We start from the raw sequence: 230,686 nt of genomic DNA on the forward strand, positions 1-230,686 counted from the left end.
GTCTTTCCACGTGGCATAAAGCTCCTTCAAAATAGAAAGGAGGTATTCAAAGGCATTCTCTGGTTTTTGGAAAATCAGGGTGAAAATGGGGTGCTCTAAGACAATCTCTTCCTGATACAGGGTGATCCTGTTACGGCTCCTGATTTCACGCACCAGTTTTTTGATGGGCTCCTCTTCCAGCACATAAAGGAGCGGGTGCTCCAGCAGCTCAATCAATGGTTTGTAGTAAAAAGACGTACCATTGATCAGGTTATCCTTTCGCATGTTTTGAAGCAACAGCACACTCTCCAGCAGGCTGTAAACCGGCGTATCTTTCAAAGGATAACCCATGGTAATGTTCACCTTATCAATCTCATCCGGGATGGCATGCAAGGTGGGGAAGAGCATGTGCTCCTTTGGGAGCACCACCACCGCGCGTTGCGGATCAAAAGATGGAGAAGCAGCCAGTTCTTTCAAAGTCTCCGCCAAAACTTTGGTTTGACCCACCTCGAGAGACACCCCTGTGGCATCCATATACTTTTCGGTTTCGAATCGCTTCGGCAAATCCTTCGGAAAGGTCTTTCCCAGCACACTGTCACTGCTATAATCCCGCAAGAAAAAACCGGCTTCCTGCCGAGGGTTGCTGAAGTAATAGTCATCCAGATCCCAAATCACCTGTGCATTCTCTTCCTGCACAAAGTGCTTGATGATCTTCTCTTCTGTATGGGTGAGGGCATTAAATCCTGCGAAATACACCTTTCGGCCTGTACGCAATTGGGTTTCAGACAGGTGCTCCGTGATCTCTCTGTAGATCATTCCTCCATAGGCCTCCCCTCGCTTGCGCAAAGTGGCTTTGAACTCCGTGTAGATGGGCAGCAGGATTTTCCAGGTCTCCAGAAAGGCTTCCTGACTCTTGGTGGTCTTGGGTAAAAAGCTGGACCAAAAACTTTGAATGATACGTTTGTCCTCCTCATCCAAAAAATAAAACTCCTCATCCAGCTCCTTCTGAGACTTGATGCTCGTAAAAAGTTGCTCCGGATTGACCAGATACTGATCGATCTCTTCAAAATCCCGAAGGATCATCTCGCCCCAAAAGAAGAACTGATCAAAGGTCTCCTCATTTTTCTGATGGGTTTTGTACACCTCAAACAGCACAAAAATAGCCTCCAGGGTCTCTATGGATCTGGCGGTGCTAAACCGCCCCACAAAATCCTGCATGCTAGCCACCTCCGGCATCCAAATAGGCTTGGTGATGAATGCAGACAGCGACTGACGAAAAAACAATCCTGCCCGCCTGTTTGGGAATACTACGGTCACCTGATCAAGTTTCCCATCATTCTCCTTGAGAATCCGGTCGGCCAGCTCTGAGATAAAAGTGGGTGACGCACGCTTCTTTTCCTGATCCATTTTCATACCGGTTCCACACTTAAATCACTCAAATAAACCAAATAACCCCGCACACCAGGGTACTCCATTTCCTTCAAAATACGAATGTACTCTGCCACCTGACTTTTGTCCTTGCTCCGCTTGGTCCCGGTTTTGAAATCTATCACAATGGTTTCTTTCTCTGATCTATTGATCCGGTCTATTCGCTTAAAATCCCCTCCGGGGAGCAATATGGGCACCTCATTGGCCACCATCCATTGAGGGTCAAACCAGTCTGCGAGCTCAGGGTGCGAAATAATGGTTTTCAGCTGCTCGTAATCCGAATGGTCAACATACTGGTCCAAATCACTGGTACAATGAATCTTGCTGAGCACCTCGTGCATTCTGATTCCCTGCAAAGTGGCATCCACAAAAACCGCCTCGCTAAGCTCGGCGGATCCTTTGATTTGTACGCTCACCTTGCTCCGCCACGGGGTGGAGAGGTATTCGGTCAGACCAAACTCCAGGGTGGACTGACGCACATTTTCCTTACCTGGGATTTCTCCTATGCGGTAGGCAGTTGCAGACTCATCCCAACCTTCAGTGTCACTCAGCAATGGGTGCATCAAATCATAGGTGCTTCCAAACTTCGCCTTGGGTTTCGGTAATTTAGCAAAGCCAATGAGCACCTCTATCGGTCTGGTAAAAGCTACGTAGAGAAGGTTCAAATTATCCAGATAGGCCTTTAACTTTTCTTGATAGTACGCCTCGGCCCAGTAGGTATTGGCGAGCTTGGAGCTATACTTCAGGGGTATCACCGGCAGCCTGTTAAAAGGGGCATCAGCCAGAGCACCCTCGCACCATAAAATGTTGTCTTTGGTGCCATCATGGTCAAACCCCCATCCCAAAAACGGCAAAATCACCACAGGAAACTCCAGGCCTTTGGCTTTATGAATCGTCAGGATCTTTATGGCGTTGTTGTCATTTGAGATTTGGATGGCCCGTTCTTTTCGCACCTCTTCCCACCATTCTAGAAATGAAGGGATATCCCCGCGTTCATTTTTGGAATAATCCAGAACCGCATCTTGAAAACCCTGCAAATAAGTGAACTCCTGCTTGAATGTATTCAATTCGAAAATCCGCACGATACCCTCCACCAGCTCATAGAGCGGGAGTGTTTTCATATATTCTTTGTGCTTGATAAACTCATTGGGTACAACCTCTTTCCATTCCCGATAAGAGGCAAATATCCCACTCTCAGTAATCTCTTCCTGTGAAATGTACCTTCGGTACTCATAGAGCCACTCATTCAAAACAATGGTGTTTTTCTCGTCGTTCAGCCACTTGATGAGTGAAACAATAAACCTGACCAGATGGCTGGATGTGAGGTACAGGGCCTCACTACTCACCACATCATATTTCAAGTCAGGATCTGCCTCTTCTGAATTCCTGAATGCCAAAAATGCGTCAGCCACCTTTCTGCCCTCGCTACTATATCTCGTCAGAATGGCCATATCCCTCAGTTCGTAGCCCTTTCTCTGCAGATCTTCTGCATAGCGAATAGTCCGGGTGATGGCTTCATCTGCCCATTTCTCATCATCCCCAGTATCATCGTCAGAGATAAACTCAAGGCTCACACTGCCCTGGGGCACAGCTTCTTCTTTTGAGCCCTTTTGAGCCACATCAGAGAAGGTATCAAATACCTCACTCACACGGTCAGCAACCCTTTGCTTCAATACCGGATCCAGTACGTTATCTGTCTGATTAAAAAAATGGTCTTTGGAAAAATCTCTGGCTGACTCAAAAAAGAAATTATTGAAGTCAATTATCCGCTGATCACTCCGCCAGTTGGTATCCAGATTATGCGCTTCTACATGATAGTCGCCAATATCGTCTTTTAGCCTGTTTTGAAGCAACTCCCATTCACCTCCTCTGAAGCGGTAAATGGATTGCTTTACATCCCCGACCACCATGCTGAAATTACCCTCATCGGTGGTATTCTTCACCAGTGGCATAAAGTTTTCCCATTGAAAAGCAGAGGTATCCTGAAACTCATCGATGAGGTAATGACTATAGTTGGAGCCCACCTTTTCATAGATATAGGGGGTATCACTATCGCTAATAATCTGATGGAGAAAATCCGGCAAATCTGCGATCAACATCACGTCATTCTCATCCCGATAGTTCTGAATGTACTTATTGACCTGCGCCAGAATACCAAAGGTGAAGAGGTAACGCTGCACTTCCAGGCTGGAGGCATAGCGAACAAAATGCTGATCTATATAATTGATCGTTTGGCTGTACTTCGGCAGAATGAAGGACTCCAAATAATGATTCAGGTGTCCCTTCTTCAAATTTGGCTTTGTCAGCCATGCCTCCAGGTTATCCATAGCCGCCCGCCTGGGTTCGCTTATCTCAAAATCAAGCGCTTCCAATTTTTGGAATAGTCCGGCAGGACCTCCTTTTCCACGGGAGAAATCACCCACAGTCAACCCCTCCTGCTCCAGGTATTCGGAGAATTCCCTGCTAAACCTTTTGACCTGGTTTTCGAAACCAAATCTGATCTCATTGAGCTCCTTTTTCAGCTTGTCAAAATACCCCGGAGTTTCACTGAGCTTCAAAACCGCCGCTGAATGTTTTTTGAATTCATCTTTCAGTATCTCTCCGGAAAGCGCCGTAATGTCTCTTCTAAAATCCCAGGATTTTCCATCTTCCACCTTGAACTCCGCAAACTCAGTCAACCAGCTCCGTAGCTGCTTCTTGTCCGCCTCGCCTATTTCCTGAAGCATCTTGTCGATCACTCTCTCCAGGACTGTTTTCTGATCCAGATCTATGGTGAACGTTCCCTGAAGACCCATCTCCCTGGCAAAGGATCGGATTACCTGATTGAAGAAACTGTCAATGGTGACAATACTAAACCGGCCATACTGGTGCAGGATATCGCTCAACGTTGCAGAAGCACGCTTTTGGAGTTCGCCTTTGCCAATTCCAAGATCGGCACAGAGATCTGCTTCCATGGGGTGAGCCTCTCCTGCTGCCAGGGTCTTGAGGATGGCCACGATCCGATTCTTCATCTCCTCGGTGGCTTTGTTGGTAAAGGTCACACCGAGAATATGTCGGAAAGCGGCTGGGCGCCCCAACGCAATGGTCAGATAAGATCTGGCCAGGGTGAAAGTTTTACCTGATCCGGCTCCTGACCGGTAAATATGGAATGGTTTTGACATGGACTTTTAAAGATAGCAAAGGGGTGGTCTTGATCGCTCCTGAAGAAGAAAATTAGTCGTCAAATAGCGAACATGACGCGCACTCCTCTTCCCCAAAAACTTAATGTTACGTAATTGTTAATTAATTAATATTTGATTAACATTACCATATCAATTAAGTAATACATCAATTTATAATCACATGAAAAAATACATATTTTCCCTTGCTCTATTAACAGTTGCAGTACTAGCTTTTGCCACCTCTGATTCTAATCTATCCCTACAGGCAAAGGCCATTAATCTGGACGAAGTGGCGGAAAGTATCAAGTACCCTACAATGAGCAACGAAAGTGGCATTGAAGGCACCGTGATTATGTATCTGGAGATTGACGCTGAAGGTAATATTTCAAATACTACAGCACTTGCATACCCATGTAGCAAACTAAAAGAAACGGTTGAGCTAGCGCTCAATGATCTGAAATTCGAACCCGCAAGGAACATTGAAGGCGAGGCAGTAGCCAGCACCTTGCGAATTCCATTCGACTTTCAGCTAAAGATAGACTAAGCAGTCAGACTGCTAAAACACCCACCTATGTGGATGAAAGGGAACTTACTTAGTTCCCTTTTTATTTTTTCGGCCACCTGATCATTCGCCAGATTACCCACGCTACCCAGGTGAGTATGTTTTATCTCCCGATCTGGCCGATAGGTACCCTCTTCTACCCGCTTACCTACTTCCTTGTAAGCGTCCCTAAAGGGCATTCCGTCCAGTACCAGCTGATTGACCAACTCTACCGTGAACAGGTAATCATACCTGCTGTCATTGATCACGTCTGGGTTTACCTTCACCTGACTGAGCGAAAAATCCACAATATCCAGGCACTGCTTCAGGGTCTGGATGCCAGGAAACAAGTGTTCTTTTAGTTGCTGAAGATCGCGGTGATAACCACTCGGAAGATTGCTGAGAATAAGATTCAGCTCATTGGGTAAACTTAGCAGCTGATTGCACCGTCCCCTTACCAATTCGAATACGTCCGGATTCTTCTTATGCGGCATAATACTTGAACCAGTAGTCAGCTCATCCGGAAAGGATAAAAAACCAAAATTTTGGCCGGCATATAAACAGACATCCATGGCTAATTTACTCAGGGTAGCAGCCACTGAGGCCATCGCAGTAGCCAATGCCACTTCGGATTTACCCCTGGTCATTTGTGCATACACCACATTGTAGTTAGGCTCCTCAAAGCCAAGTAACGCTGTGGTTTTCATTCTATCAATTGGAAACGATGAACCATACCCGGCGGCAGAACCGAGTGGGTTCTTATTGGCAACGTCAAAAGCCGCCCTCAAAGCTATGAGATCATCAGAAAGGCTCTCGGCATAAGCCCCCAACCATAATCCGATAGAAGAAGGCATGGCCACCTGCATGTGAGTATACCCCGGAATGAGAACATCTTTATACCGTTCACTTTGACTCAGGAGTGTATCCGAAAGCGATTTTACCAGCCCTACTATCTCCTCAATTTCACCTCTGAAATACATTTTAAGGTCCACCAGCACCTGATCATTTCTGGATCGGCCACTGTGGATTTTTTTACCCACCTCTCCCAGTTTCTTGGTAAGCAAAAACTCCACCTGAGAATGGATATCTTCCATGCCCGGATCAATGGTGAGCTCACCTGCTCTGGCCAGTTGGTAAAGTTGCTTCAACTCCGCACTCAGTACCTTCAATTCCTCCCCGGTAAGCAGCCCGATGCTCTCCAGCATCTCTATGTGCGCCAATGATCCCAAAATATCATAGGGTGCCAGGAGTAAATCGAGCTCCTGATCATTTCCAATAGTAAATGCCTCAACTCTCTTGTTGACGTCTGTAGACTTCTGCCAAAGTTTCATTGATATTAATTTGATTTAAAAAGCTTATTGAGCAGCATGAGGTATCCCATGATGCCCTCTTTGATCTCCTCGACGAAAATATACTCATCGGGCATATGTGAGCGGTTGGAGTCTCCCGGACCAATCTTAACCGTTGGAAAGGGCATCAATGCCTGATCTGACATGGTAGGCGAACCAAAAAACTTTGTGTCCAGTGCCTCAGCAGCCTTCACGATCTCATGGTCTTTGGTGATCCCGGATGGTTGTAGGCGTGTAGAGCGCTCCTGCACCTCACAATTCACCTGTGCCCGGATCAGTTCCAGGGTTTCTTCATTGCTATAGGCATCAGTGGTGCGCACGTCCACCACAAAATGACAGGTATCGGGCACCACATTGTGTTGAGTGCCTGAAGATATCATGGTCACCGACATCTTGATCGGTCCCAAAGTCTCAGATGTTTTTGGAAACTGGTAGTTACGAAACCATTCAATATCTTTCATTGCCAAATAAATGGCATTTTCGCCCTCATCGCGAGCGGCATGTCCGGCCACCCCCCTGGCGTAACAGTCGAGCACCATGAGCCCTTTTTCGTGAATGGCCATGTCCATTTCGGTAGGCTCCCCCACTATTCCAAAGCTGATTTCTCCCAATTCTCTCAGGATACTTTTGATTCCTCCCGGCCCAGAAATTTCCTCTTCGGCCGTAGCCGCCAGAATCAGATTGTACTTCAGGTCCTTTTGCGTATAAAAATACATGAAGGTCATGATCAGTGACACCAGTGCTCCTCCAGCATCATTGCTCCCAAGTCCAAAAAGCTTTCCATCCTCCTCAGAGGGATAAAAAGGGTCTCTTGTGTATCCGGCGTTGGGTTTGACGGTATCGTGGTGCGAGTTCAGTAATACCGTAGGTTTCGAATCATCAAAATCCTGATTTTTCACCCATACGTTATTGCCCTTTCTTTCTGTAGGGACTTCCTGCTCCTCGAAATATCCTTGAATCAGATCAGCCGTTTTGTCCTCCTCCCTGCTAATGCTCTGTGTAGAAATGAGCTGCTTAAGCAAGTCCACAGCCTCACTATGGAGCTGATCCGTGTTATATTTGAAGGAGGCTGCCATGGTTTGAGTTTATTTGATCGTATTTACAGATTCTCACACCCTTCACTCCGCTGTGCAGAGCTTTGAATGAATTCTCTAATTTAGGAATCATCCCGCTATGAATAGCGCCGGATTCTTTCATTTCGATAAAAAAAGATTCTTTAAATGGATTGATCAAAGACTCAGGATCGTTCACATCGGCCAGCACCCCATCCAGTTCAAAAGTGAGGGCCAGGTTGACTTCAAAAAACTCCGCCATGGCCAGTGCAATGGTGCCGGCAATGGTATCTGCATTGGTATTGAGAATGTGCCCGGCGCCATCGTGGGTTAGCGGTGCAATTACCGGCACACCTCCGACTTCAATCATCTTGGTAAGAAAGTCTGCATTAACTTCCACGGGATCACCCACCCAACCATAATCCACTCCATTGGTAACGGGCCGCTTGACCGACCTGATGATCGATCCGTCTGCTCCTGTCAGCCCAATGGCATTGACTCCCAAACTTTGGAGTTTGGCGGTCATTTGCTTATTTACAAGACCTCCATACACCATGGTCACCAAATCTACGGTGGCATCGTCCGTCACGCGACGGCCTTCCACCATTATGGCTTCCATGCCCAGTCGCTCACCTATTTCGGTCGCTATTCTTCCTCCCCCATGCACGAGTATCTTGGGACCTTTGAGTGCTACGAATCCGTCCAAAAAAGCCTTTTGCTTTTCAGGATCTTCGATCACCGCGCCGCCTATTTTGATGACATTGAGTGGTTGTTTCATATTCTATAGATTTTCCAACATTTCTTTGAGGACAGCCTGTGCGCTAAACACTCGATTGGCCGCCTGGTGGATCACGATGGCACTTTTAGAATCGAGCACCTCATCGGCAATCACCACATTTCTTCGCACAGGCAGGCAGTGCATTACCCGCGCATGATTCGTATTGGCCAACTTGGACTGATCAATCATCCATTTAGGATAATTGCCCACCTCGCCGTAGTTCTTATAAGATGACCAGTTTTTGACATACACAAAATCTGCACCCTCAAAAGCCTCTTCCTGATCATAATAGATTTTGGCTCCCTTTGTAAACTGATCTGACAATTCAAATCCCTTGGGTTGCACAATAGAAAAATCAACATCAGCGTGAGTCATCCACTGCGAAAAGGAGTTGGACACCGCCTGAGGCAAGGCATTGATGTGCGGAGCCCATGACAAAACCACCTTCGGTTTAGGTGACTTTTTGAACTCAGAAATAGTCACCAAATCAGCAAAAGACTGTAAAGGATGCAGTGTGGCCGACTCCAGGCTAATAATAGGCACGCCGGAATGCTGGATAAATGCCTTTATGATCTTCTCGCTATAGTCAGCCTTCCGGTCTCGCAATGCCGGAAAGGAACGCACTCCCAGAATATCACAATACTGTCCCAACACAGCGGCCGCTTCACGAATGTGCTCAGCCTTGCCACCGTCCATGACCACTCCATCTTCTATTTCTATCTGCCACGAATCCTGGGTCACATTCATCACCATGGTGTTCATCCCCAGATTGGCAGCCGCTTTCTGAGTACTCATTCTGGTCCTCAGGCTGGAGTTGAAAAACAAGAGCCCTAGTGTTTTGTTTTCTCCCAGATGCTTATGCGCAAAGGGGGATTTCTTCAGAGCAAGTGCTTTTTGCACAAACCCATCGAGATCTTTTACATCATTTACAGAAGTAAAATGTCGCATGCTATTTAATGTTTTTGATTTTTTCGTAAGACACCATTAAGCCTTTTATCAAAGCAGAGCTCAGCCCCTGGTGTTCCATTTCATTCAGTCCGGCGATGGTGCAGCCTTCCGGCGTGGTTACCTTATCAATCTCCACCTCGGGGTGCTGACCATTTTCCAATATCAGGGATGCAGCGCCTTTGGCGGTCTGCACAGCGATCATCTGTGCATCTTCAGAATGAAAACCCATCTGCACACCACCCTGAGTAGCAGCACGAAGGTAACGCATAAAAAAGGCAATGCCACTCGCACCAAGTACCGTAGCAGCCTGCATCAGCTTCTCCTCTATGATGAGGGTCTTTCCAAGCGCATTAAAAATCTTCTGCACAGCCAACGCATCGTCCTTGCTATCCTCAGAGCAAATACACGTCATAGACTCGCCTATGGCAATGGCTGTATTGGGCATAGCCCGAACCACCGGCACTTCCAATTTCAAATGACTCTTGATCTCCGCAATAGAAACCCCGGTGATGACCGAAACCAAAAGATGATCTTTGGTCAGTCCCGGATTGATCTGCTCCAGAAGTCTGGGCAACTGCTTGGGCTGAACACACAGCAAAACCATCTTGGCTTGCTTGACTGCTTCCAGGTTGTTACTGGACACCTGAAACCCCTTAGCCTTCAGATAGCCCACATGATCGAGGTTACGACGTGTTAAACATATCTGCCCAGCCTCCTTTAGTTGCTCCTCCACTATTCCCTGAGCGATGGCAATCCCCAGATTACCTGCCCCTAGTATGGCAATATTGCTATCCGTTAATTCCATTTTTTTTTAAAATCCGGTTGGTTTAAGATTGAGGCCTGCGGTTTCTTCCAGCCCAAAAATCAGATTCATATTTTGAACAGCCTGGCCAGAGGCACCTTTGAGCAGGTTATCGATCATCGAAATCGCCAAAAGCTTGTTGCCTTCCTTCTTCAGATAAACCACTGCCTTGTTGGTATTCACCACCATTTTCAGGTCAGGGTTTCTATTGGTCACATGGGTGAACGGCTGATCCTTATAAAATGCCTCATAAAGGGCGTAAGCTTCAGCCTCGGAGGCATCCGTTTCAAAATAAGACGTGGCAATTATTCCTCTTGTGAAATTACCTCGAAAAGGGATAAAGTTCACCACATGACTCTTCCCTGCCAATTGTGTCAGGCTCTCACCGATCTCATCCAAATGCTGATGGGTGAAGGCCTTGTAGACACTCATGTTTTGATTTCTCCAGGAGAAATGAGAGGTAGGTGACAAAGACTGCCCGGCACCTGTAGAGCCGGTGATCCCTGTGGTATGAATTTCAGATTGGATTATTCCAGCTTGAGCCGCAGGCAAAAGCCCCACTTGAATACAGGTAGCAAAGCAACCGGGATTAGCGATCATGGTTGCCTTTGGGATTGCCGGCCCATTAAGTTCCGGAAGGCCATAGACAAAACCGTCAGCATCATCCTTTAGTCTGAAATCATTACTCAAGTCAATAATTTTGACCGTATCAGGGGCTGGATTGCCCGCTAGAAACACCCTCGACTCTCCGTGGCCTTTGCACAAAAAGAGCACGTCAAGGTTTCGATAGTCCAAATGGGCACTGAAAACCAGATTGGTGTCCCCAATCAGATCTGTATGTATTTCGGTGACCTTTTTCGCGACCTGGCTCTCACTTTGAGCGCAGACCACCTCCGCATTTGGGTGATGAACTAATAATCTCATCAGCTCACCGGCCGTATAGCCGGCTGCTCCATAAATTCCTACTCTGATTTTACTCATCCGTCTGGTGGACTTTGTGATAGATCATGTTTTGGTTTCCGAAGATCTTAGAAAAACCCTTCACATCTTCTCCTGACCATGAATTATTCATTTCTCCATACTTACCAAAACTGGATTGCATCAGGTCATGCTCAGAGGTAATACCGACTACATAGAACCGATAAGGTGCCAGGTGCACCTTCACTGTTCCGGTCACGTACTTCTGGGTACTGTCGTAAAACGATTCGATATCACGCATGACAGGATCAAGATAGTGTCCTTCATGCAGCAGGTTGCCATAAGTCAATGACAACTGATCCTTCATCAAAAGCTGGTTTTTAGTCAATACGTGTTTCTCGAGCGTATGGTGTGCCTTAATAAGGATGACCGGGGCGGCAGCTTCAAAGCCTACTCTCCCCTTGATGCCGATGATGGTATCCCCTACGTGGACATCCCTCCCCAGCGCATAGGCGCTTGCGATGGTATTGAGCTGTTCAATACATTGCACCGGCGTAAGGGACTTGCCGTTCAGACCAACAGGTTCTCCTCCTTCAAAAGAAATCTCCACCACTTCTTCACCAGTCTTTTTCAACTGACTCGGGAAAGCTGCTTCCGCAAGAAACTGATCGGAGGTTAAAGTCTCCTTGCCGCCAACAGACGTACCCCAAAGACCCTGATTCACCGAATACAAGGACTTTTCCCAGTTGCCACTCACTCCGTGATCAATCAGATATTGTATTTCCTCTTCTCTCGAAAGTCGTTTATCACGGATCGGGGTAATGATCTCCTTTTCAGGACACAGGATATTGAAGATCATATCAAAACGTACCTGATCATTACCAGCTCCGGTGCTTCCATGAGCAATGGCATCCACTCCCAGCCTAATGGCCTCCTTGGCAATGGCGGTAGCCTGAAAAACCCGCTCAGCACTCACTGACAATGGGTATGTGTTATTCTTCAACACATTTCCTGCAATGAGGTATTTGATGGCCTTTTGATAAAACTCTTCGGTTACGTCCACATTGGAATGAGATTCACTCCCCAATGATCTGGAGCGTTCCTCCAGCTTATCCAACTCTTCTTTTGTAAATCCACCGGTATTGACGGTGACAGTGTATACTTGGTATCCCAGTTCTTTGAGGTAGAGTGAGCAATAAGTAGTGTCCAATCCACCACTAAAAGCCAACAATACCTTTTTCTGATCACTCATTTAATCTGTACTTTTTGTTTCCACATCATTAATTTCTCCTGCACCTTTTTACTGCGCTGCTTCCATTTACGCTTTTTCTCCTCAGGATCGTAGAGCATACCTGTGCACAGGCAGTGCTGATGATTTTTCCGGGTGAGAATATCATAGTTCACACAGCTGCTACAGCCTTTCCAGAACGCTTCATCGTCGGTCAGCTCAGAAAAAGCAACCGGTCGGTAACCGAGATCCGAATTGATTTTCATGACAGCCATGCTGGTAGTGAGGCCGAACAGCTTGGCATCCGGGTATTTTTCTCTGGAAAGTTTGAAGGCCCTTGCCTTGATGGCCTGAGCCAGCCCATTATTCCTATAATCAGGATTGACAATGAGCCCAGAATTGGCCACATATTTTCCATGGCCCCATGTTTCAATGTAGCAAAAACCAGCAAGCTTACCCGATTTGGTCAGGGCAATTACCGACTTACCATCAGCCAGCTTTCCCTGAACATACTCAGTAGATCTTCTGGCTATGCCAGTACCTCTTTTTTCGGCACTGTCAGCAATCATATCGCAGATTTGCTCAGCGTAATGTATATGTGATGCATCGGCGACCGATACAACAAATTTGTCCATTTTAATAAAGAATAGGTGAATAAAGAATTTTAGCGAGGGGCAGGTCACTGCGTAAGTGTCCTATATAAACATATCAGGCAGAGCGCCTGGGAGACATTAGCCTCGGGGTAGAGTAAGACGATATGTGTATATAAGTTTTCAACTCGTATCTAATTCTTAAGACAAAATTATCAACTATTAATAACCAATAGCAAGCTTAAAAGGAGTTATTTTTATTTTAATCACCAAATATTTTATGGCTTTCTTTTGATTGCACCAGATACTCCACCTGACACAATGTACTTCATAAGCTCAGTATTGCTGCCTTCAAGGGTCATTAGTCTCGACTTATCCACGATGAAAACATTGCCGGAAAAGTTATACGAATGTGGTAGGTAAACGGTTACCATTCCGGGCAGGCCAATTTCAGATAAATCTTTCTGGGTGATGAAGCCAGGCTTATAGAGCATGCCATGCTCGTCAAAAGGGACCAACACAGGCGTATCAAATTTCTTTTTGTCCCCCACGAAAGCCGTCACCAGATCATTAATAGCCGTGTAGAGAAAGCTCACAATCGGTATTTTCTTCAGGATATCATTGAACAGGTCAAAAAATGGCTTAGCAAAAAGTGTATTGGCGAGGTAGCCGATAAAGGCTGTTACAAATAGCACCGTGATCATGCCCAGTCCAGGAATACTGATGGGAAGCAAACTATCAGTCCACTTCACCATCTCTACGATGATGTAAACGGTCAAGCTAACTGGCGTAACCAGCAACAAGCCTCTCAGGAAATACCTTAGTAATGATTGAATGTACATAGCTGCTTTTTAGGGATGAAGTTAAAACAAAAAAGGCTTTGTCGCATTCGACAAAGCCCTTTGAATTTCTTAAATGAATCTCTTAAAGTGCGATACCAATGAACGACTTGAAGGCCAATCCCATCAAACCAGTGATGAGCATCGTGATTCCCAAACCTTTCAATCCATCGGGCACACTTGAATATTTCAACTTTTCGCGAATGGCTGCCAATGCAATAATGGCCAAAAACCAACCTAGCCCTGAACCAAAACCGTAGGCAGTGGCCTGAGCGATGGTGTAATCTCTCTGTACCATAAACAACGAAGCTCCAAGAATGGCGCAGTTTACAGCGATCAACGGAAGGAAAATACCCAGTGATCCGTAAAGCGATGGAGAAAACTTCTCGATTACCATTTCTACCAACTGTACCATAGAGGCGATTACAGCGATAAACATGATGAACTGAAGGAATGTCAAATCCACCGTAGCAAAATCAGAACCCAACCAGGCTAAAGCACCTTCCTTGAGGACATATTCTTGCAAAAGCCAGTTAACAGGAACTGTAATCGTCAAAACAAAAATCACAGCCAATCCAAGACCAAAGGCCGTAGAAACTTTCTTAGAAACTGCCAGAAATGAACACATGCCCAAAAAGTAGGCAAAGATCATGTTGTCAATGAAAGTGGCTTTGAGTGCTATATTAAAAATTTCCATGATGTCTTTTAGCTTAGTGTTCTACGTAACCTGTTTTTGATCTCTGGACCCAAATAAGAATTCCCAATACCATAAAGGCGCCTATGGAATCCACCATGAGACCATTTGTTGGGAAATTTGGAAGTCCAATCGCCTCAAACACTTTAAAATCGAAGATCGAACCTGATCCAAAGAGTTCCCTGAAGAAGGCTACTACCAGGATGATCCAGGCATAACCAAATCCACTTCCCAAACCATCCAGAATAGAATCATAAGGTTTGTTGGCCATGGCAAATGCTTCCAACCTACCCATCACGATACAGTTGGTGATAATCAGTCCAACAAAGGCTCCGAGTACCTTATACATATCAAAATAATAAGCTTTCAGTACCTCACTCACCAAAGTTACGAGCGTCGCAATGATCGCCAGCTGAACTATGATCCTGACCCGCCCGGGAATCAGGTTTCTCATAAGTGATATGATCAGGTTAGAAAAAACTATAACAGATACCACTGCGATAGACATCACCAATGTGGGTTCCATTTTGATGGTAATGGCCAGGGCTGAACAAATACCCAATACCTGAATGGTGATCGGATTATCTTCGTTCAAGGGATCCGACACAATTCGTCTTCTTCTTTTTGAAAAAAGCGCTTCGGCAGGCTGTTTTACTTCCTCTTTTACTTCTGGTGCTTCTAATGCTTCAGTACTCATAATTTGAGTTATTTGAAAATTAATTAACTGCTACGCTACTTCCGTTAGCCTTTACTTTTTTAATATATCCCTGATAACAAGTGAGGTAATTAACCATCATCTCATTTACACCCTTCCCGGTTAAAGTGGCTCCGGACATTCCATCCACCTCATGAGCAGTGAGGTTAGGATTACCCTCCCCCTTCACCATTTTGACAGAAACCAGTTCATCATTATCATTATAAAGTTCCTTCCCTTCGAAACGCTCTTGCACTACATCACTTGTGATTCTGGCGCCAAGTCCGGGAGTTTCCTGCTTATGATCAAAGGCCACACCACGGATGGTGTTCAAGTCGCTACCCACAGCCAGATAACCGGAAATCCAATCCCAGAGCCCTGAGCCAAACATCGGAAAGATGTACGCCTCTACTTTGGATGGATCCTGATCGTTCATGAACTTAAACACGGGATATAAACGATCCTCTGCCGCTAAGCGATAGTTCTTCTGAATGCTCACCTTTTCTGCCACCACAGGATTTCCTTTGGCATCCTGAGTCACCACATTCCCATTATAATCCACAACCAGGGATTGCACCTTTTGATCATAGAGGGCAAGCAGCTCGTTGGGTTCTTTGATGGATGAGATATCCATTACCGCTCCCAAAATCTTCTTCTTGGTATCCAGCTCTACCTGTTTATCCTGAGCAGGCTTAAGTCCTACGGAGGCAAGTGACAGCAGACCGCCCAAAACTACTGTTAGGACAATCGAAAATAAGATAATGTATGTATTAGACCGTTGCACGTTTTAATCTTCGTTTTTTGTTAGCATCTACTACGTAATAATCAATAAGTGGAGCGAAAACGTTCATAAACAGAATCGCCAGCATGATTCCCTCAGGATAAGCCGGATTCACCACTCTGATGAGCACTGTAAGCAATCCAATCAGGAAACCATAAATCCATTTGCCCACTTCAGTCTGTGCAGCAGATACAGGATCTGTTGCCATAAACACCGCTCCAAAGGCCAAACCGCCGATCACCAAATGGTACTCTGCGGGAAGTTCCATGTATGAGTTAGATCCTACAAGATTGAATACCACTCCCATGAAATAAGCTCCACCAAATACACTGGCAATGATTTTCCAGCTACCCACACCAGTTCCTATCAGAATCACCGCTCCGATCAGACACATTAAGGTAGAAGTTTCCCCGATGGATCCCGGGATCAGTCCCATAAATAGATTCCAGAAGGAATACATCCCGTCATACCAATGTGCCGACATATCCGCCATCATATTGGTGCCGTTAGAAACAGCTGTAGCTCCATAAGCCAAAACAGTAGCCCCACTGTAAGCATCCACAGGCTGCTTATCTCCAAAGTAAGTCCATACCTCGCCCGAAATATTAGATGGGTAAGCGAAATAAAGGAAAGCTCTTGCGGTAAGGGCCACATTCAGGATATTCATCCCGGTGCCACCGAAGGCCTCCTTGCCGATCACCACCGCAAAAATGGTGGCCAGGGCTACCTGCCATAAAGGAATGGTAGGAGGCATGATCAAGGCTATGAGCATACCAGTAACCAGATAACCCTCACTAATCGGGTGATTTCTGATCACACAAAAGGTAAATTCTGTAAGCAAACCCACTGAATAGGAAACGATAAGAATAGGAACTACCGCAATAGCTCCAATCAATAGCTTATCCAATAAAACAGCATCTTCACCCACAGAAATGAAATGTTGATGTCCAACATTCCACATACCGAATAGCAGGGCGGGAATCATAGCAATCACCACAGTGATCATGATACGCTTCAAATCCACAGCATCCTTAATCTGCGTGCCTTTATTGCCAGTGGTGAGGTCAGGTGCAAATGCGATGGTACGATGCCCTTCGTACAAAGTGTAGAATTTCTCCCACTTTCCGCCCTTCTCAAAATTTGGCTTTAGTTTATCAAACAGGTTTTGTAATGGCTTCATGTTTATGATTAGCTATTTTTTATCATTTCTATACCCTCCCTCAAAATCTTCTGTATCTCATTCTTAGAAGGATCTATGAACTCACACAGGGCCACATCCTCTTCTACCAGTTCAAAGATTCCAAGTGCCTCCATGTCATCATAATCCTCCGAGATAATCGCCTTGAAAAGATAAGTAGGTAAGATGTCCATCGGAAGGACTTTCTCAAACTCTCCGGAAACCACAAATGGACGATCTTCTCCGTGTGTATTGGTGTCAACCGTGTATTCTTTTCCTCTGCTCAGGAATGAGAGTAGACCGATCGCTTTATGAAAGCTCAGTTTTTTGGTAGATGGCTTGATCCATCCCAAAAACTCTTCATAGTCTCCTTCAGGAATAACTGTGACCTGGTTATGATAATACCCGAGATAACCTGCCTTACCGCAATTCTCACCTGTCAAAGGATTCCCTGCAATAAATCGCAAATGACCAGTAGGTACTTCGCTACCAAATAATTTTTCGAGCATCACACCAGAGTAAGTCTTTACATAACCTGGGTTTTTCACCTCAGAGCCTGTGACCGCCACGAGTTTAGATGCATCATATTTTCCTTCTAAGAACAGCTGGCCAATCTGAGCCACTCCGTACGGAGCCACTGTCCACACAATGTCTTTTTTGCTAATTGGATCCAGGTGATGAATCTGCACACCTACGTTTCCAGCAGGGTGAGGCCCTGAAAACTTATTCAGCTCTACACCATTGGCCTGAGCGAAAACCTGAGGAACCTCAGCTTGCCCATTGATATTGAGGTGCACCTTACCGGGTGTCAATTTCCTGAGAACATCCAGCCCTGCCTGAAAGAATTTTTCTTTGTCGCCCAACTGGAAGGCCACGTCTGGTGCCAGTGGATTGGTATCAAATGCCGAAATGAAGATCGCTTTGGGAGTATCCTCAGCATTGGCTACGATTCCGAATGGTCTCTGGATGATATTTGGCCATACCCCACCTGCCTGCATTTGCTCGAGGGCCTCCTCTTTAGACAAATTAGCCAGATCAGAAGTTGAGAAAGTCTTAAACTTCTCAAAAACCACTTCTTTGTCTGCCAGTATCTTTATCTCCAGTAGTTTTCTCTTTTCTCCGCGCTTAATTTCTACCACTTCACCACTTACAGGAGAGCAGTACTTCACACCTTCCGACATTTTATCGTATAGCATGGCTGTACCTGCCTTCACAGTATCTCCTTCTTTGACCAAAAGTTTTGGTCTGGACATGTTGATGAAATCGGTAGGTTTTAAAGCGTAAGTTTCTGAATGAGAAGACTCTGAGATTTTCTTTTCCGGTTTTCCGGCCAGGTTAATATCAAAACCTCTTTTTAGCTTTATCGTTTTCGACATTTTGTATAGTTGCGATCTACTTGAAAATCTGAGCAAAAATACAAAAAAAATGTTCAAATGAAATGTTTGGCAGCATCAATAGAAAACTGTTTTTCCACATCAGGAAAAGAGTCAGACTCCTGCCAACTGAGGCTCCTGCGCCTGTAAGAAATCCGCTACTTTTTCCATCAACCAGCGGGGCGTAGAAGTGGCTCCACAAATACCCACCCGATCCTCCTGACGAATCCAATCCAGGTCGATCTCAGTTTCATTTTCGATGAAGTAACTCCGGGTATTATTTTCCAGACATACATTATATAAAGCTCGGCCATTGGAACTCTTCTTTCCGGAAACAAAAAGCACGACATCATGCTTATGGGAAAACTCCACCATTTTGGGCTCCCTGTTCGAAACCTGACGGCAGATGCTGTCATTGGCGTTAAAGTCCTCTACTGTGAACTCACCCTTTTCCTTTTTAATTCGCTCCTCTATCAGCTCCTTGATGTGATAAAAGCCCTTGGTGCTTTTGGTGGTCTGACTGTACAGTGTGACTGGTCTGGCAAAATCAATCTGATCCAAATCCTCCTCTGAGGTGATAATAATCGCCTCATCATTGGTTTGTCCAGTCAGTCCGATCACTTCGGCATGTCCCGGCTTGCCATAGATGACCACCTGACCATTGCTGGTCACGGCTTTGTCGTAGGAGTGCTTAATTCTGTTTTGAAGTTTCAATACCACCGGACAGGAGGCATCAATCAGTTCAATGTTGTTTTTCAGAGCTGTTTCATAAGTCTCTGGTGGCTCACCATGTGCCCGGATCAGCACCTTACAGTCATGCAACTCCTCCAGTTCTTCTCTGGTAATGGTTCTCAAACCCTTGGCGTATAAGCGCTCTACTTCCATGGCATTGTGCACGATATCCCCGAGACAATAGAGCTCCTGCCCGCCTTCCATTTCGTCTTCGGCCATTTGTATGGCAAACTCAACTCCGAAACAATACCCTGAATGTGGATCTATCTCAACTTGCATGGATTTTCTCTTTGGCTAGGGATACAATTTTATGAACCTGATCGGCAAAAGTCAAATTTGAGGTATCTATTTCTACAGCATCCTCTGCCTTCCGCAGTGGGGATTCAGACCTTGTGGAATCAATTTCATCACGCTGTGATAAATTATTTTCGATCACATTAAGTTCCTCAATGATGCCCTTTTCTGCTAATTCACTCTGGCGCCGCTCAGCCCGAATCCTGGTATCGGCTGTCATAAATACCTTGAGTTCAGCACCCGGAAACACCACCGTACCAATATCCCTTCCGTCCATCACGATCCCTTTGCCCTTTCCTATTTTCTGTTGCTGGGCCACCATGGCATGTCTCACCACTGCGATAGTGCTTACCGCACTCACATGCTCATTGACCCGCATGGTGCGAATTTCATTTGATACGTCCAGACCATTCAGCAACACATGACCTTCCTCAAAGCGAATATCCAGTGTGTCCAAAGCATGCTCAACCTGGCTCGCGTCATCCAAAGAAACGTCTTGTTCCAGAAAATAGAGAGTGGTGGCCCTGTACATCGCTCCACTATCTATATAGGTATAGCCCAGCTCACCGGCTACTTTTTTAGCGGTAGAGCTTTTTCCTGTACCCGAAAAGCCATCTATGGCAATGGTAATCTTATGCATCAACAGTCTTTGATTGGGCAAGGTATCGGTTTCCCTTTCTTGATTTGTCTGCTTTTATCTATCGAGTTTGAGGGGCCTTTTCGGCACCCTCCCACGATCAAAAGCAAGGCAATAGAAATCATTAGTGATATGGAACGGAGGTGTCGCATCAGATGCTGGCAGTCTCTACTCCCGAATCTATCTTCCTGATCAATCCTTGTAGCACTTTTCCAGGACCACATTCCACAAATGACGTGGCTCCGTCTGCGATCATGGCATTCACACTCTGTGTCCACCTAACTGGTGCAGTAAGCTGAGAAACCAGATTGGACTTGATCTCCATAATGTCAATATGCCCCTTGGCATCCACATTTTGATAAACAGGACACTTGGGTGCGCCAAAAGTCGTGGCTTCAATGGCCGCCGCCAGTTCTTCACGTGCAGGTTCCATCAAAGGCGAATGGAAGGCACCCCCTACCGGCAATATCAACGCTCTTTTTGCGCCAGCGGCTTTCAGTTGCTCGCAAGCTATTTCCACACCCTTGATGGAGCCTGAGATAACCAGCTGACCCGGGCAATTGTAATTGGCTGCAACGACCACCTCATCGATGCCTGCACAAATCTCTTCTACTACCTCGTCAGCCAACCCCAAAACTGCGGCCATCGTGGACTCCTGCAGCTCACAGGCCTTTTGCATTGCCATTGCTCGCTTAGACACCAATGTGAGTCCGTCCTCAAAACTCAGCGCACCATTGGCCACAAGTGCTGAAAACTCCCCGAGGGAATGACCGGCCACCATATCTGGCTCGAAGGCATCGGAAATCAAAGCGGTAACCACACTGTGTAAAAAAATGGCCGGTTGTGTCACTTTGGTCTGCTTGAGCTCATCGGCCGTACCCTCAAACATGATCGTTGAAAGTTTGAAACCTAAAACATCATCAGCCTGATCAAAGAGTTGCTTAGCCTTAGGGCTGCTATCGTACAAATCCTTCCCCATACCAGGAAACTGTGCTCCCTGCCCAGGGAATACAAATGACTTCATATGTTACGTTTTGAGTTGATTGGTTATTTAAGCGGGCAAAGCTACGAAACATCAGTAAGAATCGAGAAATCTTTCCTTCAAATCGGGCGTAGGCACCCGGCATGTTTCCCGCTTTCCAAACCACCGGTAGCGGTTTTTGGCAATCCAGTCATAAATGAAATCTCTGATAAACTTCGGAATGATTTTAAAAACCAGGAGCAGACGCCATGGACCTCCCAAAAGCATCCCTATCTCCAGCGCTGCACCACTTTTGTGGTATAATCGACCCTTTTTCAGTAGAAGTATGCTCTGAAGCAAAGATGGATCCACCTGATATTGGTCCAATTTCCCTTTGGCAAAGTCAGACTGAAGCGAAGCAAAATGAAATTGTTTGTCCGTATCCCGGTCTATTACAAAATTCACTGCGGAATTACAGAGATTACACACCCCGTCAAAAAAGATAATGGGAGTATCTGCTACTTCAGAATTTGCAACCAACCGTTCAACGTCCATTTGGTGTCTTTAGGGTTTAGCACATCCACAGTGACTTCAGCTACATAATAGTAAACCCCTGCGGGGAGCTCCTGTCCCCATTTGTTCTTTCCATCCCAATTAATGTAAATCCCTTCCGGGTTTTCAAATGAATTGTAGACATACAGCTCCGATCCCGATCGGTCAAAAACCCTGAAATCTACCTGAAGGACAAACCTGGGACAATCCGCATCGTTGAAACTGGCAATGTTGAGTCCTTTTTTATAAAGTGGACTGAAAACATCATTGATGCCATCATTATTGGGAGTGAAAACATTCGGCAGTTTATAGACCGGACAGTTGTCATTGCAGATTTCCTCTGTCAGCTCACTCTCATTACCAGACCTGTCTACAGCTGAGATCCTGTAGCAACCCTTCAGAGAGGTAAGATCCGTATGATCAAACCGTGTATCCGACGGGGTAGCAATGATTGAATAGTCTTCTTCGCGACCACTCGGCGTGAAGTACACATTGTAGAAGGAGATATCATCATCACAATCCGGATTTTCGTCAGATGTCCAGCTCAGACTCTGAGTATAGTTATTAGAACCACAAGGTTGACTGGCCAACATACTCGCACAATCCATTTGATCGGCAATGGTCACCACCGGAGGTGAACAAGGTGGAATGGTATCGTTGGGCTGGCCACATCCTATTTGGGAGCGATTGATCAAGGGTTCTGGAAGCAAAGGATTGAAGTAAGAGCCCTGAGCAGTCACCGCATAGCAGTATTCTATGTCTTCATCCAGCACCTCTCCATTAAAATCACCATTGTCCAGGTAGTAAAAACCTTCAGATGTAACATCCACAGAATCTATCAGCACCATTTGATCCAGATCCGTACTCACTACCTGATCCCTATAGATATAATGGTATGGATAATCCTGAACAGTATTGGACCAGGGTACCGATGCTGCCCAATTGAGCTCAATTGACTTCAACAAAGGCCTCAGGGCCAACCGCACGCTACTGGCTGTGGCTGATGAGTCCACCAGCACACCCCCGGCATCATAAAAGCGTACAAAATAATGGTAAGCATTTGCGAATGTATTGAGGCCAATATCGGTAAACACCGTATCGGTAATACCTGATGCTATTAGCTGATAAGGTTTGGTAGCGGAGGGATTCAAACCCTCCGCACGGAAAATATCATATTTATAGTCAGGAGGGTACAGTATCTGGTCTATCTGATACGGCGGAGCCCAGCGGACCAAAATCCTTCCATCCGTTTCACTGGTAGTGAGCACGTCCACATTGGTGATGGCTGGTGCATCGATGACGATGCTATCGCATACTTCCTCAGACACATAGCTCTCACCACCACCCGGCAAAGGGAAAGTAGCGACTAACCTGTAGCAATATTTCGCGCCGGGAGCCAGACCTTTCCCATCGTTGTTATCCAGGTATTCTGTGATCGGATTTTGAGTGTCGGGATCCAGCATGGGGATTTCATCGATCAGTCTGTAGCCCGAATTAGCAGGCATCCCTACATTACACTCGTCAGCCTCTATTTCAAACTCCCCCACTCTCCTCCATATCTGCATAGATTCGGCATTCACACAATTATATTTATCCCACTTCAGCCTGATGGATTTTCCTGTTTGAAGACTCGACTCCAGGCCTTTCGGAGAAGGCCCCACCACAGTGATCAATAGGGTTTCAAAATTCACTAATCTAGGCCCTACATCTGGGTTATCGGTGACCTTGAACTGCACCTCATAGGGTCGCACGCGCACATGGCCACATTCTGTTTCCCACTCAAACGATAAAAAACCTGGGGGGCCCTGAAAGGTGGCAGGATCCGGCTTGTAAGTGGCTGAACTACCATTCACTTCAAAAGGACCTCCATAGGCCTCAAGCTTCACCTGCTGTCCATCAGGATCAGTACCCTGAATAATCTCGCTGACAGTCTCTCCAGCTTCTACGCACAAATCCTCCGGCACTTCCAGTTCCGGGCGTTCATTATCTGTTTTCTTCACTATGATTTGCATATCTCGGGTCACATACCCAAGCTTAAACCACTGCCCCGCCACTTGCCGCCACTCTTCAATGACAAAGGCCACATTGTATTCAGCCACATCTCCCTGATTCAGCACGTCGCCCGGAGCATCCCACTCCAGGTCTCCCCGCACCGGGTCCATTGTCAGTTTAGCGAAATCATTCAGCGCTTCATTGCCCTGATTGGGGATGGTGTAAAATTCGGGAGCATTCATAACACGATAGTTATTCACCTCGGCACCACGGGCCTGCTTAGGGATTACAAATTTGTACGAAAGGCTGTCTCCGTCCGGATCAAAGGCTCCGGGGTTATGAATAAATTTGGCACCCACTGCGGCAAAGTCTATAGGGGGCACTAAAAGCACAGGCGTGTTATTCAAACCGAAAAAAGGGTCGATCACAATCATGGACTCCACATAAAACGTGGTATTCACTGAATTATCCATGTTAATGATTCCCTCATTGCGAAACTTCTCTTCATAACTCACCACGTAGGAGTTGGCAGCCTGGTAGGTATGCACCACTTTGAACTGCACCATTTCTATTTCATTGTCGATAGGCGTCTCCACAATATTGAAACCCCGCTCCTGAATTTCGCTATCGCCAAACCGAAAAATACCATCACCAAAATGAATGACCGATCCGGAATCCCGATATCCGGTGAAAGTAAATTCATAAGTCAACGTGAGATTGTTGATTCGCTTGGCGGTGATTTCACCTGCACGAATGTGAGTGGCATAAGCACTACTGATGCTCAAACCCAACAGGATGAGCCAGCAAGCTATTTTGATAACGAAAGGATTAACCGTGCTATTCTTCATTCAAATCATTCAACAATTAGCAACTTTTTCACCCCAATCAAACGATCAAAACCATCGAAAAATTGGATAATATAAGTTCCAGGCTGCAAATTACCTTGATGGCTTAAAGATACTAAAGGATTTTGGACCATTTCTGCATAAATCTGTTTGCCCGATAGGGTAATGATTTTATAATAGGAAAGGTTGCCTGATCTATCGTTTATTTTAAAATCTCCATCCGACGGATTGGGATACACAGAAATATCTTCCGAATGGGGTGGAGCACCAGTCACCACACTTCTGATCGCTGTAAATGATTCACAATCCTGACTGTAAAAAACATTCCTACTCTGGACATAACCCTCGGAGTGGACCCTGATATGCCCATAATCGTAGCTTTTTGTGGATGGAATCAGATCAAAATAAAAAATGGTGTCTTTATGAATAGATAGGTCATTCAGGGAAGCAGAAGTACTCCCATCCAACAACTGATAAAAAGGCAGCTCCACTTGTAAAGAGCACTGGTCTACCTGCTGCACCTTCAGGTAAAACTCCTCCGCATCACACACTGAAAGCACGCCTTCTAAAGTTGGGTGATCCAGTGAAGAAGCGATGACTTCAGCATTAAAATCCAAAATCGTCTGACTCAGTGTAAACCAACTTCCCTCCTGCTCTCTCATCTCCTCCACCTGGATGGCAAAAGTATAAAGTGGCTCATGTCCAGAGGGATGATCCCCTACATCCCATGACATATTACCGGTAAAAGGGTCCATTGCAGCTCCTGCAAAATGATAGCCGGATACTGGCATATCCCTCCCTTTCTTCGGTGTAACCAAACTAAAGACCAGCAAATCCCCATCTGCATCATTCACTTGTAAGGCCTGAGCAAACCTACCCGCGTTGGCAGCTAGCAATAAATGCGATGCATCAAACACCGGAAAAGAGTTTTGAAAAAACGGATCGATCAAAAAAGTAGTCTCTATATAAAAACTTTCATTGCCAGAGTTATTGACATTCATGACTCCTTCAGTCCGGTGGTTCTCCACATAACTCACCTTGTACGCTCCGGGAGCAGCGTAGGTATGTGACACCTCAAAGGCAACCAAATCATGATGATCTGATATCGGCTTGCGGTTCACTACCACCTCCGCACTATTGACTGCTCCGTCACCGAAAGACAAAACTCCGCTCCCAAAGTGGACAGAGGAAGCTGCGTCACTAAAACCACAGACACTGAATGTGACAGTAGTACCTTCCACCTTTTTGATACTGATGTACCCACCAGCAATGTGCGTAGCACCTGCCGTATACGCTATCACAGACAGCATGAAAGCAATAAATATTTTTCTTGATTCTTCAAACATCTCAGATAAACACAGGGTTCGCCATTCAAAACAGTTAAATTAGAGAATAACCCCTAACTGAACTTAAACTAAGTTATTTAGACAGATTCAAAATAAGGCCGTAGATTGTTTGGGTGGAACTTGGGGACTACCTTTGAATCCGACATAAATTAGAAATTCAGATAATCATATGAGTTGGTTTTCCAATACCTTTTCGAGTACCATAGGCAGAAAGTTTGCTATGGCCCTTTCGGCAATATTCCTGGTCTTATTCCTGCTAATGCACCTGACGACCAACATGCTTTCGGTGATCAGTGCAGATGCCTTTAATGAGGCCTCCCATTTCATGGGTACCAATCCGGTGGTGCAATTTCTGCTTCAGCCGGTATTGATCTTTGCTGTTGTGTTTCACTTTGTGATGGGGTTTGTGCTGGAAGCAAAAAACAGAGCATCTCGCCCCATGAAGTATGCTAAAAAAGACACTGGAAATGCGACATGGATGTCTCAAAACATGATCTACAGTGGGCTGGTAATACTGGCTTTTCTGGCTCTCCATTTCATCGATTTCTGGATTCCGGAGATCAATTACAAATATGTGGCTCAGTTGCCTGAAGTAACCGACCGCTACTATGGCGAAATGGTACACAAGTTTCAGAATCCACTAAGAGTCGGTGCCTATGTGATTTCCTTTGTGCTGTTAGCCCTTCACTTGCTGCATGGTTTTCAGTCATCGCTTCAGTCCATGGGGATCAACAACAAGTTTACCCCGGCCATCAAAAAATTCACTCAGGCTTATGCCATCGTTATCCCAATAGGATTCGTTTTGATCGCTCTTTATCACTTTATCAATCACTAATCAAGTCATGCAAATAGGTTCTAATTTTCCCTCTCAACTACCAGAAGGCCCACTTGCAGATAAGTGGACAAATTATAAAAATCATATCAACCTGGTTAACCCCGCCAACAAACGCCTTATCGACGTTATCGTTGTTGGAAGCGGACTGGCAGGAGGTTCAGCCTCAGCCACCCTTGCAGAGCTTGGGTATAACGTAAAGACATTTTGCTTTCAGGATTCCCCCAGAAGGGCTCACTCCATTGCAGCTCAGGGTGGTATCAACGCAGCTAAGAATTACCAGGGTGATGGTGACTCTACCTACAGATTATTTTACGATACTGTAAAGGGTGGAGATTACCGCTCTCGTGAGGCCAACGTTTACAGACTGGCCGAAGTTTCTGCCAATATCATTGACCAATGTGTAGCTCAGGGAGTACCCTTTGCCCGTGATTATGGTGGGCTACTGGATAACCGATCATTTGGAGGAGTACTGGTGTCGAGAACATTCTATGCGAAAGGTCAGACGGGTCAGCAGCTCCTACTGGGTGCATACTCGGCCATGAACAGGCAGATAGCCCGTGGGAAAATAAAGATGTACAACCGCCATGAGATGCTGGAACTGGTCATGGTAGACGGAAAAGCACGGGGTATCATTGCCCGTGATCTGGTAACAGGTGAAATAGAAAGGCACTCTGCTCACGCTGTAGTGATTGCTTCCGGTGGATATGGTAACGTATTTTTCCTCTCCACCAACGCCATGGGCAGCAACGTGTCAGCCACCTGGAAAATTCACAAGAAAGGTGCCTGGTTTGCTAACCCATGTTATACCCAAATTCACCCTACCTGTATCCCGGTATCCGGTGATCACCAATCCAAACTGACCCTCATGTCTGAATCATTGAGGAATGACGGCAGAATATGGGTACCCAAAAAGAAAGAAGATGTAGAAGCCATTCGGGCCGGAAAGCTGAAAGCTAAAGACCTGCCTGAGGAAGACCGGGACTATTATCTGGAAAGAAGATATCCCGCCTTTGGTAACCTCGTGCCTCGTGATGTGGCCTCAAGAGCTGCCAAAGAAAGGTGTGATGCCGGATTTGGCGTGAATGCCACCGGAGAAGCCGTATACCTGGACTTTGCTGCAGCCATAGAGCGGTATGGCAAAGAGCAGGCTCACCTGAAAGGACTCGATGAAAATGACAAAAAAGTGGTGACCGACCTGGGCAAGGAAGTGATCAAGTCTAAGTACGGCAATCTTTTCCAGATGTATGAGAAGATCGTAGATGACAATCCATACGAGATGCCCATGATGATCTACCCAGCGGTGCACTACACCATGGGTGGTACCTGGGTGGATTACAACCTGATGTCCACCATCCCGGGCTGTTATGTGATAGGTGAGGCCAACTTCTCAGATCACGGAGCAAACAGACTGGGAGCTTCAGCTCTGATGCAGGGGCTTGCTGATGGATATTTCGTATTGCCCTATACCATAGGAGACTACTTGTCCAATGACATCAGAACAGGGAAAATCCCAACAGATACCCCTGAGTTTGACGAAGCAGAGAAAAGCGTACGGGATCAGTTGGAGAGGCTCATCAACAACAAGGGTACTAAATCAGTCGATTACTTCCACAAGAAGCTGGGCAAAGTAATGTGGGACAAAGTAGGTATGGCCAGAAATGCTCAGGGGTTGAAAGAGGCGATGGTTGAAATCAAAGAAATCCGGGAAGCCTTCTGGAAGGATGTGAAAATCCCGGGTACGCTCAACGAATACAATGAAGAGTTGGCCAAAGCCGGACGAGTAGCTGATTTCCTTGAATTGGGTGAATTGTTTGCCAAAGACGCCTTACACCGTGAGGAATCTTGTGGTGGGCACTTCAGAGAAGAACACCAAACTCCAGAGGGAGAGGCTAAAAGAAACCCTGAATTTCAATATGCTGCTGCCTGGGAATATAAAGGCGAACCCGGAGATGCTGTCCTTCACAAAGAAGAGTTGAAATACGAAAACATCGAAGTAAAAGAAAGAAGTTACAAGTAATAGCCGCAAGGCACTTTACGGAAAATAAATACCGAATTATGGACCTTAAACTAAAAATTTGGCGTCAGAAAAACGCCGGCGATAAAGGGAAGATTGTCAACTATGACATCAAGGATGTGTCCCCTGATATGTCATTCCTGGAAATGCTTGATGTTCTCAACGATGAGCTTATCGGCAAGGGAGACGATCCCGTAGCCTTCGATCATGATTGCAGGGAAGGCATCTGTGGTGCTTGCTCTCTTCAGATCAACGGAAAACCGCATGGTCCGGACTCAGCCATCACCACCTGCCAGCTCCACATGAGAAAATTCAAAGATGGAGACACCGTGTACATCGAACCATTCAGAGCCAAGGCTTTCCCGGTGATCAAGGATTTGATCGTGGACAGAAGCTCTTTTGACAGAATACAGCATGCTGGTGGGTATATTTCGGTGAACACCTCGGGAAACACTCAGGATGCCAATTCGATTCCGATCAATAAGGAAGATGCTGACAATGCATTTGATGCAGCTACTTGTATCGGCTGTGGTGCCTGTGTAGCAGCATGCAAAAACGCATCTGCGATGCTCTTTGTCTCTGCCAAAGTCTCCCAATTTGCCCTGCTGCCTCAGGGACAGGTGGAGCGTAAGATGAGGGCTGAGAAAATGGTGGCACAAATGGATGAAGAAGGCTTCGGCGCTTGTACCAATACTGGTGCATGTGCGGCAGAATGCCCCAAGGAAATTAGCCTGACCAACATAGCCAGGCTGAACCGGGAGTTTCTCTCCTCCAGTTTCACCTAAAACTAAAAATTCAAACCCCGATATCCTCGGGGTTTTTTATTGCGTTTAAATTCAAATGATTCCTTAGTATCTTCGTGCTAAAATCAGCGATCTGTTGAAGCGGTTTCTCCTTTTCTTATCAATTGTATTACTCCTGGGTGCCGGATATTTCACTTATGACAAATGGGTGAAAAACGCTGACCTCACCCTGTGGTCTTTTGTGCCGGGCACTTCCGTTCTGGTCTATGAGACCTCTACACCACTGGTTTCACTGGAGGAAATCAAGCAAACAAGCATCTGGAAAAACCTCAGCTACCTCCAGGAAGTCGAGAACATCGACAAAAACATAGACCTGCTGGACAGCCTGGCTGGCAAGGGAAATTTCCGAAATTTCTTTGCAGAGAATCCATTGCTGATTTCCCTCAATATTACCTCCAGTAAGTCATTTGACTTTCTCTTTGTGGTAGAGATTCAAAACCTCTCGCAGCAAACTTTCATTAGCAAAGCTCAGGCCCATTTCCAGGATGCCAACTACGTGAAGCGCACGAGAGAATACGAAGGGTTTACCATCACCGAACTGGTGGGTGATGGCCCCGACAATAGTTTTACTTACATTTTTTACAAGAACTACTTCATCGGAAGTTTCTCCGCATTTCTGGTGGAAGATGCTATCCGTACAGTCTCCTATGAGGAAACCACGGGATTTGATCAGAAAAATCCAGAGCTGAAACGCCTCACTAAACTCGAAAGAGATCATGGTAACATCTACCTAAACATAGAAAGGGTTCCAGCGCTCATCAATATCTTCACTCAAGATCCCACCAACCTGGATTTGGGTAAATCGGCTTTTCTGGATCTCAAAGTGGGAGATAAAACTGCCAACCTTACCGGCTTTTCTTTTGTAGATCAGCCAACCCAGTTTCTGAGTAATTTCCGCACTTCTTCCGGAGCAGAATTTGACATTGCCAATATCATTCCCATTGAAGCATCCTGGTTTTACCACTTCAGTACAAAGGATCCTGCTGCATTGGGCACATCTCTCCAGCAGTATTATCAAGCCACCGCACCTGATGTTCTAAAATACCAAGCCAAACTCCTGAAGGACGCAGACTTTGATGTGAACTACACCTTCAACCTGATGGATGAAGAAATAGGGTTGATCACGATGGAATCAGCCGCTACCGGCGAACATCACCAACTTCTGATTTTGGAAGTGAACGACATGGGTGAAGCCCTTAAGTTTTTCAACTCAGCAGGCGAGCGACATATGCTCACCACCGGCGACACACTGTATCATGAGCAATACGGTGATTATGAAATCCGTAAGCTTCCCGTTGCCAACTTTCCTTATGCACTATTGGGTAACCTGGCGCGAGGTTTTGAAGATTCCTATTACCTCCAGTATCGCAATAATCTGGTGTTTAGCAACAACCTTCAACAGCTCAAAAATTTCACCATCTCCATAGAAAATGAGGGCACATGGACCAAGTCCCTTCGGATCAGTCACTTTCTGGATCAAACCAATAAAGAGGCCAGCTTCAGCTTGTTTGTGAATACACCAAGAGCGTGGAATCAGCTATTAAACGGCCTGAAGCCATCGTGGAAAGACTATCTCGCTGAGCATCAGTTTTCCTTTAAAAATCTGGAGTTTCTGGCTTTTCAGTTCAGCACAGTGGATGATAAATTTTACACCAACCTCACCATTTATCAGCCAAACCTGCCAAACAGAAGTATACCCGAACGCATCAAAACATTGAGGTCTATCACCCTTCCTGATTTTATCAAAACCAAACCCTGGCTTGTTACCAACCACAATAACAAACTCAAAGAAGTATTTGTGCAGGATACTGCTAATAATGTGTACCTCATTGGTTCCGATTTTTCGGTCATCTGGGATAAGTCCATCTCAGCGCCCATCATCAGTGATGTAAGGCAAATTGATTATTATAAAAATGGAAAACTACAGTACATTTTCGCCACGAAAGAGGCCGTGCACATACTGGATCGCACAGGGGCTTACCTCCCCGAATTTCCTAAAAAACTTGCTCAAATAAAGGAAATAGAGCATTTCGGCATCATTGATTATGACAACACGAAAAATTACCGGTATGCCATCACTGATGACAAAGGCCTGATGTACCTCACCGACAAAGACCTGAAACCCCTGCCAGGCTGGAGTCCTAAAAACTTCGAAAAACCCCTCGTGCAAGCACCATTGCATCGGAGGATAGATGGGAAAGATGTGATCATTGCTATCCGTAAAGATGGTAAGCTCTTTGTCCTCAACCGAAAAGGTGACAACTATGCCAGCTTCCCCCTCGAGACCAACTCGGAAATATCCGACGACCTGTTTGTGAGCAGTGCCAACAGCCTCGATAAATCCACGATTACCCTGCTGACCACCAGTGGTGAGTTAATGGAAATCAGCCTGAAAGGCCGACTTACCCGGCGGGAGCAATTGTACAAACCCGGTGCAAAAACCGATTTTCAGATCATTGAAGACGTGACCGGCGATGCTTACGTTATTTTGCGCAGAACAGAAAATAGCTATGAGGTACTTGATGAAAATGGTCTGGTTTTATTTGAGAAAAACTACTTCTCCAATACTCCACTTTATCATCAGTACTATCATTTGGGAGCAGGTACAGAATTCATTGTTTTTGTGGATCCGGGTGGATCCTACCTCTATCTCTATGACCGAGAGGGTCAATTGCTCACCGGGAGACCCCTTACCGCTACTCAGCCTATTTCGGTCATGCAGTATGAAAATGAGTTCCAGATCTACCGTGCCGTAGACAGAAACCTGGAACTCATCTCTGTGTCATTCTAAACCATCATGGTTTTCCACTTGCCCCTGCGAAAGAGCAGGATGCTGATGACTGCCTGCAAAGAGTGGCAAAATGCAATGGTAAAAAAGACTCCATTTGCCTGCCAGTCCAGATACACTGATAGCCAATAGGCCAGCGGGATTTGTATCACCCAAAAGACAAAGAAATTGACAATCAAAGGGGTTCTGGTATCCCCAGCGCCGTTAAACGCCTGGCTTATCACCATACCGTAAGCAAAAAACACATACCCAAAGCAGATGATCTGCAAAGCGGATACGGCAATCTTTACTACTCCCGGCTGCACGGTGAAAATGCCTATTATGGGCTCTGCAGCCAAATAGAACACCACAGACACTAACCCCAGGAAGATCATATTATAAAAAGCCGTCTTCCACACAGACTCCTCAGCCCTATCGGGAGCTGAAGCTCCGAGGTTTTGCCCCACCAGAGTTGCTGCAGCATTGGACATACCCCATGAAGGTAGAATGGTAAATACAATCACCCTAAAGGCAATGGTGTATCCCGCCAGCGCCTCGGCACCAAATAAGGACATTACCTTCACCAGGAAAATCCAACTGGCAGACTCAATCAGAAACTGGCCCATTCCGCCTAGTGAAATCTTCAGGAGCTCCACTACGGTTTTGAACCTGATCACCACATTGGCCCAACCAATCTTGATAATACCTCGCCTATTCATCAGGTGATACACCTGATAAAGCACACCTATTGATCTCCCTAATGTAGTAGCAATGGCAGCTCCCTCCACTCCATAAGCCGGCACGGGTCCCCATCCGAAAATCAACAGCGGATCCAGGATCAAATTGAGCCCATTGGCCAGCCACAGTGCCCTCATAGCAATGGCAGCATCCCCAGCGCCACGAAATATGGCGTTATTCAAAAAAAGCAAGAAGATACTCAGGTTACCTGCCAGCATAATCTGGGTAAAACCCAATCCCTCAGCGATCAGATCTGGCTTCCCTCCCATTAGGACCAGGATGTCTTCAGCGAAGATATATCCTACACCCCCTAAAAGGGCACCAATGATGACCGCCAGAAAAATAGATTGAAATCCGGCATCACTCGCTTTTTTGAACTTCTTTTCGCCGACCCGGCGTGCCACAATGGCCGTGGTAGCCATGCTCAATCCGATGGCCACAGAATAGATGATCATCAGTACAGACTCGGTGAGTCCCACTGTTGCCACGGCATTGACACTCACCCGCGACACGAAAAAAACATCCGCTACTGCAAAGAGAGATTCCATGACCATCTCTGCAATCATGGGTATTGACAATAAAAAAATGGCTCTGTTAATACTGCCAGAGGTGAATTCACTTTCTGTTCCCTTTAAGGCAGCGATAAATAATTTGAATATTCTCAGAAATTTACTGATAGCTCCAGACATGATAAATGATAATACGATGTAAAAAATTGGAAAAACTCAACTAGGGGGAAACCCCTAAGCACTGCTAAGGAATTAGCAGAATCGGGTACGAGATATGACGGCTATCAGCTTCATAAGAATGCAAAGAAAAACATTTTTTTTCTTAAAAAACAACTCTCAGTTCATCACCCTCCTATTTTTCTGCAAAAAAACATCCAACTGCTTATACCATATACCCAAGGCGATACAAGACCAAAAGCTTCAATTTGCGCCAAAGACGGTCTTTCATGCTACTTTATTAAGTTAAAATTCATATTTTCACCCTTAATACTTATTTTGCTTGGAATCACGGCCTCCTATGAACAAAGATTATAGTGTTTTATTGGAAAATCTTCTCGGAAGAAGATATGACGAAGCACTCCGGGAATCAATAATCTCCGAAGCCTTTGAAGAAAGTGAATACGCCGACTGCCTGAAATATGCACTGGAAGGCATGCAGGAAATTGACCCTTCCTACGCCTACAAAACCTTCCACATCACCAAGAGAATTCAGGAAAAAATCGAAAAGGCTTTCTCCGCCATTAACTTGAGCGTTGATTTTCGTTATCAAGGGGCTATTCAGACAGAAACCCATGTAGTTCTCTATGGGGGAGTGGAACTTTTAGTTTTGGCCAAACCCACTGACAACAAACCATGGAACACCGTATCGAGAATGGCAAGAGAAATCCTGGAAGTACTCTCGGGCGACCTGTCATTCAAAGAAGTAGATTATAGCAATAAGCTTGACATCAGGTTAAGAACCATGAAGCCCACATGTGAAGTGAAAATACTCCCGGCAATTTGGCTGCAAAATCCGGAATACATGACCTCTAAAAGGGAAATAGACCGGGGTATCAGCGAATACAACCTGGCTAAAAAAACTCGTAGAAAGTATCTCCCCTTTCTGAACATTGCCCGAATCAACTCCAAAGACACACGGTGCAATGGCGGATTGAAAAAGATGATCCGGCTACTCTGCACCCTGCAACGGGATGCTCACGAACCCATTGGCCTCAATAACTATCAGATTGGCTCCATGCTCTATGCCATACCTGAGAAGCAACTCAAATTTAACCCTGAGTACTCACTCAGTCTGATTGGTGTGGTGTCTGCACAGCTCAACCGCATTATCACTGATAAAAATTATCGTGAGAAGCTCGTCTCACCAAGTGAAAAAGAGCTGGTTTTTGGTCCCTCTCCAATGATGAAAGAGGAAATACAAAAACTCAAAAACGAGCTGGACAGCCTTGTGGCAGATATTCAGGAGACCCTCAGAGCAGAGGGTAAAACCCTCTACAGCGAGATCAAATATTAACCCAATCCTGCGCGCTTCAGGAGCGCATCGGGTGCAGGAGCTTTCCCTCTAAATTTCTTATAAAGAGTCATCGGGTGTTCGGTACCACCCCTGCTAAGGATGTTTTCTTTGAATGATAGTGCCGTAGCCTTATCAAACACGCCCTTCTCCTGAAAAACGGAAAAGGCATCTGCATCCAAAACCTCTGCCCATTTGTAGCTATAGTATCCGGCCGCATATCCTCCTGCGAAAATGTGCCCAAACTGCACACTCATATTGGTGTTTGGCACTGGCGGAAACAAATCGGTTGAAGCAAACGCTTCGTTCTCCACTGCCCGTACATCAGCCAGCGTCCCTGCCTTTTCAAAGGGAATGTTATGCCAGTTCATATCCAATGCGGCAAAACTCAACTGCCTCACTGTGGCATACGCTTCATGGTATGTAGCACTCTTCTTCAGTCTTTTCACATATTCTGCTGGTATCAGCTCTCCATTTTCAAAATGCTTGGCAAACAGATCCAGACACTCTTTTTCATAACACCAGTTTTCCAAAATCTGTGAAGGCAACTCCACAAAATCCCAGTATACGTGAGTGCCTGATAAACTGGCATAGCGAGTATCTGCCAGCATACCATGCAGCGCATGTCCAAACTCATGAAAGAGGGTGGTGACCTCATCAAACTTGAGCAAGGAAGGCACATCCTCTGAGGAAGGCGTGAAATTGCACACGATAGATACATGCGGAATCACCTTCTCCCCTCCTACTTTCTTCTGATCCCGGTAAGAGGTCATCCATGCGCCTCCACGTTTACCATCCCTCGGGAAAAAATCTGCAAAGAAGATCGCAACGACGGTCCCCTTGCCATCTAACACTTCATAAGCCTGAACATCAGGGTGATACACCGGGATTTCTTCGTTTCTTCGGAAAGAAATATCAAAAAGCCTTTCTGCGGTTTGAAAAACTCCGGAGATCACATTTTCTAATTTAAAATAGGGCTTGGTGAGTTCATCGTCCAGATCATACTTCTTCTTTCTGAGCTTCTCTGAGTAGTAAGCCCAATCCCATCGCTGAAGTTCATGATCAGCACCCAACTCTTGCATGAAAGCACGCAGCTCCTCCACTTCCTCCTTTGCTTTGGGGAGCGCGCGCGTCATCAGGTCATTTAAGAAATCCTCAACTCTGGCAGGAGATTCAGCCATTCGTTCCTCCAGTACATACTCAGCATAGGTACCGTACCCGAGCAACTGTGCCTTCTCAGCCCTCAGCTTGGACAGCTGCAGTACGATCTCCTGATTATCCCGTTCATTTCCTTTCAGGGCTTTGCACATATAGGCCCTGTAAAGCTTCTCCCGGAGTGATCGGTTGTCGGCGTATTCCATCACCGGCATGTAGCTGGGCGCCTGAAGCGTAAAGGCCCATTTCCCTTCATGTCCTTTCTGTTTTGCCGTGCTGGCAGCTCTGCTGATGACATCCTTTGGTAAGCCGGCCAAATCGTCCTTACTCTCCACCAAATACAGGAAATCATTGGTCTCAGCCAGCAGGTTTTCACCAAACTGAAGTGAAAGCCTGGAAAGCTCGATAGAAATCTCCTTGTAACGTTCTTTTTTAGCCCCATCCAGGTCGGCGCCACTTCTCACAAAACCTTTATAGGTTTTGTCCAGCAGCATCGATTGTTCTCCGTCGAGCGACAGGTGCTCACGGTTTTCGAAAACCGTCTTAATCCGCTCCCATAAGCGGGTGTTTTGTTTCACTTCATTATCAAACTCTGACAACAAGGGTGAGGCTTCACGAGCTACCCCTTGCAGCTCGTCATTGGTTTCAGCGGAGTTCAAATTGAACAGAACGGAAGTAACCCGCTCCATAAGAGCTCCGGACTTTTCCAGCGCTTCTATGGTGTTTTCAAAAGTGGCTGGATCAGTAGATTCGGCAATGTTTTGAATTTCCTCACGGGCTTCAGTAATGGCCTGTTTCAGGGCAGGCATATAGTGTTCATTCCTGATCAAATGAAAAGGCGGGACTTCAAAAGGGGTGTTGTATGCAGATAAAAAAGGATTACTCATAAATTCAGTTTGCTTTTACAAAGGGCTCAAAGGTAAAAGGATTTTACGGTTACCTTTGCCCCAAAAAACGAGATTAATATGAGCAAACAACTGCTTTTTGTTGGACTTTGTTTCATCTCCTTTTGGGGGTTTTCTCAGGACTCGCTTTATGTGGATTTATCCTCTCCATATGCCGCAGTGAGAACTCACCTTTATTACTTACAGGAGGATCATTACAATGAAAACCTGGCGGCAGTTCCTTTTGGCCTTTCAGGTATCAAAAAAGAAGATGCTATTGAGAGTGCCATCAAGCTGAAGCAAATCTGGGACGGAGAAGGTACTTACATCAACATGGATGAGTTGCCGAGAAACCCTAACTACCGGGATAGTACAAGAAACAGGGCTCAATATGTGATTAGTAAAGATCGTCCAGAGATTTTCCTCGAGAAGCAGGGCAATCAATGGATGTATTCCAAATCCTCCATTGGCTCAATAGACGAACTTCACGATGAAGTGTTCCCGTTTGGCACGGATAAGCTACTGGAACTACTCCCCAAAATGGGTACCCGCAAGATCATGGGCCTGTACCTGTATCAGTATCTGGGTATGCTCATTCTTGCCTTGCTTTGTGTCGTCATTCACAAAATATTTACGTTTCTCTTTGAGCAACTCATTACCCGCATGCTACTAAATGCAGGGTACGAACGTCTGGCTGATCGCTTCTTACTTCCCGTGGCCAGACCAATCAGTATTTTTGTGGTCATTCTGCTACTCCGGGTCTTCTTGCCTGTATTGCAGTTTCCGCCAGATGTGGCTCACTGGTCCATGCTCATCCTTAGGGCGCTACTGCCCCTTTTTGGTACCATTGTGTTTTACAGGCTGGTGGATATACTGGCCATGTACCTGGAAAATCTGGCACGTCGGACCGAAAGCACTCTGGACGACCAGCTCGTTCCATTGCTCAGAAAGACCCTCAAAACCTTCGTAGTGGGGGTGGGTACGCTTTTCATCCTTCAAAACCTGGATATTCCGATCATCCCGCTACTTACCGGGCTCTCCATTGGTGGACTGGCCTTTGCCCTGGCTGCCCAGGATACCATCAAAAATTTCTTCGGGTCGCTGATGATCTTCATCGACCGGCCCTTCCAGATTGGTGACTGGATCACCTCGGGCGAAATAGATGGTAGCGTAGAAGAAGTGGGTTTCAGGTCTTCCAGAATCCGTACTTTTAGAAACTCGCTGATGTACGTGCCGAACGGCAAACTGGCCGACAGCACCATAGATAATCATGGCATGCGCCAATATCGCCGCTTTTACACCCAGATAGCGGTGACCTACGACACCCCTCCCGAACTGATAGAAACCTTTGTGAAAGGCCTGAGAAAGATTGTAGAAAATCATCCGGACACCCGAAAAGACTACTACAATATCTATTTCAACGACATGGCCACTTTCTCTCTCAATATCATGTTTTATATCTTCTTTGAGGTTCCGGACTGGCCAGCGGAGTTGAAGGCCCGACATGAAGTGCTCATCGAGATCATTAAACTGGGTAAAAAGCTTGGTGTCAATTTCGCTTTCCCCACACAAACCCTGCAGATGGAAAAATTTCCCGGACAGCAGTCACTGTCACCTTCCTATGCCGGCACGGCAGAACTGGAAGCCAGAATGAATGATCATTTCAATACACCTAAAAATTAACCGCTCATGAGAGTCTTTGCCCTTGTCAAAAACGGAGCTGCAGATGAAGCCTTTGAACTCCGCGAACAGGCCACGCCTACACCCAAGAGTGGTGAATTGCTTATTGAATCTGAGGGCTTCGGTCTCAACTTTGCTGATGTCATGGCCCGGCTGGGTATTTACCGGGACTGCCCACCGCTTCCGGCGGTCATAGGCTATGAAAATGTAGGACGCATCAAAGCCATCGGTGCCGGAGTAGAGGGGTTTGAAATAGGCGAGCGAGTGTTGGCATTCACGAGGTTTGGTGGGTACGCAGATCATGTGATCTCTCCTGCCATGGCTGTAGCCAAAATACCTGAACGCTTCAGTGTGGGAGAAGCCACCGCCCTGGCCACACAGTACATCACTGCTTACTTTGCGGCTGAAGAGACTGTGAGCCTTTACAGGGGTGATCATGTACTCATACATGCCGCCGCAGGGGGAGTGGGCACGGCCCTTGTCCAGCTATTGAAAAGAAAGGGTTGTGTGATCTTTGGCACCGCCGGTTCTGAAGAAAAGATGGAATACCTCCGTGAACTTGGAGTGGACTACCCCATCAACTACCGCGAAGTGAACTATCAGACCGAAGTAGAAAAACTTGGTTTCGGACGAAAATTAGACGCTACCTTCAATCCCATTGGCGGAGACTATGTGAAAAAAGACTTTAAACTGCTGGGGCCGGGAGGACGACTCGTACTCTATGGAGCCTCCAAAATGACAGAAGCCAGAGGTAATATCATCAAAATGCTCAAACTGCTTTTCGGATTTGGGTGGTGGAGTCCAATCGGATTTGTGACTAAATCTACTGCACTTATTGGCATCAATATGCTCCGCATTGCTGACCACAAACCTGAAGCCTTTCAGCGCTCTTTGCGGGCGGTCATTGACCTGGCAGAATCTGGTGCCATTAAACCCACAGTAGGCAAAGAGTACCCCTACACTCAGCTCTCAGATGCTCATGCCTACCTGGAAGGCAGAAAATCCATTGGTAAGGTGGCTGTGAAGTGGTAATCCAAGTAATAAAAAATCACTCATGATTAGAGAATCAGACCCAGTGGACCTGTCCGGCTTAGCTAAAGGCTCCTTGATGAGAAAAAGAGAGCGTTACATTAGGTGTGTCAAGATGGCCCGTCCTTTCTGATTCATATTGAAGTTATTCCTGGCTAAGAACAACCTTAGCAAAGGCCTCCGAGCTGACCCTGAGCGCCCTGATCGTCGAGTTCTGTGAAGTCATAACCATCGATTAGATAAATCATAGCCACCTTTTTTTATTTCACGGCCATGTTTTTGGAAAACATAACCATCTTTTGAGAAAAGATGGCCGTCTTTTCTGAAAAGATGGCGGTCTTTTTGGGAAACATGGCCGTCTTTTTTTGGTTGGACAGGTTAAAGATATCGGCGTCTCCAAGTTAAAAGGTCGTCTTTTTTTGGTGGACCATCAGGTACCCCGAAAATAAAACTGATAGCAGACGCAAAGCACCAACGGTTGTTGCCTCAGAGCACGTAGAAAAAATTTTTCTCTTAGAAAGAGAGTGCTGTGTTTGTTACTGCTCCACTAGGGTGACTGAAGACTTTCAGAAAAAAAACCGGCTCCCTGGGAGCCGGCTGCTGCGCTACGACGGTGAAAATTCGTCAATAGCTGCCCTAGATGACAAGCTACACCTACTGTTTAATAATCCTGTAAGACACAATATGGCCTTTATTGGAGCTCCTGTCTACAAAGTTGAGGAGATACACACCTGCAGGGAGCTGGTTCATTTGAAGCTCAACGCTGTGCTCAGACCCATTCTTCAGGGTTAATTCTTCGATCAGGTTACCATTCATATCCATGAGCCTGGCCGCCACATTCGGCGATACAAGGTTCCGATAGTTAATGGTCAGCATGTCCTCCACAGGATTGGGGTATACTTCCAGGTCTTTGAAGTATTTTCTGCGAAAACCGAGAACATTCGTTCTTTTCACTACGATCCCATTCTCAGTGATTGTAGCCTCCAATACAAAGGTGTTTCTCTCCATCCCATCTGCACCTATTTCAAACTCCACGAAGGAATTCGGATCCATCGGTATACCCGGGTACTCCACGTTGAATCGATACAAACCACTCTCCAGATCGGTAAAGGTAAACCTGCCCTCATCATCGGACTGCACATAAGCGATCAACACGAAGGTGCCATCCTGATCTATTCGGCCGCTCCTCACGAACCGGCGAAGGGAACAACCCGCCCGCTTAACCTTCCTTCGGGCCTCCACTCGTCCTCCTTCTTCTTCATCTCCCAGGGTGGTACCCACATCTCCTGTCACCACACCTCCCTCTGGCAATGGAGGCAGCTCCGGTGGAATTTGGCCCATTTTGAGTACCTCAGTGCTGTCATTTCTCAACTTGAATACCTGTGCCTCCACCCACAAATCCGTGCCGGGGTAATAAGTAGGAAGAAACTCTTCCAGATCTTCCGGCTCCACAGAGATCAGGTAGTCGCCCAGAAGCAGATCATCAAACACGAATCCCGCTTCTGCTCCACTCACGATTCCCAAGGTATCATAAGGAATTCCGGGAGCGTTGACCCGCAGCGCATAACCGGTTCCTTCCACAAAAGGATTCCCATTGAGGTCGAGTGCGTTGAAAGTGAGGTCAGCACTGGCCAGTATTTGATACACTCCGCTCGTCAAAGTGAGATTCGGCACCAAGCTACTGGTGACTTCCAGGTAATATTCACCCATGGTCTCATAGGTGATCCCACTTACTTGCAATGTGCCTGTGGCATCCTCTACCGGATGGGCTCCCAGGTGATTGGTTAGTGTCCATTCGTAACTATTGGCCGTCCCGCCTACAGCGATCATCACCTCGTAATCACTCCCCTGCGGAATGATCTCCTGCGCGGAGCTCCCTATGGGTCTTTGGGAATCATATACGATCCCCGATACGTCCATATTTTTCTCCAGGTCATCAAATTCCAGGTGGTTGCCCGTGACATCCAGGGAAGTAAGGTTTTTCAGGGCCGAGAAATCAGGCAAAGCAGTAATCCTATTGTCCTTCAAATCCACTGAAACCAGGCCCGCTACATCCAGAATATCCCTACCTAAGGCGCCTGTCAATCCCTTCTCGGGAAGTTCCAGTCCGGTGACCCGTTCATTTTCTATGATCACTCCAAACCAGTCGTGAATTGTCGATTCATTGGGCCAATTAGCGGCCTCTCCTGCCCAGCTCGCCCCATTCATGCTTGCGTACATATTAGCCAGAGCCGTAGAATCCCTTTCCAGAGAAGACACTTTGAAAATAATTGGCTCAGTCACAAGTGTTATATCTGTCACGATCGAACTGGTCACCTCTGCATAGTAAGCTCCTTCATCACCAAAGCCATTCACGTTGATTGTCAGTGTGGGACCAGTGTTTTCCAGCTCGGTAATTCCACCATCTGAAAGTGACTCCTTAAACCAGGTGTAGCTATTGGCAGATCCTGAAATCTCTCTGGTCAGGAGATACTCACTGCCCTGCTGTCCTAGTGTATCGACCCGTATGCCGATGCTGTCCTGTGGAGTATAAAGCAAGCTACTCAGGCCCTGGTTAAGTTCTAGCGAAGCAAATCCGAGCCGATTGTGAGAGGCGTCTAACTCACGAAGGGAAGCAAGACCGGAAAGATCGGGTAGAGAAATAACGCGGTTGCCGCTGATATCAAGGGTATCCAGTCCTACCAGACCGCTGGATATTTCAGGAAAATCACCCGATAAATTATTTTCAGAGAGATCTACCGCAATGACACGCGAGTCTTTCACGGTGACATCCACCCAATCCGCTATAGGTGCCCCTGATCGCCAATTGTTCAATCTCGTCCAATTGGCGCCATCCAGGGCATCATATATCTGCAGTAAGGCCAAAGAATCATCCTCCAGCGAAGACACCTCCAGCTGAACCTCCCTGCCATACAACGTGAGGTCCGGAAGCAATAAGTTAGTAACCTCATAGGCATACACACCCCGATCACCAATAGTCAGATTCAACAATTTGAGGGAATCCATGACCTGATCCACCAAAATATCGCCATCCTTTTTCCAGGTGTAACTGTCCGCCGTTCCACCTCCATCTGCTATCAAAATCAGATCCTCCCCAACACTCACTACAGTATCCAACCTCACTCCGACAGAATCCTGTGGCGCATATGACCACTCATAAAGCACCCCGCTGAGTGCCTCAAGCGCTCCAAAATCCAGTTGGTTATGACTGACGGCTAATGAATCCAATAACATGCTCTCCAGACCAGCTGGTAATTTCACCAAATCATTACCCGAGAGGTCAAGCGCCTTGAGGTTCGGTAAAGTAGTGATGCTATCATCCACATTGCTCAGCTGGTTATTGGCAAGGTTTACAGATTTCAGATTTACTAACTGACCAATTTCGGCAGGTATCACTCCATTCAGTTGATTACCAGTCAGATTAAGGCCTATCACCTTGTTATTTTGAACCTCTACTCCATACCACGTATCTACAGATCCCGAAAGCCAATTGTCATTATTCAGCCAGTCGGAACCCCCTGTAGCGTCATAGATAGCCACCAAAGTGATGGAGTCAGGTATCAAACTTGCTGCTCCAATGGATGCTATGTAGCCATGAGAAATCCCTGAAGAAGAGAGTGTATAGTCATCCAGCGTAAAGGCAGGGTCTGAAAATGATCCTCCCAGATAAAGGTTATCTTCCTCCACCACAGCCAAAACACCCAAAGAAGACGACCCGGTGGTTGTCGTAGCATTTTTGATCCAGTCCACCTCTCCATCCTGGGTATACTTCATGATGTATACGTCCTGATTCCCTATCAACGGATACTTCGCGTTCTCTATGTACAAATCGCCACGCTGATCGGAGATGACATAGATGTTTCCCTCTGCATCTGTTTCCATTTCATTATACCCAAAACCATACTGCTGCTCCATTATTCCCTTTGCCCAATTGACGGTGCCCTCAGGAGAAAGCTGTAGCAGAAATTTGTTGTAATTGAAAGGACTCTGAAGTGTATCGGTGCCAAAGCCATGCTTCTTCCCAAACCAGCCTTTGAGCACGGGGTTACCAAAGGGGTCTATCGTAAGTGACGTAGGCCAGCTGGAATAATCTGTAGTCGAACTTCCAGAGTAAGAATCCTGCCAGATACGTGTGCCGTTATGGTCATATTTCACCACCAATACATTCCCGTCACCATCCGCCATGGGAAACTGTGACCCGTCCTCCATGGTAACCCCCTGAGAAGTAGCCTCAGAGGCCAGGTAGATATTTCCTTCCTGATCCGCAGCAGTAATACAGAGGTATTCTATATCTGATCCTCCCACGGTACGCACAAACACCCTGTTTCCATCTGCATCATACTTGATCATAAAGCAATCTTCTGAACCTTGATTAATCATGGTCTCTCCGTTCACAACGAGGGAACCAGCCGGATATATTCCTGATAATAGCACCCCATCTGGCAGAATGGTCAGGTCATCCAGGGTAATTTGTGCGGGAAACTCCTCGATCCACAAAAAACTGCCCGAAGCGGAGAGCTTGGCAATAAAATAATTATATGATCCAACGGAAGAGGTAATCACCGAATCCTGAATAACCAGCTCATCCAATCCGCGCTGCCCTATGACATAATTTGCACCTGATAACTTATCATGCACAAACTTATCACCAATACCCGCTCCTGCACTCGCGCCTGCCAGGTGGGTAAGCCACAGGATGTTATAATTGGCATCCAACTTGGCTAAGAAAGCTCCGGTGCCTTCTATTGATTGACCAAAAAAATCAGTGGTTCCTTCAGAGCTTCCATAGACCAGCAGGTTTTCCGCTGCATCTACTTCCATTCCCGCGGTATTACTTCTGGCCCCCGTTTCCCCAAAGGCATAAGCATATGACCATTCGGGGCCTTCAGTCAATTCGTTTCCGGTACCTTCAATGGTCACGTAGAAGGGATCGGTAGTTAGGGTAAGATTCGGTACGCTCTCATTCCTGGCTTCCAGGATGTAAATTCCATTGTCTGAACCAGATACATTTGTCAAAACCAGGCTATCAGCCACCGCACCTTCTATGGGCTCACCATTTTTAATCCATTGATAGGTGTTACCTACCCCGGCAATGGGGTAGTAAATGATCAATTCTGAGTCAGCTGCCAATATGGTATCATAAGCCGGTACTTCCAACTGCTGGGGAGAATAGGAGGTCATGGTACCTATATTGGGTGCCAAATCCTCAAAGGTGAAGAAGTTATTGGCAACCGTAAAAACAGAAGGACTGAGAGCTGACAAATCAGGTAACCCTGTAAACAAATTGCTTTCAATGTGAATCTCATCAAGCAGCGTGAGGTTAGCCAATTCTGAGGGTACATCTCCTTCCAATTGGTTAATCCGGACACTGAAAACATTCAGGTTGGTGAGGGCTGATAATTCAGGCGGAATGGTACCAGTGAGCTCATCTGCTCTGAGTCCCAAAAAGGTCAGGTTGGTTAAGTTCCCCAATTCTGGAGGGATTGTTCCCCCTAAAGGATTATGAGATAATATTAGATCAGTTAGGGAAACCATCCAACCCAGTTCGGGGGGAATACCACCTGATAACTGATTGCTAAAGAGACTGAGGTAGTTGAGGCTGGTAAGTTCCGTTAGCGCCAAGGGGATTGGGCCAAAAAATTGATTCGAACCCAGATCTAAATGAAGGAGCCCGGTAAGACCTCCCAGCTCCTCTGGTATCAATCCGGTGAGCCCATTTCCCGCCAGACTCAATTCCTGCAAACTAGGAATTTGGGTAATCCCTATGGGAAAATCAGCGGCCATTTGCATATTTTGGATCCTCAATACCCGAAGGCTGGTATTATCAGCACCGCAAGGCAGTGACCCAGACAGGGACGAACCATCTAACCAGAAAAAGTCAAGGGCATCATTTTTCCCGAGTGTATCAGGAAGTGTAACTTCCAATTGGGCATTACCTACCAGCCTCACATCATAGAGATTGGGCAGGCTCCATAGTCCATCAGGTATGGTTGTCACCAGAGAGTTCGCCATGTTAAACCCCCATAAGCTGTTTAGTTCTCCTAAGGACTCTGGCAACGAGCTTATGGGATTGGTTAATCCAAGCACTTCAAGATTGATAAGATTACCAATGCTCTCTGGTACCGCCCCGGTAATGCCATTAATATTTAAGTTGAGACGTTGCAATTGGTCTAAATCACCAATCTCATCAGGAAGACTTCCACCCAGATTGTTTCCGGACAATTGTAACTCAGTAACTCTCCCGGAGGCTGTTTGTACCCCAAACCAGGTCTCCACCGGCCCTAATAACCAATTGCTATTATTGAACCAGTTAGTACCATCCGTGGCATTATAAAAAGCTACCAGAGCCAGGGAATCACTCACATTGGTTGTTGAAAACGTTCCGGCAGTAATTGTCCAGTCAAATCCATTGGAAGAATATTGATCCACCCATTCTATCCAGATAGTATCATTATCGTAAAGAATGAGCTCAGCTTCTGATTCGGGATACGTGGGGTAGTCTATGTCATCATGCTCTGCCAGGAGGTCTCCACCACAGGCCGAGTATATCCTCAGATATGTATCCTCTCCCGAACCGAGAGAAGAAATCAGCACTTTTTCGTAGGAGACAGAAGGTGAATAGAAAAACCATCGTGGGGCTGAAGCAGTAGTATTGGTACCCAATGTGGCCTCAATGGCACCTTCACAACTATCACCCAATGGGCCCACCCACAAGTTCAGCGGCTCACTATTGAGTGTAAGTCCCGGAAACTGACTATTGGTAACATATAACACGTATTCGCCACCATCGGATGCTTGCAGATTGGTCAAAGTAAGAGTAGACTCTGTCGCTCCAGAAATCACCACACCATCCCTTTCCCAGTAGTAAGAATCACTGGTTCCAACTCCTGGAAGTGGTGGGCTCAGTAAGGTATCTGCGCCTATATCAGTATAAAGGAACTGTTCATTACCAAAGGCCTTTTGTCCGGTATTTAAAGTAATGACTGACTCATTAGGCTCCAGGTCCTCGAACGTAAAGTGGTTGTTGGATACATTAAAAGTAGTCGCTGAGGATGCTGTAATGGTCGGGAGCTCACTAAAAGCGTTATTGCTAATGTCGAAAAAAATCAGGCTTGCCCCAATACCGGAGGGTATCGGCCCTTCAAAATCATTTCCAAACAGTCCAAATTCCTCTACATTGATCCAATTCGAAAAAGATGAAGGGATGGTTCCTGACAGCAGGTTGTTGCGCACATCAAATTTGATCATGTCTAGATTCCCAAGCGCTGATGGCAGTGCTCCGGAGAGGCTATTGTCGCCAATGTAAAGCAGATCCAATGCCGTCGCATCAGCCAATTCGGCCGGGACGGAACCAGTGAGCTGATTATCGAAGAGCGTCAATGCTGTTAAACTAGTCATATTCCCTAATTCAGGGGGGATACTCCCTGACAGGCTATTCGTACTCAGGTACATGTATTGAACGCTAGTAAGGTTACCCAGCGTGGTTGGAAGGGTGCCGGTCAGAGCGTTTCCGGCCATACTCAAAAAGGTAAGTTCTGATAAGTTTCCAACATCTTCAGGTATCGTACCCGTCAGATTATTACCATTATAAGAAAGAGTACCATCGTCTGAAAGATCAAGAGATACCACCCTTCCTCCACTGACAGTCACTCCGTGCCAGGTGTCCACAGAGCCAGCCAGCCAGTTATTACTATTGGTCCAGCTGGGGCCATTGGTACTGTTATAAAGTACCACCAGGGCCAGGGAATCACTGGTGTTGGTTTGCGATTTCGCCTCTCTAATACTCAGTAGAGCAATGGAGATTATGGTCATTTTCAGAATGTAGATAAGTAGTTTCATAAGGCGGTTGGTTTGGACACACAGTTGGTCGGAGTGAATCACATATTCATCCTCAACATGTTAATAAAATTACAACAGCCTCATAACCAGATCAATACCTATAAATCGGTAAATACATAAGGTCATCTAAGGCTCTTTCAAAGGTGACCCTATAGAACCTTTGAATCAATACGCTCAAGAGCGTATTTTAAGAAGAAGAATTTAGCCAAGGCTTACAAAAAGTGGCTTAATGAGAGATTTAGTAATGATTGATCTGAGAAATGGAAAAGCAATCACTCTCCAAAGAACATGTCGTAGATGAGGCAATCCTGTACGCGTTTGATTCCCAATTTTTTCCAGATGGAATTCCGATGCGTACGGATCGTATCTTTGGATATCACCAGTTTCTCCGCTATTTCCTGGTTGGTAGTGCCCCGGGCCACATGCTTCAGCACCTCCTTTTCACGATTCGTCAAACTCTGGTAACGAAGGTAATTGGTGATGGAAACCGGCACCTCTCCCAAAAAATCGCGCAGGATACGTCCGGTCCGGCCCAACTCTGTGAGCGTGTGGTACAGGCTGAAGTAATGGTCTTTATCCAGAAACTTTTTATAGGTCAAAAACCAGGCGTATTCCCGATCCCGGGATTTCCTCACATTTTGATAATAAGTAATCACCTGAGATTTTGACGACTCATACGGATGATTTTTTAAGAATTGTGAGATGTACGCAAGGCTTTCAGGATGTACCAGTTTAGTGGAGTACGCATTGTCTACCTCTAGTAAAAACTGCTTGTCCCTCTCGAAATACTCAGCAAAAGACTGATTCACCATTCGGAAACTCCAGCCATCTACATCATTACTGGATACCATGAGGGGAAAGAAATCAATCACTTCCAAAAAGCGGTTCCTATCAGCGACATACAGATTTTGCAACTGCTGTACCTGTAGCTGGTTATAATGAAAAGACTCAGTTTCAGTGGAATAGGCCATCCGATCTCAGTTTAGACACGGGTATACTGGAGTTTCGGGGTTTACATTGAATTTATTAAATTAACTCGGTTAGGGCAAAAATTTCTGTAGATGAATTTACATTTTGAACTTAAAAAGGGAACCAGAAAAGGAACAATGGTCTTCCTCCATGGCAACTCGAGCTCATCCAAGGTGTTTAATGAGACCTTCTCGTCAAGTATTGATCATACCTTAATTAGGATGGATTTGCCCGGACATGGAGGCTCTCCAAAAAATCCCCAGTCCTATGCTATCGATACACTCAGAACAATGGTGATCGATTTCATCATCGAAAAAGTCACTGAACCTTTTCTCCTCATTGGTAATTCTCTTGGTGGTCATTTGGCCATAGAAATACTACCAGAGCTTCCACAATGTAAAGGTCTGGTCATTTTCGGGACTCCACCCCTCAAAAAACCAATCAATGCAGAAGAGGCCTTCCTACCGTGCGAAGCACTCAACACCTACTTCAAAGCAGACTATACAGATGATGAGTTGGACGAGACCATGGCGGTAGCCACCTATGGACCGGCGGGTCGCGAGCTGCTCCGTGATGACTTCATACAGACGGATCCCTCGTTCCGTTCGACTTTTTACAACGGAGCCATGGTGGAAGGTAGCCTACATGACGAAGTAGCCATCATCGCCAGTGACTCCAGGCCAGTCTATGTCATACAGGGTGTGCAGGATCCTACGGTGAATGTCAACTACATCCGTGGACTGCAAGGAATCACCAAGATTTTCGAAATCAACAAATGCGGCCACTATGCCAGTCTGGAGGAGCCGTATCAATTCAATTCTATTCTCAAAAAAGTAAGTTCAGAGGTCTTTAAAGCTTAAAAAGAAGTTTTAACTAAAATATTAGTTGAAACATATTGCTTTCTTCAAACTAAAAATATAGTTTTGAACTATAATCTTAGTTTGAAGAATTATGAAGGAACCCATCAAAGAGCTTACCCGAGCCGAAGAGGAAATCATGCAGGTGCTGTGGCAACTGGAATCCGCCTTTGTCAAAGAGATCATTGAGCATCTTCCAGAACCAAAGCCTGCTTATAACACGGTTTCCACCATCGTGCGAATTTTGCAGCAGAAAGGCTTCGTTGGCCATGAGGCGCACGGTAAATCGCATAAATACTCACCTCTCATTACCAAAGAGACCTATACTAAGACTTTCATGAAGGGCTTTGTGAAGAAATATTTTAGTGGTTCTTATAAGCAAATGGTTTCGTTCTTCACTCAGGAGGAGAATCTGAGTGTGAATGAACTCGAACAACTCCTTGATCAACTCAAAAAGAAATCCTCATGATCAACTACCTCATCGAATTATTTATCATTCATAGCATCCTCACGGTGGGCTATCTCATCTTTCTGCGGGAGGAATCTGATTACAGCAAGCTCCGGGCCTATCTGCTCGGCTCCACCCTCCTCTCCATGATTGTCCCACTCCTGCACTTTCCGTCTATTCTTGCCCTTTTTGCTCCTCAGCAAGGTTCACCGTCTGCAGAAGTGGTCACCTATCTGCTTAACCCGGCAATGATCACTGTTCAATCCACTTCCAGCTACGACTTTTCCTTCGCCATATGGTTCTATGCACTGATTAGTATCTGGTTTTTGGTGCAAATCGCTAGAGGAATCATCTACCTCGTGCGCCTGGAGCGACACAGCGAGTATCAGGTGGTAGATGGAATTCCGGTCTATCGGGCATCCAACATTCAGGGGAGTTTTACCTTTTTCAATCGGATCTTTATGGATCATACCATTTCATCCGATCAGGAAGAATTTACCCCCATGCTCAACCACGAGTCTGCACACGCCAGACTGGGGCATAGCTATGACATTCTGTTCCTTCAGCTCTTCAGGGCTTGCTTCTGGTGGTTGCCCAGTGCCTGGTGGATTCAAAAAGAAATTAAGAAAATACATGAGTACCAGGCCGATGCCTATGCACTGAAATTATACAGCATGGACCAGTACTCATCTATACTGATCAGTTCTATTCTAAAATCCAATGGTTTGAGCCTGGCCAGCTCGTTCCATGATGGTTTAATCTTAAAACGACTCAAAGCAATGAAACGTAAAGTAACACAACTCAAGCCCTGGAAAGTGGGCGCACTCACGGCCTTATGCGCCATTCTCGCTATCGCCTTTGCCTGTAATGAACAATTGGATGGAGAAATCAAAAAAATGGGTGAGCAGAGCAATGCCATCTCCTTTGATCAACTCCCAGACAATATGAAGGCGGATCTTGAGCCAATGAAGGAGCAACTGGCCTTTATCAAACTGGAAGCAAAAGAAGGAGACAATCTGTCTGATATAGCCGGACTTCAGGATATTGATGAAGAGCTTATCCACTCTATGAATATTGATAAAACCAATAATACCATCTACATAGCCATGATGAAAGATGGTACCAACTTTGACTATGTAGCAGAGAAATCAAAGATGGACGGTGAGGTCTTTACCATGGTAGAAAGCCAACCTCGCTACCCTGGCGGTATGGATGCCTTTTATCAATACCTTGGGCAAGAGATGAAGTACCCGCTGGAAGCTCGGAAAGCCGGAATAGAAGGGCGGGTGTATGTGCAGTTCATTGTGGAACCGGATGGCACCATCTCGGAAGTCACTACACTGAAAGGAATTGGAGGCGGATGTGATGCCGAAGCTGAGCGAGTGATGACCAATACTTCCGGGTGGATCCCAGGAGAGCAACGTGGCAAAAAAGTACGGGTGCGTATGGTACTGCCGCTGATCTTCAAGCTCAATAATGAAGGGGTAGCCAACGGCGGAAAGTCGAAGGGTACTATTATCATCAATGAAGTGGAAAATGTTAATGATCGAATGAAAATCAATGCCAACCTTCAGGAAGGAGTCTGGACTGGGACGGTCTATGCTCCCAATGGCCAGCCCCTTGCAGGAGTAAATATTGTGGAGAAGAATACTACCTCCGGTACAGTCTCCGACAGAGATGGCTCTTTCCGACTGAAACTAATCAACCCTGCCAGCGAGGTGATACTCAGGTCTGTGGGTTATGAAAGTGTCAAACTTTCAGATAATTAAGAATAAGCTCAATATAACCCCCGGGTGGTCTGAACCACCCGGGGGGTTATTTCTATCAAGACTGTTTGGACCTGGCTACAGCCGATAAGATCAGATAAATAAGTAAAGTGATCCCATAACTCAGCAATCCCCACAAGGTGGTAATAGAAGATACCTTCAGCCCTCCAGCCAACAACTGTGGAGATACGCCTCCCTCCATTTGCTCCAGTGCTGCAAAGGCACTATACAGCCCGATCATCTGCCCCAGCACACCCATCACCAGTGCAAAGAGCCCAATGGACTTGATATAACCCAGCTGCCTGAAGAGCTGATCTGACGCTACCGACGCTCCTCCGAAGATGAACAATGCTGACCTCACCGACACCACCAGGGCTGCGATGAAAATAACCGTGATGATCCCCATAAAAAGTGGACCTCCCATCATAAATAATTCAAACATAATTTTTCGTGTTTAGATGAAACAAAATCATGGTTCAAAGCTAGGTTCATGCTCCACGTTCATCCAATGCAGAATCCATGTCGAAACCGGTATTTCATCGACAAAAAGTGCTTCCTTCATCAAAATTGACGAATTTGGAGCCAAATTGAAAGTATGCGAATCATCCAACACCTCATCTTTTGGAGCACCGTTTCCCTCTTTTTGGTGATCACTTTTGGACAGGCCAACGGTGACTTCATTGAAGCCTTTTACTTCGTCACCTTCCTGTTGCCTGTGGCACTGGCCACCTCTTATTTTTTCAATTACTTTCTGGTGCCCTCCTACCTCCTCACCAGAAGATACGTCCTCTTTGGGTTATACTTTGCCTATACCCTCATCTTTTCGATCTATCTGGAGATGATCGTACTGACCATCGCACTGATAGTGCTGGCCAATTATACTTATGCCAACCTCAATCCTTACTCTACCAATTTATTTCTGCTCACTTCCACACTGTACTTTATCGTTTTCCTCAATGCCTTCATACTCCTGATCAGGAGATATCAGCGCAATGAACACCTGCTGGCCAAGATGGAGCATACCAAAAAGAAAAATGAAAGGGAGCAAATCATCGTTCGGGTAGATCGCAAAAATCGGGCACTCGCACTGGATGAAATCCTTTACATCGAAAGCCTGGCCGATTATGTGAAAATTCATACAACCGGTGAAGTGGTCATTACCAAAGAGAAAATCAGTGAACTTCATGATCAGCTACCAGAGCGATTTATCCGCACGCACCGATCCTTCCTCGTCAATCAACTGCAGATTTCTGAATTTGGAAAAGAGGAACTCCTGATTGGAGAAGTGAAAATTCCGATTAGCCGTACCTATCGCAAGGCCGTATCCGATCGGCTCAGAGTCACGACTTAAGAAAAGCGCTCGGCTTTTTGCCGTACCTCCGCTCAAAAAGGGTAGAAAAGTAGGAAGCCTGCCTGAAGCCCACAGCGGACGCCAACTCATTGGTGCTGGAATACACTTTCTTTCGAGCCAGCTCTATGGCCTTGGTAAGCTTGATTTCCTGAATAAACTGAAGGGGTGTAAGTCCCGTGGCGCCTTTCAGGTAGCGATAAAGCTGACGCTCACTCATAGCTGCACCATCGGCCAGGCGAAGCACATTGAAGTTGGCATCTTCAATATTCGTTAGTACTTCCTTCTTCAAACGTTTCATGATGCGCTCATCATAGGAGTCCTCATCTGACTGTATATTGATGGAGATCCTACTGAGAAAATTGTCATAAAGATTTTTCACCCGGATGATCAACTCCTCCGGATCAAATGGCTTGGTAAGAAAGTCATCAATCCCGATTCGCAATGCTTCCTTGCGCAGGTTGTCATCTGCCAGGGCTGACAAGTGTATAAAAGGCAGGTGCCTCCAGAGTGGATCGGCCTTGACCGCACGAAGAAAAGAGAAACCGTCCATTCCCGACATCATCACATCGGATACTATGAAGCGAATGTTTTGAGTCCTCAGTACCTCCAGGCCTTCTTCCGCACTAGCCACCTCCACTACTTCAAAATGAGGCACCAGGAGGGAAGCCACATAACTGCTCATATCCTTGTTGTCCTCTACCAGTAGCAGACTCGGGCGATTATCGAGAGACAATAGGACCTCTGTCACCTCAGTCTGAACCTCTTCTTCATTCAAATTCACTTCCGCTTCTGCTTTCGTGACGATCATGTGAGCTGGAAGGGACAAGGTAAACACACTGCCCACACCCAACTCGCTACTCACTTTTAACTCCCCTCCGTGCATCTCGGCTATTTCCTTAGAAAGTGCCAGACCTATACCCGTCCCCCCTTGCATCTGATGCTCAGGATCCGTAGACTGAAAAAACCGATCAAAAACATAGGGCAAATCCCGTGGACTGATTCCCGACCCAGTGTCCTTCACTAAAATTTCCAATCCTTTATTCATTTGCACCAACACCTCCACAGCACCACCATTGGGGGTAAACTTGAGCGCATTGCTAATCAAATTGACCATCAGCTTATTGAGCTTCTCCTTGTCAGCTTTGATGTAGGCATCTTCGGGGCACCGATTATTGAGTGCCACTCCCAGCTGCTCAGCCCTTGAAGCAAAGGAATTTACAATCGTGGAAACCTGTTCACACAGGCTGAAAACGCTTTCATTCAGGCTCACCTCCCCTTCCTCCAGTCGGGAAAGGTCGAGAATTTCATTCACCAGATTGGCCAGGCTGTTGGCATTCTTTTCTACCATCATCAGGTCCTCCCGGACCTCATCCGGCAGGTCGTACTCTGCAATGACCCGGTTCACGGGGCCCTTAATCAATGTTAGCGGTGTCCTCAGCTCGTGGGCGACATTCACAAACCACCGGCTTTTCGTCTGGTTGAGGTTCTCCACCTGTGCCATGTGTGATTCTATTTCACTGTTTTTCAGACGAAGCAGATCATTGGCCCTTTTTCGAAGCATGTAACCTCTATAGATGAGAAATGAAATAATGACCAGCATGGCCACCACCACTACCAGGGCGGTCTGCATATTCTGCTGCCTGTCCATGTTGTAACCCGCCTCCTGCAACTGGAGATTCTTCTCGGCCAACTCCCGATCGTGCTTTTCGGCCTGGTATTTGGCTTTGATGGATTCTATCAACTGGGTATTCTGCAAATTGAAGATGGAATCATCTTCTGCCTTAATGAGCTTGAAAACATCATATGCCTCCTTATAACGCCCCGTCTTGCTATATACCTGCTCCAGCACATCCCAGGCATTCACACGAATCTGCGTGTTATTAATCTCCTCCGCGATGGCCAGTGCTTGCTTCATAAAATACTCCGCAGAATCGTACTTCCCAAAGGCATAGTAATAGTGCCCCATGGCCTGATAGCTAAATCCAAACCACTTGGGGTCTTCTAACTCACCGGCTATCACCAGCGACTTTTTCAGGTATCCCATGGCCTCACCAAACACCTCCAGGTCTTTATAGGTAAGAGCCATATTGTGATACAGTTTGTGAAGGAGCACCTTATCATTTGTTTCTTGAGCAATGCGAACCGCTTTCTCATACATCTCTATTCCCTTTTTCTCATCTCCCTCCGTACAATAGATGCTTGCAATGGTGTTATAACACGCACCTACCACGTCTTGCCTGCCCAATTTCTGAGCCAGCTCAATGCATTCTTCGTAATATTGAAGGGCTGTAGGATGGTCATTGATGTAGTCATAGTTTACGCCAACTTTGCGGAGGGTAAGCAAATAATTGACCGAATCTTCCAGGTTTTCGTAGATCTTCAGCGCAGCAAATAACAACTCCAGAGCAATTGCAGTATCATCCTCTTCCATCGCCATATCAGCGAGTAATAGGTGGTCAGCAGCCACAAGTTCATCATTTTCCTGGTTGTTCAATGCCGACAGGGACCTTTTGACATAAGTGCGAGCCTGCTGGAAGTCATGTGCCTCCTGATATTGTTTGGCTAAGTGGTAAAAGAAACTGGAAGCACTGTCTGCGGATAATGTGCCTGCCTTTAAAGCACCTTCTACCTTCACAATTACCTCCGCTATGCGTAAAGAGTCTCTGGTCATGTCCAGACCAGAAAGGGCATTTTGGGAAACGCCTGCCCATGAAAAGTACGTGGATAGAGCACAAAGGCTTACCACAATAATTACTTTACAGAGTAACTTCATCTTTCGTCCAGCGGTGAAAACGAAATATAAAACAGAAACCCTCAATAAAATCCATTAAACTGAGAAATCAACCAATAAATACCCTATTTATGGGAGTTTTGGATGCCAAAAAAATGGAATTTTTCAGTTGATGACCCTTCGAATGTTTCTTCCTGACTCCAAAAACTTCTGCAGCCCGGAGGCATCATTTTCCTCAAGCATTTTTTTGAAGTCTTCAGCCTTATGCAGGAAATTGCTCAACGCCTCCAACACCATTTCTTTGTTTTCCATAAAAATGGGAGCCCACATCTCTGGTGAGCTCTTGGCCAACCGAACGGTGGAAGCAAATCCGGAACCAGCGAGTTCCAGGATGATGTCGCCATCTTTTTCTTTGTCGAGTACGGCATTGCTCAGGGCAAATGAGGTAATGTGGCTGAGGTGTGAAATATAAGCCAGATGACGATCATGAGCCTTCGCTTCCATAAGTTCCAGGCGCATCTTCAACCCCTGACAAACTTTCTTGAAGGAAGCGAGGGATTTCTCTGCGGTTTTATCACCCTCACAGATGATCATGAGTTTTTCCTCGAAAAGGGTGGCAAACGCCGCATCAGGACCGCTATACTCTGTACCGGCTATGGGATGAGCTGCAATAAATTGTGCCCTATGGGGGTGGTCAGCCACTACCTCGCATATCTTGCCTTTGGTAGACCCAAAATCTATCACCACCTGTCCTGATCGAAGCTGATCCAAAATCCCGGGAAGCTGCTTGCTAATGACATCCACAGGAATGGAAAGAATGATCCAGTCTGCCCACTGAATCCCCAACTCAAGGGTGTCAAACTTTTGATCGATGATCCCCAGCGCAATGGATCGGTCAAGATTGGCAGGGTTGCGGCTATAGCCGCCAGCCTCAGATAAAAAGCCACCAGCCCTCATTGCCAGTGAAAAGGAGCCTCCAATTAATCCTGTACCTACAAATAATACTTTCATGACATGCGATTATAAACCTCCTCCAACAACTCTACCGAAGCACAAAGCGACAGGCGAATATATGATCTTCCGGCTTCTCCGAAGATAAACCCCGGCGCCATAAAGACATCATACCGATCCAGGATTTCCTCTACAAATGCTTCACCATCACCATTGGGTGCCTTGGCCCAAACGAACATACCCGCCTGATGATCCGAATATTGACAATTGAGTAAGTCCATGATCCTAAATCCAACAAGCTGCCGCTTCCGGTATTGATCATTCAGTCCATCAAACCAACTGCGATCAAGGTTTAAGGCCTCTATGGCCGCCAACTGCACGGGCTTGAACATCCCGGAATCCATATTGCTCTTAATCTGGAGAACCGGTTGTATCAGCTTCTCGCTCCCCATGGCCCAGCCTACTCTCCATCCGGCCATGTTAAAGGATTTAGACAAAGAATTGAGTTCGATGGCCACCTCCTCGGCCCCTTCTATGTTGAAAATACTCAGAGGACTGTCGTTCAATATGAAACTATAAGGATTGTCATGACAGAGGAGAATGTTTCGTGATCGGGCGAAATCAACGTACCGGGTCAATAAGGCCTTATCCGCTCTGGTACCAGAGGGCATGTGAGGATAGTTAATCCATAGTATTTTCACTTTGGAGCAATCCAACTGCTCCAAAAACTCCCAATCGGGTGCCCAGTCGGAAGTTTCCATCAGAGGGAAGTAGACAGGCTCCGCCCCAACAATTCTGGTGACGGAAGTATAAGTGGGGTAACCCAAAGCGGGAATCAACACCTGATCACCCGGATTGAGGTAAGCCAGGGATGTATGCATGATTCCTTCTTTGGAGCCCAAAAGGGGTAGTACTGCCTTGTCTTCAACATTCACCTGGTATGCACGCGCATAAAACTCCCTAATGGCATCTCCGAGTGCAGGTAAACCCTGATAAGGCTGATAACCATGTGAGTCGCCAGACTGGGCCGTTTCCTGAAGTGCCCCGATCACCCCGGCATGAGGCATCTGATCCGGACTACCGATTCCCAGGTTGACAATAGGTCTCCCCTGTGCGATGAGCTCACGAATGGCCCTCAGCTTTGCTGAAAAATAATACTCTGAAAATTGCGCAAGTCTGTCTGCTGGCTTGATGTTCATCCCTCCGGGTTAAAGAGCACTAAGAGAAATAATCGATTGGTTTTTTCCCAAACCTTTCCAAATAAAGTTTAGAAAAGTGCGAAGTAGAATCAAAACCCACCGCTCCGGCGATCTGTGAAAGCTTATCAAATCTATTGCTGATCAGCAGCTCCCTGGCATGCTGAAGTTTGATTTCCTGAATCAGCTTGGAAGGTGACATACCCACTGCCTCTGCTGTTTTCCTGTAAAGCTGACGCTCACTCAGCCCCAGGTGCATGGCCACCTGCAGTACATTCAGGGATTTTTCAGCAACATGCTCTTTCACATATTCTCTGATATTGAGCACCAGATCATGCTGGTCACCAAGCTGGACTTTTTCATCTTCCTCTTCGAATTCTTTGGCCCACTTGATGCGCTCGCGCAGGTTTTTTACCACATTGGAAATTCTTATCAGGAGTTCCTCGGCTTCAAACGGTTTGAGGATGTAATCATCTACTCCCATTCTGAGTCCCTTGATCCGCTCCTGATTTTCGGCCACAGCGGTGAGCACGATGATGGGGATTTTAGCCAGAGCGGGTTTCTCCTGCAAAGCCTCAATAAATTCCCATCCATTCATCACTGGCATCATCACATCTGTCAGGATCAGGTCGGGGCTCTCACGCTCCAACTGATCCAAAGCATCCTGCCCATGCTCAGCCATCATGATCTGAAAATGATCCCTCAAAATGGTGGCCAGATAGGTCCTGATGTCCGGATTGTCCTCTACAACCATCACGGAGGTATCCGAAGGTATTTCCAAAGTATCCAGCCGTGGGTCTCCAGAAGAGACTACCTCAGGCTGGTGACTATCACCCACAAGGGCATCCGGAGTTTCATCGGTTGGTTGCAAAATCATTCTAAACGTGCTGCCCTTTCCCAGCTCACTGGTCACAGAAAGCTGCCCCCCCATCATATCGATCAACTCCTTGGAGATGGCAAGCCCCATCCCGGATCCAAAAGAGGTAGACATCTGATCTTTGGCCTGATAAAAGCGATCGAAGACATACGGCAATTCTTCCGGCTTGATTCCAGTACCATCGTCTGCAACAGTCACCTCAATACCTTCCAGTACCCGGGTCATTATCACTTTTACAGAGCCTCCTGCTGGCGTAAACTTAAATGCATTGTAGATGAGGTTATTGATGACTTTTTCGAACTGTGCTTCATCCAACATTGCGGCTGTGACCTCATGCTGGTTGCTGGTATAAGCAAGTGAAATCTGTCGGCTTTCGGCAAGGGAGGAAAAAGCACCACAGATTCGCTTGAGCAAACCATCTACATCCACTGGTTTCACTGTGACCAGTTTTTGCCTCAGCTCAATTTTGGAAAGGTCCAGTAAATCATTCACCATGACTGCCAACTGGTGTACATTTCTCTTGATCTTTTTGAGAGGCTCTGAGGCCTGTGCAGGCAGCTTTTTCACATTCATGGCATCTTCAGCATGCCCCTGTATCAATGTGAGCGGGGTTCGAAGTTCATGGCTTACATTGGCAAAGAATTGCGACTTCAGGTCGTTGAGTTCTGACAACTTCTCTGCCTGCTCCTCTATCAGCTTTTTATCCGCACTTAGCTTTTGATTGGTCCTTTGCTTTAGCCTGAAAAAATAGAACAGGAGCACTAACCCGGCCACCAGCACTGTGGCCAAAATGATGAGTAAGATATTCACGAGCCTATGCTGCTCCGCCTCTGTCCTGAGGAGTAAATTCTCCGCCTCTTTTTTATCTGTTTCGTACTTGAAAGCCATTTCAGACAGTGTCCGTGAGTAGGAGGCTTCGTTGATTTCCTCCACCACATCGATATACTCTTCGAAGTGGTCATTGGTAAACTCCGTCTTGCCTAACCCCAACTCCGCCGTGATCAGATAGCTCAGGGCATTTCTCTTAATGGGTTTGAAATCGAGGCTATCTGATAACCTAAGGGCTTCAGTGGCATGATAGTACGAGTTTTTGTAATCACTCGCTCGCTCATAAGTAGCTGCCAGTGTATTATGCGAATTGGCTACGCCACGGAGGTTATTCAGCCGTTTTTTGATCGCCAGACTCTTCTTGCCGTAGATTAACGCCGAATCATAAAAAGCGGCGTTGATGTGCAATTGCTTCTCAAAGCAGTTGGCCATATTGTTATAATAGTAACTAAACTGATGCGGGAAGTCCTCCTCATTGAGGCCAGCCATGGCCTTCTTGAAGAAGGGTATCGCCTCGGCATGTCGGTTCATCTCCATGGTCATCAGGCCTATATTGAAGGTGGCCTTTGAAACACCCATCGCATCACCAAGCCCCTTGCTGATCGACAAACTCTCTTGTAGAGTCACAATGGCCCTATCGTAAAGCGACATGCCCTTGTACACAAACGCCAATGAATTGTAGGCATTGGCCAGCTTTTTCAAATCTCCGTTTTTCTTTCTTAGCTCAATGGACTTGAGTTGGTAGTCCAATGCGCTCTGAAACTCGGAGAGCGATTCATAAGTATGGCCCAGATGATGTAAGATGTTTGCTTTGTCTACGTCATTTTGGGCCAACTCCTCAGCCAGTTTGCCGTAGGTGAGTGCCTCGGCATAATTCCCCAACCCCTCAAGTGCCCTGGACAATACATAAGCCGATTCAAACGCTCTTTTGGAATCCTTTTCTTCCTCCACGAGTTTGGCGGCTTCACGTGCATATTGCAGGGACATCTCCCAATCCTGATACATATAAGCCTCGGAGAGCTGAAATAGCAAGTCCATCCTCACAGATCCCTCACTTCGATTGAGTTCATGCGTTAGGCTATCAATGTTCTGGCTTCTTAGGGGTAAAATGATCAATGCGACAAATAGCGCACAAAGGTATATTCTCATATGGCGTTAAAAGAGTGTGCACTGGAAGGGGTGATAAAGATAACCATCACAAACAAAAAAATCCGCCTGAGCGGATTTTAACTTCTGTAGTACATGGAAAAATCACTCGTCCCTTAGCATCTCAGCCGGATTGGTACGCGCAGCCCTGGCGGTTTGCCACCCAATGGTCAACATACTCACTGCGAAAATGACCGCTACTCCTGAAAGAAGTTCTAATGGACCGACGACAATCCGATTGGCCAGGTCATTCAATACCATGTGCTCAAAGAGCAGGTAGGTAGTGGGCACAGCAATGAGAGAAGCAACCACCAACATCACCACAAACCCACGGGATAAAATATAGATCAGGTGCTGTTCGGTAGCGCCGAGGACTTTTCTGATGCTAATCTCCTTCATGCGTGTCTCCGTAGTGAAAATAGCCATGCCGAGCAGTCCAAGTGCGGCGATAGAAATTGCCAGAAAAGCCAGAAATCCAATCACCTTGAAGTAGGTCTGATATTGGGTATAGGCCTTTTGTATCTTATCGTCGTAAAACTCGGCCCGAAAAGGATGGACCGCATCGACTGCCTTCCACACGGCTTCCAGCTTCGTCATAAACCCTACCATATCCCCGCTGGCCACTTTCAAATTGAGCACCTGATAGTCCTCATAGCCCTGCAAAAAAGCAAACGGTTCATGCCCTTCTGTAATTCTCTGATGTTGAAAGTCCTTCACTACGCCCACAATTTGGACTTTCTTGCTGCCATCTACCGTCAGCACTTCGCCGAGGGCTTCCTGAGGGCTCTCCATCCCAAAGCGCCGCATGAGTCGTTCATTGATAATGGTAAACTTGGGGTCTTCATCCTTTTTGAGATCGTGTGGGAAGGTGCCGCCAGCTAAGAATTCAAATTGATGCAAACCCAAATAGTCCTTACTCACATAGTTGACGTGGATATTCACTGAGTCCATAGGGTCCTTGTATTTGGCCTCATCACCCCACACTTCTCCAGTGGCAGGGAGCATACCTGACATGGAGATACCTTCCACCTCGGGTATTTTCAAAAACTCACTGATCAATATATTGGCGTCATTGCCCTGGAGCTCAATATTCAGGATGTTTTTAGTCTCAAAGCCCAAATCAAAATTCACTGCAAACTGATACTGTTTATAGGAAATGGTAGCCCCAATAATAAAACCAATGGATAAGGTAAATTGAAACACGATCAGCATTCTGCGCAGGCTCACTCCTCCGAAGAGCTTCATGCTACCAGGGTCTTTAAATACTTTCAGGGCTTTGAGGCCGGAAAGAAATACAGAGGGTAAAATACCAGCCGCCACACCAATGACGAGTGCAAAGGCCATAAAGTAGACAAGATGGATCCATTGAAAATCCAGTGTGATCTCCTGATTTTGGAAAAACAGATGAATAAATTCCTGCTTGATTAATAGAAACAGACCGTAGCCCATCATCAAGGCCACCACAGCCACCAAAATGGCTTCAAAAACAAACTGTGTAAGAATGTGTGCGCGTCCGGCTCCAACCACTTTTCTGATCCCTACTTCCTTTGCCCTTCTTAGTGATCTGGCAATTGACAAGTTGGTATAATTGAAACAGGCAGACAAAATAACAATCAAAGTAAGCCCTACCAGCAAATAGATCATATTCCATCTCACCGTTGGCCCTATCTGGTTAGACAGGTCTCTTCCCGGCACTATTTTCAGTAGGTTTTGAAGCTCATAGGAGATGAAAAAACGGTCATACTTTTCTCCTTCCTCAGCTGCAATCTGATCCAGGTGTTTCTTTATCACATCCACGCGCTGATTTTCGGGTAAAAGCACATAGACATAATTCATCCAGACGCTATTATAACTGGTCAGAAAAGATTCTCCCTCTTGTCCTGCTGCATAATGCTCCAGCGTACTTAGGGAACCCAACATCTCAAACTGCATGTGAGAACTTGCCGGCGGGTCCTTCACCACCCCGGTAATGGTCCCACTTTGAAACCCATAGCGCTCCTGTCCCACCAGCTCTATGATCTGCCCTATGGGTTCACCCTCTTCAAACAACTTTTTGGACAGTGACTCTGTGATGACTATTGATTTGGGATCGTGCAGTACCGTGGCGGGGTTGCCAGCTACCAACTCAAAATCAAATACATCAAAGAAATTCTCAGAAGCCCAGAGTCCCTCAGCACTAATGATCTTCTCGCTCGTTTTGAGATCCGCTGAGAAGTTCCTCCTCAAAATAGTCAGCTGCTCTATCCCTGTATAGTCCTCCTGCAGTCTCCGGCCGATAAAAATGGAAGTAGACGCCAGGTCCACGGATTCGTTATTCGTGATACCCTTGTAGGTAGTGAGGATCCTGTAGATCCGGTTACCATTCTGATGAAACTTATCAAAGCTAAGCAGCTCATTGATGTAGGTGATCATCAGAATGCCCACAGACATTGATATGGCGAGCCCCACAATGTTGATTGCCGAAAACACTTTGTTTCTGGCCAGGCTACGCACTGAGGTTTTGAAATAGTTTCCCAACATAAAAAATGGATTGAAAGAATGAAGTGTTTGGTTTTTCTTAATTGTGTAGGGCCTGAAAAACTTAAGGACATCTATCACGTAAATAAAATTGGCCCTGAACCTGCCTCTTGACAGGTTTCGATGGTAATATTCGTGCAGGTCTCCCTGCAAATCTTCCAGCAGGTCTGGTCGGCAGTACCAACCCAGCAACCTGTCGAGCCATTTGGGAGGGGTTTCTTGTCTGCTCATATCAATCCTTCAAAAACCACATCTGGAATAGTGTTCCATAACTGATCCCGCTGCTCCCTGGCCTTCAATAAAGACACTTTTCCTGAATGAGAAATCTTAAAAAATCGTTTACGTCGACCGCCTCGTTCCTTGGTAGGTTCTCCGAGCTCTGAACTAATATACCCTTTATCCTCCAGCCTCTTGAGCACAGCATGCACCACTCCCAACTTAGTGGCCCGGCCAGTCACTTTCTCAATTTCGTCTACTATATTCACGCTGTAGGCTTCATCCATCAGGGAGGCAATGGTCAGCAACACCACCTCCTCAAATTCACCCAAATTAGTTCCTTTCATTCCGCTTAAGTTTTATAACTTCCTTAAATGTATAAAAAACAAATACGAAGTTTGTCCTGATAGGTTTTATTTTTTCATGTTTTGTATAAAAAAGGATGGGTCAAAAAAAACACCCCCGGAAACCGGGGGTGCACTCAATATTGTAAACCAACATTTACCTAATTCATTATGACATTACAATATTTAAGTGTTTTACAAGATAGTGAGTTATTTATTTTGCAACTTAAGTGCTTTACGAAATAATCATTGCAAAAGTTGTCATTCAGGGTTCTGATTTCAAAAAAACTTCCCGTCCACTTCCCGACATTCCCTTCAGGAAGTCAGGTATTCTTCTAACTTTGCTGCCTAACAACTCGTACCCAAAAAAGACCCTAACAATAAGCGATGAAATTCGGAACCAAAGCAATACACGCCGGCCAGGAGCCCGACCCTACCACAGGTGCCATCATGACACCTATCTACCAGACCTCTACTTACGCACAGGCCTCTCCCGGGCAGCATAAGGGCTATGAATATGCCCGAACGCAGAACCCTACAAGAACGGCATTGGAAGCTAATCTGGCGGCCCTTGAAAATGCCCAATTTGGCAGATGTTTTAGCTCAGGAATGGGTGCCACAGATGCCATCTTGAAGACACTGGAACCCGGAGACGAAATCGTAAGTACCAACGACCTCTATGGTGGCACTTACAGGATTTTCACGAAAATATATGAGCGCTATGGCCTGAAGTTCACCTTTGTGAACATGCAGGATCTCGAGTCGGTGAAAAAAGCACTGAGCCCAAAAACCCGACTGGTATGGATAGAAACCCCCACCAATCCGATGATGAGCATCGTGGATATCCGTGCGGTGGTGAATCTCGCCAAATCTGTTGGCGCAAAAACAGTGGTAGATAACACCTTTGCCAGCCCATACCTGCAAAACCCCATGGACATGGGAGCAGATATGGTGATGCACTCGGTCACCAAATACATTGCAGGCCACTCTGATGTAGTCATGGGCTTTGTGGGATCCAACGATCCCAAAATTGATGAGCAAATTGGCTTTGTCCAAAACTCCTCCGGAGCCATACCGGGCCCACAGGACTGTTTTTTGGTATTGCGAGGCATCAAGACCCTGCATGTACGAATGGACAGACACTGTGACAATGGGGAACAAGTAGCCAGATACCTAAAGGACCACCCGAAGGTGAAGCACGTGTACTGGCCAGGATTTGAAGACCATGCCAACCATGAAGTGGCCAAAAAGCAAATGAAGAGATTTGGTGGCATGATCTCGTTCGTGCTGGCAGACGACAGTCAGGCTGCCGCTTTCAAAGTATTGGAAAACCTCAAAGTTTTCACCCTTGCAGAGTCTCTGGGTGGAGTGGAATCTCTGGCCGGGCACCCTGCCAGCATGACCCACGCGAGCATTCCTCGTGAACAAAGACTGGAGGCCGGACTTACTGACTCCCTCATCCGACTTTCGGTAGGGATAGAAGACATTGAAGACCTCATAGAAGATCTAAAAAACGCAATTGGCTAAACACATGAAAGAAATTCTCATTACCCTGTTTGAAAAAGACCTTAACATATTAATCAGAGAGGTGGACAGCTACTCTGAAGAATCAGATCTTTGGAAAACAGCTCCCGGTATCACTAACTCTGCGGGCAATCTGGCCTTGCATCTGGTTGGGAACCTTCAGCACTTCATTGGGGCGGTATTGGGAGACACCGGCTATGTGAGGAATAGGGAAGCAGAGTTCTCTGATCGGAATGTACCAAAAGCCAAAATCCTTCAGGACATTCAGGAAACGATTGCGGTGGTTTCTGCTACACTTACTAAGCTGAATGATGAGCAATTAAATGATATATACCCCATAGAAGTTTTCGGGAAACCAATGACTACCCTCCATTTTCTTGTGCATTTGGAGGGACACCTCAATTACCACCTTGGTCAGGTCAACTATCACCGAAGATTATTGGCCTCACAAATGGGTTAATCCGGCGTATAAATGCCATCAGCTTTTAATAACAAACCAAATATTTCATTTAAATACTGGCATTAAGAGTTATCTTGGGGTCTTAAACCCTTCAATATGAGTCAACCTTCGGTTAAGTTTAACGCTCAGGATCGTCCTGAATTCTTCAAAGAGCTACGAAAACGCGTTAACGCCCACTTCAAGGAGAACAATATCTCTCGTCACGCCAACCTTGAAATGAAATTCAAGACAGCTTTCATGATTGCTTTATATTTTACTCCTATGATCCTGATGATCACCGGCGTAGTAACCTCCCTTTGGGGCGTTATCGGCATGTGGACCCTGATGGGCATTGGAATGTCAGGTATAGGTCTATCCATCATGCATGATGCCAATCATGGTGCTTATTCACAAAACAAGCACGTCAACAATGTGTTGGGCTATCTATTAAATTTTCTTGGTGCCTATCATACCAACTGGAAGATTCAACATAATGTATTGCATCATTCATTTACCAATGTAGATGGCCATGATGAGGACATTGCAAAAGAAGGTGTCATGCGATTTTCGCCTACGCAGGAACGCAAAAGCATTTATAGATTTCAGGTCTTCTATGCCCCTTTTCTTTATGGGATTATGACCATTTATTGGTTTTTGAGCAAAGACTTTGAACAAGTCATCCGTTATCATAAAAGAGACCTGCTAGCCCCCCAAGGTTACACATTTGCTTCAGCGTTGGCTGAAGTAATTTTCAATAAGGTTTGGTATCTGGCCATCTTTTTGGCGCTACCAATCATCGTTATTGCGCTTCCCTGGTGGCAAGTGCTTTTGGGCTTTTTGCTGATGCATTTTATCAGTGGATTGTTCCTTGCCCTTATTTTTCAGCCTGCCCATGTGATTCACGAAACTAACTTCTACGTGCCCGATGAAAACGGAAGCATAGAAAATAATTGGGCGGTTCATCAGCTGAGAACTACGGCCAATTTCGCCAACAAAAGTGTGTTCTTCTCCTGGTTTGTAGGAGGTCTGAACTTTCAGATAGAGCATCACCTTTTCCCACACATCTGCCATGTGCACTACAGACACATCTCTGCCATCGTGAAGCAAACGGCAGAGGAGTATGATGTGCCTTATCACCAACACAGAACTTTTCTGGATGCCCTGAGGAGCCATTTCTCTTTGCTACACCAGCTAGGTACCGGATCCTATGACAAAAAGTTAGCCACCGCTTAATCACGGCGCGCTAATCGATTGAGCTATCGGGGATATCATCGACGGCCCATCAACTTGTAGGTCCAATTTGATATGTCCATGATATTTTTTGCCTATTTTTCAACAAAATAGCAGTCATACTACATGGAATTCTTCAACTACTGGCCTTTATTTGTCATTTTCATAATCGCTTGGATCGTTCCGCTCATACTTTCCTGGCTGGAAGTGAGCAAGGTACCTTCAGTGATTGTGGAAATCGTGATGGGGGTGATTGTAGGGCCCTATGTACTGGATCTGATCGAACCCACGCCTTTGATGGATTTCCTGGCAGGTACAGGTTTTCTATTCTTAATTTTCCTATCGGGCCTGGAGATTGACGTCCCAAAGATGATCTCCTCTTTACCCAAGGGACGGATCAGGATCATTGATATCCTGAGTAATTCCCTGCTCGTGGCTTTATTTATCTATTTCGGCTCATTGTTTTTGTCCATCCCAATGGCATGGCTCATCAGTCAGTTTATCGAAATCGATCTGATATTTTACATTCTGCTCTTCCCCACTGTTGCCTTGAGCATTACAGTACCCATCCTGAAATCTGAAGGCGAGCTTACACGAAAATTTGGGCAGATCATGCTCATGGAAGGGGCTATTGCCACCATCATGAGTATCATCCTTATTTCGGTGTATTCCGGGGTGCTGAAAAATGGCTTTCAGGTGGAGCTCTTGCTTTTTACCGTCATCTTCATCGTATTCATACTCACCTATGTCATCGGTCGCCGACTTATCAAAGTACGCACCTTCCAAAAGGTACTCTACACCCTGGAGCATGCCGCCAGCCAGATCAGAGTAAGGGGCACAGTGGCTTTGCTTTTGTTTTTTGTGCTCATTGCCTACCTCATAGATACGGAGCTGGCTATGGGCGCCTTTTTTGCCGGCGTACTACTCAGCTTGTTTATCAATAAAGAACGCTCCGCACTGGTATTTAAGCTGGACGGCATGAGTTATGGCTTCTTCATTCCCATATTTTTCATCATGGTAGGGGTGCAACTGGATGTGTCGGCACTGAGCCAATTTGGCGAATCCATTCCTTTTGTACTCACCCTGGTGCTGGGCTTTTTTGCTACCCAGGTGTTACCCGCCCTTATCCTCATTAAAGTTTTTGGATTAAAAAAAGCACTGGCCGGAGGAGTATTACTGACCGCCCGTATGGGATTGACCATAGCTGCCGCGCAAATAGGTCTGTCATTGCAGGTGATCACTGCCGCAGACAATGCCGCCATCGTGGCAGCGGCCATTTTCACCAGTTTACTCTCACCTCTGGCCTATAAGTTCTTCAGCCAGGAAGAAGACCTCTACTATAGCATCTATATTTTCGGTGGCAGCAAGGCCAGTTTACTACTTGCCGAGCGCATGAAAATGCACGATATCCCATGCCTGACGATCATTCAGAATCAAGCAATTATTCCTGATTTTGAACAAAAAAACCTCAATATATGGGCTGTGGATGAGTTGGATACTTCTGTTTTCGGTGAACTGGATATCCGCACCCCTGACCTGGTGATTATGCTTACGGAGTCCAAAAAACTCAACCAGCAACTGGCACTGTATGTCAAAAACAAATTGAATCACAGTAAGATCATACTGAGGAAACAGTCGGCTTCACATGAACTTGTGGATACCGAATCAGATCTAAAACTGATAGACATTGATGAATTGCTTGCCGGCTATGTAGAAGACATGATCGTGAGACCTGAAACACTTACCTCCTTGTCGGAAAGTTTTGGTATGTACCGGATAGAGGAAATACTCCTCACAAGAAAAGAACTACACCGAAAACAGGTGATGGAAGTGGCATTCCCCCCTTCAGGGTCCCTAGTGGTCCTGCGCAGGGATGATGAAGTCTTTATCCCACACGGAGACACACATCTACTTCTGGGCGACACCCTGACTGTCATAGGAAACAGTACTGCGCTTACAGAGTTTCGGGATATTTTGGAATAAGAGTATGTTCAGGAAAATAGCCGTTCTTGTTATGCTGATTATTCTATGGGAAACCGGTATCTACTTTTGGGTACTGAATAATACACCAGAAGCACTCTATCAGCTATCTGCCAGGTATTCGGCAAGAACGTCCTTTGTACTCATCACCATTATTCTCCTTTGGATCGGTGCCACTGGTCTGCGCAAAATCTATCGTTCAGCCTTCAAAAGACTACATCTGATCACTCTGATCCTCTTGCTGGCAGTCAACCATCTCATTCATTTTGGGTTTCTCTACGCCAACCTGCAACCAGAAAATTTCGGGCAATTCATCCTAAAAAATCACTTACCAGCTCTGCTGTATGTCGCACTCATGATCAGCCCGTGGTTGCTTTTCAGCAAAAAAACACTCTCCACACCTCTCTACTGGGGGATATTGGTCTTCCTGATAGGTCTCGAAATCATCTTTCTCCAGACCTATGTGGGTCGGCTCTTCAGCCCTAAACCGCTCGGTTCTCCCCCCTATTTTTACATCGGCTGCATTGTACTCATTGGGGTGACCCTCGTCCTGAATATCTATCGTGTGGTAACTGAACACTTGAAGGGAGCCAATTAAAAAGAGGGCGATAACAAAAAAAGCTCCCAACGGGAGCTTTCAAAATGCTTTTATGCTATCCTATGTGTCAAGCACTCTGGACATTGAGGCCCTTCACGAGTTCCACAGGACCGTAGTTTTTCGCCTGTACCACCGTTTTCTTACCCTTGATCAATTGCACCTCCGTATTTGGGAAACCCAACTGAGAGTGCCTCTTAACTACTTTGTGGAAGAAAATAGAAGCTTCATCCAGCTCGCCCTTTCCAAACTCATGCTTATGAGCATGTTTCTTCACCGGGGTGCCTGGCACCACATGATACATATTCACCACTACGCTGTATTTTGGCTGAAAAGTCTTAACAAAGTTGGCCCACGCTTTTTTCATTTTCTAAGATATTAAGGTACTCAAGTCCAAGTTTAATAAAACGAAGGCTCAATTGAAATATTTTAATCAAGCATTCCTGTGTTTTATACAAAATAAGGTCGCCCAATAAATTGGGCAACCCTCGTCATGTGCAGAAAACTGCCTTAATCTACATTGTCATGGAGATACTTATTGTTTCCAAGTATCTGATTATCATCCGTAAGATTGAACTTTGAAATATTGCGCTCAGAACTGTGTGGAACTTTCGCAAAAGTCACCTTTTTACGCTCGTAAGCGGGTACATCAAACTTCTCTTTAAAGTTCTGGGTCGAAAGATCTTCTTTACTGGTTCCCTCCAACATTTGCTCACGCTTTCTGCGCTGCTCCATCAACTCCAGCTTTTTAGAAGGGCTGTGATTGCGCTCCAGGCTTTCTATTGAGAAAAAATCGTCGTCTGCTTCCTTCTCATCTTCCTCCTCCTCGTCACTTTCATCAAACACTTCATAGCCGCCTCCCAGGTCAAACTCAAAGTCATTGTCATCCAGCTCATCTTCTTCCTCTACGGCCTTTTTGATTTCGTCTTTGAGAAAATCATATGTGAAGCTATCCCTTTTGGGCGTTTCTTTCTTCTCTTCAAAATCGTCTTCATCCTCCTCATCGTCCTTGGCACTGTCAAACAGCTTGATCTGACGCGATGACTCCAAATCGTAAACACGCTTGGAATCAGGTGCTGGTGTGGTGTTTTGCTTTCTGGCTATAGGCTGGATCTCCTGTACACCACCGAATCCGGTCGCAATGACCGTCACCCGTATGTTCATGCCCAGGTCGGCATCCACGCCGTGACCGAAGATCACCTCAGCATCCTCACCCGCAAACTCCTGCATGTAATCTGTGATATCTGCCAATTCATCCATCTGCAACTCAGCGTCCTCACCGGACATGATGGAGAGAAGGATTTTGTCAGCACCATTCACATTCTGATTGTTGAGCAGTGGCGAATTGAGGGCTTCCTCAGCGGCACGTCGGCCTCTGTTTTCACCATGTGTCTGTGCAGAGCCCATCACAGCGGCACCCGCATTTTTCATCACGGTTTTCACATCCTCAAAATCCACATTCACATAACCAGGCACCGTGATGATCTCAGCAATCCCTTTGGCCGCAGTGGTCAATACATTGTCCGCCTGACCGAAGGCTTCTCTGATCGGCAGGTTGCCAAAAATCTCCCTCAGTTTGTCATTGAGGATGACCAGAACGGTATCACAGTTGGCTTTTAGCTCAGCAATACCATCATTAGCGGCCTGAATTTTCTTACGCCCTTCAAACATAAAGGGCGCTGTGACAATACCCACGGTCAGGATGTCCATCTCCTTGGCGATCTGTGCGATCACCGGAGCGGCCCCTGTACCTGTACCACCGCCCATTCCGGCAGTGATGAACACCATTTTAGTATCTTCAGACAGCATCTCACGAATGTCTTCTGTAGACTCGAGCGCTGCATGTTTACCTTTTTCAGGATTTGCTCCTGCTCCCAGGCCAGCCGTGAGGTTTACCCCCAGCTGAAGCTTATTAGGTACCGGACTGCTCTCCAGCGCCTGAATATCAGTGTTACAAACCACAAACTCTACATCCTTGATTCCAAGGTTATACATGTGATTTACGGCGTTACTTCCTCCTCCACCTACTCCGATCACTTTAATGATGGATTTGTGGTGCGAGGGTAAATCAAATTGATACATATTTTCTGCCATGACGTTATCGTTTAATATTCGAAGGCTGAATGACGAACAGCACTTCTATCAATTTTCAAATACTCTATCTTATTAATAATCCCTTTCATCATCGATATCATCGATCAAAAGTCCCTTGGTTTTCTCCAGAATATTCTGAAAAAACTTAGCTCCCTGCTTATTGCGAGGTTTCAAGGCCTTGCCTTTAGCAATTTTCTCATTATATCGGTCCTCCCTGATGTCTATGGCCCTAAAGCCTGATAGCACCAAACCTACGGAGGTAGCATACATCGGACTCTTCACTGCGTCCACCTTGCTCTTGCCGAGGTGTTCATTGGGGTAACCAATGCGTGTATCCAGCCCAGTCATATACTCAAACAACTGCTGCAAATTGGTGAGCTGCGAGCCACCGCCAGTCACCACGATACCAGCTGCCAGTTTTTTATGAAACCCAGAAGTGATAATCTCAGTGTGCACCATCTCTATGATCTCTTCCATACGAGCTTCGATCACATGGGCCAGATTTTTCAATGAAATCTCCTTTGGTGCCCTGTTTCTCAATCCGGGAATAGATACAATCTCATTTGGATTGGCCTCTTCAGAAATGGCCCGCCCAAATTTGGTCTTCAACTGCTCAGCCTGGTGCTCCATCACCATACAGCCCTGCTTGATGTCTGAAGTGATGATGTTGCCACCAAATGGAATGACTGCAGTGTGACGTATGATATTATCATAAAATACTGCGATATCGGTAGTACCACCACCTATGTCCACCAGACAAACGCCGGCTTCTTTTTCTTCATCACTCAACACTGCCAAACTGGATGCTAAAGGTTCCAGGATAAGATTTTCGATATCAAGGCCTGCTCTGCGCACGCACTTATTGATATTATTGATGGCGTTGGTCTGCGCCGTGATGATGTGGAAGTCTGCTTCCATCTTCACCCCAGACATTCCCACAGGATCTTTGATACCATCCTCATAGTCGATGATGTAATCCTGCGGCATCACGTGAATGATCTCGCTCCCCGGAGGAATCACGATACGGTACATATCATTGGTAAGTCTGTTCACATCCTCCACGGTGATCTCATCGTCGCTATCGCGGGTGATAGATCCGTGATGCACAGCGCTCTTGATGTGCTGACCGGCAATGCCAACGTTGACCACCCGGATATCAATACCCGACTGCTCACTGGCCTCTGCAACAGCCTTTTCAATGGCATTCACTGTTTTGTCAATGTTGGTGACAATACCGCGGATCACTCCGTCAGATACTGCCTTGCCCATGCCCAACACCTCCAGCTTACCAAATTCATTTTTACGCCCTACGATGACGCATATCTTGGTGGTACCTATGTCCAGTCCGACGATGATTTTATCTTCCATTTCTTTAGCAATTTTCAGTTTCAGTCCGAAGACTCATATTTTTATTCACAGACGATTTGATCCTTAAACTTGAGGTTTACCAAACTGTAGGTATTCCACCCTTTGTTTGGCAAGATCTCTTTGTAAAAAATCTTAAGTTTTTTAAACTTCCCTTCCAGGTCATCTGGCATTCCGAATTTAATTTCCTGCTTGGTCACCTGTGGGAGCAACGTAAGCTCTCCATCTCTGGCGATCACTATCTGTGCAATCTGTGCTCTCCAAAACTCATCCTTCTCCACATACTTCAGCATCTTCAGTATATCCTTTCCATAATCCGTCTCAGTAATATTTTCAGCCCAGCTAAAGGAGCGCTCGAGCTCGAGAATAGGCACACGAGCGGTATGTCGTGCATTAGTGGGCAGCAGGGTGCCATCCGCATCAATGTATTGGTCCGGGCCATTCCGATTGAAAATTCTCGCGATCGGTTGAGCTTGCTCCACGTTCACGACGAGGTTCCCTTTTACATCTCTGTAGATCTGCGCTTCCTTCACAAAAGGATTCGCCTCCACGCGCAACTCTAAAGCCTTCAGATCCAACATACTAATAGACTGACCCAGTACATAATCGGTATTGCCCGCATTCAGCAAACTCATAATTTCCAGCTGGTCTGTAAAGAAATCTCCATTCTGATCCTGGATATTCACCAGCACATTATTCACCGGTTTGGCGCCATTTTTCACCCCGGTAAATCCAATGATCACCAGCATGATGAATGCCGAAACAGAAAGGAACAATATGGTTTTTAGCTCACGACTCAATCTGGTATTTTTTTAGATAGTAACTCTTTAATTTTGGCACTTCCTGATCAATATTTCCGGCACCAACGGTGCAAAGTAATTCCACGTTTCTGGTGGCAATCACCTCCATCAACTCGGATTTTTCACACAGGATTTTCTGCTCTTTGGTGATGTTATCGAATATGATCTGCGAAGTTATACCGGGGATCGGTTCTTCCCTAGCCGGATAGATATCCAATAGGATTATTTCATCTGCCAGAGACAAACTTTCCGCAAAACCAGTCTGAAAATCTCTCGTTCTGCTGAACAAATGAGGCTGAAAGATGACTGTCAGTTTCTTTCTGGGAAACAGCGCCTTTACAGACTTAAGAAATGCAGTGATCTCCGTAGGGTGATGTGCATAGTCATCTATGAAAGTGAGTTTCTCGTCCTTAATAATGTACTCAAAACGTCGCTTCACACCTCTATAGCTGGCAATACCTGCCTTGATGGTCTCAGGGTCCATGCCCAAATCCAGCGCCACCCGCACCGCTGCCACGGCATTCTCCACATTGTGAAAGCCTGGCACTGACAGGGTCAGGTCTTTGATGACCTCATTGCCATGATAATTGAACACAAACATTCCGTTGACGGCTCTGAGTGCCTTTGCCTGAATATCGCCCTTATCGATTCCGTAAGTATAGTAGAGGTTTTCAAGGTGCATGTTGATCTTCTCTGCCGCAGCATGATGAATCAATGTGCTACCATCCTCACCAGAGAGTTTCACAAACTCACCGAACGCATCTTTCATCTGTTCCTCATCTCCGTAAATATCCAGATGATCAGGATCTACCGAAGTAACCACGGTGTAGTTGGGAGACAACCATAGAAATGACCGGTCAAATTCATCGGCCTCCACGACCACCGGAGCATCCTCCCCACCCACTATCAGGTTAGAGTCATAGTTAGTCATAATCCCCCCTATGAAAGCAGAGCAGCCCTTCTCTGACTGATTAAGCAGATGCGCTACCATAGACGAGGTAGTAGTCTTCCCGTGTGTGCCCCCCACAGCTACGGTATAGTGCCTTTTGGAAATGATCCCCAGTGCCTCGGAGCGCTTCATTACGATAAACTTCTTCTTCTGGAAGTATCGCAGCTCCTCGTGTTTTTTCGGAATAGCGGGAGTATAAATGATCAGGGTTTTCTCCTTGTCCATGAACTCCGCAGGGATATTGCGGGGATTGTCCTCATAGTGCACCCACATGCCTTCCAAAGACAGGCGTGTGGTAAGGTTGGTATCTACCCGATCGTAGCCACCTACTTTCACACCTCGCTGATTGAACCAACGGGCGATGGCGCTCATGCCTATGCCGCCGATCCCAATAAAATATACGCTCTGTATGTCTTTCAGCTTCATGCGATCATTTTCAATATTTCGTTGGCAATGTCCTTAGCCGAATTCGGGTGAGACATTCCCTTAATATTTTCACTCAATACACGCTTTCGATCCTCATCCTCGATGAGTGCAAATGCCGTGTCAATCAGCTTTTCAGCTGCTTCATTATCTTTTACCAGCACGGCGGCATCCCGCTCCACCAGTGCCATGGCATTGATGGTTTGATGATCTTCTGCCACATTGGGGCTGGGTACGAGGATGCTCGGCTTGCCCGTGAGCATCAGCTCAGCAATGGACAAGGCACCGGCCCGTGAAATCACCACGTCAGCCACTGCATAGGCATACTGCATTTCCCGTACAAAATCCTTCAAGAGGATGTTGGCAGAGGGGTTGGTGACCCTCCGTTTCATCTCTTCAAAATAATATCCACCAGTCTGCCAGATCACCTGATAACCAGAGGCCGCCAGGCGATCATATCCGGCCAAAATAAATTCGTTGATGGATCGGGCACCGAGGCTGCCACCTACTATCAGTATGGTCTTTTTGGATGAATCAAATCCAAAAAACTCATAGGCAGAGGGCTTCAAGTCCGGCTTGAGCAAAATGGTTTTTCTGACGGGGTTTCCTGTCACTACCAGCTTATCCGCCGGGAAGTATTTTTCCATGCCATCGTGAGCCACACAAATCTTATTCACCCTGCCAGCCAGCCATTTGTTGGTCAGTCCGGCGTAGGAGTTTTGTTCCTGAATGAGTGTGGGCACCTTTTTGGCGGAAGCCGCATAGAGCAAAGGCCCACTGGCATACCCACCCACGCCGATCACCGCATGAGGTTTGAATGAACGGATCAAACCAAAAGCTTTGAACAAGCTGGAAATCACTTTGAAGGGGAACATCAGGTTCTGCGCAGACAAACTCCGCTGAATGCCACTGATCCAAAGTCCTACGATTTGAAATCCCGCTTCGGGCACCTTCTTCATCTCCATTTTGCCCTGCGCGCCTACAAACAGAATCTCCACATCCTGTACCATGTCCTGCAAGGCCTGCGCAATGGAGATCGCAGGATAAATGTGTCCGCCTGTGCCGCCTCCACTTATCATGATCCGCAATGGTAAATGACGATATGTCTCTTGCTTTTCGATTATGCTGCTTCTTTAATTCTTTCCTTTGCCTTAAAATTATTCGCCAGTGGCGAACCAATGTCATCAATTTCACCACGGCTCACACTCAAAATGATCCCAAGTGCCAGACCTGTAAAGAGCTGTGAAGTACCTCCCATACTGATCAGTGGCAAGGGCAATCCTGTAATAGGCCCTAAACCTACCGCCACACCCATATTGACCATGGCCTGCATGACCAGAGCAAATGACAACCCGGCCGACAACAATCCGCCATAAGCCCGATGACTTTCAGCCGCTGCCTTCATACCCCGATAGAGTAGTGCCAGATAAAGGAACAGCACCGAAATGCCTCCGATGAGCCCATACTCTTCCAGTACGATGGCAAACACGAAATCTGAATAGGGATGAGGTAGATAATTTCTTTGATCACTCTGCCCCGGGCCTTTGCCGGTGAGCCCTCCGGTAGCGATGGCTATGTACGCCTGCTTAGCCTGAAAGGGTGTTTCGTCCTCATCGAAGAAACTCTGCACCCTGCTCACTGCAGTACCCGTCCGCTGTCCGAAGGTAAGTGCCAGTCCTCCGGCGATCACCCCGATAATCATGAGTATGGCCAGGTACTTCATAGGCACCCGTCCGATGAAAAGCATCAGCATACAGGTGCCAAAAAGCAATATGGCCGTAGACACGTTGGTCATGGCAATCAGTGCACATATCAGACCTATCCAAACCAAAACAGGGATGATGGCTTTCTGAAAATCGTCAATGCTCTTCTGACGTTTGGAAAGCATACTGGCCAGGGTGATAACCAACGCCAGTTTGGCCAAATCAGAAGGCTGAAAAGCCTGATTGATCAATGGAATGGTGATCCACCTGGAGGCTTCGTTGATATTGGTACCAAACTGCCAGGTAAATAGCAGCAGTGGTAATGACAACCAAAGGGCCAATCGGGACAATTTCGCATAGTAGCGATAGTCAATTTTATGAGCCACCCACATGGCCAGCAAACTCAGCATGACCAGCGCGGAATGCTTGAACAGGTAATACTCTGTATCGCCCTCCATCATTTTGTAAGCCAGGCTACCTGTGGAGCTGTACACCACCAAAATACTCAGCATAGACAGCAGAAACACGATGAACCAAATCACCGGATCGCCTTTTAAGTTCTTGTATGCCCAATCTTTGATCACGTTCATACTTTTGCTCTTTTAGTCTCTTTCAAATTTTTCACCGCTACCCGAAACTGGTCACCTCTGTCCTCATAGTTTTTGAATAAATCAAAACTGGCACAGGCAGGCGACAGCAACACCACATCACCACTGGCGGCCATTTCATATCCTAAATTCACCGCCTCCTCTACACTACGCGTCTCCCGGGTCTCTACCGTACTGCCAAAGCGACCGGTAAGCTTGCTGTTGTCGACCCCCAGGCAAATCAATCCCTTTACTTTGTCTGCTACCAGCGCAGCGATCTGATCATATTCATTTCCTTTGTCTATCCCCCCGGCAATCCAAACGATCGGCTGACGAATACCTTCCAATGCATAATAGACCGCATCTACATTGGTAGCCTTGGAATCATTGATAAAGCGCACACCATCGATCTCTCCGCAGAACTCCAGCCGGTGCGGGGCGTTCACAAAGGTTTTGAGGCCTTTCAGGATCTGCTCAATGGACACCTCCATGGTAAGGGCGCTAAGTACCGCCGACATAGAGTTGATCATATTGTGTTTACCGATCAGGGAAATTTCTGATACGGGGATGGTATGTTTCTTATCTTTCTCTTTAAACCTGTAATTGAAAATGAGGTGCTCATCATCCATGTAGGCCTCCCATTTCGGGCTTTTTGTAGCAGAAATCGCAAAAAGGCAAGCCTCTATTTTGCGTTTAGCTACTTCCTCTGTCACCGGCTCGCTGTCTGCACAGTAGATGAATGACTCCTCATGACTGAGGTTCTCCGTAATCCTGAACTTGGAGGCTACATACTTTTGAAAGTCATAATCATATCTATCCAGGTGATCGGGAGTGATATTGAGCAACACCGCCACATTGGGTTTGAATTTCACAATGCCATCCAACTGGAAACTGCTCACCTCTACCACGTAATAGTCGTAATCGCCTTCTGCCACCAACTTGGCCAGGCTTACACCCACATTGCCACCCAGAGCCACTTTCAACCCTGCAGACTTCAGGATGTGGTAAGTGAGCAGTGTAGTGGTGGTCTTCCCATTGGTACCGGTAATGGCTATGACTTTGGCAGTCTGAGGAATGTATCTGTAAGCAAACTCGATCTCCGATATGACTGGAATTCCCTTTGCCACCAACGCCTGAATCATGGGTACCTTATCCGGAATGCCCGGGCTTTTGATCACCTCATCTGAAGCTAATATGATGTCCTCGCTGTGTCCTCCTTCTTCAAATGCTATCCCATAAGATTGCAGCACGAGCTTTCTATCCGCAGAAATGGCTCCTGCATCGGACAGAAAGACGCGGTATCCGTGCTTCAGCCCTAGTATGGCTGCACCGATTCCGCTTTCACCTGCTCCCAATATGGCGATAGATTTACTCATTCAATTTCGTCTTGTTTTTTAGTTTTTCTTTCCAATATCTGATCGCAACACAATGAATAAAGAGACACCAACTCATACCCCGCCTTGACCACATCCGTGATGGTGCCTATGTTTCTTTTGCGGTTCGCTTCATCCAACCTGTCCATCATGAAGATCAACTCATCCATCTCTTCTTCCATGGCCTCTATCTGGGTGTAGAAGCTCCCCTCAGATTTGGCATTCAACACCTTTTTTAGCACCACATCCAGCTTTTTGGTGGTCCTGATGATGGTGGTAGAGAAGGTCAGCAAATTGCTGCCCGGTAGCAGTTCTGCCAGACCAGAGGCTTTCTGCTGAAATTTTTCGTTGAGACGAGAGAGTTGTTCCAGAGTCATATCGGTTTATCTAAGTTTAAGCGTTGCCAAAGTGAGTATAGCCAGCAGGATGCCGACTGTCCAAAACCGGGTCACGATTCTGGCTTCATGCCATCCTTTTTTCTGATAATGGTGATGTAGCGGAGACATCAGAAAAACCCTTCGCCCCTCTCCGTATTTCTTCCGCGTGTATTTGAAATAAGACACCTGAATGATCACCGACAGGTTTTCGATCAGGAAAATGCCGCATAATATCGGGATGAGGAGCTCCTTTCTGATGACCAAAGCCAATACGGCTATGATAGCCCCCAGTGACAGGCTGCCTGTATCTCCCATAAATACCTGTGCGGGGTATGAATTGTACCATAGAAAACCAATACAGGCCCCTACAAAAGCCGCACTGAAAATCACCAACTCACCTGAGTTGGGAATAAAGGCGATGTTCAGGTACTCAGCAAAGACCGCATTACCTGACAGGTAGGCCAGAATGGCCAGCGTAAGACCGATGATGGCGGAAGTACCCGCCGCTAACCCATCGAGTCCGTCAGTGATATTGGCGCCATTAGACACTGCGGTGATGATAAAAATCACCGCCAGCACATAAATCAGCCAGGTATAATCCTCCAGAAAATAGGGCAGTAACCAGTCGTACTGGAATTCATTATCCTTGAAAAACGGAATGGTGGTGACGATGGAGCTGCTATCCTCGATGCCCATACCACCCAGTTCGGGGATGACCACATCGGGGTGCATCACCATTACCAGGCCTACCAGCAAGCCCAGCCCTACCTGACCTATTACTTTGAAATTGCCTTTTAGCCCGTCCTTATTCTTTTTCTTGATCTTGAGATAATCGTCTGTAAAACCAATGAGCCCCATCCAAAGTGCCGTGATCAGCAAGAGCTGCACATAGACATTGCCAATCTGTGCAAAAAGCAGTGTAGGAATGATGATCGCGGAGATGATCATGATCCCGCCCATAGTCGGTGTGCCCTGCTTTTCCATTTGCCCCTTCAGGCCCAGGTCACGGATGGACTCACCCATCTGAAAGTTTCTGAGCGCATTGATAAACCGCTTGCCAAAAACGATGGTGATGAGCAAAGAAATTACTGCAGCCATACCCGCCCGGAAGGAGATGTAGCGAAATACGCTAGCCCCCATCAGGTCAAATTGTTTATCTAAAAAGTCAAACAGGTAGTACAGCATTTATTTAGTCAATAGTTTTTTTTTAAAAATGGTCAATGGCTGAATAGTACATGGTCTATTGGCCATTTAACATTTCGTTTAATATTTCTTTATCATCAAAGTGATTTCTCACTCCTTTTATCTCCTGATAGGTTTCGTGACCTTTGCCAGCCACCAGTATAATGTCCATTTTCTCTGCCAGATTGCAAGCCGTACGTATGGCCTCTTTCCGGTCCTGAATAATCATCGTATTTTTCTGTGCCACCTTAGGCACTCCTTTCATCATTTCCTCCAGGATCACCGCCGGATCTTCGTCCCGTGGATTATCCGAAGTGAGGATAACCTTATTGCTAAACTCTGCCGCAATGCGTGCCATCTCCGGGCGCTTGGTCTTGTCGCGGTTTCCACCACAACCGATCACGGTGATCACCTTCTCTTGCCTGGTGCGTAGCTTGTCAATGGTCCGTAGCACATTATCCAATGCATCCGGGGTGTGCGCATAATCCACAATGGCGAGTATGTTGTTGCCATTATAAACCTGCTCAAATCGCCCACGGGCACCATCTATCTGCGACAAGGCAGTCAGCACCTCTTCCTTCTCCTCTTCCAGCAGTACTCCTGCCGCATAAACCGCCAGCAGGTTATAAGCATTGAAGTCCCCGATGAGTTTAAACCAGGCACTGATTCCATCCACATCCAACTCCAACCCCTGCAGGGTATTGTGCAGAATCTTCGCGCGGAAGTCTGCCATTGATTTCAGTGAATAAGTATTCTTTTCTGCTTTGGTATTTTGCAGCATTACCATCCCCCGCTTGTCATCGGCATTCACCAATGCAAAAGCCTCTTTTGGGAGCTTATCGAAGAGCATCTTCTTGGCTTTGATATAAGCCTCGAAGGTTTCGTGATAGTCCAGGTGATCATGGGAGATATTGGTGAAAATGCCTCCGGCAAACTGTAGCCCACTGGTGCGATGCTGAACCAGCGCATGAGAGCTCACCTCCATGAAACAATGCGTGCACCCCTGACTCACCATCTGAGCCAGTAGCTCATTGAGCTGCAGGCTATCAGGTGTGGTAAATTGCGCATCCAATACTTTGTGGTCAATCTTATTTTCCACGGTAGACAACAAGCCTACTTTGTAGCCCAGCTGCTGAAAGAGCTGAAATAGCAAAGTAGCAGTCGTGGTTTTGCCGTTGGTACCCGTCACCCCTACCAGGTTAAGTTTCCGGGAAGGGTTATCGTGAAAATTGGCTGCCACGATTCCCATCGCAGCAGCACTATTATCCACCTGTACGTACGTTATTGACTTCTTTCTCTTCTCAGGTAAGCTTTCGCAAAGAATGGCCACTGCACCCAGATCTATTGCTGTTTCTATGTAATCGTGTCCGTCTACATTCAGTCCTTTAATGGCGATAAACAGGCCACCCTTTTTTACCCGTCTGGAATCAAACGCCAAAGACGAGATCTCCCGCTCACGATCGCCGTGCAGCTCAGTGAGGGATACTCCGTATAATATGTCTTTCAGCGTCTTCATTAACTCAACTCCAGCTTTATGTTAGTTCCTTTCGAAAATTTCGTTCCCGGCACAATGGACTGCCTGGCCACCCGGCCTCTGCCCTGCACACTGACCTTCAGTCCTGCATTTTCCAGCAGGTAAATAGCATCTCTTAAAGTCATGCCCCGCACATCCGGGATGCGCTCAGCCTTGGGTGTATTGTCCTCCCAAAACACCGAATGATTGACCACATCGGTAGTCACCCAGCTGGCATCCGTTTGGGAATGATTGGATATGCCAAATTCGTTGGCGATCATTTTCAGCTCGTCCTGCTTACCAGACCTGATCACGGGGAAAATCCCTGCAAACTGCGTGCGCTGATCCGGCAGCTCCTGATGCAGCTCGGTCTCCAGAGCGTAGATATTGTCTGCGATCTCCTTAAAGACCGGAGCCGCCACATCGCTCCCATAGATCTGATAGCCCTTGGGGTCATCGATCACCACAATGCAACTGTACTTTGGATCATCCGCTGGAAAATACCCGGCAAACGAGGTATAATAGGCATTGGTATAGCGACCATTTACCACCTTTTTGGCAGTCCCTGTTTTACCAGCGATCTTATACTTTTCATTGTAAATATTGGAAGCAGTACCTCGTTCTACCACCCCTTCCAGCATCAGTCTCACATCCCGCAGGGTGCTTTTGGAACAAATCTTTGCGTTGAGCACCTTGGGCTCATACTTCTCTATGTTTCTGTTCGCCTTTTTCACCGCTTTCACGATAATGGGCTGAATCATCTTTCCATTGTTGGCCACGGCGTTGTACAAAGTCAACGTCTGGAGAGGGGTCATCTTGAGTTCATAGCCATGAGAGATCCACGGTAACGAAATCCCACTCCAGGTACTGTCCGAGGGATCCTTGATGTAAGGAATGCCTTCGCCGACCATCTGAAAGCCCAACGGCTGATCCAACCCGATATTTTTGATGTAATCGGTATATCTGGAGGGATTGTCTCCGAAATGCCTGGTGATCAGCTTGGCTGTACCGATGTTGGAGCTTTTCTCAAACACTTCCTTCACGGTGAGGATGCCGTAGCCTCCGGGCTTATGATCCCTCATGGTCTCATTGAAGAACTTCATCACCCCATTGCCTGTATCGATGGTGTCTGTCAACTTGATGTTGCTATCTTCCAACAAGGCAATCATACTGGCCAGCTTGAACGTAGACCCCGGTTCGCGGGCGCCCTGGCTACCCACGGCGTAGTTGTAGCGCTCGTAGTATTCTCCCTTGCTGTTTCTGCTCAGGTTGGAAATCGCCTTGATCTCGCCGGTTTTTACCTCCATGAGGATTACCGCACCGTAGTCTGCCTGATGGCGCTGTAGTGCCTTGTAGAGTGCCGACTCAGTGACATCCTGCAGGTTCACATTGAGGGTAGTCTGAATGTCGTAACCGTCTTTGGGACGAATCTCCGAGCCATCATACACCGGCTTCCAGCCCCCTCCGGCCATCTTTTGAAACAGTGCTTCTCCGTTTTGGCCACCCAACTCCTGGTTGAAGCTGTACTCCAACCCTACTACCCCACGGTTGTCCGAATTGACCGTGCCAATTGTTCGATATCCCAAATGCGAAAAAGGCAGAAATCTTTTTTCCACCTTCTCGAAGATAATTCCACCTGTCAACCGCCCTTCTCTGAAGATAGGCCAGCGTTCTATCATTTTTTTCTCCTGGTACCCGACCTCTTGCCGGTTGAGCACCATATATCGCTTCCGCTCCTTCCGTGCCGCATCTATTTTGCGGCGATACTGAGCCGGCGACTGATCTCCATAAAAATCCGAAAGCAGGTAACACAGAGAATCTATGTGCGCATTGTAAAGCTCTTTTCCCGGAAGGTAAGGATCGAACGCCACCTGATAGAAAGGCAGGGAGGTTGCCAGCAGGCTGCCGTCGTCTGCATAAATGTTGCCACGCGTAGCGTTCACTTTCATCACCTGCAAGCCCATGGTCTCGGCATACCCTCTCCACTTATCACCCTCTGCATACTGCACGGTGATAATGCGAAAAAGTATCCCTGCAGAAAACAAGAATACCAGCATAAATGCGATCCTGACTCGGAGCAATATGGCTTTTTTGATACTCATTCTTCGGCGACAATGATTTTGTAAGGTGAAACATCACTTTCTACCAAACCCAGCGACCGGGCTTGTTTGGCCACTTCTGACTGTTTACTGGCGTATTTGTAATCGGCCTTTAGTGTGGTGAAATCTGCACGCAGGTCCTCTACCTGGGTTTCCAGCCTGCTGATGGTTCTTATCTTTTTCTCCGCATAGTGTCTGCTGCCTATGTAGACGATGCAGAGTGCGCAGATGAAAAGAATTTGTGGGAGAAAACGTACGTGGATCACTTCCGCCAATGATTCGTCCATTGGTAAATACCGCTCCAGCAGGGTGAAGAAGCTCCCCTGTTTGCCCGAAGATTTGCCTGGTATTTTATACGTATTGGTTGCCATGTTTTTATTCTTTGGGCCTGCTCGCGCAGACCATCTGGTATTTTCTATTTTTTATCTTCACTGCGCACTGCTATGCGCAATTTTGCACTGCGTGCTCTTTTGTTTCTTTCGATCTCCTCCTCGTCCGGTATGATCGGCTTGCGCGTCACCGGAGTGAAGGGTCTGATCACATTGCCATAAAAATCCTGCTCCACGTGACCTTTGAGATTTCCCGTGTTCACAAAGTTTTTGACCGGGCGATCTTCCAAAGAGTGGTAGCTCATCACCACCAGCTTACCTCCCGGCCTGATCACCTCTGCGGTCTGCTCCAGAAACTCCCGAAGGGCCCCCATCTCATCGTTTACCTCTATGCGGATGGCCTGAAACAGCTGCGCCAGGTACTTCATTTCCTTTCCTCTGGGAGCTACCTTCAGGGCTACTTCCCTGAGCTCCTCATTTCTGGTGATGGGCTTACCACCCCTGGCCCGGATGATGGCTGCCGCGAGCGTTCGGGCATTTTTGATCTCACCATAGGCACTGAGGATATGAATGAGGTCATCCTGCTCATAGTCATTGACTATGTCGCGGGCGGTGACCGCCGCTCCCTGATCCATGCGCATGTCAAGTGCTCCATCAAAGCGGGTGGAAAATCCCCGCTGGCCTTCGTCCAACTGATGGGACGATACTCCCAAATCAGCCAGAATGCCATCTACCTGCTTCACTCCATAAAAGCGAAGCTGCCTTTTCAGGTGTCTGAAGTTGGATTCTACAAATGTGAAAGAACGATTTTGCCGAAATTCTTCGGCGTTGGCTTTTGCGTCAGCGTCCTGATCAAAAGCATATAGCATCCCCGTATCGAGTCTGCTGAGTATTTCTCTGGAATGTCCCCCGCCACCGAAGGTGACATCTACATAGATTCCATCGGGTTTGATATCGAGTGCATCTATGCACTGTGCCAATAAGACCGGTGTGTGATAGGTGCTCATTTACTCGTCCAGATATTTCTGGGCCAGCGCCGAGTACTCTTCCGAATCATCTATCTGATGCTCCTCAAAATGCTGAGGGTTCCACATTTCAATGTAATTGCCCATCCCTATCAGGATCAATTCCTTGTCTAGTCCGGCATGAGCGAGCATCTGCTTGGGGATCAATAATCGTCCTGCACTATCCAAATCCACCTGCTGGATACTCCTGAAGAAGTTGCGTTTTAGCTTTCTCTGCTCTGCGTTGAACTCACTGAGCGCAGCTATCTTGGCATGTATCTTTTTGTATTCTAACATTGGATACAGGATCAGATTTTGCTCAAATCCTTTTCGGATAATGAGTTCGTGCGTGGAAACCTCGGGTAGACTAGACTTAATCTTCGCAGGTAAGACTAGCCTACCCTTAGTATCCAATTTGCACTCATACTCGCTTGTAAAAAAAGCCATGTCTGAGTTTGCTCTGCTCTCACAGAGCTAGAAAAATATAAACCACCAATACAAATGTATCAAAAAGTATGACAAAGTCAACCACATCCCCCCACTTTACTCCACTTTTTATAAAAACTTTGAAATTAGGCCATAATCGTCGATTTTTCGACCAATGTGGCGAATAAGCAGGTTAACTCACTGGATGACAGGACGTAGAATTGGTCTACTTTAAGCTGGAATTGTACAAAATAGCAGTCAATAGTCTATACAGTGGGGCAAAGTGGAGTGATTAGAAAATTTGGTGGATGTGGTGGGAGAAAGTGGTAGAGAGGTGTCAGTCCGGCACCTCTGATGCTGATGGGTGCAGCAAAAAATCACACCATGACGATCGTTGTAGGCATGGGATATCAGGATGCGATGTGGTGATACTTTTTTAATAAAAATCATCCGTCGGACTGATCCTCATCACTCGCCGAACGGGGCAAAAGCGATTGCTTTACAAAACCAAAGATCAAAGAACCATGAAAACGATAATTGTTGCCACGGATTTTTCAGCAGCAGCCAATAACGCACTAGGGTATGCAGCAAAACTCGCCAGCGCCGTAGATGCTGACCTGGTGCTCTTCAATGCCTACCACATGAGTACCCATGCTATCAATGGCATGGTGGGGCCTGAGGTTCTGGACAGGCTGGTCAGAAACAATGAAAAACAGCTTCAGGACCTGAGCGACGAGACCGCTCAGAAATATAACATTCCTGTCAGCTGGGTCAGCAAAACGGATGACACCATAGAGGGGCTCAATCACTATGTAAAAGACCGTCACCCGGACCTGGTAGTCATCGGTATGGAAAGCAATGTGTTCTCCTATGAGCTTCTGGGAAACACTACCACAGCGGCCATCAAGCACCTCAAAACTCCCATACTGGTAGTGCCCCGAATGGCAACATTCAGTAGCATCGAAAAAATACTGTATGCCTATGAACCATCGTACCTGGGTCAACACAATCAGCTGGACCTGATGAAGGAGATTGCCCGTAAGTTTCGGGCTCAGCTAGAGGTATTTCATGTGGATACTCATCCTAAAAAAGATCACCCGGAAAATGAGGAAAACCTGATCCATGCGGCCAACACCATTCTGAAAGACATCCCGCACACCTACAGCACTGTGAGCAACGAGACCATCGCCGAAGGCATAGCGCAGGAAGTGGACCATTACAATGCTGATCTTTTGGTGATGGTACCGCACAAAACCGGCTTTCTAGCGTCTCTTTTCAAGGGTAGCAATACACGGCGTGTGAGCCTGAAAACCAAAGTCCCCCTGCTGGTCATCCCAAATGGGGAGTGAGAAATAAAACCATCCATTTACTCGGATATGTAATTCAGGCTTAGGGCAGAAACATGTACCCTCATGAATCACATGCACACCCAGGTCCTACATCACAGGATTTGTCTGTGGAAATGCATGAATCACCACAAGCTTTCCCCGTAGAGCAGGTCTTGCAGCAAGTTTCTTCTTCACCGCATGAGATCATCGAGAGAAAAGTACACATAAGAATCAGCAAGATCGTGCTTTTCATACTTCAAATTATTTAAGGAAAATAGCCTTGATTTTATTCATCTTCCCTTCAATAATGATCCCATTGGCCGTAGGGTATTCCTTCTTGGCCTTCTCAATCATCATTTCAAGTTTGCTCCCAAAATCCACGTTTTCGACAGTGGTGGATAAAGCCCCCAAAAGCCGTTCTCCAAACTTCTTGTTTTTATCTGTTGCTTCCTTCATTTGATCTCCAAAGTCATTAGCGACCTCACCTAAAAAATCGTAGCTGGACTGAGGCTGGCTCTCAATAAAGACGTAAAGCCCATTGATTTGACTAACATTGGCAGCATTTTGAGAAGGTGTTTGTTCACAGGAACATAACAAACTGAGGACTAGAATGTAAAGTAATGGTTTCATAAAAAGATTAAAGATTGGTGATCTCATGAAATTACAAATCCTCTCAGTTATTCCAAATACCTCATTTATGGTATTTTCTCACTGTCCTCGACTATCCATTCATTCACACGAACCGCCAAAAAAAATTACCCCTCGCAAATCTGCGCGGCTCAAAAAAGAATTTTTTTTAGCCTCCGAAAGCAGAGAAACTCTAAAAAAGATTTTTTCTACACAATGCAGATAGTGGTTTCGATTTGCTGACGGCATTGTCTTACTCTTCGACGGAGCTCAGAGTGACAATGCCTAAAGACACTTTGCTGTGAAAATGTCTGCCAAGATCAGAATAACAATGCCAGACTCTTGTGATAATGCCAGAGCCACGTCAATTGAAAATGTCATGCTGAGCTCCGTCGAAGCATCAGACATTTTCAGTGCGGCTTTCTATCAAATACTCAATCAATCTTGAAAAGACTTGGTTTCTCCCTTGAGAACCGTCATTCCCGCGCAGGCGGGAATCTCATTTAGTCAGGGCTCTCGATTCGCTGGCGGCATTGTCTTACTCTTCAACGGAGTTCAGAGTGACAATGCCTGGCTCGTTACACAGCCACCTCCGAGTGACAATGCCCAAAGACACTTTGCTGTGAAAATGTCTGCCAAGATCAGAATAACAATGCCAGACTCAGTGTGATAATGCCAGAGCTAAGTCAATTGAAAATATCATGCTGAGCTCCGTCGAAGCATCAGACATTTTCACTTCTGAGATAAGCCATCGAAAGTTCGGGAAGCAGGCACCCCGCCGGTGAGCTGTCAGCTCCACCAATAACCCTGGAAACCTATCATTAATCACTTTATTCATTGACATCCATCATTTCATCCCAACGCCACAGGCACCAGCTTTGTAATACATTTCAAACGAAGAGTTATGAAAAATCTACTGATACTGGGCGCTGGCTCAGCCGGCACTATGATGGCCAATCACCTCACTGGAAAATTGCCTCCGGAATGGAAAATCACCATGGTGGATCAACGCGAGAAACATTACTATCAACCGGGATTTCTGTTCCTTCCGTTTCGGATCTACGAACCAAAGGACTGTTTCAAATCCATCACGGAATACATCCCCAAGGGAATAGAATATATTCAACAGGGCATTGAGCAAATCAAAGGCAATGAAAACAAAGTCATCCTGGATGACGGCACATCCATTGCATACGACCTGCTGATCATTGCCACTGGTAGCCGCATAGCCCCTGAAGAAGTAGAAGGAATGAATGGCCCGGAATGGCATCAGTCTGTGTTTGATTTTTACACCTTCGAGGGAGCCAGTAATCTGCGCGAAAAACTTGACAACTGGGATGGCGGGCGACTGGTCGTTCACATTACCGAAATGCCCATCAAATGCCCTGTAGCCCCGCTTGAGTTCGCCTTTTTGGCAGACTGCTACTTTAAGGACAAAGGCATCCGCGATCGGGTGACCATAGATTATGTAACTCCGCTGGATGGTGCTTTTACCAAACCAAAAGCCGCATCCAAACTTGGCTACCTGCTCAAGGAAAAAGGGATCAACATCGTCCCGGATTTTGCCATTGCCCGGGTGGACAATGAAAATAAGAAAATTGTTTCCTGGGATGAGAAGGAGGTACCTTTTGATCTGCTGGTGACTGTGCCCACCAATATGGGTGACGACCTAATGCTCAGGTCAGGCTTGGGTGATGACCTAAACTTTGTACCCACCAACAAACACACCCTGCAGTCTGAAGCCTTTTTGAACATCTTTGTACTGGGCGATGCGACCAACCTCCCTACATCAAAAGCAGGGTCTGTCGCTCACTTTGAATCTGAAGTCCTCGTGAAGAATATCCTGCGATACATTGATGGAATGCCACCAGCAGAGGATTTCGACGGGCACGCCAATTGTTTTGTGGAAACAGGCAACGGCAAGGCCATGCTGATCGATTTCAACTATGACACAGAGCCCCTACCGGGAAAATTTCCGATCGACGGATTCGGTCCTCTAAAACTACTGGAAGAGAATAAACTCAACCATATGGGCAAACTAGGGTTTAGATGGATCTACTGGAATATGCTCATGAAAGGCCGCAGTATCCCATTCATCACTCCGCAGATGAGTATGAAGGGCAAAAAAACAGAAGACAAAAAAGTAGAAATTGTTTAACACTTAAAATCAAGAAGAAATGGAAACTATAATCGCCAATATGCCTGTGAATGTAAATGAGCAAGGCTATTTACTGGACATGAACCAATGGAATAAGGCAATCGCAAGACAAATAGCGAGCGAAGAAGAGATAGATCTGGCCGACAGACACTGGGAAGTACTGGAGTATCTCCGCGCCGAGCAGCTCAAAGGCACGGCCCTATCCATCCGAAAAATCGGAAAATCTGGGGTAGTGGATATCGCTGAGTTTTACAAACTCTTCCCTGAAGGCCCCCTCAAAAAGGCATCCAGAATTGCCGGTATTCCCAAGCCTGCCAGTTGTATTTAATCTCACCAAAAAAACAGAATCATGGAAACGCTAGAAACCCCCGTACTTGAAAAAAAGAAAGAGGCAAAGCAACTCAAAAAGATCATGATCATCCAGTCCAAAGCCACGATCGACTCAGTCTATGCGGCTTTGATCCTGGCCAATGGTGCCCGAATGGAGGGCATTGAGTCTGAGTTGTTCTGTACCTTTTTTGGATTAGAAATGCTCCAGCCCAAGAAAATGGATCATTTGCATGTGGCTACTGTCGGCAACCCCGGATTGCACATCCCCACCATGCTGGGTGGGCTGCCTGGTATAGAGTCGCTAGCCAGCAATATGATGAAAAAAGAGATGGACAAGCTGGACATTCCACCACTGAGTGAATTTCTCGAAATCTACAAAGCATCCGGAGGCAAGATCTTTGCTTGTAAACTCGCCATGGAGATGTTTCACCTCAAAAGGGAAGATCTGTGGGAAGGAGTAGATGAAGTACTCACGGTGGGTGACTTCTACGGCCGAGCACAGGAGAGTGGTGTTCAGATTATTTTCGTTTAAGTCAGTAACCTACACAACAAAAACACCAGCCAGGGGGCTGTAATCTTCTGGCTGGCCAAACCACTTCAGCGGTAAAAATGTCATGGACCCTATCGAACCATCAGACAGATGGATGATGCGTTGGCGGCATTGTCTTACTCTTCGACGGAGCTCAGAGTGACAATGCCCAAAGACACTTTGCTGTGAAAATGTCTGCCAAGACCAGAATAACAATGCCAGAGCTACGTCGATTGAAAATGTCATGCTGAGACCAGAATAACAATGCCAGACTCTGTGTGATAATGCCGGAGCCACGTCGATTGAAAATGTCATGCTGAGCTCCGTCGAAGCATCAGACATTTTCAATGCTATTATCAAATACTCAATCAATCTTGAAAAGACTTGGTTTCTCTCTTGAGAACCGTCATTCCCGCGCAGGTGGGAATCTTATCTAGTCAGGGGCTCTCGATCCGATGATGGCATTGCCTTCCCTTCTGTCATGGAGCCTCTCGAACCACAGATAGAGGGATGATGCGTTAGCGGCATTGTCTTACTCTTCGACGGAGCTCAGAGTGACAATGCCCAAAGACATTTTGCTATGAAAATATCATGCCGAGATTAGAATAACAATGCCAGTCTCAGCGTGATCATGCCAGAGACACGTCGATTGAAAATGTCATGCTGAGCTCCGTCGAAGCATCAGACATTTTCAGTGCTATTATCAAATACTCAGTCAATCTTGAAAAGACTTGGTTTCTCCCTTGAGAGCCGTCATTCCTGCGCAGGCAGGAATCTCATTTAGTCAGGACTCTCGATTCGCTGGCGACATTGTCTTCCCCTCCGTCATGGAGCCTATCGAGCCACAGGCAGGTGGATGATGCGTTGGCGGCATTGTCTTACTCTTCGACGGAGCTCAGAGTGACAATGCCAAAAGACACTTTGCTGTGAAAATGTCTGCCAAGATCAGAATAACAATGCCAGACTCAGTGTGATAATGCTGGAGCCGCGTCAATTGAAAATGTCATGCTGAGCTCCGTCGAAGCATCAGACATTTTCATTTCCTGAGATAAGCCATCGAAAGTTCGGGAGCATGCCAATTCAGGTAATAATGCCTACATAAGTGGTTCCCAATTTTTCGCTCTACACACAGAGATTTATCAAAATATTGAAAATCTGTTCAAAGAATTCACGAAATATTATTCCAGTTTTATCAAATTCGCATAAACATTTATCAATCAACCTTACTCTTAATTGTGAAGAAGATTTATTCCTTGATGTTCCTTCTTTTTGGCTATCAGTCTTTTGCAGGAGATGAAGCAGCCATCGATACTGGAGCCACCGCCTGGATGCTGACGTCCACCACCCTTGTATTGCTGATGATCCCCGGACTTGCCATGTTTTATGGCGGCCTGGTCCGAACCAAAAACGTACTCGGCACCATGATGCACAGCTTCACGGCCATGGGCATCATGACCCTCCTTTGGGTCATTTGTGGATACAGCATGGCTTTTGGCCCAAACATACTGGGGGGCTGGTTTGGCTGGAGCTCAGATTATTTCCTGCTTCGAGGCATTGATGACGTCATCACCGATGGTATTCCTGAATATGTATTTGCCATGTTCCAGGGAAAATTTGCCATCATTACTCCTGCCATCATTGCAGGGGCTTTTGCTGAACGCATCTCTTTTAAAGGCTACTGCATTTTCATTGCCGTGTGGGGCATACTCATCTACAATCCCCTTTGTCACTGGGTGTGGGCTTCAGACGGGTACCTGTTCAACCTGGGAGCAGACGGAGCCATCGATTTTGCAGGAGGCACCGTGGTACACATCAGCGCAGGGATTAGCGGGCTGGTGGCTGCGATCTATTTGGGCGCCAGAAAGCAACATCCACACCTGCCCATGCAGCCAAACAATCTGGTGATGACCATGATAGGTGTAGGCTTACTTTGGGTCGGCTGGTTTGGCTTCAATGCCGGCAGTAGTATAGAAAGTGGATTGAGTACTGCTCAGGCCCTCACCGTCACCCAAATCGCAGCGGCGGCAGGCGCCCTCGCATGGATATTAATTGAAGGATTTCATCAGGGCAAGGCTACGGCGCTTGGATTTGCATCGGGTATCCTGGCAGGGTTGGTGGCCATTACACCGGCCGCAGGTGTGGTGCAGCCTATGGGAGCTATTGCTTTGGGTATTTTCTCCAGTGGTATCTGCTACCTGGCCATTATGGTCAAAAATAAACTCGGCTATGACGACACCCTGGATGCCTTTGGTATCCATGGAGTGGGAGGTATCGTAGGTGCATTGCTGCTTGTTTTCTTCATTCGCGAAAGCTGGATGGAAGATGCTGCCGGACTGGCCGGGGGTACCTGGAGTGTCATAGACCAGTTGGGTGTGCAAGCCTTGGCCATTCTTATTGCCCTGGTATATGCCGGAGTGGGCACTTTACTGATCCTCTTCGTATTGAATAAGATAGTTCCCCTAAGGGCAACAGAAGAAGCCGAAATGAAAGGGCTGGACAGCTCCTACCATGGCGAAAAAGGATATGGAATGATTAACCCTAGCTAAACGAACCTATGAAACTAATAATTGCTATCATCAGAGAAAATCAGCTCGATCAGGTCCGGGAGTCACTTATTGAGGCCGGAATTGCCAGAATCACGGTAAGCAACGTATCAGGTCATGGCAGGAGAATCACCGAAGAGATTTACCGTGGGCAGAAGGTCATCCCTACCATGGTTTCAAATATCCGGTTGGAGATTGCTGTAAATGACGAATTCAAAGAAAGAACCATTGATGCCATCACCAGAGCCACCGAATCCAATGACGGGGAAATGGTGGGCAGTGGTAAAATATTTGTGGTTCCGTTGGAGGAATGCATTCGTATTCGCACCGGCGAAAAAGGAAATGCAGCGATCTGACCAAGGTTAACCTCCTAAAGATTAGAAGGTCGTTTTGGACTGACTCGCTGAGTGGTCCGGAGCGACCTTTTTTTTACACTTGCCTATTTGAAGTCTTAATCAAATAGCTTTAAGGATTTCATAGCAAGCCTTACTCTTCGCGCAGTTCAAACCTATTGAGCACCGTCATTCTCGGCAGGCAGGAATCTCATCCAGTCAGAATTTCTCAGGACCGATATCAGGCATTGTCTTACTCTTCGACGGAGCTCAGAGTGACAATACCCAAAGACACTTTGCTGTGAAAATGTCATACCGAGACCAGGATGACAAGCCAGACTCAGTGTGATAATGCGAGAGCCACGTCGAATTGAAAATGTCATTTTCAGTTACGCATTTTGATCGGATATTCTGGTCAATATCGAAAAGAACCTATTATTGTCATTGAGCACCGTCATTCCCGCGCAGGCGGGAATCTCATTCAGTCAGAATTTCTCAGGTCCGNGGATATTCTGGTCAATATCGAAAAGAACCTATTATTGTCATTGAGCACCGTCATTCCCGCGCAGGCGGGAATCTCATTCAGTCAGAATTTCTCAGGTCCGATATCAGGCATTGCCTTACTCTTCGACAGAGCTCAGAGTGACAATGCCCGAAGACACTTTGCTGTGAAAATGTCATGCCGAGATCAGGACAACAAGCCAGACTCTGTGTGATAATGCCAGAGCTACGTCGATTGAAAAGGTCATTTTTAGTTACGCATTTTGATCGGATATTCTGGTCAATATCGAAAAGAACCTATTATTGTCATTGAGCACCGTCATTCCCGCGCAGGCGGGAATCTCATTCAGTCAGAATTTCTCAGGTCCGATATCAGGCATTGCCTTACTCTTCGACGGAGCTCAGAGTGACAATGCCCAAAGACACTTTGTTGTGAAAATGTCATGCTAAGCTCCGTCGAAGCATCAGACATTTTCATTTCCCACTACCCTGATATCAGGTCAGGAACTCTCCATGGCAAGAGAAGTACACTTATAGGTCTACAATCATCCAAAACTCCCATGTGGGAAGCGAGTGACTCCTTTGTAAGGGCTGATCTCTTGTACATTTAGTCATCCATGCCGTTGTTCAATTGTCGCCGGCAGAATCAATCACTCAACTGTACATTTTAAAAGCATCAAATAATGAAGCGATCAATACTTATCATCGCCCTAATTTTCGCAGTAGCGCAATACACCAATGCACAAGCCCCGGACTCCTTTGCCCATCCGGGAGTACTCAGCAGTCAGGTCGAGCTGGACGCCTTGAAAGAGGCAGTGCAAACAAGCAATGGACACCCGCAGGTGGCAGGCTATGCCCGAATGGCGGACGAAACATTGGGAAACCTTGACTATACCCCTACTCCATACGCCAATGTGCATGTAATCGCCTCTGGAGTGGGAGATGAGGAGCGCGCCTTTCGCCAGGATGCTCATGCCCTGTACATCCACGCCATCAAGTGGGTGGTGACCGGAGATGACGCTCACCGCGACAAGGCCATAGAAATTGCAGATGCCTGGGGGGATACCTTTGAGTCGCTGATCCCGGAAGAGAATAAACCCAACCAACCTACACTGGAAGCCTCCTGGGCCCTCCCGATATGGATAGCTGGAGCAGAAATACTGAAATACTATGACAATGGAGTTTCCGGTTGGTCCTCTGCGAGTTTTGAAACTTTCGTGCAAAAGGTACTGGTCTACGTCAATGGCCCTATCTACCAGACGGCCAACTGGCTGATCTCCAAAGATCTTTCACTGATGTCGGCAGGAGTCTTCCTGAATGACGCTGCGCTATATAATGAAGGCTACAATCATGTAACCGGCCAGATTGACGACATTAGTACCACAGGCCAAATCCCGGAGCTGACCCGCGACTTTGTGCACTCACAGTATGTACTGATCGGGCTGGCACAATGTGCCGAGGTAGCCTATCAGCAGGGTGATGAGGGCCTATTTACACATTCGGATGCCCGGTTACGCACTGGTGCGGAGACTTACACCCTTTCGGTACTGGGTCAGACCTCTCCTAGCTATCACAGCAGTTCGGAATGGGCCCGCCACAGTGCTCCTTATGAGATTTTACTCAAGCGCTACACCGAGCTGGAGCTACCAGTGCCTGTAGTCCAGTATTATGTGATCGCCCAAAATCGCCCCGAAGATGGCAGTGAAGACCACTTTGTGGGATGGCTAAGTGCTACGCACGCCATAGAAGCTGAGGCCGGTGAAGCGCCGGTAAGTGAAGGCCAGGAAGAAGTACCCGGCAATCTGGCATTCAATCAGACAGCCAGCGCCTCTGAAGTGCCACAGCCAGAAAATCCGCCCGCTGCAGCCATTGATAACAACACGCTCACCCGCTGGTCTGCACAGGTCTATCCTCAGTGGCTGGAAGTGGATCTGGGAGAGGTAAAAGCAGTAGGGAAAACCGAAGTGATTTTCTACGAAGACCGGGCCTACAAGTACTTCATAGAGGTGAAAAAATCTGAGGCCGATGCCTATACCCAGGTGGTAGATCGCACGGCCAATACCACACCAGGCAGTGTAGAAGCTCCGATAACCGACGAGTTTTCTCCAACCCAGGCACGTTATGTGCGCATCACCGTCACAGGGGCTTCGGGATACACTGGAGCCTGGGTCAGCCTCACTGAATTTCGAATATTCGAAGGAGATGAAGTCATTTTAGGTATTGGGGATAAGGGCCGATTCAATGTTTTCCCTAACCCCGTTTCGGATACTTTCACGGTAGAAGAAGCCCATGAGCAAGTGGTGGTACTTTACAGTCTCTCAGGTGTAGAGCTGATGAAAAAGTCAGCAGGAGTTACTAAACACTTCGATGTATCCGGTCTGCCGGCAGGACTCTATTTCGTGAAAATCCTATCTACTGATCAGAAGGTAATAGAAACACGAAAGCTGATCAAAAAGCACTAGGGGCCACGAGTCGATAGTGGCATTGTCTTCCCTTCTGTCATGGAGCCTGTCGGACCACAGACATATGGATGATAAGTTAGCGGCATTGCCTTACTCTTCGACGGAGCTCAGAGTGACAATGCCTAAAGACACTTTGCTGTGTAAATATCATGCCGAGATTAGAATACCCATGCCAGACTCTGTGTGATAATGTCAGAGCCACGTCGATTGAAAATGTCATGCTGAGCTCCGTCGAAGCATCAGACATTTTCACTTTCTGATATAAGCTATCGAAAGTTCGGGAAGCAGGTCCCACCGGCGAGCTATCAATGCTTCTTTCTTCGCTCTCCTCCATCCCTTTACTTGCTTCTCAAAAGCAATGGCCTGATTGACATCTGGGAAATGCTCCTGAAAAACCAACTTCAACGGGCGCCTCCTGAATGTATAAGCCCTAGAATCATGACCCGATTGATGCTCCCAAACACGACGATCAAGATCATTGGTTACCCCGGTATAGTAGGTACCATCAGCACATCGTAGAATGTAAACCGTGTAGATCATCCCATATAAATCTACATAAAAGGTGGGTTTATCTGTATAAAAGGAGATTGGGTGGCGGCATTGTCTTACTCTTCGACGGAGCTCAGAGTGACAATGCCCAAAGACATTTTGCTGTGAAAATGTCATGCCGAGATCAGGACAACAAGCCAGACTCAGTGTGATAATGCCGGAGCCACGTCGAATTGAAAATGTCATTTTCAGTTACGCCTTTATTTATCAGATACCCAGGTCAACATCGAGAAGAACCTGTTATAGTTGTTGAAAACCGTCATTCCCGCGCAGGCGGGAATCTCATCCGGTCAAGAGTTTTCAGGTTCGCTATCTGGTATTGTCTTACTCTTCGACGGAGCTCAGAGTGACAATGCCCAGCTCAGAGCGACAATATCGGAGCTAGGGATAACAATGCAGAAATCAGCGTGACAATGCCCGGGCTGATCATGGTTAAGCATACTCAATCGTTCCTGATGATTTCAAATTGACCTGGCGAAACCTTTATGGGAGGTGGGAATCCTTTTCCCAGCACTTTCCGGTTATCCTCGTTAAGTCCTTCCGTGTTTTCAAATCCGCTGTTCACTACGGATTCAAATGATTCATAGGAGTCCCACACCACTATGTTGACGTAGTTGAACTTGTTATTGGCATTGATAGCCCGGTAAAAGGTAGAGCTTACAAATCCGGGTTTTGATTTAAAATACTCAATGTAGGCATCCCTGATTTTTAAGGCTTCATTCTCGTACCCCTCAGGTACCTCTATCGAATTGATGACACTTATTTGCTTCATTTATGATTGATCACGTTTTTGACTCTTTGGTAAAGTTCTCCCATTTTTTCTTTGCCGCCCGCATCATGGCCGGGTACACTACCCACAGCCGGAAGGGTTTGATCAGGGCCATATAAAACCTTCCAAAACCACCTTTTGGCTTCACATACACAGCCATGTGAACCACCCAGGCGCCATCCTGCGGCACCCTACTTATGTGAAGGGCAGCCTCTACTGTTTTATTGGCAATTTCGGAGAGAAATTCGTTCTCCAACTGATAGACCGGGATAAAATCACCCGTGCCCGGATCGGGTAGCTCCTCAAAGGTCAGTTGCTCACGCCCGGCATACCGATGACGAAGTGTGCCCGGAATCAGGTGATCTACCGGCTGCTGCTCATCCCAGTGAAACAGCTTTCCTAAAAACAGCCTGAACCGAAACAGCAGGCCAGCAAGGCCCTTGCCAGAGAGCTGGTCTCCGGCAGATCTGAATAACGTTAGAAACTGATCGAGGGAGTGCTCAGACTGGAGAATGACGGGGAAACGCCACACATCCTCCAGCTCATAATCTGACAGCAGATCATGAACATACAAGGAATGTCTGAGGTGCTCCTCAGGGCTGATTTTTATCTTTTGAGACATAAGGCTAGGTTTCAAAAGCAAATTAGTTCAGAAAAACTTATCACCGCTATTAGCCTTTCATCACCTGCTTGCAACCATTTTTGACCGAACAGCGTCTCTAGCGGGATAAAAAATCGCATAATGAAAAGATACGCTCACTTCAACATGATCATGATGGTCTCCTTACTCCTGACCTTTGGATGCAAGGAAGATGGTTTGTTCAACAAGGAAATTGACAACACCCCGGCCAATATCAAGATCCTATACCCTCAAGCCAATACAGTGAATTACATCACTTCCATTGGGTATGCCGATTACATGGTTTTCCTGCTGTCAGACCCGGAGAAAAATGGGAAAAGGTTAACCGTAACAGGGATTGGCACTGTGACCCTGGAACTCAACGACAACCCGATCTATTATGATGATGTACCAGACACCCTTTTTGGGCTGTCTCCCATTATTTACGCCAACAGCGACAACCTGATCCAATTATATGTGGAGGTAGAAGACAAGGGAGACCGCAACACTCTGAGCGATCACACTTTCAGTTTTACCATGGTTCCGGATAATGCTTTTATCACCAACCCAAAATTAACACGCACAGAAGACCTCAGCGTGGAATTCGACGTGCATACTTTCTCAAAAGACCTGGGTTCAATCGTATCGTTCAATTTTACCACGGTGGATGTGAATGCCGGGGCAATTTATAACTTCGGACAACACGAGTACTACAGTGCTATGAATGAGATCAACTGTAATAACTGCCATACCAGCCAGCCCTCACTTACTTCGCACTTCAGTACCCATCTTATCGGGAAGGACATTAAAAGTGGGAATAACCTTTATGTGCACATCTATGTGATCGACCATAAGAACTCGAATGGTTCGCATACCAACTACCGCTATCCGCTTGGGGTTATTCCTTAAGCGGAGCTGGGGGCGTCAATTTGGAGTATTGGAAATCAAAGTGAGCAGAAGGTTTTTCCTAACGGGAAGTTGCGTAACCTACGCTCCATTTTTTCGGTTAGGCGGGGCAACTACAATAAGGGCGGAGTATAATTTTGTTCGTCGTTGCTGTTGATTAAGTGCCCTCAAGCCGGGCAGGCTGTTACTTTTCCTTGATGAAAAGTAACCAAAAATCATGACAGAATGATCACTTCCGACCCTATCCGATCATGATCGGGGCCATCGCACGCCCGGAATTCTGTCGGGCCGTCCCGCCTGGAGTTAAGGTTCCGATTGAAAATTGACCGATGATTTTTAGGTTTTGGAAGGGTTGTACAACAGCTACGCTTGTTACCATACGTTAATGGACGTCAATTCCGTTAAAGTAAATTTCGGTTATTGCCGTGTCATCCCACTTTGCACCGGGGTAAACTTCTGAGATTTCAAATTTCATTGTAAAGCTCGATTTTTTCTTAAGTTGCTCGAAGTTATGTCGATCGTTGTAACCAATAGGATCAACTTTAAAATGCTGCTCTGCTTTGGTGTCCGCAAGTTCTAGTACTGCATATGGTTTGTTGTCAATGTACATTTTCAAGGTTTTGACTCTGGAATTATTCTTCCATGCATTATCACTCTTGACATAACCGTTCACAATTATTATGTCGGTTATTCTAGGATTCTCAGGTTTAACGTGATATTCGAGATATTCGCCTATTCCATAACCAGGAACTCCTTCAACCCAAGCTGTTTCATAGCTCAAATCATGAGCATTATTGGCGATGTATGTGTTGGTGCCCTGTGCAGAAAGTTCGGATGAAGCAGTTTGGGTATCTAGTCCACCTCCGCAATACCAACTACATCCACCTCCAACAATATCCCACATGTTTTCATAGACTTCACCATACTTTTCAAAGGTCGCTTGTTCTTCGGATGTTAGTTCTTCCCACGATCTGTTGCCCTCATTCAAATCTTCCAGTGCTTTGTCTCTTAGGGCCCATTCTTTTTGAATAGTTGGACCGAAATCAAGCATCTTTCCGATTGTTGGCTTGAGAGTTGGTACGTCTTGGGCGTTCAGAAAGTTGAAGAATGAAATGAACAATATAGTTAGTAGAGTCTTCATGTGTACTGAATATGTGTGGTAACAAATGGCCAACACCCCCTGACTGCCAGCCGTCCTCTACCAAATCTAGTAAATTTTAACTCCTGAGTAAACCATGATTGTCTATATGGCTGTACACCCCATTGCAAATTGCCAAACCATCAATCCTTGTCTCGCTTGTTGGAGAACCACACCAAAAAGGTTGGGCCCCGTTGATGTATGTGTTCTATTCCTGGTAGGCTCCCGAAGAATACGTTAACTCATAACTGTGGGTATATATTTCAAACACGATTCCAAATGGATCCTCCACATAGACCATTTTATAAGGCTTTTCATTGGGGTAGTATTCTCTGATCGGCATTCTTTGCTTTCCGCCAGACTCAACTATCCTTTTGGTTAGATTTTCGATATCAGGATCTTGTACACAAAAGTGAAAAAGCCCTGTATTGAAAGGGTTAAACTCAGGGGCTTCCTTTATCCCGTGGGGAAAAGAAAATAGCTCAATCCCGATTCCGTCAGAGGTAGACAAATGCGCGATTTCAAACTCCTCCCAATTTTCTCCAAAAACGTCAATGCACATCTGTCCAATGGCTGTTTCCCTTTCCTTCTTTACGGTGGATGGTGGCATTATCACATACCATCCCATCACGTTATGATAAAAATCTACCGCTTTCCTGATGTCAGGCACAGTAATCCCAATGTGCGAAAAGGATTTCGGATACTTTATGTCATTCATGATATTAACTTTTGTTGATGGTATTAATGCCTGATGGCCATCTGGTAGCAAAGCCAGAAGATTTTGAACCCTCAGAACCCCATGGGGTAACGGGAGCGATAAAGAATGGTTTATTTATTTACGGCGAGATTTTAAATTCCTTCAGGAAGTTCCGTAACCTCTCCATTTTTCGTTTGTTCGGGGTGGCTGCAACACGAGATGGTAATTTTGTTCGTCGTTGCTGTTGATTAGATGCCCTCAAGCCGGGCTGGCTGTTACTTTTCCTTGATGAAAAGTAACCAAAAATCATGACAGAATGATCACTTCCGCCCCTATCCGATCATGATCGGGCCCCTCACACGCCCGGAATTCTGTCACGCCGTCCCTCCTGAAAGTTGAGGTTTGGGTTGAAAGGTGATTGGGCTTAGCCCTATTATGATCTTTTATTTGTTTTCTAGTTTAGAAATTTTCCGTTCTAGTTGCTCGATTCTAGCTTGTTGAGATCGATTTTGCTTGTTCTGCTCGATTAAATAAAGCGTCAGTTCCTCGATTTTCTGAAGCATCTTAGCATTCATTTCACCTAGATTGATTCCGTTCTCCTTTACTTCTGTTTCGCTTGGGATTTCAGGAAGATGACCTTTATCATTTATATGTTGTTCGACTTCTTCAAGTGTTCTGAGTTCATAGTCATTCTCAAAAACAAAATCTGACCACCCAATCAAATCAACTCTTACCTCCTTAGTGTGAATAGTACCATTAACAGAGAGTTTCGAATCAGGAGAATCAGTACCTATTCCAACATTCCCAGACCAGAAAAACACTTTATCCCTAACCCTAAAATGCCCAAGTTTAGTAGGAGTTGTTGTCGTAAATACATTTTGGTTATCAAATTGTACAATATCCAGATTTAGCCCACTATCCCATTTGAATCCAACACCAAAGCTCTGTTGCTCACCAACAACTAGCATTGGTTTATTCGAAGTGTCATCGCCGTTTACAGACAAGATGTTATCTCTATTGCCATTGAATAGCATATCACCAGAGTTTAGAGTTAGTCTCTTACTCGGGTTTGTATCGCCTATACCAATATTATTTACTGGATTAAAAAGTAAATCACCTTGTCTCTCCATAGTGATAACATCCCTAAGACCGTCCCAAAAAGCAAAATTGGTACTACCAGATCCTGTCATCCCGAATCTCCAGATTTCTTGAGCACTTTCATCAGCCAAAGCCAGCTGTGAGCGCCCGGTTGTTGAGTATCTTCTAACTCTTAAAAAATCCGAATCGTTCCCAAGGGCCAAATCAAGCTTTTTGGAGGGTTGATCAACCCCTATTCCAACATTTCCTGACCAATAGAATACTTTATCTCTGACTCTGAAGTGTCCGAGTTTGGTGGGAGAGGTTGAAAAAAAATTTTGATTGTCGAATTGCACAATATCCAAATCCAAAACACTACTCCACTTAAATCCTAGTCCATAGAGCTGTTGTTCACCTATCACTAACATCGGCTTATTGGTAGTATTATCACCATTCAGTGAAATTACATTATCTCGATTACCTGTAAACTTTAGATCACCATTATCAATTGTTTCTGTTTGGCACCACACATAAGTCGAAATAAAGATTGTAATTACTATTGAAAAGAACTTTTTCATAAAAGAGGAGTTTTTGAAGTTCCGAAATTGATCACAACAACCGACCAACAACCCCCTGGCTGTCAACCGTTCTCTACCAAATCTAGCAGATTTTCCCTCCCAAACAAACCATTGTAGGCTATAGGGTGCCCTCAAGCCGGGCAGGCTGTTACTTTTCCTTGATGAAAAGTAACCAAAAATCATGACAGAACGTTACCAGGGAATTCAAATATTCTATTAATTCGGAGATATTTGAGAGTCTGTTTCAATTCAGTTTGACTGGAGAGGTTGGAATCTAACGTCTATGTATGGTGAGTGCGCTCACACTTTCCTATAGCTCGACAGTATCGAATTGCAGTGAAAGTTGAAAGTAGTTCAAAAGCGTATTCACTATACATTTTGTTATGATCTTTTATTCGTTTTTCAAGGCAGAAACCTCTTTTTTCAGTTCAAGGATTTCAGTCTGAGCGGTCTTGAGTTCCTTGTTCTGTTCAATTAGATAAAGTGTTAGTTCCTCTATCTTCTGAAGTAGTTTAGCGTCCATCTCTCCCAAGTTGATACCATTCTCTGCTACTTCTGCTTCGCTTGGGATTTCAGGTAGATGACCATTTTCGTCTATGTGTTGCTCCACCTCTTCAAGAGTAGGTAAGTCATAGTCATTCTCAAAAACAAAATCAGACCAGCCATTAGCTTCTACTTTAATTTCTCTTGCCCCAATTGAGCCTTCGACCGCAAGTCGATGTGTTCCTGTTGTAATTGTTCCAATTCCCACATTCCCATTAGCGTTAATCCTAATCCTTTCGGAATTATTCGTTCCGATAGAGAAGAAAGTATTATTAATGGTACTTAGAAACATATTACCAGTAGTAAATAGTGAATTCCCATCTATGTATAAGTTATGCCCATTATCTTGGATTCTTAATCCAGAATTTGAAGTATTTGGTGTTTCAATACCTCCAATTGTGGCATCTCGATAAATATGAACTAAGGAATTTGAAGGAGATGAAGTTCCAAAACCGACATTTCCGTTAGAGTCTATTCTCAGCCTTTCGGTGTCATTAGTTCCAACAGAAAAAGTGGTGTTGTTAAGTGTGCCCAAGACCATATTACCGCTAGTGTATAATGTGTTCCCATCGATGTAGAGACTTGATCCATTATCTTGAATTCTTAGTCCAGCATTGGCTGTATTAACTGATCCAATTCCTCCAGTAGTAGCATTCCTGTAAATGTGAACAAGACCATCATTTGGTGAGTTTGTCCCAATACCAAGACTTCCTCCGTTAAGATAGGAATCACCATAACTGTTAATCAAGACTTTTAGACTCGTTGAGTTATTATAAAGGTTGATTCGACCATTGTCGTCTGATGTGACCGATAAAGAGGATCTTATGGCGTTTCCGGCATTATTGTATATCGCTGCACCATTAAAATAACTTGTTGCTGATGTCCCTGCCCTTATCTGAAATTGAGCAGATGGGTTTAAACCAATACCAACTTTGTCATTGGTCGTAATGTAACCTCCATTATCTGTCCATTGAGCTAGAACTGTCATTACTGTCAATGCAAGACCCAGTGTTAAAATAATTTTTTTCATATTGAGGTGATTATTGAATTTCAGAAATTGATCATAACAACAGGCTAACAACCACCAGTGATCATTAGTCAACCGTTCTCTACCAAATCTAGCAGATTTTCTATCCTGATCAAACCATTGCTGGCCATAGGTGCACTGCACGACCTTCTTGGATCTCTGCATGGTCCTCTTGAAGTACTGCACGGCTGTCTTGTACCTCTGCACAGCCATCTTGGAACGCTGCACGGTCGTCTTAAACCTCTGCACGGTTATCTCGGAACACTGCACGGCCGTCTTGGAACACTGCACGGCTTTCTTGGAACGCTGCACGGCCTTCTTCAAACACTGCACGGCTGTCTTGAACCTTTGCAATTCTCAATTAGCTAATCACAAGCCTCATCTACTTTGATAGGCTGGTTACAGGCTAATTATTCATGGATTTTAGCTCAGCTAAAATGAATCTGAATTAGATTGAATTCACTAAATAGTTATTCATGAAAAATCTAATTATTGCGATTAGCCTGCTTCTACAATTTCTGCCATCGGCCTATAGTCAACAAATTGGTGTCGGCGTAGGAGGTGTACTACTACTTGAATATTCGAAGGAATATGATTCTGATACCCGAGGCGGCCAGGTAAACAGTACCTCGAAAAAGCAATTTGACACGTATAAGATTCCCACAGTCTCCTTTTTCAGTTTTAAAGAGTCGGGTCATTTTTTCCTTTTCGAAACGGGGAAGTTTAGCATTGGAAGTAAAGATACGGAGACAACTCATACGAATGACGTTGGGGATTCTCAGGTAATTGGTGGAGAAAATACTTTCAATTTTACAAGCTCCTTTCGAACTGGGTACAGCTTCAGAGTATCTGACAATGAAAAGATCTCAACCTATTTGGGTGTAGGAATCAATCCTCAATTCGACAGAGAAGTAGTGGAGCCAAGAATTTCTGCCTTTAAGACGGCAGAGACTATCCTTGACACTGATCTGGAAATTTTGGCCAATCTCTTCATAAAGGTGAATCCAAACATTGCAATAAACTTGGCTGTTCCTGTCAAAATCTGGAATTACAAATTTGTTGGTCAAAGGACGGACAATCCACAAATGCCCCAGCGTGAGCAATATCAACGTAATGATTCGAATGAATTTTTACCACTTCAATTTGAATTCAAAGCAGGTCTGGTATACAGATTTGAAAAATCCAAGGCTCAATAATACAAATGAGGTTGTCTCTCGGGTAGTTTCCCCCTTGAAACAAGCCTCATCTGTTCTCCCGCTGGTTGGGACCTTGGTATTAAGATAGAACAGTTAGTCCAAAAAATAAAACCATTTTCGACCTAGAACTGAATTCGGTACATGACATCAGGAAAAAAGCCGATTTGTTTAATGGAATTCACCTCATCGGTCACCTCGTTGTAGCGGCGCACAAATTCATTTTTGCGATTGGTCACGTTCTGCAAGTCCACAAAAAACTGGTGGGAAATGTTTCGCCTGGAGCTGTTCATCCGCACCCCAAATTTCACATCCCAGCGGAAGTAGTTGGCATATCGCTCACTGTAGGCTATCTCGTCCATCCGCACCTCGCGTCCGGCATTGGCCCGGGTAGCTTCCAGGTCCACAGGCGTATAGGGCTTGCCGCCAGAGGTTGTAAACTTGGTGTCAAACGTCCAGGCATTTCGCTGGGCTGGCCCAAATTTCCATTCCTTTCCGAAAAGTACATTGTACACAAACTGGTTGTTGAAGCTGGTGCTGCGCTCAATCCCGTCGCTCCCGCTATATTTTGAGTCAAACAGCGAGGTGGTCATCAGCAGGTAGTAGTCGTTCGAAAAGAACTTTTCCAGTGTGAGCTCCAGGCCATAGTTTCTTCCCGTTCCTTCATTGACCAGCGAGCCTCTTTCGTCAAAGACAAAGTCCGCCCCTTCGTTGATGATGGCATAGCTGCTCGGGGTGCTTTGCACCGGGATATTGTACAGGTGCTGGTAATAGATCTCCGATTTGAATCGCCAGTCTTTGCCCAGGTTACGGTCGTACCCCGCCACAAAATGATGACTTTTGATAAAATCCAGGTTTTTGTTGGTTCGCTCAAATACACCGGGGCTGGTTTCTTCCTGCAAGAAAAGGATGGGCGAAGGGGCCATTTGCGAATGCAGACCATAGGCCAGGCTGATCCGCTGAATGGGGGTGAACTGATAGCTGAGGGCCGCCCGTGGTTCTACGGAAAACCTCTCGGACAGACCGAGGTACTGGGTGCTCACCCCAAAGGTGGTGCTCAGGTTGTCAGTGAGCTTATACTCTGCCTGACCAAAAACCCGCGACAGCAGGTAGTATTCGCTCACATTGCGCACCGGAATGAAATAGTCCGGGATCTCATCGTTGTTTTCATCCGGTATTTCGGCCCGGTTGTCCCGGTCGTTGTAGAGGAAATCTGCATGATACAGCTCGCCCAGATAGCCGGCCCGAAGGTTCCACCGGGCATTAAACTTTTTGTTGACCACCGAGGAGAGGGTGTAGCGACTGTCCGCCGTCTCCACGTTCGTTGCCCTGAATTTCCCAACGGTCTCTCCGCCATTGTCTTTCAGCAAGTTGTCCTGGTAGTAGTTGTTTTGAGTGGTGGATGCACCTACGGTGGTTTTGATGTACGTCGTTTTGTTAGGTCGCATCAAGTGCGACATTCCTATTACCCCCAGGGTATTGTCGATGTAGGCATCCACGGCCGGGTCAGCAAACAGGTCTCCTTCTTTCACCTCGTCGCCTTTGAAATCAATGCTGCTCAAGCCACCAAGTCCGAACACTTCGAATTTCCCGATTTTGGTTTCCCCCAGGTTCACCTTAAAGGAAAAATCCTGATAATAAGGCACAGCGCTGGTACCGGTGGCGGCCAGGCTGGCTATGCCGTAGCGGTAGGTGGCTACAAAGGAAGAATTCTTTTCCCTGTTGATTGACCCCTCTGCCATCAGCTCCATGCCCGAGTAGGCACTCATTTGTCCGGTGAATTCAAACTTGTCGGCATTTCCATTTCTGAAATTCACATCAAAAACGGCCGCATTGGCATTGCCATACTCCGCCGGAAAAGCCCCCGTCAGGAAATCTGATGTTCTCAGAATGTTGGTGTTAAGCGCATTCACCGGCCCGCCAGTTACCCCCAGCGTAGCAAAGTGGTTCGTGGTAGGCACAGGAATCCCCTCGATCCGCCACTGCAGACCGGTGGGTGAATTTCCCCGCACCACAATGTCATTTCGCGAATCATTGGGTGCACTCACCCCTGCAAAGGAAGTGGCCAATCGAGCCACGTCGTTTCGCCCGCCAGAGAAGCGGGTGGTTTCCTCCAGGCTAAACGTGCGGGCACTCACCTTTGCCATTTCATTGATGGGCAGGTCTTTGCTGGCACTGGCGGTCACCACCACGGCTTCCAGGTTTTCCACCGATTCCTCCAACTTGATCTGCAGGATCACCTCCTTACCTGCCGTCACCAGTACATTGGGGATGGTCTGGTTTTTATAGCCCACATATTGCACGGCCAGGGTTTGCCTTCCTACAGGTACATTTTCCAGTCGGAAGGTTCCATCTACATCCGTGATGGTGCCCAGCATCGGCTCGCTCCCCAGCACGAGGATCGTGGCCCCAATGAGTTCGTATTCTGCCTGTGCGTCGATGATTTTTCCCTTGATCACCTGCGTTTGCCCAAAGGAATTGGAGACCAGAAAAAGGGCCAGGGCGATCCCAATTAAAATCTTTACAGTCTGATTGCGAATAGTAAGCGTATTCATAAGCGTGTGTTTTGGTTCAGTTGTTCGAATCTACGGGGGTAGAGAAATGCCTGGTAGGCAATTCCGTGTGAGTCCATAAAGCAATCAGGTGAACCGTGTATATGGCCCTATGAAATGGGTTTGCATATCACAACGACAGATCATCGGGGTTCGGCCCGTGATTTTCCGGTTTCGAAGCACACAAATACGGCCTCAGGGGCAATTCGTTAACCAGCCTTTCAAATTCTGGTTAGCTTTATATCAGTTTTTAGGGATCCTTATGAAAAACTTCAAAATCAGGGAAATACACGTGCGCTGGGTAGGAATCTTCCTCGTCGGGTTTCTGGTGATGTTCACAGAGCAGGAAGGAACACCAGCTGCCGCCCTACCCTTTTGGTCACATTACTTCGTTTCGGTGGCTTTCACGGCCATCTACTGGAACGGCGCCTATCTCCTCTTTATGTGGTTTCGCAAAGTGTTTCCGGAGATCAGCCAAACGTACAAAAGACTTTTTCTCACTTACATGGCGCTCTTCGTCTGGATGAGCATCGGTGGGATTCCCTTCAAAATGGCACTTGGTCTGGTGGAATATACCCTGAGTGGGGTTTTCCTGGCCTGCTCAGAATACTTCATGCTCAACATCATTCTGGCAATTATCATTGGCACGATCTACGAAACGGTCTTTTTCTTTGAAAAATGGAAGGAATCTATCCAACAAAATGAGGAGCTCAAAAATCAGCAGATTCGTACCCAATTCGAGGTGCTGCAAAACCAGATGAGCCCCCATTTTCTATTCAACAGCCTGAATACCCTCACCACGCTGATCGCGGAAAACCAGCAGGTGGCTATTGATTTCACACAGAAACTCTCTGAAGTATATCGCTACATCTTGCAAAACAAAGAACGGGACCTGGTACATCTCCATGAGGAGCTGGACTTTGCCAAATCGTATTTGTACCTCTTAAAAATGCGTTTTCCGGATAACCTGACAGCCACCTTCAATGTAGACAAGAAATATGAGCACCTCAGCATTGCGCCGTTGACTATACAGATGCTGGTAGAAAATGCCATCAAACACAATGTGGTGTCCAAAGCCGATCCGCTCCACATCGATGTGTATGTAGAGAACGGATCCTCCATCGTAGTGAAGAACAATCTGCAAAAGCGTCCGGTGATCGAGAAGTCCACAAAAACCGGATTGGCCAATATCAGAAAACGCTATGAATACCTGGGCAACAGGCAAATTGAGATCATCACCACCCCCAAAAACTACATGGTTGCTATTCCGTTGATCGACCTGATAGAAAACCGAAACATCGCCGTATGAAGGTCCTGATCATTGAAGACGAGGCACCGGCCTTTCGTCGGTTACAAAAGCTGCTCGAAGAAATCAATCCGGATATTGAAATCGTGGAGGTGCTGGACAGTGTGGAGGAAAGTGTAAAATGGTTTAACAACCACCACATTCCAGATCTTATTTTCAGTGACATCCAGCTGAGTGACGGCATTTCATTCGATATTTTTGATCGAGTGCCTATTACCAGGCCCGTTATTTTCACCACCGCGTTTGACGAATACATGCTGAAGGCTTTTCGGGTCAATAGCATTGATTACCTGCTGAAACCCATCAAAAAAGAAGACCTGGAAAAGAGCCTCCTCAAATACCAGCAAATGAAGAGGGTCTTCGGCGGAGGGGTGGATATGAGCGAGCTCCTGAAAAATGTAAAGCTGGGCGGGCAAGACTACAAAATCCGTTTTCTGGCGAAAGTTGGAGACAAACTGGTCTCAGTGGAGACAGAGGATGTGGCCTATTTTCAAACCCGACATGGCGTGGTACACATGGCGACTACCCAGGGCCGAACCTACCTGCTGGATCAGGCCCTGGATGAACTCATGACGCAGCTGGATCCCAATAAATTTTTCCGTGCCAACCGGCAGTTTATTGTACAGTTCAGGTCCATATCGGCGGTACACCGATACCACAAAGGCAAGCTCCTGATAGAGCTGAATCCCAAACTGGAAGAAGACGTGGTAGTGAGTGCCGAAAAGGCAAGCCATTTCAGAAAATGGCTGGGCGATTGAGGGATGAGAATCGGTATTTCTGACCCTTGGAAACATCATACAAAATGCCATTCAAAGCATCTTAAGATCGGACTTTTATTCCCTAGCATGAGGCCAAAAAGGCCCTAAATCACACCATTTCAGGGCGCTGAAATTTTATTTTTTACCGACCGGTCAAAAGCACAACATTCCCGATCGTCCATACGTTGAGGATCATCAATTTGGGCAATGACATAGGGAAAATGCTATATACACGGCATAAGCCCTGATTCTGAAAGGAAGTCAATCCACCCCAGGGAAGATTCTCTATGAACGTCTATTTTAGAAACAGCACCCATTTGAAAACATCGAACATCAGGTCGAGTGATTTTGGAAATCATTTACCTATCTCTTTATTACCTTTAGAAAAGCAACAGCCGAGGTGATGGAAACCACAAAAAACTCAATTTCATTTGAAGGAAAGAAGCTCTCCGTCCAAAAGAGGCTTCTGGTCGCACTGGGTGTAATTGTCACCATTGGTATTTTCATGCGGTTCATCAACTTCCCCAACAGTTCCCGGTCCTCATCCGCCGAAAACAGGGCTGAGATGCAGCCCGCCGGACTGCCGATCGTGATGAATGACTCACTGATCCGTCCACTCACCACACTCCTGAACAGCTCCCTGCAAAAAGACCTGGATGGCATCATTGCTTCCAATAAAAAGTGGGCGACGCTGGCCAGTCAAAAGAAGATGTGCATCGGACTCGTGGACTTAAGGGACTCCTACAACGTGAAGTTTGCCCGGGTCAATGGCAACGATATGATGTATGCTGCCAGCCTCCCCAAAATAGCCGTACTGCTGACAGCCACAGAGTCGATCGATCAGGGGCTGCTGGAGGAAACCGATGAGATAAAATCCGACATGCGCATGATGATCGCCAAGAGTGACAATGCAGCCACCACCAGGATGATAGACCGGGTAGGTCTGGATAAGATTGCTGAAGTAATGCAGGACCCCAAATACGACTTCTACGACGAAGAAAAAGGGGGTGGCCTTTGGGTAGGCAAGCGCTACGCCAGCACGGGACCCAGAAATGGCGATCCACTGAAAAACATCAGCCATGGTGCCACAGCCACACAGGTGTGCAGGTACTATTACCTGTTGGCCTTTGGGCAGCTCGTGAACTATGAGCGCTCAAAACAAATGCTCGCCTACTTAGGAGATCCCATGCTGCACCATAAATTTGTCAACACCCTGGATCAGGTGGCGCCACGGGCACAGGTTTTCCGAAAATCAGGATCGTGGAGAAATTATCATTCTGACTCAGCACTCGTTTGGGGTCCTACGTGGAGAAGGTATATATTGGTGGCCCTGGTAGAGGATGAAGATGGTGAAAAGATCATGCGTGAACTCATCATGGAAGTGGATAAAAAATTAAAACCGAAAATTTAAAAATTGTTAGAGCAGTCAAAAGATCTTATAAAAGCATTTTTACTCAGGACTTTTGATGTACGTGAAGGAGAATACCAGCGGGTGCTGCTCATGCAGCTCAATATTTTCCTGCTGATATTCACACTCCTGGTCATAAAACCTGTAGTCAACGCCCAGTTCCTCTCCATGATGGGCGTTGACCAATTGCCCCTCATGTTTCTCATGGTGGCCATCAGCGCCATGGGGGTGTCCATGATTTACTCCAGAGCGCTGGGTAGCCGCTCGCTTCGGCGTATTTCCAACTCCACCCTGCTGATCTCCGTGATCCTGCTGACATTCTTTGGCATACTGCTTAAACTCAGCATTTCACCGGCACTGGTGCTCTATGTGCTCTATGTCATCGTGGCCATCTTCGCCGTACTAAGCACCTCTCAGTTCTGGATCATGGCCAACCTGGCTTTTGATGCGCGAGAGGCCAAGCGTCTCTTTAGCTTTATTGGCGCAGGCCCCATTGCCGGAGGTGTGGCTGGTGGATACATGACCTCCATCATGGCCAATTACATAGAAGGCACCAACCTGATCTTTTTTGGTGCCGGCCTTCTGTGTGTCTGTATCTACCTCAACAATGTGATCTGGACACGACACATACCCAAGCTGACCCGCTTTCAACGGAAAAAACGGATGAAGGATTTTGGTGATCACCCGATCTGGCTCATCCGCCAGTCGAAGCACCTCACCTACCTCGCGCTGATCATCGGCATTGGCGTGATTGTTTCCAAACTCATCGAGTTTCAGTTTAGCAGTGTGGCGGTCCAGTCCTTTGATGATCCGGATGAGCTCACATCCTTTTTCGGATTTTGGCTTTCCACCTTCAATGTGGTCTCCCTGCTCATACAGCTCTTTCTCACCCGGCGAATAGTGGGTACCTATGGCGTAGGCACTTCCCTGTTTGCTTTGCCCGGTGGTATTCTATTAGGGTCTTCTCTTTTGCTCTTCGCGCCCGTGCTTTGGGCGGGGATTTTCACCAGGCTGTGGGAAGTATCCGTGAAGCAGTCGGTCAATAAATCCGCTACAGAGCTTCTGGCACTACCCATTCCGTCAGGTATTAAAAGTCAGACGAAAAGTTTCATAGACGTATTCGTGGACCTGGCTGCCACAGGACTGGCCGGTTTGATGCTCATTTTCCTGATCAATGGCCTTGACCTGTCCGTCAGAGCGGTGAGTATCCTCACCATTTTCATTCTCATCATCTGGATCTGGGTGGCACTCAAAGTGAGGCAGGAATACCTCAACTCTTTCAAATCTAAACTTGCGCAGATTGACAAGAAGAATGTGCAGCCGGATTACAGCAATATTTCTGTTTTAAACGGACTCAAACGTGCACTGGAAACCGGCACTGAGCAGCAAATTCTCTACGTGCTGGATAAGGTGCGGGAGATTCCTGACAAACGGCTTTTCGATAATGTCAGTCAGTTTTTAGTTCATCAATCCCCTATTGTACGAGCCCGTGCATTGCAGTCCATTTATTATCTGGAAAAAACGGTGGATCCGCAGGTTCTGGAGGGCCTCCTCTCTGATCCTGATCAGGAAGTGCGGTACAAAGCGTTTGCCCAGCTCCTGCGTCAAACCAAAGAACAGCGAATCAACCTCATTCATAACTACCTGACCCATAGCGATCCTACCATCAGCGGTGCGGCGCTGGTAGGGCTGGCTGAGGAAGCACGAAACAATGAAGAGATGAAACGCCTGCTGAAGGTGGAGCAGCGTATTCACGAAAAGATCGATTACATCGGTCTCTCTGAAAATCCGGAGGAGAAATACCTCTATAAAGTAATGATCCTCAGAGCGGCTGGTCATGCCAATATTCCCGCCTTTTATCCCATCATCCGCAGCTTCATGGACGACAAGGAAGTTCGCGTGATCAATGAGGCCATCCTTGCGGCAGGGTTCACCATGAATGTGACCTTTATAGAGCGGCTTGCAGAGTTTCTGGTACCCCGGGAAACCCGAAAAAATGCCCAATTGGCGTTGCTCAATTATGGTGTGGGCATCCTCCCGGAGCTGGACCGGGTGGTCCGCAATGCTACGACACGTGCGGAAGTCACCCACATGATTCCCGGAGTACTGGAGCGCATAGATGCCTATGCTTCGGTGAAAGTACTCCTCTCCTTCCTCAATACCAATGACGTAATGCTACGTCTGGAGGCACTAAGGTCGCTCAATGCACTCCAGCGTGATTTTCCTCATCTTCGGATTAACAAAAAGGACATTCTTGGTCACGTCATAGACGAATGCAATGTCTACAAAAATATCCTTGGAGTGTTTTACAAACAGCGTCAGCTGCTACCCGTACATGAGTCGGCACAGATAAAAGAAGCACGCACCCAGCTCACCAGCCTGCTGGAAAGGCGGCTGGACGGCACACTGGAGCGGATTTTCCGGCTCATAGGCCTCAGGTACCCTCCGGATGATATCATCTCGGCCTATGAAGGTATCAGGAGTGTCAATGAGCACGTACGACTCAACTCTGTAGAATACCTGGATAACCTACTGGAGCCCACACTTAAAAAAGCGCTGCTCCCCATCGCAGAGAGTGCCATGCTGGATGTTCTCAGCAAAGACATCATTGACCACCTGAAGGTCACTGTACCCGATGAAAAGAAATGCCTGGTGATGCTACTGGATGGGCGTGATGCCAAATTGAAACTGGCAGTTTTCAAACTCATAGAGGCCGTTGGCTCAGTGGAATACAAAGAGATGGTACGGCCATTTCTCAACAGCCACCACGAAAAGATCAGAGAACAGGCAGCGAAAATCCTCGGGCAGCAAGCGAAAACCTCCTAAAGAGGTCTATTTCAACTTGCAGATCCGGTCAATGCTGGAAGCCAAAGCTGCATGGTCGCTTGCAGAGTTTTTCTTGAGTACGTTGCTCATCAGCACCACCAGATAGGTAGTACCATCGGTATGCTCCACAATGGCTACGGAGTTCATATAATTATTCACGTTGCCAATGTACTTACCACACTGATATCCTTCTTCTTGCTTACAGCTATACAGGCTACCTGATTTAAAGTACACCGCTGCAGTAGCCAGTTGGGGAGCTGCTGCATACCTGATCCTGCGATCGGTCATGTAGAGCATGCGCTTGATTTCGAGGCTGGAGGCAGAATCCACCACCTGGCCACGTTCCATCGCTACCAGGTATTTCATTAGTCCTGAAGGGGTACCTATACTCCCTCCCTTTCCGGGAATAAAAGAACCCGCACCCTTCGTAAAAAATGCCCCCAAACGCCATTCGTCAGTGGTAATACCCAGGGCCCTCAGTGGATCATTGACTACCGAATTGGCAATCTCACTGAGCTGTGATTTGGGGGTAGTTCTGAAATATTCATCGGCTTGTTCCTCTGTGAGTGTGGGGTAGTCTTTACCAAATACCCGCATCAGCACGGCCTCACGCCAGCATACACTGGCAGCGCCATTGTTACTCACAGAAAGCATGTGATCTAACCATTCGTACAGTGAGAACACGTCCGTCTCTACCACGGTTCGCTTCACCTGCTTTCTGGTTTCCAAATCAAAAATCGGAACTGTATGCTCATCATACATGGCCCACTTTCCGGCCCGTACCGAACGATCCCGCAGCAGTGCTCTTCGTTGATCAAAAGAGTCAGGGTAAATCTTGGACAGTTCAGCGAAGAAGCCTGTGGCCACAGCAATTTTTCCTACGCTACCAGGCTGGTACTGTAGATTTTCCTTTCGGGAAGCGTAGCGCATCGGCCTACCGGGAGTAATGTCCAGCAGGGCCAACGAGTAGCTTTCGTCCAGATTCGGAAAAAGTGCATTGACGGATTTTTGAAATTTTGCATCCGTAGCAGGCAACGCTTCCAGACTATCGCCTTTGGCACCCAAAAGATTGAGTTTGATGTCGCTGATAGACTTCTGAGCCCCAGAAATGGGTTTACCTTCCTTGAGCTCACCAGCCATGATCAGTTCCAGGCGCTTCAGTCTGCGAATCCCGGTAAGCTCATATCCATCTATTGGGTAGAGGTTGTCGGCGGAAGTAAGCACCACACATCCTAAAAACCCGGAAAGCACAATCTTTATAGTCAGTTTCATAAGGCGGTATTTAATGGTATCAATTGATCCCCTGCTAAAACAGGCGTGATCGATCTGAGAAACTCAGACGCTGCTGCCCGTTTGTTTTCCACAAATGGTCTGACCTGAAAAAGCCATATTTTGTCCTTCCTGAATCCCAACTCTACATCATAAGGACTCTTCATCCCTATCTCGCCCAGCTTTTCCTTCAGGGCTTCGGCCATTTCCCCGAGGCTCACCAAATTGGCTTCTGACAGCACGGGCTCCTCAAAAGTAGTATGCTTTTTGAGGGTGCCACCCGTGGCAGGGATGGAGGTATAGTCCGGCTCGCGTGAGGGCGACAAGAGGATGGTTCTGTCTGCTTCCAGCAGCCAGGTTTCACTTGCCTGCCCTTCCACAGCACCACCCACACCTCTATTGAAAGCCACGGTGTTATCATCTGGCTTTCCGGTGGTCACTCCCTTGGTGATGAGCACACCTGAGCAGTCTGCATCCACACTGGGGATGATGAGGATGGAAGGAAACACGTTTTCAGGATTAAGGAGATATTTTTGGCGCCACTTATAACTGCGCTCGGTATAGGGTGATGCCCATACATCTTTGATCCCCTGTAGTATTTTTTGCGCATCCAACACATTGAAGAGTGTGAGGTTGAGGCCCGCCCCGGTGAAGTCTTTGAGGTCTTCCATATTGGTATCGCTACGGATGAAAACCGGCACCTTGCCCAGCGATACCCCAAATGCTTCTTTAAACTTCGCATTGAGAGCAGCCTCAAATTCGGGCATCAACTTGATCTGCCTGATAGCCACCTGCAATACCTCCAACCTGCCCATCACGTACTTTTCCACTTCACCATCTGTGGATCCGGCAGTACTCATTTCACCCGCCACCTTAAATGTGGCTTTCAGGTATTGCCAGTAGCTCATCCCCTGGCCTGGCATCGCCTGGTCAAAATGCTGTTTGAAAATGGCAAAAGGTATGACAATACCATTCACCACATGATCGGGAAAAAGCTGCTTCAGCTGGCCCAAATTGGCCGCTTTGGGGCCGCAGATGATGCCCGACTTGGAGGCATTGACGTCCCGCAGGTTCAGGATTCTGGCGTCATCCAGCTCCATCATTTCCACGGGTACACTTATTTTCTCTTCGTTTCTCACCTTTTTGGCAAAGAGGGCCTTTTCTTCAGGAGTCATCTCTGTGGCCAGCTTCATCAGTACCGTGCCTTTATTCGAAACCGCGTAGAACACCTTCTTTCCATTGTATGGAAGCAAAGCCGTCAGGTTTTCCATGGACAGCACGGCATTCGGAATCCCCAGGTTTCGGGCCAGCAGCTGGACATGCGAGACCATGTTGCCTTCCGTGACCGTGGCAATACCCGCCACCGGTTTCAGGTCGGCAGGAGGCCTGTTGAATACATAGATTTTATCACCAGACACCTCTATCTCCTCTGGAGACTGATTGGTCACCACCAACTCGCCCATGGCATATCCGGGGTTGAGTCCACGGGCAGCACTTTGATTTTTGATTCCCAACAGTTGGTTTGAAAATCCCGCCTGATCGGCAAAGAAATCACCCAAAAGGGATACGCTGCTCCCCAGCTGCAACAGACACGAAGCCCGCACCCGGTCGTCGATGAAGCCATTGGCCAGAGGCTCAAATGAACCATAACGCTTCACCACCTCCTGATAAGTAGCTCTAAACGTCCCGGCGCTCCACTCTACCGACCTCCGAAGGTGATCCAGGTCATCTCCAAGTTCCTTCAGGGTTATCTCACCATCGGCGACAATGATTAGATTGGCATCCAGCGTCTCCCACTCCCAGATTTCGAGGTAACCAAAGCCAGTCGCTGCCTGAGCCAGGGTTTTAGATTTGATGAGTAGCTCTGCAAGTGTCTCAGGCCTCCACAGCACTGACTCTCTGATGAGCATGGCCTCCATCTTGATGGAAGCATCCATCAGTGCCAGGCGAGCACTTGATTTCATTGGATTGACGATCTGCCGACGTAAGGCAAGGCCTGTCGTGGCGATCAGCTCACAGCGATCCCCGCTGGTCCTGGCTCGGCTGTACTGCTCCATAAAGTCAACCAGTGTGCCATTTGCCGGCAAGCTATTAGGCACCTTTTTAGCCAGGCTTTTGAAATCACTGATGGCCACAGGCTGATAAAAAATCTCCATCTGGGCCAGCAGGCTCGTGAACTTCTCCTTGAGCTCAGCGTTCAGCTTAGCCGAATGTGCGGCCTGAAAGTCCCGTACTTTTTGTATGTCGGATTCTTCCGGTTGACCGTGCAGTTTCACGCGCAGGTCCATGAATGGATTATACACATCAGAAATTTCCTTGGAAATGGCTCTGACACTCTGAGCAGTGTTGTTGTCGCCTGAGTGCGGGATGTCCTTTGCACTTTGGCGGATCAAAAAGAATTGACCTACGAGCCGGCTTTTATCCTCGAGCAACCACTGCAGGTAAGCCAGGCCCCAGGCTTCCTCATCCTCAGCCTGAAAAGCACCACGATAAAACTGCGCTCTTCTGTTGATCCAACCGCCATCATTGGCCCGGAGGTATTGTTCCAGACTGTATTGTTTCATCCGAGACCCCTGGTATTCTGAGTCCCAAAAATCCTCGTGCGCCGTGGTAGAAAGGATCTGCCCTAAAAAAATATGATGACTCGCGCCCAAAGCCACCACTTCGTCTTTATACCGTGCCCGCTGCACTCCGGGTTCGGGGCATCGCTCCTGCGGAGCCACTGTGGAGCCATCTTTGCAAAACCAGCGGATGTCCTTATAAGGGCCTTTGGGATCCGACTTATAAGCGTTAATCATTTTGCTGATCGCAGCATCTGTAACGGTCTGGTTGCTCTGGGCAGTCGTGACACCTATAAGGCTGCCAAATAACACCAGGAGAATAAAGCCTTTTGTATAATTCATTGAAAATAGGGTCTTGTCTGTAGGATAAAGGTAACCAAAGTCAGCTATGCACTCCCTAAAGAGCGGGGGTGCCTCTCATTTTTGATGGATTAAACTTTGCAAAAGCCAACTCACGGTAAAACACACCAAAGCATCAAGCCAGTCTGCTTTACCAACAAACACCCCGGCCCAACTGTTTTCGCTGAGTATTCAAAAGATATTACGGAAGGGACCACACAGGTCCGAAGGTAGTTTATACCTCCTCGTCTTCGGGATCCTGAGTCTTTGTTTTGTTGTGATTGAGCACAAACAACAATACGCCTATTCCAGAAAGAAGCAGGATGAGGTATGTAAAAATTCTTTTCATTATGTCAGTTTTCTCTTTGTAAAAGTTAGGACGAGAAATAACGATTAAGTCACACCTTTCGTGGATTTTTTTTCATCTTTATTTTTCCAAATAGATTACGGCGCTGACCTACTGTCCAGAACACCCCTTCATCAGAGCTTTCGCTCCTCCAAAACCTTACCCAACTGATCCACCATGAGCACATAGCGCTTGAGATTTGCATCCCTGATGATCACTTCGTATAAAAGCTGATTGCCTTCATTGATCAACACTGCGTTCATAATTTCGCCCAGTTGATCCATGTGGGTTTTGATGGCAACCGGCAGCAAATCGGGAGTCAGGTACATGGTGTACTTTTCCAGGAGGCCCTGCTGGTCAAACATCGCGATGTATTCGATATCCTCCTGGTAAAATATGGCCTCAAATTTCGCCTCCTTCTCCGACCAGTCGATGTTGATCGCTTTGGGGAAATTTCTGTCAAAAGTGAGTAAGCATGACTCTGGTGGGGTCGCTTCACTCCCGTCAATTACCTTTTTCAAAAAATCATCCATTGCCCTTACATTTCTTATAATGACGGAAATAACCAGGAAAGTAACCCATCATCCGTGCTTTAAATATTTTTGAGTGTACAAAAACACCACCCTGGTACGCGCCCTTTTTAACCGCATTTTAGCCGCATTCTCACTGATTCTCAGCGAAGTACTGATCTCCCTGATGGATAAGTCGTGTTGGTATTTCATCAGCAGCAGTGCCTTCTCCTCGGGGTGAATCTCCTCCATGATCAGTAGCAGATTCTCATAGGTGATTTCTGAGAGTGCCTCGTCGGACTCATCGATGATTTCAGGAATTTCATTTTCCTTGTTCCACTCAGGATAGTGCAGCTTCTTCTTTTCCCGCAGGTAGTCTATGCAGTGGTTGTAAGTAATGGAGTATAGCCAGGAAGAAAATGAGGACTTCTGCTTAAAAGATCCGATTTTCTCAAAAGTCTTGGAAAACACATCCTCTGCCAGCTCACGGGCCGTTTCCCGGTTTTTCACAAAGCTGTAACACTTGTCCAGCACCTTCTTATAATACCGCTCGTACAGCTCCTGAAAAAATCTGGAGGCATTCCCTTCCTTGAGCTTTTCTATCAGCTCTGCATCGGACCACGTTGCCAAATCGGTACTCATTGCCACTTTAAAAAATTTTCAAAAAAATAAATTTCATTTCTCAGTTACCTTATGCAGGTGGTGCGTCTCAATCTAAAATGAAATATAACATTTAATCTTTCACAAGAACAATTAGAAAAAAATGAAAAAGAATCAATATTTAAAAGCGTTTGCTGCATTCGGTCTGGCCGCTGTGTTATTCACTAGTTGTGGGGATGTACCACAGGCGGAAATTGACCAGGCTACTCTGGCTATCAATGAGGCCAAGGCAGCTGGTGCAGAAGTGTATGCAACTGAGAGCTATCTGGCTCTTGAGGACTCTATGAAAGCGGTGATAGAAACCGTAGAAGCTCAAAAGACTAAACTCTTCAAAAACTTCACGGCTTCAAAGGCAGGTCTGGCTTCTGTGGCACAATTGGCAACAATGGTGAAACAGGAAACAGAAACCACCAAAGAGGAACTTAAGAATCAGATTCAAGCGGAAATCGCTGAAGTGAAATCTCTGATAGAGGCTAATAAGCAGCTGATCACAGAGGCTCCAAAAGGTAAAGAAGGCACCACGGCCCTATTGGCCATACAGGGTGAACTCTCTACCATCGAAAGCACTGTTTCAGAATCCGGAAGCCTGTTTGAGAAAGGTGAGTATTTAGCAAGTCTGGACCTGACCAAAGCGGCCAAGGAAAAGGCAGCGGCTATCAACACCGAGTTGCAGGACGTGATCGCCAAATACAAAGCGAACACCAAAGCTAAAAGAGGTTAATAAAGTAAAAATTTGAGGTTTTCTCAACAGCGCTGGATGCTGTTGAGAAACCTCATTTTTTCAGCTCCTGATGTCAAAACCTCCACTCAAGTGGTCGATCACTGTACTTGTGATGCTTCTTACAGCCACCACCATCATTTTGTACCTCATCAAATCTCCCTCGCCAGAAGACCAACTGGGACTGGCCAGGCAGCATATTACCACTGCATTGAAGACCAACTCCGGTCTATATGCTCAATCATCCCTCGATGAAGCCACCAGGCTTTACGACTCAGCCATGACCCTATGGCAGCGGGAAAATGAAAGAATTTTTCTCTTTAGAAACTACGACCTCACCCGGACATATGCAGAGCGTGCGGCTCTATTGGCCATTACCTCTGTGAAAGAAATCCATGAGACCCAGGCCAAACTCAAATCTGAGGTTTCATTACAAATCAGTCAGATACAGGATCACCTGACCAGCTTCCAGGTGCTCTACCCCCACATCCCCCTGAAGGCGCAGCAAGTTTCAGACCTGGCCCTGGGAAAAATATTGTTTGATCAGGCCAAGAGCGCTTTTCAAAAAGAAAATTACCCCGAATCCAAACGCAAACTGGACAGTGCCGGTCTGCTGATCTATACGGTGACTACCTATGCCGAACAAACCATGGAAAACTACATGAAAGCTTTTCCTGAATGGAACCATTGGGTCAATACCACCATTGAAGAATCCAGAAAACAGAAAAAAACCTGCCTGATTGTAGATAAATATGCCCGCACCTGCCAGGTCTATAAAAATGGAAGGTTACACAAAACCTACACCTCAGAGCTCAGCTCCAACTGGATCGGGGATAAACACCACCAGGGCGATAAATCCACGCCGGAAGGAATCTACCGGGTAGTCAAAAAGAAAGCCGGCACTGACACCCGATACTACAAGGCCCTCCTGCTGGACTACCCCAATGAAGCGGATAAAATACGCTTTGCCCAAAATAAAAAAAATGGAGTCCTACAGCCCAGTGCGGCTATAGGAGGCCTGATAGAGGTGCATGGACATGGTGGTAAGGGCACCGACTGGACAGATGGATGTATCGCGCTCCAAAACGACGACATGGATGTTGTATTTGATCAGTGCCCTGTGGGTACCAGCATCGTCATCGTTGGGTCTCTTGTCCCTTTTCAAACTTTAATTTCCTCCAAATGACAGAAGAAATAGTACCAGAAATACCGGTAACAGTAGATCGCCGCAAAAGGGTGCTTACCTGGGCTGGCTATGGTCTGCTCACCTTTATCCTCCTACTCACACTCCCCTGGCTGATAGAGAAAAGTACGCTGGCCATCCTGAGTTCACCCCCGGCTAACGAAATGGAGGAAGCAGCCGTTTCAGACCTGACCCTCCAGCTGCAAAGTGATTTGGAGAAGCTGGAAAAGAAACTGGCCGGAAAAACCCCAAAAGGTGCCTACATGATCGTAAACACCGCTGCCAATACCTTCGCCCTTTATAGAGGGTCTGAGCTCATTCATGCTGATAAATGCAGTACCGGTAGTTATATTTTGCTGAAAAACGGTGACAATCAACAGTGGATGTTTAAAACTCCAAAAGGAGAGTTCAAGATCAGATCGAGAACCGTAGCACCTGTGTGGAAAAAACCAGACTGGGCCTTTGTGGAAGATGGTCTGCCTATCCCCTCTATGAACCACTCCTCCAGGTTTGAATATGGTGTACTGGGTGATTATGCTCTGGGCCTCGGCGATGGCTATCTCATTCACGGCACCCTTTATCAGCGATTTTTGGGGCTGCCCGTCACCCATGGATGTATTCGCCTCAATGACGCCAACCTGAAGCTGGCCTACGAATCACTGAAAACCGGCTCCAAAGTATATATCTACTAAGATGAAAATTACACTAGTGATCATCGGTTTCCTTTTGCTCGTCTTCCTGATCCAACTGGGTGTAGCCCCTGCGGGTGTGGCGCGCCAATGGCAGGAAAAGCTGGAGGCCAAAGACAGTCTGTACATGCAGAAGTATGATCCGGCCTATGAGCTATCAGAAGTAAGCAGTCTGGCCAGAAAAAAGGCCTTTCTGGAAGCCCAGCTCCAATTGGCCGAGGAGGATTCCATTCACCTGATCGTCAACCTACGTGATAGCTCCATTCACCTGGCCATCCATGGGGTGATCATTCATACATCCAAATTGCCCTCCATCGAAAATGATGCCCTACTGAAAAGTATACCCAATAGGCTATATCTGGGCCTCTTTTCTGATCCGGTACCCATTATCAGCATCCACTCCACCATCCTGAAGGAGCCGATCGTAGAACGACAGGCTCCAAAAGACCCGGTGGAGGCGGCCCTCAATGCTTACGAACCAGACACACTTATACAAAACCCGGCTTATATCAGGCTCAGGCTGGCACATGGGATTGATTTGATATTGGAGCAGCATCCTAATCCCACTTTTGCTGAACAATGGACAAGGTACAGGTTCAGGCAGGAAAACCGCCCTACAGTGACTAGCAGGCTACAAAGGATGGTCAGCCTGAAAGGACAGGAATACACGCCCGATATTCGACTGAAGCTGCCTGCCAATGACATCCGGGCACTCTACAGGGCGCTACCAGCGCAGCCTAAGGTAGTACTCTATTTCTGATCTGGATAGTCATAAATATTCACTGCTTAAATCAGTGACCTTGGGTGCATCCGATCGTCTAAATAAAAAAAGAACAACCTCCTGTTGCTGACAGGAACTCCTCAACCAACAATTCTCAACATTATGGACTCATTTAGCCTGATTATGGGCATCATCTTCGCATTGGCCATGTTTGGCCCAATCGCTTATCTGGTATGGGCCGGTCAAAGCCGAACCAAAAGAATGAAAAACATCTTAAAGAACCTGTCGCAGGACCACGCATTCCAATTTGCCATGCAGGAGGTCTGGGGGGACAAAGCATTGGCGCTGGACAGCATTCATAAGGTTTTTGTCTTCCAAAGCAGACAGACTGGCGCAGAGGTGAATAAAGTAATCGCTCTGGGAAATGCTACCTATTGTAAACTCGATAAGAAAAAAGACAAGGTTCAGATTTTGATCGGTATACAGGATATTTTGGGACTGTACACAGAAACCATCTCGATCTTCGACACTCAGTATGATGATCCTTCAGAAGCGGGTTTCCATGCCCTGCTGGGAGAAAAATGGAAAGAATCAATCAGGTCGGTGATCATGAGTGAGACCACTCGCCCTTCAAAAGCAGCCTGAGGTCCAAGAGAGCGGGTAACCGGTCTCGAACCGGCGACCTTCAGCTTGGGAAGCTGACGCTCTACCAACTGAGCTACACCCGCATTTTCACAATAAATATAAGGTGAGTGATGGATTCTGAGCAAGTGGTGGAGCTGGATTTATTTTCTCCGTGCGCGGGGTAGTTATGCAGGCCAGAAATGATTTTTTATCTTTGAAATCCTGAATCTCATCATGGCCAAAATCATTAAAATTCCATCAGCGTTTGTTTACGAATCCAAGGTCGTGGGGGTGTCTCATGCAAATGCGGATGGCACTTCCAGACAGGAGATCATCAGGCGCGAAGTAGCCGAGGATGATCCCCTTTTTCTGGAGCTGGAACCCGAAAATGAATTTGACCCTAATGCAGTAAAAGTTTTATCCAGGGAAAGAAATCAGATCGGGTACCTGAAAACCGAACTGGCAGAGCAGGTACGCTCCGCTTTGATCAATCAAACCACTATCTACACACGGGCACTATGGGTAAATGGAGAAAAAATGCTCGGAGTGGGCATCCGCATAGAGCTGGTAAGCTAGTCTACAAGTCCATCCAGCGTTTGAAATTGGCCACCCGCTCTCTGCTCACAATCACCTCATCGTCTGCATGGGGGTCAAGCTTCAATACCAATCTGCTATTGAAGTAACTGTGGATTTCTTTGATCGCCGGTAATGAAATGATCAATTTCCTGTTGATCCTGAAAAAATCCAGTGGGTTGATCAACTCCTGCAGCTGATCCAGGCTCTGATCCATAGGCCATTTATCACCGCTCCGGGTCACCAGGCAGGTGAGATCATTCTGCGAAACAAAGTAGGCAATATCTTCCACGGTAAAGGGTTGAAACCGATCCCCTAACTTGACCAAAAAACGCTTCTTATAGCTTCCTGAAAGCATACGACTCACCTGACCAAACTGATCTTTGACCTCAGGGCTGACTGTTCGCTCACCATACTTTTTGAACTTCTCCAGTGCATTCTCCAGCTCGGCCCTGTCGATGGGTTTCAGGAGGTAATCGATGCTGTTGTATTTAAAAGCCTTCACCGCATATTCATCATAGGCCGTGGTGAAAATCACCGGGCAACTGATCAGGTCATCCGCCAGTAGATCAAAGCCCACGCCATCATTTAACTGAATGTCCAGGAGGATCAGATCCGGAGAAGAATTATCCTTGAGCCACTGAATGGTGGACTCCACCGAATCCAGAAGAGCCACCACGGAATATTCGGGAGAAAGCTCCTGCACCAATACCTTGAGCCGTTCTGCCGAAAGGCGCTCATCTTCCACTATGGCTATATGAATCATGTAAGTCTAAATCTGGATAGTATGGGCATTTTAACAGTGAAGGTCTGGTCATTTTCGATCACGATGACCGATTGTTCGGATTGCAGATCATACTGACTTCTGATGTTTTCCAAACCAACCTTGGTCGATACTACCTCTGCACCCTTTTTACTCACCTGATTTTGAACCACCAAATAGTCACCTTCGGTGAAGATATGAATGCGCAATGGTTCGCTTTTAGAAAACCGGTTGTGCTTCTCGGCATTTTCTACGAGCATCTGCAGGGAGAGAGTGGGCACAAAAAAGTTGTTTTTGGACGGGTCTACATCAATACTGACCTCAATGCGCTCCTCATGGCGCACCCTCAGTAAAAACAGATAATGATCAAGTATTTCAAGCTCCTTTTCCAGCGTACTCATAGACTCTTCCCTACTTTCCAGAATGTATCGATACATCTTTGAAAGTCTGGACAAAAACTCTTCAGCCTGAGCAGGGTTGACATGGATAAGTGACTGAAGTACGCTAAAGGAATTGAACAGAAAATGTGGTTTGATCTGATTTTTCAGATTTTGATATTGACTCTGAAGTAGCTCTTTCTGTACGAGCGCCTTGTCTTGTTCCAGCTGACGACTTTGCACGGCATTGAGCTGGATAATCCGGGCAGCAATGATGAGCCAGGCAAATATCTGGCCCTGCCCGATTTCCTTATAAATGGCCTCCTCATACACCGGACAGTTGAGGCTTGGTTTGATATAAAACTCAGAAATACCACTCGCCGTGACTACCAATGGAAAAGTAAGAAGGGTAAGTATGAGGATGGCTTTCAATAAGTCTCCGGAGCGTGAATAGTCGTACTTCTTCCTTTCAAAATAGAGAAATACCCGATCCAAAACCTCCCAAAGGAACAGCACTACCCCTACGGTATAGACCAGCAGTATCTTATCGATCAGCTCAAAAACAAAAAACTCGCTGAGAATCTCAGAATGACCCAGCCGCAAGAAAAAGAAGATGAGTACTCCAGCCGAAATTCTAAAGCCATACCGTTTAGCCCAGTTCATGGATTGAATTTACAACAAAATTACTGATCCACAGAAGCCAGCGATTCCCCATCTGTCATCTTCACAGACAGTGCCTTTGAAGTGAGGTATCTTCTGTTGGGACCTGAACCTTTGATAATCAAAAGGTGCGTACCCTCCAGGAGTGTAGTGGGTGTCAGCCTGAGCAAATAAGTATCTGCCTGGTCAGTAGCTGAGACACTTGCATGCAAGCCTTCCATTTCCTGAACCACCGGTGTTTCAAATTTTGTTTTTCTGTCTGCTTTGGAACGTACGATAGTGAGTGTAGTTTCAAAAGTCTCACCTGGCACCAGTTGCACCTTATCAGCATCCACTCTGATCACAGCACCGGTCTTTGGGAGGTCCTGAGCATTCGAAAAAGTGAAGGCGAATACGGCAACGAGAGCCAATAAAATGCGTGAATAGTTTTTCATAACGTTGTTGGGATTTGGTTATGATTTAAAACACGCACCTGACCAACCAGAGTTAGTCGTTGACCGGTGAACTGTCGATATTCTTAGGTGAGTCGTCCGATTATCTCTCTCAACTTGCCATCACAAAGGAGGGCCCAATCAATTCACCGCCGGAATGATGAAGTTTTTCATCATGTCATCCGACTGAGTCACATACAAAGGCCACTTCAGGTACAGCCCCTGAGTGATCACAACCACCATATCGAGGCTTGGAAATACATTGATGTAATTGCCACCATCGCCATCCGCCGAGAGGTACTCGGTGTCTGCCAGGTTTCTGATCCAGAAGTGGTAGCTATAGTCTCCTGATGTGGTTTGCTCTTTCACCTGAAAGCATTCGCTTACCCAACTGGCTGGGATCACTTGTTCGTCGTTCCACCGGCCATTGTTGAGATAGGTAATCCCGATCTTTAGCATGTCCCTGGGACGAATGAACATACGAGCGGATCCCTCCGGATACCCATCCGGCTGCGACTGCCACTTATAATCCCGGATGCCTAGTTTTTGATAAAAGTTGGCGTCTGCCCACTCCCGTACACCGCCATCCACCATTTCATCCACGGCTTTCAGCATCAGATTGGGCAGGGCGCTGTTGTACCTCCACTCCGAGCCCGCACCAGCATTTGAGCGGCTCAGCACAAAATCACCAAAATCATCAGACTTCCACAGCCTGGCCAGGTCAGTATCTCCCCATTCATCCCATTGAAAACCTGCAGTCATCGTGAGGCAGTCTTCGAAATTTAAAGCCGCTTTATTAGGGTCTTCAAAATACACTGCATACTGGGGTAGAAAATCCGAAATCTTATCCTCTACGGAATGTCCATATTGATTCAGTGCCATGCCCACTAGAGTGGAGGTAAATGTTTTATTGACAGAAGCCACGTAATGTTTGTCTTTTCTTGACCATTGGATGGGTGCCGGACTGCGATCAACAGCTATGTCGTTTTCAAACTGAATGGTGTCATTATTTCCAAAAAGATACTCCTCCAGCACCAGCATGTCGTTGTGGTAAACCAGGACACTATGAATCTCTTTGTAACCATCGCCCTGCACCTTCTCCATGAGGTTCTGAACCAGCTGCCGATCCATATTAGCATCCTTCAGGGTACCAGTGGCAATGCCATCATTCAACTGTACAGGTGGGTAATAGAAATAGGTAGGAATAGCGAGAGGCGCCATCTCCACCTGGGTCTTTTTTCCACGGCGCACATTCAGTTCCCTCGGTCTGTAATCAGAATGACTCACTGCAATGGCATAGTCACCAGAGCCGTCACTTACATCTTCGAGTAGCTTCACTTCATCATTGGAAAATTGAAAAGATCCATTTGCTCCCGTGGTGGTCTCAGGGCCATTTTCGAGTACAAATACTCTGGCATTGGCTATCGGCTCATTTGTATAAGCATCAATCAACTGACCAGAAAGAAGCGTGTCATTGTCGTTTTGATGGCAGCTGACCACTACAATGAGGGTCAAAACGATCAGTAAGGGTGATTTCATCAGGTTGGATTTAAGGTTTCGTCAGTACAAACCCATTGTGAAAAAATTAAAACACAACAGGCCTAAGCAATGATGAAAAAATATTCGCTGAAGTCGTCCATTCGGTACCTCAACATTAATACATCACACCGACCCTCGCACTACATCATTGATTCATCATAGCGTCCAAAAAACATTCTCAAATTCCTTAAAAGCACTTTTCTGTTTTTCTTTCAATTAGCAACCAATCCTGCACTGGAGGAGCTGATCAGCTTGATTTCCACCCTGCGATTCAGCAGACTCTCTCCTTCTGTATCCTCCAGAGGGTTCTCTTCACCCAGGGCATTGACCTTCAACTGATCCGAGGACACACCCTCCGCAACGAGAAAATCCATCACAGCACTGGCACGTTTGAGGGCCAGCAATTTATTATAATCGTTCGCTCCTACTTTATCTGTGTAGCCTTCCAGTGCAAGCTTCAGACTCGGGCGATCCTTTATTTCATTCGCAAACAGTCGCAAAGTGCTTTTGTACTGTTCTGTAACCACTGACCGGTCAAATTCAAAATGAACGATCGGAATGGGAATTTCAGCGATGGGTTCTTCCTGATTCTCAGGCTTATGTACCCTCATGGTGGCCAGCAAGGGCTTAGCCATATCCCCCGGCACCAGACGTTCAGGATCAACATTGAAATCATTGAGCATTTCTATCGCTATTTGTTGCTCCTGCACCTCATCTCCATTCACTCCCTCTTTATTCACCCGCAGCTGTACCACATTATCGTTATGATCCTGCAGCAACACTTTTATGACCTGCTGCTGCGCGTACACCAGCTGGCTTTGGTAAGTGACACTTAGCTTGAAAACAGTCTCAATAGGAACCAACATAGCATACCTTCCCATCTCATCGGTAGTGGCGGTGTAGGTACTGTCCGGCCCTTCCACCATCACCTCTGCTCCGGGTAGGGCTTCGTCAGACTCATCATCCACTACCTGGCCAGTAATTCTTACTTTATTAAAAAGGAATACCCGGTAGATGTCCATATTGCCATAGCCTCCGGTACGACCAGATGACAGATAGGCTATTTTACCGAATACATTGAAATAGGTATCATCTGAAGGTGAATTGATGGGGTGCCCAAGATTTTCGGGTTTGCTCCATTTTCCAGTCACTCGATCATACCTGCTCCTGAAAATATCATAACCTCCGGTAGAATTATGCCCTCTGGAACTGAAATAGAGTTCTCCATTAGCAGCCATGTACGGAGAGTCATCATTGTAAATGGTATTAAGCTCCTTTAGCGGGGTGGGTTCGTTCCATGAGCCATCTGCACCTTTGGTTAGTTGATACAGGTCCAGATTTCCGTTTGCCGAGTAGAAGTTGGTAGCATAGTAAATGGTATCAAAAGTTTCGTTAATGGAGCAATGAGTCTCAGCACTACCCAGCCGATTCAACATATTGAGTGACTTGGGCATAGACCACTGACCGTCCCGAAGCTCAGATAACAAGAGGTCTTCATCGTGGTAGGTCACCAATTTGGTATCGTGATCAAAAAGCTGCACAGTGGCATCGTGATGTTTCTTCGAAGACTGTCTGTCAAATTGCTGAGGGTTTTCCCACAAACCCGTTTCATCCAGGGTAGCCTTCAGGATTTGCTCATAGGCCAGCCCATCGGTAGCCATATCGTCCATTTCAGCTCTCCTTACGGTATAGACTACCGATTTCTGATCTTTGGTGATCACGGCATTGTATTCATGACCTTCTGAGTTGATCGTTGGGCCCAGATTTTGAACCACCACATCTTTTCTATTCAGATAGATGGATTCATAAGCGTTCATATGGATAGTGAGTAGCTCCAGCTCTTCCTGAGATAATAGAGTAGTATCCACTTGTCCCCAGGCACTTTGAGCGGCCTTCAAAGAGTCATTCTGTAAATAAGCCAGGGTGAGATAGTAAGGATACTTTTCATCCACTGATGGAGAAGATTTCTTGAGGGCAGCCAGGGCCTCCTCCTGACGATAGCTCTGAAGCAAGCTAACGCCTCTGTAATACTGAAGTGCTTCATGCTCTTCTTCTTTAGGCTGATCTATGGCGTCTATCATGCGCAGCGCCTTAGCATATAAGCCCGCATTTATGGTCTTTTTGATTCGTTTCAGCTTTTGGGCTCCGGCATCCTGTATAACAAGAGTAAGGACGAAAGCAAGAAGTAGGGCGTATCGGCTTTTCATAGGACCTGATTTTTTTTGAAATCAAATATTCCCTCATTAACTCACTAATAGCGTGAATTTTAGGTGAATGAACCTAAAAACCAGTTGGATAGACCGGGAAATTCCTTCGAGCTCCAAAAAAGCCCTTTTGCTCTGCTGATGGTGCCCTTTCTATTTAGGATCTGCCTCTACAAAAAATCCAAGAAGGGAATCTACTAATCCTGAACCACTACCAGCTCTGGGCTGCCCTCTCCCAAAAGAGTTTGCAATCTAAAAAGCATTCTATCCAGAGTATGCTGGCATTGAGGACCGTTCAGAATGAGTGTTTTGGGGATAGGCTGGCCCGCTCTTTTCATTTTACGAATTAGCTGGAGTCCCTGAATAGGGTGATCACACTGGATTAAGGCATTTCGGGTATTTCTACTGTTTGTTCTCATAACTGAAGATTTATATTTTACTACTCAAACGGGGTGAGTACCAATAACCCTACCAAATGCATCAATCTTATCCGAAAATCTAAATCCAACTAAGAAATGCTCTATTATTGGCTCTATGAAAAGAATCATTATCACTGGGGCCACGGGTATGATCGGGGGGATCGTATTGAGAGAATGCCTCAACTCAAGCGAGGTGAAATCGGTCACTTCCCTGGTCAGAAAGTCCTCCGGCTTCAGTCATCCGAAGCTTACGGAAATTGTCCATCAGGATTTTATGGATCTTTCTTCAGTATCCCAATATTTTCGAAATCAGGATGTGGCCTACTACTGTCTGGGCGTATATACCGGTCAGGTGCCCGATGATGAGTTCAAAAAAATCACCGTGGACTATACCAGGATTTTTGCGGACCTTGTCTACCAGAACAACCCAAAAATAACATTTTGCTTCCTCAGTGGAGCCGGTGCAGATCCTAAAGAAGAAAGCAAAATGTCTTTCGCAAGGTATAAGGGCATGGCCGAAAACTACCTGATCAGTAAAGCCTCCGGGCCATTGTATCTATTGAGACCCGCCTACATCTATCCTGTGGAGCCACGCGATGAACCTAACTTTAGTTATCGACTGATGCGCAAGCTTTACCCACTGCTCAAGCTGGTATACCCAAGCGGAGCCATCACTTCTGAAGAGCTTTCTGGGGCTATTTTTAATCTTGGATTTTCCGAAAATGGAAGTGGGGTAACCATATTGGAAAACAAGGAGATCAAACAGCTGACTTAGTTCGAGTAGAGCCTGTCTACCTTCGTCCAACTCCCGCCATTGGCACATTCAATCCCTGCGGATTTTAATATCCCTTTGGCCTGACCACTGCGCATGCCTGAAGCACAGCAGAGAATCACCGGCTTGTTCAGTCTTTTGATTTCCTGGGTTTTGGATCCTATATTTTGTAGCGGATAGTTTTTTGCACCTTTTACATGTCCGTTTTTGAACTCTCCGGGTGTACGTACATCGATCACCACTGCACCATTATCTTTTAAAGCCTGAAGTTCTTTTGACCCTCCGCCAAACAAGCTGCTTAGTATTCCCATTGTTGTATTGTATTTTGAATGAGCAACAAAAGTATAGAGATATAGCCTGTCCAAAAGTGACTTTTGTTACACAGGCTGAGCATCTAATACCCCGGAATATTTAACCCCAAAATGATATCCCTCTGCGCGAGGAGCATTCCGTTTTCCATTTTCAGTGCTACGATCCCCGATCCGGCCCTTCTCTTATCCTGTGCCCTGAGTGTGGGTGTCAGATTGGGATCATCATCAAAATAGAAATCATCAATAAAATAATCAGTATAGCCTGGTGGCTTCACCGTGGCATGTATATGCTGTGGAATAGTGGTATTGGGATAGGAAGCTGGTCTAAAGGTATAAAAGGTATACTTTCCGTCACTTCCAGTCTTGATCCAACCCCTGTGCTGGCCGTGCCTTCTTTCCCAACCTTGAGCATCCGTGCTGGCCCGATAGATCCCCCGCTCGTCTGTCTGATAGATATAAAGTATCACGTCTTTGGCAGGTGTCACTCCATCATTGTGATAAATAACCCCTGTGACTTTCATCTTTGCCGCTGACTGTTCAAACCCGGGTATGGTGTCTACACTATTGAGTAACCGACTGCCATATTCGTAAAGGGCTTCACAGCCCTCACACCTACCGCCCACCTGCTTGTCTTGTGCAGATGTGCAGGAGATTTGAAATAGGACGATCAATAAAATGATGATATTTTTCATATAATATTTCTTTGATCCTACTCAATGAACGAGGTTTCCCTCGGTTGGGGTCATTTCATTTGATCGACCACCCTGAATCGTAGGTGAATGGTAAGAAACCCTCGCTGATGGTGCTAGCTGTAAAAAGGAGCTTTGACTGTCACCTCCACACCGCAATTTTCCGAAGAGCTAAAATTGATCTCCCCCTGAATGCTGGCGGTGCGCTCCCGCATATTTCTCATCCCCTGACCATCCTTCAAGAGTTGCTCCGAGTTCATCCCCACCCCATCATCTTTAAAGTACATCGTTAGGAGATTGGAAGAGAAAATGAGCTTCACATGCAAATGAGCCGCCTGCGAATGCTTGATCACATTATTGATCACCTCCTGGGCAATCCGGTATAACACAAATTCTGTTTTGGAATTGAGTTTCTGTACTTCGCCCTGTACCTCCAACTTGGTTTTAAGGGCACCTATCCCTGAGATGGTTTCCATGTCTACTTTCAGTGAATTGAGGAGTGAGAAGTTGGTGATATTTTCCTCATTCAAGGTGCTGGAGATATCTCGGAGTTTGTCAATGGCCTGACTGAGAAGTTCCATAGAGTTTTTCACCCGCTCTCGCTCATCATCAGGCACCAGATCAAAAGTGGAAAGATTCAACTTAGCCAGAAAAAGCGTCTGCCCCACATTATCGTGGATCTCCTGAGAGAGCGCATAGAGGGCGGTTTTCTTTTTCTCCTCTGCCAACAGGATGTTCTTTTGAGCCAGTTTCCGGAGTGCCGTATTTTTCCCGTTTTCAAACACCAGAGCCACCACGAAAATGATAATCACCAGGCCGAAAAATGTATTGGCTATGAAGAAATTTGACCACTCGGCATCATAGTCCACGGGAAATTCATATCCATTTTTGGCCATCAGGGCAAAAACCACCACCATAGCAGCATTAATAAACATCCAGACAAATCCAGATCGCTTACCAGCCATCAACAACGCTACAATAGGCGAAGATGCCAGCCAGACAATGACCGGAGAATAAAAACCACCCGAGTAGTAGGTACACCCCACTACGCCAAACACGCCAAACAGTACATACAGATTGGATACCAGCCATAAAGGCCAGTCCAACCGGATGGCAAATGCCTGTAACAGATGGGCCCCGGCTGTAATCGCCATGATGCGCATCCCCATCTCAAAACCTATGGTAGATGATAGACTGATGTAATTCAGGTCGAACAGAAATGTGACTATCACAAAATAGGTCACCAGTTTATATTGTCGGTGTTCCTCAGCATTCTCCTGTCGCTGGCGGGGAATGAAAAAATTGATGAATTTTGAAATCATAGGTTATAGGTATTTGTGTTTTCCGAGCAATCGCAGCAACCAACTGGCGGGAAGGGCATACCATTTTATCCGGGGTTTCCCCCATTTCAAACCTTGTTTGTATCGTTTTTCATCCAGCCACTTATAATACAGTAGCCAGGTGGGTTCTTTGAATTCCCAAAGTGAGCAAAGGGGCACCCGCTCACCGGACTGTGCAATGATCCCATTGACTGCACGGCGGGCAGTCTCGTTAGCGGCCTCCATGGTGGCCAGATTGGTAACACTCCGCACATAGTCAGAGGCTAAAAAAAGGTTGGGAATGGCCGTATAAGATTCGGGCCGGAGCGACCAGGAGCCCACTTCATTGACCAAGAGTGGTTCGTCATTTTCAGTCACCAAGCTGGAGCCATATTTAGCCGGCTTGTTCAATTTTGGATTGCTGGAGGGGCCCTCCTTAAAAAAGCTTTTATCAAAAATGATGGCCTCATCTATGTACACATAGGCCACATTATCATCCTGCAGCAGTTCCTCCTCCACATTGAAGTTTTGTTTCATTTGAGTCCACACCTCCAGAATCACTTCTTTCACCGTACAGTCCTTTGCCGGTTTTCCAAAAACCACTCCAGGGGCATCCCAGTCGGACACATCGATAGACAGCACTCCGTTCACCTCAGAGTCCCCATACTCCTCCCAGCGATAATCGGCCCAAAATTGAGCTTGTGAAATCACCGTGAGGGCCCAGGGTGAATCTGCGAGAATAATGTGTCCCGCATTGATTTTCACATCTTCTTTCAGAAAATACTGTATCCCATTCATCCAGGCCACCTGGCTACTCAGTTTTTTGAGATTGGCAAGTCTACCATCCAGGTGGATCAGTTCAGGTGTGGCCAGCACCTTGGCGGCACGCTCCACTGGCAGGGCACAGAGGTAATAATCAGCAGTTTTGGTCTGCAAGTCACCATTTTCAAGGATTTCCACACCAGCGATTTCCTTCCCTCGGGTTTTGACTGAGACCACTGTTGTTTTAAAATGATAGTCAACACCCTGCTTTTTGAGGTAATCCAACCATGGGTAGAGCCACTTCTCATTGGTAGGGCCATCCAGTATTCTGTCGCTGATTTCATGCGGTTTTCCAAACCCAAAAATCATTTGCATCAGAATATTTCCATTGGTGAAAGTATTGGCCTTTTTGGCCTTGGCGGCCACAAGCGTTCTGGTAAGTCCGTCTACAAACAACTCACGATATGCGGGGCTATACTTATCCGCTTCGCAATAGTCCCACCAGCCGATCTGCTCATACTCCTCAGACCGCCTCCGTTTGGAGCTGGTCATCAGCTGCCATATTTTACCCAGAATAACCTTGCTTTCGCCTTCTTCCAGACCGGTATCGGCATGCAGTGCCTCCACGATGAGCCGGAGATCTGCCAGTGAATTGGGGAAACCGCTGGGCATCTGAATTGGCTTTTTGCCAGCGCGCGCCAGCATCATGATGGGGGCCTCTATGAGGTTGTCGGCAGTACTTTTTTGAGTGCCATCACCCGAGGGGGTGCGCTTCATGGTATCAATAAGGTGCCTATAAAATCCGGGAAAGAATCGAAAGCCATGCTCTCCCGAGAGGTCTTTATTGTTTCCCTGTGTGAACTCAGGAAGAGGGATGGATCGAGCCTTCCCCCCTGGCAGGTGCTCTTGTCTTTCGTAGACTGTGACCTGAAAACCTTTTTCTATGAGCTCATGTGCGGCACTCATTCCGGCCACACCACCGCCCAAAATAATTACACTTTTTTTCATCGCTGGTTTGATCAGACAGTGCCTCAGGGGCACCGTCTCTTCATCCAGTCAATTTAAATAAAATTAGCGGGTCAATTTTATTTCCCTACAGCGGCTTCATCTAAAAACCAGACCAGACTACCCTGCACAGGGCTAATATGGGCTGCGGGATAGGATTCCCATTCACCTGTTTTATTGAAGATTTCAGATACTTTCTCTTTCTTTCCTGCTCCTGTTACCAGAAAGACTACCTCATGCGCCGCGTTGATCACTGGCCCGGTGAGGGTCACTCTCTTCTGACCAGAATCAGGATGAACCGCCACCCGACACACTTCCTCAGAGCTCAAAAGCTCCATCTGATGTGGGAATATGGAAGCCGTGTGACCATCCTCTCCCATGCCCAAAATGATGAGATCAAAAACGGGAAGTCCTTTATGTGTAGGCAGATACTCCAGTAGCTCCTGACCATAGCGTTCAGCTTCTCTCTCCGGATCGTTTTCACCCAACACCCGGTGGACATTTTCCTGCGGGATGGGGATGTAATCGAGCAGGCGCTCTTTGGTCATTTTGAAGTTACTTTCTGCATCTTCAGGCGACACACAGCGCTCATCACCCCAGTAGAAATGAATTCCGTCCCACAACGGTGAGTCCCGGTACTTCGCCGCCAGGTAATCAAACAGCATTTTTGGGGTGGAGCCACCCGAAAGTGCACAATGAAATACTGACTTCTCACCAGCCTCTTTCATCAAGTAATCACCAAACGCCTCTGCTGTTTCTTTAGCCGTGGCAAAAATTTCCTTACGTTCTTTCATCATAGCTCACAAAATATTCCATCATCGGCCAGGTTTTTACAAGGGTATCTCCAGGCCATATTTTTCCCTTCTATCAGGTCATCTACATTCTCAGGCCCCCAGGTACCTGCCGGATATCCGTAAATAGGTATGGTAGGATCCTCTTTCCATGCTTTCAGTATAGGGTCAATAAACTCCCATGCAGCTTCGACACTGTCGCCTCTTGCGTACAGTGTGGCATCTCCCTGCATGCAGTCCAGCAGCAGACGTTCATAGGCATCCGGCACATAGGCATCCGTCAGCTCAGAGTATTGAAAGTCCATATTGACGTTTTTCACCTTAAAACCGGCCCCAGGGACCTTCATCCCAAATTTGATCAGAATTCCCTCGTCCGGTTGTATCCTGATCACCAGCATGTTTTGGGCATTCACCTCGGTCTGGTTCATGAAAAGGTGATGATGGTTGGGTTTGAAGTGGATCACCACTTCGGAAACCCGGGTGGGCAATTTTTTACCCGAACGAATGTAAAAAGGTACACCAGCCCAACGCCAGTTGTCAATAAAAAACTTGAGCGCAACGAAGGTCTCAGTTCTCGATTCCGGATTCACTCCTTCCTCCTCCCTGTAGCCTTTCACGCTTTCACCCTTTATGGTACTGGCCAGGTACTGGCCACGCACCACGTCGTTGCGAATATCGTCTTTGGTCATTGGGCGCAATGACTGAAAGACCTTGAGTTTCTCGTTTCGGATATTATGTGCATCGGATTTTACGGGAGGCTCCATGGCCACCAGGCCAATGAGCTGGAGGAGGTGATTCTGCACCATGTCCCGCATAGCCCCGGATCCATCATAATAGCCACCCCGCTTCTCCACTCCTACGGACTCGGCTGAAGTGATTTCCACCCGATGGATGTAGTTTCTGTTCCACAGAGGTTCAAAAATACTGTTCGAAAAACGCGTGACCAGCAGGTTTTGTACCGTTTCCTTCCCCAGGTAATGGTCAATCCTGTAGATCTGGTTTTCATGATAGTCCTCTAGCAAACTTTTGTTCAAGGCCCTGGCAGACTCCAGATCATAACCAAATGGCTTCTCGATGATCACCCGCGTCCACCCATTGGTTTCCTTGTTGAGACCTACGCTCGCTAAGTGTTTTGGGATGACGGAATACAGGCTCGGTGGCACCGAAAGATAAAAAATGGCATTGCAATTGGTCCCATGATATCCATCGATAGAATAGAGGCGCTCGGCCAGTTTTTTATAATCCTCAGCGTCAGAAGTATCCATGGAGTGATAGTGTACCAACTGAGCAAACTCATCCAGGGAGTCATCTCCGTTCTTCTTCAGATGTTCGTTTTCGAAAACCGCCTTTTTTCGAAAAGTATCATTGTCATAAGCCGAGCGGCCTACCCCCACAATAGCATACTTTTCCGGTAAATATTTCTTCTTATAGAGGTTATAAATTGCCGGGATCAACTTTCTGGCAGTGAGGTCGCCGGATGCGCCGAAAATTACCAGAATCTGATTATCATTATTTACCATTTCTTTCGAATATCTATAGGGAAGTATTTAATTTCAAGTGGTCAAATGACAAGCTCATCAGACGCACCTTCAACACAAACTTCTATCATTTTTGACATGAAAAATTAAAAATGATCAAAGTTTTTACGTTTTTGACCCAAAAAATTTAAAAACACCACCAAATCAATCGTATTTTCGCATGCAGATAGGTTTGATTTTGAAATTTTACGAAAATAAAAAATAATAACACAATGGCAGATCAATATGACTTTGGGCTAGTAGGTTTAGGCGTAATGGGAAGAAATTTTATTCTGAATGTGGCAGATCATGGGTTTTCTTCCATGGGTCTGGACACGGATGATGAAAAGGTGAATGCGCTAAAGGCAGAAGGAGCTCACGTGAATGTCAATGGTTCTACTGATTCTGTTACGTTTTTGAAAGCACTCAAGACTCCAAGGAAAATCATGCTCCTGGTACCTGCCGGAAAACCGGTGGATTCGGTTATCGAAACATTGCTCCCCAATCTTGAAAAGGGTGACATCATCATCGACGGAGGAAACTCTTACTTTGAAGACACAGAACGAAGGATTACTTACCTGGAAGAGAAAGGTATCCACTTTTTTGGCGCTGGAGTATCCGGTGGAGCCAAAGGAGCCCGCCGCGGGCCTAGTATCATGCCTGGTGGAAACAAAGAAGCCTACGAGCATGTACGCACCATTTTTGAAGCGGCATCTGCCAAGGTGAACGACGAACCTTGTGTAGAGTATATGGGCCGTGGATCAGCGGGCAACTATGTGAAAATGGTTCATAATGGCATAGAATACGGTCTGATGCAGCTGATCTCAGAAATATACGATGTAGCCAAAAAAGGAATTGGTTACTCTAATGAAAAGCTTGCTCATCTTTTTGATGAATGGAATCGTGGGGAGTTGCAGTCATTTCTGGTGGAGATCACCGCTGAAATTTTCAAGAAGAAAGATGACCTTACCGGCAAAGACCTGGTGGACATGATCCTGGATAAAGCCAAACAGAAAGGTACTGGCAAATGGACCTCTCAAAATGCGATGGATCTGGGGATTCCTATCCCAACAGTGGATGCAGCGGTAACTATGCGAGCCATCTCGGCGCTAAAGGATCAGCGCGTAGATGCGGATGCAGTATATCATACCCCCTCGCTTGGCAATGACAAACCAGATGCTCAAACGCTGGAGCATGCGCTGCAATTTGCCTACATCGTGACCTATGCTCAGGGGATGTCTCAGCTGGCTGCCGCCTCCAAAGAGTACAACTACGGCCTCAATCTGGAGACCATTGCCAAGATATGGAGAGGTGGCTGTATCATTAGGGCTACCCTGCTGGAAGATATCAGAAAGGCATTTGATAAAAACCCTAACCTGGCAAATCTGATGCTGGACGACAATTTTGTGAAAACCCTCAAAACGATTGAAGGTGATGCCAGAATCGTGGTGCAATTTGCAGTGGGCAGTGGCATACCGGTGGCCGGGCTGGCATCCGCAGTGAGTTATTTTGATGCTTTCCGCTCAGGAAATCTGCCATTAAACCTCATTCAGGCACAGCGAGACCATTTTGGTTCGCATACCTATGAACGCACAGACCGTGAAGGAATTTTCCATACTGAATGGTAATGTAATCCTTGCGCGACCGGTGTACCGGTCGCGCAAGGATTTTTATACATCTAAAGTTTATCATCGACCTGCCTGATTATCCTCATAGGAAATCAGTTCTGCCTTTCGGATCTTATACCCACCAAACACCCGAGGTATGAGCCCTGAAATAAACACCCCCACGTACCCATACGAAGCTACAGATCGCTTCGACCATTCAAGGTACAGGCTCTCCCAGGCCACCTACTATCAGATCATGGATCTCATCAAATTTTATCATGAAAGCATGTACCTACTCCCCGACGATGAAGTAGTCATTGTGGAGCGCCTGATTGATCAAAATCACACGGAGTACTGTAAGGTCAGCGTCAATCACCTGGTACTAGAGTGACCTATTCCATTATCCTAGGTGAATCACCTAAACCACATTCCTGCGTTTTATACCGTAATATTCAATCTATCCTTTAGCTAGCTTTGAGGTCTCAATCATTAGATCATCTGCTCAAGAAAGGTCATCAGAAAAATGGCTTTGAAGTTTTTTATTTTTATATTAGTTAACGCTATTATAATAACTAACTGCTAAAATCATGAACGTACAACTTGTGCAGTGATCCTCTCTATTCTGGTCAACATATAGAGTCGTCATGCCTAAACTCCACCTTGAGAGCATTTGAAACCTGCCTCATTGGGGATAAAAAGAAGCTAAACAGACTCTATTATGAGATTCTCATTTCATTACCCGGTTCAATATTTCACTCTGGTGACCCTGTGCCTAATCCCATTTTTGGGGCTTAGTCAGTCAACTTCCTGGACGGGACTCACAGATACCAAGTGGAGGACATCAACCAATTGGACAAATGGTGTGCCTGACGAAACCACCGACGTTATCATCGGAGACGTGAACTTCATTGGGCTTAATCAACCAACCGTGGCCAAGGGTAAAGGCACAGGAGCTTGTAAGTCCCTCACTGTTGGAAATGGAGCAAAGACGTGCGAACTGACCATTAAGGATGGTTTTGATATTGCTGGAGATCTCATCATCGGCAGCAATGGCACCATCGAAGACGATGGAGGCCGGCTAAGTATTGTTGGCGATTGGACCAACTCTGGGAGCTACACTGCCACCGGATCCAACAGAAGAATTTATTTTGCGGGCACCACACAGACCATCGGTGGTTCTTCAGTGACCAATTTTGAAAAGCTGTATATCAACGCTGGCAGTTCAGTTACACTGGCTCAAAACATAATCAACTCCTCCTTCATTGACCTGAGCGGCACTTTTAACCCAACCGAAAACTATGCAGTGAGCGGAACAGGGTCGATTAAAATCAAGGCCGGGGGAGTACTAAAAGTAATGGCCAGCACATTCGCGACCAACTACACCAACAGTGGGGGTACTAACCCTTCCAAAAGCACATCATTGATTGATTATACCTCTTCGTCCGTCAATCAGACCATTGACAACAGCATCAACTACCGGATTTTACAGATTAGCGGAGGCATGACCAAAACACTTTCCGGAAATACCACTATTCAGAACGATCTCCTTATCAACGGAGGTACATTGGATGTTTCCACATTCAGTGCTGACAGAAACTCCGCAGGGGGGAGCCTGGTCATCGCCGGGGGTGCATCTCTGAAAATAGGTGGTACTAATACTTTTCCTGCAGACTATACCTCACATACGCTGGCAACCACCAGCACCGTAGAATACTATGGAGCCAATCAGACTGTCACAAGCGAAGCCTATGGAAACCTGACCCTTAGTAGCTCCAGTGGCTCTGTGGTCAAAACTCTTCCGGGCACTACCCTTAACATAGCCGGAAACTTCACCGCTTCTGCATCGGCAGGCACTTTGGGTTTCACGGCATTAAACACTATGACCATAGCGGGGAATGTAAGCCTGAGTGCCTCCAGCACCTTTGAAGGCTCTACATTTACTCATAGCCTCAGCGGCAACTGGACCAATAATGGCACCTTTAATGGATGTGGCGGGACATTAAATTTCAATGGAGCATCGGCAACAATGAGCGGCAGTGGTACCAATAATTTTGGCAACCTGGTCATTAATGGTAGTGGAACAGTCCTTCATCAAAACTCCTCTTTATCCCTTTGCGGTAATTTTTCAACTGTCAATGGAGGGAGCTTTGTACATACTGCTGGTGGCACAGGCAATATCACCACTACCGGCACTTCCAAAACCATATCCGGATCCAATATCACCCTCAACAACCTCATCATTAGCACCGGTAGCATATCTACCACGAGTACCCTTACACTAGCCGGAGACCTCACCGTCAATGGTCCTCTTTCCGCATCTGCCGGGAATATTACATTTTCCGGCACAGGAAAAACCATTTCAGGTAGTTCTACTATTCAGCTTGCCGGAGTAGAAGTAACAGGCTCTCTATCCACCGCAAGAGATCTTCTCGTTTCATCTAATTTGAGTGTACCCGGTTCTTTTACAGCCACAGCTGGCCAGGTCACCTTCAATGGCACATCCACCTTCTCAGGTACTGCCAATATTTATGACCTGCTCATCACCACTACCGGGAGTCTGGAGATGGGAAGTAACTCCGTCCTGGGGATTGCAGGTACCACCACTCTAGATGCTGGCGGCACCTTTGACGCTGCCACCAACGTACCCAACACCATCGAGTACAATGGTTCTATAGCCCAATCCACTGTTTTCCCCACCTTTCACAACCTGATCCTTTCAGGTGGAAACACTAAAACCCCTTCAAGCGCTCTTACTATTAATGGTGATTTTACACTTGGTGGCAGTACCACATTTGAAGCTGGGGCATTTACACATTCCATCGGTGGAAACTGGACCAACAGCGGTACTTTTACGGCCAACACCTCCACCATTACGCTCAATGGAAGCAATGACTCACAGCTTACCGGAGCAACCACCTTTAACGATCTCACTGTCAACAAAACGAACAACAGCGTAATTACTTTAAATAATAGTATCAACGCCGTGAACCTTACCATGACCTCTGGTGATATCCTCACAGGAGCCAATTCGGTCACCCTGACTGGCAACCGTACAGGAGCTGGCCTGGTCACCGGAACAATCACGCGTAACCTTACCTATGCCACGTCCACTGATTATGCGTTTGAAGGGCCTCATAGTTTTATCAACTTCAGCTCCATCACGGGTTCTATCACCTCCATCACCATGACCTCCACCATTGGCCCCAACAGCACCTTTGCTTCAGCAGCCAGCATCAATAGAACCTATGATATCAGCGTAACCGGCAGTACCACATACAACGCTACTTTGAGCCTGCACTATGAACAGGCCGAGCTGAACGGCAATGTGGAAGGAGCGATGACTTTTTGGAATGATGGAGGTACAGCCACTTGGGTGGATGCTACCAATCTGAATACCACTTTTGACAATACCGACAACTGGGTAGCCAAGTCGGGGCTCACAGACCTGCTCAACAAATGGACTATTTCTGAGGGATTGGTCATTTACAGCTGGGATGGATCAGTAGACACCTCTTGGTCTACCGCAGACAACTGGACACCATCAGGCATCCCAGGCATTCAGGATGTCGTTCATATTGGAGACCTGATATTTACCAACCAACCCACCATCAGCACGTCAGAAAACATCAAAAAAATTTACTTCAATTCTACCACTCCTGGTACGCTCACCATGGCCGCTGGAGCTACACTCATTGTGCAGGGGAATATAGACGGCATCTGGAGCATAGATGCCAATCACACCATCAATGTAGGTGCGCAAACACTCACCACGCTGAGTGATATCGTCCTCAGCAATGGGATCGCCAATAGAGAAATAGATCTGAACATCAGCACCGGAACAGTTAACATTAGCGGTTCCCTCACTCAATCTGAGGCCAATATCACCTTCACGGATGCAGGGAACATCAACATAGACGGAGATTTCAATTACGTAAGTGGCACATTCACCCCAGGCACTTCTACAGTCACTTTCAGTGGATCAGGCTTTCAGGAAATAGGTGGAGTGACCTACAATGACCTTGTCATTGATAAACCGTCCGGAACTGCCACCATAAGTACGGCTGTAACTGTCAACAATAACCTCACACTAACGGACGCAAGCCATTTAGACCTGGAAGGCACTCTAAGTGTTGTAGGGAATATTGATATCGGGGTAGGCACCATCCTCAACGTGCCGGCATCCAGTACTATCAACCTGGGAGGAAACTGGGTGCTTTCCGGCTCTTTTGTCCCTGGATCCGGCACGGTAAATTTCAATGGCTCCGGAGCTCAGTCTGTGGTCGCCACTACTTTCAATGACTTGAGTGTAAACAAAGCAAGTGGAACACTCACTTTGCTTGACGACCTCATCATCAATGGAGATGTAAGCATTCAAAATGGTGCGGTGGAGGTATCTACCTACGATGTGAGCCGAAGTACAGAGGGCGGCACCGTGTCTCTGGGAGCTGGAGCATCTGCGCGGTTTGGAGGAACCAGCCTCCAGATCAATAATTTTTCCAATCTGATCACGGACCCCACGAGCACTATAGAGTTTTATACAACTTCCAGTCGCATTATTCCACCAGTATCCTACGGTAACCTCACCATCACCGGCGGAGGCAGCAACGCCAAAATAATGGTAGGCCCCACGAGTGTGTCAGGCACTCTGACTGTGAGCAGTGGAAGTACGCTAACCGCCCCCTCAACTACCCTCACGCTGGGTGGCGATTTTGTAATGGATGGAACCTTCAATGCTTCCGGAGGTACCTTGATTCTCAACGGAACCGGGAATACCATTGATGGGGACATTACCTATGATGACATAGTGGTAAACGGCAGTTATGATCTGGCAAGTGGCAGCGCCACTATTAATGGTAACCTGGAGGTTTCCTCCACCGGAGATTTTGACGCTGGGGTTATTCCAATTGTTTCGTATGGTGATTTTACCAATTCGGGTATTGTGATATCTGACGGAACTGTCACTTTTGCGGGTACACAAACACAAACCCTTCGCTTATTAAGTGCTATAACCTCTTCATCTACAGGGATTATCAATTTTAATGGTTCATTCCCTCAGGTTTTTAATTCTACCTCCTCTCCGCAATTTGCTACAGTCAATATTAATAATACCGCTCCAATTGTGGCCTCACAACCCTGGACTGTTGTGGTGGAGATGAACGTGGCAGCAGCAGCTAGCTGGGATGGGGGGCCATTAGACCATACTTTTTATGGAAATTTCACTAACAATGGTACCGTGTCAAGCGATGGAAAACTCACCTTTAACCCGTCCAGCCCGGTGAACATAAACCTTGGGACAAATTTCACTACCACCAAGGAGGTGGAGTTTGGGGGTACAGGTCTCATCACCCTTACAGACAGTAATCCGATGTTTGAGTCGGTAACGGTCTCCAATAGTCATGCAGCGGGCCTTTCTCCACTAACCAACTGGACCATCGCTCAGGATTTGCTCATTAAGTCGGGTGCGCAACTCAATGGTGGAGCACTCAGCCATGCAGTATCCGGCTCATGGACAAATAATGGTACTTTCAATGGAGAAACCTCTACAGTCACATTTGATAGCTCCGGTGGCACAGATGCCATCAATGGATCAGGGGCCAATAACTTCAACAACCTAATCTTCGCCACGGGAACCACCATGGATGTGCTAGCTGATGTTAACATTACAGCCGATTTTACCAACAACGGCACTTTAGTAAGCCTTATTGACCAGCTTGTGAAATTTGAAGGCTCGGGAGCATCCATACTAGGAGGTACAGCCACTACCATTTTTGATGGGTTGGAAATAGACAAATCAGCGAATGATGTACAAATGACGGTGGATGCAGAAATAGCAGGAGACCTCATTCTGACCAATGGCCCATTGGACCTTAACGGAAATACACTATCTGTCTCCAATACACTATCCACCGCAGTATCTCGCACCAATGGCTATGTACTGAGCGAAAACACCTCATTCAACAGTGTAATGGCCTGGACGATCGGCAACAACGTGGCAACATACAATTTTCCCTTCGGAAATGCATCTGGTGATTACATTCCGTTTGTCTTTGACCTTAATAGTGGAGATGCCGGAGTAGTTTCGCTGGCCACCTATCCCACCAGCAGCGGCAACCTGCCCCTGCCTCCAGGAGTAGATCATGTGAATACCGACGGAGGTACTGACAACAGCGAAAATACAGTAGATCGCTTCTACCTGATCAATCTAACAGGAGCAACCAGCCCAAACGCAGACATCACCTTCAATGCCTCAGCTGCGGAAGTGGGAACCATCTCCGACCTATTGGCCCAGCGATGGAATGGCGACTGGGAAGCTCCAAAAGCTGGTCAAACCTCAGGTGCCACTTCCGTGACCGTGCCCGGTGTGACAGAATTTTCTCCGTGGGCTATCTCAGGCAATAGTGTCCCCCTACCTGTTGAGCTCATCAGCTTTAAAGGACAACAACAAGGATCAAATGCCATTTTGCAATGGGCAACAGCCACTGAGCGGGATAACGACTATTTCGAAGTACTTAAATCCAGTGATGGTCAAAGCTTTACACCTATTGCAAAAGTACAGGGCACAGGAAATTCATCCACCCTTCAGGAATATTCCCTTGTGGATCAGTCACCCGCTCCCGGGGTGAGCTACTATCAGCTCCGTCAGGTGGACTATGATGGAGCTTTCTCAATGAGCAAAGTCGTCTCCGTTCGTATGATCGATCCGGATTGGGACATTAGCGTATACCCTAACCCTGCTTCTGATTTTATTCATTTGGTCTCTAATGACGATTACTCCAATGAGGTCTCATTGGTACTCTACGACCAACAGGGCAGGGTGAAGATGGAAAAAGTTCTTTCGGAAGTCCATGCCAATCAGGTCTTTGAAATGGACATACAAGCCCTATCATCAGGTCTTTACATCATGAAAGTTTACGGTCCTACCTTCACCAAAATTCTAAAGGTGTACATTCAGTAGGCACTTATGACTCACGTCATCCGTTGGTGAATTTTTGACACCCCTCAGGAAAAAGGTGCAAGCAATTTTATGATTGACTGCTTTGAAACTGCTTTCAATAAAGGAATTGTATAACACACAGACGTAATTCTATAAATCCCTTTTGGCCTAATTCCGTATATTTGAAGTGTTGAAAAAGCTTATTTCCATATCACTTACCCTTATTTTGCTCCTGAGCAATGTAGGATTCACATACGGCACCCATTTTTGTATGGGAATGGCCGTGAAGAGTGAGGTGATGCTCGGCCAGGAGCACCTCGACTGTGGCATGGGCATGATGGATGTGGATAAGCACTCAGATGGTGTGCATTTTTCGGAACCCGAATGCTGCGAAAATCAATATGTAACTGCAGAAACCGACCATCAATATACCTCTGATGTATCAGTAACCCTGGCTGATATGATGGGGACCCCGGCGATGGCTTTTGTCCTGTACCATGTGGTGGTGGTACCAACAGCTGAACAAACCTTCATTTTAGATACCTCTCCCCCATTACCTGATCAGGAGATCATCCTGCTCACGCAATCCTTTCTTTTATAGTCTGATCTGTTTTACAGAATGCCCGACGCATTGCGTCTGCTGTTTATTGTACACTCAAATCAAGACTATGAAATCATTATTAATTTTATCTATCTCACTTTTATGCGTTGCTTTTGGCGCACATTCTCAAACCATCACCGGAAAGGTAGTAGACGAAAACCATGAGCCATTAATTGGTGCCACCGTACTGGAAGAAGGCACCCAAAATGGAGTGATTACTGATGTAGAAGGACAATTCACACTCACACTTCAATCCCCCAAATCTCAAATCCATATTTCATACACCGGATATAAGTCTCTGGTAGTCGCTGCTCAGTCAGGTGATCCTATTCATGTCATACTGGCCACATCTGAAGAATCTCTGGACGAAGTAGTGGTCACTGGCTCCAGCACATTCATGGACAAACTGGAGCCCCGCCATGTAGAAGTAATTACGAGTGCGGAGCTCACAAAAGCCGCATGTTGTAACCTATCCGAAAGCTTCGATACCAATGCCTCCGTGGATGTATCCTACACTGATGGCGTAAGTGGTGCCAAATCTATCAGGATGTTGGGACTGGATGGACGCTACGTGCAGATCAACCGTGAAAACATCCCCCATGTACGTGGGCTCATCGGCAGATATGGAATGGGCTATGTACCTGGTACATGGGTACAATCCATTGATGTGGGAAAAGGAGCTGGCACGGTGGTCAATGGCTATGAATCGATGTCCGGCCAGATCAATGTGGAGCTGCAAAAACCAGAGAACAGCGAAAAGCTCTACCTCAATGGGTACGTCAACTCTATGGGAAGAGTGGAGTTGAATGCCAACCATGCGGCTGACCTTACCGACAAATGGAGTACCGCCGTTCTACTGCACGCTGACTACCTGGGCAATGAAGTGGACGGAAATGAAGATGGGTTTATGGACCTTCCCAAATCAAGGCAACTCAACCTGATGAACCGGTATAAATATGTGGGCGAGAGGGTGAGATCTCAGATAGGTATACAGGTCATGAGAGATGAAAAAGCCGGCGGTCAGGTGGGTTTTGGATTTGGAGATGATTTCCAGACCTCACCGGAATATGGTTTTTCCAACAACACGACTCGTGTTGAATTTTTTGGCAAAACGGGGATTCTCTATCCACATAAACCTTACCAGGGCTGGGGACTTATATACTCCGGTGCGTACACCGACATTGATGCGGGATTTGGAAGAGACGCTTATCAGGGTACCGAGAAAACCCTCTATGGGAATGCAATCTATCAAAACGTGATTGGCAACACCTTTCATCAGTACAAAACGGGGGTGAGTATCCTTTATGATGATTTCGATGAAAGCTATGCAGACTCAGCATTTTCCAGACAAGAAATCGTGCCCGGAACCTTTTTTGAGTACTCCTACCTTCCTGGTGACGATTTTACCTTAGTTGCCGGTGTGAGAACCGACTTTCACAACCTCTACGGCACTTTCTTCACACCCAGACTTCACACCCGCTATCAGATCACCGATCAGACAGCCCTGCGCCTGGCTATTGGTAGAGGATACAGGGTAGGAAATCCTTTGGTTGAAAACACCAACGCCCTGGTCTCCAATCGCCAGCTGGTGGTGATGGAAAACCTGAACCCGGAAGTTTCCTGGAATATGGGTGGGAGCCTTTCTTCGCAACTCTCGATGGGTGGTAAAAAGATCGACCTGATTGCCGACTATTTCTATACGACCTTTGAAAACCAGCTGATCTATGACATGGACCAGAATTCTCAGCGCGTGCTGATTTACAACCTGGATGGTAGCTCGTATGCCCACAGCTTTCAGCTGGAGGCCAAATATCAGGTGAACGAGTTTCTGGGAGTCAAAGGAGCCTACAAGTACTATGACGTCAGGTCTACCATTGATGGCCAATTGAGAAAACTCCCATTTATCTCCAGAGATCGCTTTTTCCTAAACGCCTCTTATGCCACCAAATACGACAAGTGGGAGGCCGATGCCACCATCCAGTGGTTTGGCACCAAAAGATTACCCAATACCACAGACAAACCCGGTGAATTTCAACGATCCTCTGAAACGCCCGACTTCTTTTTGGTCAATGCTCAGATAAGCCGTGGGTACAGGTGGGGAAATATATACCTGGGCTCTGAGAACCTACTCAACTTCAAACAGGATGATCCAATCATTGATCCTGAAAACCCATTTGGCAGCAACTTTGATGCTTCTTTGGTATGGGCACCCATCGTGGGCAGAATGGTTTATGCTGGCTTTCGTTACAAGATTAAAAGATAAAAATTCAATTAACACACTATCGAAATCATGAAAACTCTTGCAATTACAATCACTTTAAGTCTATTTTTTGGGGTCACCGCATGGGCACAATTAGAACCGATCAAGGTATCAGACGGCTATCAGGTCGAGATTAAAACCTCTGCGGTTTGTGAAATGTGCAAAGAAGCTCTGGAGCAGGATCTTACTTTTGAGAAAGGAGTAAAAAGTGTCAATCTTGATGTTGACACCAAAGTACTTACCATCGTTTACAATAACAAAAAAACAGACCCTACGACTTTGAGAAAGCGTGTCACTCTGGTGGGCTACCACGCTGACACGCTGCAAAGAGATTCTGAAGCTTACGAAAATCTACCCTTATGTTGCAAGGATGGTGCTCATCAGGATGACAATGACTAGGCCATCATTGGGGAATCAATGACCCCATGCGAACGAGCACAAGTTATCATTCGGGAACATCATTAAGGATCAGCTAATGCGCATGAGGGTCACTATGATCATCATGCGCATGTGATCTCCTATTTCAAGAAACGATTTTGCTTAATACCTCCTTATCTATTTCGGCCCTATTATTCAGGGCATTATGATCAACCCCGCAGTGGGGCAGCCCTTATGAGCGCAGATCATCATCTGTGCCACCAATGCTCAGCTCTTAAGGTTTAGGCTGAAGTTAGGAGAGACCTGGCGCTCAGTTTTTTAATCAAACTAGGAACATTTCCATCGAAAAAAATGTAACAACGCACCTTTTGAGTGTTATAATTTCTATTTTGAGAGCAAGAGTTATTAAAAGTTGAACGGAGGCTGACTTTTACCGAGAGTCTCATCACTAACCTTATACGACTATCAAATCTCATCATTCCAAGTATTATTTCCTCCTGGCCCTCCTCATCATTATTCTTCTGGGGAGTCAGGTCTACCTTCAGCAAATCATTCAGGACAGCAAGTCAGCAAGGATGATCAACCTATCAGGTAGGCAGAGAATGCTGAGCCAAAAAATCACCAGACTGAGCCTGGCCATAAGCATCACCAACGATAGTCTCCAATCTGATACCTATGTGGTGGAGCTAGAAGATGCCTGGGAAACCTGGAAACAGTCGCATGACGAGTTGGAAGGCGCCTATCGAAATAATGATTACCCTGCGCTCAAACTCCTTTTTGATGAGCTGGAAGTATCGTTCAATGAAATTGACCTGGCAGTTGGCCAGCTACTGAAGCAAAACCTATCGAAGGATTCCACAGCCATCGCTTTGAACCTGGAGACCATAAGTGAAAATGAACCTCTCTTTCTGAGTTATATGGACCAGATCACTTTCAAACTGGATGAGCTGGTCAATGACAAAATTGACAAACTATCCAGAATCCAACTGACCCTACTGATTATTACCCTGGTATTCATTGCCCTGGAGATCTTTCTCGTTTTGCGCCCCAAACTAGCGGAGGCTGATACCAACAAATCCATGCATGATAACATGCTCAAAATGATCAATCAGATTAGTGATTATGCCATTATTTTTCTTGACAAAGAGGGTAAAATCCAAAACTGGAACAGCGGTGCTGAGCGGATACACGGGTACATAGGAACGGAAATGATCGGGCATCACATTACGGTCTTTAGCAGTGCTGAAGATCAAGCTTCCAAAAAAGCTGACAAACAGCTTCAGGTGGCCAAAGAAAACGGCATAGCTACTAATGAGGAATGGATTGTGCGAAAGGACAAATCGGGCTTTTGGGCGAAAACGACCATTACAGCCATTTACAATATAGAAGGCAATCACATTGGGTTTGGTAGGGTCACCCAGGATCTTACAGAGGCCAAAAAAACCGAACAGGCGAAGGTTCTGCATGCTAAAAACAAAGAACTTGAAGAATTCACGTACATAGTATCGCACGACCTCAAAGTACCTGTACGCACCATATCCAACTACATTGAGATCATTAGGGAAGATCATGAGTCTGAGCTGAGCAAAGAATTGCTCAGATACATCAACTCTATTGACAAAGCAGCAGCAAGAATGCAGGCACTAATTCATGGGCTATTGGACTATTCCCTCCTGGGTAAAAGCCCCACTCTTGAGCCCCTCAATCTTAATCAAACTCTCAAAGACGTTCGGGAAGATCTCAATTCCCTGATTCAGGTGCATGATGCCCGGATATCTGTAGGTGAGCTACCCAATCTCAATGTCTATCCTGTGGAAATGCGCCAACTCTTCCAAAACCTCATAACCAATGCCATAAAATTTAGAAAAGATGATGTGGCGCCGGTCATCAGCATTGAAGGTCATCTGGTGGAGGGTTTTTGGAAGTTCTCTGTAAAGGATAATGGGATTGGTATTGAAGAAAAGCAATTCGAAAAGATATTTATCATATTCCAGCGTGCTACCACCGAATCAAAATTTGAAGGGCAGGGTATCGGTCTGGCCAATTGCAAAAAGATCACAGAGATGCATGGAGGAAGGCTCTGGGTAGAGTCTGAGCCCGGAATCGGCAGTACCTTTTATTTCACCATATCTTCCAATCTTTCCTAAAACAAAGGGGAGCCGGGCTGTGCCCGGCTCCCCTTTGTTTACTTGTCTTTGTCCTTTTCCTTCGATTTGGTTTTAGCTTTACTTTTCTCCTTCACTTTCGGCGTTTCCTCTACCTTCGGCTTTGCCGCTGCCTCAGGTTGTTCAACCGCCCGTTGAATGGCTTCTGCCTGAGCCCGCAGGACTTCCGCCAGCTCTTGCTCCTGCATAGCTGCCCTCTGGACTTCTTCAGCCTCTCTTTGATTCACTTCCGCGACTTTCTGCTGCTCCTCAGCTTCCTGTCGCTTGAGCTCCGCGACTTTCTGCTTCTCCTCAGCTTCTTGTCTCTTGAGCTCTGCCATTCTCTGCTTCTCTTCGGCCTGTTGCTGCTTTTGTATGGCAAACTGATAGTCAGCAATATAGTTTACAGGATTCACGGCTTTCCCTTCTTTATACACTTCATAATGCAGATGTGGAGCAGTAGACCTTCCCGAGCTCCCTACTCTCCCGATCAGCTGGCCCCTCTTTACGGTCTCTCCCTCCTTCACGTCCATAGAAGATAGCTGGGCATACTTGGTCTGATAAACTTCATCGTGCGCTATGACAATATGTTTACCATAGCCGTCGGGTTGGTCGTCTACCAGAGTAACCTTTCCATCAGCCGTAGCAATGACCGGGGTTCCTTCTGCCGCTGAGATATCCATTCCCCGATGAAACTTCTTTGCCTCATCAAATGGGTCCGTTCTGTAACCAAAGTTGGAGGTGACCCTCACCTTCTCATCCTTCACTCCCAATGGGAAAATGGAAGGTGTCTCCACCCATGCACCCTCTACGGGAAGAACCAACTCTTCTAATGCCGGGCTGGGATTATCCTGTATAAAAATCATCTCCGGCGTTTTCATTTCAAATGAAAACAGCATCACCATTCCCCCAATCACCGGGGCAAGTAATGCCAGGCTCATCAGGGAGATCTTATTCGATTTATTTCGATTCATCATTTGTATTCTTTTTTTAATGGTTGAAAAATTGAAGAAGCTCACCGGACCAGAGAAGCCACCACCAGCCAGACTCACCAGCGACATTTGATAGGGAATCTTCACTCCACTATCTGCCGTCACAGCGGCATCCACCTGATACTCGTGCACCTCTATCAGGGACTTTCTCAATAAATAAATGAAAGGGTTGAACCAAAAAAGAACAACAATGAAATCCGCCAGCATGCGGTCATAAGAATGGCCAAAATTGACATGCTGTAATTCATGGGCCATCACCATATTCAGCTCCTGAGTGTGCTCTACCTTTTCGGGAATAAACACGGATCTGAAAAAGGAAAATGGCTGGGCAAAGGGTGTTCTGAACACCTCAATTGCTCCAATCTTAGCAATTAATTGATATCCATATTTGAATTTTCTGATCTTATAAAAGTTTGAGAAATAGCGTTGAAAAAGAAGCAACACACCTAGGGCATAGAGTGAAGAAAGCAGCCAGATCCAGCTCACCTGAAACCCGGGTACAATCACCCCTTCTGTCATGGCTGCAGATGATTGACTGATGCGCGTACCGATCATAGTGACCAACTCCTGATTGGCCTGCACGACAGGGGCACTCTCTATCTGCACAAATGGCAGCGCAAACCCTATCACCAGGATTCCCAATAAGAATATTCTATTGAACTGATAAAAGGTTAACCCCCTCAGAAACAGCAGGTAGAATAACACCAGCACCGCCTGAAAAGCACTCACTTTCAATATATAAAACAGCCAATCAGCCATTTTTTTCCTGTTTTTTGATCTCTGCTGCAATCATATCCTGTAGCTCCTTCAACTCCTCGATGCTCAACTCGCTCTCCTGTGTAAAGAAAGAAGCAAACTGTTTTGGGCTATCATTGAAGAAGGTGTGCATCATCCCCTGCATCGATTCCTTGGCATAATCTGCCTTGGAGATCAAAGGATAATACTCCTTAGACTTCCCATGGGTTTCAAATCCGATAAACTCCTTTTTTACCAGCACATTCACCACAGTGGACACTGTAGTGTAAGCCGGAGCAGGGTCACTATACTGAGCCACTATGTCCTTCAGGTAGCCCCTACCCAGCTTCCACAGGTATTTCATTACTTGTTCTTCTGCCTTGGTCAACGCTTTCATAAAACAAACTTATAACTATATTTATAGTAATACAACTATTTATATAGTAATTCTAAGATTTTAACTGCACCACTCATCAAAAAGTCACATCAACTCATCCAATAAAGCCCCTTAAAACAGCCAATAATCATTACTTTACAGCTCATTAAATCAAAAAACCTTATGAAAATAATATTGCGCAACACCCCATTGCTCCTACTCATTGTGACCATGTGGGCTTGTTCTCCTCAGGCTGAAAAAATCTACACATCGGAAGAGATTGCCGCTGAATCAGAAAAAGCCCTCACTTTTTTCGATCAAGCCTTCGATGAAATGGTAGATCGCTATCCCGTGTATCAATCTTACCTGGGTATCAAAAAAGATTATGGTAAGTGGGATGACATCTCCGACGAGATGGAGCAAAAAGAATTAGAATTCACCAAAGCTAACCTCCAATACCTCCTTGATAGCATCAACTATGACGCCCTGGACTATCAGTCCAAACTCAGTTATGATCTTTTCAAAATGGACGCCGAAAACTCCATTGCTGATTTCAAATACCGTCAGTATAACTATCCCGTACATCAGATGCGCGGCACTCACACGATGGTGGCCTCCATGCTCATCAACATCCACAGCATAGCAGACTCCAGTGATGCTGCTGCCTATGTGGCTCGACTCAATGGCGTGGATCAGCTTTTTGATCAGCTCATCGTCAACCTTAAAACCAGGGAAGATTTGGGCATCATACCTCCCAAATTTGTCTACCCACGAGTACTGGAAGCATGCGCCAATATCATCAGTGGGACACCGATAGACAAAAGTGCAGAACAGAATGCCATCTATGCCGACTTCTCTGGTAAAGTGGAGTCCATCGAGCTGGATGCAGAGGCTAAGAAAGTACTTTTGGCTGGTGCTGAGGATGCACTGATCAACACAGTAAAACCTGCCTACGAAAAACTCATTGCTTTCCTTCAGGAGCAGGAGACCCGTGCTACCAGTGATGACGGTGCCTGGAAATTTCCGAATGGTGAAGCTTTTTATAACAACGCCCTCCAAAGAACCACCACAACCGAATTGACCTCCGCTGAGATTCATGAAATAGGCCTGAAGGAAGTGGCGCGGATCCATGGCGAGATGCGTGAGATCATGAAGCAGGTGAATTTTGAAGGAGAGCTACAGGACTTCTTCGAATTTCTAAAAACTGACGCTCAGTTTTACTACCCAGATACCGACGAAGGTAAAGTGGCCTACATAGACAGTGCCACCACCATCATAGACAACATGCGTCAGCAACTGGATAATCTATTCCTGACCAAACCCAAAGCCGACATTACAGTGAAACGTGTCGAAGCTTTCCGCGAAGAATCAGCGGGCAAAGCCTTCTACCAGGCTCCGGCACCTGATGGCTCACGTCCGGGTACTTATTATGCCAACCTCTCCAGCACGAAGAATATGCCTAAGTATGAGATGGAAGCCCTGGCTTACCATGAGGGAATCCCCGGTCATCATATGGACAGGAGTATTTCTCAGGAGCTCACCGGCATTCCCAAGTTTAGAAAATATGGAGGCTACACTGCCTATGTAGAAGGCTGGGGTCTGTACTGTGAGTATATACCCAAAGAAATGGGCATGTATGCCAATCCTTACTCTGACTATGGCAGACTGGCCATGGAACTTTGGAGAGCCTGCCGACTAGTAGTGGACACTGGTATCCACTCCAAAAAATGGACCCGCGATGAAGGGATAGCCTACTATCAGACCAATACCTCCGGCAGTGAGCGGGAGTGTGTGCGTATGGTAGAGCGACACATCGTGATGCCTTCACAGGCTACGGCTTACAAAATAGGAATGCTGAAAATTCTTGAGCTTAGGGAAAAAGCACAAACAGAGATGGGCGATGCTTTTGATCTGCGCGAATTTCACGATGTAGTACTGACCAGCGGTGCAGTACCCCTTAATGTGCTGGAAGACCTGGTAGAACGGTACATCGCCAGCAAAGCGATATAAATCAAATCCAAAGAAAATGAAAAACACCCCCGCGCTGATCTGCGATCAGTGTGGGGGTGTTTTTTTTTAGAGAACACTCCGACGCACTTCAAATTATTGATTGGAAACCTTTGATTTTGATTGAATGTTATAACTTACACATAATACGTGTGCCATGAAAAACATAACGCTCTCCATACCCGATGAGCTACTCCAAAAAAGCCGTGAGTACGCCAAAAAAAATGGAACTACCATTAACAACATGGTAAGGACATTGCTTAAAAACACCATAGAAGGAAACAGTGACTTCCCGGCAATTGAAAATTCTATTACCACACTTGGTGTAAAGACAAAGTCTTATTCGTTCAACCGAGATGACCTCTATGAAAGGTAAAGTGTTCATAGACACCAATGTGCTCATCTACCTATTCAGCACTGATGAACCAGAAAAAAGAATTCACTGTAACAAACTACTCAGTTCACTGGAAAAAGATCACGTAATGGTTTGGAGCACTCAGGTAGTTCAGGAATTCTACAATACGCTCACCCGAAAACTTGGTGTATCCCCGCTAAAACTAAAAAGTTACTTCAGTTATTTCGGCAGCTTCGAACTTGTGGTGAATAATATGACCACAATAAATACCGCCATTGACATACAGATCAATAATCAACTCACCTTTTGGGACTCCCTGATCGTAAGTGCAGCTCATCAAGCCAACTGTTCTACTCTGTTATCTGAGGATCTTACCCACAGCCAAAAAATCGACACCCTCACGATTCAAAATCCTTTTGAGTTGGGTTACTGATAGCCTACACCTCCATCGTCATATACTTCAGTCGCTTCATAGCATTCACCTCCAGACTTATCGCATCAAACTCCTCCATCACCTTTCCCCGCATGAGGTAGATGCCTTTGCCCGTAAAGGAAAACTTTTTAGCCACAGGCGGAAAATGCACTGTATCAATAAACTCCCCGTCCTCATCCAAAAACGTCCCAAAGTACATTCGATCACCTTTAGATGTACTGGTATGCTTGGTGGCTACCAAGTAGCCCATCACCAGCACCACCTTATTGATATGCAGCGGGAGTTTGCTGGCAGGCACACAATCATTTCGTTTTTCACTCAGCAGGTTAAAGGGACTCTCCAGCGGAAAGCCCAACAACTCCACCTCGTCGTAGACGTCCTCTATTGCTTCATGCTCGATTTCAGGAAGCTTATATTTCTTCACTGGCGGATCGAAAAGTGAAGGTTTATTCTGACTCTTACCTGTATTACCCAGCAGAAAATACGCATGCCACAGCAGCGCCTTCTTATCCTTGCCCGTAAACCGAAACGCACCAATGCGGATCAGCAAACTCAGCTGATCCAGCGAGATACTTACTCGTTTCACAAAATCATCCACCGACAAAAATGCCCCCTTCTTCTGCCGGTCCATGAGCACCTCATGTACCTTATGATATTCCAGCTCTTTGATGAAGTTCAGACCCAAATAAATCGTCTTCCCCCTGATAATCGTCTCGTTTTCACTCGTATTAATACACGGCAACTGGATATCAGCTCCATGCATACGGGCCTCATGGATATACAGTTCCCGGCTATAAAAACCACCACCATTGTTGATCACAGCCACCATAAACTCCAGCGGATAGTGCGACTTCAGAAACATACTCTGGTAGCTCTCAATGGCATAGGACGCTGAGTGCCCTTTGGCAAAAGCATAGCCCGCAAAACTTTCGATCTGCCGCCACACATCCGCACTCACAGCGGGCTCATACCCCCTGGCCTCACAGTTGGCAAAAAACTTATCCCGTACCTGCTGAAATTCTTCACGAGACCGGTACTTGCCAGACATCCCTCTGCGCAACACATCAGCCTCTGCCAGTGTGAGTCCCGCAAAATAGTGTGCCACTTTGATCACATCCTCCTGATACACCATGATCCCATAGGTATCGGGCATGATCTTCCAAAGCACCGGGTGAGCCTCTTTCCTCCTTTCGGGAATCCGAAATCGCAAGATATACTCCCGCATCATCCCTGACTTGGCCACTCCCGGCCGGATAATAGAACTGGCCGCCACCAGGGTGAGGTAATCTTCTGCCCGCAACTTGGTCAGCAGCATACGCATAGCCGGAGACTCTACATAAAAACACCCAATCGCCTTGGCCTCCCGCAGATTGATCTTTACCAATTCATCTTCCTTGAATAATTTGATGTCATGGATATCTATGGGCAGCCTGTCAGGCTGATTTTCACGAATGATCTCCAGGGCATCCTTGATTTTCCCCAGGCCCCGCTGCCCCAGCACATCAAATTTGTACAATCCCACATCTTCAGCTATGTGCATATCAAAATGGGTAAGTGGAAAGCCCTTGGGCGGCAACGAAGTAGCCGTATAGTAGTGGATAGGCCGCTCAGAGATGATGATGCCGCCAGCGTGCACACTCAGGTGGCTGGGGAAACCCGATAGCCGGTCACCGTAGGTGAGAATGAGCCGCGCATGATGGTCCAGATTCTGCTCAGGTGTCTTTTGGAGCCGCTCTATCTCATAAGGAGGTACCCCAAAGACCTTTCCCACCTCCCTGATCACCGCCCGCCACTGAAAGGTGCTGTGTGTAGCCAAAAGCACCACATTTTCGTACCTTTCAAAAATATAACGGGTCACATCCTCCCTGTCCCACGAGGAAAAATCCATATCAAAGTCTGGTGGGCTCTTCCTGAAAAGATTAATAAATCGCTCAAAATACAGGTCAAGTTCAATGGGGTCCACATCTGTAATGCGCAGCAGGTAAGCCACCACACTATTGGCTCCACTCCCACGACCTACATAAAAATACCCTTGATCCCGGGCATATTTTACAATATCCCAACTGATGAGAAAATAAGACAAATAACCCATCTGCCGGATCACCCTCAGCTCTGTGATGACACGCCTCCTGATGGTAAAAGAGGGTGAATCTCCATAACGGTAGGATAACCCGGCAAGACTCAGTTCCCGTACTTTCTGATAATCAGAGTCCTGACTACCTGTCCATGTTTTCAAATTCTGAGAAGTGGCTTCAGCCCCCAAAGTGAAGTCTATACAGCTCGATTGGATGACCGTTTTCAGGTTTTCAAAAGCCTCTGGCAGCTCCTGATAATAGTCCGTAAGCTGTTTTTTAGTTAAAAAAACGTCCTCTTTATGCGCCGTATCAGTGTCAGCCAACTTACTCACCAGTGTATTGAGGTCTATGGCACGCAACACACAGTGCAGCTCAAAGTCCCCCTCCTCCGGCAAAGTATACACTGGGCAGGCAATCAATTTTTCGCGGGGCAACTTACTCAGAAACCTGATCCGGGTCACCTCACGAGGTTTTATCGCCAGGTATTCGTACGGCTGCAGTTCACGAGTGGGGATATTGGTCTGAGGATAGATCACAAAACAATCCTGTAACTCGTCGGTGAAAGCAGGAATGGGTGCACCTGTATGCAGGTGCTTAGACAAAAAAGTATTGATCGACTGAAACCCGGCATTATTTCTGGCTATGGCCACAAACTGCTGCTCAGCACCATTTCTGAAATCTACCCCCAGGAGAGGCCGGATACCCTGCTTCTGCGCCTGACGGACAAACTCCAGACTACCGGCAGTGCTATTAATATCAGTAAGCGCCAGCGTGCGTACATGATTACGCATAGCCCACTCCATCAGTTTGTCAATTGATAGTAGACCGTATTTGAAACTGAAATATGAATGGACATTAAGCACATGTAAATCTAATAATTTTAGTAATAAACTATTGTTATTAGCATTTACATCCTAGCTCACCTCTTCAAACACATCCTCCAGATTGAGCACAAGCCCCTTCAGCACATTTGATCGCACCTGATCCTCCCGCACAAACTTGCCACGAGAGATGTATTTCCTATCTATGAGCTCATAGATCTCCAGTACGTTTTCACCAGGATATACTACCCAGTACTCCTTCACACCATGCTCTTCATAGAGGTGATACTTTTCATTGAGATCTTTGGACGCTGTGGTCGGAGAAAGAATCTCTACTACCAAATCTGGTGCGCCTTTGCACCCGGCATCATCCAGCTTGGCAGGATCACAAACTACACATATATCTGGCTGAACTACTGTAAAAGTCTGATTATCCTTATCTCCCTGATTACTGGGAAAGCGAACATCAAACGGAGCATGGTAAACCCTGCAATTCTTTGTTTTCAAGAAATGGTGCACCTCCGTAAAAATGGCCCCTGCGATTTCCTGATGAGTCCTCCGTGGTGCAGGAGACATCTTAAAAAGCCTCCCCTTGATCAGCTCCACGCGCTCCTCAAAAGTCCACTTCAGATAATCAGCATAGGAGTAAGTGGCCTCCGGCTCAAGAAGCGAAATATCATCAATTCGGGATTCCTTTACTTTGTATGGAGTGGCCATTTTCTTAATTGATTAAATTTTATCTAGCCCACCTCTTCAAACACATCCTCCAGATTGAGCACAAGCCCCTTCAGCACATTTGATCGCACCTGATCCTCCCGTACAAACTTGCCACGAGAGATGTATTTTCCATCTATGAGCTCATAGATCTCCAGTACGTTTTCACCAGGATATACTACCCAGTACTCTTTCACACCATGCTCTTCATAGAGGCGATACTTTTCATTGAGATCTTTGGACGCTGTGGTCGGAGAAAGAATCTCTACTACCAAATCTGGTGCGCCTTTGCACCCGGCATCATCCAGCTTGGCAGGATCACAAACTACACATAGATCGGGTTGCACAACCGTGAAGGTCTGATCATCCGGATCATTGGTGAGATTAGGAAAACGAACATCAAACGGAGCAGAATACAAGTGGCAGGATTTTCCTTTCAAAAAAGTGCCGATTTCAACATGAAGCCTGGAATCTATCTCCTGATGAGTCCTCCGTGGTGCAGGAGACATCTTAAAAAGCTTCCCCTTGATCAGCTCCACGCGCTCCTCAAAAGTCCACTTCAGATAATCAGCATAGGAGTAAATAGCCTCTGGCTCGAGAAGCGAAATATCATCAATTCGGGATTCCTTTACTTTATATGGAGTGGCCATGCTAGTTTAAAGATAAAACGTTTTAAAATTATTTTTACACATCTCTCGTCCCCATGAGAGAACATTCTACCTCCTCCTATTGGCGAGCAGCGGCGGTGGTTCCCCCGTGAAAGGGTTCCACCTACCAATGGTCTTGGCCAGCATACCCGAGGCCCGCATCACAGACCGATCCCCATACCTGTCACGGATGGCATCCATGGCATGGTAGAGGTTGAGCTGCTCCTCACTGTCATCAAATAAATCGATCTGATAAAAACCATTGACCAGGTCGCTCATGCGAATCCCAATGAGTCGCACCAGCAACCGCTTATTGTACAACCGATCAAACAAATCCAATGCTTTGGGGATTAGCGCATGATCCGCTGCTGTATAAGGAATTTTCGCCTGCAGTGTGTAGGTGTTGAAATCCGAATAGCGCACCTTCACGGTGATGCAGGAAGTAAGCTTCTCTCCCCGCCTCAGTTGAAACCCGAGGTTCTCCGTCATCGCCACCAGTATTCCTTTGAGTTTTACCACATCGATGGTATCCCGATCAAAGGTGCGCTCCGTGGAGATCGATTTTCGCTCAGAGTAAGGCACTACCTTGGAGTAATCAATTCCGTTGGCTTTGCGCCAAATGGTCACCCCATTGGCCCCAAAAGCCCGCTCCATCAGATCTACCGACATCTGCTGCAGCGTGTAGATCTTCCGCACCCCCAGACTCATCAGTTTGCTGTAAGTCTTATCTCCCACCATTGGAATTTTTTTCACAGACAGAGGGGCCAAAAAAGGCTTTTCCTGACCGTAATCTATCCTCAGATGGTTATTGGGCTTGGCCTCATTGGTCGCTACCTTGGAGACAGTCTTGTTTTCCGAAAGGCCAAAGGAGATGGGCAACCCCGACTCCTTCACGATGCGGGTACGTAGCTCAGTGGCCATTTTCCAGGCCCCAAAGAACTTATCCATACCAGTAAGATCCACATAAAACTCATCGATCGAACTCTTCTCCAGCACTGGCACAGCCTCCTGAATAATATCAGTTACCATTTTGGAGTGCTTAGTGTAATCAGCCGAATTTCCCCGCACAATAATGGCCTCCGGACACAGCGCCCTCGCCAACTTCATAGGCATCGCCGAGTGCACTCCAAACCGCCTGGCTTCATAACTACAGGCCGCTACCACGCCCCGATCGCTCGTGCCCCCGATCAACACAGGCTTCCCCACAAGCGCACTATTCTTTAGTCGCTCCACAGAGACAAAGAACGTATCAAGATCCAGATGCAGAATAGAATTCATAGTTCACAAATCTAATATTTTTAGCATTAAAACTAATAATATTAGTCTTTAAAAGAGAAATAATTCCCTCACCCCCAGGCTCCTTTCCCTCTAACCTCATCGCATTCGATTAGATATCCAATAAAAAATTAAAGTAATCTGCTTTATTATTTTTTTAGACAAGTCTAAATTTATAATATTGTAATTCTAAATACTTTAAAAATGAAGCACTCTCAACTTCTTATCACCATCTGCTGCATGATCCTACTGGGAAGCTGTGAAAGCCTCATCCCACCAGCCCCTGAAGAAAGTGAACTACTGGATGGCCCGATGACTGAGCTCACCCCCGCCCAAAACCGGCAATTCCTTGCGGGTGATATCGCTTTTAATGATGAAGTCTTCACTGCCCTAAATGGCCTGGGCCCACTCTTTGTCGCCACTTCCTGTGGTAGCTGCCATGCAGGTGATGGCAAAGGTCATCCCTTCACCACCCTCACCAGGTTTGGGCAAACCGCACCCGACACCCCTCATCAGTCACCCGGTGCTCCGCAACTACAACACCGGGCACTCCCTGGTTTCGAACCTGAACGAATTCCAGAAGGCACACCTTATATGAATTTCACACCACCGGCCGTCACCGGACTGGGACTGCTCTCAGCTATCACGGATGCGCAAATCCTGGACAATGCTGATCCCGATGACCTGGACAATGACGGCATCTCCGGAGTGCCCAATTACGTTAGTCCACCCCCCTATTTTGAACAGCAGTGGTTTCACTCTCCACTCAATGGAAAAATCATAGGCCGATTTGGAAAAAAAGCAGCAGCAGTGGACCTCCTTCACCAGACCGTGAGCGCCTACAACCAGGACATGGGGATCACCTCTACCTTCGAGCCCACAGATACCTACACCGGCCTCACGCTGGACCCTGAGGTAAGCGACAAGACGGTGCGAGATGTGGTTTTTTACCTGCGAACACTCAAGGCACCTATCCCCAGAAACGCTCAGGAGTCGATCATCACATCCGGACGAAAAATCTTCGAAAACATCAATTGTTCAGGCTGCCATATCCCCGAATGGAAGACACCCTCCTCAGATATCGAAGCCCTATCCAACAAGCTTTTTTATCCCTATACAGACCTACTCCTACACGACATGGGCCCTGAGCTGGATGATGGCGTCACTGAAGGCAGCGCCGAGACTTATGAGTGGCGAACTCCTCCGCTTTGGGGCCTGGGTCTATCGCCCAACTCGCAGGGAGGTCAATACTTCCTGATGCATGATGGCAGGGCCAAAAGCATTGCTGAAGCCATCAATATGCACGGTGGTGAAGCAGAGCAAAGTAAGCTGGCGTTTCAGGCCCTTGCGGAAAGTGATCAAGAGGCGCTTTTAAAATTTCTGGAATCTCTATAGGTATGAAACGAAAAGAATTTATCAAAACCTGCGGAATCGGGTGCCTGAGCCTCATGAGCGGCGCTAGTCTTCTGGCTGGCTGTGTAGGCACGCGGCACATCAATGTTCCCATTTCCGACTCCTTTCTCCTCATTCCTTTAAGTGAGTTTTTCAATGAAAAAAAGGAGAAATACAGGAAATACATCATCGTTCAGAATGAAGAGCTGAGCTACCCCATATGTGTTTACAGGTTTTCAGAAAACGAATATACCGCCATCTGGATGAGATGTACCCATCAGGGCACGGAGCTCCAGGCCTATGGCGACCGACTACAATGCCCCGCCCACGGCAGTGAATTTTCCAATACCGGTGCATTACAAAACGGACCTGCGGATCAGCCACTGAGAATCTTTCCCGTCACTGCAGACCTCAACCAAATCAAAATAGACCTACGATGAGACATTTATACAGCATCACTTTACTCTTTTGTACATTATCCACCTGGGCCCAGGTGGATGGCTCATTGCTAAAAAAAGCACCAAAAGACTCCAGCATCACCGGTATGAATATGGATGCTGTCTACAACAGGCCCTTTTTGCAGGTGGGAAAAACCCCTGTGGCGGTAGGCGGATATATAGAAGCAGACTATCAGTATATGGGTGAGGATGGCCTCACAGAAGGACATTCATTCAGAATACCGCGACTGACGATCTTCATGTCTTCCGCCATACATCAGAAAATCAAGTTTCTAACCGAACTGGAACTGGAAGAGGGTGGCAAAGAGATCGCCATAGAGTTTGCGGCGCTCGATTTCAATTTTCACCCGCTGTTTAACCTCCGTGGTGGTGTAATCATGAACCCAATTGGCGCTTTCAATCAAAACCACGATGGCCCTAAGTGGGAGTTTGTAGACAGGCCACTCAGTGCGGAACAAATGCTACCTGCCACCTGGAGCAACGTGGGATTTGGTGTTTATGGCAAGCACTACCAAAACGATTGGGCATTCGGCTATGAAGGATACCTCACCAATGGTTTTAACAACTCGATCATTGAAAATGATCAAAACCGAACCTTTCTGCCTGCCTCCAAAACGAATGCGGACCGGTTTGAGGAAACCAACAATGGCGAGCCTCTGATCACCTTAAAAACAGCATTGAGATACAAGAATAATGAGATTGGTTTCTCCTACATGGGAGGTATCTACAATACGCACACGGAGGATGGCCTTATCCTGGAAAATAAACGGCGGCTTGATGTATGGGCGGTGGACTTCAATGCCACATTACCACTTACGAAAACCTACCTGGTAGGCGAATATGCATGGATATGGGTGGACGTACCGTCATCATACAGTCAGCAATTTGGCAACAGGCAACACGGAGGATTCATTGACATTGTTCAGCCTGTTTTTACCAGAACCATTTTGGGGTTCAACAATGCAACACTCAATATCGCCTGCCGTCTGGAGTATGTCGACTGGAATGTTGGCAGCTTTCGGGAAACAGGTGAAAACATCTCCGATGACATTTGGGCCATTGTACCCGCAGTGAGCTTCAGGCCTACAGCCCAGACAGTCATCCGACTCAATTATCGCATGATGAAGCAGCAGGACATATTGGGCAATCCACCAGCAGCCATTGCGGGGATACAGTTTGGAGTTTCTTCTTATTTTTAAGACCTTATCGGACGTATCCGGCCAACTATAGGGTGATACGGGTCATTATTGAATGAACAATCAAAATGCCCGTAAACATATTTCAAATTCATTTAAATGCTTAAATTATTGAAATATGCGTCCCAACTCCCTTCACTACCTGATCTCACTGGCACTATTAAGCCAATTTAGTGCGGCTGATGCACAGCAGAAAAGAACCTACAATGTGGCCATCGTGGTTCACGAAGGTGTAGAGCTTTTTGACTTTGCCGGCCCTGGCGAAGTATTTGCAGCTGCAGCCCGATCCAACGATGTGGCCAATATTAATGTATTCACTGTGGCACCCTCCAAAGAACCGGTGGTCAGCCAAACCTTTCTGAGCATCAATCCCAATTACTCCATTGATGACGCACCACCGATCGACATCCTGGTGATCCCGGGAGGAAGAACCGGTGTGCTGCTCAACGATGCAAAATTCATGGCCTGGGTGAAAGAGCTGGAACCAAAAACCGACAACCTGCTGACAGTATGTACCGGAGCTTTTGTGCCGGCCAGATTGGGGCTACTGGATGGACTCAAAGCCACCACCCACCACGGATCCATCGCATCGCTGAAAAGCGGATACCCCAACATCACCGTCATAGAAGAAGAGAAATTTGTGGACAATGGGCATATTATTACGTCAGGCGGGGTGTCTTCTGGCACCGAAGGGGCATTGCACATGATCCAACGCATAGCCGGACTCAAAGCCGCCAAAGGGGTAGCGAGGTATATGGAGTATGACCACTGGTCGCCAGACAAGGGGCTCATGGCCTACGAAAATGAAGCCATCAAAAAACTCAAAAGCATGTCAGTCACCACCAAAAGTCGCGACGGAATGAAGTCGGATTTTTCAGGCTTTGAAAGAGAACTTAGCAACGTGACCGCAGAGATGGTAGATTTTGGTGAGCTGGAAGCCTATGGTGACGAGTTGCTGGAAAACAACCAGTCAGAGCTCAGCCTAATGGTATTCAGGCGGCTTAGCGAGCTGTATCCATGGTCAATTATCCCTTTTGATCGCATGACGGAAGTAGCTCGAAAGACCGGTAAAAATGACACCCCTCCTACCGAGGAAGAGTTTATCAATCTCATCAAAGAAAATGGTATTGCTGCAGCCAGCGAATCCTTCGAAACCTGGCAGAAAAAGTACCCCGGATGGAAAATTTTCGGTGAAGGCTCACTCAATATACTGGGATATAAGTACCTGTACGGCCCAGAGATAGATACAGCCCTTGGTATTTTTCAGCTCATTGTAAAAGCCTACCCAGAGTCATGGAATGCGTGGGACAGCCTGGCAGAAGGGTATCTGAAATCTGAAGATTACCCGATGGCCCGAAAGTACTACAACAAATCACTGAAGCTCAACCCCGAAAACACCAATGCCACCAAGATGTTGGAGCAAATGAAAACTCAATATGCTGGTCAATGAGTAAAAGAAAAATTGTCTTCCTCATATTACCAAAAGTGCACCTTCAGGATCTGGCAGGTCCGGCTCAGGTCTTTTATGAGGCTGATCAGTTACATAAAAACACCTTTGAACTCAGGTATGCCGGTTTAAAAACCGACACGATAAGTGAGCAAGGGCTTCAATTGGGTGGCCTGGAAGATTTTACCCATCTGGAACTCACCCGGGAGGATTATATTTTTCTCCCGGGCATTGATTTCGCGAGCTATAGGGAGCAGCCCGTGTCTGAAGCCGAAACCAGGCTCTTTTCCTGGCTAAAAGATTGTCACCACGAGGGGGTTTCCATCGCCTCTGTATGCTCGGGTGCGCTGGTTCTGGCAAAGGCAGGTCTGCTGGACCATATTCGCTGTACCACCCACTGGAAGTGTATCGATTATATACAGCAGGCCTATCCCAAAACCAGGGTGCAGGCCAACAAGATTTTCGAAGAAGACAGACGGATCTATACCAGCGCGGGTATGACCTCCGGGATAGACATGTCCCTGTCCATCATTGAAGCAATTTGTGGCCCACTCACAGCAGCTCATGTGGCCCGAGAAATGGTGGTGTACGTCCGCAGAAGTGGCACAGAAAGTCAAAAGAGTTATTATCTGGACTACCGCACACATTTCAATCCCACCATACACCAGGTGCAGAACTATCTGATCAACCACATCAATGAAAACCCAACACTCTCGGAACTCGCGGAGGAGTTCTGTGTGAGTGAACGAAACCTTACCAGGCTTTTCAAGAAACACGCAGGACTGACCATTCAGGATTATAAGGATGTGATGAGACTGGAACTGGCAGCCCACCTCCTGCACAATCCCAACTATACTCAGAAGTATATCGCGGGAGAGTGCGGATTTCACGACGAGCGACAGTTTAGGAGGCTATGGAAACGAAAATACCACTACCCGCCTTCAAGGCATCCGGAAAAAGTTGCTCATTAAGGAAATCATCAAAATCCGGCCCTAATTGCCCGCCAGGAGACCATGCTGCTTACGTGAACCTATCTTCCACCTTATCCCTAAACTATTCACTTTTTGATCTGTATAGCTGAGTGATTGGCTGGAAATCATCAACTTCTCTCCGGCTTTGCCAATTTGACCATGGCTGGCGATCATTACCACTGCTCCGCATAAAGCCATCAAGGAGCCAGCGATGACCATAGGTTCATTGGGCTGATTGCCAGATAGAGCAAGGGTCGTGAATAAATAGCCTCCCCCCACCAAAGCCGTACCTGCAAAATATTGCTTTGAAAACTTTTGGAGCAGCAATCCCGCTTCATATTGAGCGCTTTTGGTTGGTTCCTGATATTGGCCATAGAGGCTGGTGATGGTAAGCAAAGAGATCATTACAAATAAGGCTGTGTTATTCTTCATTAGTTAGTCATTTAGTGCAATTCAAACATAACTCAATAGATAATCTCGCACAAAAAAACCTCATCTGAGACCAGATGAGGCTTGATTACGCTTAATATTTCTGATGACTATACGATCTCCACAAGTTCGATCTCGAAGATCAAATCCTGACCAGCCAACGGGTGATTGGCGTCAATGGTGATGGCTTCCTCAGTCACTTCTTGCACGATCACGTGAGTCTGCTGACCATTGTCATTGGTAGCTACCAATGTCTGACCAGCCTCGGGCTTCATATCAGCAGGTAGCTCAGTGCGGGGCACTTTCTGGATCAACTCATCATTTCTATCACCATAAGCCTCCGCTGAAGGGATCGTTACGGTTTTTTTCTCGCTGATGGCCATTCCATTTACAGCCTCGTCAAAGCCTTTGATCATCTGGCCTCCACCTACGGTAAACTGAAGTGGATCACGCTCCAACGAAGAATCAAATACTTGTCCGCTAGTAAGCTTTCCGGTGTAATGTACCTTCACGGTATCATTCGCTTTTGCAATACTCATAATTGTTGTTATTGGTTTTTTTGAAATTTTTATCTGGCCAGACAAAGACACTAGGCACTCCGGAATGGATCAATAGCAGCTGCAACCTGACATTATACCGACTTTATCAACCGGTTTGAGTGCGCAAAGTTAACAAATGAGGGAGGGTTTAAAACCAAAATCGCATTTTTATGCATTGAATTTCAATACTTTAACCTCTCCGATCAGACTACTTGGTGCGGTCTATGGTAAACTGCACCAGCTGCTCCAGAGAGGTCCGGTAGGTCGATTCGGGCAATTCAGCCAATAATTTATTGGCTTTCTGATGATAATCAGTCATCACATCCGTGGCATACTTGATTCCTCCGGAGGCTTTCACAAAGTCAATTACTTCGTTGACGAGCTTAGGCTCATCTGCACTTCTTTTGATCATCCTACGGATTCGCTTCTTCTCGGACCTACCCACCTGATTAAGGGCGTAGATCAGCGGCAGGGTCATTTTCTTTTCTTTAATGTCTATGCCCGTGGGCTTCCCTATTTCGAAGGTGCCGTAATCAAACAGATCATCTTTGATCTGAAAGGCCATCCCCACATTTTCTCCAAACTGGGTCATGCGCTCGATCACCTCCGGATCTGCTCCGGCAGAAGAGGCCCCAACCCTGCAGCAAGCGGTGATCAGACTGGCTGTTTTCTGGCGAATGATGTCATAATATACTTCTTCGGTGATGTCCAGCTTTCGGGCCTTCTCCATTTGCAGCAGCTCACCTTCACTCATCTCTTTCACCGCATTGGAGACGATCTTGAGCAAATCAAAATCGTCGTTATTGAGCGAAAGCAACAATCCTCTGGAGAGCAAAAAGTCACCTACCAATACGGCAATCTTATTTTTCCAAAGGGCATTGACTGAAAAGAAGCCACGGCGATAGTGGGAATCATCCACCACATCGTCGTGCACCAGGGTGGCGGTGTGCAGCAGTTCGATCAGCGAAGCTCCCCTATAAGTGGACTCATTGATGCCGCCAGCCGCTCCGGCACTCAGAAACACAAACAAAGGGCGCATCTGCTTACCCTTGCGACGCACGATGTAACTGGTGATTTTATCAAGCAGCATCACATTGCTGCGCATGCTCTTTCGAAACTTCTGTTCGAATTCTGACATTTCCGCAGCTACCGGCTCTTGTATATCTTTGAGTTGTATGGGCATGTGAATTATCCAGCTGCAATATTAACATCTCACAACTGCATTACAAATCTGTTTATTTGTGATCTAACCTTTTGTTATACTCAAAGGGTTTTTTAGTTTACTTCGTTTTTTATCAAATCCCTCTATGAGCATCAAACAAGCTGAGTATTATCTTTTGGACGTCTTTACAGACGAAAAATATGGTGGAAACCCGCTGGCGATTTTTCCAGATGCCAGTGCAATCAATGAGCACCTGTTTCAGAAGATAGCCAGAGAAATGAACCTGTCCGAAACGGTTTTTCTTTTTCCCCCAAAGGAAAACAGCAACTACTCCATGCGAATTTTCACTCCCGAAAAAGAATTGCCTACTGCCGGACATCCCACAGTAGGTACGGCATATTACATGGCCAGGATGCATAATCTTGCAAAAGAAGGATCATTAAAAATCACGCTGAACCAACCCATAGGTGCTGTGGATGTGTTTGTGGAGTTTGAAGACCATCACCCGGCCATGGTCACGATGCATCATCCGCTACCCGTTTTCGGGCCAACGCACAACGAAAAAGCCTGGCAAGTGGCTGAGCTGCTTTCTCTGGATATCGAGGACCTGGATGATCTGCCCATCGAGGAGGTTTCCTGTGGAAACAACACGCTCATTGTACCCCTAAAGTCGGTGGAAGCGCTGGGGAAAATCAGATTCAGACCGCATCTGTGGGACAACCTTCGCTCAGAATTCAATAAATCAATTGTTTACACCTTCACCAAAACCGGAGTGAAAGAGGGCGATGTGCAAGGCCGGATGTTTGGCCCTGAAGTAGGTATACTGGAAGACCCGGCTACCGGCTCTGCCAACGGCCCGCTCATCAGCTACCTGACCAAACACCAGCTGGTATCCGGACCTATACTGAGCCTACAGGGATGTGAGATGGGACGACGCAGCAAGCTTCATCTGGATGCGGATGTGGACAGCCAGGGGAACATCACAGCAGTGAAAGTGGGCGGAAAATGCGTCTTTGTGGGTAAAGGCTTCCACTTTTTAGAACTGATGTAGCATTTATCCCTAACTTGCATCCATAAAAAACAGCACCCGTAGATTAAGTTGATTACAATCTCCTGTGAATGAGAAGACAGAAAGCCAGATATTCTGAAATTATACCCCGGACAAAGCAGTGGCCAATCGTGCAGCTGGCCAAGGACCGAAAGCAATTTATAGAGGAAGTAACCACCGAGTCTTTCAACAACCTGAAGCACATCACCCGTGGCAGATCCCTGCGGGAAGAGCTGGAAATGACCGTATACAGGGAAAAACTCCGCATCAAAGCCAACCCGTGGAGGGTAGACCCTAAGGATGAGAAATCATTCTGGAAAAGTGTGCAGGACAGGCTCAGTGACAGCAGCGCACTGCCACCGGAAGAAGCCAAAGCCGTAGAGGAGGGCTTGCTCACCGAGATCATTCGCCGGTATGCTGAAGAAATCTCCGGCAATTTCAAAAAGAATTCATACCGCTTCGCACGCGGGTTTATCACCTTTGGCTTTGCACGGCTGCTCAATGCCACGAGGGTCAAAGGCTTTGCGTCACTCTTCAGCAGACAGCTGGACCTGGATGACAAAATCAACATAGTAGGTGAGCCCGAGCACATTCGCGAGCTGGCCAAAAGGGGCACCGTGGTGATGGTGCCTACACACTTCAGCAACCTCGATTCTATCCTCATTGGCTGGGTGATTCAGTTTCTGGGGTTACCGGCATTCATCTACGGCGCAGGGCTCAACCTCTTCAACCTGAAAATATTTGCCTACTTCATGAATAGCCTGGGGGCCTATAAGGTAGACCGCAGAAAGAAAAATCCCGTGTATCTGGAAACCCTCAAGACGTACTCCAGTCAGGCACTCAGAAGGGGCTGTCACAGTCTGTTTTTCCCTGGGGGCACCCGCTCACGCTCCGGTCAAATAGAAAAAGCACTAAAACTGGGTCTGATGAGCACCGCCATAGAGGCGCAGCGGATCATGTATCAGGAGGAAACACCGGAAAAGCCTGCCCGAAAGATCTTTTTGGTGCCAGTAGTGATCAACTATCACTTCACACTGGAGGCACCTGCACTCATCAACGAGCACCTGAAGCGCACAGGGCAAGAGCGATATTACAAGGAGGCCGATGAGTTTACAACATCCTATAAGATTGCTACGTTTCTGCTCAAGTTTTTCACCAAAGGCTCCAATATCTCAGTGAGTATAGGCCGTGGGATGGACATCCTGGGCAACTATGTAGACAATGAAGGTAACAGTGTGGATGCCGCCAATCAGCCGATTGATCCTAAGGACTATTTTATTTCGCAAGGCAAGATCACTGTAGATCTACAGCGCGAGCAGGAATATGTGCGTATCCTGGCCAAGCGGGTGGTAGAAGAATATCATAAATACAACCGGGTTTTTGCCAGTCATCTGGTGGCATATACTGCCTTCAAAATGCTGGAGCGGAAAAATCCCAAACTTGATCTGTATAACCTGCTGAGGCTACCAGATGAAGACCTCATTCTGGACTATGAGGAATTTAAAAAAGCCTGGAAAAAACTACGCAAGCGCATACTGAAGCTGGAAAGAAAAGGAAAAGTGGGTGCGGCACAGCACCTGAAGGAAAAAGCCGATGAGGCCATCGTACACGGTCTGGCCAATGTGGGGATGTACCATGCTCAGCGTCCATTGATCAAAAAGGGCGATAAGATCATCATTCAGGATATGAATACTTTGTATTACTACCACAACAGAATGGAAGGCTATGGGCTCGAAAAACACATCTGAAAAGCCAATAGGCGTCATAGGGGCAGGTAGCTTTGGTACCGCCGTATCTAACATCCTGGCCGAAAAAAACCAGCGTGTGATTCTCTACGCACGCACTGCTGAAAAGGCAGCGCTGCTCAACTCCACGCGAGAGAGCTCCGGTCACAAGCTCCATGACCACATAGAAGTCACCAATGATCTGGAGTACATCGGCACCTCCTGCGACGTGATTTTCCCGGTGGTCCCTTCTGCCAATTTCCGGGCCATGATGAAAGAACTGGCGCCTTTCCTAAGGCCCTATCACATCCTCATTCATGGCACCAAAGGCTTCGATCTGAACGTGGACCTTAAAAAAATTGACGCACAAAATCCCCTCTCCCGTGAGCATGTGCGTACGATGAGTGAGGTGATCAAGGAAGAAAGCTCTGTGGTGCGCATCGGGTGTCTGGCGGGCCCCAACCTGGCCCGTGAGATCAGTGAGAAAAAACCCGCAGCTACTGTGGTAGCCAGTCACTTCGATGAAGTGATCCGGGTAGGTCAAAACCTGCTCAAAAATGATCGATTTCTGATCTATGGCAGCAATGACCTCATTGGGATAGAGCTCTGCGGTATTTTAAAAAACATCATCGCTGTGGGCGCTGGCACCATTGCAGGACTGGAATTGGGTGAAAATGCCAAGGCCCTTTTCATCAGCCGCGGACTCGTGGAAATGGTACACATCGGCAAGGCCCTGGGTGGCAATGCCGAGGCCTTTCTGGGACTGGCTGGTGTGGGTGACCTGGTGGCTACCAGCTCCAGTCACCTGAGTAGGAATTTTACCGTGGGCAATCGCCTGGCCAAAGGAGAAACCATCGATCAGATCATAGAATCTATGGAAGAGGTGGCCGAGGGGGTGAAGACCATCCGGATCATCAACGAGCTCTCACAGACCTATAAGGTGAGGTGCCCCATTACCGAAACACTCTACCGCATCATCAATCAGGAAATGACCGTGGGTGATGCCCACAAATACCTGATGAAGTTTCCCTTCCGGGCAGAGATAGATTTTATGTAGTTTGATTCCTTCTTTATCATTTTATAAATTCATGCCGCATAACATGATTAACGTTCTTTCAGCATGAAAAATCTCATTCTTCCTCTTGTCCTGTGTCTTCTTTTTTCCTGTGATCAGATTAACTCCCTCAAAGGAAACAAAATAGCTGAAGAAGCCGATAACGTAGTGAAAAACTACTATCCAGATGGTGAATTGAAATCTATCTACACAGTCAATGAGCTTCGACAAAAGCACGGAGTAGCCAAAATATACAAAAAGGACGGAACTCTCAGTAAGGCATTTGAGTACGAAAATGGAGAGAAAATAAAAGCCATTTCATATTATAAGAATGGTAACCCATTAATGGAGATTAGCTACAAAAATGATGTTAAGGATGGTCCGTTCAAACGATTCTACGAGAATGGAAAACTGGAATCCGAAGCAATATTCAAAGAAAATTTTCCCGGAAAAGGGCTAAAGGAATACACCTCCTCAGGAAGTCTAAAAAAGCACTATCCAGAACTTATTGTCAAAGGTATAGATCAAATAAACCTCAATGGCAGATATATAATAGAGGTATATTTTGATAAAAACCCCGGAAGAGGAACCTATTATATTGGGTCACTAACTGAGGACACTTTTCTCAATTACAGGCTGGATGAAATGGAAAGAGTGAATTATAGAGGTAGACTTGTGATCACTCCTGCACCTGGGGTCATTATCATGGAAAAATTAAATTTTGTGGGAGAATTCAAAACCCCAACAGGCAACAAGTACATTGTGGAGAAGTCTTTCAATCTTGCCATCGATAATTCGTTCTAATTCTGGGCTCTATCAAGCCAATATTTTCGCATTTTCAACTCCTGATTGTGTGGTGCAAATTTAAGGCCTTCATTTAAGACCTGCCGGGCACTTTGATACCACCCCTTTTTAAAATAGTAAGAAACCCCCTGCGAATAAGCCTTACCTACATTATGCTCGTAGTAGGAATACTTATATTGCTCCACATTCTCTTCGAAGCGCTTCTTATACATTTTAGCTTTTTCCACCTCACTTTTAATATAAGCATCTCTCATAGCTTCCAGATACAAATTCATCCTTAAAGACCCTAGATGAGCATTGGAATTTAACTCTGGATAATCAGCATATAGTTGTTCCAGCAATTCCAAAATTTCATCGCTTGAGAATGAATGCGCAACTGTAGCGTTGTTAATATTGCTCACCAATAAGTTTTCAGCATCCTGATTAGAGGGATTGGCCGCAAAAGCCTCTAGCACGTACGGAAAAGACTTTTTATAACTCCCCTTATTATAGAGTTTACGCCCATTTTCATAGTTATAGTAAAAATCCAGATCAGACTTCAGTTCATCATTTCTAGCTTTCTCCCTGATCAAACGATACGCCCTTGCAACAAACTGAGTATCATTCCTCTTTATCAATTGGTTATTCAGAAGACGAGAAAACTCCCCAAGGACTTCCGCATTTCCAACACTAGGATGATTCATCGTGCTTATAAACCCGAGTAATTCTACATCCGCCCATTCATTGTAATCCACGGTGGTAATAGCAAGGATTCCACAGCTCACCACAAGCTCACCAATCTGCTCAGTCGGATGAAGAATGTAGGCCTTTTGAAAATCTAAAAAAGCTTCATAATACTTCTGCTCCTGAAGATTGGAAATGCCGTGATTATAATATTGAATACCGATTAGTTCCTTTGCTCCCAGATCACTATCCGTAAAGTAATATTTATTAAAAACCACATTAACATCAGCATTTAGTTCTGATCGATCTATCAGCTTCAGATCAGCCAGTTGGCCAACAAAAGCCTCCCTAAATCCCAAACTAAAAGTTTTGAATCCGCCAATCGGATCAGTGGTCTCAATACCGATTTGCTCGCTCTCAGGGTAAGCTACTATGTAGACGTGTGTTGGCGTTTCTTTAACCGTAAATGGGATCCCCAAATCTTCGAAAACCAAAGCATACAGTGCACAAGCCGATACACAATTGTAAACTCCATTCTGAAAAATCTGATGAAAATAAGCAATGGCCTCGTACTTCCTCAAAAACTCATCATGAACGAACTCATACACTTTCTTCACATACTTTTCATTCTTCTTTGGCTTTTTGATTAGACGCAACTCCTTTATCTTCGCTTCATAAGACTTTCTCCATTGTTCTTTCTGACCTTCATCAGCTCCTGAAAAAAGTAATAATCCAGGAAAATAATCCGATTCGTTTTCTGAGAGCCTCTCGAAAATAGATTTTTCCAAGTCCGAGCTAAAGGAAACTTGACTGACAGAAATCAGACTGTCGCCTAAAGTCATCCCTTGTAGACTTGTCAAAGTGAAAAGGGTGAAAAACATAATCCTACCTACCATAACAACACTTTACTCGGCAAAATAAAACAGTTCATGAAAACATAAAACACATCTTCATTTTAGATAAATGCTTAGACAGCAATTTATGTACTCCTACTCCTTTCGGGTTCGGGTGAGTTTCTCCATCAGCAGGGTCAGCAGTTCGAACCGGATCAATTCATTATACTCCAGGTGATCATTGTGATCCGTCAGGCCCTTGATCAGTTGATCACGCTCTCTGTAAAATGCCTTTTCTTCAAATCGCTCCTTCACCAGGTGCACAAAGCACTGATAGAAGGCCCTGGTGCGTAGCAGCGCATCCCCCTTGATATACCGCTGATAATACACCTTGAGGTTATTGGCTTCATTGTCATATTCCAGCGTATTTTTCAGCCGCAGGAGGATGACCCGCACCACCACAAACTGCAGATTGTAACCCGTCTTGTCCTTAGAAACCGGCGCACAGTCGTGGTAAAATTTATGTAGTTTTTTGAAATCGAAACCCGGTACTTTCATGGGCTCGCCGGTCATGTGGCTGATCACAAAGAGATAAGCCGACCTGATGGCCCAGGCTGCACGATCCATTTTGTCCAACTCCTGAAACCTGGGCTCCTCGTGCACCGTCTCCAGTAGCTTCAATGCTTCGCGGTAGGCACCCTGGTGCATCAGCAGCTGAAACTCCTCCACCAGTACCTCAAACCGATTAAAGGCTTCAAAGGAAGTACTCTTAAGCAGTTTTTTCAGCACCGGCCTGGCCTGGGTGAGTCGGGCAGTGGCAATGAAGTATTTCAGGGTGGAGACATTGACCTCCAGCATCACATGCTCCGTTTCCAGGTGTGCATACTCCCTGAGGTGTGATTTGAGCAATTCAAGCACTCTCCCCCACTCCTCAAAATCATTTCGCTGATGCGCTGCCACCAGGGCGATCCGCAGAAAATACAACCGCAAAAAAGGAGACTCATATTGCTCATGGTAAGCACAAAGTGCTTCCATGTGCTTTTCGCATTTGGTCACCAACTCACGCCGCTGTGACCGGATAAATTTGGTCTCGGAGAGCACCACCTGCACCAGCCCTTTGGAGACATCCAACACCCTGACCTGCCCTATCAGCTCTGAGACGGCCTGCTGGTGCTTTTCCACCTCACCGGTGAAGCCTTTCAGGTAATTGACCTTTCGCAAAGTCAGAAAACACTCCAGCTCTACTTCTACCAGGTGGTATTTACGAGCCTTTTTCAGCACCCGACTGGCGATCCGCTCCGCATTGTGATAGACATTCACATACAGCAGCTTCCTGGCAATGGTCATCTGGCGCTCACATTGGAATTTGATGCGGGTGTAGTTTCGGCGGTTGAGTTCGGAATGGTTGGTGGCCAGAATAAGCTCCGAAAGCTTATTGATCAGGCTGCCTTTGAGCATGATGAAGCGCTTATCTCCGGGATCACTCTGGTACAATTGGCGTGCAGCCGAGACATCATCCAAAAATCCACCAGCAGCCACAAGCTTATAGAGTTTCTTGAGCTTGGAGTCTCTCGGTATGAGCAGGTTAAAAGTTTTCGGGCGGTCCTGTTCTATGACATTGACCATTTCTCGAATCAAATCCATTATCCGCTGGTTGAATCCGACTTTACTAATCCATGGATGCTGTACCTGCAATGCCGTACGCAGCCCCACAGTTGGCAACCCTAAATAAGAGCTTTTTTAGCACATATGGCCCATCTATTCCGAAATCTTAACATTCACACAACATCTACTTTCTTATCTATCTCTTTCCAAAGGGCACTTTTCCAGCTTACTACTGCCCGGATATTGTAATCGCAAAAGGTGCTGGTTCAGGGTATATTAGAGGAACCTAATTCAAAACGTATCATGAAAAAAACCTACTCACTCTTATTGCTACTGCTCATTGTATTCACCGCGGGGGCGCAAGCTCCGGCCGGATATTACAACTCAGCAAACGGACTGTCCGGGGAAGCCTTGAAATCTGCCCTGAACGACATCATCGATGGTCATACGGAATATAGCTATGCCAATGTATGGGACCTGCTGAAGGTCACTGATGTGGATCCCAACAATCCTAACAATGTAATGGGCATCTACTCACGCTTCTCCATGGACGCTGCCGCTGAATATGCAGGTGGAGCCGGATGGAACCGCGAGCACGTCTGGGCCAAATCACGGGGAGACTTTGGCACCACCATGGGGCCGGGTACCGACATCCACCACATCCGTGCGGAAGATGTCTCTACCAACTCTGCCAGAAACAACAGGGCCTTTGACGAGGGCGGCACACAGTACATAGACGGATCAGGCAACTACTCCGGCCCTACACCTGCCAAATCGGGAACCGACTACACCTGGTATCCTGGTGATGAGGTGAAAGGCGATGTGGCCAGAATGATCTTCTACATGGCCACCCGCTACGAGGGAGAAAACGGCGAGCCCGACCTGGAGCTCACCGAAGAGATTCTCTCCAACACCGACAAGACGCCCTTTCACGGAAAACTTTCGGTGCTGCTGCTGTGGCACGAGCAAGATCCTGTGACCACTCTGGAAATGGACAGAAATGACGCCATTTTCAGCTATCAGGGAAACAGAAACCCATTCATAGACCACCCGGAATACGTGGCTTCTATCTGGGGTTCCGGAGGTGGTGGCGGTGGAGGCGGCGGGAGCTGTGCCGACACTGAAGTGACCTTCACCCTCGTGACCGACAACTACCCGGCGGAAACCTCCTGGACACTGACCAAAGACGGCAGCACCGTGGCCTCCGGAAGTGGCTACACAGCTGCTAACACGGCTCATGTGGAAAGCCTCTGTCTCGCTGATGGTACTTATGACTTCACCATCAACGATCAGTATGGCGATGGCATCTGCTGCAGCTACGGATCAGGATCTTATGAATGGACCTCATCAGCGGGCACACTCGCTAGTGGCGGACAGTTTACTTCCTCAGAGACCAAGTCCTTCACCATTGGGAGTGGTGGCGGCGGAGGCGGTGGGGGTGGCTCCACCGGCACGGTAATTATCTCCGAGTATGTGGAAGGCTCTTCCAACAACAAAGCCATTGAAATTGCCAACATAGGCTCTACGTCTGTAGACCTGTCTGCCTACACCCTGAAGAAACAAACCAACGGAGCAGGCTCCTGGTCTTCTCCCCTCAGCCTGAGTGGCACGCTCCCCGCTCAGAGTGTGTATGTGATCGTGTACAGCAGTGCGGGCAGCACCCTGCTGGCCAAGGCAGACCTCACCACCTCGAGCTCTGTGATGACTTTCAACGGCAACGACCCTGTGGGGCTGTTTGAGAATGATGTGCTCACGGATATTGTCGGCACATTCAGTGGTGGTTCGGGCAACTTTGCACAGAATGTCACGCTACAAAGAAAAGCCACCGTGGCTGGCCCTTCGTCCACCTACAGCACCGCCGAATGGACCACTTTGACACAGGACGATTTTGACAATGTGGGGTTGCTCACCGGAGGTAGCTCCGGCGGAGGAGGAGGCGGCACAGGTGGCACCATGCCCACGGGCTACTGCGCCTCTCAGGGCAACAACTCATCCTATGAGTACATTTCCAGCTTTAGCCTGGGGGCTATCAGCAACTCCAGCGGCAACGACGGTGGTTATGGCAACTACACCAGCCTCTCTACCACGGTGGCCAAGGGTCAGTCCTATTCCTTCAGCCTGACACCTGCTTTCCCATCCGGAGTGTATGATGAGTACGTCAAAATATGGGTGGACCTGAACCGTGATGGGGACTTTGCAGATGCCGGAGAAGAGCTCTTCAGCACCGGACCGATACAATCTACCACCACAGGCAGCATCACGATCCCCACCTCGGCCTCCGAGGGGATTACCACCATGCGGGTGAGCATGAAGTACAATGGCGCACCTACCTCGTGTGAGGCCTTCAGCTATGGAGAAGTGGAAGACTATGCCGTGACCATCGCTGCCAGTGGCAGCAGGATCGCTGAGGTACAGGAAACGACCACCTTCACCACGGAGCTCTACCCCAACCCTGCGGAGGACTTTGTGAACCTCCACCTGAAAGTGAGGACCGAAGACTACCTGCAGATACAGATCAGCGACCTGAATGGCAGGATTGTCTTTACCGACGCGCGCAAGGCCGTCAATGGCTTCCTGACCACACAGATCAAGACTGGCACATTCGGAAGCGGGTTTTACTTTATCACCGTCACAGGCGGTGGGGAGACCTTCAAAGGCAAGCTGATCGTGGAGTAAGGAGATCAGACCCCATTATACCAACGAGGCGCTCAATTTCTGTTGAGCGCCTTGTTTTTTTTACATCAGTATCACAAAGCACTAAAACAAAGATGTTTGAGTTGTAGGTTTTGGGTGAAAGGTACCAATTATTACGAATGGGTTGGGAGCCGTATTGTGATGAAGTTTTGTGGTTCCTAGAAATAAGTGCAAATCTTTTGTTCTTGCGAAATCGTCCACATATTTCTTCCTTACATCTTCACAAGCAAGTTTCTCATCACCGCCATGTCTTTTTAACGAATTCCAATAAAGTTGACCAATTTCCCAGTCTTCAATCATCATGGTACTTGATGTGCCTTCCGAATCCTTGAGTTTATATGAGAATTTGTATGGAAGTTTCTTAACAACTTCGAACTTCCCGTCCTTGTCAGAAGACTCAAACAAGTTGAGTTGATTTAGTTTATCAAGTTTTTCTTTACTCCATTCACGATCCACCTGTTTAATTTCAAGATTGACAATTTCAGTTGGTTTAAATACAGCTAATGAAGTGCCAATTTCTTTATTCTTAGCTTCAGCAATTAATTTACCAAGACTCGTGTAGACATTGTTCAACACGATCTTCCTTCTTTCAGACCAATCATCACCATCAGGCTTGATTTCACCTATTATCTTTATCTCAGTTTCATGGCTGACTGGACGGTAACTCTCCTTTCTAAAATCACTTGTATTCTTAACTAAATCGATTTCAACCCACTGATATTTTGAATATTGTTGACCATATTTCTTTTTCCGAAATTGAACGGGAAAAATTCTTATCCAAGTGCCGTCTTCTTTAAATCCCGCAGTACATACGAGCTCGTCATATTTGGCAGAAAGTGAGGGGTAGGTTTTGACGGTGATTAATACTTTCTCCTTGGGCATTACAAGTTCTTTTGATCGATGTCCCATCTTGGAAGCTGCTTAAGTGCACTTGCTACCTTACTTCTATGGCACATACATGGTTCTTTCTCAAAACAAGTTATCGCAATTCGCTTATATTTTTCAGTTAGCTTGTAAATTTCTTCCAAATGAACACTGTTCTCAACAAGTGTGGTCTTTTCATATTCATCAAAAAGCTTGTTGTAATCATTTATCGTTTTTAAGTCCGTTCTCTTTTCAGAATCAATGCCCAATTGTGGAATATGTAGGTATTCTATCCCAACGCTTTCACAAGCTTTCTTCAACTGATTCTTCGAAAAGCCGTATTTCATGCTTAAAGGATTTTTACGAACATCACAAAGCAATTTCACATCATTGATTATGAGTTTATTTAAGTAAGTCTCAAGGCTAATACCTTCATACCCAATCGTGAAAAAAGCAGGTTTATCAAAACTTCTTTTTTGAGCATTTACTTTTTCAAATTCTTTATCTGTTAAGAGTTCTTCAGCAATCTGGCTCTTAATAGCAAAATAGGGGTACTTAATGTAAGTGTACTTTACCAGTTCCTGCTGATTGAATTTGGCCACTTCTTTCTTGGTCTGTTTAATTGCGGCTTGGTCTTCTTTTTTGAGAGTCGGAAAGAAAGCTTCATCTGAATTAATAATCCAATCAGAACCACGAGTTTTAACTTTGTCGATTATAATCTCCTTTTTGGACAGAGTTGATAAATCTTGATTGGCTTGAAATGAGAAACTTCCATATTTGTATGGGACGAAATCGAAGGATTTCTCTGATTGCTTCCTAGTTACTAACAATAGTACTTTTTGAAGCTTTGTATGTGACAATACCCCATCAAATTCCTCTAAAATCCCTAATAGCAATTTCCTTCTATAGTACATCCTGCAAAGTTAAGAAATAGCCATACCAACTACTATAGGATTACTTAATTCGGTTAGTATCATGGTTCTGCGTCACGCCATAAAACCTAACATCTAGACGCATAGAACAACCTCCACATACCCAAGCTAGCCATATAACCATTACAAGTCAAGCATTATTTTCCGCTATGTGCGGAATCCTTTCCGAATCCTCCGGGGTTTTGAAAACCCTGGAGGATGCCAGATGTAAACTTTGGTGCGCTGGCGCGCTGCGCCTTCCCGGGTTTCCCTGCAGGGTTTGGAGCCCGTCCTGCGTCGTTGATGATGAGTCCTGCGAAATAATATTTCGTCCTGCGGGAGAAGGGCCTCTCCCTGCGGAATTTTATTTCGTCCCTCAGCATCTTTTTTACCCTTCCTGCATGACTTATGACCCTTCCTGCGCGACTTATGACCTCCTGCAGCACTTTTCCACGAGGGAGTTTATGCACCGTCTTCCCATCTACGAAGGTGAGTCTATCGAACCATCAGGTAGGTTGATGGCATTGTCTTACTCTTCGACGGAGCTCAGAGGGACAATGCCGAGCTCGAAATAACAATGCCGAGATCAGATAACAACACCGGGCTCAGCGTAACAATGCCCAGCGCCACGTCGATTGAAAAGGTCATGCTGAGCTCCGTCGAAGCATCAGACATTTTCTGGGAAGCCCTCTTTTATCCACCCAGGAGAAGAGGTTATGAAGCCTTTATGAGCTCCAGAATGTCATCAGATTCTGAACCTAAATAATGGGTGATCCTCAGTATGTTGCTAATGATGAGTTCGGAAATGTTCTTGGTGGTAAGATTACCAGTATTCAGGTAAATAACCTTTGGAGGTGCTCCGTGCATGGCATTGAGGTCCACAAAATCTGAGTCAAAAGTCACTATGGCAAAATGATTGTCCCGGGCATATTGAAAGATCTCAAAATCAGATGAATTTTCTAATCCAACAAATCTCACCTGCTGGCAATTTGAAAACTCTGGAGGGAGCGCCCTAAGAATTCTGGGTGAAATGTTCTGATCAAATAATAAGGTCACTGAACTGAAATTAGTCTCCTTTCCTTATCGGCGGCATAAGCCAGGCAAGCGTCAATCATTTCGTCAGTCAATTCTTCGAAATCAGATTTGATGTCTTCACGGCTCATTCCGTTCGACAGCCAGTTCAACACATCATAAACCGAAATTCTGGTTCCTATAATGCAGGGCTTCCCAAATCGTTTGTCCGCTCGGATTTCCAAAAACTGTCTATAATCCATAGGTTAAATATACATCATTTGCTCAAGTCGATTGTAAGCATGTAAACCGAATGTTTAGTGCAAAGTTTCATCAATCGAGCCCTAGAGGGCGTTGATGAAGGCACTTCCATTGAGTTATGTCATTCCCGCGCAGGCGGGAATCTCATCTGGTGAATGGCTTTCGGTAAGATGGGGCGATTGTATAGGCATTGTCTTACTCTTCGATGGAGCTAAGTGTGATAATGCCAAGATCAGATAACAATGCCGGGCTCAGCGTGACAATGCCCAGCGCCACGTCGATTGAAAATGTCATGCTGAGCTCCGTCGAAGCATCAGACATTTTCACCACTGAAATAAGAAGATTTAGTTTGGTCAGTCCTCTATCCTCAGTCCATCATCCAACTCATTGGTGTCGGTAGACTTTCGGACAAAACCATTTTTGAGGAGCAATTCCTTACAAATACCGATGGCTTTCACCAATCCTTCCCCAATTTGGTTGGCCTTCACGCCCATGACCACCTCGTCCACCACCGTCTGCCAGTCGGCGGTCTGTACTTTTCGGCTGATGCCCTCATCACCCAGTACCAGCACCATGTGCTCCTGGCGGCTCACGAATATCAGTATCCCCACCCGCTCCTCTGTTTCAAACACTTTTTCATTCAAAAATGCCTCCAGCGCCCTTTGGCGGACCCGCTGGGCCTGTCGCTCCTTAGGTATGATCCAGCGCTTGGCCTGGGGAAAGAGAAGGGGAAACAAAAAGCCAATCACCAAAGCCACAAAAGCCACGATGGCCACCTCCATGGGGGTGATGCGAAACGGCAGCATCCATGTGTAGGAAAGTACGCCTACCAGCACCAGGGTGAACCCGGACAGCAAAGTACTCACGTACCACGAAGCTTCGGCATAGTCATCACTTGATCCCACAAAATAGGGCACTATCTCCCCACAGGAGACCGTTTCCAGCTCTTTCACGGCCTGCTCTACCTGCTGCTTTTCTGATTCTGTAAAAGTATATTTCTTAGCCATTGTTCTGTTTTAATATTACCACCCACCAGAAGCACCACCGCCACCGAAACCTCCACCACCACCGGAGAACCCGCCAAAGCCGCCGCCTCCACCAGAGTAGCCTCCGCCACCGAAGCCTCCGCCCCAGTACATACCTCCGCCACCACGACCCCCTCTGCCACCATTGGACGGTACGCTCATGAAGATAGCCACGATGATGGCGATGAATATCCCTGCCGCCAGCCCGATGAGGAGCCAGCCAAGAATAAACACAATCACCGCGCTCAGGCCAGTGGCTTTGCCTTTACCCAGTTTTTTGGTCAGTACAGCTTTGAGTATTCCGGTGAAAATGAAGCCTAAGACCAGCACGGGAAGCACCCAGCTTTTGGACGAGGTGCTATTGGTGGATCGCTGCTTCACTGCCGGAGGCAGTTCCTCACCCATGATGGCACTGATCACTACATCCACACCACTGTCGATCCCTTTATAAAAATGCCCGGACCGAAACTCCGGTGTAATGACGTTGGTAATGATGCGCTTGGAAAGTGCATCCGTAAGCGCTCCCTCCAGACCATAGCCCACCTCTATCCGCATTTTTCTGTCAGTCATGGCAAAGAGCATGATCACGCCATCATCTGCGCCCTGTCTTCCTATTTTCCACGCCTCTCCCAGGCGAATGCTGTATTGCTCGATGGTCTCCTCACCTGTGGTGGGGATCAGCACCACCACTACCTGGCTGCCTTTGGTGTTTTCATAGTTCAAAAGCTTCTGCTCCAGGCTATTCTGCTCAGCCGGGGTGAGCGTGCCCGTAAGGTCCGTCACTCGCCGGGTCAGGTCCGGCAGGGCTACATCCTGTGACCATGCACCCAATGAAAGAAAAATAAATAGAGGTATCAGTATCCGAATTTTCACAATGTCGTTTGTTCTCTTATCCTTGTAACTTAGTCAACACAATTCAAAAATTAAATTGAAACACCATGAATAAAAAATGGATAACCATTATCGTCATCATTGTGGCGGTTTTTCTCGTCTACAACTTCTTTTCCGGTAAGTACAACTCCATGGTCACCAAAGAAGAGGCTGTCAATACTGAGTGGTCCAATGTGGAAACCCAATATCAGCGTCGAAGTGATCTCATCCCCAACTTGGTCAATACTGTAAAGGGATTTGCTCAACAGGAGCAGGATGTGCTCATAGGTGTGACGGAAGCCCGATCAAAAGCCTCCAGCATTAACCTGGATGCCAACAATCTTACTGCGGAAAACATGCAACAGTTTCAGGCAGCTCAGGGTCAGCTAAATTCTGCACTCTCCAGACTGCTGGTCACCGTGGAGAAATACCCCGACCTGAAGTCTAATCAGAACTTTCTGGAGCTGCAAGCACAGCTGGAAGGTACAGAAAACCGTATAGCCGTAGCCAGAAAAAGGTTTAATGAAACCGCTCAGGACTACAACACATTTATCCGGGTGTTTCCCAATAATTTCATTTCGGGCTGGGCAGGCTTTGAGCGCAAGGCACTGTTTGCCGCCGATGAGGGTGCCGAAAAAGCGCCTGAGGTACAGTTTTAAGGTCTATTGCATTGAGCTCGGGTGGTTTCATGATCAACCGGGCTCTTCTTTTGACCAAATCAAATATCTATCTTTGAATCCATGAGAGTCTCAAATTCGGATATTACTCACATCAAAAAAACCGCCAAATCCATTTATGGTAATTCCTGCGAGGTATACCTCTTTGGATCCAGGGTCTCCAATGATACGAAAGGTGGTGATCTGGATTTACTAATCCGAACGAACGATCCCACACAGCTCCTCACAAAAAAACTCACCTTTAAAGCCAGAGTCAAACAATTAATAGGAGATCAGAAAATTGATGTAATCGTGAGATCGGCGAGTGCACCCGATGAGCAAGACCATATTTATCAGGAAGCGTTAAAAGGACAACTGCTATGAAAGACTGGCAAATGAGATTCAACGCTGCAAGAAAAGAGTCTGAGTTGCACTTTCATCATCTTGATCATGCGCTTCAACGAACCTCCAGCATTTATCCTCTGAGTGAGGAAAGGTGAGCGTTGAAAGAGAAGCAACCTAACCTGTCGTCAGACTGCTCCTCCCCTTCCTCATATTTACTTCACCGTCTCCACCACCAGGTTGTGGTTGGTGTAAATACAGATATCTGCGGCTATGCCCAGGCTCTCACGCACCATTTCCTCGGCCGTCATATCAGGAGCATGACGCTTCAGTGCGATGGCCGCAGCACGGGCATACATACTGCCTGAGCCAATAGAAGCTATGTCGTCATCAGGCTCCAGCACATCGCCAGTGCCAGAGATCACCAGTATCTCCCCTTTGTCCACCACGATCATCATGGCCTCCAACCTCCTGAGGTAGCGGTCGGTGCGCCAGTCTTTGGCCAACTCCACCGCGGCACGTTTCATATTGCCGGTATAGGTAGCCAGTTTCTCTTCCAGGCGCTCCAGTAGGGTGAAGGCATCGGCTGTAGACCCTGCAAAACCGGTAATGATCTTACCATCCTGCAGTTTGCGAATCTTCTTCACGTTGCTTTTTGCCACTGTGTTGCCCATTGTGGCCTGGCCATCTGCCCCTATGGCTACCTGACCATTGTGCTTGATGGCCACCACCGTGGTAGATCTTATTTTTACTTTTCCCATGTTATATCGCTTATTCTATAATAAAAATGTCCCGTCATTGCATAACGGGACATCTCTTTATATGGTTTGTCTGATTCCTTAAATCAAAATTCTCACAGGGTCCTCCAGCAATCCTTTGAGTGTTTTGAGGAAGGCTGCACCTACGGCTCCATCCACAGCTCTGTGATCGCACGAAAGGGTCACTTTCATCACGTTGCCGGGCTTCATTTCGCCATTCTTCACTATCACGGTCTCCTTGATACCACCAACTGCCAGGATACAAGCATCCGGTGGGTTGACAATCGCAGTAAAGTCCTCTACACCAAACATTCCAAGATTGGAAATAGTAAATGTATTGCCCGTGTAGTCGTCTGGAGTCAGTTGTTTGTTTTTTGCCTTCTGGCTAAAGTCTTTCACTTCTGCAGAAATGTGCGAAAGAGACTTGTTATCCGCAAAGCGAATCACCGGCACGATCAATCCCTCTGGCAGGGCCATGGCCACACCTATATGGATGTGAGAATGCTTCTTCATTACATCTCCGTGCCAGCTCACATTCACATCAGGATGCTGACGCAATGCTGCAGCAGTGGCCTTCACCACCATATCGTTAAAGGAGAGCTTCACCGGGGACATCTCGTTCATGCTGGCCCGTGCCGCTATCGCCTTGTCCATGTTGATCTCCATGGTGATGTAGAAGTGTGGCGCCGTGAATTTGCTTTCAGACAATCGCTTCGCGATGGTCTTGCGCATCTGAGTCACTTTCACATCTACCGAGTGTTCTTCACCCACTACAGAAGGAATACTGAATGCCGGGGCTTCTGCCGCCTTTGCTTCCGCCTTGGGAGCTGCCTGCGAAGGCTTAAAGTCCTCTACATCCTTCTTCACAATCCTGCCACCGTCACCTGATCCGGCAATCTGACCAAGATCATATCCTTTTTCCTGGGCTATTTTCTTTGCCAAAGGAGATGCCTTCAGTCTTCCATTGCTGGAGCTGGATGGCGTATCTGCCACAGCTTTCGCTTCAGGCGCAGCGCTGGCGGCTGATACACTTTCTTCCTTTGGTTTATCTTCTGTTTTGGCTGGAGCGGCTCCACCAGCTGCTTCAGCTTTCAATAGTGTTTTCCAGTCGGCACCCGCTTCTCCTATGATGGCAATCACACCATCGATCGGCACAGATCCGCCATCTTCTATTGCTATATGAAGGAGAGTTCCGTCCTCATAAGCCTCCAGTTCCATGGTGGCTTTGTCGGTTTCCACCTCAGCCAGCACATCACCTGCCTCTACTTGATCACCTTCTTTCTTGATCCATGCAGAGATTACACCCTCTTCCATGGTATCACTCATCTTGGGCATGCGGATCACTGTAGCTTTAATCCCAGAAGTATCCACTGCCTCCGCCTTTGCCGTGGCTGGTGCGTCTACAGCTTCCTCCTTCTTTTCAGAAGCGCCATTGGATCCACCACTTTCAATGTCCTTGAGCAACCCGGAGATATCTTCACCTTTCTCGCCGATGATGGCAATCACTCCATCCACAGCCACAGATTCCTGCTCCTTTATGCCTATATATAAAAGCACTCCATCCTGATAGGACTCCAACTCCATAGTGGCCTTATCGGTCTCCACTTCTGCCAGCACATCCCCAGAAGACACTTCATCACCCTCTTTTTTTATCCATGATGCGATGACGCCCTCTTCCATGGTGTCACTCATCTTTGGCATTCTGATTACTTCAGCCATTTTATCCGCATTATTTATATCTTATCAAACAATTCCAAAGTTAATCCATGTCGGTTTTTCTCCAACATCTTTAATCCTTTAATTTGGATATTATAACAAATTGGAAAAATAGGGACTTCTTTTTTTAAAAATTTCAAATGCCAGCGAAAGACAACTTTGACTATACCCGGCCCAAACGATTCTTCTCTTCGCACCTGGAAACCATCTATCCGGCGCTTTTCAGAAAAGTAAAAAAAGTGGCTCCGGCGACCCATCAAAGAGTGGATACTCCCGATGGTGACTTTCTGGACCTGGACTGGCGAAAGCAGGGTTGTTCCCGACTGGTTATTATCCAGCATGGACTGGAAGGCAGCTCCGACAGGCCCTATATGCTGGGGATGGCCAAGTGCTTCTTTGAAAACGGCTATGATGTGCTCACCTGGAACTTCCGGGGATGTAGTGGTGAAATGAACCGAACTGCCCGCTTTTACCACAGCGGAGCCACAGAAGACCTGGATAGCGTGGTACAAGCCGCCCTACCCGATTATGAGGACATTAGTCTGGTGGGCTTTAGCCTGGGTGGCAACCTGACCCTCAAATACCTCGGTGAGGCCTCTCGATATCCACAGGTCAGGCGTGGTGTAGCCATCTCTGCTCCCCTGGACCTGGATGCGGGGGTTGACAAACTGCATACTGCCAATGGGCTCATTTATGAAAAGCGCTTTCTCCGAAACCTCAAAAAGAAAATACGCGAAAAGGCCTTTCTGATGCCCGATCAAATCGATGTGGACAAACTGAGGCAGGTAAAAACCCTCAGAGACTTTGACGATCACTATACTGCTCCGCTTCATGGCTTTCAGGATGCCACGGACTATTACCGTCAGTGCAGTGCCAAATATTTCCTCAAGGGAATCAAAGTACCAACGCTCATTCTCAACTCCATCAATGACCCCCTGCTCAGTCAGGAAAGTGTGGATCACGAGCTGACCGCCGACCTCCCACTGGTACATCTGGAAACCACCAAACATGGCGGTCATGTCGGCTTCTATCAAAAAAGCAGTCAACCCTACTTTTGGTCAGAGTGCCGTGCACTTGAATTTTGTCAGCAAAATTAGATTTGCGTCCAAAGCATGCTATCTTTCCATCTGTGTACGATCGCTATACCATTTTCTGCCCCATAGAGGAGCTTGAGCAAAAGTTTTCCGTGAAAAGCCAGAGTCCCTACAAGGAAAGCTACAATGCCGCTCCGGCACAGAGGCTCCCGGTAATCACCAACAAAAAACCGGGACAGATTCAATATTTTCATTGGGGCATCACTGATACGATGGCCAACAATAAATCCATCAGCCCGCGACTGTTCAATCTCACCAGCGACAATGCTCTGCAAAGGCCTGCGTACAAAAAAATACTGCAAGCCGATCGATGCCTTATTTTAGTCAACGGATTTTACGTTTGGAAGCAGCTCAGCAAAAAGCAACGGGTTCCTTACTTCTGTTACTATAAGTACCAGCTTCCTTTTGCAATAGCGGGAGTTTGGGAGGAATTTGATGACCTTCAGGGCAATGTGAACAGCACCTTTAATATGCTGGTGGTTCCTTCCTCAGAACCATTGCAAGACTATCAGGAAGACATGCCCGCCATCCTCAATAGCGAACAAGCTGCGAGTTGGATGAATGATGACACCAACCTTAGCCAGCTCGGGGAGATACTCGATAACATCGCTCCAGGCGGCCTGAAAATGCACGCTGTGAGCCCGCGGCTGACTGACTTAAAGAATAACGACGAGGGACTGGTAAAGCCTGCACCTCCAGCAGATCAGTTTGGAAATTATACCTTGTTCAGTTAAGTTTCTGCATTAATTACCTCCCAAAGCCAGCGCCGGAGTATTTTTTATTTGCTTAGTAAAATATGAGAATATCACTTAAAAAGGGAGTCCCATTATGCCTGATTGCCACTTTCTTGACCCTTTCTTGTGTCCACGCACAGAAGGAAAAAAAACTATATAACAAAGGGCTCTATGCCTTCTATGATGAAGATTTTCCGGCAGCAGCCTACTTTTTTCAGGAAATTTCCGCCTCCGGAAAGTCCTACAAAGACTCAGACTACCGACTAGAACTGAGCCTGCTCACTCAAAAAGAATACCGCGAACGACCTCTGGATGCGATCATCAAATACAGTGAGATCAAGCAAAAAACTGACAAGTTCTACCATTACTGGATGGGACGTGTCTTTGCTAACCGATACATGTTCCCGGAGGCCGTAGAATCATGGCAAAAATTTCTGAAGCAGAAAGCCTATAAAAGCGAGGAAATCGTGATAGAAACGAAGGATTTTATCGCACAAACCGAAAGGCTTATTGCATTTTTTGATAATCCTGATAACTATGAGGTACACCAGCTCGGCAAACCCATCAATACCGAATATGCCGAACTCAGCCCGGTGTATTTTGAAGAAAAAAACGAGCTGCTTTTCGCCTCCAATAGGCTAGATCGGGACGATTTTATCATATATCAGGCAACAAGTGGTGACATGGGGTGGAATGCGCCCACAGAAATTTCTGTGTTAGGGTCTTTCAAAAGGGAAATGACCAACATAGAAGTGGTCAACAACGATGGTAAACTCTTTCATTTCAACGCCAAAAAAGGTGATCTTTTTTACAGTGAGCTGACGGCCAATGGTTGGACCAATCCCGTGGAATTCGATAGTAAAATCACCTCCACCAAGCTGGGATCACATTTCTACATCAATGAGCACGAGGACAGAATCATTTTCGCCTCCAAAAACAAGAAGAATGGCCTGGACCTGATGGAGTCTTTCAAGGATGCCGAATCCGGCAAGTGGGAAAAACCGCATCCATTTGCTACCAACCTCAACTCAACAGCCAACGAAGACAGTCCCTTTCTTTCAGAAGATGAAACCAAATTTTACTTCTCATCAGACCGACCCAACGGCGTAGGAGGGTATGATGTGTATGTCTCCGAGCTTGATCCGGAAACCCGCCAATGGTCGGATCCGGTGAACATGGGCTGGCCCATCAACTCCCCTGATGATGAGGTGAATTTTAAAATTAACCCCGACCTCAATTCTGGTTATTTTTCTTCTAATAGAATACACTCTATTGGGGATTATGATATCTACTTTTTCTGGAAAATACAGAAGACCACTATAGAAGGACGCGTGATAGATGGCATCTCCCAGGAGCCTGTCACTCATGGCGAAATCCGCTTTCACCCTGCTCAGTATCTGGACGAATACTTCCGGTCAAAGCTTGACTCCTCCGGGAGGTACAAAACCAACATCATTGCCAATGAGAGCTTTAGGGTAGAAGTACTTCAGGGTTTTGATACCCTCATGAATCAAATTTTTACCGTCGATGGCGCCGAAGGTGACAATGTGATACACTTCAAAGATTTTTATCTGCTTCCACCCGAGCTCGAAGCTGAACAAAGAGCAGCACTGGAGGCTCGGTTTAACCAGTCACCCGAAGAAAATCAGGATACTGAACAAACTCAGGAGATCACCAGTGAAAACACCAGTGACCATCAAAACACGACCCTGAGAAATGTTTATTTTGAGTTTGGCACCAGTCAGCTCCGTAAGGAATCTGATCCCAAATTGAATCAGTTGTTGACATTCTTAACAGATAATCCGAATATCCGGATTGAGGTCTCCGGACATACCGATAACATAGGCTCCAAACAGGCAAATCTTATCGTTTCACAAAGAAGGGCCGAATCTGTAAAAACCTGGTTGGTAGAGAAGGGCATTGATCCATCGCGAATTGCCACGACAGGGTATGGTGAAAGCCGGCCCATGGCGTCCAATGATGATGAGGTGGATGGCAGGGCATTGAACCGGCGCATAGAATTCCGAGTGCTACAGTAAGCGTAAAAATTTCGCCACAGCTGCATCCCGATACGTCAATTTTTTAAATAACTTGAGGTGCAAAGTTAATTTTCATTCAAAATGGCGCCAAAAACAACTTTGACAAGAACACTCCTATTTGGAGTCGGAGTCTTCTTGTCCCTTTTCTCATTTGCTCAAAAGGAAGCAAAAAGCTACGAAAAAGGGCTGGAAAGCCTGGGGGAACACCGGTATCCGCTAGCTCTCGGGTACTTTAAAGAAACTGCAGCAATCGATCCGAAATATCAGGACCTGGAGTATAAAATGGAGATTGCTACACTCCTCAGCCCTGAGGGTGATGACAAGTCGCTAACCAAAATATTGAGTTTTGAAAGCTCCTATGGTAGCTCCGACGATCACTACTACTACTGGCTGGGTCAGATCTATACCAGACGATACCAAATCAGTGAAGCCGTTTCAGCTTTTGAGAAATTTCACCAGAAAATAGCCTACGCTGGAAATGCCGAGGAAGAGTCACTGGAAATGGTGGAGCACAGCACCCAACTAAAAGAATTCTTCAACAATCCTGACAACTACGAAATTCATCAGCTGGAAAGCCCTGTGAACTCGTCTTCTTCAGAACTGACCCCCGTGTACTTTCAGGGTGAAAATGAATTACTTTTTGCTTCTGACAGGAAGGGCAGTGGCGAAAAGCCATTCGCCATCTACTACACCAAAAGTGGACCCAACGGCTGGGAGCCAATACAGGAGGTTAAAAACCTGGGCACTTTCACCCGTAAAAATGCGAACATAGAGGTGATAAATGACGATGGGAAACTCTTCCTCTTCCGCGAAGAAAACGGTGGTGATCTATTTTACAGCCAACCCTCCGGCAGCAGCTGGACCACTCCGGTGGAGTTTGACGCCCGCATCTCCAATAATCACCTGGCATCGCACTTTTTCATCAACGAACACGAAGATCGTATCATTTTCGCCTCAGATGAAGACACCGATGGCCTGGATATTTATGAGTCCTTCAGGGATCCGGCCAATGGCAAGTGGAGCAAACCTGCCCCCTTCTCCACCAGTATCAACTCAGATTACAATGAAGACAGCCCTTACCTGTCTCCCGACGAAAAAACCTTATACTTTAGCTCCAACAGACCCGGTGGAATAGGAGGATATGACATCTACGTGAGCTACTACAACCCGTCCTCCTTCTCATGGTCAGAGCCTGAGAACATGGGCTGGCCCATCAATTCTCCAAACGATGAGCTTCACTTCAAAATGAATGACAATCAGACCTCCGGATACTTTGTATCCGACCGACTGCATTCAAAAGGTGGATTTGACATCTATTTCTTCTGGGAGGTGCAAAAAGTAAAAATAGAGGGTCGGATCTTCGACGAGACCAGGGGTGCGGCCCTGACCAACGCCGAAATTCGCTTTCGCCCCTATCAATACCTCGACGAATACTTCAGTTCGCCCATAGACCAAACAGGAAGGTACAGCACGAGAATTATCGGAGACGAAACGTTCAAAGTGGAAATTATCCAGAATGGAAAAATTCTCATGGAAGAAAAGTTTGAAATTCACGACACCTCCGGCGAGCCTACCACACATGTCAAGGATTTTTCAGTGAAATAAGGAGCAAACATTACCGCATTTAGGTTGGGATATCTAGGGGAAATATGTCCTTTTAGCTCTATTTTTGAAAACAGTTGAAATCATTAACCCCATAAAAACCCTACGCATGTACACCTCAAAAATCTCCGGCATAGGCCACTACGTACCAGACAATGTAGTTACTAACAAAGACCTGGAACAATATATGGAAACCTCTGACGAGTGGATAGAGGAGAGAACCGGGATCAAAGAACGGCGATGGATAGACCCCACAACGGACGACATGCCCTCTACCATGGGGACCAAAGCCGCCAAAATAGCCATTGAAAACGCGGGGCTTACCCCAGATGACATAGACTTCATTGTATTTGCTACCCTGAGTCCAGACTACTATTTCCCGGGGCCGGGTGTACAGGTACAGGAGCTCCTGGGCATTAGGGAAATCGGTGCACTGGATGTGCGAAATCAGTGCAGCGGATTCGTCTATGGACTCTCAGTAGCAGATCAGTTTGTGAAAACGGGTATGTACAAAAATGTACTCGTGATCGGAAGTGAATATCATTCAGGTGGGCTTGAGAAATCAACCCGGGGACGGGGAGTCACCGTGATTTTTGGCGATGGAGCAGGTGCTGTTGTACTGTCCAGGTCAGAAGATACCACCAAAGGTATCCTCTCCACCCACCTCCACTCGGAAGGGAAACACGCCAAAGAATTGGCACTGATCGGGCCCGCCACGAACCGTTGGGTAGATAAAATCATGACTGAAAATGACCCTGAAGACACCAGCTACTACCCTTATATGAATGGCAACTTTGTCTTTAAACATGCGGTGACCCGTTTCAGTGAAGTGATCCAGGAAGCTCTGATGACCAATGGTTTTCAGACTTCCGATATAGACATGCTCATTCCTCATCAGGCCAACCTGCGCATCAGTCAGTTCATCCAGAAAAAGATGGGCCTGGGAGATGACAATGTCTATAACAACATCATGCGCTATGGCAACACCACAGCGGCCTCCATTCCCATAGCCTTGAGTGAAGCGCATTTGGAAGGAAAGATCAAGCCTGGAGACCTGGTGTGTCTGGCAGCATTTGGAAGTGGATTTACCTGGGCTTCTGCTTTGATTCGCTGGTGATGAAACCTACACCCGAGGAGTTGGACATATTGAATGATCAGAATTTCTTGAAGCTGAAAAACAGCTTGTCTGAAAAAATCATCCAATACCTGGCCAAAATAGAGCGGGCGCTGGCTGACGAGATCAAAGAAATGCCCTTCCAGTTTCCGGTGGGCACTTTTCTGAAAGCTGGAAAGATCTCAAAAGGAGAACAGTACCAGGGCCTTCCTTATTTCATATTGGATTACCCGAGGCTTTTCACCCAAAAAGAGGTGTTCGCTTTTCGCGCTATGCTCTGGTGGGGTCACCACTTCAGTTGTACCCTTCATCTGCAAGGTGACTTCCTCCAACAAAACAAATCCAGAATTATTGACAACATTTTGGCGCAAAATGCTTTATACTTTTGTGTGAATGATCAACCCTGGGATTATCATTACCAGGAAAATAATTATCAACAAATCTCAACACTTACCAGAGCAACCGTGAGTCAGCATATCGAGGAAAAAGGTTTTATAAAAATCAGTGATTGTCTGCCGGTGACAGCCTGGTCTGAGTATGAATCATTCGCATTGAATAGTTTTGCCCGATTTTTGAACTACCTCCAGTAATATGCGAATACTCCTTCTGGCCTTTTCAATACTCACACTGCGACCTCTGCTGGCCCAGGATCCAGAACTGGACCCCAACCAGAGGGTTTTCCAGACCGATACCCTACCCGATGGCGTGTATCGCTCCAAGTATGAAGATGGTACCCGAGCCTTTGTGGGTGCTGTGCAAAACGGTCAGAAAACCGGAGTATGGAAATACTATAATCAAAACGGCACCCTCAAGGAAATCATAGAATACGAAAACGGAGTAAAACATGGCCTCAACAGGAAGCTGGACGCCTACGGAGTGCTGATCAATGAAAGTACGTATGAGAAAAATGTCCTCAACGGCCCTTACAAAGAATACTATGACAATGGAAAACTGGCCCTGACCGGATACTACCGCAATGGTCAGCAGGATAGTACCTGGATAGAATACTTCCCTGAGGGAAATGTGAACTTTGTGAAGAAATACAAAAATGGCCAGCTCAACGGAAAGAGCTTATTCTACTACTCGTTTGGTCGCCTGAAAGCGGAAGAATACTATACCAACGGCATTGAGTCTGGTACCTGGAAGATCTACTTCCCCAATAAACAACTCCGCAAAGAGTTCCGCTTCAAAAACGGTCTCCTCAGTGGAGCCTATAAAGAATTTCACGAAAGTGGAGCCAAAAGTGTGGAAGGACAATACGCCCTGGGCCTGAAAACCGGTAAATGGCTGAGCTTTTATGAGGATGGCACGCTGTTCTCTATAGGTGACTATGAGCGCGACCAGAAAACCGGACTTTGGAAGTACTTCAAAGCCAATGGAGCCCTGGACTATGAAGGCCAGTATCAGAATGACCTCATGGAAAATCAATGGATTTACTACTACGACTCAGGCATTCCCCGAATGATCGGGAGTTTTGTGCACGGGGATGAGGATGGACTGTGGGGACTTTTCTACGAAAATGAACAACTCAAACAAGAGCAGGTCTGGAAACTGGGACGTCTGATGGAAGTAAGTCCGTTTTTTACCATCCAGGGTGAAGAACTAACTCCAGGTACACTCAAAAATGGCACCGGCACCCTTCTTTCTTACCATCAGGATGGCACCATCGCCTCGGAGGAAGAATTGATCAACGGAAAAAAAGCCGGTGTAGCCAGGTACTACTACGAAGACGGCACCTTGAAAGAAACCGGACGATACCTCACTGGACTACAGACTGGTGAATGGAGACAATATCACCCCAATGGAAAAATCGCTGCGGAGGGCCAATACACCAAAGGCCTGATGACGGGGATATGGTCCTTTTTCAATACGCGTGGGCGCCTGATCGATACGGCGGACTACTCCGAGGTGCAATCGGAATAACCCTACCAGGCCAGCGCTTCCAGCGCCTCTACGATTTTGTGGGGATGACTCCAAGGGATGAAATGGTTCACTCCCTCCAGATATCGGATATCAGCCAGTGAATCTCCCATCATTCTCCGCACAAATGCTGCGTTCTCTTTGGGAACCAGCATATCCTTGGTCCCCTGAATGACTACAGCCGGAATTTGTACCGCCATCCAAAGGGGCAGCATACTCTCCAACTCCGCTCTAAGGGGCAAAATCTCCTCATTGCTCACCCAAAAGTCCGTGGGAGTCACCCAGCCACCCACTCTCGTTTCTATCCACGTTCTGTACCACTCATAGCGCTCCATGGCAGGGTCCACAGAAGGAGCCACCAGCACCATGGCCTGCGTAAGACTCGGGTAGTCCATGGCGATCCGGGCGGCCACCGGGCCGCCAAGGGAGTGACCAACCATCACTTTGTTGGGCTGATCAAATCGACTGATCACCTGCTCCAGGTAGTAGGCTTGTTTTTGCAATGAAGGCTCTGGCCGACCATAGTCCGAATCGCCAAATCCGGGACGATCGATGGAGAGCACATCGTAGGTTTGAAGGAGGGAATCATTTTTGAAAAAATCAATAAACGCACTCCACGAACCGGGAGATCCATGAATAAACACTGCCAGATTGGGTTTACCCCGATCTATGTAGACATAATGCACGTGATTACTGTCCACTTCAATGGTTTCCAAAACCGGCTGAATGGGGCGGTCTTTGAATATCTCCTGAAACGCCTCTTGCTCTAACCTGAACTGCATACAACCACACAGGAAAACCGCAATCAACCATATTGGAGCTTGTCTCATGGTAGGCAAAACGCCAGATTCGCGATTTTGGTTATATATTTCAGTATTAAACCAATATCTGATGATCATCAACCTCATTTCTTCGCCCCGAAACATCTCCACTGCGCTCATGTATTCTTTTGCGCACAGATCCGACACCAAAGTGATGGATGAGCCCTTTTATGGCTACTATCTTAACCTCATCGGGGCAGATCATCCGGGAAAGGAGGAAATCATAGCCAGTCAACCCAAAACAGTGAGCGAAGTACGCAACTGGATCCAGCATACCGCCAGCCAGCATGAAGTGGTCTTTGTGAAAAACATGGCCCATCACCTGATCAACATGAACATCGATTTTCTGGAGGATTATCGAAATGTCTTTCTGATCCGTGATCCCCGCCAGTTGATCACCTCTTTCTCAAAAGTCATTCCCAACCCACAGATGACTGATATTGGGGTCGCCAGGCAATATGAACTTTTTGAAAAACTGAGGAAAACTCAAAGCTGTCCTGTAATCGACTCCAATGAAGTATTGAAAAATCCTGACAAGGTACTCCGACAACTGTGCGAATCTCTCGGCCTCACCTTCGAGCCCTCCATGCTCCGGTGGAAGGCTGATGCCCTGCCAGAGGATGGCGTGTGGGCTAAATACTGGTACAAGAATGTGCATGCGTCCACGGGTTTCCAAAAGAAGAATCCGGACTGGGTGCAGTTCCCTCCTGAATGTGAAGCATTGTATAGCGCTGCTTTACCCCTATATGAGAAAATGGCCCAAGATGCCCTAAAAGCGTAGGCTTTATCAAAAGCTAACATATTGTTAGTTATTCCTTAACAGGCCTGTTGAGTGCGGTAGTAGGTTCGTACTCTAGCTTCGTGTTTTCATTTACAACCATGAAGACAATCCATTACGCATCTATTATTGCGCTGCTCACCATAGCGGCTTGCAGCCAGCCAGAGATCAACCACTATCAACTCCGCATCAAGGGTAGTGAATCCATGTATGAAACTTTTCTGGAGCTCAAAAATGATTTTGAAAAACGTCAGGACAGCATCATCATCAGTTTAGAGGGAGGTGGCAGCCGCACGGGGCTGATGGCCATCAAAAATCATGAAGCCGAGATTGGGCTCTCTTCGTTTCCTTTTGACCTAGAAAAAACCCTGGGATCCGATCACCATGTGAGTGAGGCGGTGGTTGCTTATGATGCCATTGTGGTCATCACCAACCAAAATAACCCCATTGACTCTCTGAGTGATGAAAGTTTACAAAAAATCTACTCGGGCACCGTCTATGACTGGAATCAACTTGGAGGCAGACCCGGCCTCATCTTACCCATCATCCGGGATGAAAACTCCGGTACGCAGCAATTTTTTGTAGAGCATTTCGGGGTAAAGCAGCTGGCCCCTACTGCCAAAGTAGCACATGATAATGCAGAAATTGTGGCTAAAGTAAGCAGTAATCCCAACGGCATTGGCTTCATTGGCTTTGCGTACTTTACAGAAAGTGTTCACAACATGAAGCTACCGTCTGACAGCACACAGACCCAATTTGAAGCACCCACCCATCGGAATCTGGAAAATGGGAAATACCCACTGAAACGCGGACTGAGAATCTACTACCGGGATACGAACAACCCCGCGATCAGCGGTTTTTTACAATACCTGAAAAGCAAACACGCAGAAGGGGTGATTGAGTCGTTTGGGCTCATCCCGGTGCAGGATAAATCTACAGAAATCTCAGCGGGTCAGCCTCCGCAGACAGGCCCCTGAGCACATCAACAGCACGCTGTGCGTCCCCTGCATCTACAAAAATATGGTCGTGATAATAGCCGGCCATCACATTGCAGCTGATGTTGCTTTTGGCCAGGGCTGTGGCAAAGACCGCTGTGAGGCCTACGGCAGCCAGTGAGGAATGCACCTTGAGCGTGATCCAGGAAGCCACAAAGTCGTAAGAAATCCCCAGAGCGTCTGCCCGTTTTCTTTCCAGCACCACAGTGGTGCCTTCAGCCTCTCTGAACTCACAAATCGTATCTTCCCGGCTGATGCCTGAGAGGTTGGTCACTGAAGCAAACACATACTCCCCTGGCTGCAGTTCCGGCATCATACTTCTGATCAGGGTGGTCAAATTGGTTTCTCCAGTCATCCGAATCAGTTAAATAATCCATCTCGTTCCGGTGCCACCGCCACGGCTATTTTAGAATCGGCGGTACCGTAATACACAAACCACTGACCTTTATACAAACTCAGTCCCTCGAGGAAGCAAACATTATTAACCTGGCCTGTGATCTCATAGTCCTTGTCGGGGGTGAAAAAGTAATCCTCCGCACGCGCAAGAATCCGCTCGGGATGCTCAGGATCAAACAGCACCTGGCCGGCAGAGTAGGTACCATGAGCCAAAGTGGGATCATATCGATCATCCAAGGCATTTCGGCTGTTGTAGATCAGTAAAATTCCATTTTTCGTCAGCATGGCCGGCGGACCGGGTTCCACCAGATCACTGTCAAACTTTCCCTCACGGGGACTCAGCACCTTGATCCATTCCCCATCGGCATCTTTCACTGGCGTCCACTTGATCAGGTCGTCAGAAGTTGCCAAAAACAAGTCCGTATCTCCAAAGTACATCCAATATTGACCATTGATTTTCTTTGCAATGAGTCGCCCGTCCCTCATTTCAGATACAATGGACCCTGACTTAGACCAGCGGTCTATGTCTTCCTGCCTGGCAAAAGCAGACCCATATTTTGTCCAATTGATCAGATCATTGGAGGTGGCCAGCAGCAGCCGGGCCAGGTCTCCATCATACCCCGTGTAGGTCATGATGTAGCGGCCATTTTCATCCTCCACAATGCGGGGATCTTCAGCACCACCCTCCCATTCATATATTTTGGCTTCATCCTCCTGAGGGAAAAACACCGGCTGAGGGTATCGGATGAAGTGAAGCCCATCCAGTGAATAAGCCAGCCCGATACGCGAGGTTCCGTTGTATCTACCAACAAAATCCTCCGCACGGTAGAGCAAAAACAGGGTATCATTCCTCACTACAGAGGCCGGATTGAAGACATCCTTCCCCTCCCATTTGACGGTATCCCCTTTGATGGGATCCACAAATAAAGTAGTGGTGTCCGGAGTGAGCACAGGGTTGTTGGCGTCCATCTTGATGAAGCCAGTCAGTTGCCAGTCCGTTGGGACCTTCTGCTCCGGGTTGCACGCAGTGATAAACAGTAAAAGCAGGGTGATTAATGGAAAAATTCGCATAATTTTCAAGTGTCAAACCCCAATTTAACAAAACGAATGCTACAAAAATATAATCCCAAAAACGAAGACATCAAGATCTGGGTGGATGATCGCCTGATGGATCGCTCAGAAGCCAAAGTTTCCGTATTTGACTCCTCTGTACAGGGCGGAGACGCCATCTGGGAAGGTCTGCGGGTATATAAGGAAGGTGTCTTTTGCCTGGATCATCACCTGCGCAGGATGCGCGAATCAGCCAAAGCACTGGCTTTTGAAAGTGTCCCTTCAGACCCAACCATCAAATCGGCCATCAAAGCTACCCTGCAGGCCAATGGAATGACAGAAGACACCCACATTAGGCTCACCCTTACGCGAGGTGAAAAAGTCACCTCAGGAATGGATCCTCGTCTGAATCAAAAAGGGCCGTGTCTGATTGTGCTGGCGGAGTGGAAACCGCTTGTTTACGACAATGAAAAGGGTATAAAAGTGATCACCAGCACTCAGCGCAGAAACAACCCGCAATACCTGGATAGCAAGATTCACCATGCCAATCTGCTCAATAACATTCTGGCCAAGGTGCAGGCCAACTTTGCGAACGTGGATGCGGCCATCATGCTGGATCATCAGGGATTTGTGGCAGAGCTGAATGACACCAACCTTTTCATGGCCAAGGAGGGCGTGCTGTATACCCCCTATGCCGATGCCTGCCTGCATGGAATCACGCGTGGATTGGTAATGGATCTGGCTCGGAAACTTGACCTTCCGGTTTTTGAAAAAAACCTGTCGCTGGTAGAGTTTTACAATGCCGATGAGGTCTTTGCCACCGGAACCATGGGAGAGCTCACCCCGATTCATGAAATCGATGGACGAAAGATCGAAAACAAGTCGGGACAACTCCTCAGAGGGCGGCTTCAAAAGGCTTTTGCGGAATTGATCCCCACTCTGTGCGAGAAGTTGTGATTAGTTCGTATCCACCCAATAATCGGGTCTTTCTAAGGAAGCATTGGGCAAGAGCGTGCAGTTCTTACATATATTAGGATAATCATACTCAAAGGTGCCGCTGAGATAGGCACAGTCGTCCGAGACCTGGGTGTTGAGGAAATTGGGAAATACTGCTATGCGGGTGGTATCCATCAGCACAGCCTGAAAAAAGCCCTGAACATTTTCGTCTTCCTGATCGGGAATCACATTGCCGTAAGCCACTCCGGGTGGAGTATCGAAGAGAGAGCCTGAGTTTTCCGTCAGAGCCTCTATGCTCCGCATGTATTGAAAATTTCGCTCTGACATGGAGTACTGATACAGCGTGAAGATGTGCTTGATCTGAAAGGATTTGTCGATGGCCCTGGTGATGATCGCTGGCACCTCAAATTCGCTTTTGGTATACCCCACATTGGTAAACAGGTTGAGGTCTTCCGCACCAATAGGCCGGATGATGTAGCACGGAGGTGGTGTATTGTTGAACGGATCCGGAAAATCCGTTTGGAAAAAGGCATAGGTTTCTTCACCCAGCCAGGTGAGAAAAATGGGCTCATCTTGCTGCTGAAAGCGGGTGGTCAGGTGGCATTTCACCGCAGGCACCGACACATCCAACCCTAAAGTGGAGGTAGTGATCAGTTCCGTCTCCTCCCAGCTGATTTCGTCCTGGCCCTGGTAGAAAGGCATCCGATCCGGCTCGGTTTCATATCTCCTGCCATCTGCCAGTACCACCTCTATGTGGTAAGATCGACCGGGATATCCCTTCACTATATTGGCCGGGCATCGGTAATTCACTTTGGATTTATTATCCTGAATGAAGGTTTGGGCCACAAAATCCTCTCTATTCCCTCCCTCATCCACGAGGGTCACCTGCGCATTGAATACATCCGTGGGTGCTTCACCGGTGAAGGAAGTCTGCTGAATCTTCACATGATAGGGCCCCGGTCCCTGATTGATATATCCCGAAATGACAATCTGCCGGGCCACATCCTTGTCCTCATCCAGAAGGTATAGCGTTTCACAAGCCGAAACCAGAACCAGACAGACAATCAAGTGAGTGAAATATTTCATTTTCAATACACTTTGGTCCAGTACTCGGGTCGCTCATATGTACTCCCGGGATAGTTGAGGCAATTGAGACAATGGGCATCATACTCACTAAAAGGCTTGCCTATAGTGTACTCACAATCGTCAATGATGAAGCTTATCAGTTCATTGGGAAAAACGGCCATTCGGGTAGTATCCACCACGGAAGCATGAAAATATCCCTGCACCAGGGCATCGCCCTCTACAGGATAAATATTACCAACAGCCCTGCCCGGAGGCGAATCAAACAATGACCCGTTGTTCTCCACCAGTACTTTCACACTTTGCAGGTAACTATAGTACCCCTTGGAGATTCCATATTGATAGACCGTGAAGATGTGTTTGGTCAGAAATGAGTCGTCAATGTCCCTGATCCAAAATCCTTCGAAAGTATAGGAAGGTGCCTTATTTTGGAGGTTGCTGAAAAGATTGATTTTCTCAGACCCAAAATACCGGGTAACATAGCAGGGTGGCGGTATGGACCCAAATGGATCCGGAAAATCCGTGGGGATAATGGAAAAACTTTCGGCACCCACCCAGTTGAAATACAGAGGCTCACTGGTCTGAGGGATGCTGGTGGTCATGTCAATACTCACCACCGGCACCTTAAAATCCAGTCCTGTACTGGCCGTGCGCACATCGAGGGTTTCCTTCCAGTTCAGAGAATCAGATGCCTGTAGTGCTGGCATGGTTTCAGGAACAGACCGAAAAACGTGACCAGTAGATAATTTCACTTCGATATGATAACTACCTCCCGGCTCCCCATGGACGGTGTTTCCCGGGCACCTGTAGACACCGTCACCCACCTCTTCAAATTCCTCTGAAGTCCCGGATTCATCATACAAGATGACACATGCTGCCAGCACATTGGCAGGCAGCGAACCTGTCGCACTGGCCTGGCTTACTTTCACAAAATAGGGCCCACTGGACTGATCGATATACCCGGTGATAATAATGGGCCTTTCAATATCCTTATCCTCTTCAAAATCATAGGGTTCTTCACATCCCCACAGGATCAATACCCCCATCAGCCAGCGACTCATTAACTTCATAAAACGGGTAATCCTCATTTGAAACTGACGGTATAGGTAATAGATGGAAATGCCTGACCGAGTACAGTCAGTTTATAGCTGAACGGGATAATGGCCGTGCTGGTCGGCTTTCTGTAGTAAATAGAATAAGCATTGGCCCGGCCAAAGAGGTTGTATACTGAAAAGTTCAGCTGATCCTCCCATTTTTTGAAAACCGAATTAAATCCCAAACCAACATCAAAACGGACATAATCCGGAATCCTGTATTTGTTTCTGGAACTATAGAGTGGCACCACGGCATTGTTGAAGTAATAACTGGATTCCACGCCTGTGAAAGGACGACCACTGTTATAAACCATGTTCACAGAGAAAAAAGCCTTGTCGCCTCCCAGGTCACGTTTGGCCACCACGGAGAGGTTATGCCGCTGGTCATAGTTGGACGGGTACCACTTTCCGTCGTTGATTCGCTCTGTCTCAGAAGGTCCATTGACCAGGTTTTCAGATTTGGAAAGCGTGTAAGCCAACCAACCGGTCCACTTTCCCTTTTGCTTTTCGAAGAGAAACTCCAGTCCATAAGACCTGCCTTGCCCTTGCAGCAATTCTGTTTCGAGGTGATTGTTGAGCAGGAGATCAGCAAAGTCGCGGTAATCGTAAATGTTACTGATATCTCTGTAAAATACGTCCACGGAGTTTTGCCACCTCCGACGGTCATTGGTGAAGCTCATGCCCAGGCTGTAATTAGACGACTGCTGGGGTTCTATATGAAAGGTGCTGACCTGCCACAAATCTATCGGTGTGGCAGAGGTGGTATTGGAAATCAGGTGAAGGTACTGATACACCCGGTTATAACTGGCTTTCAGCGAGATGTTGGGGGTCATCAGAAAGTTAAGCCCCACCCTGGGCTCCAGATTGGCATAGTTCACATCTCCCGCTGACACATGCGCCGTGTCTACGATATTAGTCAGTGATTTTGGTTGACCTAATTCGTAGAGCAAAAATTCATTTCGAGCCAGCATAACATAGTAGTTGTACCTGAGCCCACCAGAAAGCGTCAGCTTCCCAAGGGCCCACTCATCGTCTACATATATGCTGCCCAGCACCCCCCTATCCTTTTCTACATGGGCAGGTACCACACCAGATCGGCCTCCTGCCAGACGCTCCTCCGGTTTCTGATGATAGTCTTTGATTTCCAATCCCATGTTGATCTGATGGTTGGTAAAGCCCTCATAGAGAAAATTATCCTTCAGTGAGGTGCTGGCGATTCCATTCTGGATCTCATAGTCCTCTGCCACATCATACTGCCGGTTGTGATAGTCCACATGATTGATCTTCAGTTCATGGAGAAACACATCCGAAATTACATTTTGCATGGTCAGGCTACCCATTACATGGCCCCAGTTGAATTCAAAATCGTCGCTAAAGCGAAAACGGTCAAAGCTTCTGTAGAACGATAGATTTACTTTATTCCGATCATTAATTCGGTAGCCCAAAATCAGGTTCTGATCATCGAAAACGGCCTTACTGCGCTTCACATCATAATCTTTCATTTGGCCGATCACCCAGTTGGGGTAAGCAAACCTGGCCGCGGCCAGCACAGAAAGCTTGTTTTGAATGATCGGGGTTTCGAAAGACAGCTTGCTGGTGACGGGGCCTACCGTCACAGATCCCTCCATTTGCTCATAGCTGCCTTCGCGCGTATTCACATCCAGCACCGACGATAGTCGTCCACCAAAAGTAGCTGGCATATGACCCTTGTACAGGGTGAAATCCTTGATGACATCAGAGTTGAAAATGGAGAAGAATCCCAGCAAATGTGAGGAGTTGAACACCTCTGATCCATCCAGGGTGATAAGGTTTTGATCCACCTTTCCGCCACGTACATTGAACCCCGTGGAACCTTCCCCGGCATTGGACACCCCCGGCAATAAGAGTATGGAGTTCACAATATCAAGCTCGCCCATTAGCAGGGGCACGTCCTCAACGTCTTTGATGGTGAGGCGCTCCACTCCGGGGATGGATTTGATCCGATAATCCTCTGCCCTTGCGGTTTTCACTACTTCCTGTAGCTGGGTGAAGGTGCTCTCCATCCGCACGGTCAGGTCAATGTGACGATTGAGGTAAATGGTGTTTCTGTATTCCTTGTACCCCAGATACTGCACGATCAGTGTATAATTTCTCTTGGGGGCAAAGAGTTTGAACTTCCCGTTCAGGTCTGTAGAAGTACCCAACCCGAGCTCTTCCAACAGCACCCCCGCTCCGATAATTTCCTCTCCCCTCTCATCTACTACCGTTCCCGAAAGGTTGAAATCCTGACCAGTAACTGCCAGCTGGCCGATGAGCATGAGCCCGGCGATTAATAAAAAATGCCTCATAGCCTTGAATATAGCTCAGAAACGCAAAAAAGCCACCCCAAACGGGTGGCCTTTTTGAAGAAGTATTAATACAAACGATTGTATATTCTAAATATTTGGAGACCACACACTGTAGCTCTTCGGAGGACACTGAATCTCTACCCAGCCACCACTCTGTGTGGTAGGGTACCAGCCGGAGTGACCTGTGAAATCTTTGATCTGGGTATTGTTCCAGTTGGTAGGTACCCAACGAGTCAGCCAGCTATTGGAATTATTGATGTAAACGATCAAACCTGGGTTGCCACCATAGCCATTTCTACGGGCCACATACTCATCAGTATCGGTGTAGAGAATGCTGGTATTACCTGTGGCTTTATTGTTGTGAATCCAGATCAGGTTGTTCAGCTTGTTTTTGTCCAACCAGGTTTCATAATCCTGATAGAAAATACAGGGGTACCCTTCATGGGTAAGGATGTAGGCATAGGCCAGCATCTTGTTGTAGATTTCGTCCGTATCATGATTGGTCACAAAGGTCACCGCTTTGTAAGCATTTCGCTTCCACATCATGTCATCGTTCAGCTTATTCAGGTTGTTACCATCAAAAGCATCATTCATTTTGTAGTAAGCGGCGAAATCGAATACCGAACTATTCGCATTATTTGCCCACCAGTTGAGGTAGTTTACATCCGAATCCCACAGCTCTCCTACTGAGAATCCGCCAACTGCATTGTTCCAAGAATTGACTACCCAGGGCTCAAATCCCTTCACATAGTCAAATCTCCAACCATCAAATTTCATGGTGTTTTTGTAGTACTTAGCCACAGCATCTGAGCGGCCCCATAGCCAATCCTGCACATAAGGCACATCATGACACAGATCAGGGAAGCCACCAAAACTGCCGCCATCATTGCTATGCACCCAGTTGGGATGGAAATCATGCTGAGTTCTCTTGAACTTACCAGAAGCCACTCCATTGAAGTTGGTCCAGGTGTTTCCCCCGGTGTACTGGTTAGCTTCAGACTGTCCTCCACTGTTGTGGTTGATAACAATATCAGCATATACTTCCATGCTCTGACCGTGTGCTGCAGTGATCAATGCCTGAAGCTCTGTTTTTGAACCAAACCGTGTTTCAACAGTACCGTTCTGGTTGTAATTTCCAAAATCGTAGTAGTCTGTAGGATCATAGCCCATCGAGTAAGGACCATTCTGTGCCTTAGAGACAGGCGGCAGCCAGATAGCTTTGATCCCAGCATTGGCCCAGGCAGTAGTCTTGTTCTTCACGGTGTTCCACCATGTACCACCGGCTGGCACATCCCAGTAGAAACCCTGCATCATCACACCTCCGCCGGGTCCGCCTACATACTTGGCGTTGGACTGAGGCTCTACTCCGGTAGAAAACGGACGGCCATCATGGGTGGTCACATCCACCACATTGATTTCATTTTGGGCATCGAGCAGTGCGTTTTCCGCACCGTCATCCTCTTCACAGGACATCAAAAAACCACCTGCCAAAACGGCAAGCAGCAGACTTAAATGTTTGGTTTTCATCATTCTAAAGGTAGTTTTCATAAGTTGGAAATGGATTAGTAGTTTTTGAATTAGGTTGTTATTAAATCTGGTTTACGTTCAAGTAACATTAGTCATAGGAAGCCAGGGCTGTCCGTGACTCAATGGGGTTCATTTCATTATCAAAAGCAAGCTCGAGCTCTCCATATTCCTTGGCCTTCACCACTAGCGTGTATCGCATGATTTCATTCGAGAGGTCTTTGGTGCTTTTAAACTCCACCACCCTGAATTTGCCAAATCTGTCCTCGACATAGTAACTCATCATAAGGGGTAAATCACCCTCATGTATGGTGGATTCAAACAGTGGTCTTCCACTCTTGTTGTAAATGGTCTCACGCCGTATCTTATCTTCGGCATAGGTGGCCATGTATCTGTTGGCTCCCTCCATCTCTATTTGCTGCCAGCCCACTGCGAGACTTCCTTGATGATCAGCATAGTGCCTGGCCACAATATGAGGGGGCACCTCATCCTCAGAAAGTGCCACTCCCTGGGAGAACACTATGATTCCGGAACAGGTAAAGAACAGGGTGAAAAAAATACTTTTGAAGCTCATAGGTAATTGGTTGGTGGATGGGACTTACGTCCCTATATTTCGCTTAATGTGAAAACCAATCTCCTTTAATAAAACGATCCGTTCGCTTCATTTTATAAATTGACACTTTTAAAATAAAGGTTCGTTGTTTTTGAAAAATCAATAGATTGTAGTTTCGAAAATCTTATATTATTGCGAAATCATAATTTCCTTGTCAGCGGTGAACAGAAAGGTAATTTTATGGGGGTTGCTCTGCTGTGTGTGGAGCCTTACTGGTTTTGGTGCGGATGAAGCTCCAAAGTACCACACCACTTTTATTGTTGACGCAGTACCAGCCAACACGCCACATGATGCTTCTATCTACCTGGTCACCGATATAGATGGTTGGGTCACCGATAAGGCAGAGCGAAAATTTCAAAGATCCCCTGATGGCACACTTGTCCTGCACCTGCTCCACAGCAGTGATACGCTCCAATATAAAATCACCAGAGGCACATGGAGTTCTGTAGAGGCTCGCAAAAACGGACGTGCAAGACCAAACAGATTACTGATCAGCACGGCACCTGAGCAAACGGTACACATGACTGTAGAGTCGTGGGAGGACATCTCATCTCACTCCTACACCATCTACATGTATTTTCTCATCATTGCAGCTATTCAGGGCCTGCTGCTGGTAGTGGCGATCAATACCATACGCAACCAAAACAAAACAGCCAATTCAATATTGAGTGTCCTGCTGGTTCTCATCACCATTTCGGTACTGGGCAGGGCCTCCACTTTTGATCCTGATGTATTCAATTGGGAGCCAAAATTGCTCTTTGTTCCGGAGCTGATCCTATTTACCTATGGACCCATCTTCTATCTGTACATTCACAAGCTGCTGGTCATAGAAGTCAAATGGTCCCGAATTTGGCCCCAGTTCATTCCGTTTCTCGTGCAGTTTGCCCTTTACCTGCCTTACCTGGCGCTGGAGCGGCAGACTTTTATCTACAAAGTACTGGACAAAGAGCTCTTCCCCTATTTCGCCATCACCGGTGTACTGGCCCTGCTTTTCAATAGTGCCTACTGGATCATCTGTAAGCGAATCCTCGCGGGTTACAGTACACAGGAGCACCTCAACGAGAAACAAAAAAAATACCTGCGATTTCTGGACTATGTCTTAAACATCAAAGCCATCTATCTCGGCCTGTGGCTCATCGTGGTGGTGATCTACATTTCGGGGCGGATTTTGAACACGGATCTCCTTTACATCTCCGAAAACCTCATAGACGTACTCTGGCTGCTCTTTTCACTCATCATCTTTGCACTGGCTTACTATGCCGTGAAGCATCCGGAAGTGCTCCGGGAGAAAAAGAAATATCAGGATCAAAAAATCAATCAGGATGAGATCTCCAGCATCAAAAACAAACTGATCAAACTACTGGAAACCGATCAGATCTATCTAAAACCGGAACTCACCCTGGAAAGTATGGCCCATATGATCCCTACCGCCTCACATACGCTCTCCCGGGTGATCAATGAGCAATTTGACCAGCACTTTACCGAACTGATCAATACTTACCGGGTAGATGAATTTATCCGAAAAGTAGAAGCTTCAGGTGACTCGGCGTCCTTTTTGGAGATTGCCTTCAGCGTGGGGTTCAATTCCAAGCCCACATTCAACAGGGCCTTTAAGAAAATCAAAGGATGCACCCCGCGCCAATATTTCAAAGAAGTCCATTCATCTGACGATCGGCATTAAGTACTTAGGATTTCCTAATTTAGCCATTCCAAAAACAGTTTGATGCTCTATTTCTTTCAGCCCAAAACATCAGAAGGGGTATTCCATCTCACAGATGATGAGTACCAGCATTGTGTAAAAGTGCTCCGCAAAAAAGCAGGAGATGAAATAGGCATCTTCGATGGCAAGGGAATGGCTTATCATGCAGTGATTACATCCATTACAGGAAAGCTCTGTGAATTTGAAATCACCCAAAAAACGCAACTGGAGCCGCGCCCCTTTTACAATCACATCGCCATTGCTCCTACTAAGAATACTGACCGGATAGAATGGTTTGTGGAGAAAGCGTGCGAGCTGGGTGTAGACGAGATCAGTTTTGTCCTTACTGACAACTGCGAAAGGAATAAGATGCGGACTGAACGCCTGGAAAAAAAAGCCGTGAGTGCTCTCAAACAATCCAAAAGTGGATTTCTGACGAGGATCAATCCCATGGTCAAACTGAAGGATTTCCTAAAAGCCGATCACAACGGACTAAAATTCATCGCAGTGGTCGAGCCGGATTTGCCTTATCTCTCCAACGAACTAAAATCCAGTCAGGAGGTCATCACCCTAATCGGGCCTGAGGGTGACTTTTCGAAAGTGGAAGTAACAGAAGCGTTGAGTCAGGGATTTCGAAAAGTAAGTCTCGGAAAGAGTACGCTTCGCACAGAAACTGCCGGCCTCATGGCCGCCCATATGGTGAATGTGGTGAATGAATATTAAAAACTAGCGCGCCACCCACTGATAGGTGGATTTTACACCACCAATGTAACGGTCGAATTTTAGTCTGAGGGAGGTTACTTCTTTCACGATGACATAATTCACTTCTCCGTTCTCAAAAAGGAGCGAGTCTGTGAACACATTCGTATTCGAGGCAGATGAGCCCGCTTCTGAAGCAGTCATTTCACCATAATATAAAGTATCCGGCACCTCACAGGTAGTGATCTGATATACGTCGATGGCTGTAGTCCCCTGGTAAACATGTAGCTCCACCGCATTGGCACAGCCTTCAATGCTCTGAGTCTGACCATCTACCTCTAAACCAGCAAGCTCCCAAACCTTGTCTTCTCCTCCGGATATCAGACGCTCCACCTGGTAGCCATATAAGCCGGGTGGATAATAGGTCTCATCTTCGCAACCCATCAGGGCTACGAAAAATGTCATCCAAAGGAGTAGCGATCTTTTCATATTTATTTACCGAATTTACCCTTGAGCATGGCCAGTTTGGCTTGCAAGTCTCCTTCCGGTTCTTTTTCTTCTCTCTTTTTACGGTCCTGCTTGGGAGCCGACTTACCATAAGGGTCCGACTTCATGGAAAGTGAAATCCGCTTTCTGGGTACATCTACCTCCAACACCGTCACCATCACCTTTTGCTGCAGTTTCACCGCCTTGGTAGGATCAGACACAAAGCTATCCGAAAGATGACTCACATGTACCAGACCATCCTGGTGCACCCCTACATCCACAAACGCCCCAAATTTGGTGATATTGGTAATGATACCTGGAAGCTTCATACCCACAGACAAATCTTTGATTTCATGCACATGGTCTGCAAATGCGAAAGTCTCGAACTGCTCACGAGGATCACGCCCCGGCTTGGCCAGCTCCGCCAGAATATCCTTCAAGGTAGGCAAACCAAGATCGTCAGATACATACTTTTTCAAATCGATCCTGCTCCTCAGGTTTTGATCTTTTACAAGATCCTCCACCGTACAGCCCAGGTCCTTGGCCATGGTGTACACCGTATTGTAGCGTTCCGGATGCACGGCACTTTCATCCAGTATGTTTTTAGCCCCCTTGATCCTTAGGAAACCTGCCGCCTGTTCAAATGCTTTATCTCCAAGTCGGGGAATGCTTTTCAGATCCTCCCGACTTTTGAATGCCCCATTTTCGTTTCTGTGCTTGACAATGTTTTCAGCCAGCTGTGGCCCCAAACCAGATACATAAGTCAAAAGCTGCTTGCTCGCCGTATTGAGCTCTACCCCCACGCCATTCACACAACTCATTACAGTATCATCCAAAGAATGCTTCAGGGCATTCTGATCTACATCGTGCTGATACTGTCCTACACCGATGGATTTGGCATCTATCTTCACCAGCTCCGCCAATGGATCCATCATTCGGCGGCCGATACTCACCGCTCCACGTACGGTAAGGTCATAATCTTTGAACTCTTCACGAGCCACCTCCGAAGCGGAGTAAATAGAGGCTCCACTTTCGTTGACCATGGCCACGATGATACTGGCGGGTAAGCCTATGCCCTTCACAAACTGCTCTGTCTCCCGACTGGCAGTTCCATTGCCTATGGCGATGGCTTCTATGCTATGCTTCTGACACAGGGCACCGATAATGGCCGCAGAAGTATGAATGTCTTTTTGGGGCTCATTGGGATAAATAGCCGTATGTTCCAAAAGCTTCCCCTGACGATCCAAACACACCACTTTACACCCCGTCCTGAAGCCCGGGTCTAATGCCAATACTGCTTTTTGTCCCAGTGGAGCGGCCATTAGGAGCTGCTTGATGTTATCTACAAATACCGAAATAGCCTCGGTATCGGCAGCTTTCTTGCTTTCCATCCGTGCCTCGGTCTCTATACTCGGCTTGATGAGTCTTTTGTATGAATCTTTGAGGGCTGTAGCTACATGTTCAGCCGCGGCATTGGAGCCCTGCACAAACTGTCGGCTTAACCGATCAATGGCTGACTCTTCAGGCACAAATGTGTCCATAATCAGGATTCCCTCCCGCTCACCACGACGGATGGCCAGTAGTCTGTGAGATGGGATGGTCTTCAATGACTCCTCCCATTCGAAGTAATCTTTGTACTTCTGGCCTTCTACCTCTTTTCCCTTGAGTACCCTGGAGCTAATCATCCCCTCGGCCTTAAACAGGTCTCTGATCTTCTGTCTGGCCTCCGCATCCTCACTGATCCACTCAGCCATAATATCCCTGGCACCCTGTAGCGCGGCATTCACATCTTCCACACCTTTCTCCTCACTGATGTATTGCTCCGCTTCCTGCTCAGGTGATACATTTCCCTGTTGCCACAATACTTTGGCCAGGGGCTCCAGTCCCTTTTCTTTGGCTACGGAAGCTTTGGTCTTTCGCTTGGGTTTGTAAGGAAGATAAAGGTCTTCCAGGGCAGCCATCGTTTCAGCAGCTTCTATTTTCTTCTTTAGTTCGGGAGTCAACTTTTCCTGCTCTTCTATGGACTTAAGAATCGCCTCCCTGCGTTTATCCAAATCCCTTAGCTGGGCCAGTCGATCCCTTACCGCCGCCACTTCTACTTCATCCATGGTACCTGTGAGTTCCTTCCGGTATCGGGAAATAAAAGGCACAGTGGCACCCCCATCCAATAGGGTGGTGGTGGCTTCTACAAAGCGGGGTTGTAATGAGAGTTCCTGGGCTATCTTAGCAGCGTAATTGATCATGTTGTTGTTTTATAATTGATGTTTTCAAAAGGAGAAAACATCCGGTAATTTTTGTTCTAACGTAATTCGTTTAGGCGTGGTCCCGACAATCGGGCGCCAAAAATATCATTTCTCTGATTTTATCAGAAAGATTGCGTTAGATAAATGAGAATATTTTCAGAAGCAGAAAAATGAGCAAGAAATCTTACAGAAAAGAACTGATAGAATGGACCATTATTGTGGTAGTGGGTCTGACACTTTATGTCACCGGACTGCATACCGAGGTGATCGGACAAATTCAGCGGGTGGTTCTGGCCACAGGAATCATGCAGCCCGAGGCAGATGATGAGAAGGCAACAGCCAGCTACGATCTCAGGCTTTCTAATATCGCCGGCAAACCAGTCAGTTTTTCAACCTTTCGGGGCCAAACGATCTTTCTTAATTTCTGGGCGACCTGGTGTCCACCATGTATTGCGGAGATGCCAGACATAGAAGACCTCTACCAGAAAATGGGGAAGGACGTGACCTTCGTGATGATCTCACTGGATGAAGATCGGGACAAGGCCCGGAGGTTCGTTGACAGAAAAGGATTTGAGCTCCCGGTATACTTCCTGGAGTCTCCACTGCCCTCACCGTACAACCCCAGCTCCATCCCCACCACCTATGTCATCTCTCCGGATGGTCAGGTAGTGCTCACCCGCCACGGCATGGCTAAATATGACACGGAAGAGTTTAGGGCATTTCTCTCCACACTCACACCGAAGTAGTTAGATGGTTTTCTTAAAGCCCACCCCTTTGGAGATCTCTGACCAAGCCAGGTCCTCAAACTCGATCCTGACCAGCTCCCCGGGAGTCATGTCTCCAAAGTTGGCACTTGTGAGGTAATCATAGAGGTAGGAAATGCCGGGGTTATGACCAATGATCAATATCACGCTATCTGCTTCATCCTGTTTGGTGATCAGTTCGAAGAGCGTGCGCACTGAGGCTTCATATATTTCCTCCATGTAATGCACCGGCAATGTGTAATCCAGTTCTTCAGTGAATATCTCGGCTGTTTGCTGGGTTCTGTTGGCGGTACTGCAGTACACTTTGTCAGGATAAAAAGACTTCAACTTCATGGCCTGACCCAAAGACCGAAGCTGAATCACACCATTCACAGTCAATGATCGGTCAAAATCAGATCCCTGGAAACCATACTCGGCCTGTCCGTGCCGCAATAAATAAAGATTCTTAACCATTTCGATTTTTTTTGGTTAACTCACCAGCTAAAGCTAAAGAAACCTTTAAACCCAGAAGGTGCTATTCTTTAGGTAATTAATAAAATTTCAAGATATTTACCACCTTAAAAAATCTGAGCATGGCAAAAAACCTGGTAATAGTAGAGTCTCCGGCAAAAGCAAAAACGATAGAAGGGTATTTGGGTAGCGATTACCAAGTGAAGTCATCTTACGGTCATGTAAGAGATCTCCCCAAAGGAGATAAGGCCATAGACATTGCCAACGGCTTCAAACCCACCTATGAGGTTTCAGCAGACAAAAAGGAGGTCATCAGAGAACTCAAGAAATTGGCGAAGGCAGCTGAGACCATCTACCTCGCGAGTGATGATGACCGTGAAGGAGAGGCCATTTCCTGGCATTTGAAAGAAGCACTGAACCTCAATGACTCCAATACAAGAAGAATTGTTTTTCGTGAGATCACCAAAAATGCGATTCAAAACGCCATACAGAATCCTCGGGGAATTGATATAGACCTGGTCAATGCACAGCAAGCCAGACGAATTCTGGACAGATTGGTAGGTTTTGAGTTATCCCCTGTCCTTTGGAAAAAAGTACGCCGGGGATTATCTGCCGGTCGGGTACAGTCCGTAGCTGTCCGCATGGTGGTAGAAAGAGAGCGTGAGATAGATCAGTTTGAAGCTCAGTCTAGTTTCAAGATCTCGGCCTTGTTTGACCTGGATCAGGGAAAAGTGCTTCAGGCAGAATTGGGCAAACGTTTCAAAACTGAAGCAGAAGCACAGGCTTTTCTCAACCTCTGCACAGGTGCCGATTTTGAAATCAGTAACCTGGAGACCAAACCGGCCAAGAAAAGTCCGGCTCCTCCTTTTACCACTTCTACACTCCAGCAGGAGGCCAGTAGGAAACTAGGCTACTCAGTGTCCTATACCATGTCACTGGCCCAAAAGCTCTACGAGGCAGGTAAGATCTCTTACATGAGAACTGACTCTGTAAACCTGTCACAAGAGGCCATCGCCAGTGCGAATTCGGAAATATCCGGCTCTTATGGCAAAGACTTTATTCAAAACCGGTCTTACAAAACCAAATCGCAATCTGCACAGGAAGCTCACGAAGCAATTCGTCCTACAGATTTCCATGTACAGTCGGTGAGTGCGGGCTCAGCAGAAGGCCGACTTTATGAGCTCATCTGGAAGCGGGCTATCGCCTCGCAGATGGCTGATGCTCAGCTGGAAAAAACAACCGCCACCATCAGTATCTCCACCACCGACGAAGTGCTCGTGGCACGTGGTGAAGTGATCAAATTTGAAGGATTCCTAAAAGTGTATCTGGAGTCCACCGATGATGACGAAGACGAAGAACAAAAATCGATGCTCCCTCCCCTGGCCATAGGGCAGAAACTGGACCTACAGCAAATGCTGGGAAAAGAAGGTTTTACCAGACCTCCGGCCAGATATACTGAAGCCAGTCTGGTGAAGCAGTTGGAAGAAAAAGGGATCGGCCGACCGTCTACTTATGCCCCTACCATCTCTACCATACAGAAGCGTGAGTACGTGATCAAGGAATCACGTGATGGCAAGGAGCGACAGTATGTGGAGCTAGTACTGGCCAAAGGGCAGATCAACAAAACCACAAAAACCGAAATGACCGGGGCAGAGAAAAACAAACTCTTCCCTACCAATATTGCCATGATCGTCAACGATTTTCTGGTAGAACATTTCGAAAATGTAGTGGATTACTCTTTCACCGCAGATGTGGAGAAAGAGTTTGACGACATAGCCAATGGCACCAAAGCCTGGGAGCAAATGATCCAGTCATTTTACGGCAAGTTTCACACGAAAGTGGAAAACACCGATAGTCTGGAACGTGCGGATATCTCTGCGGCGCGGGAGCTGGGCACAGACCCTAAGACCGGCAAAAACATCTACGCACGGATGGGCAAATACGGCGCCTACGTGCAGTTGGGGGAATCACCCGAAAAGGAAGATGACGAAAAGCCTCAGTACGCCAGTCTGAAGAAAGGTCAGTTTCTTGAAAACGTCACCATAGAGGAAGCCCTTGAACTTTTCAAGCTACCTCGTAATCTGGGTGAGTTTGAAGACAAGGTGATGACTGCCGCCATTGGTCGCTTTGGTCCATATATCCGCCACGATGGCAAGTTTGTTTCCCTTCCAAAAGAGATGGATCCCCTCACGGTGACGGAAGAAGAAGCCATAGAGCTGATCCTGGCTAAGCGGGAAGCAGATGCCAACAAGTTTATCAAGACCTTTGATGAAGACCCTGAAGTGCAGGTACTCAACGGTAGGTACGGCGCCTATATCAAGTTTGGGAAGAAGAATGTGAAAATCCCGAAAGACAAGGTACCCGAGGAGCTGACCTATGCCGAGTGTAAAGAGCTGGCAGACAAAACGCCCGAGAAAAAAGGCCGGGGTGGCGGAGCCAGGAAGAAAAAATAATCATAGACAAAAAACACAAAAGGGGCTCCTGAAAATTTTCAAGAGCCCCTTTTTTATAAAGTTGACCGAATCTACTTACACGTAGTTGTTCAGCATCACTGGCATCACCAGTAAAAGAATGTCTTCGTTTTCGTCTTTCTCTACAGGTAAAATGATACCTGCTCGGTTCGGTGCGTTGAGTTTCAAGGTGATCTCTTCCGCGTCCATGTTGTTGAGCATTTCGATCAAAAACTTGGCATTGAAGCCAATCTCGATATCCTCTCCGTCATGCTCACAAGACAATCGCTCACTGGCTTCGTTGGAGAAGTCCAAATCCTCAGCAGAGATCAACAATTCACTACCTGTGATCTTCAACCGCACCTGATGAGTGGTCTTATTGGCGTAAATGGCAATCCGCTTCAGAGAGCTCAGGAGCTCACTCTTGTTGATGTTCATCGCATTCTCATTGTCTGAAGGAATCACGTTCTCGTAATCCGGGAATCGCTCATCGATCAGTCGGCATATCATCTTCACATTGTTGAAGCTGAAGAATGCATTAGAAGCGTTAAACTCAAGGTTAACGTTGGTATTTTCAGAAGGAAGTGTAGACTTCAAAAGCGTCAGTGCCTTCCTTGGAATGATCATATTGTGCGCCATGTCAGAGGCAATATCCACTCGTCGGTATCTAATCAGTCGGTGACTGTCCGTAGCCACAAAGGTGGTATTGGTCTCATCCAGTTTGATGTATACCCCTGTCATTGCAGGTCTTAGTTCATCATTGCTGGTGGCATAGATGGTGCTGTTGATGGCCTGGGCCAGTACTCCCGATGACATATTCACCGCATACCCATCAGACACTGTAGGGATCTTAGGGAAGTCCGTTGCGTTCTCGCCACTTAGCTTGTATCTACCGTTATCCGAATTGATCTCTATGCTATAAGTATCCGCATCGATGGAAAAGGTCACCGGCTGCTCAGGCAAGTTTCTGAGTGTCTCCAAAAGAATCTTGGCGGGAATGGCAATACTTCCATTCTCCTTAGCTTCCACTTCCAGCTCAGTGATCATGCTTGTCTGAAGATCAGATGCAGTGATCGTCAAAGTACCATCTGTGATTTCAAAAAGAAAATTCTCAAGAATAGGCACCACGGGATTCGTTGTGATCACACCATTGATGGCAGAAAGTTGCTTAAGCAGGTAAGATGATGATACTATAAATTTCATGGATTCACGATTTCAATTGGGCGTCAAATTTAACCCGAAATTGTCATTGGAAAAAAATATACCGGAGAATTGGTTTCCCTAATAATAATCTTTCGATTGAATGGTCCCTCAATGTGGTCTGGGTCCTATTTTTTATACTTAAAATCCTCCTTTTTCAATAAAATCTCCTTCATTCGCCTGTCATCTACCACCAGCATGGATCCTTCATAGGTCATTAGCAGATAAAAGCGATCTCCGGATAACTTCGGAAAAATGTCTATAACCACAGGTGCCTCCTGATTGATGGCCTCAATGGTGAGGGTAGCAAGTGGTGGCATTTTAGAGAGGCTGTCGTATTTTTCAAACCGACCGGCACTCAACCATTCGTTGGTCTGAAAGAGTTGAAACAGGTTGAGATAGTTGACCACTGCATTGGAGTCAATGGGGGCAATGTCCTCTACGACAAAGAAGTCCTTGTCGAAATTGATGGTAAAATCTGAGTCATCTGACTGTTGATAATCCAAAGTCAGTTTTTGAATCGTCCTCCAACTGGCATCCACCACCAGCCGATCGCGCCATTGGGCAGGCTTCAGTTCGAAAAGTCCCCCCAGGTACTCATTGTATCCGGGGATGTGCACCTCATAAACCTCCTCACTTCCGGTCAGTGCAAAATAGGTCTTGGTCTTGGTAGGATTTCCCCAAACTCTGAAATTCAACGGGTTTGCCCCGCCTACGGCTACTTCAATACCTTCTTCGGGCTCTATATCCACTGGTTTCTTCACTTTCACCCTCGTCAGGATGGAAAAGAGCAGTTGCCGAACAGACGGGTCAGCAGGATATTGATCATTCACACGCCACTTTCCCGTGTTTTTGGATAATGCCACTCCCTCACCGATCTGGATATTGCTTATTCCCGCAGTATCTGCCAGTATGAATTTGTTTTCGTCAAAAGAGACACCCGTTCGCTGGCTTCCCAAAAAGAAAAACAAGACATTGACCAGCAGCAGTCCCATAAAAATCACCAACAGATTACGATTATGTGTTGTCATGTTAGTACTTGTTTCTGCGTTTTCTCCAAATCATCTTGAGCACTCCAAAAAGCAACAGCAGCACGATGGGAATCACCAGATTGATGACCTGCCATTTGGTACGTTCCTGCTTCACTTTCACTTTGTCCAACGGGCGAATCTTCACCTCTTTGGCCCGGGTCTCCACCAGCCCGTCCTCGTCCACCAGATAGTCTATCAGATTCATGAGCATGGCCTCATTGGCATAGGTCTTCTGACTATAGGGTTCCACTCCCAAAGGCAGCGGTTTGCCATCTTCCAGGCTCAGCTCGTTGCGTACCAGGTCTCCATCTGCTATGACCACCACTTTGTTTTTCACCCCATCTTCTACCATCTCTTCCTTTTTGAATCCCTGAGGTGGAAACCGATTTTTATAGAGTGAGGTAAACGTTCCTTCCAGTAAATAACCCACGGTTCGTGGCCCACTTTGAAATTTCTCAGGCATCAGGTCAGACTGCAGGTCATTGAAACTCACAGTGACCGGCGCGCCCATGACTTTACTATGAGCAGAAGTCATCAGCAAGGGAATCTTCTCCACACCCACGGCTTTCACCGTGTCAATTGTAGAAGCAAAGCGAACCATCACCGCGTCCATGTTTTTCACCACAGGATGTTTACCATAGTTGGTAATGATGGGGAAGTACGGCCAGGGCAGCATGCGTATTTGGGCCTGATCACCCAGGTTTCCTGCCACCACCGGAAAGTCACCACAGTTGAGGTCGGCTACATAGTTTTGATTGATGCGCACCCCATATTTGAAAAGCAAATCCGCCAAACGGGTATCATATGGAATGGCCACCGTGCCATCGCCTGCTGCACTGTCCATATTTACACTTAGGGCATCCAGGAAGAAAGCAACGCTTCCGCCCTTCATCACAAACTGATCCAGTAGATATTTTTCCCGGTCGGAAAATGCAGTGGTAGGCTTGGTCACCAGCAGCAAATCATAACCAGTAATCGGCGTGGTGCGAGTGGGTAGGTTCACCCTAAACAAATCATATTTGGTAAGAACGAGGTTATTCAATCCGGCCAACTGACTGGTATCCGGCTCGTTGTGACCGGTAATCAGCCCCACTCTTTTGCGGCCAGTCCCAGCCAACTGCTGCAGGGCATTGGCAAACTCATACTCCAGTCCCTCGATGGACTGGTTGATAATCTCTTCCGGCCCACTGGCCCTGTTACCTTTCAGCAGATTAAGAGCGAGTTCCCGGCCGCCGTAGGAAATAATCGCTCCCGGAAAGATCAGTTTCTGAGTGCTCTTGCCATCGATGGTATAATTAAGATTGGTAGGCTGCAGGCCCTGATTGATCAGTCCCTGGAAATACTGGTTGCGGGCACGGGTGCTCGCTGCTTCTCCCGGGTCCACGAATTTCACATCAAAATTCACATCCGTATAAATGGCGAACTCCTCCAGTAATTCACGGATCGACTTTTGAAAACGAATGAAATTAGCCGGTAGCTCCCCCGCCAGGTATACCTCCACAATCACATCTGCATCCAATCTTTTGAGTAGGTTTCTGGTAGGATCAGAAATACTGTACCGGTTTTCCTCAGTCATATCCAGGCGAAATCGATAGCGATCTGCTACCTGAAAAAGCAAGACAATAATCAGTACCCCTATGCCCAGGTGCAACCACAAACCCAATCTGTAACCACTTTTCCTCATTTTCCGAATCCCAGGGTTAATTGTGTAAATAGCAACATCAGAGCCATCAGGCTCCCGAAATAGACAACATCCTTAAAGTCCAGTAAACCGCGACTGATAGACGTATAATGCGCCATAATGCCCAACTCAGCGATGTAATAGGACCAGTCTGCCCAGAGATTGATCTCCGCTACGGCATCAAATCCGGCATAAAAAAAGAAACACAGAAAAGCCGCCAAAATGAAGGAAACAATCTGGTTTCCCGTAAGGGCTGAGGCCAGGATGCCTATGGCCGTGAAGACACCTCCCAGAAACACCAGGCCTATATAGGAGCCTATGATCCCTGGAGTATCGAGGTTGCCAACCGGGTTACTGAGATAACTCAGCGAGTAGTAATAGATGATGGTGGGCAGCACTGAAAACAGAACCAGAAAAAATCCGGCAAGGAATTTTCCCATAATGATCTGAGAATCCCTGAAGGGCAGCGTCTGCAAAAGCTCAATGGTTCCGGAGCGCTTCTCTTCGGCAAAAGATTTCATGGTGATGGCCGGGATCAAAAACATAAACATGTATGGCCCCAGGCTAAAGAGCGGCTCCATGCTGGCATAGCCATAGTCGAGCACGTTGGTATCCGGAAATACCCACATAAGCAGGCCGATTCCTATGAGAAAAACCCCGATAACCACATAGGCAATCAGGGAGTCCAGAAATTCATTGACTTCTTTTAAAAAAATGCTGATCATGCTTCCGTCTTTTGCGTTAAGCGATGAAAAATTTCTTCCAGTGACTGCTGTGATTTGGTGAGGCTCACCAACGGCAGGTCATTTTCGGAGGTGATCCGAAGGAGCTCCGCCCTCAGGTCTGAGCGATCAGACTCAATCAAATAGGCGCTGGCCCCAAAAGGCTGAGGCTCGAAACCGGCTTGTATAAACACGCTCTGATCTACGGGTTGCTCAAATTCGATGATTATTCCATTGGTATGATTGAGTCCCTCTTTGAGCACAGATAGCTGATCATTGGCCACGAGCTCACCACGATCGATGATCACCACATGGTCGCATATAGCCTCCACCTCCTGCATGATGTGGGTGGAAAGGATCACCGTTTTGTCCACGCTAATGTCTTTGATCACCTGACGAATTTCCAAAATCTGATTGGGATCGAGGCCCGATGTGGGCTCATCCAGGATAAGTACTTTGGGGTTATGAATCAGGGCTTTGGCCAAGCCCACTCGTTGGCGATACCCCTTCGAAAGGGCACTGAGTCGCTTGCCACGCTCCCGCTGCAGTCCCACGAGCTCAATCATTTCGTCCACCCGCTTGCCTGCGCTTTTCAGTCCATAGGCACTGGCTATGAATCGCAGAAACTCCCTGACGTACATATCCAGATACAAGGAATTATGCTCCGGCAAATAGCCGGTGAGTGCCTTGGTTTGGAGGGGGTGATCTGTCACATCCAGTCCTTCTATCAGCACCTGACCAGCTGTAGGCCGGATATACCCGGTGGCCATTTTCATGGTGGTGGACTTTCCTGCACCATTAGGACCCAAAAAGCCGGTAATTCGCCCCTTTTCAGCTTCGAAAGAAATATCGCTGACTGCCCGCTGTGTCCCGAAGACTTTTGTTAATTGCTGGATAGATACGGCCATAGATTTTACTGCTTGCCTTTTGGTCTGAGTGGTCTGAGTTCCAAATCTACAGGAAGATAATTAGGATGTGTATTTAAAAGATCAATCACTGACTTAGCTACGTCTTCCGGGCGCATCATGTTGTCATTGGCGGCTATGGAATCTATCTGATCGAAGAATCCGGTCTTGATGCTCCCCGGATAAACATTGGTGACTTTGATGCCCCAGTCCCGCAGCTCCATCATCAGGGAGTGGCCAAACCCACGCACTGCGTGCTTGGTGGCTACATAACCGCTCATGTTTTTCACACCGTTGAGACCGGCAATCGAGCTGATATTGACGATATGGCCCTGATCCATCTTTTTCATTTGGGGCACCACCATTTTGGTACAGTACATCAGGCCGTGTACATTCACATCAAACATTCCTTTCCAGTCTTCCACATTCAGTTCGTCCACGGGCCCCATCACCCCATATCCGGCGTTATTGATGAGGATGTGAATCTCTGACCCCATGCGGGAAACGGACTCCCGATAGGCGCTGGCCACCGAATCAAAATCCGCCACATCAGTTTCTATAAAATGAAAGTGGTCATCCATCAGCTCCGGCTGAGACCTGCTCCAGCCGGCTACCTCCACGCCTGCATCCAGTAGCTGCCGGGCCATTTCCAATCCTATTCCTTTACTCACTCCTGTCACTATGGCTCTCTTACCCTTCAAATGCTCCATTCTCCTGTTTGATTTTAACTAAACGCAATATTGTTGGTTTTTATTCTTATCTGAAACAGTCGGGGGGCATTTCTGTTTGGGTGTGGTTCAAATGCATATACTAAAAATACGTTACCTTTTTTTCCAACACCATAGTTAAGGGTATGAATAAATAATCGATCGTTCAATCACTGAGACAATAATCAGACTTAACTATCTTTCCCGTATGATCCGTTTTGAAGAATCTTTAGTTCGGCAGATTGAAATAATCAAAAAGGCTGCTAATGCAGGAAAGCTTGTTCTTTTCGTTGGAGCCGGGGTTTCTCAAAATTCAGGAATACCTGGCTGGGGGCATTTAACTGAAGAGTTGAGGAAAGATTTAACTGGCATACCTCCTGGTGAGTATAGTGCTCAAGTTATTGCCCAAATGTATTTCAATAAATTTGGAAAAAGAGCGTATACGGATAAGGTTCAGCGAATTCTAAATACTGAAAGCAAACAGCCAAACCCTATTCACAACCTCCTCTTTGACCTGAATCCCAGACACATTTTAACAACAAACTTTGATAATTTGATTGAATTATCGGCCTATGAAAACCAGCACCCTTTTTCCGTAGTATCACAGGACACAGAGTTACCTACAGCTGAATACATACAACTAATTATCAAAGTTCACGGAGATTTTTCAAATGGCGGTGAGAACATTGTGCTAAAGGAAGATGATTACCTGAGCTACCCAAGAAAATACCCTTTGATCAAAAGTTACATTGAATCTCTTTTTGCTTCAAGTGTGATTCTTTTTATCGGCTATGGCTATAAGGATGATAACCTGAAACAAATCATTGATCAGGTTCGGGTCTATTTAGGTGACGATTCCCATCAAGCCTATCTCATCAGACCTGAACCAACAGATAATCAAATAGAACTGGATTACTTCGATAAGAAAAACATCCAGGTGATCTCCTATTTTGATGATATGTGGAATTACCTGAAATCAGGAAACCCTCATGATCAACCCCTCAATATTGAGGTAAACGGAATTGAAGGGATAGGTTTAAACTTATTCAAAATACTGAATTTCATCTCCAAATTTGATCCAGAGGTTTATAGGCTGTCTTTTGAAAATGTAGTGAATCAAAGTTTGACGGCAATAGGAAACTTGAACAAACAACTGGCATTTATTCCTCCATTTCATCTGATGAATATCTTTCCCTTCAACAAAGGTCAGCTGAAATGGTCGTATGTCGATGATTATAATTATGATAGAAGTAACTATTCACTTACTACCAAAAACAGTGAATTGCTTAGTCTATTTGCAGCCATTAAAACTGATAAAAATGGGCATTTCAAGGGGGTTAGTTCCAAATTCATAAAAAATATTCTACCCCAAAAACTTACTCCGGAAGCCGAGAAAGCCTTTAGTGAGAAATTGAATTCGGACGTTTCAGCCCTTATCAATGCATTGAACAAAAACTTGATTTATGATCTCCCTATTTCAGCTGCCCAAAATACGTCTAGTGGCAAAAAAAGAATTACTTACAAGATTGAAAACCAACTCACAGATTGCCACAGTCTTTTCTTCAAATTTCAGTTTTCAAAGTCTTTCGAAATTGCATATTCCAATAATTCAATAAAATTAACTGCTCAAGAGTATTTAGAACATGGATATACTTTTTATCAATTTCGAGATTACAAAAGAGCCTGTATAGAGTTTCAAAATGCCTCGAGAATCGCATGGAAGCAGAAACTTTACATCATATATATAATCGCCTCAATGAATATCAAGAGGTTATTAAAAAGTGTGGATTTTGACCGAGATACGACAGGTGGAGATTCAACAAAAACATTTATTGAAAATGCCATTAATCAGTCTGGTGTCAGGCACCTCCATGAGACGGCCTTTAGTCTGGATGTGTCGCTAACTGAACGTGAAATAATCAGATACCTCATTGAGGATAATATGTCAGATTCAGTTAGCAACAAGGTAAGAAAGTCCCTTTTTGAGGTTAGAAAATTACCCTCTACGTACTCAGATAGTCATTTGTCTCTAACTTATGAGATTAACTCGCTTTTTGTACACCTGAATGCGAATTGCATCATATATGATCACTATACGAATTTTAAAAATCTGGTTCGTGATGCATTCGAATCATACTGTCTGAACTATTCAAAATCCAATCCAAAAACTCAATTTGAAATTTTCTATCTGGAAATTGCTATTCTCTATATCTCCTATCTGGATGTTAGTGATATTTTATCCGATTCCCTAATTGAGAGAATAAATATCGATGAGAACAATATCTCTGGATTCATTCAAATAATTAATGATTTACTTGAATCCAGCTACATAACAAATGAGTTCGGGAAAGTATCATCCAACAATTTTAATGATGATAAGGTGATGTTCGGCTTCAAGGATCGATTGTCGCAGATGATCAATACATCCCTAGCACTAATGGCCAAAATCGATATTGATTCGAGTCATTTTGAGCTTTTAACAAATCCAATTCTGCATGTAATCCAATTGATGAGAAGGCATGAACTAAAGCACGTTTCAGGGGTCTTATTAAAGCATCAGGAAGCATTCAGTAATATTCAATTAGAAACTATACTTCTAAACTTATTGGATCATGACATATGGGCTTATAATTCCATTTATTCTGTCATTAATATACTTAAAGAAAGGGATGAGAATTATAAAATAAAGCGGGCGGATATATTAGATAAAATACGTAGTTTGGATTTTAAAGGTGAGCAAGGCTTACCATTTCGTCTGTATGAAATAACCGATATAGAAATCAAGCATTTTATTAAAGAGGTGATTGAGAATAGAATGAAAGAAACATTTCATGAAGATGATTATAAAAGTGCGGTAATCTCTGACATTGTTGAGCCCTCCTTATACCTATCACCATACCTGCAAAGAATCTTAGGAAATACAGATAAGCGAGAAACAATAATCAATCATTGGCATTACCGATTCATTATTGAGCATTTGATCGAACGACTTCACCTTGAAAATTTATTTCAAAATGAACTAAATGAGCTTTTAGAAAACTCCGATTATTTTTCTTGGCTGTATAAACCTGAAGCTTTCAATTACGAAAGGTTCGATAAGGAATGGCTAAACTTTGAAAGGTCAGATTGGTTTATCAGCAGAATTAAAAATGTGGATATTTTGAAGGAAAAAGTCCAAGAAATTGCAGAAACAGATCAAGATAAGGAACTCGCCTATTTTTTCACTTGCCATTTATCCTAAAATCACTCACTATGAACCGATCGCTTACCTCCTTCCTACTCCTACTTTGCAGCCTGGCATGCCTTGCACAGGAATACACCACCCTGACCAATCTCCCCTATAGAAATCAAACGGAGCGGAACAGTGATCCTTACATTTCGGAGCGCTGTGTCCTGGACCTCTATCACCCTGCCTCCAGTGGATTTGCCACGGTCATCTGGTTTCATGGCGGAGGGCTCACCGGAGGGAATAAGGAGTTACCGGAGGCTCTCCAACAAAAAAACATCGCCATTGTGGGTGTCAACTATCGGCTCAGCCCAAAAGTCAGGGCTGCCACCTGCATAGAGGATGCTGCCGCGGCGGTAGCCTGGGTGTTTAAAAACATTGAACAGTACGGTGGAGATCCGTCAAAAATCTTTGTCTCCGGACACTCTGCCGGGGGATACCTGGCCAGTATGGTAGGACTGGACAAGAAATACCTGCAGGCCTACGGGATAGACGCCAATGACATTGCCGGACTCATTCCTTTCAGTGGTCATACCATCACGCATTTCACCATACGTGAAGAACGTGGCATCCCCGGACATCAGGCGATCGTGGATGAGTTGGCCCCTCTTTATCATGTACGGGCGGATGCTCCCCCCTTGCTGCTCATCACCGGTGACCGGGAGCTGGAAATGCTCGGGAGATATGAGGAAAATGCCTACATGATGCGCATGATGAAGGTGGCCGGCCATCAGCAAACCACCTTGTATGAGATGGATGGTTACGGGCACGGCATGACCTACCCGGCGTTTCCGCTGCTCCTGAACGAGGTGAAGCGAATTGTTGAGGAAAAATAGATTGTTAAAGTCTATTGATACTAAAGCAACCTAATACTCCTTTTTCACAATTAATAACACCATGAGCGGAGCAGGATTCACTAAAGACATGGTTAACTCCTCACGGGGCAACAGAACGCTCTTAAAGGGTAATGCCTCTGCTACATTCAATAATTTCGATAGGGAGGCCTATCAGATCAAACCAAAAAAAAGAAAAGCTCCCCAGTACAATCAAGCCTCCAAAGCTTATATGAAGCAGCTCAGAAATCAACTGTTGGCTGACAACCTACGAACCTCAAGAATCAGAAAGCTGGTGCTAGCAGGTTCAGTGATAACAGGGCTCATTCTGTTTTCATTGCTATTTCTTTAACCTTCATCTTATCCTTCTTGGGTGTTTTATCCCTGACTTTCCCTAATTTTTCCGGGTGAAAAACGAATACCTCGATACGCTGGGACTCCAGCCCGGCGCCACCAAAGCGGAAGTAAAGGCTGCCTACAGACGGCTCTCCAAAATACACCACCCAGACATCAGTAAGGATCCCAACGCCAAGGAGAAATTTATTGAAATCAATGAAGCCTATAATTTCCTCACCAAAGTAGGCCCCACCCCACATCAGGAAACGGTCTCCTATAACTACAACCCTTACGTATCAGAGTATGACCAATGGCGCAAGGAAGCTCGCCGCAGGGCCTGGCAGAAAGCCAAAGAGCAAGAGCGAATGCAGCAGGAAATGATTGTCAAAATTCTCAAGGGCTTCAACATCGTTGCGCTTATTATTTTTCTGACCAATGTGATGCTTATTGTGGACTACATCCTCCCCAAAAAGGAGGAAACGCAGGAAATATTGAGTATCTACAGAGTATACGAGTCAGGACGCCATATCAAAAAGACCTACCGCTACGATGAAATTCATTTTGAAACCGTTACCATGCTTTTTGACAGGGGCGAAGTGACCACCCTCAAGGATCTGGGGCCTACAGGTCGTGTAATCACCACCAGGCTGTTCCACACGCCTATCGCGGCCTACATCAGTATCGCAGGAAATGAAGAAAGACACGAGCAGATTTATAGTATCTACAGAGTGTTCGGATTCCTGATTCCGGCTATACTTCTTTTTCTGGCACTTTACCGATATGCAGTCACCTCCCTGGATCCCAAGCTCACTCTGGCGCTCTTTCTGTTGGCTTTTTTTATGATTCAGCTCTGGATACTCCTTCTGGACTAATCAGAACTTCAGGCAAACGGGCCTTGAAACTTCAATCTCCTGATCGGTATAAGAGAGTAATCCGGTTTTGGGATCTCTGGAAAACACGGTAATGTTATCTGTGTCTTTGTTGGCGACCAAAAGAAACTTCTCGTCTGGAGAAAGTGTGAAATTTCTGGGCCATTTACCTTGTACAGACTCCACACCTATGCGCTCCAGCTCACCACTTTCGCCTACTGAGAAAATAGCAATGCTGTCATGCCCTCTGTTGGATCCATACAGGAATTTGCCATCGCTGGAGAGGTGAATATCGGCGCACTGACTATGCTCCGTAAAATCTTCAGGTACTGTATTAGCCCGATCAATTTCCGTAAGCCTACCTGTCTCAGTATCCACATCAATGGAAATCACACTGTTCGAAAGCTCATTGATTAAAAAAGCCAGGTTCTTAGTCGGGTGAAATACCATATGCCTCGGGCCGTCTCCCGGAGTAAGTTGCAAAGCCGTAAAACCCTCTCCTATGGCTCCATCCACTACCGGGTAACCCACCACCTGATCGATCCCCAGATCCACCACATAGACGAAACGACTGTCTTTGGAGAATAGCGCACAATGTGCGTGAGCAGCTTCCTGCCTGTTGGCAGAGTCCAGCCCAACACCTTCATGCTGATAAGTAGAGGGCTCCCCTACAATACTGCCATCCTCGGCCACAGCATACACCGCTCCGTTACCAGAAGAATAGTTAGCCACTGCCACCAGTTTCTTGTCAGCGCTGAAGTCCACATAGCAGGGATTGATCCCCATGGACGACACCTGATTGATCCGCTGCAGCCCATCCTTGCCCCAGGCATAGGATACCACCGCACCATCTCCGCGCTCTCCTACAGCGTACACATATTTATGATCCGGGCTAATGGACAGGTAAGACGGGCTCGCCGCCTCTACAGCCAGCTGGAGATCCGAAAGCTCCCCAGTCTGAGTATCAAAGGAGACTTTATAAATCCCCTCACTTGTCTGGTCGGTATAGGTGCCAATCAGCAAATCCATTTTAGTGCTTTTTTGAGTGCAGGAAAGAACAAAAATGCCCAATAGCAGGGCGGTCAGGTGTCGAAAATTCATCATTTTAAAAGTTTTGGTGCGTCAATTTACGCATGCTCTTCAAATTCAGGCAGGATAATGAAAAGAAAAAACATGATCTCCCATGGACTTTTTCTGTTCTCACACGGCCATGTGGCCGGTAAATGTAAAAATCGCATATTAATCAACTAAGAAGCTCCTGACCAAATCACGAAACTGCATTACTGCGACCTTCTGGTTCTGAACCC

The 230,686-nt window shown here is 46.6% G+C and carries 190 protein-coding genes and 1 tRNA gene (1 of these 191 running past the window's edge); 80 read left to right on the plus strand and 111 right to left on the minus strand.

The features are described from left to right. A protein-coding gene (locus GV030_RS17615) for a PD-(D/E)XK nuclease family protein (protein WP_159584677.1) crosses the window boundary here: on the minus strand, window positions 1-1,392 show its 5' end (the start). It extends 1,515 nt beyond the left edge of the window; the window shows 1,392 of its 2,907 coding nt (coding positions 1-1,392); the start codon lies at window positions 1,390-1,392; the stop codon falls past the left edge of the window. Beyond that, window positions 1,389-4,568, minus strand: coding sequence for an exodeoxyribonuclease V subunit beta (locus tag GV030_RS17620; protein WP_159584678.1), 3,180 nt, complete (start codon window positions 4,566-4,568; stop codon window positions 1,389-1,391). The genes GV030_RS17615 and GV030_RS17620 overlap by 4 nt, the downstream gene beginning before the upstream one ends. A gap of 181 nt (window positions 4,569-4,749) precedes the next feature. Between GV030_RS17620 and GV030_RS17625 the strand changes: the two genes are divergently transcribed. Continuing rightward, window positions 4,750-5,112, plus strand: a complete 363-nt coding sequence (locus GV030_RS17625; RefSeq protein ID WP_159584679.1) for a TonB family protein — start codon at window positions 4,750-4,752, stop codon at window positions 5,110-5,112. On the opposite strand, the gene argH is transcribed toward GV030_RS17625, so the two are convergent. The 20 genes from argH to GV030_RS17725 all read right to left on the minus strand — a co-directional run bounded on the left by argH (window position 5,109) and on the right by GV030_RS17725 (window position 25,691). Beyond that, on the minus strand, window positions 5,109-6,440 hold the full coding sequence (gene argH / locus GV030_RS17630) for an argininosuccinate lyase (protein WP_159584680.1): 1,332 nt from the start codon (window positions 6,438-6,440) through the stop codon (window positions 5,109-5,111). The genes GV030_RS17625 and argH overlap by 4 nt on opposite strands. Window positions 6,441-6,445: 5 nt before the next feature. After that, window positions 6,446-7,534 (minus strand): M20 family metallo-hydrolase, encoded by a 1,089-nt coding sequence (locus GV030_RS17635; protein WP_159584681.1) that lies wholly within the window; start codon window positions 7,532-7,534, stop codon window positions 6,446-6,448. Further along, window positions 7,512-8,288 (minus strand): acetylglutamate kinase, encoded by a 777-nt coding sequence (argB, locus tag GV030_RS17640; RefSeq protein WP_159584682.1) that lies wholly within the window; start codon window positions 8,286-8,288, stop codon window positions 7,512-7,514. The genes GV030_RS17635 and argB overlap by 23 nt, the downstream gene beginning before the upstream one ends. Before the next feature lie 3 nt (window positions 8,289-8,291). Next, window positions 8,292-9,236, minus strand: a complete 945-nt coding sequence (locus GV030_RS17645) for an N-acetylornithine carbamoyltransferase (protein WP_159584683.1) — start codon at window positions 9,234-9,236, stop codon at window positions 8,292-8,294. 1 nt (window position 9,237) lies between these two features. Beyond that, entirely contained in the window at window positions 9,238-10,041 is an 804-nt protein-coding gene (proC, locus tag GV030_RS17650) for a pyrroline-5-carboxylate reductase (RefSeq protein WP_159584684.1), read from the minus strand. A 6-nt stretch (window positions 10,042-10,047) separates the two neighbouring features. Further along, the gene (argC, locus tag GV030_RS17655) at window positions 10,048-11,019 is read right to left on the minus strand and encodes an N-acetyl-gamma-glutamyl-phosphate reductase (protein WP_159584685.1); all 972 of its coding nucleotides are present in this window, start codon (window positions 11,017-11,019) and stop codon (window positions 10,048-10,050) included. Continuing rightward, window positions 11,012-12,208, minus strand: coding sequence for an argininosuccinate synthase (argG, locus tag GV030_RS17660; RefSeq protein ID WP_159584686.1), 1,197 nt, complete (start codon window positions 12,206-12,208; stop codon window positions 11,012-11,014). Before argG ends, argC begins: the two co-directional genes overlap by 8 nt. After that, window positions 12,205-12,819 (minus strand): GNAT family N-acetyltransferase, encoded by a 615-nt coding sequence (locus GV030_RS17665; protein WP_159584687.1) that lies wholly within the window; start codon window positions 12,817-12,819, stop codon window positions 12,205-12,207. The genes argG and GV030_RS17665 overlap by 4 nt, the downstream gene beginning before the upstream one ends. 233 nt (window positions 12,820-13,052) lie before the next feature. Further along, complete coding sequence (locus tag GV030_RS17670) at window positions 13,053-13,616, minus strand: DUF502 domain-containing protein (protein WP_159584688.1); 564 nt, start codon at window positions 13,614-13,616, stop codon at window positions 13,053-13,055. Window positions 13,617-13,698: 82 nt separating this feature from the next. Continuing rightward, the gene (nqrE, locus tag GV030_RS17675) at window positions 13,699-14,310 is read right to left on the minus strand and encodes an NADH:ubiquinone reductase (Na(+)-transporting) subunit E (protein ID WP_159584689.1); all 612 of its coding nucleotides are present in this window, start codon (window positions 14,308-14,310) and stop codon (window positions 13,699-13,701) included. Between the two features lie 13 nt (window positions 14,311-14,323). Continuing rightward, the gene (locus GV030_RS17680) at window positions 14,324-15,004 is read right to left on the minus strand and encodes an NADH:ubiquinone reductase (Na(+)-transporting) subunit D (protein WP_159584690.1); all 681 of its coding nucleotides are present in this window, start codon (window positions 15,002-15,004) and stop codon (window positions 14,324-14,326) included. 19 nt (window positions 15,005-15,023) lie between these two features. After that, entirely contained in the window at window positions 15,024-15,731 is a 708-nt protein-coding gene (nqrC, locus tag GV030_RS17685) for an NADH:ubiquinone reductase (Na(+)-transporting) subunit C (RefSeq protein WP_370519081.1), read from the minus strand. Window positions 15,732-15,771: 40 nt separating this feature from the next. Then, entirely contained in the window at window positions 15,772-16,962 is a 1,191-nt protein-coding gene (locus GV030_RS17690; RefSeq protein WP_159584692.1) for an NADH:ubiquinone reductase (Na(+)-transporting) subunit B, read from the minus strand. Between the two features lie 8 nt (window positions 16,963-16,970). Beyond that, a complete protein-coding gene (locus tag GV030_RS17695; protein WP_159584693.1) occupies window positions 16,971-18,335 on the minus strand; it encodes a Na(+)-translocating NADH-quinone reductase subunit A in 1,365 nt (454 codons plus the stop codon). Window positions 18,336-18,446: 111 nt separating this feature from the next. Further along, on the minus strand, window positions 18,447-19,343 hold the full coding sequence (locus GV030_RS17700) for a 4-hydroxy-3-methylbut-2-enyl diphosphate reductase (protein WP_159584694.1): 897 nt from the start codon (window positions 19,341-19,343) through the stop codon (window positions 18,447-18,449). Then, entirely contained in the window at window positions 19,333-19,998 is a 666-nt protein-coding gene (gene cmk, locus GV030_RS17705) for a (d)CMP kinase (protein WP_159584695.1), read from the minus strand. Before cmk ends, GV030_RS17700 begins: the two co-directional genes overlap by 11 nt. A gap of 148 nt (window positions 19,999-20,146) precedes the next feature. Further along, window positions 20,147-21,019, minus strand: coding sequence for an ACP S-malonyltransferase (gene fabD, locus GV030_RS17710; RefSeq protein WP_159584696.1), 873 nt, complete (start codon window positions 21,017-21,019; stop codon window positions 20,147-20,149). 51 nt (window positions 21,020-21,070) lie between these two features. Beyond that, window positions 21,071-21,511 carry a thiol-disulfide oxidoreductase DCC family protein gene (locus GV030_RS17715; RefSeq protein ID WP_159584697.1) on the minus strand — a complete coding sequence of 147 codons (441 nt, stop codon included), beginning with the start codon at window positions 21,509-21,511 and terminating at the stop codon, window positions 21,071-21,073. After that, a complete protein-coding gene (locus tag GV030_RS17720) occupies window positions 21,475-24,348 on the minus strand; it encodes a gliding motility-associated C-terminal domain-containing protein (RefSeq protein ID WP_159584698.1) in 2,874 nt (957 codons plus the stop codon). Before GV030_RS17720 ends, GV030_RS17715 begins: the two co-directional genes overlap by 37 nt. A 5-nt stretch (window positions 24,349-24,353) precedes the next feature. Beyond that, a complete protein-coding gene (locus tag GV030_RS17725) occupies window positions 24,354-25,691 on the minus strand; it encodes a T9SS type A sorting domain-containing protein (RefSeq protein ID WP_159584699.1) in 1,338 nt (445 codons plus the stop codon). Between the two features lie 169 nt (window positions 25,692-25,860). On the opposite strand from GV030_RS17725, the gene GV030_RS17730 reads away from it, so the two are divergent. The 4 genes from GV030_RS17730 (at window position 25,861) to GV030_RS17745 (ending at window position 32,134) form a co-directional block, all read left to right on the plus strand. Continuing rightward, window positions 25,861-26,526, plus strand: coding sequence for a succinate dehydrogenase cytochrome b subunit (locus GV030_RS17730; protein ID WP_159584700.1), 666 nt, complete (start codon window positions 25,861-25,863; stop codon window positions 26,524-26,526). A gap of 7 nt (window positions 26,527-26,533) precedes the next feature. Then, window positions 26,534-28,543: a fumarate reductase/succinate dehydrogenase flavoprotein subunit gene (locus tag GV030_RS17735; RefSeq protein WP_159584701.1), complete on the plus strand. Its 2,010-nt coding sequence runs from the start codon at window positions 26,534-26,536 to the stop codon at window positions 28,541-28,543. Between the two features lie 38 nt (window positions 28,544-28,581). After that, window positions 28,582-29,325, plus strand: coding sequence for a succinate dehydrogenase/fumarate reductase iron-sulfur subunit (locus GV030_RS17740; protein WP_159584702.1), 744 nt, complete (start codon window positions 28,582-28,584; stop codon window positions 29,323-29,325). 94 nt (window positions 29,326-29,419) lie between these two features. Next, window positions 29,420-32,134, plus strand: a complete 2,715-nt coding sequence (locus GV030_RS17745; RefSeq protein WP_159584703.1) for a hypothetical protein — start codon at window positions 29,420-29,422, stop codon at window positions 32,132-32,134. Here GV030_RS17745 and GV030_RS17750 read toward each other — a convergent pair. Further along, entirely contained in the window at window positions 32,131-33,537 is a 1,407-nt protein-coding gene (locus GV030_RS17750; protein ID WP_159584704.1) for an MATE family efflux transporter, read from the minus strand. The two genes, GV030_RS17745 and GV030_RS17750, sit on opposite strands and share 4 nt — an antisense overlap. Before the next feature lie 337 nt (window positions 33,538-33,874). Between GV030_RS17750 and GV030_RS17755 the strand changes: the two genes are divergently transcribed. Next, window positions 33,875-34,870 carry a hypothetical protein gene (locus GV030_RS17755; RefSeq protein WP_159584705.1) on the plus strand — a complete coding sequence of 332 codons (996 nt, stop codon included), beginning with the start codon at window positions 33,875-33,877 and terminating at the stop codon, window positions 34,868-34,870. On the opposite strand, the gene GV030_RS17760 is transcribed toward GV030_RS17755, so the two are convergent. Beyond that, the gene (locus tag GV030_RS17760; RefSeq protein WP_159584706.1) at window positions 34,867-36,909 is read right to left on the minus strand and encodes a M3 family metallopeptidase; all 2,043 of its coding nucleotides are present in this window, start codon (window positions 36,907-36,909) and stop codon (window positions 34,867-34,869) included. The two genes, GV030_RS17755 and GV030_RS17760, sit on opposite strands and share 4 nt — an antisense overlap. Before the next feature lie 78 nt (window positions 36,910-36,987). Between GV030_RS17760 and GV030_RS17765 the strand changes: the two genes are divergently transcribed. Beyond that, a complete protein-coding gene (locus GV030_RS17765) occupies window positions 36,988-38,589 on the plus strand; it encodes a mechanosensitive ion channel family protein (protein WP_159584707.1) in 1,602 nt (533 codons plus the stop codon). A gap of 6 nt (window positions 38,590-38,595) precedes the next feature. After that, window positions 38,596-39,618: a zinc-binding dehydrogenase gene (locus tag GV030_RS17770; protein ID WP_159584708.1), complete on the plus strand. Its 1,023-nt coding sequence runs from the start codon at window positions 38,596-38,598 to the stop codon at window positions 39,616-39,618. A 651-nt stretch (window positions 39,619-40,269) separates the two neighbouring features. Here GV030_RS17770 and GV030_RS17775 read toward each other — a convergent pair. After that, the gene (locus GV030_RS17775; RefSeq protein WP_159584709.1) at window positions 40,270-47,454 is read right to left on the minus strand and encodes a T9SS type A sorting domain-containing protein; all 7,185 of its coding nucleotides are present in this window, start codon (window positions 47,452-47,454) and stop codon (window positions 40,270-40,272) included. Between the two features lie 272 nt (window positions 47,455-47,726). Then, entirely contained in the window at window positions 47,727-48,425 is a 699-nt protein-coding gene (locus tag GV030_RS17780; RefSeq protein WP_255465539.1) for a response regulator transcription factor, read from the minus strand. A gap of 90 nt (window positions 48,426-48,515) precedes the next feature. Here GV030_RS17780 and GV030_RS17785 point away from each other — a divergent pair, with 90 nt between their 5' ends. From GV030_RS17785 to GV030_RS17795, 3 genes are all read left to right on the plus strand, one after another. Continuing rightward, a complete protein-coding gene (locus GV030_RS17785; RefSeq protein WP_159584710.1) occupies window positions 48,516-49,283 on the plus strand; it encodes an alpha/beta fold hydrolase in 768 nt (255 codons plus the stop codon). A 103-nt stretch (window positions 49,284-49,386) separates the two neighbouring features. Then, window positions 49,387-49,749, plus strand: a complete 363-nt coding sequence (locus GV030_RS17790; protein ID WP_159585242.1) for a BlaI/MecI/CopY family transcriptional regulator — start codon at window positions 49,387-49,389, stop codon at window positions 49,747-49,749. Beyond that, complete coding sequence (locus GV030_RS17795) at window positions 49,746-51,497, plus strand: TonB family protein (RefSeq protein WP_159584711.1); 1,752 nt, start codon at window positions 49,746-49,748, stop codon at window positions 51,495-51,497. Before GV030_RS17790 ends, GV030_RS17795 begins: the two co-directional genes overlap by 4 nt. Before the next feature lie 55 nt (window positions 51,498-51,552). On the opposite strand, the gene GV030_RS17800 is transcribed toward GV030_RS17795, so the two are convergent. Further along, window positions 51,553-51,936, minus strand: a complete 384-nt coding sequence (locus tag GV030_RS17800; RefSeq protein WP_159584712.1) for a MotA/TolQ/ExbB proton channel family protein — start codon at window positions 51,934-51,936, stop codon at window positions 51,553-51,555. A 153-nt stretch (window positions 51,937-52,089) separates the two neighbouring features. On the opposite strand from GV030_RS17800, the gene GV030_RS17805 reads away from it, so the two are divergent. Beyond that, on the plus strand, window positions 52,090-52,845 hold the full coding sequence (locus tag GV030_RS17805) for a LytTR family DNA-binding domain-containing protein (protein ID WP_159584713.1): 756 nt from the start codon (window positions 52,090-52,092) through the stop codon (window positions 52,843-52,845). Here GV030_RS17805 and GV030_RS17810 read toward each other — a convergent pair. The 6 genes from GV030_RS17810 to GV030_RS17835 form a co-directional block, all read right to left on the minus strand. Next, a complete protein-coding gene (locus GV030_RS17810) occupies window positions 52,835-55,618 on the minus strand; it encodes an ATP-binding protein (RefSeq protein WP_159584714.1) in 2,784 nt (927 codons plus the stop codon). The two genes, GV030_RS17805 and GV030_RS17810, sit on opposite strands and share 11 nt — an antisense overlap. Before the next feature lie 123 nt (window positions 55,619-55,741). Further along, entirely contained in the window at window positions 55,742-56,587 is an 846-nt protein-coding gene (locus GV030_RS17815) for a prephenate dehydrogenase (protein WP_159584715.1), read from the minus strand. After that, complete coding sequence (locus GV030_RS17820) at window positions 56,584-57,726, minus strand: pyridoxal phosphate-dependent aminotransferase (protein WP_159584716.1); 1,143 nt, start codon at window positions 57,724-57,726, stop codon at window positions 56,584-56,586. Before GV030_RS17820 ends, GV030_RS17815 begins: the two co-directional genes overlap by 4 nt. A gap of 19 nt (window positions 57,727-57,745) precedes the next feature. Next, window positions 57,746-60,577 carry a response regulator gene (locus GV030_RS17825; RefSeq protein WP_159584717.1) on the minus strand — a complete coding sequence of 944 codons (2,832 nt, stop codon included), beginning with the start codon at window positions 60,575-60,577 and terminating at the stop codon, window positions 57,746-57,748. 102 nt (window positions 60,578-60,679) lie between these two features. Further along, on the minus strand, window positions 60,680-63,322 hold the full coding sequence (locus GV030_RS17830; RefSeq protein ID WP_159584718.1) for an ABC transporter permease: 2,643 nt from the start codon (window positions 63,320-63,322) through the stop codon (window positions 60,680-60,682). Beyond that, entirely contained in the window at window positions 63,319-63,654 is a 336-nt protein-coding gene (locus tag GV030_RS17835) for a PadR family transcriptional regulator (RefSeq protein ID WP_159584719.1), read from the minus strand. Before GV030_RS17835 ends, GV030_RS17830 begins: the two co-directional genes overlap by 4 nt. A gap of 384 nt (window positions 63,655-64,038) precedes the next feature. On the opposite strand from GV030_RS17835, the gene GV030_RS17840 reads away from it, so the two are divergent. The 5 genes from GV030_RS17840 to GV030_RS17860 all read left to right on the plus strand — a co-directional run bounded on the left by GV030_RS17840 (window position 64,039) and on the right by GV030_RS17860 (window position 69,422). Further along, on the plus strand, window positions 64,039-65,178 hold the full coding sequence (locus GV030_RS17840) for a cystathionine gamma-synthase (RefSeq protein ID WP_159584720.1): 1,140 nt from the start codon (window positions 64,039-64,041) through the stop codon (window positions 65,176-65,178). A gap of 4 nt (window positions 65,179-65,182) precedes the next feature. Then, a complete protein-coding gene (locus GV030_RS17845; RefSeq protein ID WP_159584721.1) occupies window positions 65,183-65,635 on the plus strand; it encodes a DinB family protein in 453 nt (150 codons plus the stop codon). 96 nt (window positions 65,636-65,731) lie between these two features. Continuing rightward, complete coding sequence (locus GV030_RS17850) at window positions 65,732-66,847, plus strand: acyl-CoA desaturase (protein ID WP_159584722.1); 1,116 nt, start codon at window positions 65,732-65,734, stop codon at window positions 66,845-66,847. 123 nt (window positions 66,848-66,970) lie between these two features. Then, complete coding sequence (locus GV030_RS17855; protein ID WP_159584723.1) at window positions 66,971-68,827, plus strand: cation:proton antiporter; 1,857 nt, start codon at window positions 66,971-66,973, stop codon at window positions 68,825-68,827. 31 nt (window positions 68,828-68,858) lie between these two features. After that, a complete protein-coding gene (locus GV030_RS17860) occupies window positions 68,859-69,422 on the plus strand; it encodes a hypothetical protein (RefSeq protein ID WP_159584724.1) in 564 nt (187 codons plus the stop codon). Window positions 69,423-69,489: 67 nt separating this feature from the next. Here the strand turns inward: GV030_RS17860 and GV030_RS17865 are convergent, their stop codons facing one another. The 15 genes from GV030_RS17865 to mraZ all read right to left on the minus strand — a co-directional run bounded on the left by GV030_RS17865 (window position 69,490) and on the right by mraZ (window position 85,664). Then, on the minus strand, window positions 69,490-69,786 hold the full coding sequence (locus GV030_RS17865) for a hypothetical protein (protein ID WP_159584725.1): 297 nt from the start codon (window positions 69,784-69,786) through the stop codon (window positions 69,490-69,492). A gap of 143 nt (window positions 69,787-69,929) precedes the next feature. Continuing rightward, window positions 69,930-71,513, minus strand: a complete 1,584-nt coding sequence (gene ftsZ / locus GV030_RS17870) for a cell division protein FtsZ (RefSeq protein ID WP_159584726.1) — start codon at window positions 71,511-71,513, stop codon at window positions 69,930-69,932. Between the two features lie 72 nt (window positions 71,514-71,585). After that, window positions 71,586-72,881, minus strand: a complete 1,296-nt coding sequence (ftsA, locus tag GV030_RS17875; protein WP_159584727.1) for a cell division protein FtsA — start codon at window positions 72,879-72,881, stop codon at window positions 71,586-71,588. A 41-nt stretch (window positions 72,882-72,922) separates the two neighbouring features. Continuing rightward, entirely contained in the window at window positions 72,923-73,678 is a 756-nt protein-coding gene (locus GV030_RS17880) for a cell division protein FtsQ/DivIB (protein WP_159584728.1), read from the minus strand. Then, on the minus strand, window positions 73,668-75,053 hold the full coding sequence (gene murC, locus GV030_RS17885) for a UDP-N-acetylmuramate--L-alanine ligase (protein WP_159584729.1): 1,386 nt from the start codon (window positions 75,051-75,053) through the stop codon (window positions 73,668-73,670). The genes GV030_RS17880 and murC overlap by 11 nt, the downstream gene beginning before the upstream one ends. Next, a complete protein-coding gene (murG, locus tag GV030_RS17890) occupies window positions 75,050-76,129 on the minus strand; it encodes an undecaprenyldiphospho-muramoylpentapeptide beta-N-acetylglucosaminyltransferase (RefSeq protein WP_159584730.1) in 1,080 nt (359 codons plus the stop codon). Before murG ends, murC begins: the two co-directional genes overlap by 4 nt. Before the next feature lie 41 nt (window positions 76,130-76,170). After that, window positions 76,171-77,343 carry an FtsW/RodA/SpoVE family cell cycle protein gene (locus tag GV030_RS17895; protein WP_159584731.1) on the minus strand — a complete coding sequence of 391 codons (1,173 nt, stop codon included), beginning with the start codon at window positions 77,341-77,343 and terminating at the stop codon, window positions 76,171-76,173. Next, window positions 77,340-78,716 (minus strand): UDP-N-acetylmuramoyl-L-alanine--D-glutamate ligase, encoded by a 1,377-nt coding sequence (gene murD / locus GV030_RS17900; protein ID WP_159584732.1) that lies wholly within the window; start codon window positions 78,714-78,716, stop codon window positions 77,340-77,342. The genes GV030_RS17895 and murD overlap by 4 nt, the downstream gene beginning before the upstream one ends. Next, window positions 78,713-79,090 carry a hypothetical protein gene (locus tag GV030_RS17905; protein WP_159584733.1) on the minus strand — a complete coding sequence of 126 codons (378 nt, stop codon included), beginning with the start codon at window positions 79,088-79,090 and terminating at the stop codon, window positions 78,713-78,715. The genes murD and GV030_RS17905 overlap by 4 nt, the downstream gene beginning before the upstream one ends. Window positions 79,091-79,096: 6 nt before the next feature. Beyond that, a complete protein-coding gene (mraY, locus tag GV030_RS17910) occupies window positions 79,097-80,275 on the minus strand; it encodes a phospho-N-acetylmuramoyl-pentapeptide-transferase (protein WP_159584734.1) in 1,179 nt (392 codons plus the stop codon). Window positions 80,276-80,330: 55 nt separating this feature from the next. Beyond that, window positions 80,331-81,788: a UDP-N-acetylmuramoyl-L-alanyl-D-glutamate--2,6-diaminopimelate ligase gene (locus tag GV030_RS17915; RefSeq protein WP_159584735.1), complete on the minus strand. Its 1,458-nt coding sequence runs from the start codon at window positions 81,786-81,788 to the stop codon at window positions 80,331-80,333. Then, complete coding sequence (locus tag GV030_RS17920) at window positions 81,788-83,887, minus strand: penicillin-binding protein (RefSeq protein WP_159584736.1); 2,100 nt, start codon at window positions 83,885-83,887, stop codon at window positions 81,788-81,790. The genes GV030_RS17915 and GV030_RS17920 overlap by 1 nt, the downstream gene beginning before the upstream one ends. Further along, window positions 83,884-84,255, minus strand: coding sequence for an FtsL-like putative cell division protein (locus GV030_RS17925; RefSeq protein WP_159584737.1), 372 nt, complete (start codon window positions 84,253-84,255; stop codon window positions 83,884-83,886). Before GV030_RS17925 ends, GV030_RS17920 begins: the two co-directional genes overlap by 4 nt. 44 nt (window positions 84,256-84,299) lie before the next feature. Beyond that, window positions 84,300-85,220, minus strand: a complete 921-nt coding sequence (gene rsmH / locus GV030_RS17930; RefSeq protein ID WP_159584738.1) for a 16S rRNA (cytosine(1402)-N(4))-methyltransferase RsmH — start codon at window positions 85,218-85,220, stop codon at window positions 84,300-84,302. Next, window positions 85,221-85,664, minus strand: coding sequence for a division/cell wall cluster transcriptional repressor MraZ (mraZ, locus tag GV030_RS17935; RefSeq protein WP_159584739.1), 444 nt, complete (start codon window positions 85,662-85,664; stop codon window positions 85,221-85,223). It abuts the gene before it with no gap. A 503-nt stretch (window positions 85,665-86,167) separates the two neighbouring features. Between mraZ and GV030_RS17940 the strand changes: the two genes are divergently transcribed. After that, window positions 86,168-86,992 carry a universal stress protein gene (locus GV030_RS17940; RefSeq protein WP_159584740.1) on the plus strand — a complete coding sequence of 275 codons (825 nt, stop codon included), beginning with the start codon at window positions 86,168-86,170 and terminating at the stop codon, window positions 86,990-86,992. A gap of 240 nt (window positions 86,993-87,232) precedes the next feature. Here the strand turns inward: GV030_RS17940 and GV030_RS17945 are convergent, their stop codons facing one another. Further along, entirely contained in the window at window positions 87,233-87,601 is a 369-nt protein-coding gene (locus GV030_RS17945) for a hypothetical protein (protein ID WP_159584741.1), read from the minus strand. A gap of 463 nt (window positions 87,602-88,064) precedes the next feature. Between GV030_RS17945 and GV030_RS17950 the strand changes: the two genes are divergently transcribed. The 8 genes from GV030_RS17950 (at window position 88,065) to GV030_RS17985 (ending at window position 96,453) form a co-directional block, all read left to right on the plus strand. Beyond that, complete coding sequence (locus GV030_RS17950) at window positions 88,065-88,268, plus strand: hypothetical protein (protein WP_159584742.1); 204 nt, start codon at window positions 88,065-88,067, stop codon at window positions 88,266-88,268. A gap of 234 nt (window positions 88,269-88,502) precedes the next feature. After that, complete coding sequence (locus tag GV030_RS17955; RefSeq protein WP_159584743.1) at window positions 88,503-89,756, plus strand: NAD(P)/FAD-dependent oxidoreductase; 1,254 nt, start codon at window positions 88,503-88,505, stop codon at window positions 89,754-89,756. A 19-nt stretch (window positions 89,757-89,775) separates the two neighbouring features. After that, window positions 89,776-90,084 carry a TusE/DsrC/DsvC family sulfur relay protein gene (locus GV030_RS17960; RefSeq protein ID WP_159584744.1) on the plus strand — a complete coding sequence of 103 codons (309 nt, stop codon included), beginning with the start codon at window positions 89,776-89,778 and terminating at the stop codon, window positions 90,082-90,084. Window positions 90,085-90,105: 21 nt separating this feature from the next. Further along, window positions 90,106-90,618 (plus strand): DsrE/DsrF/DrsH-like family protein, encoded by a 513-nt coding sequence (locus GV030_RS17965; protein ID WP_159584745.1) that lies wholly within the window; start codon window positions 90,106-90,108, stop codon window positions 90,616-90,618. Window positions 90,619-91,346: 728 nt separating this feature from the next. Further along, the gene (locus GV030_RS21625) at window positions 91,347-91,475 is read left to right on the plus strand and encodes a hypothetical protein (RefSeq protein ID WP_255465541.1); all 129 of its coding nucleotides are present in this window, start codon (window positions 91,347-91,349) and stop codon (window positions 91,473-91,475) included. A 375-nt stretch (window positions 91,476-91,850) separates the two neighbouring features. After that, a complete protein-coding gene (locus tag GV030_RS17970) occupies window positions 91,851-93,161 on the plus strand; it encodes an ammonium transporter (RefSeq protein WP_221413408.1) in 1,311 nt (436 codons plus the stop codon). 8 nt (window positions 93,162-93,169) lie between these two features. Continuing rightward, entirely contained in the window at window positions 93,170-93,514 is a 345-nt protein-coding gene (locus tag GV030_RS17975) for a P-II family nitrogen regulator (protein ID WP_159584746.1), read from the plus strand. A 1,160-nt stretch (window positions 93,515-94,674) separates the two neighbouring features. Continuing rightward, window positions 94,675-96,453: a discoidin domain-containing protein gene (locus GV030_RS17985; protein ID WP_159584748.1), complete on the plus strand. Its 1,779-nt coding sequence runs from the start codon at window positions 94,675-94,677 to the stop codon at window positions 96,451-96,453. A 249-nt stretch (window positions 96,454-96,702) separates the two neighbouring features. On the opposite strand, the gene GV030_RS17990 is transcribed toward GV030_RS17985, so the two are convergent. From GV030_RS17990 to GV030_RS18000, 3 genes are all read right to left on the minus strand, one after another. Next, a complete protein-coding gene (locus GV030_RS17990; RefSeq protein ID WP_159584749.1) occupies window positions 96,703-96,993 on the minus strand; it encodes a GIY-YIG nuclease family protein in 291 nt (96 codons plus the stop codon). A gap of 451 nt (window positions 96,994-97,444) precedes the next feature. Further along, complete coding sequence (locus GV030_RS17995) at window positions 97,445-97,774, minus strand: antibiotic biosynthesis monooxygenase (protein WP_159584750.1); 330 nt, start codon at window positions 97,772-97,774, stop codon at window positions 97,445-97,447. Window positions 97,775-97,784: 10 nt separating this feature from the next. Further along, window positions 97,785-98,393, minus strand: coding sequence for a DUF2867 domain-containing protein (locus GV030_RS18000; RefSeq protein ID WP_159584751.1), 609 nt, complete (start codon window positions 98,391-98,393; stop codon window positions 97,785-97,787). Between the two features lie 120 nt (window positions 98,394-98,513). On the opposite strand from GV030_RS18000, the gene GV030_RS18005 reads away from it, so the two are divergent. Next, window positions 98,514-99,299, plus strand: coding sequence for a hypothetical protein (locus tag GV030_RS18005; RefSeq protein ID WP_159584752.1), 786 nt, complete (start codon window positions 98,514-98,516; stop codon window positions 99,297-99,299). Between the two features lie 379 nt (window positions 99,300-99,678). Here the strand turns inward: GV030_RS18005 and GV030_RS18010 are convergent, their stop codons facing one another. From GV030_RS18010 to GV030_RS18025, 4 genes are all read right to left on the minus strand, one after another. After that, on the minus strand, window positions 99,679-100,437 hold the full coding sequence (locus GV030_RS18010; protein WP_159584753.1) for a hypothetical protein: 759 nt from the start codon (window positions 100,435-100,437) through the stop codon (window positions 99,679-99,681). A 205-nt stretch (window positions 100,438-100,642) separates the two neighbouring features. After that, window positions 100,643-101,152: a lactoylglutathione lyase family protein gene (locus GV030_RS18015; protein WP_159584754.1), complete on the minus strand. Its 510-nt coding sequence runs from the start codon at window positions 101,150-101,152 to the stop codon at window positions 100,643-100,645. Window positions 101,153-101,574: 422 nt separating this feature from the next. After that, a complete protein-coding gene (locus tag GV030_RS18020) occupies window positions 101,575-102,786 on the minus strand; it encodes a hypothetical protein (protein WP_159584755.1) in 1,212 nt (403 codons plus the stop codon). A 391-nt stretch (window positions 102,787-103,177) separates the two neighbouring features. Further along, window positions 103,178-104,359, minus strand: a complete 1,182-nt coding sequence (locus GV030_RS18025; protein ID WP_159584756.1) for a hypothetical protein — start codon at window positions 104,357-104,359, stop codon at window positions 103,178-103,180. 57 nt (window positions 104,360-104,416) lie between these two features. Here GV030_RS18025 and GV030_RS18030 point away from each other — a divergent pair, with 57 nt between their 5' ends. After that, the gene (locus tag GV030_RS18030) at window positions 104,417-104,725 is read left to right on the plus strand and encodes a hypothetical protein (protein WP_159584757.1); all 309 of its coding nucleotides are present in this window, start codon (window positions 104,417-104,419) and stop codon (window positions 104,723-104,725) included. 107 nt (window positions 104,726-104,832) lie between these two features. Further along, window positions 104,833-105,552 carry a hypothetical protein gene (locus tag GV030_RS18035; protein WP_159584758.1) on the plus strand — a complete coding sequence of 240 codons (720 nt, stop codon included), beginning with the start codon at window positions 104,833-104,835 and terminating at the stop codon, window positions 105,550-105,552. 122 nt (window positions 105,553-105,674) lie between these two features. Here GV030_RS18035 and GV030_RS18040 read toward each other — a convergent pair whose 3' ends face one another. Continuing rightward, on the minus strand, window positions 105,675-108,104 hold the full coding sequence (locus tag GV030_RS18040) for a TonB-dependent receptor (RefSeq protein ID WP_159584759.1): 2,430 nt from the start codon (window positions 108,102-108,104) through the stop codon (window positions 105,675-105,677). A gap of 259 nt (window positions 108,105-108,363) precedes the next feature. Between GV030_RS18040 and GV030_RS18045 the strand changes: the two genes are divergently transcribed. From GV030_RS18045 to GV030_RS18060, 4 genes are all read left to right on the plus strand, one after another. After that, window positions 108,364-109,410, plus strand: coding sequence for a sensor histidine kinase (locus tag GV030_RS18045; RefSeq protein ID WP_159584760.1), 1,047 nt, complete (start codon window positions 108,364-108,366; stop codon window positions 109,408-109,410). Next, window positions 109,407-110,165 (plus strand): LytTR family DNA-binding domain-containing protein, encoded by a 759-nt coding sequence (locus GV030_RS18050; RefSeq protein WP_159584761.1) that lies wholly within the window; start codon window positions 109,407-109,409, stop codon window positions 110,163-110,165. The genes GV030_RS18045 and GV030_RS18050 overlap by 4 nt, the downstream gene beginning before the upstream one ends. A gap of 403 nt (window positions 110,166-110,568) precedes the next feature. Beyond that, on the plus strand, window positions 110,569-111,576 hold the full coding sequence (locus GV030_RS18055; RefSeq protein ID WP_221413409.1) for a serine hydrolase: 1,008 nt from the start codon (window positions 110,569-110,571) through the stop codon (window positions 111,574-111,576). Between the two features lie 3 nt (window positions 111,577-111,579). Further along, window positions 111,580-114,399 (plus strand): Npt1/Npt2 family nucleotide transporter, encoded by a 2,820-nt coding sequence (locus GV030_RS18060; protein WP_159584762.1) that lies wholly within the window; start codon window positions 111,580-111,582, stop codon window positions 114,397-114,399. 6 nt (window positions 114,400-114,405) lie between these two features. Here GV030_RS18060 and GV030_RS18065 read toward each other — a convergent pair whose 3' ends face one another. The 4 genes from GV030_RS18065 to GV030_RS18080 form a co-directional block, all read right to left on the minus strand. Then, window positions 114,406-115,671 carry a serine hydrolase gene (locus GV030_RS18065; RefSeq protein ID WP_159584763.1) on the minus strand — a complete coding sequence of 422 codons (1,266 nt, stop codon included), beginning with the start codon at window positions 115,669-115,671 and terminating at the stop codon, window positions 114,406-114,408. After that, a complete protein-coding gene (locus GV030_RS18070; protein ID WP_159584764.1) occupies window positions 115,668-118,571 on the minus strand; it encodes a PEP/pyruvate-binding domain-containing protein in 2,904 nt (967 codons plus the stop codon). The genes GV030_RS18065 and GV030_RS18070 overlap by 4 nt, the downstream gene beginning before the upstream one ends. A gap of 477 nt (window positions 118,572-119,048) precedes the next feature. Continuing rightward, entirely contained in the window at window positions 119,049-119,447 is a 399-nt protein-coding gene (locus GV030_RS18075) for a hypothetical protein (RefSeq protein WP_159584765.1), read from the minus strand. A 48-nt stretch (window positions 119,448-119,495) separates the two neighbouring features. Then, window positions 119,496-120,065, minus strand: a complete 570-nt coding sequence (locus tag GV030_RS18080) for an RNA polymerase sigma factor (RefSeq protein WP_159584766.1) — start codon at window positions 120,063-120,065, stop codon at window positions 119,496-119,498. Window positions 120,066-120,186: 121 nt separating this feature from the next. On the opposite strand from GV030_RS18080, the gene GV030_RS18085 reads away from it, so the two are divergent. From GV030_RS18085 to GV030_RS18105, 5 genes are all read left to right on the plus strand, one after another. Further along, window positions 120,187-120,804, plus strand: a complete 618-nt coding sequence (locus GV030_RS18085; protein ID WP_159584767.1) for a hypothetical protein — start codon at window positions 120,187-120,189, stop codon at window positions 120,802-120,804. 70 nt (window positions 120,805-120,874) lie between these two features. Then, the gene (locus GV030_RS18090; protein ID WP_159584768.1) at window positions 120,875-121,987 is read left to right on the plus strand and encodes a murein L,D-transpeptidase family protein; all 1,113 of its coding nucleotides are present in this window, start codon (window positions 120,875-120,877) and stop codon (window positions 121,985-121,987) included. After that, on the plus strand, window positions 121,984-122,676 hold the full coding sequence (locus GV030_RS18095; RefSeq protein WP_159584769.1) for a L,D-transpeptidase: 693 nt from the start codon (window positions 121,984-121,986) through the stop codon (window positions 122,674-122,676). The genes GV030_RS18090 and GV030_RS18095 overlap by 4 nt, the downstream gene beginning before the upstream one ends. A 1-nt stretch (window position 122,677) precedes the next feature. Beyond that, a complete protein-coding gene (locus tag GV030_RS18100; RefSeq protein ID WP_159584770.1) occupies window positions 122,678-123,433 on the plus strand; it encodes a hypothetical protein in 756 nt (251 codons plus the stop codon). A 123-nt stretch (window positions 123,434-123,556) separates the two neighbouring features. Next, a complete protein-coding gene (locus GV030_RS18105) occupies window positions 123,557-124,039 on the plus strand; it encodes a hypothetical protein (RefSeq protein WP_159584771.1) in 483 nt (160 codons plus the stop codon). A 10-nt stretch (window positions 124,040-124,049) separates the two neighbouring features. Here GV030_RS18105 and GV030_RS18110 read toward each other — a convergent pair. Beyond that, window positions 124,050-124,122 (minus strand) — tRNA-Gly (locus tag GV030_RS18110). Between the two features lie 130 nt (window positions 124,123-124,252). Between GV030_RS18110 and GV030_RS18115 the strand changes: the two genes are divergently transcribed. Beyond that, entirely contained in the window at window positions 124,253-124,594 is a 342-nt protein-coding gene (locus tag GV030_RS18115; RefSeq protein ID WP_159584772.1) for an HIRAN domain-containing protein, read from the plus strand. Between the two features lies 1 nt (window position 124,595). Here GV030_RS18115 and GV030_RS18120 read toward each other — a convergent pair whose 3' ends face one another. From GV030_RS18120 to GV030_RS18145, 6 genes are all read right to left on the minus strand, one after another. After that, window positions 124,596-125,357: a LytTR family DNA-binding domain-containing protein gene (locus GV030_RS18120; protein WP_159584773.1), complete on the minus strand. Its 762-nt coding sequence runs from the start codon at window positions 125,355-125,357 to the stop codon at window positions 124,596-124,598. Then, the gene (locus tag GV030_RS18125; RefSeq protein WP_159584774.1) at window positions 125,354-126,394 is read right to left on the minus strand and encodes a sensor histidine kinase; all 1,041 of its coding nucleotides are present in this window, start codon (window positions 126,392-126,394) and stop codon (window positions 125,354-125,356) included. Before GV030_RS18125 ends, GV030_RS18120 begins: the two co-directional genes overlap by 4 nt. Before the next feature lie 20 nt (window positions 126,395-126,414). Beyond that, window positions 126,415-126,825, minus strand: coding sequence for a hypothetical protein (locus GV030_RS18130; RefSeq protein ID WP_159584775.1), 411 nt, complete (start codon window positions 126,823-126,825; stop codon window positions 126,415-126,417). 138 nt (window positions 126,826-126,963) lie between these two features. Continuing rightward, entirely contained in the window at window positions 126,964-128,361 is a 1,398-nt protein-coding gene (locus GV030_RS18135) for a serine hydrolase (protein ID WP_159584776.1), read from the minus strand. Window positions 128,362-128,573: 212 nt separating this feature from the next. Further along, window positions 128,574-130,568, minus strand: coding sequence for an OmpA family protein (locus GV030_RS18140; protein WP_159584777.1), 1,995 nt, complete (start codon window positions 130,566-130,568; stop codon window positions 128,574-128,576). A gap of 194 nt (window positions 130,569-130,762) precedes the next feature. Next, window positions 130,763-130,984 (minus strand): hypothetical protein, encoded by a 222-nt coding sequence (locus GV030_RS18145; RefSeq protein ID WP_159584778.1) that lies wholly within the window; start codon window positions 130,982-130,984, stop codon window positions 130,763-130,765. A gap of 115 nt (window positions 130,985-131,099) precedes the next feature. Between GV030_RS18145 and GV030_RS18150 the strand changes: the two genes are divergently transcribed. Further along, entirely contained in the window at window positions 131,100-131,759 is a 660-nt protein-coding gene (locus tag GV030_RS18150; RefSeq protein ID WP_159584779.1) for an NAD-dependent epimerase/dehydratase family protein, read from the plus strand. Here GV030_RS18150 and GV030_RS18155 read toward each other — a convergent pair. The 6 genes from GV030_RS18155 to zwf all read right to left on the minus strand — a co-directional run bounded on the left by GV030_RS18155 (window position 131,756) and on the right by zwf (window position 138,153). Beyond that, window positions 131,756-132,067, minus strand: coding sequence for a rhodanese-like domain-containing protein (locus GV030_RS18155; RefSeq protein WP_159584780.1), 312 nt, complete (start codon window positions 132,065-132,067; stop codon window positions 131,756-131,758). The genes GV030_RS18150 and GV030_RS18155 overlap by 4 nt on opposite strands. Before the next feature lie 83 nt (window positions 132,068-132,150). Continuing rightward, a complete protein-coding gene (locus GV030_RS18160) occupies window positions 132,151-132,759 on the minus strand; it encodes an intradiol ring-cleavage dioxygenase (RefSeq protein WP_159584781.1) in 609 nt (202 codons plus the stop codon). Between the two features lie 113 nt (window positions 132,760-132,872). Next, window positions 132,873-134,078 (minus strand): sensor histidine kinase, encoded by a 1,206-nt coding sequence (locus GV030_RS18165; protein ID WP_159584782.1) that lies wholly within the window; start codon window positions 134,076-134,078, stop codon window positions 132,873-132,875. A gap of 3 nt (window positions 134,079-134,081) precedes the next feature. Then, window positions 134,082-135,845: an FAD-dependent oxidoreductase gene (locus GV030_RS18170; RefSeq protein WP_159584783.1), complete on the minus strand. Its 1,764-nt coding sequence runs from the start codon at window positions 135,843-135,845 to the stop codon at window positions 134,082-134,084. A 77-nt stretch (window positions 135,846-135,922) separates the two neighbouring features. Beyond that, window positions 135,923-136,639, minus strand: a complete 717-nt coding sequence (gene pgl / locus GV030_RS18175) for a 6-phosphogluconolactonase (protein WP_255465543.1) — start codon at window positions 136,637-136,639, stop codon at window positions 135,923-135,925. Continuing rightward, window positions 136,636-138,153 carry a glucose-6-phosphate dehydrogenase gene (zwf, locus tag GV030_RS18180; RefSeq protein WP_159584784.1) on the minus strand — a complete coding sequence of 506 codons (1,518 nt, stop codon included), beginning with the start codon at window positions 138,151-138,153 and terminating at the stop codon, window positions 136,636-136,638. Before zwf ends, pgl begins: the two co-directional genes overlap by 4 nt. Before the next feature lie 230 nt (window positions 138,154-138,383). Here zwf and gndA point away from each other — a divergent pair, with 230 nt between their 5' ends. From gndA to GV030_RS18215, 7 genes are all read left to right on the plus strand, one after another. Continuing rightward, the gene (gndA, locus tag GV030_RS18185) at window positions 138,384-139,778 is read left to right on the plus strand and encodes an NADP-dependent phosphogluconate dehydrogenase (RefSeq protein ID WP_159584785.1); all 1,395 of its coding nucleotides are present in this window, start codon (window positions 138,384-138,386) and stop codon (window positions 139,776-139,778) included. A gap of 136 nt (window positions 139,779-139,914) precedes the next feature. Continuing rightward, window positions 139,915-140,148, plus strand: a complete 234-nt coding sequence (locus GV030_RS18190) for a hypothetical protein (protein ID WP_159584786.1) — start codon at window positions 139,915-139,917, stop codon at window positions 140,146-140,148. A gap of 327 nt (window positions 140,149-140,475) precedes the next feature. Next, complete coding sequence (locus GV030_RS18195) at window positions 140,476-146,712, plus strand: T9SS type A sorting domain-containing protein (RefSeq protein WP_159584787.1); 6,237 nt, start codon at window positions 140,476-140,478, stop codon at window positions 146,710-146,712. A gap of 169 nt (window positions 146,713-146,881) precedes the next feature. Beyond that, window positions 146,882-147,292: a hypothetical protein gene (locus tag GV030_RS18200; RefSeq protein WP_159584788.1), complete on the plus strand. Its 411-nt coding sequence runs from the start codon at window positions 146,882-146,884 to the stop codon at window positions 147,290-147,292. A 67-nt stretch (window positions 147,293-147,359) separates the two neighbouring features. Continuing rightward, entirely contained in the window at window positions 147,360-149,555 is a 2,196-nt protein-coding gene (locus tag GV030_RS18205) for a TonB-dependent receptor domain-containing protein (RefSeq protein ID WP_159584789.1), read from the plus strand. A 27-nt stretch (window positions 149,556-149,582) separates the two neighbouring features. Continuing rightward, complete coding sequence (locus tag GV030_RS18210) at window positions 149,583-149,951, plus strand: heavy-metal-associated domain-containing protein (protein WP_159584790.1); 369 nt, start codon at window positions 149,583-149,585, stop codon at window positions 149,949-149,951. Between the two features lie 530 nt (window positions 149,952-150,481). Next, complete coding sequence (locus GV030_RS18215; protein WP_255465618.1) at window positions 150,482-152,077, plus strand: ATP-binding protein; 1,596 nt, start codon at window positions 150,482-150,484, stop codon at window positions 152,075-152,077. A gap of 38 nt (window positions 152,078-152,115) precedes the next feature. On the opposite strand, the gene GV030_RS18220 is transcribed toward GV030_RS18215, so the two are convergent. Next, window positions 152,116-153,825 carry a M23/M56 family metallopeptidase gene (locus GV030_RS18220; RefSeq protein WP_159584792.1) on the minus strand — a complete coding sequence of 570 codons (1,710 nt, stop codon included), beginning with the start codon at window positions 153,823-153,825 and terminating at the stop codon, window positions 152,116-152,118. Next, a complete protein-coding gene (locus tag GV030_RS18225; RefSeq protein WP_159584793.1) occupies window positions 153,818-154,198 on the minus strand; it encodes a BlaI/MecI/CopY family transcriptional regulator in 381 nt (126 codons plus the stop codon). Before GV030_RS18225 ends, GV030_RS18220 begins: the two co-directional genes overlap by 8 nt. A 162-nt stretch (window positions 154,199-154,360) precedes the next feature. Between GV030_RS18225 and GV030_RS18230 the strand changes: the two genes are divergently transcribed. The 3 genes from GV030_RS18230 to GV030_RS18240 all read left to right on the plus strand — a co-directional run bounded on the left by GV030_RS18230 (window position 154,361) and on the right by GV030_RS18240 (window position 156,972). Next, window positions 154,361-156,187: a DUF885 family protein gene (locus GV030_RS18230; RefSeq protein WP_159584794.1), complete on the plus strand. Its 1,827-nt coding sequence runs from the start codon at window positions 154,361-154,363 to the stop codon at window positions 156,185-156,187. 154 nt (window positions 156,188-156,341) lie between these two features. Continuing rightward, window positions 156,342-156,560, plus strand: coding sequence for a DUF6364 family protein (locus GV030_RS18235; RefSeq protein WP_159584795.1), 219 nt, complete (start codon window positions 156,342-156,344; stop codon window positions 156,558-156,560). Continuing rightward, window positions 156,550-156,972, plus strand: a complete 423-nt coding sequence (locus tag GV030_RS18240) for a PIN domain-containing protein (protein WP_159584796.1) — start codon at window positions 156,550-156,552, stop codon at window positions 156,970-156,972. Before GV030_RS18235 ends, GV030_RS18240 begins: the two co-directional genes overlap by 11 nt. A 4-nt stretch (window positions 156,973-156,976) precedes the next feature. Here GV030_RS18240 and GV030_RS18245 read toward each other — a convergent pair whose 3' ends face one another. The 4 genes from GV030_RS18245 to dinB all read right to left on the minus strand — a co-directional run bounded on the left by GV030_RS18245 (window position 156,977) and on the right by dinB (window position 162,507). Next, window positions 156,977-159,910: a DNA polymerase III subunit alpha gene (locus GV030_RS18245; protein WP_159584797.1), complete on the minus strand. Its 2,934-nt coding sequence runs from the start codon at window positions 159,908-159,910 to the stop codon at window positions 156,977-156,979. Between the two features lie 51 nt (window positions 159,911-159,961). Then, a complete protein-coding gene (locus GV030_RS18250) occupies window positions 159,962-160,585 on the minus strand; it encodes a Uma2 family endonuclease (RefSeq protein WP_159584798.1) in 624 nt (207 codons plus the stop codon). Between the two features lie 23 nt (window positions 160,586-160,608). Further along, window positions 160,609-161,232: a Uma2 family endonuclease gene (locus GV030_RS18255; RefSeq protein WP_159584799.1), complete on the minus strand. Its 624-nt coding sequence runs from the start codon at window positions 161,230-161,232 to the stop codon at window positions 160,609-160,611. 66 nt (window positions 161,233-161,298) lie between these two features. Next, window positions 161,299-162,507 (minus strand): DNA polymerase IV, encoded by a 1,209-nt coding sequence (gene dinB / locus GV030_RS18260; RefSeq protein WP_159584800.1) that lies wholly within the window; start codon window positions 162,505-162,507, stop codon window positions 161,299-161,301. Between the two features lie 201 nt (window positions 162,508-162,708). On the opposite strand from dinB, the gene GV030_RS18265 reads away from it, so the two are divergent. From GV030_RS18265 to GV030_RS18285, 5 genes are all read left to right on the plus strand, one after another. Beyond that, window positions 162,709-163,899 carry a di-heme oxidoredictase family protein gene (locus tag GV030_RS18265; RefSeq protein ID WP_159584801.1) on the plus strand — a complete coding sequence of 397 codons (1,191 nt, stop codon included), beginning with the start codon at window positions 162,709-162,711 and terminating at the stop codon, window positions 163,897-163,899. A 2-nt stretch (window positions 163,900-163,901) separates the two neighbouring features. Continuing rightward, window positions 163,902-164,336, plus strand: coding sequence for a ubiquinol-cytochrome c reductase iron-sulfur subunit (locus tag GV030_RS18270; RefSeq protein ID WP_159584802.1), 435 nt, complete (start codon window positions 163,902-163,904; stop codon window positions 164,334-164,336). Beyond that, window positions 164,333-165,553, plus strand: coding sequence for a hypothetical protein (locus tag GV030_RS18275; RefSeq protein ID WP_159584803.1), 1,221 nt, complete (start codon window positions 164,333-164,335; stop codon window positions 165,551-165,553). Before GV030_RS18270 ends, GV030_RS18275 begins: the two co-directional genes overlap by 4 nt. A 115-nt stretch (window positions 165,554-165,668) precedes the next feature. Beyond that, window positions 165,669-167,000: a DJ-1/PfpI family protein gene (locus tag GV030_RS18280; RefSeq protein WP_159584804.1), complete on the plus strand. Its 1,332-nt coding sequence runs from the start codon at window positions 165,669-165,671 to the stop codon at window positions 166,998-167,000. Continuing rightward, window positions 166,997-167,968 (plus strand): GlxA family transcriptional regulator, encoded by a 972-nt coding sequence (locus tag GV030_RS18285; RefSeq protein WP_159584805.1) that lies wholly within the window; start codon window positions 166,997-166,999, stop codon window positions 167,966-167,968. Before GV030_RS18280 ends, GV030_RS18285 begins: the two co-directional genes overlap by 4 nt. Window positions 167,969-167,989: 21 nt before the next feature. Here the strand turns inward: GV030_RS18285 and GV030_RS18290 are convergent, their stop codons facing one another. From GV030_RS18290 to GV030_RS18300, 3 genes are all read right to left on the minus strand, one after another. After that, window positions 167,990-168,400 carry a hypothetical protein gene (locus GV030_RS18290; RefSeq protein WP_159584806.1) on the minus strand — a complete coding sequence of 137 codons (411 nt, stop codon included), beginning with the start codon at window positions 168,398-168,400 and terminating at the stop codon, window positions 167,990-167,992. 107 nt (window positions 168,401-168,507) lie between these two features. After that, window positions 168,508-168,936 (minus strand): peptidylprolyl isomerase, encoded by a 429-nt coding sequence (locus GV030_RS18295; RefSeq protein ID WP_159584807.1) that lies wholly within the window; start codon window positions 168,934-168,936, stop codon window positions 168,508-168,510. Window positions 168,937-169,144: 208 nt separating this feature from the next. Then, window positions 169,145-170,119 (minus strand): polyprenyl synthetase family protein, encoded by a 975-nt coding sequence (locus tag GV030_RS18300; RefSeq protein WP_159584808.1) that lies wholly within the window; start codon window positions 170,117-170,119, stop codon window positions 169,145-169,147. Window positions 170,120-170,243: 124 nt separating this feature from the next. Here GV030_RS18300 and GV030_RS18305 point away from each other — a divergent pair, with 124 nt between their 5' ends. From GV030_RS18305 to GV030_RS18320, 4 genes are all read left to right on the plus strand, one after another. Further along, window positions 170,244-171,149 carry a PhzF family phenazine biosynthesis protein gene (locus GV030_RS18305; RefSeq protein WP_159584809.1) on the plus strand — a complete coding sequence of 302 codons (906 nt, stop codon included), beginning with the start codon at window positions 170,244-170,246 and terminating at the stop codon, window positions 171,147-171,149. A 68-nt stretch (window positions 171,150-171,217) separates the two neighbouring features. Next, complete coding sequence (locus tag GV030_RS18310; RefSeq protein WP_159584810.1) at window positions 171,218-172,894, plus strand: 1-acyl-sn-glycerol-3-phosphate acyltransferase; 1,677 nt, start codon at window positions 171,218-171,220, stop codon at window positions 172,892-172,894. Further along, complete coding sequence (locus GV030_RS18315; protein ID WP_159584811.1) at window positions 172,872-173,927, plus strand: NAD(P)H-dependent glycerol-3-phosphate dehydrogenase; 1,056 nt, start codon at window positions 172,872-172,874, stop codon at window positions 173,925-173,927. Before GV030_RS18310 ends, GV030_RS18315 begins: the two co-directional genes overlap by 23 nt. Before the next feature lie 63 nt (window positions 173,928-173,990). Next, window positions 173,991-174,728 (plus strand): toxin-antitoxin system YwqK family antitoxin, encoded by a 738-nt coding sequence (locus GV030_RS18320; protein ID WP_159584812.1) that lies wholly within the window; start codon window positions 173,991-173,993, stop codon window positions 174,726-174,728. On the opposite strand, the gene GV030_RS18325 is transcribed toward GV030_RS18320, so the two are convergent. Further along, a complete protein-coding gene (locus GV030_RS18325) occupies window positions 174,725-176,233 on the minus strand; it encodes a hypothetical protein (protein ID WP_159584813.1) in 1,509 nt (502 codons plus the stop codon). The genes GV030_RS18320 and GV030_RS18325 overlap by 4 nt on opposite strands. A gap of 147 nt (window positions 176,234-176,380) precedes the next feature. Then, window positions 176,381-177,868: a hypothetical protein gene (locus GV030_RS18330; RefSeq protein ID WP_159584814.1), complete on the minus strand. Its 1,488-nt coding sequence runs from the start codon at window positions 177,866-177,868 to the stop codon at window positions 176,381-176,383. Between the two features lie 264 nt (window positions 177,869-178,132). On the opposite strand from GV030_RS18330, the gene GV030_RS18335 reads away from it, so the two are divergent. Further along, window positions 178,133-180,505 carry an endonuclease gene (locus GV030_RS18335; protein ID WP_159584815.1) on the plus strand — a complete coding sequence of 791 codons (2,373 nt, stop codon included), beginning with the start codon at window positions 178,133-178,135 and terminating at the stop codon, window positions 180,503-180,505. 81 nt (window positions 180,506-180,586) lie between these two features. Here GV030_RS18335 and GV030_RS18340 read toward each other — a convergent pair whose 3' ends face one another. From GV030_RS18340 to GV030_RS21655, 6 genes are all read right to left on the minus strand, one after another. Beyond that, window positions 180,587-181,405, minus strand: coding sequence for a hypothetical protein (locus GV030_RS18340; RefSeq protein ID WP_159584816.1), 819 nt, complete (start codon window positions 181,403-181,405; stop codon window positions 180,587-180,589). Then, the gene (locus tag GV030_RS18345) at window positions 181,405-182,301 is read right to left on the minus strand and encodes a DUF488 family protein (protein WP_159584817.1); all 897 of its coding nucleotides are present in this window, start codon (window positions 182,299-182,301) and stop codon (window positions 181,405-181,407) included. The genes GV030_RS18340 and GV030_RS18345 overlap by 1 nt, the downstream gene beginning before the upstream one ends. A gap of 711 nt (window positions 182,302-183,012) precedes the next feature. Then, entirely contained in the window at window positions 183,013-183,354 is a 342-nt protein-coding gene (locus GV030_RS18350; RefSeq protein ID WP_159584818.1) for a DUF5615 family PIN-like protein, read from the minus strand. Beyond that, on the minus strand, window positions 183,351-183,572 hold the full coding sequence (locus GV030_RS18355) for a DUF433 domain-containing protein (RefSeq protein ID WP_159584819.1): 222 nt from the start codon (window positions 183,570-183,572) through the stop codon (window positions 183,351-183,353). The genes GV030_RS18350 and GV030_RS18355 overlap by 4 nt, the downstream gene beginning before the upstream one ends. Before the next feature lie 351 nt (window positions 183,573-183,923). Next, complete coding sequence (locus tag GV030_RS18360; RefSeq protein ID WP_159584820.1) at window positions 183,924-184,577, minus strand: TPM domain-containing protein; 654 nt, start codon at window positions 184,575-184,577, stop codon at window positions 183,924-183,926. Between the two features lie 15 nt (window positions 184,578-184,592). Then, the gene (locus tag GV030_RS21655) at window positions 184,593-185,468 is read right to left on the minus strand and encodes a YgcG family protein (RefSeq protein ID WP_221413410.1); all 876 of its coding nucleotides are present in this window, start codon (window positions 185,466-185,468) and stop codon (window positions 184,593-184,595) included. 65 nt (window positions 185,469-185,533) lie between these two features. Here GV030_RS21655 and GV030_RS18370 point away from each other — a divergent pair, with 65 nt between their 5' ends. Then, window positions 185,534-186,124, plus strand: coding sequence for a LemA family protein (locus GV030_RS18370; RefSeq protein WP_159584821.1), 591 nt, complete (start codon window positions 185,534-185,536; stop codon window positions 186,122-186,124). A gap of 81 nt (window positions 186,125-186,205) precedes the next feature. Further along, window positions 186,206-186,505 carry a nucleotidyltransferase domain-containing protein gene (locus tag GV030_RS18375; protein WP_159584822.1) on the plus strand — a complete coding sequence of 100 codons (300 nt, stop codon included), beginning with the start codon at window positions 186,206-186,208 and terminating at the stop codon, window positions 186,503-186,505. A gap of 173 nt (window positions 186,506-186,678) precedes the next feature. Here GV030_RS18375 and hslV read toward each other — a convergent pair whose 3' ends face one another. Both hslV and GV030_RS18385 read right to left on the minus strand, forming a co-directional pair. Then, entirely contained in the window at window positions 186,679-187,224 is a 546-nt protein-coding gene (gene hslV / locus GV030_RS18380; RefSeq protein WP_159584823.1) for an ATP-dependent protease subunit HslV, read from the minus strand. A 78-nt stretch (window positions 187,225-187,302) separates the two neighbouring features. Continuing rightward, a complete protein-coding gene (locus GV030_RS18385; protein ID WP_159584824.1) occupies window positions 187,303-188,940 on the minus strand; it encodes a pyruvate dehydrogenase complex dihydrolipoamide acetyltransferase in 1,638 nt (545 codons plus the stop codon). A gap of 137 nt (window positions 188,941-189,077) precedes the next feature. Here GV030_RS18385 and GV030_RS18390 point away from each other — a divergent pair, with 137 nt between their 5' ends. The 7 genes from GV030_RS18390 (at window position 189,078) to GV030_RS18420 (ending at window position 197,443) form a co-directional block, all read left to right on the plus strand. Beyond that, a complete protein-coding gene (locus GV030_RS18390) occupies window positions 189,078-190,034 on the plus strand; it encodes a YheT family hydrolase (RefSeq protein ID WP_159584825.1) in 957 nt (318 codons plus the stop codon). Between the two features lie 2 nt (window positions 190,035-190,036). Continuing rightward, window positions 190,037-190,765 (plus strand): SOS response-associated peptidase, encoded by a 729-nt coding sequence (locus tag GV030_RS18395; protein ID WP_159584826.1) that lies wholly within the window; start codon window positions 190,037-190,039, stop codon window positions 190,763-190,765. Window positions 190,766-190,827: 62 nt separating this feature from the next. Beyond that, on the plus strand, window positions 190,828-192,804 hold the full coding sequence (locus tag GV030_RS18400) for an OmpA family protein (protein WP_159584827.1): 1,977 nt from the start codon (window positions 190,828-190,830) through the stop codon (window positions 192,802-192,804). A gap of 81 nt (window positions 192,805-192,885) precedes the next feature. Further along, window positions 192,886-194,409, plus strand: a complete 1,524-nt coding sequence (locus GV030_RS18405; RefSeq protein ID WP_159584828.1) for a PD40 domain-containing protein — start codon at window positions 192,886-192,888, stop codon at window positions 194,407-194,409. Between the two features lie 106 nt (window positions 194,410-194,515). Further along, the gene (locus tag GV030_RS18410; RefSeq protein WP_159584829.1) at window positions 194,516-195,523 is read left to right on the plus strand and encodes a 3-oxoacyl-ACP synthase III family protein; all 1,008 of its coding nucleotides are present in this window, start codon (window positions 194,516-194,518) and stop codon (window positions 195,521-195,523) included. Next, the gene (locus tag GV030_RS18415) at window positions 195,523-196,110 is read left to right on the plus strand and encodes a hypothetical protein (RefSeq protein WP_159584830.1); all 588 of its coding nucleotides are present in this window, start codon (window positions 195,523-195,525) and stop codon (window positions 196,108-196,110) included. Before GV030_RS18410 ends, GV030_RS18415 begins: the two co-directional genes overlap by 1 nt. Window position 196,111: 1 nt before the next feature. Then, the gene (locus GV030_RS18420) at window positions 196,112-197,443 is read left to right on the plus strand and encodes a toxin-antitoxin system YwqK family antitoxin (protein ID WP_159584831.1); all 1,332 of its coding nucleotides are present in this window, start codon (window positions 196,112-196,114) and stop codon (window positions 197,441-197,443) included. A gap of 2 nt (window positions 197,444-197,445) precedes the next feature. On the opposite strand, the gene GV030_RS18425 is transcribed toward GV030_RS18420, so the two are convergent. Continuing rightward, the gene (locus GV030_RS18425; protein WP_159584832.1) at window positions 197,446-198,270 is read right to left on the minus strand and encodes an alpha/beta fold hydrolase; all 825 of its coding nucleotides are present in this window, start codon (window positions 198,268-198,270) and stop codon (window positions 197,446-197,448) included. A gap of 61 nt (window positions 198,271-198,331) precedes the next feature. On the opposite strand from GV030_RS18425, the gene GV030_RS18430 reads away from it, so the two are divergent. Together GV030_RS18430 and GV030_RS18435 are read left to right on the plus strand one after the other, a co-directional pair. Next, the gene (locus tag GV030_RS18430) at window positions 198,332-199,042 is read left to right on the plus strand and encodes a sulfotransferase family protein (RefSeq protein WP_159584833.1); all 711 of its coding nucleotides are present in this window, start codon (window positions 198,332-198,334) and stop codon (window positions 199,040-199,042) included. Between the two features lie 98 nt (window positions 199,043-199,140). Continuing rightward, the gene (locus GV030_RS18435) at window positions 199,141-200,016 is read left to right on the plus strand and encodes a substrate-binding domain-containing protein (protein WP_159584834.1); all 876 of its coding nucleotides are present in this window, start codon (window positions 199,141-199,143) and stop codon (window positions 200,014-200,016) included. On the opposite strand, the gene GV030_RS18440 is transcribed toward GV030_RS18435, so the two are convergent. Both GV030_RS18440 and GV030_RS18445 read right to left on the minus strand, forming a co-directional pair. Continuing rightward, a complete protein-coding gene (locus GV030_RS18440; RefSeq protein WP_159584835.1) occupies window positions 199,973-200,389 on the minus strand; it encodes an ACT domain-containing protein in 417 nt (138 codons plus the stop codon). The two genes, GV030_RS18435 and GV030_RS18440, sit on opposite strands and share 44 nt — an antisense overlap. A gap of 5 nt (window positions 200,390-200,394) precedes the next feature. After that, entirely contained in the window at window positions 200,395-201,501 is a 1,107-nt protein-coding gene (locus GV030_RS18445; RefSeq protein WP_159584836.1) for a glycoside hydrolase family 130 protein, read from the minus strand. 36 nt (window positions 201,502-201,537) lie between these two features. On the opposite strand from GV030_RS18445, the gene GV030_RS18450 reads away from it, so the two are divergent. Continuing rightward, on the plus strand, window positions 201,538-202,437 hold the full coding sequence (locus tag GV030_RS18450) for an aminotransferase class IV (protein WP_159584837.1): 900 nt from the start codon (window positions 201,538-201,540) through the stop codon (window positions 202,435-202,437). Here the strand turns inward: GV030_RS18450 and GV030_RS18455 are convergent, their stop codons facing one another. The 5 genes from GV030_RS18455 to GV030_RS18475 form a co-directional block, all read right to left on the minus strand. Then, complete coding sequence (locus GV030_RS18455) at window positions 202,438-203,523, minus strand: DUF4249 family protein (RefSeq protein WP_159584838.1); 1,086 nt, start codon at window positions 203,521-203,523, stop codon at window positions 202,438-202,440. Window positions 203,524-203,525: 2 nt separating this feature from the next. After that, window positions 203,526-204,581 carry a DUF4249 family protein gene (locus tag GV030_RS18460; RefSeq protein WP_159584839.1) on the minus strand — a complete coding sequence of 352 codons (1,056 nt, stop codon included), beginning with the start codon at window positions 204,579-204,581 and terminating at the stop codon, window positions 203,526-203,528. 23 nt (window positions 204,582-204,604) lie between these two features. Next, the gene (locus tag GV030_RS18465; protein WP_159584840.1) at window positions 204,605-206,941 is read right to left on the minus strand and encodes a TonB-dependent receptor; all 2,337 of its coding nucleotides are present in this window, start codon (window positions 206,939-206,941) and stop codon (window positions 204,605-204,607) included. Window positions 206,942-207,028: 87 nt separating this feature from the next. Next, complete coding sequence (locus GV030_RS18470; protein WP_255465545.1) at window positions 207,029-208,471, minus strand: alpha-amylase; 1,443 nt, start codon at window positions 208,469-208,471, stop codon at window positions 207,029-207,031. Window positions 208,472-208,556: 85 nt separating this feature from the next. Beyond that, the gene (locus GV030_RS18475; protein ID WP_159584841.1) at window positions 208,557-209,039 is read right to left on the minus strand and encodes a hypothetical protein; all 483 of its coding nucleotides are present in this window, start codon (window positions 209,037-209,039) and stop codon (window positions 208,557-208,559) included. A 199-nt stretch (window positions 209,040-209,238) separates the two neighbouring features. Here GV030_RS18475 and GV030_RS18480 point away from each other — a divergent pair, with 199 nt between their 5' ends. Both GV030_RS18480 and GV030_RS18485 read left to right on the plus strand, forming a co-directional pair. Beyond that, window positions 209,239-210,759, plus strand: coding sequence for an AraC family transcriptional regulator (locus tag GV030_RS18480; RefSeq protein ID WP_159584842.1), 1,521 nt, complete (start codon window positions 209,239-209,241; stop codon window positions 210,757-210,759). A gap of 42 nt (window positions 210,760-210,801) precedes the next feature. Next, window positions 210,802-211,500 (plus strand): 16S rRNA (uracil(1498)-N(3))-methyltransferase, encoded by a 699-nt coding sequence (locus tag GV030_RS18485; RefSeq protein WP_159584843.1) that lies wholly within the window; start codon window positions 210,802-210,804, stop codon window positions 211,498-211,500. Between the two features lie 3 nt (window positions 211,501-211,503). Here GV030_RS18485 and GV030_RS18490 read toward each other — a convergent pair whose 3' ends face one another. Further along, window positions 211,504-211,965 (minus strand): hypothetical protein, encoded by a 462-nt coding sequence (locus GV030_RS18490; RefSeq protein ID WP_159584844.1) that lies wholly within the window; start codon window positions 211,963-211,965, stop codon window positions 211,504-211,506. A 2-nt stretch (window positions 211,966-211,967) separates the two neighbouring features. Continuing rightward, window positions 211,968-214,205, minus strand: a complete 2,238-nt coding sequence (locus GV030_RS18495; protein WP_159584845.1) for a Tex family protein — start codon at window positions 214,203-214,205, stop codon at window positions 211,968-211,970. 170 nt (window positions 214,206-214,375) lie between these two features. Here GV030_RS18495 and GV030_RS18500 point away from each other — a divergent pair, with 170 nt between their 5' ends. Beyond that, window positions 214,376-214,951: a TlpA disulfide reductase family protein gene (locus GV030_RS18500; RefSeq protein WP_159584846.1), complete on the plus strand. Its 576-nt coding sequence runs from the start codon at window positions 214,376-214,378 to the stop codon at window positions 214,949-214,951. Here GV030_RS18500 and GV030_RS18505 read toward each other — a convergent pair whose 3' ends face one another. Next, window positions 214,952-215,422, minus strand: a complete 471-nt coding sequence (locus GV030_RS18505) for a histidine phosphatase family protein (RefSeq protein ID WP_159584847.1) — start codon at window positions 215,420-215,422, stop codon at window positions 214,952-214,954. A 119-nt stretch (window positions 215,423-215,541) separates the two neighbouring features. On the opposite strand from GV030_RS18505, the gene topA reads away from it, so the two are divergent. Beyond that, window positions 215,542-217,872, plus strand: a complete 2,331-nt coding sequence (gene topA, locus GV030_RS18510) for a type I DNA topoisomerase (RefSeq protein WP_159584848.1) — start codon at window positions 215,542-215,544, stop codon at window positions 217,870-217,872. 75 nt (window positions 217,873-217,947) lie between these two features. On the opposite strand, the gene dnaN is transcribed toward topA, so the two are convergent. From dnaN to GV030_RS18540, 6 genes are all read right to left on the minus strand, one after another. Further along, on the minus strand, window positions 217,948-219,072 hold the full coding sequence (dnaN, locus tag GV030_RS18515) for a DNA polymerase III subunit beta (protein ID WP_159584849.1): 1,125 nt from the start codon (window positions 219,070-219,072) through the stop codon (window positions 217,948-217,950). A gap of 125 nt (window positions 219,073-219,197) precedes the next feature. Continuing rightward, a complete protein-coding gene (locus GV030_RS18520; protein ID WP_159584850.1) occupies window positions 219,198-220,100 on the minus strand; it encodes a hypothetical protein in 903 nt (300 codons plus the stop codon). Between the two features lies 1 nt (window position 220,101). Further along, window positions 220,102-221,784, minus strand: coding sequence for a gliding motility-associated ABC transporter substrate-binding protein GldG (gldG, locus tag GV030_RS18525; RefSeq protein ID WP_159584851.1), 1,683 nt, complete (start codon window positions 221,782-221,784; stop codon window positions 220,102-220,104). Next, the gene (gldF, locus tag GV030_RS18530; RefSeq protein ID WP_159584852.1) at window positions 221,781-222,506 is read right to left on the minus strand and encodes a gliding motility-associated ABC transporter permease subunit GldF; all 726 of its coding nucleotides are present in this window, start codon (window positions 222,504-222,506) and stop codon (window positions 221,781-221,783) included. Before gldF ends, gldG begins: the two co-directional genes overlap by 4 nt. Beyond that, complete coding sequence (locus GV030_RS18535) at window positions 222,503-223,411, minus strand: ATP-binding cassette domain-containing protein (RefSeq protein ID WP_159584853.1); 909 nt, start codon at window positions 223,409-223,411, stop codon at window positions 222,503-222,505. The genes gldF and GV030_RS18535 overlap by 4 nt, the downstream gene beginning before the upstream one ends. Before the next feature lie 5 nt (window positions 223,412-223,416). Beyond that, entirely contained in the window at window positions 223,417-224,118 is a 702-nt protein-coding gene (locus GV030_RS18540) for an SDR family oxidoreductase (RefSeq protein ID WP_159584854.1), read from the minus strand. Window positions 224,119-224,323: 205 nt separating this feature from the next. Here GV030_RS18540 and GV030_RS18545 point away from each other — a divergent pair, with 205 nt between their 5' ends. The 4 genes from GV030_RS18545 (at window position 224,324) to GV030_RS18560 (ending at window position 229,382) form a co-directional block, all read left to right on the plus strand. Next, a complete protein-coding gene (locus tag GV030_RS18545; protein WP_159584855.1) occupies window positions 224,324-227,356 on the plus strand; it encodes an SIR2 family protein in 3,033 nt (1,010 codons plus the stop codon). Window positions 227,357-227,367: 11 nt separating this feature from the next. Beyond that, window positions 227,368-228,177, plus strand: coding sequence for an alpha/beta hydrolase (locus tag GV030_RS18550; RefSeq protein WP_159584856.1), 810 nt, complete (start codon window positions 227,368-227,370; stop codon window positions 228,175-228,177). Window positions 228,178-228,238: 61 nt separating this feature from the next. Beyond that, window positions 228,239-228,526: a hypothetical protein gene (locus tag GV030_RS18555; protein ID WP_159584857.1), complete on the plus strand. Its 288-nt coding sequence runs from the start codon at window positions 228,239-228,241 to the stop codon at window positions 228,524-228,526. Between the two features lie 55 nt (window positions 228,527-228,581). After that, window positions 228,582-229,382 carry a DnaJ domain-containing protein gene (locus tag GV030_RS18560; protein WP_159584858.1) on the plus strand — a complete coding sequence of 267 codons (801 nt, stop codon included), beginning with the start codon at window positions 228,582-228,584 and terminating at the stop codon, window positions 229,380-229,382. On the opposite strand, the gene GV030_RS18565 is transcribed toward GV030_RS18560, so the two are convergent. Continuing rightward, window positions 229,383-230,483, minus strand: a complete 1,101-nt coding sequence (locus GV030_RS18565) for a lactonase family protein (RefSeq protein ID WP_159584859.1) — start codon at window positions 230,481-230,483, stop codon at window positions 229,383-229,385. Between the last annotated feature and the right edge of the window lie 203 nt (window positions 230,484-230,686).

The sequence above is a fragment of the Marinoscillum sp. 108 genome (genome assembly GCF_902506655.1).
GTDB classification, from domain to species: domain Bacteria; phylum Bacteroidota; class Bacteroidia; order Cytophagales; family Cyclobacteriaceae; genus Marinoscillum; species Marinoscillum luteum.

Coding starts and splice junctions, on each gene's coding strand:
- GV030_RS18000 (WP_159584751.1), bottom strand. CDS start 98,393: ATGTCTCAAAAGATAAAAATCAGCCCTGAGGAGCACCTCAGACATTCC.
- argC (WP_159584685.1), bottom strand. CDS start 11,019: ATGAGTAAAATCAGAGTAGGAATTTATGGAGCAGCCGGCTATACGGCC.
- GV030_RS18140 (WP_159584777.1), bottom strand. CDS start 130,568: ATGAAAAGCCGATACGCCCTACTTCTTGCTTTCGTCCTTACTCTTGTT.
- murD (WP_159584732.1), bottom strand. CDS start 78,716: ATGAGTAAATCTATCGCCATATTGGGAGCAGGTGAAAGCGGAATCGGT.
- GV030_RS18020 (WP_159584755.1), bottom strand. CDS start 102,786: ATGAAAAAGTTCTTTTCAATAGTAATTACAATCTTTATTTCGACTTAT.
- GV030_RS18230 (WP_159584794.1), top strand. CDS start 154,361: ATGAAAATAATATTGCGCAACACCCCATTGCTCCTACTCATTGTGACC.
- GV030_RS17755 (WP_159584705.1), top strand. CDS start 33,875: ATGAACAAAGATTATAGTGTTTTATTGGAAAATCTTCTCGGAAGAAGA.
- hslV (WP_159584823.1), bottom strand. CDS start 187,224: ATGGGAAAAGTAAAAATAAGATCTACCACGGTGGTGGCCATCAAGCAC.
- dinB (WP_159584800.1), bottom strand. CDS start 162,507: ATGAATTCTATTCTGCATCTGGATCTTGATACGTTCTTTGTCTCTGTG.
- cmk (WP_159584695.1), bottom strand. CDS start 19,998: ATGCATAAGATTACCATTGCCATAGATGGCTTTTCGGGTACAGGAAAA.
- GV030_RS17940 (WP_159584740.1), top strand. CDS start 86,168: ATGAAAACGATAATTGTTGCCACGGATTTTTCAGCAGCAGCCAATAAC.
- GV030_RS18565 (WP_159584859.1), bottom strand. CDS start 230,483: ATGATGAATTTTCGACACCTGACCGCCCTGCTATTGGGCATTTTTGTT.
- GV030_RS18450 (WP_159584837.1), top strand. CDS start 201,538: ATGCTACAAAAATATAATCCCAAAAACGAAGACATCAAGATCTGGGTG.
- GV030_RS18015 (WP_159584754.1), bottom strand. CDS start 101,152: ATGAATGACATAAAGTATCCGAAATCCTTTTCGCACATTGGGATTACT.
- GV030_RS17925 (WP_159584737.1), bottom strand. CDS start 84,255: ATGGCAACCAATACGTATAAAATACCAGGCAAATCTTCGGGCAAACAG.
- GV030_RS18455 (WP_159584838.1), bottom strand. CDS start 203,523: ATGAAATATTTCACTCACTTGATTGTCTGTCTGGTTCTGGTTTCGGCT.
- GV030_RS17785 (WP_159584710.1), top strand. CDS start 48,516: ATGAATTTACATTTTGAACTTAAAAAGGGAACCAGAAAAGGAACAATG.
- GV030_RS17855 (WP_159584723.1), top strand. CDS start 66,971: ATGGAATTCTTCAACTACTGGCCTTTATTTGTCATTTTCATAATCGCT.
- GV030_RS17680 (WP_159584690.1), bottom strand. CDS start 15,004: ATGAGTACTGAAGCATTAGAAGCACCAGAAGTAAAAGAGGAAGTAAAA.
- GV030_RS18170 (WP_159584783.1), bottom strand. CDS start 135,845: ATGAAAAAAAGTGTAATTATTTTGGGCGGTGGTGTGGCCGGAATGAGT.
- GV030_RS17740 (WP_159584702.1), top strand. CDS start 28,582: ATGGACCTTAAACTAAAAATTTGGCGTCAGAAAAACGCCGGCGATAAA.
- GV030_RS18190 (WP_159584786.1), top strand. CDS start 139,915: ATGAGCCCTGAAATAAACACCCCCACGTACCCATACGAAGCTACAGAT.
- GV030_RS18080 (WP_159584766.1), bottom strand. CDS start 120,065: ATGAGTACCGATTTGGCAACGTGGTCCGATGCAGAGCTGATAGAAAAG.
- gldG (WP_159584851.1), bottom strand. CDS start 221,784: ATGAGGAAAAGTGGTTACAGATTGGGTTTGTGGTTGCACCTGGGCATA.
- GV030_RS18135 (WP_159584776.1), bottom strand. CDS start 128,361: ATGAAATCACCCTTACTGATCGTTTTGACCCTCATTGTAGTGGTCAGC.
- murG (WP_159584730.1), bottom strand. CDS start 76,129: ATGATAAGTGGAGGCGGCACAGGCGGACACATTTATCCTGCGATCTCC.
- GV030_RS17780 (WP_255465539.1), bottom strand. CDS start 48,425: ATGGCCTATTCCACTGAAACTGAGTCTTTTCATTATAACCAGCTACAG.
- GV030_RS18415 (WP_159584830.1), top strand. CDS start 195,523: ATGAAACCTACACCCGAGGAGTTGGACATATTGAATGATCAGAATTTC.
- GV030_RS17725 (WP_159584699.1), bottom strand. CDS start 25,691: ATGTTTGAAGAATCAAGAAAAATATTTATTGCTTTCATGCTGTCTGTG.
- GV030_RS18355 (WP_159584819.1), bottom strand. CDS start 183,572: ATGGATTATAGACAGTTTTTGGAAATCCGAGCGGACAAACGATTTGGG.
- GV030_RS18405 (WP_159584828.1), top strand. CDS start 192,886: ATGGCGCCAAAAACAACTTTGACAAGAACACTCCTATTTGGAGTCGGA.
- GV030_RS18240 (WP_159584796.1), top strand. CDS start 156,550: ATGAAAGGTAAAGTGTTCATAGACACCAATGTGCTCATCTACCTATTC.
- GV030_RS18400 (WP_159584827.1), top strand. CDS start 190,828: ATGAGAATATCACTTAAAAAGGGAGTCCCATTATGCCTGATTGCCACT.
- GV030_RS18100 (WP_159584770.1), top strand. CDS start 122,678: ATGAAAATTACACTAGTGATCATCGGTTTCCTTTTGCTCGTCTTCCTG.
- GV030_RS18235 (WP_159584795.1), top strand. CDS start 156,342: ATGAAAAACATAACGCTCTCCATACCCGATGAGCTACTCCAAAAAAGC.
- GV030_RS17715 (WP_159584697.1), bottom strand. CDS start 21,511: ATGGACGTTGAACGGTTGGTTGCAAATTCTGAAGTAGCAGATACTCCC.
- GV030_RS17965 (WP_159584745.1), top strand. CDS start 90,106: ATGGAAACGCTAGAAACCCCCGTACTTGAAAAAAAGAAAGAGGCAAAG.
- GV030_RS17800 (WP_159584712.1), bottom strand. CDS start 51,936: ATGTTTGAATTATTTATGATGGGAGGTCCACTTTTTATGGGGATCATC.
- dnaN (WP_159584849.1), bottom strand. CDS start 219,072: ATGAAATTTATAGTATCATCATCTTACCTGCTTAAGCAACTTTCTGCC.
- GV030_RS18130 (WP_159584775.1), bottom strand. CDS start 126,825: ATGAAAAACTATTCACGCATTTTATTGGCTCTCGTTGCCGTATTCGCC.
- zwf (WP_159584784.1), bottom strand. CDS start 138,153: ATGGTAAATAATGATAATCAGATTCTGGTAATTTTCGGCGCATCCGGC.
- GV030_RS17820 (WP_159584716.1), bottom strand. CDS start 57,726: ATGAACATCAAGCCAGCAGACAGACTTGCGCAATTTTCAGAGTATTAT.
- murC (WP_159584729.1), bottom strand. CDS start 75,053: ATGAAGCTGAAAGACATACAGAGCGTATATTTTATTGGGATCGGCGGC.
- GV030_RS18010 (WP_159584753.1), bottom strand. CDS start 100,437: ATGAAGACTCTACTAACTATATTGTTCATTTCATTCTTCAACTTTCTG.
- GV030_RS18160 (WP_159584781.1), bottom strand. CDS start 132,759: ATGAAAAATATCATCATTTTATTGATCGTCCTATTTCAAATCTCCTGC.
- GV030_RS18465 (WP_159584840.1), bottom strand. CDS start 206,941: ATGAGGCATTTTTTATTAATCGCCGGGCTCATGCTCATCGGCCAGCTG.
- GV030_RS17825 (WP_159584717.1), bottom strand. CDS start 60,577: ATGAGAATATACCTTTGTGCGCTATTTGTCGCATTGATCATTTTACCC.
- GV030_RS18195 (WP_159584787.1), top strand. CDS start 140,476: ATGAGATTCTCATTTCATTACCCGGTTCAATATTTCACTCTGGTGACC.
- GV030_RS18345 (WP_159584817.1), bottom strand. CDS start 182,301: ATGTACTATAGAAGGAAATTGCTATTAGGGATTTTAGAGGAATTTGAT.
- GV030_RS18065 (WP_159584763.1), bottom strand. CDS start 115,671: ATGAAACTGACTATAAAGATTGTGCTTTCCGGGTTTTTAGGATGTGTG.
- GV030_RS17850 (WP_159584722.1), top strand. CDS start 65,732: ATGAGTCAACCTTCGGTTAAGTTTAACGCTCAGGATCGTCCTGAATTC.
- GV030_RS18105 (WP_159584771.1), top strand. CDS start 123,557: ATGGACTCATTTAGCCTGATTATGGGCATCATCTTCGCATTGGCCATG.
- GV030_RS18320 (WP_159584812.1), top strand. CDS start 173,991: ATGAAAAATCTCATTCTTCCTCTTGTCCTGTGTCTTCTTTTTTCCTGT.
- GV030_RS18490 (WP_159584844.1), bottom strand. CDS start 211,965: ATGAAAAGATCGCTACTCCTTTGGATGACATTTTTCGTAGCCCTGATG.
- GV030_RS18325 (WP_159584813.1), bottom strand. CDS start 176,233: ATGACTTTAGGCGACAGTCTGATTTCTGTCAGTCAAGTTTCCTTTAGC.
- GV030_RS17860 (WP_159584724.1), top strand. CDS start 68,859: ATGCTGATTATTCTATGGGAAACCGGTATCTACTTTTGGGTACTGAAT.
- pgl (WP_255465543.1), bottom strand. CDS start 136,639: ATGATGAAAGAACGTAAGGAAATTTTTGCCACGGCTAAAGAAACAGCA.
- fabD (WP_159584696.1), bottom strand. CDS start 21,019: ATGAAGTCATTTGTATTCCCTGGGCAGGGAGCACAGTTTCCTGGTATG.
- GV030_RS18410 (WP_159584829.1), top strand. CDS start 194,516: ATGTACACCTCAAAAATCTCCGGCATAGGCCACTACGTACCAGACAAT.
- GV030_RS18090 (WP_159584768.1), top strand. CDS start 120,875: ATGTCAAAACCTCCACTCAAGTGGTCGATCACTGTACTTGTGATGCTT.
- GV030_RS17760 (WP_159584706.1), bottom strand. CDS start 36,909: ATGAGTAATCCTTTTTTATCTGCATACAACACCCCTTTTGAAGTCCCG.
- GV030_RS18150 (WP_159584779.1), top strand. CDS start 131,100: ATGAAAAGAATCATTATCACTGGGGCCACGGGTATGATCGGGGGGATC.
- GV030_RS18550 (WP_159584856.1), top strand. CDS start 227,368: ATGAACCGATCGCTTACCTCCTTCCTACTCCTACTTTGCAGCCTGGCA.
- GV030_RS18035 (WP_159584758.1), top strand. CDS start 104,833: ATGAAAAATCTAATTATTGCGATTAGCCTGCTTCTACAATTTCTGCCA.
- GV030_RS17730 (WP_159584700.1), top strand. CDS start 25,861: ATGAGTTGGTTTTCCAATACCTTTTCGAGTACCATAGGCAGAAAGTTT.
- GV030_RS18050 (WP_159584761.1), top strand. CDS start 109,407: ATGAAGGTCCTGATCATTGAAGACGAGGCACCGGCCTTTCGTCGGTTA.
- GV030_RS18390 (WP_159584825.1), top strand. CDS start 189,078: ATGCCAGCGAAAGACAACTTTGACTATACCCGGCCCAAACGATTCTTC.
- GV030_RS18255 (WP_159584799.1), bottom strand. CDS start 161,232: ATGGCCACTCCATATAAAGTAAAGGAATCCCGAATTGATGATATTTCG.
- GV030_RS17835 (WP_159584719.1), bottom strand. CDS start 63,654: ATGAAAGGAACTAATTTGGGTGAATTTGAGGAGGTGGTGTTGCTGACC.
- argB (WP_159584682.1), bottom strand. CDS start 8,288: ATGAAACAACCACTCAATGTCATCAAAATAGGCGGCGCGGTGATCGAA.
- GV030_RS18120 (WP_159584773.1), bottom strand. CDS start 125,357: ATGATTCATATAGCCATAGTGGAAGATGAGCGCCTTTCGGCAGAACGG.
- GV030_RS18475 (WP_159584841.1), bottom strand. CDS start 209,039: ATGAGCTTCAAAAGTATTTTTTTCACCCTGTTCTTTACCTGTTCCGGA.
- GV030_RS17865 (WP_159584725.1), bottom strand. CDS start 69,786: ATGAAAAAAGCGTGGGCCAACTTTGTTAAGACTTTTCAGCCAAAATAC.
- GV030_RS18155 (WP_159584780.1), bottom strand. CDS start 132,067: ATGGGAATACTAAGCAGCTTGTTTGGCGGAGGGTCAAAAGAACTTCAG.
- ftsA (WP_159584727.1), bottom strand. CDS start 72,881: ATGGAAGATAAAATCATCGTCGGACTGGACATAGGTACCACCAAGATA.
- GV030_RS18335 (WP_159584815.1), top strand. CDS start 178,133: ATGAAAAAAACCTACTCACTCTTATTGCTACTGCTCATTGTATTCACC.
- GV030_RS17975 (WP_159584746.1), top strand. CDS start 93,170: ATGAAACTAATAATTGCTATCATCAGAGAAAATCAGCTCGATCAGGTC.
- GV030_RS18375 (WP_159584822.1), top strand. CDS start 186,206: ATGAGAGTCTCAAATTCGGATATTACTCACATCAAAAAAACCGCCAAA.
- GV030_RS17700 (WP_159584694.1), bottom strand. CDS start 19,343: ATGCAAGTTGAGATAGATCCACATTCAGGGTATTGTTTCGGAGTTGAG.
- GV030_RS18225 (WP_159584793.1), bottom strand. CDS start 154,198: ATGAAAGCGTTGACCAAGGCAGAAGAACAAGTAATGAAATACCTGTGG.
- rsmH (WP_159584738.1), bottom strand. CDS start 85,220: ATGAGCACCTATCACACACCGGTCTTATTGGCACAGTGCATAGATGCA.
- GV030_RS17840 (WP_159584720.1), top strand. CDS start 64,039: ATGAAATTCGGAACCAAAGCAATACACGCCGGCCAGGAGCCCGACCCT.
- GV030_RS17620 (WP_159584678.1), bottom strand. CDS start 4,568: ATGTCAAAACCATTCCATATTTACCGGTCAGGAGCCGGATCAGGTAAA.
- GV030_RS18330 (WP_159584814.1), bottom strand. CDS start 177,868: ATGGATTTGATTCGAGAAATGGTCAATGTCATAGAACAGGACCGCCCG.
- GV030_RS18555 (WP_159584857.1), top strand. CDS start 228,239: ATGAGCGGAGCAGGATTCACTAAAGACATGGTTAACTCCTCACGGGGC.
- GV030_RS17920 (WP_159584736.1), bottom strand. CDS start 83,887: ATGAGTATCAAAAAAGCCATATTGCTCCGAGTCAGGATCGCATTTATG.
- GV030_RS17720 (WP_159584698.1), bottom strand. CDS start 24,348: ATGAAGAATAGCACGGTTAATCCTTTCGTTATCAAAATAGCTTGCTGG.
- GV030_RS18305 (WP_159584809.1), top strand. CDS start 170,244: ATGAGCATCAAACAAGCTGAGTATTATCTTTTGGACGTCTTTACAGAC.
- GV030_RS17795 (WP_159584711.1), top strand. CDS start 49,746: ATGATCAACTACCTCATCGAATTATTTATCATTCATAGCATCCTCACG.
- GV030_RS17665 (WP_159584687.1), bottom strand. CDS start 12,819: ATGGACAAATTTGTTGTATCGGTCGCCGATGCATCACATATACATTAC.
- GV030_RS18500 (WP_159584846.1), top strand. CDS start 214,376: ATGAGCAAGAAATCTTACAGAAAAGAACTGATAGAATGGACCATTATT.
- GV030_RS17945 (WP_159584741.1), bottom strand. CDS start 87,601: ATGAAACCATTACTTTACATTCTAGTCCTCAGTTTGTTATGTTCCTGT.
- GV030_RS17625 (WP_159584679.1), top strand. CDS start 4,750: ATGAAAAAATACATATTTTCCCTTGCTCTATTAACAGTTGCAGTACTA.
- GV030_RS18440 (WP_159584835.1), bottom strand. CDS start 200,389: ATGACTGGAGAAACCAATTTGACCACCCTGATCAGAAGTATGATGCCG.
- GV030_RS17690 (WP_159584692.1), bottom strand. CDS start 16,962: ATGAAGCCATTACAAAACCTGTTTGATAAACTAAAGCCAAATTTTGAG.
- GV030_RS18265 (WP_159584801.1), top strand. CDS start 162,709: ATGAAGCACTCTCAACTTCTTATCACCATCTGCTGCATGATCCTACTG.
- GV030_RS17765 (WP_159584707.1), top strand. CDS start 36,988: ATGAGCAAACAACTGCTTTTTGTTGGACTTTGTTTCATCTCCTTTTGG.
- GV030_RS18315 (WP_159584811.1), top strand. CDS start 172,872: ATGGGCTCGAAAAACACATCTGAAAAGCCAATAGGCGTCATAGGGGCA.
- GV030_RS18470 (WP_255465545.1), bottom strand. CDS start 208,471: ATGATGAAAACCAAACATTTAAGTCTGCTGCTTGCCGTTTTGGCAGGT.
- GV030_RS17735 (WP_159584701.1), top strand. CDS start 26,534: ATGCAAATAGGTTCTAATTTTCCCTCTCAACTACCAGAAGGCCCACTT.
- GV030_RS18220 (WP_159584792.1), bottom strand. CDS start 153,825: ATGGCTGATTGGCTGTTTTATATATTGAAAGTGAGTGCTTTTCAGGCG.
- GV030_RS17990 (WP_159584749.1), bottom strand. CDS start 96,993: ATGATCTACACGGTTTACATTCTACGATGTGCTGATGGTACCTACTAT.
- GV030_RS17895 (WP_159584731.1), bottom strand. CDS start 77,343: ATGAACGTGATCAAAGATTGGGCATACAAGAACTTAAAAGGCGATCCG.
- GV030_RS17995 (WP_159584750.1), bottom strand. CDS start 97,774: ATGAAGCAAATAAGTGTCATCAATTCGATAGAGGTACCTGAGGGGTAC.
- GV030_RS17645 (WP_159584683.1), bottom strand. CDS start 9,236: ATGCGACATTTTACTTCTGTAAATGATGTAAAAGATCTCGATGGGTTT.
- mraZ (WP_159584739.1), bottom strand. CDS start 85,664: ATGGCTTTTTTTACAAGCGAGTATGAGTGCAAATTGGATACTAAGGGT.
- GV030_RS18310 (WP_159584810.1), top strand. CDS start 171,218: ATGAGAAGACAGAAAGCCAGATATTCTGAAATTATACCCCGGACAAAG.
- GV030_RS18445 (WP_159584836.1), bottom strand. CDS start 201,501: ATGCGAATTTTTCCATTAATCACCCTGCTTTTACTGTTTATCACTGCG.
- GV030_RS17775 (WP_159584709.1), bottom strand. CDS start 47,454: ATGAAACTACTTATCTACATTCTGAAAATGACCATAATCTCCATTGCT.
- GV030_RS18045 (WP_159584760.1), top strand. CDS start 108,364: ATGAAAAACTTCAAAATCAGGGAAATACACGTGCGCTGGGTAGGAATC.
- mraY (WP_159584734.1), bottom strand. CDS start 80,275: ATGCTGTACTACCTGTTTGACTTTTTAGATAAACAATTTGACCTGATG.
- GV030_RS17810 (WP_159584714.1), bottom strand. CDS start 55,618: ATGAAGTTACTCTGTAAAGTAATTATTGTGGTAAGCCTTTGTGCTCTA.
- GV030_RS18540 (WP_159584854.1), bottom strand. CDS start 224,118: ATGGAGCATTTGAAGGGTAAGAGAGCCATAGTGACAGGAGTGAGTAAA.
- gndA (WP_159584785.1), top strand. CDS start 138,384: ATGGCAGATCAATATGACTTTGGGCTAGTAGGTTTAGGCGTAATGGGA.
- GV030_RS18300 (WP_159584808.1), bottom strand. CDS start 170,119: ATGCCCATACAACTCAAAGATATACAAGAGCCGGTAGCTGCGGAAATG.
- GV030_RS17905 (WP_159584733.1), bottom strand. CDS start 79,090: ATGACTCTGGAACAACTCTCTCGTCTCAACGAAAAATTTCAGCAGAAA.
- GV030_RS18285 (WP_159584805.1), top strand. CDS start 166,997: ATGAGTAAAAGAAAAATTGTCTTCCTCATATTACCAAAAGTGCACCTT.
- GV030_RS18430 (WP_159584833.1), top strand. CDS start 198,332: ATGATCATCAACCTCATTTCTTCGCCCCGAAACATCTCCACTGCGCTC.
- GV030_RS18040 (WP_159584759.1), bottom strand. CDS start 108,104: ATGAATACGCTTACTATTCGCAATCAGACTGTAAAGATTTTAATTGGG.
- GV030_RS17955 (WP_159584743.1), top strand. CDS start 88,503: ATGAAAAATCTACTGATACTGGGCGCTGGCTCAGCCGGCACTATGATG.
- GV030_RS17770 (WP_159584708.1), top strand. CDS start 38,596: ATGAGAGTCTTTGCCCTTGTCAAAAACGGAGCTGCAGATGAAGCCTTT.
- GV030_RS18275 (WP_159584803.1), top strand. CDS start 164,333: ATGAGACATTTATACAGCATCACTTTACTCTTTTGTACATTATCCACC.
- GV030_RS18505 (WP_159584847.1), bottom strand. CDS start 215,422: ATGGTTAAGAATCTTTATTTATTGCGGCACGGACAGGCCGAGTATGGT.
- argG (WP_159584686.1), bottom strand. CDS start 12,208: ATGAGTGATCAGAAAAAGGTATTGTTGGCTTTTAGTGGTGGATTGGAC.
- GV030_RS18270 (WP_159584802.1), top strand. CDS start 163,902: ATGAAACGAAAAGAATTTATCAAAACCTGCGGAATCGGGTGCCTGAGC.
- GV030_RS18250 (WP_159584798.1), bottom strand. CDS start 160,585: ATGGCCACTCCATACAAAGTAAAGGAATCCCGAATTGATGATATTTCG.
- GV030_RS18280 (WP_159584804.1), top strand. CDS start 165,669: ATGCGTCCCAACTCCCTTCACTACCTGATCTCACTGGCACTATTAAGC.
- GV030_RS18125 (WP_159584774.1), bottom strand. CDS start 126,394: ATGAACTGGGCTAAACGGTATGGCTTTAGAATTTCGGCTGGAGTACTC.
- GV030_RS18290 (WP_159584806.1), bottom strand. CDS start 168,400: ATGAAGAATAACACAGCCTTATTTGTAATGATCTCTTTGCTTACCATC.
- nqrE (WP_159584689.1), bottom strand. CDS start 14,310: ATGGAAATTTTTAATATAGCACTCAAAGCCACTTTCATTGACAACATG.
- GV030_RS17670 (WP_159584688.1), bottom strand. CDS start 13,616: ATGTACATTCAATCATTACTAAGGTATTTCCTGAGAGGCTTGTTGCTG.
- GV030_RS18210 (WP_159584790.1), top strand. CDS start 149,583: ATGAAAACTCTTGCAATTACAATCACTTTAAGTCTATTTTTTGGGGTC.
- GV030_RS17805 (WP_159584713.1), top strand. CDS start 52,090: ATGCGAATCATCCAACACCTCATCTTTTGGAGCACCGTTTCCCTCTTT.
- GV030_RS18485 (WP_159584843.1), top strand. CDS start 210,802: ATGCTCTATTTCTTTCAGCCCAAAACATCAGAAGGGGTATTCCATCTC.
- ftsZ (WP_159584726.1), bottom strand. CDS start 71,513: ATGGCAGAAAATATGTATCAATTTGATTTACCCTCGCACCACAAATCC.
- topA (WP_159584848.1), top strand. CDS start 215,542: ATGGCAAAAAACCTGGTAATAGTAGAGTCTCCGGCAAAAGCAAAAACG.
- GV030_RS17845 (WP_159584721.1), top strand. CDS start 65,183: ATGAAAGAAATTCTCATTACCCTGTTTGAAAAAGACCTTAACATATTA.
- GV030_RS18085 (WP_159584767.1), top strand. CDS start 120,187: ATGAAAAAGAATCAATATTTAAAAGCGTTTGCTGCATTCGGTCTGGCC.
- GV030_RS18005 (WP_159584752.1), top strand. CDS start 98,514: ATGAAAAGATACGCTCACTTCAACATGATCATGATGGTCTCCTTACTC.
- GV030_RS18370 (WP_159584821.1), top strand. CDS start 185,534: ATGAATAAAAAATGGATAACCATTATCGTCATCATTGTGGCGGTTTTT.
- GV030_RS17830 (WP_159584718.1), bottom strand. CDS start 63,322: ATGAGCAGACAAGAAACCCCTCCCAAATGGCTCGACAGGTTGCTGGGT.
- GV030_RS17915 (WP_159584735.1), bottom strand. CDS start 81,788: ATGAAGACGCTGAAAGACATATTATACGGAGTATCCCTCACTGAGCTG.
- GV030_RS17960 (WP_159584744.1), top strand. CDS start 89,776: ATGGAAACTATAATCGCCAATATGCCTGTGAATGTAAATGAGCAAGGC.
- GV030_RS18460 (WP_159584839.1), bottom strand. CDS start 204,581: ATGAGTCGCTGGCTGATGGGGGTATTGATCCTGTGGGGATGTGAAGAA.
- gldF (WP_159584852.1), bottom strand. CDS start 222,506: ATGATCAGCATTTTTTTAAAAGAAGTCAATGAATTTCTGGACTCCCTG.
- GV030_RS18545 (WP_159584855.1), top strand. CDS start 224,324: ATGATCCGTTTTGAAGAATCTTTAGTTCGGCAGATTGAAATAATCAAA.
- proC (WP_159584684.1), bottom strand. CDS start 10,041: ATGGAATTAACGGATAGCAATATTGCCATACTAGGGGCAGGTAATCTG.
- GV030_RS18425 (WP_159584832.1), bottom strand. CDS start 198,270: ATGAGACAAGCTCCAATATGGTTGATTGCGGTTTTCCTGTGTGGTTGT.
- GV030_RS18115 (WP_159584772.1), top strand. CDS start 124,253: ATGGCCAAAATCATTAAAATTCCATCAGCGTTTGTTTACGAATCCAAG.
- GV030_RS18535 (WP_159584853.1), bottom strand. CDS start 223,411: ATGGCCGTATCTATCCAGCAATTAACAAAAGTCTTCGGGACACAGCGG.
- argH (WP_159584680.1), bottom strand. CDS start 6,440: ATGAAACTTTGGCAGAAGTCTACAGACGTCAACAAGAGAGTTGAGGCA.
- GV030_RS18520 (WP_159584850.1), bottom strand. CDS start 220,100: ATGACAACACATAATCGTAATCTGTTGGTGATTTTTATGGGACTGCTG.
- GV030_RS18495 (WP_159584845.1), bottom strand. CDS start 214,205: ATGATCAATTACGCTGCTAAGATAGCCCAGGAACTCTCATTACAACCC.
- GV030_RS18435 (WP_159584834.1), top strand. CDS start 199,141: ATGAAGACAATCCATTACGCATCTATTATTGCGCTGCTCACCATAGCG.
- GV030_RS18165 (WP_159584782.1), bottom strand. CDS start 134,078: ATGATTTCAAAATTCATCAATTTTTTCATTCCCCGCCAGCGACAGGAG.
- GV030_RS18025 (WP_159584756.1), bottom strand. CDS start 104,359: ATGAAAAAAATTATTTTAACACTGGGTCTTGCATTGACAGTAATGACA.
- GV030_RS17635 (WP_159584681.1), bottom strand. CDS start 7,534: ATGGCAGCCTCCTTCAAATATAACACGGATCAGCTCCATAGTGAGGCT.
- GV030_RS18055 (WP_221413409.1), top strand. CDS start 110,569: ATGGAAACCACAAAAAACTCAATTTCATTTGAAGGAAAGAAGCTCTCC.
- GV030_RS17695 (WP_159584693.1), bottom strand. CDS start 18,335: ATGTCGAAAACGATAAAGCTAAAAAGAGGTTTTGATATTAACCTGGCC.
- GV030_RS18205 (WP_159584789.1), top strand. CDS start 147,360: ATGAAATCATTATTAATTTTATCTATCTCACTTTTATGCGTTGCTTTT.
- GV030_RS18095 (WP_159584769.1), top strand. CDS start 121,984: ATGACAGAAGAAATAGTACCAGAAATACCGGTAACAGTAGATCGCCGC.
- GV030_RS18075 (WP_159584765.1), bottom strand. CDS start 119,447: ATGGATGATTTTTTGAAAAAGGTAATTGACGGGAGTGAAGCGACCCCA.
- GV030_RS18340 (WP_159584816.1), bottom strand. CDS start 181,405: ATGCCCAAGGAGAAAGTATTAATCACCGTCAAAACCTACCCCTCACTT.
- GV030_RS17750 (WP_159584704.1), bottom strand. CDS start 33,537: ATGTCTGGAGCTATCAGTAAATTTCTGAGAATATTCAAATTATTTATC.
- GV030_RS18070 (WP_159584764.1), bottom strand. CDS start 118,571: ATGAATTATACAAAAGGCTTTATTCTCCTGGTGTTATTTGGCAGCCTT.
- GV030_RS18145 (WP_159584778.1), bottom strand. CDS start 130,984: ATGAGAACAAACAGTAGAAATACCCGAAATGCCTTAATCCAGTGTGAT.
- GV030_RS18420 (WP_159584831.1), top strand. CDS start 196,112: ATGCGAATACTCCTTCTGGCCTTTTCAATACTCACACTGCGACCTCTG.
- GV030_RS17985 (WP_159584748.1), top strand. CDS start 94,675: ATGAAGCGATCAATACTTATCATCGCCCTAATTTTCGCAGTAGCGCAA.
- GV030_RS18295 (WP_159584807.1), bottom strand. CDS start 168,936: ATGAGTATTGCAAAAGCGAATGATACCGTGAAGGTACATTACACCGGA.
- GV030_RS17815 (WP_159584715.1), bottom strand. CDS start 56,587: ATGAAAGTATTATTTGTAGGTACAGGATTAATTGGAGGCTCCTTTTCA.
- GV030_RS18360 (WP_159584820.1), bottom strand. CDS start 184,577: ATGGCTAAGAAATATACTTTTACAGAATCAGAAAAGCAGCAGGTAGAG.
- GV030_RS18385 (WP_159584824.1), bottom strand. CDS start 188,940: ATGGCTGAAGTAATCAGAATGCCAAAGATGAGTGACACCATGGAAGAG.